This window comes from Sphingomonas sp. BL-S-05, from assembly GCF_055521695.1.
The window spans coordinates 862,409-1,086,958 of the sequence record NZ_CM145499.1 but is presented as its reverse complement, the minus strand read 5'-3'; the positions used below and the strand labels follow the sequence as shown (position 1 = coordinate 1,086,958).

At 66.2% G+C, this 224,550-nt stretch carries 213 protein-coding genes, 3 tRNA genes and 5 pseudogenes (2 of these 221 only partly in view); 84 read left to right on the top strand and 137 right to left on the bottom strand.

Annotated features, from left to right (window positions below; translation table 11 throughout):
- From dnaG to ACZ1JS_RS04825, 7 genes are all read left to right on the top strand, one after another.
- Positions 1 to 1,421: the 3' portion of a DNA primase gene (gene dnaG, locus ACZ1JS_RS04855; RefSeq protein WP_465167953.1), read on the top strand. The gene continues 385 nt to the left of window position 1, outside the view; only the last 1,421 of its 1,806 coding nucleotides appear in the window; the start codon falls outside the window, past its left edge; the stop codon is at positions 1,419 to 1,421.
- 165 nt (positions 1,422 to 1,586) lie between these two features.
- Positions 1,587 to 3,626 carry an RNA polymerase sigma factor RpoD gene (gene rpoD / locus ACZ1JS_RS04850; protein WP_465167952.1) on the top strand — a complete coding sequence of 680 codons (2,040 nt, stop codon included), beginning with the start codon at positions 1,587 to 1,589 and terminating at the stop codon, positions 3,624 to 3,626.
- A 187-nt stretch (positions 3,627 to 3,813) separates the two neighbouring features.
- Positions 3,814 to 4,473: a DUF6975 family protein gene (locus ACZ1JS_RS04845; protein WP_465167951.1), complete on the top strand. Its 660-nt coding sequence runs from the start codon at positions 3,814 to 3,816 to the stop codon at positions 4,471 to 4,473.
- A gap of 50 nt (positions 4,474 to 4,523) precedes the next feature.
- Complete coding sequence (locus tag ACZ1JS_RS04840; RefSeq protein ID WP_465168632.1) at positions 4,524 to 5,369, top strand: AAA family ATPase; 846 nt, start codon at positions 4,524 to 4,526, stop codon at positions 5,367 to 5,369.
- A gap of 85 nt (positions 5,370 to 5,454) precedes the next feature.
- Positions 5,455 to 5,997 carry a CHAP domain-containing protein gene (locus ACZ1JS_RS04835; protein ID WP_242115661.1) on the top strand — a complete coding sequence of 181 codons (543 nt, stop codon included), beginning with the start codon at positions 5,455 to 5,457 and terminating at the stop codon, positions 5,995 to 5,997.
- Positions 5,998 to 6,011: 14 nt separating this feature from the next.
- Positions 6,012 to 7,379 carry a hypothetical protein gene (locus tag ACZ1JS_RS04830; RefSeq protein ID WP_465167950.1) on the top strand — a complete coding sequence of 456 codons (1,368 nt, stop codon included), beginning with the start codon at positions 6,012 to 6,014 and terminating at the stop codon, positions 7,377 to 7,379.
- A gap of 10 nt (positions 7,380 to 7,389) precedes the next feature.
- Positions 7,390 to 8,568, top strand: a complete 1,179-nt coding sequence (locus tag ACZ1JS_RS04825) for a vWA domain-containing protein (RefSeq protein ID WP_465167949.1) — start codon at positions 7,390 to 7,392, stop codon at positions 8,566 to 8,568.
- A gap of 3 nt (positions 8,569 to 8,571) precedes the next feature.
- Here the strand turns inward: ACZ1JS_RS04825 and ACZ1JS_RS04820 are convergent, their stop codons facing one another.
- A complete protein-coding gene (locus ACZ1JS_RS04820; RefSeq protein WP_465167948.1) occupies positions 8,572 to 8,862 on the bottom strand; it encodes an Hpt domain-containing protein in 291 nt (96 codons plus the stop codon).
- Positions 8,863 to 8,958: 96 nt separating this feature from the next.
- Here ACZ1JS_RS04820 and ACZ1JS_RS04815 point away from each other — a divergent pair, with 96 nt between their 5' ends.
- The 4 genes and pseudogenes from ACZ1JS_RS04815 to ACZ1JS_RS04800 all read left to right on the top strand — a co-directional run bounded on the left by ACZ1JS_RS04815 (position 8,959) and on the right by ACZ1JS_RS04800 (position 12,016).
- A complete protein-coding gene (locus ACZ1JS_RS04815) occupies positions 8,959 to 11,232 on the top strand; it encodes a coiled-coil domain-containing protein (RefSeq protein WP_465167947.1) in 2,274 nt (757 codons plus the stop codon).
- A gap of 97 nt (positions 11,233 to 11,329) precedes the next feature.
- Positions 11,330 to 11,683 carry an AAA family ATPase gene (locus ACZ1JS_RS04810; RefSeq protein WP_465167946.1) on the top strand — a complete coding sequence of 118 codons (354 nt, stop codon included), beginning with the start codon at positions 11,330 to 11,332 and terminating at the stop codon, positions 11,681 to 11,683.
- A 48-nt stretch (positions 11,684 to 11,731) separates the two neighbouring features.
- Positions 11,732 to 11,821 (top strand): annotated as a pseudogene (locus tag ACZ1JS_RS04805) (AAA family ATPase); the annotation flags it as partial.
- 30 nt (positions 11,822 to 11,851) lie between these two features.
- Positions 11,852 to 12,016, top strand: coding sequence for a hypothetical protein (locus tag ACZ1JS_RS04800; protein WP_465167945.1), 165 nt, complete (start codon positions 11,852 to 11,854; stop codon positions 12,014 to 12,016).
- A gap of 7 nt (positions 12,017 to 12,023) precedes the next feature.
- On the opposite strand, the gene ACZ1JS_RS04795 is transcribed toward ACZ1JS_RS04800, so the two are convergent.
- The 32 genes from ACZ1JS_RS04795 to tkt all read right to left on the bottom strand — a co-directional run bounded on the left by ACZ1JS_RS04795 (position 12,024) and on the right by tkt (position 41,765).
- Positions 12,024 to 12,284 (bottom strand): DUF1467 family protein, encoded by a 261-nt coding sequence (locus ACZ1JS_RS04795; RefSeq protein ID WP_465167944.1) that lies wholly within the window; start codon positions 12,282 to 12,284, stop codon positions 12,024 to 12,026.
- A gap of 10 nt (positions 12,285 to 12,294) precedes the next feature.
- On the bottom strand, positions 12,295 to 13,935 hold the full coding sequence (locus tag ACZ1JS_RS04790; RefSeq protein WP_465167943.1) for a ribonuclease J: 1,641 nt from the start codon (positions 13,933 to 13,935) through the stop codon (positions 12,295 to 12,297).
- A gap of 45 nt (positions 13,936 to 13,980) precedes the next feature.
- Entirely contained in the window at positions 13,981 to 14,772 is a 792-nt protein-coding gene (locus ACZ1JS_RS04785) for a type III pantothenate kinase (RefSeq protein WP_465167942.1), read from the bottom strand.
- Between the two features lie 98 nt (positions 14,773 to 14,870).
- Positions 14,871 to 15,599, bottom strand: coding sequence for a biotin--[acetyl-CoA-carboxylase] ligase (locus tag ACZ1JS_RS04780; protein ID WP_465167941.1), 729 nt, complete (start codon positions 15,597 to 15,599; stop codon positions 14,871 to 14,873).
- The gene (nuoN, locus tag ACZ1JS_RS04775; protein ID WP_465167940.1) at positions 15,566 to 17,011 is read right to left on the bottom strand and encodes an NADH-quinone oxidoreductase subunit NuoN; all 1,446 of its coding nucleotides are present in this window, start codon (positions 17,009 to 17,011) and stop codon (positions 15,566 to 15,568) included. The genes ACZ1JS_RS04780 and nuoN overlap by 34 nt, the downstream gene beginning before the upstream one ends.
- Positions 17,011 to 18,579: an NADH-quinone oxidoreductase subunit M gene (locus ACZ1JS_RS04770; RefSeq protein WP_465167939.1), complete on the bottom strand. Its 1,569-nt coding sequence runs from the start codon at positions 18,577 to 18,579 to the stop codon at positions 17,011 to 17,013. The genes nuoN and ACZ1JS_RS04770 overlap by 1 nt, the downstream gene beginning before the upstream one ends.
- 37 nt (positions 18,580 to 18,616) lie before the next feature.
- Positions 18,617 to 20,713, bottom strand: coding sequence for an NADH-quinone oxidoreductase subunit L (gene nuoL, locus ACZ1JS_RS04765; protein WP_465167938.1), 2,097 nt, complete (start codon positions 20,711 to 20,713; stop codon positions 18,617 to 18,619).
- Positions 20,714 to 20,747: 34 nt separating this feature from the next.
- A complete protein-coding gene (gene nuoK, locus ACZ1JS_RS04760) occupies positions 20,748 to 21,053 on the bottom strand; it encodes an NADH-quinone oxidoreductase subunit NuoK (protein ID WP_055755914.1) in 306 nt (101 codons plus the stop codon).
- Positions 21,050 to 21,661, bottom strand: a complete 612-nt coding sequence (locus tag ACZ1JS_RS04755) for an NADH-quinone oxidoreductase subunit J (RefSeq protein WP_465167937.1) — start codon at positions 21,659 to 21,661, stop codon at positions 21,050 to 21,052. The genes nuoK and ACZ1JS_RS04755 overlap by 4 nt, the downstream gene beginning before the upstream one ends.
- A 112-nt stretch (positions 21,662 to 21,773) precedes the next feature.
- Positions 21,774 to 22,259, bottom strand: coding sequence for an NADH-quinone oxidoreductase subunit NuoI (gene nuoI / locus ACZ1JS_RS04750; RefSeq protein ID WP_440489175.1), 486 nt, complete (start codon positions 22,257 to 22,259; stop codon positions 21,774 to 21,776).
- Complete coding sequence (nuoH, locus tag ACZ1JS_RS04745) at positions 22,256 to 23,311, bottom strand: NADH-quinone oxidoreductase subunit NuoH (RefSeq protein WP_465167936.1); 1,056 nt, start codon at positions 23,309 to 23,311, stop codon at positions 22,256 to 22,258. Before nuoH ends, nuoI begins: the two co-directional genes overlap by 4 nt.
- Positions 23,308 to 25,323, bottom strand: a complete 2,016-nt coding sequence (nuoG, locus tag ACZ1JS_RS04740) for an NADH-quinone oxidoreductase subunit NuoG (RefSeq protein ID WP_465167935.1) — start codon at positions 25,321 to 25,323, stop codon at positions 23,308 to 23,310. The genes nuoH and nuoG overlap by 4 nt, the downstream gene beginning before the upstream one ends.
- Positions 25,323 to 26,627 carry an NADH-quinone oxidoreductase subunit NuoF gene (gene nuoF, locus ACZ1JS_RS04735; protein ID WP_465167934.1) on the bottom strand — a complete coding sequence of 435 codons (1,305 nt, stop codon included), beginning with the start codon at positions 26,625 to 26,627 and terminating at the stop codon, positions 25,323 to 25,325. Before nuoF ends, nuoG begins: the two co-directional genes overlap by 1 nt.
- A gap of 2 nt (positions 26,628 to 26,629) precedes the next feature.
- Positions 26,630 to 26,800: a hypothetical protein gene (locus ACZ1JS_RS04730; protein ID WP_465167933.1), complete on the bottom strand. Its 171-nt coding sequence runs from the start codon at positions 26,798 to 26,800 to the stop codon at positions 26,630 to 26,632.
- Positions 26,797 to 27,477 carry a complex I 24 kDa subunit family protein gene (locus ACZ1JS_RS04725; RefSeq protein ID WP_465167932.1) on the bottom strand — a complete coding sequence of 227 codons (681 nt, stop codon included), beginning with the start codon at positions 27,475 to 27,477 and terminating at the stop codon, positions 26,797 to 26,799. Before ACZ1JS_RS04725 ends, ACZ1JS_RS04730 begins: the two co-directional genes overlap by 4 nt.
- Positions 27,477 to 27,818 (bottom strand): nuclear transport factor 2 family protein, encoded by a 342-nt coding sequence (locus ACZ1JS_RS04720; protein WP_465167931.1) that lies wholly within the window; start codon positions 27,816 to 27,818, stop codon positions 27,477 to 27,479. Before ACZ1JS_RS04720 ends, ACZ1JS_RS04725 begins: the two co-directional genes overlap by 1 nt.
- Entirely contained in the window at positions 27,806 to 29,029 is a 1,224-nt protein-coding gene (locus ACZ1JS_RS04715; RefSeq protein ID WP_242115680.1) for an NADH-quinone oxidoreductase subunit D, read from the bottom strand. The genes ACZ1JS_RS04720 and ACZ1JS_RS04715 overlap by 13 nt, the downstream gene beginning before the upstream one ends.
- Complete coding sequence (locus tag ACZ1JS_RS04710; protein WP_465167930.1) at positions 29,029 to 29,886, bottom strand: NADH-quinone oxidoreductase subunit C; 858 nt, start codon at positions 29,884 to 29,886, stop codon at positions 29,029 to 29,031. The genes ACZ1JS_RS04715 and ACZ1JS_RS04710 overlap by 1 nt, the downstream gene beginning before the upstream one ends.
- Positions 29,883 to 30,452, bottom strand: coding sequence for a NuoB/complex I 20 kDa subunit family protein (locus tag ACZ1JS_RS04705; protein ID WP_055755898.1), 570 nt, complete (start codon positions 30,450 to 30,452; stop codon positions 29,883 to 29,885). The genes ACZ1JS_RS04710 and ACZ1JS_RS04705 overlap by 4 nt, the downstream gene beginning before the upstream one ends.
- Positions 30,443 to 30,817 (bottom strand): NADH-quinone oxidoreductase subunit A, encoded by a 375-nt coding sequence (locus ACZ1JS_RS04700; RefSeq protein WP_056400661.1) that lies wholly within the window; start codon positions 30,815 to 30,817, stop codon positions 30,443 to 30,445. The genes ACZ1JS_RS04705 and ACZ1JS_RS04700 overlap by 10 nt, the downstream gene beginning before the upstream one ends.
- A gap of 204 nt (positions 30,818 to 31,021) precedes the next feature.
- On the bottom strand, positions 31,022 to 31,837 hold the full coding sequence (locus tag ACZ1JS_RS04695; RefSeq protein WP_345876114.1) for an inositol monophosphatase family protein: 816 nt from the start codon (positions 31,835 to 31,837) through the stop codon (positions 31,022 to 31,024).
- A gap of 133 nt (positions 31,838 to 31,970) precedes the next feature.
- A complete protein-coding gene (gene efp / locus ACZ1JS_RS04690) occupies positions 31,971 to 32,534 on the bottom strand; it encodes an elongation factor P (RefSeq protein ID WP_066687286.1) in 564 nt (187 codons plus the stop codon).
- Positions 32,535 to 32,572: 38 nt separating this feature from the next.
- Entirely contained in the window at positions 32,573 to 33,157 is a 585-nt protein-coding gene (locus ACZ1JS_RS04685; protein ID WP_465167929.1) for a M23 family metallopeptidase, read from the bottom strand.
- A 10-nt stretch (positions 33,158 to 33,167) separates the two neighbouring features.
- Positions 33,168 to 34,163: a L,D-transpeptidase family protein gene (locus ACZ1JS_RS04680; RefSeq protein WP_465167928.1), complete on the bottom strand. Its 996-nt coding sequence runs from the start codon at positions 34,161 to 34,163 to the stop codon at positions 33,168 to 33,170.
- A 58-nt stretch (positions 34,164 to 34,221) separates the two neighbouring features.
- A complete protein-coding gene (gene thiE / locus ACZ1JS_RS04675; RefSeq protein WP_465167927.1) occupies positions 34,222 to 34,905 on the bottom strand; it encodes a thiamine phosphate synthase in 684 nt (227 codons plus the stop codon).
- 230 nt (positions 34,906 to 35,135) lie between these two features.
- Positions 35,136 to 36,041 carry a fructose bisphosphate aldolase gene (locus tag ACZ1JS_RS04670; protein WP_465167926.1) on the bottom strand — a complete coding sequence of 302 codons (906 nt, stop codon included), beginning with the start codon at positions 36,039 to 36,041 and terminating at the stop codon, positions 35,136 to 35,138.
- A 29-nt stretch (positions 36,042 to 36,070) separates the two neighbouring features.
- Entirely contained in the window at positions 36,071 to 36,385 is a 315-nt protein-coding gene (locus tag ACZ1JS_RS04665; RefSeq protein WP_200913147.1) for a type II toxin-antitoxin system PemK/MazF family toxin, read from the bottom strand.
- 8 nt (positions 36,386 to 36,393) lie between these two features.
- Entirely contained in the window at positions 36,394 to 36,630 is a 237-nt protein-coding gene (locus tag ACZ1JS_RS04660; RefSeq protein WP_055755878.1) for a ribbon-helix-helix protein, CopG family, read from the bottom strand.
- A gap of 373 nt (positions 36,631 to 37,003) precedes the next feature.
- On the bottom strand, positions 37,004 to 38,194 hold the full coding sequence (locus ACZ1JS_RS04655; protein WP_465167925.1) for a phosphoglycerate kinase: 1,191 nt from the start codon (positions 38,192 to 38,194) through the stop codon (positions 37,004 to 37,006).
- Positions 38,195 to 38,283: 89 nt separating this feature from the next.
- Positions 38,284 to 38,760 carry an MOSC domain-containing protein gene (locus ACZ1JS_RS04650; protein WP_242115689.1) on the bottom strand — a complete coding sequence of 159 codons (477 nt, stop codon included), beginning with the start codon at positions 38,758 to 38,760 and terminating at the stop codon, positions 38,284 to 38,286.
- 4 nt (positions 38,761 to 38,764) lie between these two features.
- Entirely contained in the window at positions 38,765 to 39,772 is a 1,008-nt protein-coding gene (gene gap, locus ACZ1JS_RS04645) for a type I glyceraldehyde-3-phosphate dehydrogenase (protein WP_465167924.1), read from the bottom strand.
- 13 nt (positions 39,773 to 39,785) lie between these two features.
- Positions 39,786 to 41,765, bottom strand: a complete 1,980-nt coding sequence (gene tkt, locus ACZ1JS_RS04640; RefSeq protein WP_465167923.1) for a transketolase — start codon at positions 41,763 to 41,765, stop codon at positions 39,786 to 39,788.
- Between the two features lie 122 nt (positions 41,766 to 41,887).
- Here tkt and ACZ1JS_RS04635 point away from each other — a divergent pair, with 122 nt between their 5' ends.
- From ACZ1JS_RS04635 to ACZ1JS_RS04620, 4 genes are all read left to right on the top strand, one after another.
- A complete protein-coding gene (locus ACZ1JS_RS04635; protein WP_345876125.1) occupies positions 41,888 to 42,079 on the top strand; it encodes a hypothetical protein in 192 nt (63 codons plus the stop codon).
- Positions 42,079 to 42,378, top strand: coding sequence for a cell division protein ZapA (locus ACZ1JS_RS04630; RefSeq protein WP_242115693.1), 300 nt, complete (start codon positions 42,079 to 42,081; stop codon positions 42,376 to 42,378). The genes ACZ1JS_RS04635 and ACZ1JS_RS04630 overlap by 1 nt, the downstream gene beginning before the upstream one ends.
- A gap of 154 nt (positions 42,379 to 42,532) precedes the next feature.
- Positions 42,533 to 43,117, top strand: coding sequence for a 5-formyltetrahydrofolate cyclo-ligase (locus tag ACZ1JS_RS04625; protein WP_465167922.1), 585 nt, complete (start codon positions 42,533 to 42,535; stop codon positions 43,115 to 43,117).
- A complete protein-coding gene (locus tag ACZ1JS_RS04620; RefSeq protein WP_465167921.1) occupies positions 43,114 to 43,329 on the top strand; it encodes a DUF2842 domain-containing protein in 216 nt (71 codons plus the stop codon). The genes ACZ1JS_RS04625 and ACZ1JS_RS04620 overlap by 4 nt, the downstream gene beginning before the upstream one ends.
- Positions 43,330 to 43,350: 21 nt before the next feature.
- On the opposite strand, the gene ACZ1JS_RS04615 is transcribed toward ACZ1JS_RS04620, so the two are convergent.
- The 4 genes from ACZ1JS_RS04615 to ACZ1JS_RS04600 form a co-directional block, all read right to left on the bottom strand.
- Positions 43,351 to 43,427, bottom strand: a tRNA-Asp gene (locus ACZ1JS_RS04615).
- Positions 43,428 to 43,505: 78 nt separating this feature from the next.
- The gene (locus ACZ1JS_RS04610; protein WP_465167920.1) at positions 43,506 to 44,732 is read right to left on the bottom strand and encodes a carbohydrate porin; all 1,227 of its coding nucleotides are present in this window, start codon (positions 44,730 to 44,732) and stop codon (positions 43,506 to 43,508) included.
- Positions 44,733 to 44,925: 193 nt separating this feature from the next.
- Positions 44,926 to 45,002 (bottom strand) — tRNA-Asp (locus ACZ1JS_RS04605).
- Between the two features lie 21 nt (positions 45,003 to 45,023).
- The gene (locus tag ACZ1JS_RS04600; RefSeq protein ID WP_465167919.1) at positions 45,024 to 46,277 is read right to left on the bottom strand and encodes an AI-2E family transporter; all 1,254 of its coding nucleotides are present in this window, start codon (positions 46,275 to 46,277) and stop codon (positions 45,024 to 45,026) included.
- A 163-nt stretch (positions 46,278 to 46,440) separates the two neighbouring features.
- Between ACZ1JS_RS04600 and ACZ1JS_RS04595 the strand changes: the two genes are divergently transcribed.
- From ACZ1JS_RS04595 to ACZ1JS_RS04585, 3 genes are read left to right on the top strand one after another with little or no spacing between them, the layout of a single operon-like run.
- Positions 46,441 to 47,568, top strand: coding sequence for an 8-amino-7-oxononanoate synthase (locus ACZ1JS_RS04595; RefSeq protein ID WP_465168631.1), 1,128 nt, complete (start codon positions 46,441 to 46,443; stop codon positions 47,566 to 47,568).
- Positions 47,565 to 48,188: a dethiobiotin synthase gene (gene bioD, locus ACZ1JS_RS04590; RefSeq protein WP_465167918.1), complete on the top strand. Its 624-nt coding sequence runs from the start codon at positions 47,565 to 47,567 to the stop codon at positions 48,186 to 48,188. Before ACZ1JS_RS04595 ends, bioD begins: the two co-directional genes overlap by 4 nt.
- Positions 48,185 to 49,432 (top strand): adenosylmethionine--8-amino-7-oxononanoate transaminase, encoded by a 1,248-nt coding sequence (locus ACZ1JS_RS04585; protein ID WP_465167917.1) that lies wholly within the window; start codon positions 48,185 to 48,187, stop codon positions 49,430 to 49,432. The genes bioD and ACZ1JS_RS04585 overlap by 4 nt, the downstream gene beginning before the upstream one ends.
- Here ACZ1JS_RS04585 and ACZ1JS_RS04580 read toward each other — a convergent pair.
- From ACZ1JS_RS04580 to ACZ1JS_RS04535, 10 genes are all read right to left on the bottom strand, one after another.
- Positions 49,396 to 49,935, bottom strand: coding sequence for a CinA family protein (locus ACZ1JS_RS04580; protein WP_465167916.1), 540 nt, complete (start codon positions 49,933 to 49,935; stop codon positions 49,396 to 49,398). The two genes, ACZ1JS_RS04585 and ACZ1JS_RS04580, sit on opposite strands and share 37 nt — an antisense overlap.
- Positions 49,932 to 50,225, bottom strand: a complete 294-nt coding sequence (locus ACZ1JS_RS04575; RefSeq protein ID WP_465167915.1) for a plasmid stabilization protein — start codon at positions 50,223 to 50,225, stop codon at positions 49,932 to 49,934. The genes ACZ1JS_RS04580 and ACZ1JS_RS04575 overlap by 4 nt, the downstream gene beginning before the upstream one ends.
- A 54-nt stretch (positions 50,226 to 50,279) precedes the next feature.
- A complete protein-coding gene (locus ACZ1JS_RS04570; RefSeq protein WP_465167914.1) occupies positions 50,280 to 51,290 on the bottom strand; it encodes a glycosyltransferase family 4 protein in 1,011 nt (336 codons plus the stop codon).
- Complete coding sequence (locus ACZ1JS_RS04565) at positions 51,290 to 52,852, bottom strand: alpha-amylase family glycosyl hydrolase (RefSeq protein ID WP_465168630.1); 1,563 nt, start codon at positions 52,850 to 52,852, stop codon at positions 51,290 to 51,292. The genes ACZ1JS_RS04570 and ACZ1JS_RS04565 overlap by 1 nt, the downstream gene beginning before the upstream one ends.
- A gap of 37 nt (positions 52,853 to 52,889) precedes the next feature.
- Positions 52,890 to 54,971, bottom strand: coding sequence for an ATP-binding protein (locus tag ACZ1JS_RS04560; RefSeq protein WP_465167913.1), 2,082 nt, complete (start codon positions 54,969 to 54,971; stop codon positions 52,890 to 52,892).
- Between the two features lie 33 nt (positions 54,972 to 55,004).
- Complete coding sequence (gene bioB, locus ACZ1JS_RS04555; protein ID WP_465168629.1) at positions 55,005 to 56,036, bottom strand: biotin synthase BioB; 1,032 nt, start codon at positions 56,034 to 56,036, stop codon at positions 55,005 to 55,007.
- Positions 56,037 to 56,041: 5 nt separating this feature from the next.
- Positions 56,042 to 58,171, bottom strand: a complete 2,130-nt coding sequence (gene scpA, locus ACZ1JS_RS04550; RefSeq protein WP_465167912.1) for a methylmalonyl-CoA mutase — start codon at positions 58,169 to 58,171, stop codon at positions 56,042 to 56,044.
- A 48-nt stretch (positions 58,172 to 58,219) separates the two neighbouring features.
- Entirely contained in the window at positions 58,220 to 58,996 is a 777-nt protein-coding gene (locus ACZ1JS_RS04545; protein ID WP_465167911.1) for an enoyl-CoA hydratase-related protein, read from the bottom strand.
- A 99-nt stretch (positions 58,997 to 59,095) separates the two neighbouring features.
- A complete protein-coding gene (locus ACZ1JS_RS04540) occupies positions 59,096 to 60,088 on the bottom strand; it encodes an RcnB family protein (RefSeq protein WP_465167910.1) in 993 nt (330 codons plus the stop codon).
- Between the two features lie 110 nt (positions 60,089 to 60,198).
- A complete protein-coding gene (locus ACZ1JS_RS04535; protein ID WP_465167909.1) occupies positions 60,199 to 60,741 on the bottom strand; it encodes a (2Fe-2S)-binding protein in 543 nt (180 codons plus the stop codon).
- 114 nt (positions 60,742 to 60,855) lie between these two features.
- Here ACZ1JS_RS04535 and ACZ1JS_RS04530 point away from each other — a divergent pair, with 114 nt between their 5' ends.
- The 4 genes from ACZ1JS_RS04530 (at position 60,856) to ACZ1JS_RS04515 (ending at position 64,552) form a co-directional block, all read left to right on the top strand.
- Complete coding sequence (locus ACZ1JS_RS04530) at positions 60,856 to 61,653, top strand: DODA-type extradiol aromatic ring-opening family dioxygenase (protein WP_465167908.1); 798 nt, start codon at positions 60,856 to 60,858, stop codon at positions 61,651 to 61,653.
- Between the two features lie 75 nt (positions 61,654 to 61,728).
- On the top strand, positions 61,729 to 63,255 hold the full coding sequence (locus tag ACZ1JS_RS04525; RefSeq protein ID WP_465167907.1) for an acyl-CoA carboxylase subunit beta: 1,527 nt from the start codon (positions 61,729 to 61,731) through the stop codon (positions 63,253 to 63,255).
- A gap of 144 nt (positions 63,256 to 63,399) precedes the next feature.
- Positions 63,400 to 63,813, top strand: coding sequence for a methylmalonyl-CoA epimerase (gene mce, locus ACZ1JS_RS04520; protein WP_465167906.1), 414 nt, complete (start codon positions 63,400 to 63,402; stop codon positions 63,811 to 63,813).
- Positions 63,814 to 63,859: 46 nt separating this feature from the next.
- Positions 63,860 to 64,552: a prolyl hydroxylase family protein gene (locus tag ACZ1JS_RS04515; protein WP_465167905.1), complete on the top strand. Its 693-nt coding sequence runs from the start codon at positions 63,860 to 63,862 to the stop codon at positions 64,550 to 64,552.
- Between the two features lie 176 nt (positions 64,553 to 64,728).
- On the opposite strand, the gene ACZ1JS_RS04510 is transcribed toward ACZ1JS_RS04515, so the two are convergent.
- From ACZ1JS_RS04510 to purF, 3 genes are all read right to left on the bottom strand, one after another.
- Positions 64,729 to 65,109: a hypothetical protein gene (locus ACZ1JS_RS04510; protein WP_465167904.1), complete on the bottom strand. Its 381-nt coding sequence runs from the start codon at positions 65,107 to 65,109 to the stop codon at positions 64,729 to 64,731.
- A 258-nt stretch (positions 65,110 to 65,367) separates the two neighbouring features.
- On the bottom strand, positions 65,368 to 66,075 hold the full coding sequence (locus ACZ1JS_RS04505; RefSeq protein ID WP_465167903.1) for an SDR family NAD(P)-dependent oxidoreductase: 708 nt from the start codon (positions 66,073 to 66,075) through the stop codon (positions 65,368 to 65,370).
- Positions 66,072 to 67,532: an amidophosphoribosyltransferase gene (gene purF, locus ACZ1JS_RS04500; protein WP_242115716.1), complete on the bottom strand. Its 1,461-nt coding sequence runs from the start codon at positions 67,530 to 67,532 to the stop codon at positions 66,072 to 66,074. Before purF ends, ACZ1JS_RS04505 begins: the two co-directional genes overlap by 4 nt.
- Positions 67,533 to 67,648: 116 nt before the next feature.
- Here purF and hisI point away from each other — a divergent pair, with 116 nt between their 5' ends.
- Together hisI and ACZ1JS_RS04490 are read left to right on the top strand one after the other, a co-directional pair.
- Positions 67,649 to 68,008: a phosphoribosyl-AMP cyclohydrolase gene (hisI, locus tag ACZ1JS_RS04495; RefSeq protein WP_465167902.1), complete on the top strand. Its 360-nt coding sequence runs from the start codon at positions 67,649 to 67,651 to the stop codon at positions 68,006 to 68,008.
- Complete coding sequence (locus ACZ1JS_RS04490) at positions 68,005 to 68,472, top strand: hypothetical protein (RefSeq protein WP_465167901.1); 468 nt, start codon at positions 68,005 to 68,007, stop codon at positions 68,470 to 68,472. The genes hisI and ACZ1JS_RS04490 overlap by 4 nt, the downstream gene beginning before the upstream one ends.
- Here ACZ1JS_RS04490 and ACZ1JS_RS04485 read toward each other — a convergent pair.
- From ACZ1JS_RS04485 to ACZ1JS_RS04475, 3 genes are read right to left on the bottom strand one after another with little or no spacing between them, the layout of a single operon-like run.
- Complete coding sequence (locus ACZ1JS_RS04485; RefSeq protein ID WP_465167900.1) at positions 68,461 to 69,660, bottom strand: class I SAM-dependent methyltransferase; 1,200 nt, start codon at positions 69,658 to 69,660, stop codon at positions 68,461 to 68,463. The genes ACZ1JS_RS04490 and ACZ1JS_RS04485 overlap by 12 nt on opposite strands.
- 42 nt (positions 69,661 to 69,702) lie before the next feature.
- On the bottom strand, positions 69,703 to 71,067 hold the full coding sequence (locus ACZ1JS_RS04480; protein WP_465167899.1) for a cryptochrome/photolyase family protein: 1,365 nt from the start codon (positions 71,065 to 71,067) through the stop codon (positions 69,703 to 69,705).
- A gap of 10 nt (positions 71,068 to 71,077) precedes the next feature.
- On the bottom strand, positions 71,078 to 71,986 hold the full coding sequence (locus ACZ1JS_RS04475) for a histone deacetylase family protein (protein ID WP_465167898.1): 909 nt from the start codon (positions 71,984 to 71,986) through the stop codon (positions 71,078 to 71,080).
- Between the two features lie 62 nt (positions 71,987 to 72,048).
- Between ACZ1JS_RS04475 and ACZ1JS_RS04470 the strand changes: the two genes are divergently transcribed.
- From ACZ1JS_RS04470 to ACZ1JS_RS04435, 8 genes and pseudogenes are all read left to right on the top strand, one after another.
- Positions 72,049 to 72,528, top strand: a complete 480-nt coding sequence (locus ACZ1JS_RS04470; RefSeq protein ID WP_465167897.1) for an RNA pyrophosphohydrolase — start codon at positions 72,049 to 72,051, stop codon at positions 72,526 to 72,528.
- 64 nt (positions 72,529 to 72,592) lie between these two features.
- Positions 72,593 to 73,489 (top strand): DUF481 domain-containing protein, encoded by an 897-nt coding sequence (locus ACZ1JS_RS04465; protein WP_465167896.1) that lies wholly within the window; start codon positions 72,593 to 72,595, stop codon positions 73,487 to 73,489.
- Positions 73,490 to 73,516: 27 nt separating this feature from the next.
- Positions 73,517 to 74,722: a hydrolase gene (locus ACZ1JS_RS04460; RefSeq protein ID WP_465167895.1), complete on the top strand. Its 1,206-nt coding sequence runs from the start codon at positions 73,517 to 73,519 to the stop codon at positions 74,720 to 74,722.
- Entirely contained in the window at positions 74,719 to 75,732 is a 1,014-nt protein-coding gene (locus ACZ1JS_RS04455) for an arginine N-succinyltransferase (RefSeq protein ID WP_465167894.1), read from the top strand. Before ACZ1JS_RS04460 ends, ACZ1JS_RS04455 begins: the two co-directional genes overlap by 4 nt.
- A 2-nt stretch (positions 75,733 to 75,734) precedes the next feature.
- Positions 75,735 to 76,988, top strand: a complete 1,254-nt coding sequence (locus tag ACZ1JS_RS04450) for an N-succinylarginine dihydrolase (RefSeq protein ID WP_465167893.1) — start codon at positions 75,735 to 75,737, stop codon at positions 76,986 to 76,988.
- Positions 76,989 to 77,054: 66 nt separating this feature from the next.
- Positions 77,055 to 77,276, top strand: a complete 222-nt coding sequence (locus ACZ1JS_RS04445) for a hypothetical protein (protein WP_465167892.1) — start codon at positions 77,055 to 77,057, stop codon at positions 77,274 to 77,276.
- A gap of 8 nt (positions 77,277 to 77,284) precedes the next feature.
- A pseudogene (locus ACZ1JS_RS04440) lies at positions 77,285 to 78,083 on the top strand (TrmH family RNA methyltransferase).
- A gap of 30 nt (positions 78,084 to 78,113) precedes the next feature.
- Positions 78,114 to 79,058 carry an arginase family protein gene (locus ACZ1JS_RS04435; protein ID WP_465167891.1) on the top strand — a complete coding sequence of 315 codons (945 nt, stop codon included), beginning with the start codon at positions 78,114 to 78,116 and terminating at the stop codon, positions 79,056 to 79,058.
- Positions 79,059 to 79,062: 4 nt separating this feature from the next.
- Here ACZ1JS_RS04435 and ACZ1JS_RS04430 read toward each other — a convergent pair whose 3' ends face one another.
- The 3 genes from ACZ1JS_RS04430 to recR all read right to left on the bottom strand — a co-directional run bounded on the left by ACZ1JS_RS04430 (position 79,063) and on the right by recR (position 81,720).
- Positions 79,063 to 80,487, bottom strand: a complete 1,425-nt coding sequence (locus ACZ1JS_RS04430) for a DNA recombination protein RmuC (protein ID WP_465167890.1) — start codon at positions 80,485 to 80,487, stop codon at positions 79,063 to 79,065.
- 80 nt (positions 80,488 to 80,567) lie between these two features.
- On the bottom strand, positions 80,568 to 81,092 hold the full coding sequence (def, locus tag ACZ1JS_RS04425; protein ID WP_465167889.1) for a peptide deformylase: 525 nt from the start codon (positions 81,090 to 81,092) through the stop codon (positions 80,568 to 80,570).
- 31 nt (positions 81,093 to 81,123) lie between these two features.
- Positions 81,124 to 81,720 carry a recombination mediator RecR gene (recR, locus tag ACZ1JS_RS04420; RefSeq protein WP_465167888.1) on the bottom strand — a complete coding sequence of 199 codons (597 nt, stop codon included), beginning with the start codon at positions 81,718 to 81,720 and terminating at the stop codon, positions 81,124 to 81,126.
- 53 nt (positions 81,721 to 81,773) lie between these two features.
- Between recR and fmt the strand changes: the two genes are divergently transcribed.
- Both fmt and truA read left to right on the top strand, forming a co-directional pair.
- Positions 81,774 to 82,679, top strand: a complete 906-nt coding sequence (gene fmt, locus ACZ1JS_RS04415) for a methionyl-tRNA formyltransferase (protein ID WP_465167887.1) — start codon at positions 81,774 to 81,776, stop codon at positions 82,677 to 82,679.
- The gene (gene truA, locus ACZ1JS_RS04410; RefSeq protein ID WP_465167886.1) at positions 82,676 to 83,419 is read left to right on the top strand and encodes a tRNA pseudouridine(38-40) synthase TruA; all 744 of its coding nucleotides are present in this window, start codon (positions 82,676 to 82,678) and stop codon (positions 83,417 to 83,419) included. The genes fmt and truA overlap by 4 nt, the downstream gene beginning before the upstream one ends.
- Before the next feature lie 106 nt (positions 83,420 to 83,525).
- Here truA and ACZ1JS_RS04405 read toward each other — a convergent pair whose 3' ends face one another.
- The 9 genes from ACZ1JS_RS04405 to ACZ1JS_RS04365 form a co-directional block, all read right to left on the bottom strand.
- Positions 83,526 to 84,728 (bottom strand): class I SAM-dependent RNA methyltransferase, encoded by a 1,203-nt coding sequence (locus ACZ1JS_RS04405; RefSeq protein WP_465167885.1) that lies wholly within the window; start codon positions 84,726 to 84,728, stop codon positions 83,526 to 83,528.
- Positions 84,719 to 86,107 carry an NAD(P)H-hydrate dehydratase gene (locus ACZ1JS_RS04400; RefSeq protein ID WP_465167884.1) on the bottom strand — a complete coding sequence of 463 codons (1,389 nt, stop codon included), beginning with the start codon at positions 86,105 to 86,107 and terminating at the stop codon, positions 84,719 to 84,721. The genes ACZ1JS_RS04405 and ACZ1JS_RS04400 overlap by 10 nt, the downstream gene beginning before the upstream one ends.
- Positions 86,104 to 86,493, bottom strand: coding sequence for a hypothetical protein (locus tag ACZ1JS_RS04395; protein WP_465167883.1), 390 nt, complete (start codon positions 86,491 to 86,493; stop codon positions 86,104 to 86,106). Before ACZ1JS_RS04395 ends, ACZ1JS_RS04400 begins: the two co-directional genes overlap by 4 nt.
- A 69-nt stretch (positions 86,494 to 86,562) precedes the next feature.
- Positions 86,563 to 88,284 carry a dihydroxy-acid dehydratase gene (ilvD, locus tag ACZ1JS_RS04390; RefSeq protein ID WP_465167882.1) on the bottom strand — a complete coding sequence of 574 codons (1,722 nt, stop codon included), beginning with the start codon at positions 88,282 to 88,284 and terminating at the stop codon, positions 86,563 to 86,565.
- Between the two features lie 9 nt (positions 88,285 to 88,293).
- Positions 88,294 to 89,013, bottom strand: coding sequence for an N-formylglutamate amidohydrolase (locus tag ACZ1JS_RS04385; protein WP_465167881.1), 720 nt, complete (start codon positions 89,011 to 89,013; stop codon positions 88,294 to 88,296).
- Positions 89,010 to 89,744: an enoyl-CoA hydratase/isomerase family protein gene (locus tag ACZ1JS_RS04380; RefSeq protein ID WP_465167880.1), complete on the bottom strand. Its 735-nt coding sequence runs from the start codon at positions 89,742 to 89,744 to the stop codon at positions 89,010 to 89,012. Before ACZ1JS_RS04380 ends, ACZ1JS_RS04385 begins: the two co-directional genes overlap by 4 nt.
- A gap of 148 nt (positions 89,745 to 89,892) precedes the next feature.
- Positions 89,893 to 90,720, bottom strand: coding sequence for a 4-(cytidine 5'-diphospho)-2-C-methyl-D-erythritol kinase (locus ACZ1JS_RS04375; protein ID WP_465167879.1), 828 nt, complete (start codon positions 90,718 to 90,720; stop codon positions 89,893 to 89,895).
- A gap of 4 nt (positions 90,721 to 90,724) precedes the next feature.
- Positions 90,725 to 92,224 (bottom strand): tetratricopeptide repeat protein, encoded by a 1,500-nt coding sequence (locus ACZ1JS_RS04370; RefSeq protein WP_465167878.1) that lies wholly within the window; start codon positions 92,222 to 92,224, stop codon positions 90,725 to 90,727.
- A 70-nt stretch (positions 92,225 to 92,294) separates the two neighbouring features.
- Complete coding sequence (locus ACZ1JS_RS04365) at positions 92,295 to 93,956, bottom strand: electron transfer flavoprotein-ubiquinone oxidoreductase (RefSeq protein WP_465167877.1); 1,662 nt, start codon at positions 93,954 to 93,956, stop codon at positions 92,295 to 92,297.
- A gap of 120 nt (positions 93,957 to 94,076) precedes the next feature.
- Here ACZ1JS_RS04365 and ACZ1JS_RS04360 point away from each other — a divergent pair, with 120 nt between their 5' ends.
- Genes ACZ1JS_RS04360 through moaB form a run of 3 tightly spaced genes read left to right on the top strand, consistent with a single transcriptional unit; the run spans position 94,077 to position 97,079 of the window.
- Positions 94,077 to 94,793 carry a uracil-DNA glycosylase family protein gene (locus ACZ1JS_RS04360; protein WP_465167876.1) on the top strand — a complete coding sequence of 239 codons (717 nt, stop codon included), beginning with the start codon at positions 94,077 to 94,079 and terminating at the stop codon, positions 94,791 to 94,793.
- Between the two features lie 29 nt (positions 94,794 to 94,822).
- Complete coding sequence (locus ACZ1JS_RS04355; protein ID WP_465168628.1) at positions 94,823 to 96,562, top strand: lytic transglycosylase domain-containing protein; 1,740 nt, start codon at positions 94,823 to 94,825, stop codon at positions 96,560 to 96,562.
- Positions 96,552 to 97,079 carry a molybdenum cofactor biosynthesis protein B gene (gene moaB / locus ACZ1JS_RS04350; protein WP_465167875.1) on the top strand — a complete coding sequence of 176 codons (528 nt, stop codon included), beginning with the start codon at positions 96,552 to 96,554 and terminating at the stop codon, positions 97,077 to 97,079. Before ACZ1JS_RS04355 ends, moaB begins: the two co-directional genes overlap by 11 nt.
- A 1-nt stretch (position 97,080) precedes the next feature.
- Here moaB and ACZ1JS_RS04345 read toward each other — a convergent pair whose 3' ends face one another.
- Positions 97,081 to 97,410, bottom strand: coding sequence for a VOC family protein (locus ACZ1JS_RS04345; RefSeq protein ID WP_465167874.1), 330 nt, complete (start codon positions 97,408 to 97,410; stop codon positions 97,081 to 97,083).
- A 56-nt stretch (positions 97,411 to 97,466) separates the two neighbouring features.
- Between ACZ1JS_RS04345 and ACZ1JS_RS04340 the strand changes: the two genes are divergently transcribed.
- The 7 genes from ACZ1JS_RS04340 (at position 97,467) to coaD (ending at position 103,470) form a co-directional block, all read left to right on the top strand.
- On the top strand, positions 97,467 to 98,537 hold the full coding sequence (locus ACZ1JS_RS04340) for a PA0069 family radical SAM protein (protein ID WP_465167873.1): 1,071 nt from the start codon (positions 97,467 to 97,469) through the stop codon (positions 98,535 to 98,537).
- A 63-nt stretch (positions 98,538 to 98,600) separates the two neighbouring features.
- On the top strand, positions 98,601 to 100,019 hold the full coding sequence (locus tag ACZ1JS_RS04335) for a M48 family metalloprotease (protein ID WP_465167872.1): 1,419 nt from the start codon (positions 98,601 to 98,603) through the stop codon (positions 100,017 to 100,019).
- Between the two features lie 39 nt (positions 100,020 to 100,058).
- Positions 100,059 to 101,225: a BaiN/RdsA family NAD(P)/FAD-dependent oxidoreductase gene (locus ACZ1JS_RS04330; RefSeq protein ID WP_465167871.1), complete on the top strand. Its 1,167-nt coding sequence runs from the start codon at positions 100,059 to 100,061 to the stop codon at positions 101,223 to 101,225.
- Positions 101,183 to 101,707, top strand: a complete 525-nt coding sequence (locus ACZ1JS_RS04325) for a DNA-deoxyinosine glycosylase (RefSeq protein WP_465167870.1) — start codon at positions 101,183 to 101,185, stop codon at positions 101,705 to 101,707. The genes ACZ1JS_RS04330 and ACZ1JS_RS04325 overlap by 43 nt, the downstream gene beginning before the upstream one ends.
- A 118-nt stretch (positions 101,708 to 101,825) precedes the next feature.
- Entirely contained in the window at positions 101,826 to 102,068 is a 243-nt protein-coding gene (locus tag ACZ1JS_RS04320; protein ID WP_055999565.1) for an exodeoxyribonuclease VII small subunit, read from the top strand.
- On the top strand, positions 102,068 to 102,973 hold the full coding sequence (locus tag ACZ1JS_RS04315) for a polyprenyl synthetase family protein (protein WP_465167869.1): 906 nt from the start codon (positions 102,068 to 102,070) through the stop codon (positions 102,971 to 102,973). The genes ACZ1JS_RS04320 and ACZ1JS_RS04315 overlap by 1 nt, the downstream gene beginning before the upstream one ends.
- Positions 102,970 to 103,470 carry a pantetheine-phosphate adenylyltransferase gene (gene coaD / locus ACZ1JS_RS04310; protein WP_465167868.1) on the top strand — a complete coding sequence of 167 codons (501 nt, stop codon included), beginning with the start codon at positions 102,970 to 102,972 and terminating at the stop codon, positions 103,468 to 103,470. The genes ACZ1JS_RS04315 and coaD overlap by 4 nt, the downstream gene beginning before the upstream one ends.
- Here coaD and ACZ1JS_RS04305 read toward each other — a convergent pair.
- The gene (locus ACZ1JS_RS04305) at positions 103,467 to 104,018 is read right to left on the bottom strand and encodes a DedA family protein (protein ID WP_465167867.1); all 552 of its coding nucleotides are present in this window, start codon (positions 104,016 to 104,018) and stop codon (positions 103,467 to 103,469) included. The genes coaD and ACZ1JS_RS04305 overlap by 4 nt on opposite strands.
- A gap of 100 nt (positions 104,019 to 104,118) precedes the next feature.
- On the opposite strand from ACZ1JS_RS04305, the gene ACZ1JS_RS04300 reads away from it, so the two are divergent.
- The 4 genes from ACZ1JS_RS04300 (at position 104,119) to ACZ1JS_RS04285 (ending at position 107,230) form a co-directional block, all read left to right on the top strand.
- Positions 104,119 to 105,150: a COX15/CtaA family protein gene (locus tag ACZ1JS_RS04300; RefSeq protein WP_465167866.1), complete on the top strand. Its 1,032-nt coding sequence runs from the start codon at positions 104,119 to 104,121 to the stop codon at positions 105,148 to 105,150.
- A gap of 128 nt (positions 105,151 to 105,278) precedes the next feature.
- Positions 105,279 to 105,758 (top strand): 50S ribosomal protein L13, encoded by a 480-nt coding sequence (gene rplM, locus ACZ1JS_RS04295; protein WP_465167865.1) that lies wholly within the window; start codon positions 105,279 to 105,281, stop codon positions 105,756 to 105,758.
- Positions 105,758 to 106,318 (top strand): 30S ribosomal protein S9, encoded by a 561-nt coding sequence (gene rpsI / locus ACZ1JS_RS04290; protein ID WP_465167864.1) that lies wholly within the window; start codon positions 105,758 to 105,760, stop codon positions 106,316 to 106,318. The genes rplM and rpsI overlap by 1 nt, the downstream gene beginning before the upstream one ends.
- A 162-nt stretch (positions 106,319 to 106,480) precedes the next feature.
- Positions 106,481 to 107,230: a class I SAM-dependent methyltransferase gene (locus ACZ1JS_RS04285; RefSeq protein ID WP_465167863.1), complete on the top strand. Its 750-nt coding sequence runs from the start codon at positions 106,481 to 106,483 to the stop codon at positions 107,228 to 107,230.
- A 327-nt stretch (positions 107,231 to 107,557) separates the two neighbouring features.
- Here ACZ1JS_RS04285 and ACZ1JS_RS04280 read toward each other — a convergent pair whose 3' ends face one another.
- The 6 genes from ACZ1JS_RS04280 to kduI all read right to left on the bottom strand — a co-directional run bounded on the left by ACZ1JS_RS04280 (position 107,558) and on the right by kduI (position 115,025).
- Entirely contained in the window at positions 107,558 to 108,316 is a 759-nt protein-coding gene (locus ACZ1JS_RS04280) for a metallophosphoesterase family protein (protein WP_465167862.1), read from the bottom strand.
- Between the two features lie 46 nt (positions 108,317 to 108,362).
- Positions 108,363 to 109,559, bottom strand: coding sequence for an MFS transporter (locus ACZ1JS_RS04275; protein WP_465167861.1), 1,197 nt, complete (start codon positions 109,557 to 109,559; stop codon positions 108,363 to 108,365).
- Positions 109,556 to 112,144, bottom strand: coding sequence for a PAS domain-containing protein (locus ACZ1JS_RS04270; RefSeq protein ID WP_465167860.1), 2,589 nt, complete (start codon positions 112,142 to 112,144; stop codon positions 109,556 to 109,558). Before ACZ1JS_RS04270 ends, ACZ1JS_RS04275 begins: the two co-directional genes overlap by 4 nt.
- A 71-nt stretch (positions 112,145 to 112,215) precedes the next feature.
- Entirely contained in the window at positions 112,216 to 113,217 is a 1,002-nt protein-coding gene (locus tag ACZ1JS_RS04265) for a sugar kinase (RefSeq protein ID WP_465167859.1), read from the bottom strand.
- Complete coding sequence (kduD, locus tag ACZ1JS_RS04260; RefSeq protein ID WP_465167858.1) at positions 113,214 to 113,966, bottom strand: 2-dehydro-3-deoxy-D-gluconate 5-dehydrogenase KduD; 753 nt, start codon at positions 113,964 to 113,966, stop codon at positions 113,214 to 113,216. The genes ACZ1JS_RS04265 and kduD overlap by 4 nt, the downstream gene beginning before the upstream one ends.
- 219 nt (positions 113,967 to 114,185) lie before the next feature.
- Positions 114,186 to 115,025, bottom strand: coding sequence for a 5-dehydro-4-deoxy-D-glucuronate isomerase (gene kduI, locus ACZ1JS_RS04255; RefSeq protein WP_465167857.1), 840 nt, complete (start codon positions 115,023 to 115,025; stop codon positions 114,186 to 114,188).
- Positions 115,026 to 115,395: 370 nt separating this feature from the next.
- On the opposite strand from kduI, the gene hemF reads away from it, so the two are divergent.
- Positions 115,396 to 116,238, top strand: a complete 843-nt coding sequence (gene hemF / locus ACZ1JS_RS04250; RefSeq protein WP_465167856.1) for an oxygen-dependent coproporphyrinogen oxidase — start codon at positions 115,396 to 115,398, stop codon at positions 116,236 to 116,238.
- Between the two features lie 4 nt (positions 116,239 to 116,242).
- Positions 116,243 to 116,836, top strand: a complete 594-nt coding sequence (locus ACZ1JS_RS04245) for a GNAT family N-acetyltransferase (RefSeq protein ID WP_465167855.1) — start codon at positions 116,243 to 116,245, stop codon at positions 116,834 to 116,836.
- Here ACZ1JS_RS04245 and ACZ1JS_RS04240 read toward each other — a convergent pair.
- Positions 116,809 to 117,549 (bottom strand): hypothetical protein, encoded by a 741-nt coding sequence (locus ACZ1JS_RS04240; RefSeq protein ID WP_465167854.1) that lies wholly within the window; start codon positions 117,547 to 117,549, stop codon positions 116,809 to 116,811. The genes ACZ1JS_RS04245 and ACZ1JS_RS04240 overlap by 28 nt on opposite strands.
- Positions 117,546 to 118,376, bottom strand: coding sequence for a hypothetical protein (locus ACZ1JS_RS04235; protein WP_465167853.1), 831 nt, complete (start codon positions 118,374 to 118,376; stop codon positions 117,546 to 117,548). The genes ACZ1JS_RS04240 and ACZ1JS_RS04235 overlap by 4 nt, the downstream gene beginning before the upstream one ends.
- A gap of 60 nt (positions 118,377 to 118,436) precedes the next feature.
- Here ACZ1JS_RS04235 and lipB point away from each other — a divergent pair, with 60 nt between their 5' ends.
- From lipB to ACZ1JS_RS04215, 4 genes are all read left to right on the top strand, one after another.
- Positions 118,437 to 119,126: a lipoyl(octanoyl) transferase LipB gene (gene lipB / locus ACZ1JS_RS04230; RefSeq protein WP_465167852.1), complete on the top strand. Its 690-nt coding sequence runs from the start codon at positions 118,437 to 118,439 to the stop codon at positions 119,124 to 119,126.
- A gap of 89 nt (positions 119,127 to 119,215) precedes the next feature.
- Positions 119,216 to 119,485, top strand: coding sequence for a hypothetical protein (locus ACZ1JS_RS04225; protein ID WP_242115838.1), 270 nt, complete (start codon positions 119,216 to 119,218; stop codon positions 119,483 to 119,485).
- Between the two features lie 203 nt (positions 119,486 to 119,688).
- Entirely contained in the window at positions 119,689 to 120,363 is a 675-nt protein-coding gene (locus tag ACZ1JS_RS04220; protein ID WP_465167851.1) for a hypothetical protein, read from the top strand.
- Between the two features lie 321 nt (positions 120,364 to 120,684).
- The gene (locus tag ACZ1JS_RS04215) at positions 120,685 to 120,819 is read left to right on the top strand and encodes an entericidin A/B family lipoprotein (protein WP_465167850.1); all 135 of its coding nucleotides are present in this window, start codon (positions 120,685 to 120,687) and stop codon (positions 120,817 to 120,819) included.
- A 266-nt stretch (positions 120,820 to 121,085) separates the two neighbouring features.
- Here ACZ1JS_RS04215 and tatC read toward each other — a convergent pair whose 3' ends face one another.
- The 11 genes from tatC to ACZ1JS_RS04160 all read right to left on the bottom strand — a co-directional run bounded on the left by tatC (position 121,086) and on the right by ACZ1JS_RS04160 (position 131,097).
- On the bottom strand, positions 121,086 to 121,862 hold the full coding sequence (tatC, locus tag ACZ1JS_RS04210; RefSeq protein WP_242115841.1) for a twin-arginine translocase subunit TatC: 777 nt from the start codon (positions 121,860 to 121,862) through the stop codon (positions 121,086 to 121,088).
- A complete protein-coding gene (gene tatB, locus ACZ1JS_RS04205) occupies positions 121,859 to 122,260 on the bottom strand; it encodes a Sec-independent protein translocase protein TatB (RefSeq protein ID WP_465167849.1) in 402 nt (133 codons plus the stop codon). The genes tatC and tatB overlap by 4 nt, the downstream gene beginning before the upstream one ends.
- Positions 122,261 to 122,307: 47 nt before the next feature.
- Positions 122,308 to 122,592: a twin-arginine translocase TatA/TatE family subunit gene (locus ACZ1JS_RS04200; protein WP_345876222.1), complete on the bottom strand. Its 285-nt coding sequence runs from the start codon at positions 122,590 to 122,592 to the stop codon at positions 122,308 to 122,310.
- A gap of 38 nt (positions 122,593 to 122,630) precedes the next feature.
- Positions 122,631 to 123,197: an SMC-Scp complex subunit ScpB gene (gene scpB, locus ACZ1JS_RS04195; RefSeq protein ID WP_465167848.1), complete on the bottom strand. Its 567-nt coding sequence runs from the start codon at positions 123,195 to 123,197 to the stop codon at positions 122,631 to 122,633.
- Positions 123,194 to 123,925: a segregation and condensation protein A gene (locus ACZ1JS_RS04190; protein ID WP_465167847.1), complete on the bottom strand. Its 732-nt coding sequence runs from the start codon at positions 123,923 to 123,925 to the stop codon at positions 123,194 to 123,196. Before ACZ1JS_RS04190 ends, scpB begins: the two co-directional genes overlap by 4 nt.
- 33 nt (positions 123,926 to 123,958) lie before the next feature.
- The gene (locus ACZ1JS_RS04185) at positions 123,959 to 124,384 is read right to left on the bottom strand and encodes a hypothetical protein (RefSeq protein ID WP_465167846.1); all 426 of its coding nucleotides are present in this window, start codon (positions 124,382 to 124,384) and stop codon (positions 123,959 to 123,961) included.
- 70 nt (positions 124,385 to 124,454) lie between these two features.
- Positions 124,455 to 125,459: a beta-N-acetylhexosaminidase gene (gene nagZ, locus ACZ1JS_RS04180; RefSeq protein ID WP_465167845.1), complete on the bottom strand. Its 1,005-nt coding sequence runs from the start codon at positions 125,457 to 125,459 to the stop codon at positions 124,455 to 124,457.
- A 59-nt stretch (positions 125,460 to 125,518) separates the two neighbouring features.
- Entirely contained in the window at positions 125,519 to 126,250 is a 732-nt protein-coding gene (locus ACZ1JS_RS04175) for an SPOR domain-containing protein (protein ID WP_465167844.1), read from the bottom strand.
- Complete coding sequence (argS, locus tag ACZ1JS_RS04170; protein ID WP_465167843.1) at positions 126,250 to 127,977, bottom strand: arginine--tRNA ligase; 1,728 nt, start codon at positions 127,975 to 127,977, stop codon at positions 126,250 to 126,252. The genes ACZ1JS_RS04175 and argS overlap by 1 nt, the downstream gene beginning before the upstream one ends.
- A gap of 73 nt (positions 127,978 to 128,050) precedes the next feature.
- Entirely contained in the window at positions 128,051 to 129,211 is a 1,161-nt protein-coding gene (locus ACZ1JS_RS04165; protein WP_465167842.1) for a deoxyguanosinetriphosphate triphosphohydrolase, read from the bottom strand.
- Positions 129,208 to 131,097 carry an SPOR domain-containing protein gene (locus ACZ1JS_RS04160; RefSeq protein WP_465167841.1) on the bottom strand — a complete coding sequence of 630 codons (1,890 nt, stop codon included), beginning with the start codon at positions 131,095 to 131,097 and terminating at the stop codon, positions 129,208 to 129,210. The genes ACZ1JS_RS04165 and ACZ1JS_RS04160 overlap by 4 nt, the downstream gene beginning before the upstream one ends.
- Before the next feature lie 18 nt (positions 131,098 to 131,115).
- Between ACZ1JS_RS04160 and ACZ1JS_RS04155 the strand changes: the two genes are divergently transcribed.
- Complete coding sequence (locus ACZ1JS_RS04155; protein ID WP_465167840.1) at positions 131,116 to 131,268, top strand: hypothetical protein; 153 nt, start codon at positions 131,116 to 131,118, stop codon at positions 131,266 to 131,268.
- A gap of 149 nt (positions 131,269 to 131,417) precedes the next feature.
- Here ACZ1JS_RS04155 and ftsZ read toward each other — a convergent pair whose 3' ends face one another.
- From ftsZ to ACZ1JS_RS04045, 22 genes are all read right to left on the bottom strand, one after another.
- Positions 131,418 to 132,938, bottom strand: coding sequence for a cell division protein FtsZ (ftsZ, locus tag ACZ1JS_RS04150; RefSeq protein ID WP_465167839.1), 1,521 nt, complete (start codon positions 132,936 to 132,938; stop codon positions 131,418 to 131,420).
- A gap of 104 nt (positions 132,939 to 133,042) precedes the next feature.
- Entirely contained in the window at positions 133,043 to 134,302 is a 1,260-nt protein-coding gene (gene ftsA / locus ACZ1JS_RS04145; protein WP_465167838.1) for a cell division protein FtsA, read from the bottom strand.
- Positions 134,303 to 134,314: 12 nt separating this feature from the next.
- A complete protein-coding gene (locus ACZ1JS_RS04140; protein ID WP_242115854.1) occupies positions 134,315 to 135,244 on the bottom strand; it encodes a cell division protein FtsQ/DivIB in 930 nt (309 codons plus the stop codon).
- Positions 135,241 to 136,164: a D-alanine--D-alanine ligase gene (locus ACZ1JS_RS04135; protein ID WP_465167837.1), complete on the bottom strand. Its 924-nt coding sequence runs from the start codon at positions 136,162 to 136,164 to the stop codon at positions 135,241 to 135,243. Before ACZ1JS_RS04135 ends, ACZ1JS_RS04140 begins: the two co-directional genes overlap by 4 nt.
- A gap of 181 nt (positions 136,165 to 136,345) precedes the next feature.
- On the bottom strand, positions 136,346 to 137,227 hold the full coding sequence (gene murB, locus ACZ1JS_RS04130; RefSeq protein WP_465167836.1) for a UDP-N-acetylmuramate dehydrogenase: 882 nt from the start codon (positions 137,225 to 137,227) through the stop codon (positions 136,346 to 136,348).
- Positions 137,224 to 137,418 carry a hypothetical protein gene (locus ACZ1JS_RS04125; protein ID WP_242416285.1) on the bottom strand — a complete coding sequence of 65 codons (195 nt, stop codon included), beginning with the start codon at positions 137,416 to 137,418 and terminating at the stop codon, positions 137,224 to 137,226. Before ACZ1JS_RS04125 ends, murB begins: the two co-directional genes overlap by 4 nt.
- Positions 137,415 to 138,821, bottom strand: a complete 1,407-nt coding sequence (murC, locus tag ACZ1JS_RS04120; RefSeq protein WP_465167835.1) for a UDP-N-acetylmuramate--L-alanine ligase — start codon at positions 138,819 to 138,821, stop codon at positions 137,415 to 137,417. Before murC ends, ACZ1JS_RS04125 begins: the two co-directional genes overlap by 4 nt.
- Entirely contained in the window at positions 138,818 to 139,963 is a 1,146-nt protein-coding gene (gene murG / locus ACZ1JS_RS04115; protein ID WP_465167834.1) for an undecaprenyldiphospho-muramoylpentapeptide beta-N-acetylglucosaminyltransferase, read from the bottom strand. The genes murC and murG overlap by 4 nt, the downstream gene beginning before the upstream one ends.
- Positions 139,960 to 141,192 carry an FtsW/RodA/SpoVE family cell cycle protein gene (locus ACZ1JS_RS04110; protein WP_465167833.1) on the bottom strand — a complete coding sequence of 411 codons (1,233 nt, stop codon included), beginning with the start codon at positions 141,190 to 141,192 and terminating at the stop codon, positions 139,960 to 139,962. Before ACZ1JS_RS04110 ends, murG begins: the two co-directional genes overlap by 4 nt.
- Positions 141,189 to 142,556: a UDP-N-acetylmuramoyl-L-alanine--D-glutamate ligase gene (gene murD / locus ACZ1JS_RS04105; RefSeq protein ID WP_465167832.1), complete on the bottom strand. Its 1,368-nt coding sequence runs from the start codon at positions 142,554 to 142,556 to the stop codon at positions 141,189 to 141,191. The genes ACZ1JS_RS04110 and murD overlap by 4 nt, the downstream gene beginning before the upstream one ends.
- Positions 142,553 to 143,623, bottom strand: coding sequence for a phospho-N-acetylmuramoyl-pentapeptide-transferase (mraY, locus tag ACZ1JS_RS04100; protein WP_465167831.1), 1,071 nt, complete (start codon positions 143,621 to 143,623; stop codon positions 142,553 to 142,555). Before mraY ends, murD begins: the two co-directional genes overlap by 4 nt.
- Complete coding sequence (locus ACZ1JS_RS04095) at positions 143,623 to 145,017, bottom strand: UDP-N-acetylmuramoyl-tripeptide--D-alanyl-D-alanine ligase (protein ID WP_465167830.1); 1,395 nt, start codon at positions 145,015 to 145,017, stop codon at positions 143,623 to 143,625. Before ACZ1JS_RS04095 ends, mraY begins: the two co-directional genes overlap by 1 nt.
- On the bottom strand, positions 145,001 to 146,416 hold the full coding sequence (locus tag ACZ1JS_RS04090) for a UDP-N-acetylmuramoyl-L-alanyl-D-glutamate--2,6-diaminopimelate ligase (RefSeq protein WP_465167829.1): 1,416 nt from the start codon (positions 146,414 to 146,416) through the stop codon (positions 145,001 to 145,003). The genes ACZ1JS_RS04095 and ACZ1JS_RS04090 overlap by 17 nt, the downstream gene beginning before the upstream one ends.
- On the bottom strand, positions 146,413 to 148,128 hold the full coding sequence (locus tag ACZ1JS_RS04085) for a peptidoglycan D,D-transpeptidase FtsI family protein (RefSeq protein WP_465167828.1): 1,716 nt from the start codon (positions 148,126 to 148,128) through the stop codon (positions 146,413 to 146,415). The genes ACZ1JS_RS04090 and ACZ1JS_RS04085 overlap by 4 nt, the downstream gene beginning before the upstream one ends.
- A complete protein-coding gene (locus tag ACZ1JS_RS04080) occupies positions 148,125 to 148,706 on the bottom strand; it encodes a hypothetical protein (protein WP_465168627.1) in 582 nt (193 codons plus the stop codon). Before ACZ1JS_RS04080 ends, ACZ1JS_RS04085 begins: the two co-directional genes overlap by 4 nt.
- Positions 148,706 to 149,656: a 16S rRNA (cytosine(1402)-N(4))-methyltransferase RsmH gene (rsmH, locus tag ACZ1JS_RS04075; protein ID WP_465167827.1), complete on the bottom strand. Its 951-nt coding sequence runs from the start codon at positions 149,654 to 149,656 to the stop codon at positions 148,706 to 148,708. Before rsmH ends, ACZ1JS_RS04080 begins: the two co-directional genes overlap by 1 nt.
- Positions 149,653 to 150,123 (bottom strand): division/cell wall cluster transcriptional repressor MraZ, encoded by a 471-nt coding sequence (locus ACZ1JS_RS04070; RefSeq protein WP_242115867.1) that lies wholly within the window; start codon positions 150,121 to 150,123, stop codon positions 149,653 to 149,655. Before ACZ1JS_RS04070 ends, rsmH begins: the two co-directional genes overlap by 4 nt.
- 357 nt (positions 150,124 to 150,480) lie before the next feature.
- Positions 150,481 to 150,759 carry a hypothetical protein gene (locus ACZ1JS_RS04065; RefSeq protein ID WP_242115868.1) on the bottom strand — a complete coding sequence of 93 codons (279 nt, stop codon included), beginning with the start codon at positions 150,757 to 150,759 and terminating at the stop codon, positions 150,481 to 150,483.
- 11 nt (positions 150,760 to 150,770) lie between these two features.
- Positions 150,771 to 151,763, bottom strand: coding sequence for a cysteine synthase A (locus ACZ1JS_RS04060; protein WP_465167826.1), 993 nt, complete (start codon positions 151,761 to 151,763; stop codon positions 150,771 to 150,773).
- Between the two features lie 84 nt (positions 151,764 to 151,847).
- Positions 151,848 to 152,639, bottom strand: a complete 792-nt coding sequence (locus ACZ1JS_RS04055) for a LysR family transcriptional regulator (protein ID WP_465167825.1) — start codon at positions 152,637 to 152,639, stop codon at positions 151,848 to 151,850.
- Entirely contained in the window at positions 152,636 to 153,034 is a 399-nt protein-coding gene (gene apaG, locus ACZ1JS_RS04050) for a Co2+/Mg2+ efflux protein ApaG (protein WP_465167824.1), read from the bottom strand. Before apaG ends, ACZ1JS_RS04055 begins: the two co-directional genes overlap by 4 nt.
- Positions 153,031 to 154,239, bottom strand: a complete 1,209-nt coding sequence (locus tag ACZ1JS_RS04045; RefSeq protein WP_465167823.1) for a trans-sulfuration enzyme family protein — start codon at positions 154,237 to 154,239, stop codon at positions 153,031 to 153,033. Before ACZ1JS_RS04045 ends, apaG begins: the two co-directional genes overlap by 4 nt.
- Positions 154,240 to 154,327: 88 nt before the next feature.
- On the opposite strand from ACZ1JS_RS04045, the gene recJ reads away from it, so the two are divergent.
- From recJ to ACZ1JS_RS03995, 10 genes are all read left to right on the top strand, one after another.
- Positions 154,328 to 156,091 carry a single-stranded-DNA-specific exonuclease RecJ gene (recJ, locus tag ACZ1JS_RS04040; protein WP_465167822.1) on the top strand — a complete coding sequence of 588 codons (1,764 nt, stop codon included), beginning with the start codon at positions 154,328 to 154,330 and terminating at the stop codon, positions 156,089 to 156,091.
- A 65-nt stretch (positions 156,092 to 156,156) separates the two neighbouring features.
- Positions 156,157 to 156,231 (top strand) — tRNA-Glu (locus ACZ1JS_RS04035).
- Positions 156,232 to 156,310: 79 nt separating this feature from the next.
- Positions 156,311 to 157,207, top strand: a complete 897-nt coding sequence (locus ACZ1JS_RS04030; protein ID WP_465167821.1) for a DUF6538 domain-containing protein — start codon at positions 156,311 to 156,313, stop codon at positions 157,205 to 157,207.
- A gap of 130 nt (positions 157,208 to 157,337) precedes the next feature.
- Positions 157,338 to 157,754, top strand: a complete 417-nt coding sequence (locus tag ACZ1JS_RS04025) for a hypothetical protein (RefSeq protein ID WP_465167820.1) — start codon at positions 157,338 to 157,340, stop codon at positions 157,752 to 157,754.
- Complete coding sequence (locus ACZ1JS_RS04020) at positions 157,751 to 160,492, top strand: KGGVGR-motif variant AAA ATPase (protein ID WP_465167819.1); 2,742 nt, start codon at positions 157,751 to 157,753, stop codon at positions 160,490 to 160,492. Before ACZ1JS_RS04025 ends, ACZ1JS_RS04020 begins: the two co-directional genes overlap by 4 nt.
- 315 nt (positions 160,493 to 160,807) lie before the next feature.
- Complete coding sequence (locus ACZ1JS_RS04015; RefSeq protein ID WP_465167818.1) at positions 160,808 to 161,803, top strand: hypothetical protein; 996 nt, start codon at positions 160,808 to 160,810, stop codon at positions 161,801 to 161,803.
- 303 nt (positions 161,804 to 162,106) lie between these two features.
- A complete protein-coding gene (gene tnpA, locus ACZ1JS_RS04010) occupies positions 162,107 to 162,574 on the top strand; it encodes an IS66-like element accessory protein TnpA (RefSeq protein ID WP_126053280.1) in 468 nt (155 codons plus the stop codon).
- Entirely contained in the window at positions 162,571 to 162,924 is a 354-nt protein-coding gene (gene tnpB, locus ACZ1JS_RS04005; RefSeq protein WP_126053281.1) for an IS66 family insertion sequence element accessory protein TnpB, read from the top strand. The genes tnpA and tnpB overlap by 4 nt, the downstream gene beginning before the upstream one ends.
- 69 nt (positions 162,925 to 162,993) lie before the next feature.
- The gene (tnpC, locus tag ACZ1JS_RS04000; RefSeq protein WP_465168626.1) at positions 162,994 to 164,613 is read left to right on the top strand and encodes an IS66 family transposase; all 1,620 of its coding nucleotides are present in this window, start codon (positions 162,994 to 162,996) and stop codon (positions 164,611 to 164,613) included.
- Between the two features lie 83 nt (positions 164,614 to 164,696).
- The gene (locus ACZ1JS_RS03995) at positions 164,697 to 165,239 is read left to right on the top strand and encodes a hypothetical protein (protein WP_126053282.1); all 543 of its coding nucleotides are present in this window, start codon (positions 164,697 to 164,699) and stop codon (positions 165,237 to 165,239) included.
- Between the two features lie 433 nt (positions 165,240 to 165,672).
- Here ACZ1JS_RS03995 and ACZ1JS_RS03990 read toward each other — a convergent pair whose 3' ends face one another.
- From ACZ1JS_RS03990 to ACZ1JS_RS03940, 11 genes are read right to left on the bottom strand one after another with little or no spacing between them, the layout of a single operon-like run.
- Positions 165,673 to 166,602 carry an electron transfer flavoprotein subunit alpha/FixB family protein gene (locus tag ACZ1JS_RS03990; protein WP_465167817.1) on the bottom strand — a complete coding sequence of 310 codons (930 nt, stop codon included), beginning with the start codon at positions 166,600 to 166,602 and terminating at the stop codon, positions 165,673 to 165,675.
- Positions 166,599 to 167,348, bottom strand: coding sequence for an electron transfer flavoprotein subunit beta/FixA family protein (locus ACZ1JS_RS03985; RefSeq protein ID WP_465168625.1), 750 nt, complete (start codon positions 167,346 to 167,348; stop codon positions 166,599 to 166,601). The genes ACZ1JS_RS03990 and ACZ1JS_RS03985 overlap by 4 nt, the downstream gene beginning before the upstream one ends.
- Before the next feature lie 32 nt (positions 167,349 to 167,380).
- Positions 167,381 to 168,340 carry a ketopantoate reductase family protein gene (locus tag ACZ1JS_RS03980; RefSeq protein WP_465167816.1) on the bottom strand — a complete coding sequence of 320 codons (960 nt, stop codon included), beginning with the start codon at positions 168,338 to 168,340 and terminating at the stop codon, positions 167,381 to 167,383.
- Positions 168,341 to 169,138 (bottom strand): aldolase/citrate lyase family protein, encoded by a 798-nt coding sequence (locus tag ACZ1JS_RS03975; protein ID WP_465167815.1) that lies wholly within the window; start codon positions 169,136 to 169,138, stop codon positions 168,341 to 168,343. It abuts the gene before it with no gap.
- Positions 169,135 to 169,947 carry a 2-oxo-hept-4-ene-1,7-dioate hydratase gene (gene hpaH, locus ACZ1JS_RS03970; protein ID WP_465167814.1) on the bottom strand — a complete coding sequence of 271 codons (813 nt, stop codon included), beginning with the start codon at positions 169,945 to 169,947 and terminating at the stop codon, positions 169,135 to 169,137. Before hpaH ends, ACZ1JS_RS03975 begins: the two co-directional genes overlap by 4 nt.
- A complete protein-coding gene (locus ACZ1JS_RS03965; RefSeq protein ID WP_465167813.1) occupies positions 169,947 to 171,386 on the bottom strand; it encodes an aldehyde dehydrogenase family protein in 1,440 nt (479 codons plus the stop codon). The genes hpaH and ACZ1JS_RS03965 overlap by 1 nt, the downstream gene beginning before the upstream one ends.
- The gene (locus tag ACZ1JS_RS03960; protein ID WP_465167812.1) at positions 171,383 to 172,783 is read right to left on the bottom strand and encodes an FAD-binding oxidoreductase; all 1,401 of its coding nucleotides are present in this window, start codon (positions 172,781 to 172,783) and stop codon (positions 171,383 to 171,385) included. The genes ACZ1JS_RS03965 and ACZ1JS_RS03960 overlap by 4 nt, the downstream gene beginning before the upstream one ends.
- Entirely contained in the window at positions 172,780 to 173,724 is a 945-nt protein-coding gene (locus ACZ1JS_RS03955; RefSeq protein ID WP_465167811.1) for an MBL fold metallo-hydrolase, read from the bottom strand. The genes ACZ1JS_RS03960 and ACZ1JS_RS03955 overlap by 4 nt, the downstream gene beginning before the upstream one ends.
- The gene (locus ACZ1JS_RS03950) at positions 173,721 to 174,629 is read right to left on the bottom strand and encodes a fumarylacetoacetate hydrolase family protein (RefSeq protein ID WP_465167810.1); all 909 of its coding nucleotides are present in this window, start codon (positions 174,627 to 174,629) and stop codon (positions 173,721 to 173,723) included. Before ACZ1JS_RS03950 ends, ACZ1JS_RS03955 begins: the two co-directional genes overlap by 4 nt.
- Positions 174,629 to 175,516 (bottom strand): DODA-type extradiol aromatic ring-opening family dioxygenase, encoded by an 888-nt coding sequence (locus ACZ1JS_RS03945; RefSeq protein ID WP_465167809.1) that lies wholly within the window; start codon positions 175,514 to 175,516, stop codon positions 174,629 to 174,631. Before ACZ1JS_RS03945 ends, ACZ1JS_RS03950 begins: the two co-directional genes overlap by 1 nt.
- 14 nt (positions 175,517 to 175,530) lie before the next feature.
- Entirely contained in the window at positions 175,531 to 177,003 is a 1,473-nt protein-coding gene (locus ACZ1JS_RS03940) for an aldehyde dehydrogenase family protein (RefSeq protein ID WP_465167808.1), read from the bottom strand.
- A gap of 195 nt (positions 177,004 to 177,198) precedes the next feature.
- Between ACZ1JS_RS03940 and ACZ1JS_RS03935 the strand changes: the two genes are divergently transcribed.
- On the top strand, positions 177,199 to 178,167 hold the full coding sequence (locus ACZ1JS_RS03935; RefSeq protein WP_465167807.1) for a LysR family transcriptional regulator: 969 nt from the start codon (positions 177,199 to 177,201) through the stop codon (positions 178,165 to 178,167).
- Here ACZ1JS_RS03935 and ACZ1JS_RS03930 read toward each other — a convergent pair.
- From ACZ1JS_RS03930 to ACZ1JS_RS03920, 3 genes are all read right to left on the bottom strand, one after another.
- A complete protein-coding gene (locus tag ACZ1JS_RS03930) occupies positions 178,142 to 179,569 on the bottom strand; it encodes a sulfatase family protein (RefSeq protein ID WP_465167806.1) in 1,428 nt (475 codons plus the stop codon). The two genes, ACZ1JS_RS03935 and ACZ1JS_RS03930, sit on opposite strands and share 26 nt — an antisense overlap.
- A gap of 16 nt (positions 179,570 to 179,585) precedes the next feature.
- Complete coding sequence (locus ACZ1JS_RS03925; protein WP_465167805.1) at positions 179,586 to 182,378, bottom strand: TonB-dependent receptor domain-containing protein; 2,793 nt, start codon at positions 182,376 to 182,378, stop codon at positions 179,586 to 179,588.
- Positions 182,379 to 182,556: 178 nt separating this feature from the next.
- A complete protein-coding gene (locus tag ACZ1JS_RS03920) occupies positions 182,557 to 183,048 on the bottom strand; it encodes a MarR family winged helix-turn-helix transcriptional regulator (protein WP_465167804.1) in 492 nt (163 codons plus the stop codon).
- A 103-nt stretch (positions 183,049 to 183,151) separates the two neighbouring features.
- On the opposite strand from ACZ1JS_RS03920, the gene ACZ1JS_RS03915 reads away from it, so the two are divergent.
- The 5 genes from ACZ1JS_RS03915 to ACZ1JS_RS03895 all read left to right on the top strand — a co-directional run bounded on the left by ACZ1JS_RS03915 (position 183,152) and on the right by ACZ1JS_RS03895 (position 188,565).
- Positions 183,152 to 184,549, top strand: coding sequence for an MFS transporter (locus ACZ1JS_RS03915; protein ID WP_465167803.1), 1,398 nt, complete (start codon positions 183,152 to 183,154; stop codon positions 184,547 to 184,549).
- A 2-nt stretch (positions 184,550 to 184,551) separates the two neighbouring features.
- Positions 184,552 to 185,937, top strand: coding sequence for an FAD-binding oxidoreductase (locus ACZ1JS_RS03910; RefSeq protein ID WP_465167802.1), 1,386 nt, complete (start codon positions 184,552 to 184,554; stop codon positions 185,935 to 185,937).
- Positions 185,938 to 186,787: 850 nt separating this feature from the next.
- On the top strand, positions 186,788 to 187,438 hold the full coding sequence (locus ACZ1JS_RS03905) for a hypothetical protein (protein ID WP_465167801.1): 651 nt from the start codon (positions 186,788 to 186,790) through the stop codon (positions 187,436 to 187,438).
- Positions 187,439 to 187,482: 44 nt separating this feature from the next.
- Positions 187,483 to 187,959, top strand: coding sequence for a hypothetical protein (locus ACZ1JS_RS03900; RefSeq protein WP_465167800.1), 477 nt, complete (start codon positions 187,483 to 187,485; stop codon positions 187,957 to 187,959).
- A gap of 222 nt (positions 187,960 to 188,181) precedes the next feature.
- Positions 188,182 to 188,565, top strand: coding sequence for a hypothetical protein (locus ACZ1JS_RS03895; protein ID WP_465167799.1), 384 nt, complete (start codon positions 188,182 to 188,184; stop codon positions 188,563 to 188,565).
- A gap of 15 nt (positions 188,566 to 188,580) precedes the next feature.
- On the opposite strand, the pseudogene ACZ1JS_RS03890 reads toward ACZ1JS_RS03895, so the two are convergent.
- Positions 188,581 to 188,937: pseudogene (locus ACZ1JS_RS03890) on the bottom strand (integrase core domain-containing protein); the annotation flags it as partial.
- 154 nt (positions 188,938 to 189,091) lie between these two features.
- Here ACZ1JS_RS03890 and ACZ1JS_RS03885 point away from each other — a divergent pair.
- Positions 189,092 to 190,388: pseudogene (locus ACZ1JS_RS03885) on the top strand (IS110 family RNA-guided transposase).
- 214 nt (positions 190,389 to 190,602) lie between these two features.
- On the opposite strand, the pseudogene ACZ1JS_RS03880 reads toward ACZ1JS_RS03885, so the two are convergent.
- Positions 190,603 to 191,411: pseudogene (locus tag ACZ1JS_RS03880) on the bottom strand (IS3 family transposase); the annotation flags it as partial.
- Between the two features lie 603 nt (positions 191,412 to 192,014).
- On the opposite strand from ACZ1JS_RS03880, the gene ACZ1JS_RS03875 reads away from it, so the two are divergent.
- The 5 genes from ACZ1JS_RS03875 to ACZ1JS_RS03855 all read left to right on the top strand — a co-directional run bounded on the left by ACZ1JS_RS03875 (position 192,015) and on the right by ACZ1JS_RS03855 (position 195,803).
- Entirely contained in the window at positions 192,015 to 193,220 is a 1,206-nt protein-coding gene (locus ACZ1JS_RS03875) for an acetyltransferase domain-containing protein (protein WP_465167798.1), read from the top strand.
- A gap of 163 nt (positions 193,221 to 193,383) precedes the next feature.
- Positions 193,384 to 194,118 (top strand): DUF4198 domain-containing protein, encoded by a 735-nt coding sequence (locus tag ACZ1JS_RS03870; protein WP_465167797.1) that lies wholly within the window; start codon positions 193,384 to 193,386, stop codon positions 194,116 to 194,118.
- Between the two features lie 19 nt (positions 194,119 to 194,137).
- Positions 194,138 to 194,506: a hypothetical protein gene (locus ACZ1JS_RS03865; RefSeq protein ID WP_465167796.1), complete on the top strand. Its 369-nt coding sequence runs from the start codon at positions 194,138 to 194,140 to the stop codon at positions 194,504 to 194,506.
- A complete protein-coding gene (locus tag ACZ1JS_RS03860; protein WP_465167795.1) occupies positions 194,503 to 195,204 on the top strand; it encodes a HupE/UreJ family protein in 702 nt (233 codons plus the stop codon). Before ACZ1JS_RS03865 ends, ACZ1JS_RS03860 begins: the two co-directional genes overlap by 4 nt.
- Positions 195,201 to 195,803, top strand: a complete 603-nt coding sequence (locus ACZ1JS_RS03855) for a hypothetical protein (RefSeq protein ID WP_465167794.1) — start codon at positions 195,201 to 195,203, stop codon at positions 195,801 to 195,803. The genes ACZ1JS_RS03860 and ACZ1JS_RS03855 overlap by 4 nt, the downstream gene beginning before the upstream one ends.
- Positions 195,804 to 195,890: 87 nt before the next feature.
- On the opposite strand, the gene ACZ1JS_RS03850 is transcribed toward ACZ1JS_RS03855, so the two are convergent.
- Together ACZ1JS_RS03850 and ACZ1JS_RS03845 are read right to left on the bottom strand one after the other, a co-directional pair.
- On the bottom strand, positions 195,891 to 197,363 hold the full coding sequence (locus ACZ1JS_RS03850; RefSeq protein WP_465167793.1) for a DUF389 domain-containing protein: 1,473 nt from the start codon (positions 197,361 to 197,363) through the stop codon (positions 195,891 to 195,893).
- 89 nt (positions 197,364 to 197,452) lie between these two features.
- A complete protein-coding gene (locus tag ACZ1JS_RS03845) occupies positions 197,453 to 199,138 on the bottom strand; it encodes a GH39 family glycosyl hydrolase (protein ID WP_465167792.1) in 1,686 nt (561 codons plus the stop codon).
- 207 nt (positions 199,139 to 199,345) lie between these two features.
- Here ACZ1JS_RS03845 and ACZ1JS_RS03840 point away from each other — a divergent pair, with 207 nt between their 5' ends.
- Positions 199,346 to 200,608 carry a PQQ-dependent sugar dehydrogenase gene (locus ACZ1JS_RS03840; RefSeq protein ID WP_465168624.1) on the top strand — a complete coding sequence of 421 codons (1,263 nt, stop codon included), beginning with the start codon at positions 199,346 to 199,348 and terminating at the stop codon, positions 200,606 to 200,608.
- 5 nt (positions 200,609 to 200,613) lie between these two features.
- Here the strand turns inward: ACZ1JS_RS03840 and ACZ1JS_RS03835 are convergent, their stop codons facing one another.
- The 8 genes from ACZ1JS_RS03835 to ACZ1JS_RS03800 form a co-directional block, all read right to left on the bottom strand.
- Complete coding sequence (locus ACZ1JS_RS03835; protein WP_465167791.1) at positions 200,614 to 202,014, bottom strand: efflux transporter outer membrane subunit; 1,401 nt, start codon at positions 202,012 to 202,014, stop codon at positions 200,614 to 200,616.
- A gap of 12 nt (positions 202,015 to 202,026) precedes the next feature.
- The gene (locus ACZ1JS_RS03830) at positions 202,027 to 205,197 is read right to left on the bottom strand and encodes an efflux RND transporter permease subunit (protein ID WP_465167790.1); all 3,171 of its coding nucleotides are present in this window, start codon (positions 205,195 to 205,197) and stop codon (positions 202,027 to 202,029) included.
- Between the two features lie 83 nt (positions 205,198 to 205,280).
- Positions 205,281 to 206,528: an efflux RND transporter periplasmic adaptor subunit gene (locus ACZ1JS_RS03825; RefSeq protein ID WP_465167789.1), complete on the bottom strand. Its 1,248-nt coding sequence runs from the start codon at positions 206,526 to 206,528 to the stop codon at positions 205,281 to 205,283.
- A complete protein-coding gene (locus tag ACZ1JS_RS03820; RefSeq protein ID WP_465167788.1) occupies positions 206,525 to 206,923 on the bottom strand; it encodes a hypothetical protein in 399 nt (132 codons plus the stop codon). The genes ACZ1JS_RS03825 and ACZ1JS_RS03820 overlap by 4 nt, the downstream gene beginning before the upstream one ends.
- Positions 206,924 to 207,257: 334 nt before the next feature.
- The gene (locus tag ACZ1JS_RS03815; protein ID WP_345876844.1) at positions 207,258 to 207,869 is read right to left on the bottom strand and encodes a TetR/AcrR family transcriptional regulator; all 612 of its coding nucleotides are present in this window, start codon (positions 207,867 to 207,869) and stop codon (positions 207,258 to 207,260) included.
- 72 nt (positions 207,870 to 207,941) lie between these two features.
- Positions 207,942 to 208,490 (bottom strand): hypothetical protein, encoded by a 549-nt coding sequence (locus tag ACZ1JS_RS03810; RefSeq protein ID WP_465167787.1) that lies wholly within the window; start codon positions 208,488 to 208,490, stop codon positions 207,942 to 207,944.
- A gap of 79 nt (positions 208,491 to 208,569) precedes the next feature.
- Positions 208,570 to 210,177 carry a glycoside hydrolase family 43 protein gene (locus ACZ1JS_RS03805; RefSeq protein ID WP_465167786.1) on the bottom strand — a complete coding sequence of 536 codons (1,608 nt, stop codon included), beginning with the start codon at positions 210,175 to 210,177 and terminating at the stop codon, positions 208,570 to 208,572.
- Entirely contained in the window at positions 210,174 to 211,415 is a 1,242-nt protein-coding gene (locus tag ACZ1JS_RS03800; protein WP_465167785.1) for an MFS transporter, read from the bottom strand. Before ACZ1JS_RS03800 ends, ACZ1JS_RS03805 begins: the two co-directional genes overlap by 4 nt.
- Positions 211,416 to 211,598: 183 nt before the next feature.
- Here ACZ1JS_RS03800 and ACZ1JS_RS03795 point away from each other — a divergent pair, with 183 nt between their 5' ends.
- Together ACZ1JS_RS03795 and ACZ1JS_RS03790 are read left to right on the top strand one after the other, a co-directional pair.
- A complete protein-coding gene (locus tag ACZ1JS_RS03795) occupies positions 211,599 to 212,630 on the top strand; it encodes a LacI family DNA-binding transcriptional regulator (protein ID WP_465167784.1) in 1,032 nt (343 codons plus the stop codon).
- 60 nt (positions 212,631 to 212,690) lie between these two features.
- Positions 212,691 to 213,584, top strand: coding sequence for a poly(ethylene terephthalate) hydrolase family protein (locus ACZ1JS_RS03790; protein ID WP_465167783.1), 894 nt, complete (start codon positions 212,691 to 212,693; stop codon positions 213,582 to 213,584).
- Positions 213,585 to 213,658: 74 nt separating this feature from the next.
- Here the strand turns inward: ACZ1JS_RS03790 and ACZ1JS_RS03785 are convergent, their stop codons facing one another.
- Complete coding sequence (locus ACZ1JS_RS03785) at positions 213,659 to 214,150, bottom strand: metallophosphoesterase family protein (RefSeq protein ID WP_465167782.1); 492 nt, start codon at positions 214,148 to 214,150, stop codon at positions 213,659 to 213,661.
- Entirely contained in the window at positions 214,147 to 215,226 is a 1,080-nt protein-coding gene (locus ACZ1JS_RS03780) for an SPL family radical SAM protein (protein WP_465167781.1), read from the bottom strand. The genes ACZ1JS_RS03785 and ACZ1JS_RS03780 overlap by 4 nt, the downstream gene beginning before the upstream one ends.
- A gap of 288 nt (positions 215,227 to 215,514) precedes the next feature.
- Between ACZ1JS_RS03780 and ACZ1JS_RS03775 the strand changes: the two genes are divergently transcribed.
- Entirely contained in the window at positions 215,515 to 217,842 is a 2,328-nt protein-coding gene (locus tag ACZ1JS_RS03775) for a bifunctional diguanylate cyclase/phosphodiesterase (RefSeq protein WP_465167780.1), read from the top strand.
- 3 nt (positions 217,843 to 217,845) lie between these two features.
- On the opposite strand, the gene ACZ1JS_RS03770 is transcribed toward ACZ1JS_RS03775, so the two are convergent.
- Complete coding sequence (locus ACZ1JS_RS03770; RefSeq protein ID WP_465167779.1) at positions 217,846 to 219,549, bottom strand: glycoside hydrolase family 13 protein; 1,704 nt, start codon at positions 219,547 to 219,549, stop codon at positions 217,846 to 217,848.
- Between the two features lie 217 nt (positions 219,550 to 219,766).
- Between ACZ1JS_RS03770 and ACZ1JS_RS03765 the strand changes: the two genes are divergently transcribed.
- The 3 genes from ACZ1JS_RS03765 to ACZ1JS_RS03755 all read left to right on the top strand — a co-directional run.
- Positions 219,767 to 222,661, top strand: coding sequence for a TonB-dependent receptor (locus ACZ1JS_RS03765; protein ID WP_465167778.1), 2,895 nt, complete (start codon positions 219,767 to 219,769; stop codon positions 222,659 to 222,661).
- Between the two features lie 75 nt (positions 222,662 to 222,736).
- Positions 222,737 to 224,233, top strand: coding sequence for a tryptophan halogenase family protein (locus ACZ1JS_RS03760; protein WP_465167777.1), 1,497 nt, complete (start codon positions 222,737 to 222,739; stop codon positions 224,231 to 224,233).
- Positions 224,230 to 224,550, top strand: partial view of a tryptophan halogenase family protein gene (locus ACZ1JS_RS03755; protein WP_465167776.1) — the start only. Its footprint extends 1,137 nt past the window's final position; the window shows 321 of its 1,458 coding nt (coding positions 1-321); the start codon lies at positions 224,230 to 224,232; its stop codon lies off the right edge, out of view. Before ACZ1JS_RS03760 ends, ACZ1JS_RS03755 begins: the two co-directional genes overlap by 4 nt.

Sequence of the window (224,550 nt, the reverse complement as noted above, 5' to 3'; positions counted from 1 at the left end):
ACGAAGGCGGCATCGCCCGCGACGCCCTCGCCAAGCGCGGGATCAAGCCCGAGACGGTGCGCGCCTTCGGCATGGGCTATGCCCCCGATGCGCGCGGCCGGTTGAAGGCGGCGCTGGCGTCCTACGGCGACGCGATGCTCGTCGAATCGGGGATGCTGATCTCGGTCGAGGGCAAGGAACCCTATGACCGGTTCCGCGGTCGGTTGATGATCCCGATCCGCGACGCGCGCGGGCGGACGATCGCGTTCGGCGGGCGCATCCTCGGCGATGGCGAGCCGAAATATCTGAACTCGCCCGAAACCCCGCTGTTCGACAAGGGGCGCACCCTCTACAATATCGACCGGGCACAGGCCGCCGCGCGCAAGGCGAAGCGGGTGATCGCGGTCGAGGGGTATATGGACGTGATCGCGCTGGCGCAGGCCGGCTTCGATGAAGTCGTCGCCCCGCTCGGCACCGCGCTGACCGAACATCAGCTCGAACGGCTGTGGCGGATGGCCGACTGCCCGATCCTGTGTTTCGACGGTGACGCGGCGGGGATCAAGGCAGCGCGGCGCGCGGCCGAACGCGCGCTGCCGCTGCTGCAACCGGGCAAGAGCATATCGATCGTCACCATTCCCGACGGCATGGACCCCGACGATCTGGTCCGTGCCGAAGGGCCGCAGGCATTCGAGGACCTGCTCGCCCGTCGCGAATCCCTGTCCGACTTCCTGTGGCGGCTCGAGCTGGCGACCTTGCCGCCCGGTGCCGGCCCCGACGAGCGTGCGGCGTTCGAGCATGAGCTGGCGCGTCTTGCCGGTACGATCACCCATGAAGGCATCCGTCGCGAATATTTCCGCACCTTCAAGGACCAATTCTTCGCGCTGTTCGGCGCCAAAGATCGCCGGCTGCGCATCGTCGCCAACGACATGGCGGCGGCGGCGGACGTCAAGGAAGTCGACCTGGTCTTCGCCTTCCAGCGCGCGGTGTTGATGGGGCTGATGCAGCATGTCGACGTGCTGACCCGCCATTGCGAACTGATCGCGCAACTGCCGATCAAGAACCAGCAATTGCAACGCTGGCGCAACCACCTGATCGACCTCGCCATCTATCGCAACGACCTGAGCGAAAGCCTGTTGAGCGACACGATCGCCAGCGACCGGCAACTCGTCGACATGGCGCGGCGCAACAAGGAAACCGATCTCGCCTTCAGCTTCTGGCTGCGTGAGGCCGATCGCGACACGGCCGAGACCGACCTGCTCCGCGTGATCCAGATTCTGGTCGACGAACAGGCGTGCCGCCGCGCTGAGAATGCCGCCGCCGAACGCTGTCGGCAGGATACGACCGAGCGGACCTTCGCCGACTATCAGCAGGCCCGGTCGAACCATGCCGCCGTGCAGGCGCGCATCCGCAGCTGGATGGAGGAACTGGACGAGGCGGCTTGATCCCCCCGCCCGTCTTTCCCATATCGCCGTCGTAGAATTGCCGGAAATCCGCGACCGGATCGCCCGAATGCACGCTCTTGGCTTGCAAATCCGGCGGTGTCGGACGAAGACGACCGGTAAAATAGCGCGAGGCGAACGCGCTGCATATATTTCTGAGGGTTATTGATGGCCAAGGCGAATGGTGGCGGCGACGACACGATCGATACCGGCGACGCGCCGCTGATCGACCTGAACGAAGGATCGATCAAGAAGCTGGTCGCGCGTGCCAAGAAGCGCGGCTACATCACCGTCGACCAGTTGAACGAAATGCTGCCGCAGGATCAGATGACCTCGGAGCAGATCGAGGACATCATGTCGGCGCTGAACGACATGGGCGTCAACGTCGTCGAGAATGAAGACGCGGGCGAGGACGGCGAGAGCGAGGAACGCGCCAAGCAGGACGAGGAAGGCGACGACGAAGCGTCGACCGATCAGGACGATGCGTCCGCCGCCTTCGAACCGGTCAAGAAGAAGGAAACCGTCGACCGGACCGACGATCCGGTCCGCATGTACCTGCGCGAAATGGGCGCGGTCGAACTGCTCAGCCGCGAGGGCGAGATCGCCATCGCCAAGCGGATCGAGGCCGGTCGCGACACGATGATCTTCGGCCTGTGCGAATCGCCGATCACCTTCAACGCGATCATTGGCTGGTCGACCGCGCTGAACGAAGGCACGATGCAGCTGCGCGAGATCCTCGATCTCGATGCGATGCTGTCGAAGGATCCCGCGCCCGAATCGCTGTCCGACGACGAGGACGCCGACGACAATGGCGAGATTTCGTCGAAGAATGCCGGCCCCAGCTTCAAGGAAGAGGAAGAGCCCGAGGAAGCGTCGGCCGACGAGGACGAGGACGGCGAACGCCGTGCGCCGCGTCCGAGCGACGACGATGACGAGGACAACACTCTCAGCCTCGCGCAGATGGAGGAACAGCTCAAGCCGCAGGCTCTGGAGAAGTTCGCCAACATCACCGCCATCTTCAAGAAATTCTCGAAGATGCAATCGCAGCGGCTCGACGCGATGGCGACCGGCGATGGCCTGTCGGGCGGCGAGGAACGCAAATATCAAAAGCTGCGCGAGGAACTGACCGCCGAGGTGGAAAGCGTCCAGTTCCACCAGGCGAAGATCGAGTATCTGGTCGACCAGCTCTATGCCTATAACCGGCGCCTGACCGCGCTGGGTGGACAGATGCTGCGGCTGGCCGAGCGGCACAAGGTGCCGCGCAAGGCGTTCCTCGACAGCTATGTCGACCATGAGCTCGACGAGCAGTGGCTGACTTCGGTCGCGACGATCGACAAGAAGTGGAAGGCGTTCGCCGACAACGAAGGCGCCGCCGTCGACCGCATCCGCACCGAAATCGCCGAGATCGCGCAGCAGACCGGAATGGCGCTGAGCGAATTCCGCCGCATCGTCAACATGGTGCAGAAGGGCGAGCGCGAGGCGCGCATCGCCAAGAAGGAAATGGTCGAGGCGAACCTGCGCCTCGTCATCTCGATCGCGAAGAAATACACCAATCGCGGGCTGCAATTCCTCGACCTTATTCAGGAGGGGAATATCGGGTTGATGAAGGCCGTCGATAAGTTCGAATATCGCCGCGGCTACAAGTTCAGCACCTATGCGACGTGGTGGATCCGGCAGGCGATCACCCGCTCGATCGCCGATCAGGCGCGGACGATCCGTATCCCGGTCCATATGATCGAGACGATCAACAAGCTGGTCCGCACCAGCCGCCAGTTCCTGCACGAACAGGGCCGCGAACCGACACCGGAGGAAATGGCCGAACGGCTGTCGATGCCGCTCGAAAAGGTTCGCAAGGTGATGAAGATCGCCAAGGAACCGATCAGCCTCGAGACGCCGATCGGCGACGAGGAGGATTCGCACCTCGGCGACTTCATTGAGGACAAGAATGCGATCATCCCGGTCGACGCCGCGATCCAGGCGAATTTGAAGGAAACGGTCACCCGCGTCCTTGCCAGCCTAACCCCGCGCGAGGAACGCGTGCTGCGCATGCGCTTCGGCATCGGCATGAACACCGACCATACGCTGGAGGAAGTCGGCCAGCAGTTCAGCGTGACCCGCGAACGCATCCGCCAGATCGAGGCGAAGGCGCTGCGCAAGCTGAAGCATCCGAGCCGCAGTAGGAAGATGCGATCCTTCCTCGACCAGTAACCGACCCGCCCCGGCCCTTCCACAGCGCCGGGGCGTTTCGTTTCGGGGACGGACCGACGCGCATTTCGCTGCGTTAAGCGCGGTTAAAGCGCTGGAAACCTTGTTCTTACGCGCTTGGGTTATCTCTTGCAGGCATATCATTCATCGAACGGGGGATCACCCGCCCGGACGAGATTGGGAGCCGTTGGTGATAGTTGCGATAGCGAACGACACGAATGATTGGGGCGTCGCCGACCGGCTGGTGCAGATCGTTCATGCCGACGGAAGCGGCACCCACGCCACGCCCGAACGGTTGTCGCGCGGCGGCGTCGCGATCCGCGACGTCGCCGATGCGTTGCATCAGCTCTGCACGCTGCACGGACGCCATCCGGGCGTCGTCGATCTGGCGACCAGCGCCACCAGCAATGCTGCCGCGGACGACTGGTTGGCGCATGCCGGCGCTGCCTTTGTCGAGGAACGCGCCTATCTGATCCGGGTCGCCGCCGCTGCCGGGCCCCCGCCGGGAACCCCCGGACAGGCCGCGGCGGAAGCCGCCCTTGCCACCCAGCGTCACGCGATCGATCTGCTGTCACGCTCGATCCGCCCGGGTTGCGCACTGGGCGCCGCGATTGCGGTCACGCTCGACTGGCCGGTGATCCGCCGCACGCTCGATGCCGCGGCCGACCGAATGGGCATCGACATCATCCCCTGCACCCTGCCCTCGCCCGCCGACACCCGCCGGTTGATCGAGGCGGTCGCCGTCAACGCGGCGGTGGAGCGGGCGATGACCTTCGGCATCCAGCAATTGGTCGCCCAGCATTGCGGCCTATGGGATCTGGTCGCCGCGCGCGCCGAAAGCCGCGGCTAGCGTCGAGCGCCATCTGCCCGTATCGCTCGGCCATGGGCGAGAAACAGGCGATGCGGTTCGAAGGAACCGGCAATTATGTGGCGACCGGCGACCTGAAGGTGGCGGTCGACGCGGCGGTGACACTGCGCAGGCCGTTGCTGGTGAAGGGTGAACCCGGCACCGGCAAGACCGTACTGGCGCAGGAGATCGCGCGGGCGATCGGCGCCCCGCTGATCGAATGGAACGTCAAGTCGACGACCCGTGCGCAACAGGGCCTGTACGAATATGACGCGGTGGCACGGCTCCGCGACGGACAGCTCGGTGATCCGCGCGTCCACGACATCGCCAACTATATCCGTCGCGGCAAATTATGGGAGGCGTTCGTCAGCCCGACGCTGCCGGTGCTGCTGATCGACGAGGTCGACAAGGCCGATATCGAATTCCCGAACGACCTGCTGCACGAACTCGATCGCATGGCGTTCGACGTCTACGAAACCGGCGAGCGCGTGACCGCGCGCGAACGGCCGATCGTCGTCATCACGTCGAACAACGAAAAGGAACTGCCCGACGCGTTCCTGCGCCGCTGCTTCTTCCACTATATCCGTTTCCCCGACCGCACGACGATGCAGGCGATCATCGACGTGCATTTTCCGGGCATTCAGACGCTACTGGTCAATCGGGCGCTCGACCTGTTCTTCGCGGTGCGCGAAACACCGGGGCTGAAGAAGAAACCATCGACCAGTGAGCTGCTCGACTGGCTGAAGCTGCTGCTCCACGACGACATGCCGCTGGAGGTGCTGGCGTCGCACGACCCGGCCAAGGCGATTCCGCCGCTGCACGGTGCGCTGCTCAAGAACGAGCAGGATGTGATGCTGTTCGAGCGGCTGGCTTTTCTCCACCGGCGCAAGGGCGGCTGATCGCAACGGGGGTTGCCTGCTGTCGACGATTTGTTAACCATGTTCGGCAATCACTTGGCGACCATCGTTCGGCAGGATCGTCATCATGTTCGGTTCGCTTGTCCGGGGCATACTGCTCCTTGCCTTCGCCGCTATCGTCAGCGTACCGGTCGGCGCGCGCTCGTTGCTCGACTATGTCGGCCAGTGCGTGCCCTTTGCCCGGGCGGCGTCGGGCGTCGAAATCTATGGCGACGCTTGGACGTGGTGGGATCAGGCAGAGGGCCGCTATCCGCGCGGGCATAAGCCGAAGGTCGGCGCCGTCCTCGCCTTCGCCCGGACCGATCGCCTCCCGCTCGGCCATGTCCTCGTCATCAGCCGCGTCGTCGAACCGCGCGTCGCCATGGTCACCCATGCCAACTGGTCACGGATCAACGGCGTGCGCGGCGGGGTCGAGCAGGACGTGACCGTCTTTGACGTATCGGCCAAGGGCGACTGGACGAAAGTGAAGGTCTGGTATCGCGATACACAGGGGCTGGGCGGGTCGGAATATCCGACGCATGGCTTTATCTACGGCCCCCGCCCCGCTGCCGAACTCAGCGGCAAGGCACCGGATTATGTCGGGTCGCTGATCGACGCCTACGCGCGTTGATGATCCCGCCGCCGATGACGACGCGGCAACGGCGCGGCATCTGGACGACTATCGCGCTCCTTACCCTTGCCGGGCTGGTCCTGCGCATCCTCGCCGCACGCGGCGGCTTGTGGCTCGATGAAGCCTGGTCGGCGGTGGTCGCGCAGGATGTCGGGACGCCCGCCGGGGTGTTCGTTCGGATCAACCACGACAACAACCACCATCTCAACAGCCTTTGGTTGCAATTGGTCGGCAGTACCGCCCCGCCGCTGCTCCAGCGTGCGCTGTCGATCGTCACCGGCACCGCGACCATCCCGATCGCCGCCGCGATCGCGATGCGGCGGGGGCCGGCGGCGGCGATCCTTGCCGCCATCGCCTTCGCCCTGTCGCCCTTTCTGGTGACCCTGGGGTCGGAAGCGCGCGGCTACGCGCCGATGCTGCTCGCCTGGGTCGTTGCAATCGACGTGGCCGACCGCTGGCTTGCCAATCCTGCCACCTCGCCACCAGCGACCGCCATCGCCTTGGCCGCAGCGTTCGGATGTCTGTCGCAGGCGACCATGGTGTTCGGCCTGACCGCGCTCGGGATTTGGGTTGCGCTCGAACGCTGGCGCTTGGCCGGTTTGCAGCGCGCGATGCAGGCGACGTTGCGCCTGTTCCTGCCGGCCGCGACTGTCGTCCTGTTGCTGATCGCCATCGCCTGGACCGCGGCGGCGACCAGTCGGGCCGGGTTTCAGTTCGGCGCACGCGAACCGCATGACGCGGCGAAGTGGCTGTTCGCACTCGAACAATTATGGACATGGAGCGTCGGGTTCTGGGTCGTCGCCGCGGCCCTCATCCTGTCCGCCTGTATCGTCCGCGATCGCTTCGTCGGCCTCGTCCTGTTGAGCGCGGTCGGGTTGCCCTTGGCGGTGGCGCTTCTCGCTCTGCCCAACAGCGGCGCCGCCCGCTATTATATCATCGCTGTCCCGCCGTTGCTGCTGATGGCGTCGACGACCCTGCCCACGCTCTGGACCGGGCGTCGGCTCTGGCGTCTCCCCATCCTCCTCGCCGGCGCCGCCTTTTGCTGGAAGGCGATCGACCGGGATGTGGCACTCGTCGAAAATCTTCGCGGGGACCCTTCGCGTGCGATCCGAGCGCTGGTCGCGGTCGCGCCCGATGGTGCCGCCGTGTCGGTCGCGCTGTCGCGCTCGACGGCGATATTGAGAGCCGCCGCCCGGTCGCAGCGTTACCCGCTGACGATCGCCGACAGTCCCTGCGCACCGTTCCGCTTCATCGAACGCGACGGCGACAACCCCTTTCCCGACCCCCTGGTCCGCTGCGGCCGAATTTATGCGGAGATCGCACGCGGCGACCCGACCGGCCTGTCGGGCAGCCACTGGCGCTTATACGCTCTGCCGCGCTAAACCCCCGTCCATGTTCCATTCGTTCGTCGACGCGCTGCGCAGCGCCGGCATCTCCGTCAGTATCCGCGAGCATCTGGTGCTGCTTGATGCGCTTGGGCGCGGCGTGATCGACCCGAATCTCGACAGCTTCTACCACCTCGCCCGTGCGACCTTCGTCAAGGATGAGGGGCTGGTCGACCGGTTCGACCGCGTGTTCGGACAGGTCTTCGCCGGTATCCACGATACAGGCGGCGTCGATCCCGTCCTGCTGCCCGACGAATGGCTCCGGCGTGTCGCCGAGCGATATCTGTCACCGGGAGACATGGCGAAAATCGCGCCGACCGGCGACTGGGACGCACTGATGGACCTGCTGCGCCAGCGGCTCGCCGAGCAGCAGGAACGACATGAAGGCGGATCGAAATGGATCGGCACCGGCGGTACCAGCCCGTTCGGCCATGGCGGCTACAACCCGGAGGGCGTCCGTATCGGTGGCGAAAGCCGGCATCGCCGTGCGGTCAAGATCTGGGAACAGCGGGAATTTCGCAATCTCGACCATCAACGCGAACTCGGCACGCGCAACCTGAAGGTCGCGTTACGCCGTCTGCGTCGCTTCGCTCGCGAAGGCGCTGCCGACGAACTCGATCTCGACGCGACGATCGCCGGAACGGCAAGACGCGGCTTTCTCGACGTCGCGATGCGACCCGAGCGGCGCAATGCCGTGAAGCTGCTGCTGTTTCTGGATGTCGGAGGGTCGATGGACCCGTTCGTCACACAGGTCGAGGAGCTCTTCTCCGCCGCCACGGCAGAGTTTCGCCATCTCGACTTCTTCTACTTCCACAACTGCATCTACGAAGGGGTATGGCGCGACAATCGCCGCCGCTGGGCCGAACAAATCGCCACTGCCGAACTGTTGCGGACCTATGGTACCGAATATCGGCTGGTGGTGGTCGGCGATGCCGCGATGAGCCCCTATGAGATACTACACCCCGGCGGATCGGTCGAACATATGAATGCGGAGGCGGGTGCGGTCTGGCTGCAGCGCCTGACCGCACATTGGCGGTCGGCGGCATGGATCAATCCCGCGCCGGAGGACCATTGGCAATGGTCGCATTCAACGCAGCTGGTCCGCGACCTGTTCGCCGACCGGATGTATCCGCTGACCCTAAACGGGCTGGACGCAGCCATGCGCGAATTGTCGCGGCGGCGATAGCGGTCAGAGGTCCCCGATCGCCTCGCGCAGCTTGGCGAGCATGACCGGATCGCCCGCCGGAGCCGCCGCGGCAGCGGTGGACAGGGCCATCAGATCGACCGCGCCGAAGCTGGCGGCCAGCCCTTTCAGCCGGAAAGCGGCAGCCTGCCAGCCTTCGGCATCTGCTGCCTCCAGCATGCTGAGCGCCTTCTGGGCGCTGTCGACAAAGGCACGGCGAAGCTCGGCGATCAGTTGGGGTTCGTCGCCCAACGCCGCCGCCAGCGCCGCATCGATTGCTCCGGGATCATAGACCATGGCCGCACGATACGCGGTCAAAGGTTAAGAAAGCGTTGCCGAATGATCGTCCGACCGCTCTGTCGCTGCGGGAAGGTCCATGATAGACGATGGCGCATGAATGGGGGTTCGATCAGCGGGCTGCAACAGCCGCACCAGCATTCCGACGACGGCCACGTCGCACAGGAGGAAGCGCAGCACTGGTTGGCGGAGGCAGTCGCAGAACCCGAACCGATCAGGCGCAACTGGATCGCCCCGACTCTTGCCGCCATCGCCGTAACGGGCTGGACCGGGGGGATGCTGGCTTGGAGCGCGCCATCGCTGCCGGCGCTGGGTCCAATCGGACTGGTATCGTTCATTGCCGCGCTGTGCGTGCCGCCGATGCTGCTGGGCGTGGGCTGGTTGCTGGTCCGATGGAACAGTCGCGCCGAGGCACGCCGCTTCGCGGCCACCGCACAGGCCATGCGCGCTGAAGCGCAGGCGCTTGACGCCGTTATTTCCCGCGTCCGACAAACGCTGGCGGAATCGCGCAAGGAGGTGGCCGAACAGACCCAGTCGCTGCTGACTCTGGGCGACAATGCGACTGATCGTCTGCGCGGCGTCAGCGCCGGCATAAGCGAACAGGTGGAGGCGATCGGAACGACCGCCGGCCGGCTCGACCGGGTCGCCGATGCCACGCAGCAGCGGCTTTCGACCGTGCTGTCGTCGCTGCCCCGCGCGCGTGCCGAAGCGGCGGAAATGGCGGCGATGGTCGAAAAGACCGGCCTTTCCGCGAGCGAACGGGTAGCTGCACTCGATGCGCAACTGATCGTCGTCGCGCAACGCTCGCGCGAGGCCGACGAACTGGCCGGTAGCGCGGCACAGCGGCTGGCGGCGCATATGAACCGGATGGAGGCGACCAGCGAAAGCGCTGGCGCCCGCCTCGAAGCCGTTATCGCCATCATGTCCGAAGCGATCGACGCCGTGCTCGAACGCGCCGCCGCCGCGATCGACGAATCGCGCAAGGCGATCACCGCGCAGGGCGATGCGACCATCGCCATGATCGAGGCGAACGGATCGGCGATCGAACGCGCCGGCCGCGAGGGCGCCGAACAGCTCGCCGGCCGCGTGGCGGCAATCGACGCGGCGATCCAGATGCTTGCCGGACAGCTCAACGACCGTCGCCGCGATGGCGAGGCGTTGCTGGCGCTGCTCAACGATGGGCTAGCTGGCGTCGACGACCGGTTCGAACGGTTGCGGATCACCGGGGTCGAACGGACGCAGGCAGTGGCCGGGTCGGTCGACGCGCTGACCCAGGTCGCCGATGCCCTCTCCGAAGCGCTCGCCAATGGCGACGTCACCGCCCGCCGGGTGATCGCCAGCGCCGAGGAAGTACTGACCGCGCTCGATGCCGCCGCGCGCGAGATGGACGAGACGCTGCCCGGCGCGCTCGACCGCCTCGACAGCCGCATCGCCGCCAGTCGCGCGGTCGTCGCGCAATCGAAGCCCGAATTGCTCGCGCTGGTCACCGCCGCCGAGAGCACGCACGAGGCGATTGAGGCGATTGCCGGGGTGGTGGCGATGCAGCGCGATACGCTGTCGACTGTCCAGCAATCGCTGCTCGACACGCTCGATCGCGGTGCCGACCGGATCGAGAATGTCCGTACCATCGTCGACGAGACGATCGCCACGACGATCCATTTTTCCGAAGACGCCGCCCCGCGCCTGACCGAAGCGATGCTCCGTATCCGCGACACCGCCGAAGCCGCCAGCGAACAGGCACGCGAGACGCTGGCCAAGGTCCTGCCCGATGCGGCCCGAGATCTGGAAGCGAAGGGCGCCCGCGCGCTTGCCAACGCCGTCGACAGCGCGGTGAAGGGACAGGTCGCCGAACTGTCGGCCATCGCCAACCACGCCGTCGCATCGGCCATCGAGGCGTCGGAACGCCTCTCCCGGCAGATGCTCGATATCGCCGATACCAGCAAGCAACTCGACGAACGCATCGCCGCTGCGCAAGCCGAACGCGAAGCTGCCGACAGCGACCAATTCTCGCGCCGCGTATCGTTGCTGATCGAGGCAATGAACTCGGCCGCGATCGACATTGCCCGCTCGCTGTCGACCGACGTGTCGGACACGGCATGGGCTGCATATCTCAAAGGCGATCGCGGCGTCTTCACCCGCCGCGCGGTGCGGTTGGTCGACGGCACGCAGGCGCGCGAGATCGCGGCACTGTACGACACCGATCCTGACTTCCGCGATCAGGTGAACCGCTACATCCACGATTTCGAAGCGATGCTGCGCCAGATCCTCGGCCTGCGCGACGGATCGCCCATGGGGGTGACGCTGCTGTCGTCGGATATGGGCAAGCTGTACGTCGTATTGGCACAGGCGATCGAACGGCTGCGCAATTAGACGGTCGTTGACGGGGGGGGACTGGATGGCACGCCGGGCGCGAACGACCTTGCTTCGCCCTCCCTTTCTGAAACGCGTCTGGTTACCGGACGAGGCGTTGGCCCGGCAGGACCAGAATGCCTATCCCTTCTCACTCCCGATCGTGTTCGGCGGCGGCTTCGATCTTACCTTCGAAACGCCGATTACCATTCTCGTCGGCGAAAATGGTTCGGGAAAGTCGACGCTGCTTGAAGCGATCGCGACCATGGCCGGCTTCGGCGAAGGCGGCGGCGCCCAGGGCATGGCAGCGATCGGTCGATCTCCCGCGGCGGGTGAGGATGCCGGCCGGCTTGGCGACCTGCTCCGTGCGGCATGGCTGCCGCAGGTCCGGCAGGGATGGTTTTTCCGAGCCGAAACCTTCTTCTCCGTTGCCCGCTATCTCGACGAAGTCGGATTGCCCCGCGCCGGCTAGCTCCGCGCGTCACACGGCGAAGGCTTCCTCCATTTCTTCGAAGAACGCCTGTCGGAACAAGGCCTGTTCCTCCTCGACGAACCGGAATCGGCACTGTCGCCGACCAGGCAGTTCGATTTCCTGAAGCTGCTCCGCAACCTGCAGCGTGCGGCCCGTTGTCAGGTCATCATGGCAACGCATTCGCCGATCCTGATGGCGCTGCCCGATGCCGATTTGTGGCAGGTCGAACGCTTCGGCCTTCGTCCGACGACGCTGGAGGAAACCAGCCATTTCCGGCTGTACCGCGAATTTACCCGCTACCCGCACGATCTGGTCGAAACCATGATCGATTGAGCATGGCTCAATTGTAGAAGTTCAGCATGTCCGCCGTCACCCAACCATAGACATAGTTGAAGTAGAAGGCGCCGAACAGCACCGCGGACACCAACGTCGTCCGCCACGCCATCCGCCCGAACCGGAAGCCGGACGGTGCGCTGTCAGCCTGTCCGGGCACCGGGGGTTCGCCCGCTTCATGCGTCGTGCGAACCCCGAACGGCAATACCAGGAACATCGCCAGTACCCAGAACAGCAGGTAAATGGCGAGCGCCGATTGCCAGGCCATATGCCGCGCGTCAGGCCGGGATGATCAGGACGTCGACGACTGGCTTCTTGCCGGTCCAGCGCGTCGCGACGCGGCGCACCGCCAGACGGATCGCCTCGGGCAGCTTGGAACGCTCGCGTCCCTTGGCCGCCACCGTCTCCGCCGCCGCATCGACCGCTTCCTCAAGGAAGGGTTCGCGGTCTTCCTCGACCGGCACGCCCTGCACCCGGATTTGCGGCTCACCGATCAACTGCCCGCGCCGGTCGATCGCGACCGCCACCGACATATGCCCGAACGCGGCCAGCTTGCGCCGTTCGTTCATCGTCGTGCCGTCCGCCGGCAGGATCACGTCACCGTCCAACGCAAGCCGCCCGACGACCGCATGGCCAACCTTGGCCGGATTGCCCGGCGCCAGACGCACGATGTCGCCATTGGTCTGAACCAGCGTCTGCTCGATACCCTGCGACAGGCCGAACCGGGCATGTTCCATCAGGTGCCGCATCTCGCCATGCACCGGCATAAGGATCTTCGGCCGCAGCCAGCCATAGAGCTTGGCCAGTTCCGGGCGCCCCGGGTGACCGGACACGTGCACATGCGCCTGACGATCCGTCACCATCTCGATACCGGCGGCGGCGAGCTGGTTCTGAATGCGGCCGATCGCGACTTCGTTGCCGGGGATCTGCTTCGACGAGAAGATGACCCGGTCGCCCGATTGCAGGCTTAACTGATGCTCGCGATTGGCGATCCGCGCCAGGGCGGCGCGCTGTTCGCCCTGCCCGCCGGTCGCGATGATCAGCACCTGATCGCGCGGCAGGCGCATAGCGGTGTCGAAATCAACCGTCTGCGGGAAGTCCTTCAGATAGCCGGTCGCCTTCGCAACCTTCAGGATGCGGTCGAGCGAACGACCCGCCACGCACACCTTCCGGTTGGTGTCGCGAGCGACCTCGCCCAGCGTGTGCAGGCGCGCAGCGTTCGACGCGAAGCTGGTGACCATCACCCGCCGCCCTTCGGCCGAAGCGATCTGTTCGAACAGCCCCTTGCGGACATCGGCTTCCGATCCCGACGCTTCGGTATTGAAGACGTTGGTCGAATCGCACACCAGCGCGAGGATGCCTTCATCACCGATCGCGGTCAGTTCCGCCGGGCTGGCCGGGGTCGCAACCATCGGCTGGTCGTCCAGCTTCCAGTCCCCCGAGTGGAATACCTTCCCATGCGGGGTGGAGATGACCAGCGACGTCGATTCGGGAATCGAATGCGCCATCGGCACGAAACGGACGCCGAACGGACCGACATTCACGTCGCCGCCCAGTTGCACGATCTTCAGCTTGACCCGGTCGGCAATGCCCTCTTCGTCCAGCTTGCCGCGGATCAGCCCGGCGGTGAACGGCGTGGCATAGATCGGCACGCCCAGATCGGCGGCCAGATAGGGCAGCGCCCCGATATGGTCCTCATGCCCATGGGTGATGACGATGCCGAGCAGCTGATCGCCGCGTTCCTCGATGAATTGCAGGTCGGGCAGCATCACGTCGATGCCCGGATAAGCCGGGTCGGCAAAGGTCACGCCGCAATCGACCATCAGCCACTTGCCGGCAGTCCCGTACAGGTTGACGTTCATGCCGATCTCGCCCGACCCGCCAAGCGCGACGAACAAAAGTTCTTTCTTTGGTGTCACTCAATCTCTTTCAATGCCCGCGCCCATTCGCGGGTTCAGTTTCGTTCATTCGGTTGCTGTGGAAATATGGGTGCGGCGCCACAACATCGCCAGTCCCGTGATCGTCAGGTCCTGTTCGATCGAATCGAAGACCTGCGTATGTTTCTCGAAGAGGATCGCCAGACCGCCGGTAGCGATCACGCGGACCGGACGGCCGATCTCCGCCTTCATCCGCGCGACCAGCCCCTCGATCATCGCAATATAGCCCCAATAGATGCCGATATGCATTTGGTCGGCGGTATTGCGACCGATGACGGTCTTCGACGCCGGTGCCTCGATGGCGATCCGGGGAAGCTTTGCCGCCGCCGTCACCAGCGCGTCCAGCGACAGGTTGATGCCTGGCGCGATGATCCCGCCCTTGTATGCCCCGGTATAATCGACGACATCGAAGGTGGCAGCGGTCCCGAAATCAACGACGATCAGGTCGCCCGAATGCGCGGCATGGGCTGCGATCGCGTTCAGCGCGCGATCGGCCCCGACCGCATGCGGTTCCTCGACGTCGAGCGCGATGCCGAAGGCCGCCTGCCCCCGTCCCGCGACCAAGGCTTCGACACCGAAATACTTGCTCGCCAGTACTTCCAGATTATGCAGCGCACGCGGCACCACCGTGCCGATGATGACCGCCTCGACCACCGAGCGATCCCGACCACCGAGCGCCAGCAACTGGCTGAGCCACACCGCATACTCATCGGCAGTGCGGCGCGGATCGGTCGCGATGCGCCAGCGCGCGACGATCGTCTCGCCATCGACCAGTGCGAAGACGATGTTGGTATTGCCGGCATCGATCGCAAGCAGCATCGAACTTCCCCGTCACGCCCGACCGGCGCGCTTTCCCTTCCCGCTAGAGTGTACGGCGGCCCGGGACAAGCGGTCCCGGCGATCGCCGGTGGTTCGCTTCATGCTGAAACATCGCCCGCATGGACAGCGACCGTCCGTCCGTCATCGTCGATCAGCCGCAACGCGCCATCGGCATCGAGCCCGCCGAAGCGACCCGATCGCTCGCTCCCATCGGGCAGTCGCACGCGCAGCGGTGTCCCGCGCGGATGCGCCCGTTCCTCCCACGCGGCCCGGATGACCGATCCCTCGTCCTGCCGCCAAACCGCCAACCACGCCGCAAACCGCTCGACAAGCTCGGCCAGCAACGCTGCCGGTGTCACCGCGATCCCCAGCGCCATCATCGACGTCGTATCCCGATCCGGAAGCGCCGGATGCGACGCCAGATTGACCCCGAATCCGATAACGACCGCATCGTCCGATCGTTCGAGCAAGATGCCCGACAGCTTGGCACTCCCGACCATTAAGTCGTTCGGCCACTTGATTTTCGCCAATTCCGGCGCGGATACGGCAACCGCGTCCGCCAAGGCGACCGCCGCAACCAGCGTCAGCGTATGCGCGGCCGGGTCGTGTGGCCGCAACCGGACGATCGTACTGGCGAACAGATTGCCGGCGCCATCCGACCAGCCCCGCCCCAATCGCCCGCGCCCGGCCGATTGCCGTTCCGCCCGCAACCATAGCCCTTCGTCGGCTCCGGTCGCGGCGGCGGCGAGTAGGTCGGCGTTGGTCGACCCAGTCTCGCCGACGACACGGATCGTCAGAACAGCGCTCGTGCCGCGGTCAGCGACCATGCCGACAGTGCAGGGATCAGGAACAGGCTGACCGGCGAGATTACCACCGCCGCAGCGAACGTCAGCCCGCCCTCAACCAGCGCCGGCTCGCGCAGAAACTCGGGTGCCGGCTCATCGAAGTACATCGTCTTGACGACGCGCAGATAATAATATGCCCCGATCGTCGACGCAGCGATACCGATCACCGCCAGCGGGAACAGCCCGGCCTGCACCGCGGCATCGAACACCGCGTACTTGGCCCAGAAGCCGAACAGCGGCGGAATACCGGCCAGCGAGAACATGAAGATCGCCAGCGCCAGCGCCAGCGCCGGCCGCGTCCGCGACAGACCCGACAGGCTTGCCAGCGTCTCGACCGGCTGCCCGTCGCTGCCCCGCATCTGCAGCACGATCAGGAACGAACCGAGCGTCATGACGATGTAGACGGCCAGGTAGAACAGCACGCCCGCCACGCCCTGCGCCGAACCGGCAGCGAGACCGATCAGCGCGAAGCCGACATTGTTGATCGACGAATAGGCCAGCAGTCGCTTGATGTTCGCCTGTCCGATCGCACCGACCGCACCGAGCACGATCGACGCCAGCGCCGCGAAGATCACGATCTGCCGCCACTGGTCGACGGCCGGCCCCATCGCCTCGACCGCGACACGCAGCGCCATTGCCATCGCCGCGACCTTGGGCGCGGAGGCGAAGAAGGCGGTGACCGGCGTCGGCGCACCTTCATACACGTCGGGCGTCCACATGTGGAACGGCACCGCCGCCAGTTTGAACGCGATCCCGGCGAACACGAACACCAGCCCGAACAACAGGCCCATGTTGCGCGGTCCGGCATAGGCGGTGGCAATGTCGGCGAACAACGTCGTGCCGGCAAAGCCGTACACCAGGCTGATGCCGTATAGCAGGATGCCCGACGCCAACGCGCCCAGCACGAAATATTTCAGACCCGCCTCGGCCGACCGCGTATCGCGGCGCATGAAGCTGGCGAGCACATAGGCGGCAAGGCTCTGCAGTTCGAGACCGACATAGAGCAGCAGCAGGTCGGACGCCGACACCATCATGCCCATGCCGCACGCCGACAACAGAATCAGCACCGGATATTCGGGCTTCAGATCGTCACCGCTGGTGCGTTCGAAGAAGCGCGGCGCAATGATGATCGCAACGGCCGACGCAAGATAGATCAGCACCTTGGCAAAAGCGGCAAAGGCATCGGCGCGATACATGCCGCCAAAGGCAGTGCCCCCCGACGAACCGTTACCGATCAGCGCCACACCGGCCCCGGCCAGCACGAACACTGCGGCGATGCTGACACCACGCGTCGCGCCTTGCTTGCCCCATGCCGATACCAGCATCAGGACGATCGCCCCGACCGCGAGCACCAGCTCGGGCAGAGTCATCGAAAGTTGTTCGGCGTAGCTCATCAGTGCGATTCCCCGTGCGCCGCTTCACCGCCGCCCGTTCCATGTTTCGCGGCATGCGCCGCTGCCGCCGCCGGATTGCCCGCGGTCGGCTGTGAGTCCGAAACCGGTGCTGCTCGCTCGATCCGCGCGAGCAGCAGCCCGACATCCTTACGCATCGGCGCGAGGAAGCTTTCGGGATAGACGCCCATCCACAGCACGACCGCGGCGATCGGCGCCAGCATTGCCAGCTCGCGCATCGATACGTCCGGCATCGCCTTCACATCGTCATGCACCAGATCGCCCAGCGCAATCCGACGATAGAGGTAGAGCGAATAGGCCGCGCCGAGGATGATGCCGGTGGTGCAGATCAGCGCCGCCCAGGTCGACACGCGGTACGTGCCGGCAAGGCTCAGGAACTCGCCGACGAAGCCCGACGTGCCCGGCAGACCGATTGAGGCCATGGTGAACAGCAGGAAGAACACGGCATAGCGCGGCATGTTGATCGCCAGACCGCCATAGCGTGCGATCTCGCGGGTATGCAGCCGGTCGTAGATGATGCCGACGCACAGGAACAGCGCGCCCGATACCAGCCCGTGGCTGAGCATTACGATCATCGCGCCTTCGATACCCTGCTGGTTGAAGGCGAACAGGCCGACGGTTACGATCGCCATGTGCGCGACCGACGAATAGGCGATCAGCTTCTTCATGTCCGACTGCACCAGCGCGACCAGCGAGGTGTAGACCACCGCGACTGCGGACAGCGTCAGGATCAGCCACGTCAGCTCGCCCGAAGCTTCGGGAAACATCGGGATCGAGAAGCGCAGGAAGCCATATCCGCCGAGCTTCAGCAACACGCCGGCCAGAATGACCGAGCCGGCGGTCGGTGCCTGCACGTGCGCGTCGGGCAGCCACGTATGGACCGGCCACATCGGCATCTTGACCGCGAACGAGGCAAAGAAGGCGAGCCACAGCCACGTCTGCACCTGCACCGGGAAATCATACGCCATCAGCGTCGGAATGTCCGAGGTACCGGCAGTGCGGATCATGTAGATCATCGCAATCAGCATCAGCAGCGAGCCGAGCAGCGTGTACAGGAAGAATTTGTACGACGCGTAGATGCGGTTCGCCCCGCCCCAGATGCCGATGATCAGGTACATCGGGATCAGGCCGGCTTCGAAGAAGACGTAGAACAGCAACAGGTCCTGCGCCGCGAAGGTACCGATCATCAGTATCTCGACGGTCAGGAACAGCGCCATATACTCGGGCACGCGGTTGGTCACCGACTTCCACGACGCACCGATGCAGATTGGCATCAGGAACACGCTGAGCATGATGAGCATCAGCGCGAAGCCGTCGATACCCAAAGCGTAACGGAACACGCCGAAGTCGCCGAGCGCCGGCGCCTCGACGAACTGCCATTGGGCGCCGCCGATGTCGAAGTTCGCCCATAGCAGCACGCCGAGCGCCAAGTTGACCAGCGTTGCCGCCAGTGCCGTCCAGCGCGCGGCATTCGCCGATACGAACAGGCACAGCACCGCTGCGACCGCCGGTACCAGCAGCATCACCGACAGGATCGGGAAGCCGTTCACGAGTTATTCCCCCGAACCAAGTGCTTGAAACCGCGCATCACGACGCGATCGCCCAGGTAACCGCCGCCGTCAGGCCGATCAGCATGACGAAGGCATAGGTGTAGAGATAGCCGGTCTGCATCTTGACCGCGAGGCGGCTGGAGAAGCCGACCAGCGCCGCCGACCCGTCGGGGCCGAAGCGGTTGATCGTCTGCTCGTCGCCGCGCTTCCAAAAGAAGCGGCCGAGCGCGAAGGCCGGGCGGACGAAGAGCAGATGATACAGCTCGTCGAAATACCACTTTTTGAGCAGGAAGCGGTGCAGGACGCGGAACGTGTCCGCGATGCCCGCTGCCGTGCCCGGCCGCAGGATATAAACGTAGAACGCGCTGGCCAGCCCGATGAGCATCACGATGGTCGCTGCCAGTTTCACCAGCAACGGCACGCCATGCATTTCGTGCATCAGATGTTCGTTGAAGAACAGGCTGCCCTTCCAGAACGTCTCGCCGCCATCAGCGCCGATGAACCAGTGGTTGAAGACATAACCCGCGGCCACCGCACCGATCGTGAGTACGATCAGCGGGATCAGCATGACGATCGGGCTTTCATGCGGATGATAGCCCGCCGTTCCTTCGACCACGTCGCTTGCATGCGGATCGTGCGTCGACGGGGCGTGCCCAGCATCTTCCACCGCCGGATGGGCATCATGATGCGCATCGTGCGCATGGTCGTCATGACCATGATGGCCGTGCGCGTCATGGACCGCGTGCTGGATGTGCTCCGACCCGGCCCAACGCGGCGTGCCGAAGAAGGTCAGGAACATCAACCGCCACGAATAGAAGCTGGTCAGCAGCGCCGCGAAGGTACCGACATAGAAGGCACCATAGCCGCGCGGACCCGCCGCCCATGCCGCTTCGAGGATCGCGTCCTTGGAGTGATATCCGGCAAAACCGCCCACTTCGTAGATGCCGACGCCGGTGATCGCCAGCGTGCCGGCCATCATCGCCCAGAAGGTCAGCGGAATATGGCGACGCAGGCCACCATAAAAGCGCATGTCCTGCTCATGGTGCATCGCATGAATGACCGAGCCGGCACCAAGGAACAGCAGCGCCTTGAAGAAGGCGTGGGTGAACAGATGGAACATCGCCGCGCCATAGGCACCGACGCCCGCCGCGAAGAACATATATCCGAGCTGTGAACAGGTCGAATAGGCGATGACGCGCTTGATGTCGGTCTGCACCAGTCCGATCGTCGCCGCGAACAGGCAGGTCGCGGCACCGACCGCCGTCACCACCGCCAGCGCGGTCGGCGAGGTTTCGAACATCGGCGACAGGCGGCACACCATGAACACGCCCGCCGTGACCATCGTCGCCGCGTGGATCAGCGCCGACACCGGCGTCGGGCCTTCCATCGCGTCCGGCAGCCAGGTGTGGAGACCCAACTGCGCCGACTTGCCCATCGCACCGACGAACAGCAGCAGACAGAGCACCGTCATCGTATCGGCGCGGAACCACAGGAAGCCGACCGTCGAACCGGCCATCGACGGCGCGGCTTCGAGGATTGCCGGGATCGAGATCGTGCCGAACACCAGATAGGTGCCGAAGATGCCGAGCATGAAGCCGAGGTCGCCGACGCGGTTGACGACGAACGCCTTGATCGCGGCGGCATTGGCCGAAGGCTTCTTGAACCAGAAACCGATCAGCAGGTACGATGCCAGACCGACGCCTTCCCAGCCAAAGAACATCTGGACCAGGTTGTTCGCGGTTACCAGCATCAGCATCGCGAAGGTGAACAGCGACAGATAGCTGAAGAAGCGCGGCTGATCCGGATCCTCGCTCATATAGCCCCAGCTATAGAGGTGGACCAACGCCGATACGCTAGTGATGACGACCAGCATAACGGCCGTCAACGCATCGACGCGCAATTCCCACGCGATGTTCATGCCGCCCGACAGGATCCAGGTCGACACTGGCGCGACGCCAGCCTGCGCCGTGCCGGTCAGGAACGGAATGAAGATCGACCATGACAGCGCGGCGGCGACGAACAGTCCCGCCGTCGTCACGATCTTCGGCATCGCGATGCCGAACGCGCGGTTCGACAGCCCCGCGACGATCGACGCCAGCAGCGGCAGGAACACGACGATATGGATGGCGCTCATGCGAGCACCCCCGAAACCCGAAAAGCCACCGGCATCACCCCTTCATCCGGTTGACGTCGTCGACAGCGATGGAACCGCGACCACGGAAATAGATGACCATGATCGCCAGCCCGATCGCGCTTTCGCCGGCGGCGACCGCCAGCACGAACATCGCGAAAATCTGGCCGACAAGGTCGCCTAACTGCGCCGAGAAGGCGACGAAATTGATGTTCACCGCCAGCAGGATCAGTTCAATCGACATCAGGATGACGATCAGATTCTTGCGGTTCAGGAAGATGCCGAGCACCCCCAGCGTGAACAGGATCGCCGCGACGACCAGATAATGGGTAAGACCGATCACAGCTCGACCCCCTGCCCGATGGGCTGATTGACGTTACGGATCGCATCCTTGGCGCGACGATTGATCTGGCGGTTGATGTTCTGCGCCTTGGCGTCCGCGCGCTTGCGCTGCGTCAACACGATCGCACCGATCATCGCGACCAGCAGCACCAGTCCGACCCCTTCGAACACGTACAGATAGCGCGAGTAGAGCAGCCGCCCGATCGCTTCGATATTCGCCACCGCGACGTCGGTGGGCGCGATCCGCTTGGCGAGATCGATGCGCGCCGCGGTCCAGGCATAGGCGCCGACCACCAGTTCGACCGCGAGCAGCACCGCCAGCGCAAGCCCGGCCGGCAGATAGCGGACGAAACCAGCGCGCAGTTCGGTGAAGTCGATGTCGAGCATCATGACGACGAACAGGAACAGCACCGCGACCGCGCCGACATAGACGATGACAAGCAGCATCGCGATAAATTCCGCACCGCACAGGACCATCAGGCCCGCCGCGTTGAAGAAGGCGAGGATCAGCCACAGCACCGAATGGACCGGATTGCGCGACGTGATCGTCAACGCGGCCGATGCCACCACGATCGTGGCGAACAGATAGAAGGCGAGTGTCTGGATCACGAGCGCTGCTCTTCCCCCTGCCCGCCCCGCGCAATGCTGCGGGACGAAACTTTAATCGATTGGCCGGCGTAGCGGGATTTCCCGTCTCCGCCGGTACGGAACATGCGCGCCATTACCGATAGGGCGCGTCGCTCGCAAGGTTCGCAGCAATCGCGCGTTCCCAGCGGTCACCATTCGCGAGCAGCTTGTCCTTGTGATAGATCAGCTCTTCGCGCGTTTCAGTGGCAAATTCGAAATTCGGCCCCTCAACGATCGCATCCACCGGGCACGCTTCTTGGCACAGGCCGCAATAGATGCACTTGGTCATGTCGATGTCGTAGCGCGTCGTACGACGACTGCCATCGTCGCGCGGCTCCGCCTCAATCGTGATCGCCAGCGCCGGACACACCGCCTCGCACAGCTTGCATGCAATGCAGCGCTCTTCGCCGTTGGGATAGCGCCGCAACGCATGCTCACCCCGGAAACGAGGCGAGATCGGATTCTTCTCGTACGGGTAGTTGATCGTCGCCTTGGGCTTGAAGAAGTACCGCAGCGTCAGCGCGTGCGCCTTCACGAATTCCCACAAGGTAAAGGATCGGATGGTCTGGGCGATACTCATGCGGGCACTCCCACGCGCTGGAGCATCAGCCAGCCCGATACGAGGAAAACAAAGGTCAGCGAAAGCGGCAGGAAGATCTTCCACCCCAATCGCATCAACTGATCGTAACGATACCGGGGCACCGTCGCCTTGATCCAGCTGAACACGAAGAAGAAGAAGAACGTCTTCGCAAGGAACCAGATGATGCCGGGCACGAAGTAGAGCGGCGCCCAGTCGACCGGCGGCAGCCAGCCACCCCAGAACAGCAGCGCGTTGAGCGCACACATCAGGATGACGTTGGCATATTCGCCGAGCCAGAACAGCGCGAACGCCATCGACGAATATTCGGTCTGATAGCCCGCGACCAGTTCCGATTCCGCCTCGGTGAGGTCGAATGGCGCACGCGCGGTTTCGGCGAGCGAGGAGATCAGGAACACGACCGCCATCGGGAACAGCAGCGGATTGAATCCGAAACCGTTGACGAAACCGAAGATATGCGCACGCTGCTCCAGCACGATCGTCGTCAGGTTGAACGACCCTGCCCACAGCACCACCGCAATCAGGACGAACCCGATCGCGACTTCATAGCTGACCATCTGCGCTGCTGCGCGTAGTGCCGAGTAGAACGGATATTTCGAGTTGGACGCCCAGCCCGAAATAATGACGCCATATACGCCAAGCGACGACGCGGCCAGAATATAGAGCAGGCCGACATTGATGTCCGCCACCACCACGCCGACGTCGAACGGGATTACCGCCCAAACGATCAACGCCACGGTGAAGGTGATGATCGGCGCGAGCAGGAACAGGCCGCGGTTGGCGGAGGACGGAACGATCGTTTCCTGAAGGAACACCTTCAGACCATCGGCGAACGACTGCAACAGGCCGAGCGGACCGACAACGTTCGGGCCACGACGCAACGCCATCGCCGCCCAGATCTTGCGATCGGCATAGATGATCATTGCGACCGCCAGCATCAGCGGCAGCGCAATGACCAAGATGCCAATCAGCGTGGCGACGGTCCACGCCCAACCATAGGGCAGACCGACGGTAGTTTCGAAGAACGAGGTCACTCGGCGGCCTCCGCGAAATCCTGGCCATGGACAAGTTCGGCCGAACAACGCTGCATTGTCGGGCTTGCCCGGCAGATCGCGTTGGTCAGGTAGAAGTCGGTCACCGGATAAGTCACCGTGCCCGACGCCTTAGCGTCGAGTGCCGGCGGGTTCCAGTCAAACCGCACCAGTCCCTCACGACCAAGCTCGGGAACCGCCGCGGCCATCGCCGCACGCACGCCTGCAAAATCGTCGAACGGCAGCGTCACGCCCAGCACTTCGGCAAGCGCCCGGAAGATCGTCCAGTCCTCACGGGCGTCGCCCGGCGGAAATACGGCACGGTCACCACGCTGCACGCGGCCTTCCATGTTGACATAAGTGCCCGCCTTTTCGGCATAGCTTGCACCCGGCAGGACGATGTCCGCGGCCGCCGCGCCCTTATCGCCATGATGGCCGATATAGACCTTGGTCGCGCCAGCGAAGTTGGCGAAATCGACCTCATCGGCGCCGAGGAAGAACACAAGCTTCGGGTCCGCCGCGATGATATCGGCGATACCGCCCGCCTGCGCATAGCCCAGCATCAGGGCACCCATCCGTGCGGCGGCGAGATGAACGACGTTGAAGCCGTTCCACGTCGTGCCGTCCTCAAGCGTACGGACCAGGCTGCCGTCCTTGGCAAGCTTCAACGCCGCTCCATGGCCATTCTTGAGCGCTGCCGGGCCGACGATCACCATCGGCCGCTTGGCCGCGTCCATCGCTTCGGCCGCGCGGTCGGGCAGACCGCTGAGCAGGCCGAGATCGTCGCCCAGCCACTCCGCCTTGTAGGTCAGATCGACTTCCGGTCCGATCGCGAAGACGCGCGCACCCTTCTTTATCGCCTTACGGACACGCGTATTGATGAGCGGCGCTTCGTGCCGCAGGTCGGTGCCGATCAACAGGATCGCGTCGGCGTCTTCGACACCGGCGATCGTCGAATTGAACGCAACCGCGCCGAGATTGGTGACGTCATAGGCCATGCCGGTCTGCCGCCCTTCGAGCAGCGACGAACCGAGCGCGTTCACCAACGCCTTGGCCGCAAACATCGTCTCGCAATCGAGCAGATCCCCCGCGATCGCCGCAACGGACGAACCCGCATTGGCCGCCGCGATCGCCGCAAAGGCATCGTCCCATTCGGTCGCGACGAGCTTGCCGTCCTTGCGGACATAGGGCTTGTCGAGACGACGCCGGACGAGGCCATCGACCGCATGGCGCGTCTTGTCATGCGCCCATTCCTCGTTGACATCCTCGTTGATGCGCGGGACGCAGCGCAGCACCTGCCGGCCACGGCTGTCGAGGCGGATATTGGTGCCGACCGCGTCCATTACGTCGATGGCCAGCGTCTTTTTGAGCTCCCAAGGACGCGCTTCGAACGCATAGGGCTTCGATGTCAGTGCACCGACCGGGCACAGGTCGACGACATTGCCCGACAATTCACTGGTTACCGCCTGTTCGAGATACGAGGTGATCTGCATGTTCTCGCCGCGATAGATCGCGCCGATTTCCTCGACCCCGGCGACTTCCTCGGCAAAACGGATGCAGCGCGTGCATTGAATGCAGCGCGTCATCACCGTCTTGACGATCGGCCCCATATATTTCTCGGTAACCGCCCGCTTATTCTCATCATAGCGCGAGTGGCCGCGACCATAAGCGACCGACTGGTCCTGCAAATCGCACTCGCCGCCCTGGTCGCAGATCGGGCAGTCGAGCGGATGGTTGATGAGCAGGAACTCCATCACGCCTTCGCGTGCGGCCTTCACCATCGCGCTATCGGTGCGGATTTCCTGATTGTCGGCGGCGGGCAGCGCACACGATGCCTGCGGCTTGGGCGGCCCCGGCTTCACCTCGACCAGACACATCCGGCAATTGCCGGCGATCGACAGCCGTTCGTGATAGCAGAAACGCGGAATTTCCTTCCCCGCCGCTTCGCACGCCTGAAGGACCGTAGCGCCCTGCGGCACCTCGACCTCGACTCCGTCTACTTTTACCTTCGGCATTATTCGGCCGCTTCCATCATTGGCGACATGCCGCCGCCGCGCTTCTCGTTGATCCGCCGTTCGATTTCCGGCCGGAAATTCTTGATGAGGCCCTGGATCGGCCATGCCGCCGCATCGCCGAGCGCGCAGATGGTATGGCCCTCGACCTGCTTGGTCACCTGTTGCAGCATGTCGATTTCGGAAATGTCGGCATCGCCCGTGCGAAGCCGTTCCATGACCCGCCACATCCAACCCGTGCCTTCGCGGCACGGCGTACACTGGCCGCAGCTCTCATGCTTGTAGAAGTAGCTTAGTCGGCTGATCGCACGGACGACGTCGGTCGACTTGTCCATGACGATCACCGCCGCGGTGCCAAGGCCCGATCCGACCGCCTTCAACCCGTCGAAATCCATCGGCGCATCAATGATGTGCTCGGCCTTCACCAGCGGGACCGACGATCCACCCGGGATGACGCACAGCAGATTGTCCCAGCCACCGCGGATGCCGCCACAATGCTTTTCGATCAGCTCGCGGAACGGGATGCTCATCGCTTCCTCGACCACGCAGGGCCGGTTCACATGGCCGCTGATCTGGAACAGCTTGGTGCCGCGGTTATTTTCCGCGCCGAAGCTGGCGAACCATTCCGGGCTGCGCCGCAGGATGGTCGGCACGACCGCGATTGATTCGACGTTGTTGACCGTCGTCGGGCAGCCATAGAGGCCCGCACCCGCCGGGAACGGCGGCTTGAGGCGCGGCTGCCCCTTCTTGCCCTCGAGGCTCTCAAGCATCGCGGTCTCTTCGCCGCAGATATACGCGCCGGCGCCGCGATGCGCGAAGACGTCGAAATCATAGCCCGAACCGCAGGCATTCTTGCCGAGCAGGCCCTTGGCATAGGCTTCGGCGATCGCTGCGAACAGCGTTTCGGCTTCGCGAATATATTCGCCGCGAATGTAGATATAGGCCGCGCGCGCGCGCATCGCGAAGCCTGCGACCAGCGCGCCTTCGATCAGCTTGTGCGGATCGTGGCGGATGATCTCGCGATCCTTGCACGAACCAGGTTCGGATTCGTCGGCGTTGATGACGAGAAAGTTCGGCCGGTCGGGCTTGGGCGCCTTCGGCATGAACGACCATTTGGTGCCGGTCGGGAAGCCTGCCCCGCCGCGCCCGCGCAGGCCCGATGCCTTGATCCGATCGATGATCGTATCCGGCCCCAGCTGCAACAGCGTCTTGGTATTGTCCCAGTCGCCGCGCATCACGGCAGCGTCGAGGTTCCATGGCTGGAACCCGTACACGTTGGTGAAGATGCGATCCTTGTCGGCCAGCATCCTTATCGTCCCTTCCCGATCGCCTTTTCGGCGATGAAATACACGGCAACCATTGCCGCGATGCCGATGGCGACGCCGAGCAGCTTCAGCGCGCCGACGAACAATTCGAGCGCGATCCACAACACGACGATCCCGACCAGGACCGCGATCAACAGGCTGCCAAGCGCCCTCACGATGCCGTGCCCCATTCGGGCCGGTAGTCGTGGTTCTCGGTCATCATCGCGACCAGATTGGTCGGCTCACCGACCGGCTCGACCGTATGACGACCCGGCTCCTGCGTGCCCGGCTTAGGCGTCTCGCCGCGTGCCAGCGCCTCAAGGATCACGGTCATGCGATCATAGTCGAGATCTTCGTAATTATCGTCGTTGATCTGGACCATCGGTGCAGAGGCGCAATTGCCCATGCACTCGACCTCGGTAAGCGTGAACAGGCCGTCGGGCGTAGTCTTGCCCTTCACCAGTCCCCGGTTCTTGCACGCCGCGAACACATCGTCCGACCCGCGCAGCATGCACGGTGTCGTGCCGCAGACCTGCACATGATAACGGCCGACCGGCGCGAGGTTGAACATCGTGTAGAAGGTCGCGACCTCGTACACCCGCATATAGGGCAGGCCCAGTTCGCGAGCGATGAACTCGATCACCGGCACAGGCAACCAGCCTTGCGTGTGCGTTTCGGCCCCGACCTGGCGCTGAGCGAGATCGAGGAACGGGATTGTGCACGACTGCTGCCGCCCTTCGGGATAGCGCGCGACGATCTCCCGCGCCTTCTCAGCATTGGCGGGGCTCCAGGTGAAGCTGCCCCAGCGCGCGCGGACCTCCGCTTCGTCGGGGATGTTGGGGGCGTCGGCCATCAGCGAATAAACTCCACGCGGCTGACCTTGTCGCCGCTGAACGAATAGATGGTCATTACGTCGAACGGATCGGCATTGGTCGAGCGTTGGACTCTTTCGTGCAGTACGACACGCTCGCCCAGTTCGAACGACTGCAGGATTTCCGCGTGATTCTGCGGAAATTCGGCGAAGACCGCCGCCATCCCGCTTTCCACGCCGGCACGTCCGTCCCGCACCACGTCGCCGCGATACTGCGCCTCGCAGCCGTCATCGGCGAAGAACGCGGCATAGCCCGCCGCGTCGCGTGCATTGTAGCGCTCGATCATCGCCGTCACGGTGTCGAGACGGCTCAACGGTCGCACTCCCCGAACACGATGTCCATCGCCCCCAGGATCGCGGTGATGTCGGCGAGCATATGCCCCTTCGACATGAAGTCCATTGCCTGGAGATGGCTGAACGCCGTCGGACGGATCTTGACGCGGTACGGCTTGTTGCTGCCGTCCGAGACCATGTAGATGCCGAATTCCCCCTTGGGGCTTTCGGTCGCGACATAGACCTCGCCGGCGGGCACATGATAGCCTTCGGTATACAGCTTGAAGTGATGGATCAGCGCTTCCATCGACTGCTTCATCTCGGCGCGCTTGGGCGGCACGACCTTGCGGTCGTCGCTGGCGATCGGACCCTCGGGCATCTGCGCCAAACACTGTTTCATGATGCGGGCCGATTGCCACACTTCCTCGACGCGGACCATGAACCGGTCATAGCAGTCGCCCCGCGTGCCGACCGGCACGTCGAACTCGACGCGGTCATAGGCGTCGTAGGGCTGCGCCTTGCGAATGTCCCAAGGGATACCCGCACCGCGGATCATCGGACCCGAGAAGCCCCAGCGCACCGCATCCTCGCGGCTCACGATCGCGATATCGACGTTGCGCTGTTTGAAAATGCGGTTTTCCGCCACCAGGCTGATCGCATCCCCGAACAGGCGCGGCAGACGGGTGTCGAGCCATTCGGCAATGTCGGTCAGCAGCTTGAGCGGCACGTCCTGATGGACGCCGCCCGGCCGCAGATAATTATGGTGCATCCGCGCGCCCGACATGCGCTCGAAAAAGCCCATACAGTCTTCGCGGATCTCGAACATCCACAGGTTCGGCGTCATCGCGCCGACGTCCATCACGTGCGAACCGAGGTTCAGCATGTGATTGCAGATGCGCGTCAGCTCCGCGAAAAACACCCGCAGATACTGTGCCCGCAACGGCACTTCGATATCGAGCAGCTTCTCGACCGCCAGCACATAGCTATGCTCCATGCACAACGGCGAGCAGTAATCGAGCCGATCCATATACGGCAGCGCCTGCGCGTACGTCTTGTACTCGATCAGCTTCTCGGTACCGCGATGCAGCAGGCCGACGTGCGGATCGATGCGTTCGATGATCTCGCCGTCCAGTTCGGTGACGAGGCGCAACACGCCGTGCGCTGCCGGGTGCTGGGGGCCGAAATTGATCGTATAGTTCTGGATCTCGACATCGCCCGGCGTCGGGTTGGCGGCGTCGATCTGAGGATCGTAATCGGCCATCACTTGTTCTCCGCCGACGAAGCCTTCGCATCGGGCGAGGGCACGTCGGGATCAACCGGCTTTTCATGCGACAGGTTGCCGGGATGCGGCTTGCCCGCGCCGGTCTGTCCCGTATGTTCGGTCGTCTTCACCTCGGGTGCGTTCGGTTCGGCCTTCTTTTCCGAATCATGCGCACGGGTGACCTGATCGGCGGTCACCGGCGACTGAGCACCCGGCGCCTGTCCCGCAGCAGGCTTCGGCTGCGCGGCCTTCTCGTCACCCGGCAGGACATATTCGGCGCCTTCCCAGGGACTCATGAAGTCGAAGGTGCGGAAATCCTGCGCCAGCTTGACCGGCTCATACACGACGCGCTTAGCTTCTTCCGAATAGCGCATCTCGACATAGCCGGTCAGCGGGAAGTCCTTGCGCAGCGGATGGCCGCGGAAACCATAGTCGGTCAGGATGCGCCGCAGGTCGGCATTGCCGGTGAACAGCACGCCGTACATGTCGTACACTTCGCGCTCGAGCCAGCCGGCATTGTACCAGATGCCGGTCACCGACGGCACCGGCCGTTCCTCATCGGTCGTCACGCGCACGCGGATGCGATGGTTCCGGGTCATCGACAGCAGGTGATAGACGACGTCGAACCGCTCGGGCCGCTCGGGATAGTCGACACCGGCGATCTCCGCCAGCATCTCGTACTTCAGACCCGGCGTGTCGCGCAGCGTCTCCATCGCGATAACCAGACGGTCGCGATCGACGGTCAGCGAAACCTCGCCGACCTTGTCCTGCGCATCGAGCAGCATGTCGCCCAGTGCAGCGGTCGCCGCATCGATGATGCCTTCATTCGTGGCGTAACGGGGTGCAGGCGCCCTCACCGTTCGATGCTCCCCGAACGGCGGATCTTCCGCTGCAACTGCATCACGCCATAGAGCAAAGCTTCAGCGGTCGGCGGGCAACCGGGGACGTAGATGTCGACCGGCACCACGCGATCGCAACCACGCACGACGCTGTAGCTATAATGATAATAGCCACCGCCATTGGCGCAGCTGCCCATCGAGATGACGTATTTCGGTTCCGACATCTGATCGTACACGCGGCGCAGCGCCGGGGCCATCTTGTTGCACAGCGTGCCGGCGACGATCATCACGTCCGACTGGCGCGGGGACGCACGCGGCGCAGCGCCGAAACGCTCCATGTCATAGCGCGGCATGTTGACGTGAATCATCTCAACCGCGCAGCAGGCGAGACCGAAGGTCATCCACCACAGCGAACCGGTCCGCGCCCATTGGAACAGATCCTCGGTCGAGGTGACCAGGAAACCCTTGTCGGTCAGTTCGCCGTTCAGGTCGTTGAAGAAGCCCTGATCAGGTGCCTGTACCGGCACGCCGGCGGCGTTACCCGCGCCGAATCCGTGCGGCGGCGTCGTGAGTTCTACTCCCATTCGAGAGCTCCCATCTTCCAAGCATATACGAGACCCAGCGCCAGTTCGCCGATGAACACCATCATCGACACCCACGCGGTCCAGCCGAGGTCAAAAACCGAGACTGCCCAAGGATATAGGAACGCTGCTTCGAGATCGAAGATGATAAACAGGATCGCGACCAGATAGAAACGCACGTCATACTGGCTGCGCGAATCCTCGAACGCGGGGAAACCGCATTCATATTCGGTCAGCTTTTCGGGCGTCGGCTTGTACGAACCGGTGAAACGCGATGCCACCATCGGCAGCACGACGAACGCCGTCGACAGTACCAGGGCTATCCCCAGGAACATCAGGATCGGCAGATATTGCGACAGGTCGACCAAGGCAGGGTCTCTCGCGGTTGCGGTATGAATGGAGCCGGCTTTAGGCCGATGCCGCGAGGGCATCAAGGGCGGAACAGGATGAGAATCACTCTCAATTCCGCCAGCGGCGGGCGAGCGCGACGACGGCCCCCGCGCGATCGTCGCGCGGAGGCCGTATCGCTGCCTGCTCGCCGAACCAGCAGGTCCGGCGCGATGCTTATCGGATCAGCGGAGTGCGCCGGCGACCAGCTTGTGCAGACGGGTCTGCATCTGTTCGTTGCTGGCCAGCACCTCGCCCTTTTCATAGGCGCGGTCGGCGCCGCGATAGTCGGTGACGAAGCCGCCGGCTTCCTTCACCAGCAGCATGCCTGCCGCGATATCCCACTTCTTCAGGCCCGATTCCCAGAAGCCGTCGAACCGGCCCGCTGCGACATAGGCGAGATCGAGGGCGGCCGAACCGAAGCGGCGGATGCCGGCAACCTCGGGCGCGACCGCGCCGAAGATGCGGGTCCACTCGCTGAAATTGCCATGACCGAGGAACGGAATGCCGGTCGCGATCAGCGCTTCCGACAGATCGCGCCGCGACGACACGCGCAGCCGCTGACCCTGCAACCACGCCCCCCGGCCCTTTTCGGCCCAGAAGCCTTCGTCGGTGATCGGATTATAGACCATCGCGGTCGTGATTTCCGGCTTGCCACCGACGCCGTTCGGTTCCTCGACCGCGACCGAGATCGAGAAATGCGGGATGCCGTGCAGGAAGTTGGTCGTACCATCCAGCGGATCGACGATCCAGCGCGGCTTGGTCGGGTCGCCGGCGATCTCGCCACCCTCTTCCAGCAACATGCCCCAGTCGGGACGCGCCTTGCGCAATTCCTCGACCAGCGTTTCCTCGGCGCGCTTGTCGGCCATCGACACGAAGTCCGCCGGCCCCTTGCGGCTGACCTGGAGATGCTGGACCTCGCCGAAGTCGCGGCGCAGGCGCGGGCCGGTCTTGCGGACGGCGCGTTCGAGGACGGTGATGAGGCCGGACTGGGCGGACATGGTTCTGGTTCCTGCTTAAATCGATGTGGCAGCGGACGCGGGCAAAGCCCGCGTCGTCGGTCGCGCATCCGCGCGCCGGCCGGGCTTGCGGCTCTGCGGAATAGCTTGCGCTATTCCGTCTGGCCGCTGCGCCTTAATCCGCCCGCCTCACATAGGTCTGCTCATACACGTCGACGACGATCCGCGTCCCCGAAGCGATATGCGGCGGGACCATCACGCGGACGCCGTTGTCGAGCACGGCGGGCTTGTAGGACGACGACGCCGTCTGGCCCTTCACCACCGCATCGGCCTCGACGATCGTCGCTTCGATCGTGTCGGGCAACTGGACGCTGATCGCTTCGTCTTCATAGAGTTCCATGACGACGTCCATGCCGTCCTGCAGGAAGGCGGCGGCATCGCCCAGCAGGTCGCGCGGCAGCGATACCTGGTCGTAGGTTTCCTTGTCCATGAACACCAGCATGTCGCCTTCGGGATACAGGAACTGGAAGTCCTTGGTATCCAGCCGGATGCGCTCGACCGTCTCGGCCGAACGGAAGCGGACGTTGTTCTTGCGGCCGTCGCGCAGGTTCTTCATCTCGACCTGCATATAGGCGCCGCCCTTGCCCGGCTGCGTATGCTGGATCTTGACCGCGCGCCAGATGCCGCCTTCATATTCGATGATGTTGCCGGGGCGAATGTCGACGCCGCTGATCTTCATGACGAACCATACCTGTTGGAAAGAGCGAAGCTGCGCCCTTACCGCTCCGCCCGGCCGCGGGCAAGCAGCGGATAGGGGTCAATCGCGCGCCCCTGATGCCATGCCTCGTCGGGTAGCAGCCGTTCGATCCCGAAATGGAGATGGGTGTTGCCGGCGCCAGCATTGCCGGTGTCGCCGACCCGGCCGATCGGATCGCCCGCCTGCACCCGGCCCCCTTCGCGCAGACCGGGCGCGTAGCTGGCGAGGTGGGCGTAATAATAGGATAGCCGCCGGTCGGGCGCGCGGACATAGGCGGTGATCCCCCCGCCGCCGTTGCTGTAGAATAGTTTTTCGACCACCCCGTCCGCCGCCGCGACGACCGGCGTGCCGCCCGGTGCCATGATGTCGGTACCGGTATGGCCGCGCGATCCACCACCGCGGCTGTCGCCCCAGCTATCGCGGATATCGGACCAGCGCGCGCCCCGTACCGGCATTACCAATGCGCCGGCCGCAAGCTTTACGGCCGGGCGCGCTTGCTGCGCGGATCGGCGCGGTGCGGCCGATCCCCCGAAGTCGACCAGTAAGGCCGCCAGCGCGCCGATCGCCACGAACAGGCCGAGAAAGGTCCAGCCGATCCGGTTCATCGCCCTGCCCTTATGGCTGGAAGATCGCCGGCGTACCCGGCTTCACCATCAGCGACAGGCGGGCGGCGTCCCAATTGGTCAGGCGGATGCAGCCATTGCTCTCGGTCTTGCCGATATTCTCCGGCTCGGGCGTGCCGTGGATACCATAATGCTCTTTCGACAGGTCGATCCAGACGACGCCGACCGGATTGTTCGGACCCGGCGGCACGATCTCCTTGCTGTCCGACTTGTCGGCGTGGCGCAGGATCGCGGGATTATATTGCCAGTCGGGATTGGGTGCGACGCCCTGGATCGTCCATTTGCCGATCGGCAGGGGATCATGCGACGACCCCATCGTCGCCGGGAACTGGGCGAGGATGCGGTCGCCGGCATAGGCGCGCAGCCAGCCCTCCGACTTGTCGACCACGACCCGGTCGGCCTGCTGCTGATTCGCATCGACGTTCAGATAGGCCAGCGTCTGGCGATATTCGGGCGACCAGGTGTCGGCATAGCTGCGCGACGCGGGCAGGACGTTGGGGAAGACGACGCGGGTGCCGCGGCTGAGCATCGTCTCGCGGCTGTTCAGCGCGACCAGCGTGGCGGGGGTGGTGTGGAACATCTCCGCCAGTTTTTCGAGCGGCGAGCGATAGCCGATCACCGTCAGCTTCGCCTGTTCGGCATAGTCCTTCGGGATCGGATTGGTGTAGGGGCCAGCGAGCGCGCGGTCGGACAGGGTCAGCGTCACGGTAGCCGGGCGCATATTGGGGTTGAGCGCGCGGACCGTGGCGGGGTCGAGCTTGCCGGTGACGGGCAGGTCGCGCGCCGACTGAAACCCGCGCAACGCCTTGGCGAAGGCGGGGCTATCGCGACCGTCGATCACCCCGACGGTGAAGCCGTGGCGATCGAGCAGCACCTGCGCATGCAGGACGTTCCGGTCGATCGTCGGCAGCGCCTGTGGTGCGGGCGCGGGTGCCTGTGCCATCGCCGCGCCGCCCAACAGGATCGCCGCCCATGCCAGTCGCTTCATGACCCCTCCTCGAATTCGTTGAGGCTGGATAACGAACGGCCGGCAAAGACGTTTCCGACTATCCAAGCACTTCCGCAAAGGCGCGGACGGCGGCGGCTTCGTCACCGTTCCACACCGCACCCGATACCGCGAGGAAGTCGGCACCGGCGGCGATCAGCGGCGCGGCATTGGCGGGCGTGATGCCACCGATCGCGACGCAGGGCAGTTCAAAGACTGCCGACCACCATGACAGGATCACCGGTTCGGGAACGTGGCGGACTTCCTTGGTGGTGGTGGGATAGAAGGCACCGAAGGCGACATAGTCGGCCCCGGCCTCCCCCGCTTCCATGGCAAGATGACGGCTGTCGTGCGCGGTCACGCCGATCTGGGCGTTCGGACCGAGCACGTCGCGCGCCTCGCGCGGGTCGCCATCCTCCTGTCCGAGATGGACACCATCGGCGCCGAGGCGCTTGGCAAGGCTGATGCTGTCGTTGACGAGGAAGGCGACGTCGCGGTCGGCGCAGATGCGCTGGAGCGGCTCGGCGAGGCGCGCTGCGGCGTGCTGGTCGACGTCCTTCACCCGGAACTGGAAAGCGGCGACCGGCCCGGCATCGAGCGCGCGGGCAAGACAATCGGGGAAGGTGCCGGTCACGTCGAGCGGCGAGATCAGATAAAGCTGGCACGGCGGGCGGCGCACGTCGCGGACGAACTGCTTCGCGAAATCGGGGGACAGCGGGCCGAGCGGATCTTCGTCGAGGGTCATGGACCCTCCCTGCCCCAGCGCAGCGGCGGGTGGAAGGGCGTGCGGACGCCAAAGTTCACTAAGTTCACACTTGCCGCGTCTTTGCGCGTACCGTTGCGAGTGACTTGCAGTTCGTCGACCCGCGAAGGACGAAGTCCCCTGCTGTCGGCTTTACCCACCAATGACAAAGAGCACCGGACGTCCAAGCGCCCGATGCCCTTTTGCCATGCCCGCGAGCAGGTAGGAAAGCGTTACGCCGCGACCAGCGCCTTCTGCGTCGAGGCAGCGTGGATTTCGTCGATCGCGTCGCCCAGCGCCTTGTCGAACTCGGCATCGGTCATCTGCTGGCGCAGGTCCGACAGCAGCGCGCGGCTGAAGCTGGCGATGATGCCGGGGTTCTTCGCCAGTTCGGCGCAGGCTTCGGTGCGGCCGAACCCGCCCGACAGCGCGACGACGCGCAGCACGCGCGGATGGTCGACCAGCGGCTGGAACAGGCCGGGCTTGGCCGGCAGCGACAGTTTCAGCATCACCTTGTCATCGCCCGGCAGCGCATCGAGCGCCTTCAGCGTCTCGTCGAGCAGAATCTGGTCGGCTTCGGCCCGCTCGGCGCTCTTGATGTTCACTTCCGGTTCGATGATCGGCATCAGTCCGGCGGCGAGGACCTGCTGCGCCACCTCGAACTGCTGCTTCACGACCGCCGCAATGCCCGCTGCGTTCGCAAGGTTGATGACCGAGCGTTCCTTGGTGCCAAAGATGCCGAGCTTGGCGGCGCGGGCAAGCAGTTCGTCGAGGCCGGGGTTCGGCTTCATCAGCTGCACGCCGTTCGCTTCGTCCTCGAGACCCTTGTCGATCTTGAGGAACGGGACGACGCCCTTGTCGGCCAGCGCCTGGGGCACCGGCTTGCCGCCCGCCTGCCCATCCATGGTGCGTTCGAACAGGATCGCGCCGATCACCTTGTCCCCGGTGAATGCCGCGGAGGTGATGATCCGGGCGCGCATGTCATGGATCAGACCGAACATTTCCTCATCGGTCGACCACGCGCCGTCCTCCACGCCATAGCCCTTCAGCGCCTTCGGCGTCGACCCGCCGCTCTGGTCGAGCGCGGCGATGAAACCCTGTCCGTCGGCAATCTTCGCAGTCATGTCAGCGTTGTTCATGTCGATCCCCTTGGGTCCTGTAAGAAATGTCAGAGAGCGAGCCAGCGCCGCAGCGCCTGATCCACCTGCTCCATCGATGTTGCAGTCGCCTGACCGAGCACGCGGACGATGCGGCTGCGGCGGAGCGTCTTGATCTTGTCGACCTGCGCCTCGCTTTCGACCGAGATGCCGGTCGTGTCGGAGGGGGCGAAGGGTACGCGGAACAGCGTCTCACCACCGGTCAGGCTGGTCATTGGGATCAGCGTGACCGAGGCGTGCGCTTCGTTGAAGAGATCGGATTGCACAACCAGAAAGGGCCGGCGCTTGTTGGCCAGTGCCTCCGGTCCCTCGACCAGCACGATCATGCCGCGCCTTATCTCCACCGGCCGTCCTCCGCCTCGACGCGGTCGAAAAAGGCCCAGTCGGCGCCGTCATCGCGGGCGGCGGCGCGTTCGGACTGGCGGCGGGCTTCAGCGCGAAAGGCCTCGTCGTGGAGTTCGACATAGCGGCGCACGGCATCGCGAGCGATGTCGCTCTTCGATCGGCCCTGCGAGCGGGCGACATTGGCGAGTCGCTCCTCCAGCTCGGTATCGAGTCGTACGCCTAGCACCCGGTGCCACCTCCCGTTTAACGTGTTGAACGGGTAGCTTGGGTTGCGGTTAGGATCAAGCGGGTTGTTTTGCGGGCGGGTGTTTCAGAAGAAGAAGTCGGTTTCACGCGAAGGCGCGAAGGCGCAAAGTGAAGAATTGGTTCGCGCCGAGGCGCGGAGGCGCGGAGGGGTTGCGTTTGTAGCGCCGTCTCGCGTCAGCGAGACCTTCATGCATTCGGCAGCGAGCCGATTGAGCGCCGCTGGCGCGGCGAGGACGACATTCTCTGCGCCTCCGCGCCTCTGCGCGAAACCTCTTATCTTTTTCTTCTTCGCGCCTTCGCGTGAACCAGTACGTCGCCCGGCATCGATACCGGGCGACGTGCTGCCGACAGGATCAGCGTGCCAGTGCGGCGACGCCGGGCAGTTCCTTGCCCTCCATCCATTCGAGGAACGCACCGCCGGCGGTCGAGACGAAGCTGAACTGGTCGGCGACGCCGGCCTGGTTGAGCGCAGCGACGGTATCGCCGCCGCCCGCGACCGATACCAGCGACCCGTCGGCAGTCAGTGCCGCCGCGGTCCGGGCGAGCGCGACGGTGGCGACGTCGAAAGGCGGGGTTTCGAACGCGCCCATCGGTCCGTTCCACACCAGAGTCCGGCAGTTCTTGAGCACATCGCCCAGCGCCTCGGTCGCAGCCGGGCCGACGTCGAGGATCATTTCGTCGGCGGCGACCTCATGGACGTTGACGGTGCGGGTCGCCGGGTTCGGCTTGAATTCGGTCGCGACCACGACGTCGTAGGGCAGATGGATGGTGCAGCCGGCCTTTTCCGCCGCCGCGAAGATTTCGTCCGCCGTGCCGGTCAGTTCATGCTCGCACAGCGACTTGCCGACATTGACACCGCGCGCGGCGAGGAAGGTGTTGGCCATGCCGCCGCCGATGATGAGGTGATCGACCTGCCCGACCAGATGCTTCAGCACATCGAGCTTCGACGACACCTTGGCCCCGCCGACGACTGCCGCGACCGGGTGCTGCGGGTTGCCGAGCGCCTTGTCGAGCGCGTCGAGTTCGGCCTCCATCTGCCGACCGGCAAAGGCGGGAAGCTTGTGCGCCAGCCCCTCAGTCGAGGCATGGGCGCGATGCGCCGCGGAAAAGGCGTCGTTGACATAATAGTCGCCGAGCGCGGCCATGGTTTCAACCAGTTGCGGGTCGTTCTTCTCCTCGCCAGCGAAGAAGCGTGTATTTTCCAGCACGGCGATGTCGCCCGGTTGCATGGTACGCACAGCTTCGGCAGCGCCAGTCCAGTCGACGAACCGGACCTCGCGGCCAAGCACGTCCGACAGAGGCTTGGTGACCGGGGCCAGCGACATGGTCGGGTTGGGCTGCCCCTTGGGACGGCCGAAATGGGCGAGGATCAGGACGATCGCGCCGCGATCGGCGAGGTCGGTGACGGTGCCGATGGTGGCGCGCAGGCGGGTGTCGTCCGTTACGGCGCCATCGGCCATCGGCACGTTCAGATCCTCGCGGACCAGTACGCGCTTGCCGGTGAGGTCGCCCATGTCGTCGAGCGTCTTGAAATTACGGCTCATGTCAGTTCCCCTGATGGTCCCCCGGCCGTCTTGAAGGAGCCATCGCGCCGGACCGATGCTTCGATACGGGCCTTCGACAAGCTCAGTCCCTACTCAGCACGAACGGGGGCGTTGTTTTCGATAGTTATCCGGTCGCCGACGCTGATCTGGCCGCCCTCGATCACCCGCGCCAGCGCACCGCCGCGCCAGTCGGGGATCAGCGCGCCGCGCAGCCCCTCGACGATGGTCTCCATGCGGCTGCACGGATCGCATTCCTTGGTGATTTCGAGCAGCACCGGCCCGACGCGCACGAGGCTCCCGCGCGTCTGCGGCAGGTCGAAATCCTCGACCAGCAGGTTCGCGCGACGTTCCCACCATGGCAGATCGTGGCCGACCTCGCGCATCGCCTGCGCCCAATCGCCGACTTCCATCAGCGACACCTGCCGGTTGTTGCGGCCGGGTTTGAGCGCGCCGCGGAAATCGCCGTCGAGCCCGGTTTCGACGGTGACGCGCACCGTCTGCACCAGTTCGATCGGCCCGCGCGAAAAGGCGTGGCGGGCGATGCCCTTCAGGATACCGCCCGCCATCGGGTCAGCCCAGCTTCGCCATCGCGGTCGCGGTGTCGACCATGCGGTTCGAGAAGCCCCATTCATTGTCGTACCACGACACGACGCGGACCAGCTTGCCGTCGAGCACGGCGGTCTCGAGGCTGTCGACGGTCGACGAAGCGGGGGTGTGGACGATGTCGATCGAGACCAGCGGATCTTCCGAATAGACCAGCACGCCCTTCAGCGGGCCCGATTCCGACGCCGCCTTCAGGATCGAATTGACTTCGTCCTTGGTCGTGTCGCGCTTGGGCGTGAAGGTCAGGTCGACGAGGCTGCCGTCCGGCACGGGCACGCGGACGGCCGAACCGTCGAGCTTGCCCTTGAGTTCGGGCAGCACTTCACCGACCGCGCGGGCGGCGCCGGTGGTGGTCGGGATCATCGACATCGCAGCGGCACGGGCGCGACGCAGATCGGGGTGGATCTGGTCGAGGATCTTCTGATCGTTGGTATAGGCGTGGATCGTGGTCATCAGGCCACGTTCGATGCCGATCGAATCGTTCAGCACCTTGGCAACCGGCGCGAGGCAGTTGGTGGTGCACGACGCGTTCGACACGATCGTGTGACCTGCCTCCAGCTTGTCGTGGTTGACGCCGTAGACGACGGTCAGGTCGACATTCTTGCCCGGGGCGGAGATCAGCACGCGCTTGGCACCGGCATCGATATGCTTCTGGCACGCGGTGCGGTCGGTGAAGAAGCCGGTGCATTCGAGGACCAGTTCGACGCCCAGTTCCTTGTGCGGCAGGTTGGCCGGATCGCGCTCGGCGGTGACGCGGATACCCTTGCCGTCGATAACCAGATCGTCACCCTCGGCCGAAACTTCGCCCGGATACTTGCCATGGACCGAGTCGCGGCTGAACAGCCATGCGTTCGACTTCGCATCGGCGAGGTCGTTGATCGTGACCAGTTCGAGGCCGCTGTCGGGCCGTTCGAGGATCGCGCGCGCCACCAGGCGGCCGATGCGCCCGAAACCGTTGATCGCTACTTTCGTCATATCCGCGTCTCCCTCAATGTCCGAGCCGCGCCAGCACCTTCGCGGTGATGGCATCGGTGGTCAGGCCGAAATATTCGTAGAGCTTGTCGGCCGGGGCCGACGCCCCGAACCGGTCGATGCCGCAGCGCAGGCCGTCGACCATCGTATAGCGTTCCCAGCCGATCGTGGTGCCGGCCTCGATCGAGACGCGCAGGATCTCGTCGGGGCGGGCGTGCGGCAGCACGTCTTCACGATAGGCGGCGTCCTGCGCATCGAAGCGCGACCAGCACGGCATCGACACGACATCGGCACCGATCCCCTGCCCCTCCAGCTTCGCCGCGACGCCCAGCGCGATCTCGACCTCCGAGCCGGTGGCGAGCAGTATGACGCGGCGGTCGGCCTCGGCACCCTTCAGGCGATAGGCACCGCGCGCGCTGCGGTTCTCGGCCGCGTCGGTGCGGACCTGCGGCAGATTCTGGCGCGACAGCGCAAGCAGCGACGGACCGTCGCGGCGCTGCACCGCCAGTTCCCAGCATTCCGCCGTCTCGACCGCATCGGCGGGGCGATAGACGTCGAGGCCGGGGATCAGGCGCAGGCTCATCACATGCTCGATCGGCTGGTGGGTCGGGCCGTCCTCGCCGAGACCGATCGAGTCATGGGTCATCACATAGACGACGCCGGCATTCTGCAGCGCCGAGAGGCGGATCGCCGGACGGGCATAGTCGGCGAAGACCAGGAAGGTACCGCCATAGGCGAGCACGCCGCCATGCAGCGCCATGCCGTTCATCGCCGCCGACATGCCGAATTCGCGGATGCCGTAATGGATGTAGCGGCCCGAATAATCCTCGGCGGTCAGCGCGACCTGCGCCTTGGTCTGGGTATTGTTCGACGGGGTCAGGTCGGCCGAGCCGCCGATCGTGTCGGGCAGCGAGGCGTTGATCGCTTCCAGTGCCAGCGACGATGCGACGCGCGTCGCGATCTTCTTCGGCTCGGCGAGCAGTGAGTCGATATGGGCCTTGAGCGACCAGCCTTCGGGTAGCTTGTTGGCCATGCGGCGTTCGAATTCGGCGCGGTCGGCATGGGCCGACAGGCGCCCCTGCCATTCGGCGCGAACCGCACCGCCCCGGGCACCGATCGCCTTCCACGCATCGGTCAGTTCTTCGGGCAGGTGGAAGGCGTCATGTTCCCACAGCAAGGCGGCGCGGGTGGCGAGGATTTCCTCGGCGCCGAGCGGCGAGCCATGGACCTTGTGGCTGCCCCCCTTGTTCGGCGCGCCCTTGCCGATGACGGTGCGGCAGCGGACCAGCGACGGGCGCGGATCGGCGGCGGCTTCGGCGAGCGCGCGGTCGATATCGGCGAAGTCGTGGCCGTCACAGGCAACGACGTGCCAGCCGGTCGCGGCATAGCGCGCGGCGACGTCCTCGCTGGTCGACAGGTCGGTCGACCCGTCGATGGTGATACGGTTGTCGTCCCACAGCACGTTCAGGCGACCGAGCTTCAGATGCCCGGCAAGGCCGATCGCTTCGTGGTTGATCCCTTCCATCAGACATCCATCGCCGGCGATCACCCAGGTGCGGTGATCGACCAGAGCGTCGCCGAACACGGTGTTCAGATGCCGTTCGGCCGTCGCCATGCCGACCGCCATCGCCAGCCCCTGCCCCAGCGGGCCGGTGGTGCATTCGACGCCGGGCAGTTCGAAATTCTCCGGGTGGCCGGCGCACGGGCTGCCCAGCTTGCGGAAGGCGGCGATGTCGTCGATCGTTGGCCGGGCATAGCCGGTCAGATGGAGGAGCGAATAGATCAGCATCGATCCATGCCCCGCCGACAGCACGAAGCGGTCGCGATCGGCCCAGTTCGGATCGGTCGGGTCGAATTTCAGATAGTTCGACCACAGGACGGTGGCGACGTCCGCCATGCCCATCGGCATGCCAGGATGACCGGAATTGGCGGCCTCGACCGCGTCCATCGACAAAACGCGGATGGCGTTGGCGAGTTCGAGCTGGGATATGGTCACGCGCACTCCTGTTGGGCGCCAGAGTCCTAAGGTTCGCGCGAGCCTTTGGAACCGTCGCGCGTCGCAGTCAACCGCCCAGACGAAGGGTTGTTTAACATGTATAGCAAGCGGAGATTTATCCGATGAACGACGCCCCCCATGCCGATGCCATTGCGCGCATCGAACGTGCGCTGGTGCGGATCGAACGCGCCGCCCAATCGCGGGCGTTCGAAAATCATACGCTGGCCACCCGCCACGCCGCGCTGCGTTCGCGGATCGGCGATGCGATCGGTGCGCTGGATTCGGTGATCGCGCGCGAAGCGGATGCCGACTGATGGGACAGATCGCGCTGAGCGTCGCCGGACGCGAATATCAGGTCGGCTGCCGCGATGGCGAGGAGCCGAAGCTGCGCGCGCTGGGGGCGATGCTCGAACGCCACGCCGCCGCCGCACAGCGGGCGGCGGGCGGATCGGCGGAACGCACGCTGCTGTACATCGCGCTGATGGTCGCCGACGAGCTGGCCGAACGCGAGGAGAATCCGGCGGCGGGGCTGTCGGCGGCGGTACTGACGCAAATTGCCGAGCGGCTGGAAACGGTTGCCGCGACCCTTGAGGAAGTGCCGCAGGATCGCTAAATAAAGCGTGGCGGGAACTGCCCGGTGCGAGCCATGCATAATCCCTGAGGCTATTTCTTCATCCATGGGGGTTGTCCCTGCGCAGATCCTGGTCTGACGTACATGATCCCCACCTGACGTACCGTGCGTCAGTGGATAACGCGGCCAACGGCCCATGGTGGTCCCGCCACCCCATGTTTCGCGTATGACGGTCGACAAACTTTCGCTGCGTAGGGAGTTGCGTTGCCTGCGGCGGAGCTTCGTACAGCAAGATCGGCCGCAATTGATGCCGCCCGGCCTGTTTCTCAACGCCCTGCGTCGCGACATGATCGTCGCCAGCTATGTCCCGGTCGGCAGCGAGGCCGATCCGTCCCGTTTCGAGGCGGCGGCAATCTATGCCGGGGCGACGCTCGCCTGGCCGGTAGTCATCGACCGCGAATCACCGATCCAGTTCCACGTCGCGCCAGGCGGGCAGATGGTCGAAGGTCCGTTCGGGCTGCGACAACCGGCGGGCGATAGCGCACCGGTCGTGCCCGACATCATCCTGACGCCGTTGCTGGGGTTCGATTCGCGTTGCAACCGACTGGGTCAGGGAGCAGGTCATTACGACCGTGCCTTTGCCACATGGCCGGAAGCGTTGCGCATCGGGCTCGCCTGGTCGGTACAGGAGGTGGACGAACTGCCGCGCGATCCGTGGGACATGCCGCTCGACGCGGTCGTGACCGAAACCGAACTGATCTTGCCGGGAGCCGCCGAATGAACGAACCGACATGGCGCAAGCCGGCGGGAGTGCTGGCGATCCTCGTGCTGCTGACCCTATGGGCGATCGGGGTCGCCATGCTGTCGAACGTGATCGGCGGCTGGCACTGGCTGTTGCAGCTCGGCTTCTACCTGATCGCCGGGATCGCATGGCTATGGGTACTGCCGATGCGGGCGATGTTGCGGTGGATGGAGACCGGCCACTGGCGGTAGCGCACATCGCTTCGCAAGCGATGGCGCGAGTGACGGGGCTCGAACCCGCGACCTCCGGCGTGACAGGCCGGCGCTCTAACCAACTGAGCTACACCCGCTCTCTAGCGAGGAGGCGGCGTGTAGGGTAGCGAATCGTCGCTGTAAAGCGGGTATTTGGCCGCGACCGGATTTTCTGTTCAGTGGGCGAAGGTCGCGGTCAGGCGGATGCCCAGGACCAGTGCATTGTCGAGCGTTGGATCGAGGCCGGGATCGAGCACATATTGGGCATGCGGCTGGACGCCCAGCCAGTCGGTGACGGCGAAGCGATGGGTCAGTTCGATCGCGGTCTCGGCGTCGGGCGCCTCACCGAAGCGGGTGAATGCCAGCTCGCGGCTCGCGCTCCCCGCCCCGGCCCATGCGATGGCGATACCGCTGTCGTCCGCCGGGCGGCCGCGGATGAGCACGTGGCCGACGATGCCGCCCGAGACGAAGCGATCGAAGATGTTGGCCCGGCCACTCGCCGACCCCAGGCGGACAAAGGCACGCACACCGCGATCGCGGTCGCCGATCAACTGCGCCTCGCCGCGCAAATAGACGCCGTTGCTGGCGACCTGCCGCTCCGTGGCGGCGGCGACGCCGACATCGAACCGATCGTCCATCCGCGCGGTATAGCCCCATGCGCCGGCCAGCAGGCGTAGATTGCCGAGTTCAACATCGCCCTCCCCGATCAGCAGCGCGCCGTCGCCGCTGTGTAGGGCGACGTTCAGGCGGCGCGGAAAGGCCGGGTCGTTCGGCACGCCATCCGCCACCGCCGCGCGCAGCGTCACCGCCTGCCCGATCTTCATTTGTCCACGCACCGCAAGTCCGGTGCTGGGAAAACTGGACGGGCCGTTGCGCCCGCTGGTGCCGAGGTCGCTACCCATGCCGAAGGCGCTGTTGACGAACAGCAACGAGGTTTCCAGCGCGTCGAATTCGCTGTTGATATCGTACAGCCCCGCCTTGACCGACCAGCGCTCGTCCGGGCCGCGATGTTCGACCCATGCCTCCAGCACGCGCAGCAGCGGCATGCCCGCTTCGATACTCGACACGACCTGCGCGTCGCCGACGACGTCGCCGCTGAAGCTGGCGCCGTTGTTGTAGAAGCCATGGACCAGCGCGGTGGTGCGCCGCAGCCCGGCCAGTTGTTCGAGATCGGCAGTCGCGATGGCACTGGCATTGTGGACCCAGCGACTGCCGCGGGATGCCCCGCCTTCGACCGAGGTCAGAAGGTCTCCGGTATAGGCGAACTGGACCAGGAACGGATCGTTGCGCTCGACGGTGGGCGGTTCGACATTGCCCGGTGCGCGTTCGACGCTGGGCGCGGCAACCTGGGCATGGGCGGCGGGAATGGACGCGCAACCCAGCACGACCAGCCATCCCGCCAAACGCGCACTTCCCGCCCTGCCCCGTCGTCCGATCATCACACCCCACCGATTCGATGGCGGCATCATGCCGCGGCGAACGCGAAGAAACTGCCGATCGAACAGTGTGATACGGCGCGATGTGCCGTATCTTTCAAAGGTATCCGGAAAACAGGGCCGTGACGGCGAGGCGCCCGGCGCATCCGATGATGCGCCATGGCGCGAGTGACGGGGCTCGAACCCGCGACCTCCGGCGTGACAGGCCGGCGCTCTAACCAACTGAGCTACACCCGCTCTCTAGCGAGGAGGCGGCCTTTACGGAGCGGTGCCGGGGCTGTCAACGCCTGCATTGCCATTTGGCGCATTTCGTTGCGCGGGCGGCACGTCCTGCACCAGCGTGCCGTGTTCGAACAGGAAGCCGGCGATATCGGGTTTGCCCGCGCCCTTCAGCACCGTCTGGATGATGATGAGCAGCGGCACCGCCAGCAGCGCGCCGGGCGTGCCCCAGACCCAGCCCCAGAAGCTGAGCGTTATCAGGATCATGAGCGGGTTAATCGTCAGCCGATGGCCGACGACCAACGGCGTGATGACGTTCGCTTCGACCAGGTGCGCGCCGATCATGATCGCGGCGGGCAGCAGCGCCCACCAGATGTCGGTGAAGGTCATCAATCCGCCGACCGCAAGCAGCAGCGCGGCGAAGATCGGGCCGAGATAGGGCACATAGTTGAGCAGCGCGACGATGCCGCCCCACATCAGCGGCGTCGGCATGCCGACATACCATAGCGCCAGCGCAACGATGACGCCGAGCATCAAATTGATGAAGGTGATGGTGCCGAGATAGGCGGAGGTATCGTCGACGACGTTCTGAATGACGCGCGCGGTCGCCATCGCCCCGCCGAAGCTGCTGCGCCCGGTGATCGCGGCACGGCGCAGGTCGGTCCAACCGGCGAGAAAGAAATAGATGACGAGGATCGCGAAGAACATTTCCAGCAACGCCGAGGGGGCCGAGGTGGTGACGACGTCGAGCAGCGATTGCGGCGGTGCGACGCTGCTGGTCGTCTGTCGCGCCGGGGCGCTGGCGACGTTCGCGATCAGGCCGTTCACGAATTTCTCGAGGCTGGCGTAGAAGTCGATCAGCGGCGCGACATTTTCCTGCACCCGGTCGATGCGGTCGGGCAGGATCGCCGCCCATCCCCATGCCGGCACGACGATCGACGCCAGCGCGCCATTGGCGACGATCAGGAACAGCAGCACGCAGAACAGCGCGGCAAGCGGCGCCGGCACACGGTGCCGCTCCTGCCATTCGAGCAGCGGCACCAGCGCGATGGCGATGACGATCGCGGCGGTCAGCGGCAGGAAGAAACGCGCCCCGGCTTGCAGGGCGAATGGCAGGGCCAGCACGAGACCGACCCCGGCGATCAGCGTCAGCGCCGCCAGCAACCGGTCGCGGCGCAGTTCCTCGGCCGGGGCATCGACGACGGCGTCGACCGGATCGGACGGCGGCGTCGCGGCGGTGCCGGTCGCACCGGCCCGATCGACGGGCGTGGTTTCTTCGAACGATTCTGCCATGTACCCTAACCCCCCTGCACCGTCGCGTGCCGTACCGGTGGCAACGACCGACGCATCCGCCCTAAACGCGCGACGCGCCGATTTGCGCCATGATGATGTCACGGATATGGGCTGCGCCCCGGCATGGCGCCGACAGGGAGCGGGGATGATCGATCAGGACCGGATGACCGCGCGCGCGCTGCGCCCGATCGCGGCCGATCTCGACCGGTTGTCGGCGATCGACCGGCGGCGGCGGCTGGTCCCGATCGCGGGCCGGGACTTTGCGTCGAACGATTATCTGGGGCTGAGTAGATCGGAGCGACTGCGCGAGGCGGTGAGGGATGCGATCGAACGCGGCGTGCCCGTCGGATCGGGCGGATCGCGACTGCTGCGCGGCAACCATGCCGAACACGAGGCACTGGAGCGCGAGGCAGCGGCGTTTTTCGGCAGCGAGACAGCTTTGTGGTTCAGCAGCGGTTTCGCGGCCAATGCGGCGCTCCTCGCGACCTTGCCGCAGCGGGGCGACCTGATCGTCCATGATTCGCTGATCCATGCCAGCGCGCATGACGGCATGCGGCTGGCCCGGGGGCATGCGGTCGCGGCCGGTCATAATGATCCGCAGGCGATCGAGGATGCGATCGCGCGTTGGCGGCGCGAGGGCGGGACCGGATCGCCGTGGATCGCGGTCGAGAGCCTGTACAGCATGGACGGCGACCAGGCGCCGCTCGACGAGCTGATCGCGGTGGCGGATCGGCACGAGGCAATGCTGCTGATCGACGAGGCGCATGCGACCGGCGTGTTCGGGCCGGACGGACGTGGGCTGGCGGCGGGATATGAGGGGCGGCCGAACGTCGTTACGCTCCGAACCTGCGGCAAGGCGCTGGGCAGCGAAGGCGCGCTGGTGTGTGGGTCGGCACTGGTGTGCGATTTCCTGGTCAACCGGGCGCGCGGGTTCATCTTTTCGACCGCGCCTTCGCCCGTCATGGCGGCGGCGGTGCGGGCAGGTTTGCGAGTGTTGCAGGACGAACCGGCGCGGCGGGCGCGGTTGGTGGCACTGGTCGATCATGCCGGCAAGCGACTAGGCCGGGTCGGCGCGACGGTCAGCGGGTCGCAGATCCTGCCGCTGATCGTCGGCGACGATCGCCGGGCGATGGCGATGGCGGCGGCGGTGCAGGCGGCGGGGTTCGACGTGCGCGGGATCCGCCCGCCGACAGTGCCGGCCGGTACCGCGCGGCTGCGCATTTCGCTGACGCTGAACGTCGACGAAGCAGCGATCGACGGGTTGGCCGACAGGCTGGAGCAATTGCAATGAACGTGATCGTCGTTACCGGGACCGATACCGATGTCGGCAAGACCGTGTTCGCCGCCGCGCTGACCGGGGCACTGGGGGCATCCTATTGGAAACCGGTGCAGGCCGGGACCGATGACGGCACCGATCGCCAGCGCGTCGCGCGGCTGGCGGGACTCGCGCCCGAGCGTATCCTGCCCGAAGCATATGCGCTGGCCACCCCTTGTTCGCCGCACCGCGCGGCGGAAATCGACGGGGTGACGATCGATCTCGACCGGCTGGCCTTGCCGCAGGTCGACGGACCGCTGGTGGTCGAGGGCGCGGGCGGCGTGCTGGTGCCGATCGTCGGGCAGACGACCTTCGGCGATCTGTTCGCGCGATGGCAGCGGCCCGTGGTGCTGGTCGCGCGCACGGCGCTCGGCACGATCAACCACAGCTTGTTGTCGATCGAGGCACTGCGCGCGCGCGGCGTGCCGCTGCTGGGCGTCGCCTTCATCGGCGACAGCGTTCCCGACAGCGAGGAAACGATCGTCCGACTGGGCAATACGCGACGCCTGGGGCGCCTGCCCCGGCTCGAAACGCTCGACCCGGCGACGCTGGCCGAGGCGTTCGCCACCCATTTCGATCTGGAGGATTTCCGGTGAGTTCGTCGCCCGTCTGGCACCCCTTCACCCAGCATGGCCTGCAGGAGCCGATCCCGCAAATCGTGCGCGGCGACGGGGCGGCGCTATGGACGGCGGACGGGCGGCGGATCATCGATGCGATTTCGTCATGGTGGGTAACGACGCACGGCCACAACCATCCGCGCATCACGGCCGCCATCGCCGAACAGGCCGGGCGGCTCGATCAGATCATCTTCGCGGGATACACGCACGAACCGGCCGAGATGTTGGCGAAGGGGCTGCGCGAACTGCTGCCCGAAGCGCTGACACGCGTGTTCTTCTCCGATTCGGGATCGACCAGCGTCGAGGTCGCGCTGAAGATGGCGCTCGGATATTGGCGCAACCGCGGCGAGGATCGGCACCGCATCCTCGTGCTCGATCACGGCTATCATGGCGACACGATCGGGGCGATGTCGGTCGGGGCGCGGGGGGTGTTCAACCGGGCCTATGCGCCGCTGCTGTTCGATGTCGGGTCGATCCCCTTTCCCGATGCCGGCGAGGAACAGGCGACGTTCGATGCGCTGGAGGCGGCGTGCGCGGCCGGCGCGGCGGCGTTCATCGTCGAGCCTTTGGTGCTGGGCGCAGGCGGGATGCGCATGTATCCGCCGGCCGTTCTTACCGAAATGCACCGTATCTGTTCGGCTTACGGCGTATTGTTCATTGCCGATGAAGTGATGACCGGCTGGGGCCGCACCGGCACGCTGACCGCGTGCGAACAGGCCGGGGTCGTGCCCGACCTGATGTGCCTGTCGAAAGGGCTGACCGGCGGGGCAATTCCGCTGGCGGTGACCATGGCGAGCGAGGCGATCTACCAGGCGCATTACGGGCCGGACCGCGCGACGATGTTCTTTCATTCGTCGAGCTACACCGCCAACCCGATCGCCTGTGCCGCTGCCAATGCCAATCTGGCGATCTGGCGCGAGGAGCCGGTTGGGGAACGGATCGCGTCGCTGGCGGCCCGACAGGCGGAGCGGCTGGCGACACTGGCGGCCCATCCCCGCGTCGCCAATCCCCGCCAACTGGGTACGATCGCGGCGTTCGAACTGGACGGCGACGAAGGCTATCTGTCCGACCGCGCGCCGAAATTGCTGGCGCGATTTCGCGAGAACGGGCTGCTGCTACGGCCGCTCGGGTCGACGCTGTATGTCATGCCGCCTTATTGCATCGACGATGCCGATCTCGACGCGATCTATGCGGCGTTGGACGAGGCGTGCGACGACGCCTGATCGATCGCGGCGGTGATCATCGACAGTCCCTGTTCGAGCGCGGCAATACGGACCGCGCCGCGACCGATATCGCCGAAATGGCATTCGCGAGTCGTTTCCGGTCCGTCGCGCACGGCACAGGCGAAATGGACGAGGCCGGCTTCGTCACCGGGCGCCCCTGCCCCGGCAAAACCCGTCACCGACAAGGCGATATCGGCATCCGAGCCGCGCAGCGCACCGCGCGCCATGGCAAGCGCGACGTCGCGGCTGACCGCGCCGCAATCATCGAGCATCTCGCGCTCGACGCCAAGCAATTCACACTTCGCCTTTTCGCTATAAACGACGAAGCCACGGTCGAAGGCATGCGATGCGCCCTCGACATCGGTCAGCAGCGCGGCGAGCATGCCGCCGGTGCAACTCTCGGCCGTGGCGAGCGTGAGGTCGGCCTTGCACGCGGCTTCGAGCAGATCGGCGGCGGCGCGTTCGATATGTTCGGGAAGGACGGGGGACAGCGTCTCGGTCATTTCGCCGCGTTCTTTCGCCGGGTTTCCCACCCTTTCTTCGCGGCGGCGGAGCGGTCGGTCGCCGGCCGGTCGGCAGCGGCACGGCCGCCGCGACGCGCGGAACCGTGGCTGTCGGGCTTGCCACGGCCCGAGCCGGACTTGTTGCCGCCGCCCGAATCCTTGTTCACCGTCGCCCAGGCGCGCCGTTCGGCTTCCTTCTCCGACAGGCCGCGTTCCTCATAGCCTTGCTCGATATGCTCGGCCTTGCGCTTCTGCTTGGTCGTATAGCTGCTCTTGTCGCCGCGCGGCATGACGGGTTCCTCTCGCTTTACGAAAGGTTCAACTCTCAACGACTTGGCGCGGTTTCAGCCGCCGAGGATCGAAGTGTATAACGCATGATAGCGTTCGGCCATCGCCTCGACCGAGAAACGTTCGGCGACGCGCGCGCGACAAGCGGCGCGGTCGATCTCTTCTACCCGGTCGATCGCAGCGATGGCTTGGTCGAGATTGTCGACCAAGAAGCCGTTGACGCCGTCCTCGATCAATTCGGGCATCGATCCGCGGTTATAGGCGATGACCGGGGTGCCGCAGGCCATCGCCTCGATCACCGACAAGCCGAAGGGTTCGTCGAAGCCGATCAGGTGCAGGAGCGCACGGGCACCGCCCAGCAGGTCGGTACGCGCGGTGCCGCCGATCGCGCCATGATAGACAATCTGCTCGCCATCGATATGCGGTTCGACCTGTTCGCGCCAATAGCGGTCGTCCTGGACGATGCCGGCCATGTGCAGTCGGCGACCGCTGGCCTGTGCCGCCGCGACCGCTTCCGCTGCGCCCTTGTCGGGATGCATGCGGCCGAAGAACAGCAGGTCGTCGCTGCCGTTCGGATCGAAGGGGAAGTCGGCGAGCGGGATGCCGTGATGGATCGTCGCGGCATAACGCAGCGACGGATGCCGGTCGGCGTCGCTGATCGCGACATAATGCACCCGGTCCTGATAGGGCGCGTACATCGGCAGGATGCGGTCGGAGGAAAAGCCGTGGATGGTGGTGACCATCGGCGTGTCGACCAGCCCCGAAAAGGCATGCGCCGGGAAGTCGGCCTGGTTGTGGATCAGGTCGAACTCGCCGGCACGTTCGAATACATGGGCGAGATGCGCGAACTCCCACACCTTCGCATCGATCGACGGATCTTCGCTATAGGGTGCGGGGACGACGCCCGCGAGCGTGCCCGATGTCCGGCTGTCGAGCGTGGCGAACAGCGTTACGTCCAGTCCGCGCGCGACCAGCGCCTCGGTCAAGAGGCTGGTGACCAGTTCCCACGGGCCGTAATGCCGCGGTGGCGTGCGCCACGCGATGGGGGCGAGCATGGCGATGCGCATCAGTCGACTTTCAGGATCAGGGCTTCGTCGGGGCGAAGGGTGGCGGCGGTCGCGGTGTCGTGCGTCGACAGCAGGACCGTGCCGGGTTCGAGATCGATCGCGGCGGACGTATGGCCGAGGTTGAGCGCGATGCGGTAGCGATAGGTGCCGTCGCTGCGGACATAGGTGAGGACGTCGCCCTCGGCACGGACGTCGCCGATCGTGCCGGTGGCCAGTGCCGGGGTTGCGCGGCGCAGAGCCAGCAGGCGGCGATAGAGGGTCAGCATCGACTGCGGGTCGGCAGACTGCGCCGAGACGTTCAGCGGCAGATGCGCCGGGTCGATCGGCAGCCACGGCTCGCCGGTGGTGAAGCCGCCCTCCCCGGTCCATGGCAGCGGCGTACGGACCGGATCGCGCCCCAGGCCGAGGCCCGGCTCGCGCAGTTCGCGCGGGTCCTGCACCTTGTCGGCGGGGACCTGCGCATCGGGCAGGCCGAGCTCGTCGCCCTGATACAGGGTCGGCGTACCGCGCAATGTGAGCAGCAGCACCGCCGCCACCCTTGCTTGCGCGGCACCGACGCGGGTTGCGATGCGCGGGCGGTCGTGATTGCCCAAAACCCAGTTCGGCCAGCCGTCCGCCGGCAGTGCGGATTCATATTCGGTGATGCGGTCGGCCAGTTCGGCGGCATTCCAGCCTGCTTCGATCAGCTGAAAGTTGAAGGGCAGATGGACTTCGGGTGCCGCCGCCGATCCGTAATAGGTCATCAGCTTGGGGACCGGCAGATAGATTTCGCCGACCAGTACCGCGTCGTAGCGGTCCGCCAATTCGCGCATGTCGGCGGCGATGGCATGGACCTCAGGCTGGTCGGTCGAATGCAGCTGCAGGACGCGGTGCATCTCCCCCATGCCATTGCGATAGTCGGGGTTGGGCGGGTTGTCGGGGAAATCGGCGTGCTTGACCATGTGCCACAGCACGTCGATGCGGAACCCGTCGACGCCGCGTTCGAACCAGAAGCGCATCGCATCCAGCATCGCCGCGCGCAGATCGGGGTTGCGCCAGTTGAGATCGGGCTGTTCGGGTAGGAAGGCGCGCGAATAATATTGGCCGGTGGCTGGATCGAAGGTCCAGGCCGGGCCACCGAAGTCGCTGATCCAGTTGTTGGGCGGGCCGCCATCGGGCGCCGGATCGCGCCAGATATACCAGTGGCGTTTGGGATTGTCGCGCGACGACCGGCTTTCGACGAACCAGCGATGCTGGTCGGAACTATGGTTTGGCACGAAATCGAGCAGGACGCGCAGGCCCAACCCATGCGCCTTGGCCAGCAGCGCGTCGAAGTCGGCAAGCGTCCCGAAGCGAGGGTCGATGCAGGTATAGTCGGCGACGTCATAGCCGAAATCCGCCATGGGCGACGGGAAGATCGGCGAGATCCACAGCGCATCGACGCCCAGCGTCACCAGATGGTCGAGCCGGTCGGCGATACCGCGCAGGTCGCCGATCCCGTCGCCGTCGCTGTCGGCGAAGGAACGGGGGTAGATCTGATAGATGGTGGCGGCGTGCCACCATGGTTGCGCGGATGAAACGATCACGCGCGGACAAGCCGCCAGCGGGCAAAACGTTCCCTTATTCGAACTCCATGATGACTGCATCGACGGCGAGGCTGTCACCCGGCGCATGGGCAATGCGGGCGACGGTACCGGGGCGTTCGGCGCGGAGGATGTTTTCCATCTTCATCGCTTCCACCACCGCCAGCGGCTGCCCGGCCTCGACGCGCTGTCCTTCGGCCACTTCGACGCGGGTCAGCAGCCCGGGCATCGGGCAAAGCAGGAACCGCGAAAGGTCGGGCGGGACCTTTTCGAGCATGTGCCGGGTCAGCGCGGCGACATGCGGCGGCAGGACGCGGAGGGCGTGGGTGGCGCCACGCGTCGTCAGCTTCCAGCCGCCGATGGTGCGCGCGATGCGGGCGGCCAACTCCTCGCCATCGATACGCGCGGTTACCACTCGTTGCGAAGGGCGCCAGTGCAGGACGACGTCAAGCGGAACGGCGTCGTCGATGTTGACCAGCAATCCGCCTTCATAGCCGTCGACACAGATGTCATAGCGATGATCGCCAGCGGTGACGATGCGCCGGGTCGACGGATATAGACGCGTGCCGAGTTGCCCGTCGATCGAGCTTGCCCGGTGCGTCAGTTCGATATCGGCGACGACTGCGATCGCCGCCAGCTTGCGGAGCAGCGCTTCGTCGGCGGGCGCGCCGTGGAAACCCTCGGGATATTCCTCGGCGATGAAGCCGGTGGTCAGCGCCCCTGCGCGGAAGCGGGGGTGCTGCATGATCGCCGAGAGGAAGTCGATATTGTTGCCGACCCCGGCCAGTTCGAACCGATCGAGCGCGGCGACCTGCGCATCGATCGCGGCTTCACGGGTCGGTGCCCAAGTGACGAGCTTGGCGATCATCGGGTCGTAGAACATGCTGACCTCGCCACCTTCGACGACGCCGTCGTCGACGCGGGTGCGAACCGATTCCGTCACCCCAGCGAAGGCTGGGTTGGAGAACGCATCGTCCTCACCGAGAGACCCCAGCCTGCGCTGGGGTGACGCGTCGGGCTGGCGCGGCGGATTGTAGCGGGTGAGGCGGCCGGTACTCGGCAGGAAGCCGCGATAGGGGTCTTCGGCATAGACGCGGTTTTCGATCGCCCAGCCGGTCAGCTTCACCTCATCCTGCGTGAAGGCGAGCGGTTCGCCCGCCGCAACGCGGAGCATCTGTTCGACCAGATCGAGGCCGGTGATTTCCTCGGTCACCGGATGCTCGACCTGCAGCCGGGTGTTCATTTCGAGGAAGTAGAAACTTTCGCCGGTCGTGTCCGCGCCGGAGACGATCAGTTCGACCGTACCGGCCGAATAATAGCCGACCGCACGGGCAAGGGCGACCGCCTGTTCCCCCATCGCCTTGCGCATCGTCGGCGTGACGAACGGCGACGGCGCTTCCTCTACGACCTTCTGGTGGCGGCGCTGGATCGAGCATTCGCGCTCGCCGAGATAGACGATGTTGCCATGCTGGTCGCCCAGCACCTGAATTTCGATATGGCGCGGGCTTTCGATGAACTTCTCGATGAACACGCGGTCGTCGCCGAAGCTCGCCAGCCCCTCGCGCTTGGTTGCCTCGAAGCCTTCGCGGACGTCCTGTTCGCTCCACGCGAGGCGCATGCCCTTGCCGCCGCCACCGGCCGACGCCTTCATCATTACCGGATAGCCGATGTCCGTCGCGATGCGGACCGCCTGCTCGGTATCGGCGATCTCGCCGAGAAAGCCGGGGACGACATTGACGCCGGCGGCCTGCGCCAGCTTCTTCGATTCGATCTTGTCACCCATCGCGGCGATCGCATTTGGCGGCGGACCGACAAAGGTGATGCCGGCATCGGCACAGGCGCGGGCGAAGCTTTCGCGTTCCGACAGGAAGCCGTAGCCGGGATGGATACAGTCCGCGCCGGTCGCCTTGGCAGCGGCAAGGATCAGTTCGGGGACGAGATAGCTTTGCGCGGCGGGCGCCGGCCCTAGGCGCACGCTCTCATCCGCCATCATCACATGCAGGGCGCGCGCATCGGCGTCGGAATAGACCGCGACGGTCGCGATGCCCATCCGCTTGGCGGTGCGCATCACGCGACAGGCGATCTCACCCCGGTTCGCGACCAAAATCTTCTTGAACAAATCGCTCTCCTCATCCGCCCTGTTTTTACAGGGTCAGCAGCATGACGCCTTGCGCATCGGTTCCTCGGCAACCATCGGAGTCATGCCCAGCTTTGCCAGCAGCGCGGCGTCGGCATCGTCGCCGGCATTACCGGCGGTCAGCAGCCGGTCGCCGGTGAAGATCGAATTGGCGCCCGCCATGAAGCACAGCGCCTGAGTCGCATCCGACATGCTCTCGCGCCCCGCCGACAGGCGGACCATGCTGAGCGGCATGGCGATGCGCGCGACGGCCACGGTGCGGACGAACTCGATATCGTCGAGCTTGGCGAGCGGCGTGTCGGCCAGCATGTTGCCGAGCACGGTGCCCTTCACCGGGACCAGCGCGTTGACCGGCACGCTTTCGGGATGGCGCGGCAGGGTGGCGAGGGCATGGACGAAGCCGACGCGATCGGCGCGGGTTTCGCCCATGCCGACGATGCCGCCGCAGCAGACGTTGATACCCGCCTCGCGCACATGCGCCAGCGTGTCGAGACGGTCGTCGAACGTCCGCGTGGTGATGACGTTGGCGTAGTTTTCGGGCGAAGTGTCGATATTGTGGTTGTAGTAATCGAGACCCGCCTGCCCCAGCCGCTGCGCCTGATCAGGGGTGAGCATGCCGAGCGTCATGCAGGTTTCCATGCCCATTGCGGCGACACCCTCGACCATCGCCACGATCTTGTCCATGTCGCGGTCCTTGGGGTTGCGCCATGCCGCGCCCATGCAGAAACGCTGCGATCCAGCGGCCTTGGCCTTCGCCGCGCTGGCGAGGACCGCGTCGACGTCCATCAGCTTTTCGGCCTTCAACTGCGTGTCGGCGCTGGCCGATTGCGAGCAATAGCCACAATCCTCCGGGCAGCCGCCGGTCTTGATCGACAGCAAGGTGCAGAGCTGGACCTGCCCGACCGCGTGATGCGCGCGGTGGACGGTCTGGGCACGGAACATCAGTTCGTCGAAGGGCAGGTCGAAGAGGTCGGCGATTTCCGCGCGGGTCCAATCGGTACGGACACCAGTTTCCGGCGCGGGAATTCGAGCTTCAACGGGCGCAATCACATTCATTCGACAGTTTCTCCAACCGGCGGGAGGTTGTGGCCGAGCAGTTTCAGCACCTCCGCCGCTGCATGGACCAGATTGGTGCCCGGTCCGAAAATCGCCGCCACCCCGGCCTCGCGGAGCAGCGCATAATCCTGTGGCGGAATGACCCCGCCGGCGATGACGCGGATATCGGCGCGACCCGCCGCCGCCAAGCGCTCGATCAGTTCGGGAATCAGCGTGTTGTGCCCGGCGGCCAGGCTGGAGGCACCGACGACGTCGACCGCTTCCGTGATCGCCAGATCGGCGGTTTCCTGCGGCGTCTGGAACAACGGACCCGACACGATGTCGAAGCCGAGATCGGCAAAGGCGCTGGCGACGACGTTGGCGCCGCGATCATGGCCGTCCTGTCCCATCTTGGCGACCAGCATCCGGGGCTTGCGCCCCAGCCGCCGCTCGACTGCCGCAACGCCTTCGCCGGCACGCAGCCAGCCGCTGTCATCTGCATGGGCCGGGCCGTAAATGCCCTTGACCGGCGTGACCGACACGGCGTGGCGACCGAAGGCGACCTCCATCGCCGCCGACATTTCGCCGAGCGTCGCCCGCGCCCGGGCAGCCGCAACGCACAGGGCTAGCAGGTTGGCATCGCCCGCCGCCCCGTCGCGCAGCGCCCCGAGTGCCGCCTGCGTCGCGGCTTCGTCACGGTTCGCACGAACCTGTTCGATGCGGCGGATCTGGTCGGCGCGGACCTTGGCATTGTCGATCGAGAGGATGTCGATCGGGTCTTCCTCCGCCAACCGGTATTTGTTGACGCCGACGATCACGTCCTCCGCCCGGTCGACGCGCGCCTGCCGGGCAGCGGCGGCGCGTTCGATATGCTCCTTGGGCAGGCCCTTGGTTACGGCATCAATCATGCCGCCGGCCGTCTCGACCTCTTCGATCAGGGTCCATGCCTTACCGGCGAGTTCCTTGGTCAGCGCCTCGACATAATAGCTGCCGCCCAGCGGATCGACGACATAGGTCATGCCGGTCTCTTCCTGAAGAATCAGCTGCGTGTTGCGCGCGATCCGGGCGGAGAAGTCGGTCGGCAGCGCGACCGCTTCGTCGAGCGAGTTGGTATGGAGCGACTGGGTGCCGCCGAAGGTCGCGGCCATCGCCTCGACGGTGGTGCGGATGACGTTGTTGTACGGGTCCTGTTCGGTCAGCGACACGCCGCTCGTCTGGCAATGGGTGCGCAGCATCTGGCTGCGGGGCGAGCCGCCGAAATCGGCGATGATCCGGCTCCACAGGGTGCGCGCGGCGCGCAGCTTCGCGATCTCCATGAAGAAGTTCATGCCGATGCCGAAGAAGAAGGACAGCCGCCCGGCGAACGCGTCGATATCCAGCCCGCGCGCCAGTGCCGCACGGACATAGGCCATGCCGTCGGCCAGCGTGAACGCCAGTTCCTGCACCGCCGTCGCCCCGGCCTCGTGCATGTGATAGCCGCTGATCGAGATGCTGTTGAAGCGCGGCATATGCTCGGCGGTATAGGCGATGATGTCCGACACGATCCGCATCGATGGCTCGGGCGGATAAATATACGTGTTGCGGACCATGAACTCCTTGAGAATGTCGTTCTGGATCGTGCCCGACAGCTTCTCCGGGCCGACGCCCTGTTCTTCCGCCGCGACGATGTAGAAGGCGAGGCACGGCAGGACCGCACCGTTCATCGTCATGCTGACCGACATGGTGTCGAGCGGGATGCCGTCGAACAGGATCTTCATGTCGTCGATCGTGTCGATCGCGACGCCGGCCTTGCCCACGTCCCCCGCCACGCGCGGGTGGTCGCTGTCATATCCGCGATGGGTGGCGAGATCGAAGGCGACCGACAGCCCCTTCTGCCCCGCCGCGAGGTTGCGACGGTAGAAGGCGTTCGATTCCTCGGCGGTTGAGAATCCGGCATATTGGCGGATCGTCCATGGCCGGCCGGCATACATCGACGCCTTCACCCCGCGGGTGAACGGGGCGAATCCGGGAAGGCCGGGATCGGGCGCGTCGGCGGCGGTGTAGAGCGGCTTGACCGCGATCCCCTCCGGCGTGTGCCAGGTGAGGTCGGCGTCGTTCACCTCACGCGCGGCGAGCTTCTGCCAGTCTTCGATCGTCGGGCCGGTCATTCGTGCTTCCCTAGCGCCCGGCGGGGGGCCAAGTCGAGGTGGGTCATGTCAGCGCCCCTCGAACCGGGGGGAGCGTTTCGCGAGGAAGGCGGCAGTGCCTTCAAGGGCGTCGGCGCTGGCAGCGGCGCTGCGCTGCGCCTCCGCCTCGCGGACCATCGCCGCCGGATAGTCATGGTCGAGCGCGTAAGTCAGGTTGCGCCGGGTAAGACCGAGCGCGACGGTCGGCCCTGCCGCCAGCCGCCGGGCGAGCGCCAGCGCTTCATCGTCGAGCGCATCGGCGGCGACCACCGTATGGATCATGCCCCAATCGAGCGCGGTCGCGGCGGGTACGCGCTCGCCGAGCAGCATCATCCGCGCCGCCCGCGCCCGCCCGATCAGGCGCGGCAACATCCAGCTTGCCCCGCCATCGGGGACGAGGCCGATATTGACGAAGGCCTGCAGGAAATAGGCGTCATCCGATGCGACGCAGAAATCGGCAGCGAGCGCGAGGCTGCATCCAATGCCGGCCGCCGCGCCGCGCACCGCGCTGACGACCGGTACCGGCAGGTCCGCGATCGCCTGCAGGCAGGGATTGTAATGATGGATCAGCGCATGGTGGGTCGCGGCGGGTGCGTCACCGGCGGCCTGTACCGCCGCAACGTCCGCGCCGGAGCAAAAGGCGCGCCCGTCGCCCGTCAGCAGCACCGCACGCGCGCCGCCGAGATCCGTCAGCGCCTCGCGGATCGCATCGAACATCGCCGGCGGGGCGGCGTTCAGCCGCTCGGGCCGGTCGAGGGTGATGCGCAGCACATCGCCATCGCGCGCCACCCGGATATCGCCTGCCATCGAATCGCTCTCCCGTATCTTTTGATACGGTTTGCGGAAAGCCCGCGGCGATTGCCAGCGCAAACGAACCGTGGCGGGGGACACCCCGCCACGAACCGCTTACCAGAATATGTCGTATTCGACGTCGACGACCTGACCCGAGCGGATGTCGACCAGCAGCGCGTCGTTGTAATAGCGGACCCAGCGATACGGTCCCCACGCCTCGGGCAGGCGATAATAGAAGGGATCGTTAATCCAGTAGTTCGACTCGAACAGGAACGAATTCAGCCGGACGCCGACGCCGAAGCGGCGATAGCCATAGCCCCAACCCTGTGGCGCATAATAGCGCGGCAGGCGGTACAGGCTGCGGTTGCGTTCGCGATAGCGGTTCCAGTCATAGCGGTCGTCGCGCCGCCAGCCGCGATCCCATTGGCCGTTATTGCTCCAGCGATCGCGTTCCCAATTGCCGCGGTCCCAACCATTGCGGTTCCAATCGCGGTCGCGCTGCGCCCAGCCATCGCCGTTCCACTGGTCGCGGCGAAGCTGTTCGCGCCGCCATTGTTCGCGGCGATCGCGATCCTGCACACCGCGACCGTCGCGACGCGGCCAGTCGCGGCGCAGCGCCTCACGGTCGATCTGGCCCTGCGCGTCGCGCGGCGGGTCGCGGCGTTCGAAGCGGTCGGGCAAATCGGGCTGGGGCGGACGCTGCCAGCCACGATCGGGCTGGCCCGGCTGCGGCGCGCGCTGCCAGCCGCGATCCTCGCGCTGTTCGCGTTGGCCCCGCTGCCACTGACCGCGCAACGCGTCGCGATCAATTTGTCCCTGCGCATCGCGCGGCGGGTCGCGTCGTTCGAAGCTGGGCCCACGGTCGGGCCGATCGCCGCGCGGTTCGAAGCGGGGCGACTCGCGGCGCTGTTCGGGGCGCGGCGCGGGTGCTTCCACGCGAATGTCGTTGCGGAATTCGGCGCGTGCTGCGGGCGTCTCGCCACCCGGCGAACGCTCGATCCGCTCGCGCATGCGGGGCCCCCGCCCCTCACGCTCGGGCTGCGCCATCGCCGCGCTCGGGACCAGGGCGGTCACGCTCAGCAACGCCAGCAGGAAACGGTTCTTCATCTCGGCTTCCCTCCACCGCCGGATGTCGCCGGCTTCGATGATGTCGGCATAAGACAGGTGCGATCAACCGTGGCTGAATGGCGATGACAGCCGATTGAAAGAATTGGTGACTATGGTTTGGGCGGGGTCAGCGCGGGGGTTTCGCGTGCCGCTTCGGCAGGGTCGATGCCGGGACGCGGCGGGGGCGCAAGGGTCGCATCGCCACGCGCGGCGGCGGCCGCCTGCCGCACCGCATCGATCAGCCGGGGATAGATGCCGCAGCGACACAAATTGGTCAGCGCCGCCGCGATCGTCGCCTCGTCCGGGTCGCGGTTCGCGCGCAGCAGCGCAGCGGTCGCCATGACGAAGCCGGGAATACAGAAACCGCATTGCACGACCTGCGCCGCGAGGAACGCGGCCTGTACCGGGTGGCTGCGGTCGCGGGCCAGACCCTCGATCGTGGTGACGAACGTTCCCTCGATGCCGCCGATCGTGACCTGGCAGGACTTTACCGCGCGCCCGTCGATATCGACGGTACAGGCACCGCAATGCCCCGTGCCGCAGCCATATTTGGTGCCGGTCAGGTTCGACACGTCGCGCAGCGCCCACAGCAGTGGCGTTTCGGGGTCGAGCCGATATTCCTGCGGCAGATTGTTGACGGTGAACCGGGTCATGGCGTCGGCCTTGTAGGAAGGATCGTGCGTCCGCGCCAACCCCATGGATCGGGAAACGGGTCGTTTCCCCGCGCGATCTTGTCGGCCTGTCCAGGCGGCGCGATGTTCTCCTCCATGACCTTACCAACCCTGTTCGTGCCGCATGGCGGCGGCCCCTGCTTCTTCCTGCACCCCGGCGAAGCGCCGGACCCGATGTGGCGTCCGATGCAGGCCTATCTTGCCGGGGTGATCGCGTCGCTGCCCGAACGGCCGCGCGCGATCCTGATGATCTCCGGCCATTGGGAGACGCCGGTGCCGACCGTGCATGTCGGCGAGCGGCCCGAACTGCTGTTCGATTATTACGGCTTTCCCGAACATACCTATCACCTGCGCTGGAATGCTGAGGGTGCTCCGGACGTCGCACGGCGGGCGGCGGGGTTGTTGCAGGCGGCGGGGTTCGCGACGGCGGAAGAGGAACGGCGCGGATGGGACCATGGCGTGTTCATTCCGATGATGGTCGCGGTGCCGGGGGCCGATATTCCACTGGCGCAGATGTCTCTCGACCAGTCGCTCGATCCTGCGGCGCATATCGCGATGGGACGGGCGCTGGCCCCGTTGCGCGACGAAGGGGTGCTGATCGTCGGGTCGGGGATGAGTTTCCACAACCTGCGCGCCCGCGGCCCATCGGTCACGCCGGTTGCCGACGCATGGGACCGTGCGCTGACCGCGGCGGTGACCGATCCCGATCCGGCGCGGCGGGCGGCACGGGTCGCCGACTGGGAACATCTGCCCCATGCCCGCTTCGCGCATCCCGAGGCGGAGCATCTGCTGCCGCTGATGGTGGCGCTGGGGGCGGGCGGCGACGGACCGGCGGTCTGCGACTATCGCGACACGGTGATGGGCTGGGTCGTTTCGGGCTATCGCTTCGGGTGACGCAAGAATGTTGCGCTTTGCCGCGTCCTGCTGGCACAAGGGCGGAAACGCCCATCAAGGGGCCAAGGAGAGACGATGCTCGAAGCACTCGAAGCGTTGGAACAGCGGCGTGCGGCAGCCCGTGCCGGCGGCGGTGAGAAACGCGTCGCCGCGCAACATGCCAAGGGCAAGCTGACCGCGCGCGAACGACTGGACGTGTTCCTCGACGAAGGGTCGTTCGAGGAACTCGACATGTATGTCGAACATAATTGCGTCGATTTCGGCATGCCGGCGCAGGTCATCCCGGGCGACGGGGTGGTTACCGGGTCGGGCACGGTCAATGGTCGACTAGTCTATGTCTTCAGCCAAGATTTCACCGTGTTCGGCGGGTCGCTGTCGGAACGCCATGCCCAGAAGATCTGCAAGATCATGGATATGGCGATGAAGGTCGGCGCGCCGGTCATCGGGCTGAACGATTCGGGCGGGGCGCGCATCCAGGAAGGCGTCGCGTCGCTGGGCGGCTATGCCGAGGTGTTCCAGCGCAATGTGCTGGCATCGGGGGTCGTGCCGCAACTCAGCCTGATCATGGGGCCGTGCGCGGGCGGCGCGGTCTATTCGCCCGCCATGACCGACTTCATCTTCATGGTGAAGGATTCGAGCTACATGTTCGTGACCGGGCCGGACGTGGTGAAGACGGTGACGAACGAGGTGGTCACCCAGGAGGAACTGGGCGGCGCGATCACCCATACCACCAAGTCGTCCGTCGCCGACTGTGCGTTCGAGAATGATATCGAGGCACTGCTGGCCGCGCGCGACTTCGTCGACTTCCTGCCCGCCAATAATCGCAGCGGCGTGCCGACGCGGCCGAGCGACGATCCATGGGACCGGATCGAACCCAGTCTCGACACGCTGATCCCGCCCAGCGCCAATCAGCCCTATGACATGCACGAACTGATCGTGCGGACGGTCGATGACGGCGCCTTCTTCGAATTGCAGCCCGCCCATGCCGGCAACATCATCATCGGCTTCGGACGGATCGAAGGTCGGACCGTCGGGATCGTCGCCAACCAGCCGATGGTGCTGGCCGGGTGCCTCGACATCAATTCGTCGAAGAAGGCGGCGCGGTTCGTGCGCTTCTGCGATGCGTTCGACGTTCCGATCGTGACCTTCGTCGACGTGCCGGGCTTCCTGCCGGGCGTCGGGCAGGAGCATTCGGGGATCATCAAGCATGGCGCGAAGCTGCTGTTCGCCTATGCCGAGGCGACGGTGCCGAAGATCACGGTCATCACCCGCAAGGCCTATGGCGGGGCGTATGACGTTATGGCGTCGAAGCATCTGCGTGGCGACTTGAACTATGCGTGGCCGACCGCCGAGATCGCGGTGATGGGCGCCAAGGGTGCGGTCGAGATCATCTTCCGGTCGAAGGATCCGGAAGAGGTCGCCGCACGAACGGCGGAATATGAGGCGCGCTTCGCCAACCCGTTCGTGGCAGCGAGCAAGGGGTTCATCGACGAGGTGATCCTGCCGCACTCCACCCGGCGGCGGGTGGCACTGGGCTTGCGCAAGCTCCGGAACAAAATCCTGGAGAATCCTTGGAAGAAGCATGACAATATTCCGCTTTGAAATCCTCCCCGCTTTGCGGGGAGGGGGAGCAGCGCAGCTGGTGGAGGGGGGTGGCCTGCCTCGCTACGGTTGCGCTTCGCTGACATCCCCCTCCACCATCCGCTGCGCGGACGGTCCCCCTCCCCGTGCCGGGGAGGGGTTTTAATGCTCGGCCGGTTGAACCATGTCGGGGTCGCTACGCCGTCGATCGAATCATCGATCGCGATGTATCGTGACCTGCTTGGCGCGGATGCCATTGGCGAGCCATTCGACCTGCCGGCGCAAGGCGTGAAGGTGTGCTTCATCGATGCGCCCAATACGCAGATCGAACTGATCGAGCCGTATGACGACAACTCGCCGATCGCAGGCTTTCTCGCCAAGAATCCGGCGGGGGGACAGCATCACCTGTGCTTCGAGGTCGCGGATATCCATGCCGCAATCGCCGACCTGACGGCGAAGGGCGCGCGGGTGCTGGGCACGCCGCGGATCGGGGCGCACGGGACGCCGATCGTCTTCGTCCATCCGCGCGATATGGGCGGGGTGCTGATCGAGTTGATGGAGACGCCGGCCGGTCACTGATTGGTCCCCCTCGACACTCCGGCCGCTATCTGGTTGAACCCCGGTCATGAACACCCCTGTCCGTAAAGCGCCCGGTGGCCCCTCCCCCGTCCGGGCAGAATGGGGCCGGACGGTCGAGGCGAGGCTTGCCGCCATCCCCGGCATCCGCCGCGCCAAGACCGAGGCGGCGGTGCTGTTCGCGCTCCCCGACTTTCTGTCGGAGGATGAATGCGAACTGCTGATGGCGACGATCGATGCCGGGCGGCGCAAGTCAACCTTGCTGACGAGCAGCAACGATCCGACTTTCCGGACATCGGACAGCTGCGACCTCGACCGCTGGCACCCGGATCTGCAACCGATCGACGAGCGGATCGCGCATCTTTTGGGCATCCCGCCCGAATATGGCGAGACGATGCAGGGGCAGCGTTATGCCCCGGGGCAGCAGTTCCGCGCGCATGGCGACTATTTCAACGAGAACGAACATTATTGGGCGTCGATGGCGGTACAGGGCGGGCAGCGGACCTGGACGGCGATGGTCTATCTGAACGAAGTCGAACAGGGCGGCGCGACCTGGTTTCCGGTCGCCGGGGTCCGCTTCAATCCGCGTCCGGGCATGCTGATCGCGTGGAACAACATGAACGCCGATGGCAGCCCCAATCTCTCGACGCTGCACGAAGGCATGGCGGTGGTCGAAGGGACCAAGTACATCATAACCAAGTGGTTTCGCGAGCGGCCATGGACGCCGACGGTACAGCCCTGAGCCGCCAAAGTTCACGAAGTTCACACTTGCCACGATTTGGCGTGGCGCTGCCTCCCATCCCCGATCACCGCGTCACCCCGGGCTTGACCCGGGGTGACGATGATAGCCCCTGGTGAGGCCGTAGGAAAGCGCAAGCGGGGCGGCAGATCGTCGGGAAACGACCCGCCGCCTGCGCCTCACGCCTTCTTGCGCGCCCGCTTCGGCGCGGCGGCGGCTTCGGTATCTTCTTCCTCGTCGGGCGTTTCCTCGCCCGCTTCGCTCAACGCTTCGCCGAGGGCACGCAGCTTGTCCTGCTGCTTGTCGGATTTCTCGGCGATCTTGGTGGTCGCTGCGCCGAGACGGTGGAGGAGGTCGTGGACCCGGTCGCTGTCGGGCGCATCCTTTTCCAGCTGCTTTCGCAGCGAAGCGAGGTCGCGCAGGATGCCCTTTGCGCCCGGCACATCGGTGTCGGCCAGCGCCGCTTCCCAATCCTCGATCATCGTCGCGCCCTTGGCGGGCTTGGTTTCGTCCAGTCCGCGATTGATCGCGTTCATTGTTCCGGCGAATTTAACGGCCATGCAAAGGCTCCTCGAACGGCAAGCTGCACGCGCAGCCGCCGGACAACGAGCGAGGCCGGAGCCGGCCCCGGCCAAGATCAACTATTTGTTTTCGCTGAGGTGAGGAACCTTGCGCGAACGGTGCCGTACTGCGCCTTCGAGAGGGACGTCACCCCAGCGTAGGCTGGGGTCTCATGCGGCTCTTGCAGTGTGCTATTACTGTGAGACCCCAGCCTTCGCTGGGGTGACGTTTGATCTTAGGCTATATCGAACCGCGCTTTAGTCGACGCGGATGCGGGTGCCGCTGTCGAAGCCGTCCACCATCAGCCGCACGATCGCATCGGCAACGCGCTCGGGCGGCTTTACCGACTGAGGGTCTTCGCCGGGATAGGCGCGCTCGCGCATCTTCGTCCGGGTGGCGCCGGGATCGACGATCGCGGTGCGGACCGGCGAGATGTTCGCCATTTCCAGCCCGTAGCTGGCGACAATGTTGTCGAACGCCGCCTTCGACGCGCCGTACATGCCCCAATAGGCACGCGGGGCGGCGCCGACCGACGAGGTGACGCCGACCACCCTGCCCGACCGCGCCAGCCGCAGCATCGGCGAGAAGGCGGCGATCAGCGCGGCATTGGCGGTGACGTTGAGCGCCATCACCTTGTCGAATTCCTTCAGATCGAACGACGGCACCGGCCCCAGCGTGCCGAGCGCGCCGGCGTTGAGCACCAGCATGTCGAGCGCACGCCAGCGTTCGGCGATCGCCGACACCAGTTGCGGAATGGCGGTGCGGTCATACAGGTCGACCGGCGCGATCGTCGCCGACCCACCCGCCGCGTAGATCGCGTCCTCGACCTCCTCCAGCCCGCCGGTGGTGCGCGCGGTCAGGATGATGTGGGCGCCCTCCGCCGCGAGCGCGATGGCGGTGGCGGCACCAATGCCGCGACTGGCACCGGTGACGAGGGCCAGCTGCCCCTTCAGACGATCGCTCATCCGACGCGTTCGGCCAGCACCGCGAGTTGATCGACCGAGCTGGTTTCGTCCTGATCGGTCAGCGGAGTCGGATAGTCGCCGGTGAAGCAGGCGTCGCAATATTTCGGACGGACCGACGTGCGCGATGCCTCGCCGAGCGCCCGGTACAGCCCGTCGATCGAAACGAAGGCGAGGCTGTCGGCCTGGATATAGTCGGTCATGCCACCGAGATCGAACTTCGCGGCAAGCAACTTGGCCCGCTCGGGCGTGTCGACGCCGTAGAAGCAGCTATGCCGGGTCGGTGGGGAAGCGATGCGCATATGCACTTCGGCGGCACCGGCATCGCGCATCATCTGCACGATCTTGAGCGACGTCGTGCCGCGCACGATCGAGTCGTCGATCAGGACGATCCGCTTGCCCTCGATCAGCTTGCGGTTGGCATTGTGCTTCAGCTTGACGCCCAGATGGCGGACCTTGTCGCCCGGCTGGATGAAGGTGCGGCCAACATAGTGCGAGCGGATGATGCCCAGTTCGAACGGGATGCCCGACGCCTGCGCATAGCCGATCGCGGCCGGCACACCCGAATCGGGGACCGGGATGACCAGATCGGCCTCGACCGGGTTTTCCTGGGCCAGTTCGGCACCGATCGCCTTGCGCACCGAATAGATCGACCGGTCGTCGCTGATCGAATCGGGGCGCGAGAAATAGACCCATTCGAAGATGCACGGACGCGGGGAGAGCGGCGCAAACGGGCGGATCGAGCGCAGTTCGCCATTCTTGACGATGACCAGTTCGCCCGGTTCGACTTCGCGCACGAATTCGGCACCGACCACGTCGAGCGCGACGGTTTCGGAAGCGAAGATATAGGCGTCGTCGCCGAGCTTGCCCATCACCAGCGGCCGGATGCCGAGCGGATCGCGGCAGGCGATCATCCCCTCCGGCGTCATGCAGATCAGCGAATAGGCGCCCTCGACCTGCTTCAACGCGTCGATGAACCGGTCGAGCAGCGTCCGATAGTTGGACGTCGCGACGAGGTGGATGATGACTTCGGTATCGCTGGTCGACTGAAAGATCGATCCGGTGCGGACCAGATCCTTGCGCAGCCGCATGGCGTTGGAAAGATTGCCATTATGCGCCACCGCGAACCCACCCGACGCCAGTTCGGCATAGAGCGGCTGGATGTTGCGGTTCGACGTCTCGCCGGTAGTCGAATAGCGGACATGGCCGCAGGCGGTGGCGCCGGGCAGCGATTCGATCACGTCGGGGCGATCGAAATTGCCCGCGACATGGCCCTGCGCGCGCTGGGTATGGAACATCGCCCCGTCCCAGCTGCAGATGCCGGCCGCTTCCTGCCCGCGATGCTGGAGCGCGTGGAGGCCGAGGGCCACCAGCGCCGCAGCGCCGTCCGCGCCGGATACACCGAAAATGCCGCACTCTTCACGCAGCTTGTCGTCGTCGAATGGATGGGTGGTGAACATAGGCCCTTCCGGGGATAAGCGTGTCACACGGCTGCCATATAGGCAGGCGGAATCGATTTGTCGCCCTTTGATCGTCGATTGCGGCGGAACCATGATCGGCGATAGGAGTTGCGGCGATGGATAATCGCGATACCGGACTGGTGCTCAACCCGAAATTCGATGCCGATGGGCTGCTGACCGCCATCGCCGTCGACGCCACCAGCGGCGAACCGCTGATGGTCGCCTTCATGAACGACGAAGCCCTGCGCCTGACGCTGGAAACGCGCGAGGCAACCTTCTGGTCGCGCAGCCGCGGGCGGCTGTGGAAGAAGGGTGAGACGTCGGGCAACGTCTTGCGCGTGGTCGAGGCGCGGATCGATTGCGATCAGGATGCGCTGTGGCTGCGGTGCGAGCCGGCGGGGCCGGCGTGCCATACCGGGGCGGACAGTTGTTTCTTCCGGCGGATCGAGGGCGATCGGCTGGTGCCCGCGACGTGAAACGGTGGATTGCGGCGGCGCTGCTGCTGGCGGGATGTTCGCCATCGGCGACGACCGACAGCACGCCGGCCACGCTGGAGGAAGCGGCGATCGCGCGCGGCGTGGTGCGCAATCCGGCGACGGCGACGCCGACCGGGCTATATGCTCGCGAGGACGACCGGCTGTGCATCACCGGCGAGCGGATCGGCATGTTCGTCGATTATGGCGACGATATTGGCTGCAGCGGGCGCGGACGCTTCACCCGCGAGGGAGAGTCGTTGCGGATCGACCTTGGCGGCGGCTGTACGTTCGGGGCGGCGTATGACGGAGACCATATCCGCCTTGCCGGCGCGGTGCCGGCGGCGTGCAGGCGGCTGTGTACCCGGCGCGCGTCGCTGGCGGGGTTCGAGGTCGACCGGCTGAGCGACAGCGGGTCGGAGGCGGCGGCGCTGCGCGATCCCAAGGGGCGACAATTATGCGGGTGACGCGGCGCCCTGTCGTTTGACCAGCGTGACCTGTGCCACGGTGATGCCGCCACCACGAAAGCCGCCTTCGCAATACATCAGATAGTAGCGCCACAGATCGGTGAAGCGGTCGTCGATCATCGGCAGGCGGCCTTCGGCGCGGGCCTTGTCGAACGCCTGCCGCCAAAGGCGCAGCGTCTCCGCATAGTCGAGGCCGAAGCGGCGGACGTCCCGCCATGCGAGGCCGCGTGCCTCGGCAAGGGCGCGAAAGCGCGGTTCGGACAACAACATGCCGCCCGGAAAGACATGGGCCTGGATGAAGTCGACATTGCGCGCATAGGCATCGAACAGCGGCTCGGCGATGGCGATATACTGGATCGCGGCGCGGCCGCCGGGTTTCAGGCGCGCGGCGATGGCGTCCAGATAGGCGGGCCAATATTCGCGGCCGACCGCCTCGACCATCTCGATGCTGGCAATCGCATCATAGGTACCGACGACGTCGCGATAGTCGGTCAGCGATACGGTGACGCCGGGCAGCGCCAGGGCGTCGACATGGCGCTTCTGCTCGGTCGACAGGGTGATGGCATCGACCCGCCGCCCCGCATCCGCCGCGGTCCGGGCGAACGAGCCCCAGCCGCAGCCGATTTCGAGGATGCGGTCGCCGGGTCGGGTGGCGGTGCGATCGAGGATCGCGGTCAGCTTGTTGCGCTGCGCCGCTACAAGCCCGGTAGCGCCATCGAACATCGCGCTGGAATAGGTCAGCGTCGGGTCGAGCCATTCGCGGTAGAAGTCGTTGCCGAGGTCGTAATGCGCCGCGATGTTGGCGCGGGCGCCGGGGCGGTCGTTGCGCCGCGCGCGGTGGGCCACGCGGCGCAGCAGGCGCGATATGCCGCCCGCGCGCGCCGAGCCGCGGAGCGTTTCGGCATTGCGCATGAACAGGTCGAACAGCGGGACCGGATCGGGGCTGGACCAGTCACCATCGGCCCATGCCTCGTACCAGCCGGCCGATCCTCCCCGCGCCAGACGCCACATCGCCCGCCAGCGGTGCAGGACGACCACCGCCACCGGCCCCGGCGCATGTCCGCCGATGCGGCGGGTGCTGCCATCGGGCAGGGTCGCGTGGATCGCACCGGCGGTCAGGCCGGCATCGATCCGGGTCAAGGCCCGGCGAAACAAGGGGGAAAGGATGCGGAAGCGGTCGGACGACATCGCGCGCCTACATGCACGACGCACGGGCGCCGGCAAGGGGGATCAGATGCCGCGCGCCGCCGCCAGCGCCCGTTCACGCGCTTCGCGATGGTCGATGATCTTTTCGGGATAGTCCTTCGGTCGGCAACCGGCGGCATCGGGATCGTGGATCACCTCGTTCGACAGATGCGCCAGTTCGGGCACCCAGCGGCGGATATAGTCGGCGGCGTCGAACTTCTCCGACTGGGTCAGCGGCGCCATGATCCGGCCGAACATGTTCGAATCGACGCCGGTGCCGGCGACCCATTGCCAGTTGACGGCATTGTTGCCGAAATCGGCATCGACCAGACAGTCCCAATACCAGCGCTCGCCCTCGCGCCAGTCGATCAGCAGATGCTTGATGACGAAGGACGCGGCGATCATCCGCACGCGATTGTGCATCCAGCCGATCTGCCAGAGCTGGCGCATGCCGGCGTCGACGATCGGATAGCCGGTGCGGCCCTGTTGCCATGCCTTCAGGTCGTGGGTCGCCTGCGCGCCGCTGCGCCATTTCAGCTTGTCATAGCGCGGGCGGCCGTTGGCATCGGCATAGTCGGGCATCGACAGGATGACGCCGCTGGAAAAATCACGCCACGCCAGTTCCTTGCGGTAGGTTGTCAGGCTGTCGCTCGGTTCGTCGAGCGCGGCCCAGACCTGTCGCGGGGAAATCTCGCCATGGTGCAGGTGCGGGGACAGGTTCGAGCTGCCGTCGATCGAGGGCAGGTTGCGCCCCTCCGCATAGTCGTCGAGGCGGGTGGCGAAGGATTTCAACGCTTTCCGTGCGCCGTCCTCGCCCGGCTGCCATGATTTGGTGAAGGCGGTCGACCAGTCCGGCTTGGTCGGCAGCAGGTCCCAATCGGTCAGCTTGTCCGACTTCGGCCATTTCTCCGGCGCGGGGATGGAGCGCGGCATTGCCACCGGATCGTCCGGCGGCAGCATCTGGTTCAGCGCCCTCCAATAGGACGAATAGATTTTGAACATGCCGCCCGACCCGGTGCGGACGCATTCGGGCGGGCGGAGATGGTTGCCGTCGTGCAACGTCAGATCGTCGCCCAGTTCGTCCTGCGCCTTGACCCACCAGGGTTCGTAATGTTGCATGGCGTGCACATGGGTCGCGCCGGTTTCGTGCATCAGCTTGCGCAGTTCGGCGACGGCCTCGCCCCGGCGGAGAATCAGGCGCGATCCCTTTGCCTGCAGCGCGTCGTCCATGGCGGCGAGGCTGTGGTGCAGCCACCAACGCTGGGCACCGCCGATCGCCCAGTCGCCGGGGCTCTGGTCATCGAGGATATAGACCGGGATGACGGGGCCTGCTTCGGTGGCGGCGACGAGCGCGGGCTGGTCGCGCAGGCGGAGGTCCTGGCGGAGCCAGAGAAGGACGGGTTCGGTCATGCGCAAGGCGTTACGCCTGCACGACGATCCCGGTTCCCTGCGCCACGGCGACGATCGACGCGACATGACGGTGCGCGACTTCGAGCAAGTCGCCATAGCCACCGCCCAAGGCACTTGCGATCGGCAGGCCTCGTGTCCGCGCCAGTTGTCCGATCCAGCGGTCGCGTTCGTTCAGCCCCGCCTGGGTCAGCGCCAGCCGCCCCAGCCGGTCGTCGGCGAAGGGATCGACCCCCGCCTGATAGAGCAGCAGCGACGGCGCGAAACTGTCCAGCAGCGGGACAAGCGTTGCCGCGAGCGTCGCGAGATATTCGTCGTCGCCGACCCCGTCGGCCAGACCGATATCGAGCGTCGAGCGCGCCTTTCGCGCCGGAAAATTCTTTTCGGCATGGATCGAATAGGTGGCGAGCCCGGTGCGTCCGGCGAGCAGGGAGGCGGTGCCGTCGCCCTGATGCACGTCGACATCGATCACCAGCACCCGGTCGCACGTCCCTTCATCGACCAGCCGGTGCGCGGCGATTGCGAGGTCGTTGAACACGCAATAGCCCGCGCCGGTATCGGCCAGCGCATGGTGGCTGCCCCCGGCGGTGTTGGCGGCATAGCCGCGCTCCATCGCGACGCGCGCGGCGGCATAGGTGCCGCCGGGAACCGCGACCGCACGCAATGCCATGGGCGGGGTGACGGCGAAACCGATCCGGCGTTCCTTGGCCGGCGGCACGCGCGCCTCGATCACCTCGGCGACATAGCTGTCGTCATGGACCGCCTCGATCCAGCGACGCGGCATCGGTTCGGGTTCGTGCCAGTCGATCGCCGGCCCCATATCGCGCAGCAGGTCGCGGACGAGGCCGTTCTTGCCCCAGCGATAGCGACTGCCCGGCGGGCTTTCGGCGACGTAATGCGGATGGTGGATAACGGGGATCACATGGCAGAGATAAGATGCCGTTGGTCCTCGCAAAAGCGGCGAGGCGCGGATAGGAGGCGGGCATGGACAAGACCAGCCTCCCCTATCGCCCCTGTGCCGGCGTCATGCTGATGAACCGCGACGGACAGGTGTTCGTCGGACAACGGCTCGATTCGACGCTGGAGGCGTGGCAGATGCCGCAGGGCGGAATCGACGAGGGAGAGGAAGCGATCGACGCCGCGGTCCGCGAGTTGCGCGAGGAAACCGGGGTGATGCCCGACAAGGTACGGCTGATCGCCGAGGCACCGGGCGAATTCCTCTACGACTTGCCCGACGACATGATCGGCAAGATCTGGAAGGGGAAATGGCGCGGGCAGCGGCAGCGCTGGTTCCTGTTCGCGTTCGAAGGCGAGGATGGCGATATCGACATCGCCACGCCCGAACCGGAATTCCGCGCATGGCGCTGGGCCGACCCGGCCGACCTGCCGACGATGATCGTGCCGTTCAAGAAGACCTTATACGAACGGGTTCTCGCGGCCTTCGCCGAGCACCTGCATCGGTGAACCGCGCCAAAGCTGCGATGAACGGTTCAGCCGGTCGACAGGCGATCGGCTATAGCGGGCGGTGATGCCCAATCCCGCGCTCCTCCTGCCACTCGGCCTGTATTTCGCGGAACCGCCGCCCGAACCCGATCTACCGATCGAGATCCGGACGATGCTGGAAGAGGCGATGGCGTCGGGCAACGACAACGACGTCGCGACGATCGTCCGCTATGCGCGTAAGGCTGCGCCGAAACATTCGCAGAAGATCGCCGACCTCGCGTCGCACTATACGTTCGAACGGACCGAGAAGACCGAGAAGCGGCTGCGCACCGCATCGTTCGGCGCGCTGGTCAAGGGGCGTGCCGAGGTAGGCGGCTGGGTGAACAGCGGCAATTCGGACAATCTGGGCATCTCCGCCGTGCTCGACCTGTCGCGTGAGGGGTATCGCTGGCGCCACAAGCTGAAATTGCAGGCGGACTATCAGGAAAATAACGGCATTCCGTCGCGCGAACATTATCTCGGCGCGTTCGAACCCAACTACAAGGTCGACGATCGGCTCTATATCTACGGCGCCGCGCAATATGAGTCGGACAGGTTCTTCGGATATTACGACCGTTATTCAGCGTCGAGCGGTGCGGGCTATACCGCGCTCGCACGGGGGCCGGTAACGCTCGACCTCGAACTCGGGCCGGCGTTCCGACACACCTCGTTCACCACCGGCACTATCGAGCGCAATCTGGCGGCGCGCGGATCGGTCGATTTCGACTGGCGGATGACCCCTGCCCTGACGCTGAGGCAGGATACGTCGGCCTATGTTCAGGCGGCGAACAGCACCGTCACCAGCCTGACCGCGGTCGATGCCAAGCTGTTGGGGCCGCTATCGGCGCGGCTGTCGTACAATATCCAGTATGAAAGCCGCCCGCCGGTCGGGCGCGTCAACACCGACACCACCGGGCGTGCATCTTTGGTCTATGCTTTCTGAAGCGACCGATCCCGGTTACACCGGGGCATGGATGGGACGTATGAAGACGCCGCGCTGATCGATAGGATCGACGCCGCGGCGATGCAGGCACAGGTCGAGCGATGGGTCGCGGTCAATAGCGGCACGCGCAACCTGTCCGGACTGGCGACGATGGCGACGCTGCTGGCCGACGACTTTGCCGGGCTGCCGGGGGAGATCGAACTGATCGATCCCGAGCCGGTGGAGACGGTCGACAGCGACGGCAAGGTGCGGGCGATCGACCACGGGCGGCACCTGCTGCTGCGGGTGCGACCCGAGGCGCCCGTCCGCATGCTGTTCACCGGGCATATGGACACGGTGTATGGCGCCGATCACGCGTTCCAGACCGCGCGATACCTGCCCGACGGGGCACTGAACGGTCCCGGCGCCGCCGATATGAAGGGCGGATTGTCGGTGATGCTCGCCGCTTTGAAAGCGGTCGAGGCGGCGGGAATCGGCGATCGCTTCGGCTATGACGTCGTCATCAATTCCGACGAAGAGACCGGATCGTTCGCGTCGGCGAGGCTGATCGAGACGATGGCGGCGGGCAAGGTCGCGGCCTTTACCTATGAACCCGCGCTGCCCGATGGGACGCTGGCCGGCGCGCGCGGGGGGACCGGCAATTTCTCGATCGTGGTCAGCGGGCGCAGCGCCCATGCCGGCCGCAACCCGGAGGAAGGGCGCAACGCCATCGTCGCTGCCGCCGATATCGCGCTCAGGCTCAATGCGGTGAAGGGACCGCGGCTGGCGGTCAATCCGGCGCGGATCGAGGGCGGCGGGCCGAACAATGTCGTGCCCGACCATGCGGTGCTGCGGGTCAATTTCCGACCGCATGGGAGCGACGAAATCGCACGCGCCCGATCACAGATCGATGCCGCCACGGCGATGGTCGCCGCCGCCCATGACGTCGGCGTCGCGGTGCATGGCAGCTTCAACCGGCCGCCCAAGCCGATCGATGCCGGGGCCGCGAAACTGTTCGCGCTGGTACAGGCGGTCGGCCGCGACCTGTCGATCCCGATCGGCTGGCGCGATACCGGCGGGGTGTGCGACGGCAACAACATCGCCGCGCAGGGCGTGCCGGTGATCGACACGATGGGGGTGCGCGGCGGCGCGATCCATTCGGCGGAAGAATATATGATCGTCGACAGCCTGGCCGAACGCGCCGCGCTGTCGGCGGTCGCCATATCGCGTATCGTGGCACAGGGGGGAATGTGACGTTTCGTATCCGCGCAGCTCGCGAAGAAGACCTGAAATATCTTTATGAAATGGCGAAGCTGACCGGGGGCGGGTTCACCAACCTGCCGCCCGATCGCAACGCGCTGACCACCCGGCTGGAGCGCAGCGCCATCGCCTTCAGCCATGAGGAGGACACCCCGCGCGACGAGGTGTTCGTGCTGGTGCTGGAGAATATCGATACCGGCGAGGTACGCGGCACCTGTCAGGTGTTCACCAAGGTCGGGCAGCGCTGGCCCTTCTATTCCTATCGCGTCGCGACGCTGACCAAGCATAGCGAGGCGCTGGGCCGGACGTTCCGCGCCGATATCCTCAATCTGGTCAACGATCTGGAAGGGTCGAGCGAGGTCGGCGGACTGTTCCTGCATCCGGGCGAGCGGGCCGGCGGCCTCGGGCTGTTGCTCGCCCGATCGCGCTATCTGTTCATTGGGCGGCACCGCGGGCGCTTTGCCGACCGGGTGCTGGCGGAACTGCGAGGGATCATCGACGAAGCGGGCGGATCGCCCTTCTGGGACGGGGTGGCCGGGCGCTTCTTCGGCATGACGTTCCAGGATGCCGACCAGTTCAATGCGATCCATGGCAACCAGTTCATCGCCGACCTGATGCCGCGCCATCCGGTGTACATCGCGATGCTGCCCGAGGCGGCGCGGGCAGTGATCGGCCTGCCCCATCCGACCGGACGCGCCGCGATGCGGATGCTGGAGAATGAAGGCTTTGCGTATGAGAATTACGTCGACATCTTCGATGGCGGGCCGACCATGACCGCGCGCACCGACCAGATCATGACGATCCGCGACCGGCGCGAAGGCAAGATCGTCGGCGTCGACAATGGCGGCGGCAAGGCGTCGCTGCTGTCGACCGGCCGGTTGTCCGATTTCCGCGCCTGTCTGGGGGAAGTGACGGTCCGCGACGACGGCATCGTCATCGATGCGGCGGCGGCACGCGCGCTGGGTGTCGAGGTCGGCGACACGCTGTGTCATGTAGGACGGTGACGATGGTGCGGGAAATCAATTTCGACGGGATCATCGGTCCCAGCCATAACTATGCCGGGCTTAGCCACGGCAATCTGGCGGCGACGCGCAATGCCGGCGAAGTGTCACGCCCGCGCATGGCGGCGTTACAGGGGATCGCCAAGATGCGCGCGAACCTCGCGCTGGGGCTGACGCAGGGCATATTGTTGCCGCACCCGCGGCCTGACGTGCGCTGGCTGAACCGGCTGGCAACCGATTACGAACGTGCCGCGCCGCATCTGCGCGCGCAGGCGCTGTCGGCTTCGGCGATGTGGGCGGCGAACGCGGCGACCGTGTCCCCTGCCGCCGATTGCGGGGACGGGCGCTGCCACCTGACCGTCGCCAATCTGGTGACGATGCCGCATCGCAGTCACGAGTGGCCTGCAACGCTCAAGCAGCTCGAACTCGCCTTTGCCGATCCGGCCTTCGCGGTACATGGACCGGTCCCCGCCCCGTTCGGTGACGAAGGCGCGGCCAATCATATGCGGCTGTGCGACGCGCATGATGCCGAAGGGGTCGAAGTGTTCGTCTATGGCGTGTCGGGCGGTCCGTTCCCTGCGCGCCAGCATCGCGAGGCGAGCGAGGCCATCGCCCGCGCGCACCGGCTGGATAGCGACCGCACCCTGTTCGTGCGGCAGTCCGACGAAGCGATCGCCGCCGGCGCTTTCCACAATGATGTCGTCGCAGTCGCCAACGAACGCGTGCTGTTCGCGCATGAACAGGCGTTCCACGACCGCGACGGTTTTTACGCCGATCTGCGTCGCGCCCTGCGCTCGGTAGAGATCGTCGAGGTGCCCGCCGATCGCGTCAGCCTGCCCGACGCCATCGCCTCCTATCTGTTCAACGCGCAGCTGGTGACGCTGCCCGGTGGCGGCATGGCGCTGATCCTGCCAGCCGAGGCGCGCGAGACCGAATCGGTGTGGACGTGGTTGCAGGAACTGGTCGCGGGCAACGGACCGATCCGGCGGCTGGAGGTGGTCGACGTGCGCGAATCGATGGCCAATGGCGGCGGCCCCGCCTGCCTGCGGCTGCGGGTTGTGGCCGATCCGGCGACGATCGATCCCCGCTTCCTGGTCGACGATGCGAAGCTCGACCGGATCGCAGCGGTGATCGAGGCACATTGGCCCGAACGGATCGCAGCGGCCGACATTGGCGATCCGGCGCTGATCGTTCGGATCGGCGAGTCGCGTCACGCGCTGCTGGAGGCGCTCGACCTTGTCGGGTTAATTGACAGTTAACCACGTCACAGCGACCCGGATCGGCGGAAAACCGCCGATGGTACGTAAATTGCGTAATTTGCCGCCATGCTGACCCGGCTCAAGAACCTGTTCACGATCAAGTCGAAGTTCGAGGCGTTCCTCGTCATCTACGGCCTTGCCGTGGGGGCGGTGGAGCGCGGCTTTCATTACATGCAATTGTATCCGGGGATCGCCGGCAAGCTGATGTTCGCCATCTGTCCGATCGCCGTGTTCATGGCGGGCACGCGCATTCTCGATTCGATCGACGCGGACCGCGAGGTTCGCTAGGGCGTCGCATGCCTCGCGAGATTACCGCCTATTCGAACCCGATGGTGAAGGCCGCGCGCAACCTGCGCGAAAAGCGCCATCGCCGCGACCAGCGCCGCTTCCTTGCCGAGGGACTGCGCATCCTGACCGAAGCGCTCGAGGCCGGGTGGCTGCCCGCTGAACTCTATTTCGCGAGCGACGCGCCGCATCCGCTACTGAAAACGCTGATCGACGAGACCGAGTTCGTCGGGCGGGATCGCCATCGCCACGACGGTCGACATCCTGTCGAAACTGTCCGGCAAGGACAATCCGGGGTCGGTGGTCGGCGTCTATGACGAATTCTCGACCGAATTGACGAGCATCGACCGGCGCAATGCATCGCTGTGGCTGGTCGCCGAACGCCTGCGCGATCCGGGCAATCTCGGGACGATCCTGCGCACCGCCGATGCGACTGGTGCCGGCGGGTTGATCCTGATCGACGAGTGCGTCGACCCGTTCTCCGTGGAGGCGGTGCGGGCGAGCATGGGGGCGATCTTTACGGTCGCCGTCGCGCGGGCCGACTGGGCCACGTTCAAGGGGTGGCTGCGCAGCGGTCCGGGGACGCTGGTGGGGCTAAGCCTCGACACGACGCACGACTATCGCTGCGCGACCTATCCCGATCCGACCTTCCTGCTGACCGGCAACGAGGCACAGGGGATGCCCGAGCATATGGCGGCGGAATGCGACCTGCTGGTCAAGATCCCGATGCTGGGCAAGGCCGACAGCCTGAACGCGGCGGTGGCGACGGCGGTCATGGCCTATACCGTGCTGGGGCAGCACCGGCCCTGAACCTTTGGAGGCGCGGCGCATTCAGCGGGAATGACCCGCCCGACCTTCGCCGCCCTGCCCGCCGCCGACCTCGATACGTTGGAACGGCCCAGCATCGTGTTGTTCGGGGCGAGCGAGGCCACGCCCTATGACGATGGCGAGCCGAGCCATTCGGCGGATGCACCCGCCGCGATCCGCGCGGCGTCGCGGGGGTTTGCGCGGCAATTGTCGCAGATCGATTTCGACCTAGGCTTCACGCCCTTCCCCGATCCGGACGATGCGCGCGGCGTCGTCGACCTCGGCGATGTCGATACCCGTCCGGAAGATTCAGCAGGCAATCGCGAGCAGATCGAAGCGACGACGCGCGCCGTGCTTGCGGCCGGCGGCGTGCCGATCCTGCTCGGCGGGGACGATTCGGTGCCGATCCCGTTCGCGGCGGGCTTTGCCGATCGCGGCCCGCTGACCGTCGTGCAGATCGATGCACATGTCGATTGGGGCGACGATATCCGCGGGCAGACGCTGGGCTATGGATCGCCGATGCGGCGGCTGGCCGAAATGCCGCATGTCACCGGCATGGTGCAGGTCGGCGTGCGCGGTCTGGGCAGCGGCGGCGCTTGGCAGATCGAGGATGCGCGGAACTGGGGCAGCCGGATCGTCACCGCCTATGACCTGATCCGGGGCGGGATCGATGCAGCGGTCGATGCGGTGCCGGCGGGCGGACGCTATCTGGTATCGATCGATTGCGACGGGATCGATCCGGCAGCGTTTCCGGCGGTGGCGATGCCGACGCCGGGTGGGTTGCGTTATGAGGAGGTCGTGTTGCTGCTGACCGCGCTCGCCGAAAAGGGCGAGATCGCCGGGTTGGTTCTGGCGGAATATGTGCCCGAGCGAGACGATCCGCACCGGCTGTGCGCGGCGATGGCGGCGCGGATCGTGGCGGTGACGATGGGGCTGGTGCTCGGCAATAATGGACAGGTGCCGCCCCGTCCGGCCTGAACCGCTATTCCGCCACCGTCTCCGCCTGCTCGGTGCGCTCCTCGACCGCTTCCTCGGCCTGCGCAATGGCGACTGCCAGCTTGGTCAGTGGGCGCGGCGATTGCTCGACGACCGGCAGCGGTTCGATCGACTTGCCGGCGGTATCGATGTTGAGCGTCTCGAACCGCTTGGCCGAGGTCATCACCTGCGATTCGAGACTGCCGACGAACGCGTTATAGGCGGTGTTAGCGCCTTCAAGGTTCTTGCCGAGCTTGGCGACATGCTCGCCCATCTTGGCGAGGCGGGCATGGAGTTCGCGGCCGAGTTGCCCGATCTGTCGCGCTTCGCCAGCCAACTTCTCCTGCCGCCAGACCGCCGCGACGGTGCGGGCGATGGCGATCAGGTTGGTCGGCGTCGCGATCAGCACGCGACGGTCGAAGGCATAGTCCCACAGCGACGGATCATGTTCGAGCGCGGCGGCGAGGAAATGCTCGCCCGGTACGAACATCACCACATAGTCCGGCGTATCCTCGAACTGCGACTGGTAGCTTTTGGCGCCGAGCGCGTTGACGTGATTCTTCATCGACGCGACGTGCGCGGTCATGAAGGCGGCGCGCTCGATCTCGTCCACGGCGCCATGCGCGTCCTGATAGGCATTGAGCGACACCTTGGCATCGATCACGAGGCTTTTCCCGCCCGGCACCTTGACGATGGCGTCGGGGCGCAGGCGACCGTCACCATGATCGACCGATACCTCCATCTGGAAATCGGTGTGTTCGGCGAGGCCGCAGGTTTCGAGCACGTTGCGCAACTGCTGCTCGCCCCAGCGGCCGCGTGCCTTGGGTGCGGAGCGCAACGCATTGACCAGCTTGGCCGCCTCGCTCTTCACCGATTCCTGGCCGATCCGCATCGCGTCCATCAGGCCCTTGAGCGTGCCATAGGCTTCCTGCCGCTCGCCCTCGACCTTGGTGATGCTGGCCTCATAGCGCTTGAGCGTCGCTTCGACCGGCGCCAACAGCGCCTTCAGCTTCATCTCGTTGGTGTCGCCGGCCTGGGCGAAGCGTTCCTGCGCGCGTTGCAGGAAGGATTTCTGCGCACCGTCGAGCATGATCTGCGCGGTTTCGCGGAACTGCGACGCCATCGCCTCGCGCGCGTCCTTGAACTCGGTCAGCCGTTCCTCGAACGCTGCGGCATTGGCCTTCAGCGCGGCATGATCGATCAGGAGCGCATCGCGATCGGCGCGGATTTCGGCCAGTTCCTCACGCAGCGCCGGCACGTCCTTGGCGCGTTCGCTGGCAAGTGCCAGATCGGCGATCGCCTGTTTGAAATCGTCCTCGCGCTTGTCGCGCTCCTCGCGCAGCGACTGGACTTGTCGGCTGCCCATCAGCCAGCCGATCGCCAACCCCGCGAGCAGGACGGCGGCGACGATGACGATGACAAGCGGGTCCATGCGATACTCCGGGAGGAACGGACCCGGAACCTACCCCCGCCCCGCCCGCCGGACAAGGCGAAGGGGGATCGGTTCGTCGCTTACGCCGCCTTGCGCGCCTTATTCAGCTTCTTGATGACCATGTCGCGCTTCAGCCGCGACAGATGGTCGATGAACAGCACGCCGTTGAGGTGGTCCATCTCGTGCTGGAGACAGGTCGCCATCAGCCCGTCGAGCCATTCGTCATGGGCATCGCCCTTCTCATCGAGCCACGTCACGCGGCATCGCGCGGGGCGGACGACCTCGGCATATTGTTCGGGGATCGACAGGCAGCCTTCCTGATAGGTCGACAGTTCGTCCGACACTTCCTCGATCACCGGGTTCACGAACGCCTTCGGTGCCTTCACCGGTTTGCCTTCTTCGTCTTCCTGCTCCTGCAGGTCGATCACCAGCACGCGCTTGGGCACCGCGACCTGGATCGCGGCGAGGCCGATGCCGGGGGCGTCGTACATCGTCTCGAACATGTCGGCGATGAGCGTCCGCACCTCGTCGGTCACGCCTTCTACGGGCTCGGACACGAGGCGGAGGCGGGGATCGGGGATTTCGATGATCGGAAGAATGGCCATAGCGGCTAGCTATGTAGCATAGTTCGGAGCGTCAAGCGACCGGGCGTCGCGCGCGGAGCGCTTGGGCAAGCGTGCCTTCGTCGAGATAGTCGAGTTCGCCGCCGACCGGCAGGCCGTGGGCGAGCTGGGTCAGGCGGACAGGATATTTCTCGATCCGCTCGGCGATGTAATGGGCAGTGGTCTGCCCCTCCAGCGTGGCGTTCATCGCGAGGACGACCTCGTCGATCCCGCCCGCCGCGACGCGGGCGATCAGCGAGTCGATGGCTAGGTCGTCGGGCCGGACGCCTTCCAATGCGGAAAGGCGGCCGCCAAGGACGTGGAAGCGCCCGGGGAACAGCCGCGCCCGGTCGAGCGCCCACAGATCGGCGACCTCCTCCACCACGCACAGCGAACGGTCGTCGCGGCGCGGATCGGTGCAGATGCCGCACGGATCGGTGGTGTCGACATTGCCGCAGGTCGAACAGGTGGCGAGATTGCGCGCCACGCGATCGAGCGCGACCAGGAGCGGATCGAGGGCGGTTTCGCGCTTCTTGACCAGATGCAGCACCGCACGCCGGGCCGAGCGGGGGCCGAGACCGGGAAGGCGGGAAAGCGCCTGCGTCAGCGCGTCGATTTCGGGAGAGGCCATTACGACCAAGATAGGGGGTTGCGCGCGCCGACGCCACGGTGTCGAGAGAGCGCATGCGGATCATCTTCATGGGCACGCCCGATTTTGCGGTGCCGATCTTTCAGGCGCTGGTCGATGCCGGGCATGACGTCGTCGCGGCGTATAGCCAGCCACCGCGTCGCGCCGGCCGGGGCAAGGCACTGACCCCCTCCCCCGTACACCGGCTTGCCGAGTCACTCCGGATCGAGGTGCGGGTTCCGGAGACGTTGCGCGATCCGGCGGTGCAGGCGGAGTTTGCCGCGCTGGCAGCGGATGTGGCGGTGGTGGCCGCCTATGGGCTGCTGTTGCCGCGCGTGGTGTTGGATGCGCCGCGTCTGGGGTGTCTGAACGTCCATGGCTCGCTGCTGCCGCGATGGCGGGGGGCGGCGCCGATCCAGCGCGCGATCCTTGCCGGCGATACCGAGACCGGGGTTGGCATCATGCAGATGGCGGCCGGGATGGATACCGGGCCGGTGCGCCTGGAAGGGCGGACGCCGGTCGATGGCAAGACCGCGGGCGAACTGGCAGAGGAACTGAGCGCGATGGGGGCGCGGCTGATGCTCGAAGTGCTCGCCGACCCGGACGCCTATCCGCCGGTCGAGCAGGCAAGCGACGGGGTGACCCATGCCGCCAAAATCGACAAGAGCGAGGCAAGATTGCGTTTCGACGGCAGCGCGGTCGATGCCGAGCGGCAGGTGCGGGCGTATAATCCGGCGCCGGGGGCCTTCTTCGAATTGGATGGCGAACGCGTGCGGGTGCTGGCGGCGGAAGTGGTCGACGGGGCCGGAGTGCCGGGAACGGTCATGGACGATGCACTGACCATCGCCTGTGCCGAGGGCGCGTTGCGACCGACGCTGGTCCAGCGCGCCGGGCGGGGAGCGATGACCCCGGCCGAGTTGCTGCGCGGCTTTGCGATACCCGAGGGTACGCGGCTGGCATGACCCGCTTCGCATTGACGGTCGAATATGACGGGCGGCCGTTCGTCGGGTGGCAGCGCCAGTCCGAAGGAGCAAGCGTGCAGGGGTCGATCGAGCGCGCGCTGCTGGAGGTAACCGGCGAGACCACCGCCGTCCATGCCGCCGGCCGGACCGATGCCGGGGTCCATGCCACCGCGATGCGCGCGCATGTCGACGTCGCCAAGGAGTTCGCGCCGTTCCGGCTGATGGAGGCGCTGAACGCGCGGTTGCGGCCCGATCCGGTGGCGATCCTCGATTGCCAGGTCGTGGCCGACGACTGGCATGCGCGCTTCGCGTGCGTGCGGCGGGCCTATGTCTATCGTATCGTCTGTCGACGCGCGCCGTTGACGTTCGAGCAGGGGCTGGCGTGGCGGGTACCGCAGGAGATGGATGCGAGGGCGATGGCCGAGGGGGCGGCGCGGCTGGTCGGGCGGCACGACTTCACGACGTTCCGGTCGGCACATTGTCAGGCGGACAGCCCGCTGCGAACGCTCGACCGGCTGGCGGTCGAGCGCGATGGCGACCGGATCGCGATCCATGCCGCCGCCCGGTCGTTCCTGCATCATCAGGTGCGGTCGATGGTCGGCTGTCTGGCGATGGTCGGACAGGGCAAGCGGACGCCCGACGACCTTGCCGACATCCTCGCCGCACGCGACCGGGCCGCGCTATGGCTGAATGCACCGCCCGACGGGCTGTATTTCGTCGGCGCCGATTACCCTGCCTGACCGTCAAAGTTCACGAAGTTCACACTTGTGCGCGGTTCGTGTCATGCTGGGCTTCCCCCTGCCCCGGCGCCGATCATGGATGGCAAAACCGGACCAAGTAGGAAAGTCAGCGGACCAATCGCGCGACCAGCTCGACATGGGTCGACCAGCGGAATTGGCCGACCGGTTGCACCCAGTCGAGGCGGTAGCCGGCCTGCACCAATGTCTTCGCATCACGCGCGAAGCTACTGGGATTGCACGAAACATAGGCGATGACCGGCACCTTTGCGTCGGCCAGTGCCGCCGCCTGTTCGCGGGCACCGGCGCGGGGCGGGTCGAGGATGACGGCGTCGAATCGGTCGATCTCGGCCGGGGTCAGCGGGCGACGGAACAGGTCGCGATGGTCGGCAACGATCGGACGTCCAGCGCGGGCGGCGGCGAGCTTCAGCGCCATGATCGCCTCGCGTCCCGCCTCGCCGGCATAGGTGCGGACGTCGGCGCCGCGCGACAGGGTGAAGGTGCCGAGCCCGGCGAACAGATCGGCGACGATCGCCGCACCTGCGACGGCCTCGTCGACCGCGGCGATCAGTGCTGCCTCACCATCGCCGGTTGCCTGCAGGAAGCTGCCGGGCGGGAACGGCACGGGCACGCCGCCCAGCGTCACGGTGACCGGTTCGGGTTCCCACCGCGCCTCCGGCCCCATGCCGTCGTCGATCGACAACCGGGCAAGCCCCTGTTCCTGAGCGAAGATCGTCAGCGCTTCGGCGGCGGCGAGCCCTTCGGCGACCTTGCCGATGATGAGCACATCGACACCTTGATCGACACAAGCGAGATGGACGTCGGCGCGCGTGCGGTCCTTGAGCGCGGTCGCGAGCAGGCGGCGCAACGGCGCGATGGCAGCGAACAATTCCGGGAGCAGGACGTGGCATTCGCGGACGTCGACGATGCGATGGCTGCCGGCTTCGGTGAAGCCGAGCGTCACCTGCTTGCCGCGCCGGTCGGCATGGAGTGTGGCGCGGCGGCGGGTCCGGGGCGCGGAAAGGATCGCCGGGCGGACGGTCGCGGTCAGCGATTGCGAGGCGAGCGCACCGGCCACTCGGTCGACGACGAAATCACTTTCCGTCGCGTGATCAAGATGTTGCAGCTGACAGCCACCACAGGCCGGGAAGTGTCGGCAGGGCGGTTCGGCATGGTGCGGGCCAGGCTCGATCGAGCCGTCGCCGAGCAGGCGGTCACCGGGCGCAGCGAAGGGGACGTGGCAGCCGTCAGCAGTCACCCCTTCGCCCCGCGCCGCGACGCGGACGATCACATCGTCATCGATCAGCGACATTCGGCGATCGCCTGTCCCAGATGGTCGATCAGCGCATCGGCGACGAATGCCGGCCCGGCGAGGCGCGCGGCGCGGCCATGCAACCAGACCGCCTGTTCGGCAGCGGCGGCGCCACCCGGACGCAAGCGCGCGGCGAGTGCGCCAGCCAGCACATCGCCGGTGCCGGCGGTGGACAACCACGAAGGGCCGTGGGTGGAGACGATAGCGGTACCCTGCGGGCAAGCGATCACGGTATCGGGGCCTTTGTGAACGATGGTCGCGCGCGCCTGTAGCGCAGCTTGGCGGGTGCGGTCGATCTTGTTGCCGCCCTTTCCGCCAAACATGCGGCTGAATTCGCCCTCATGCGGGGTCAGCCAGGTCGGCGCGGTGCGGGCGGCGATGCGTTCGGGGCCGGCTTCACCGAGCAGCGAGAGCGCGTCGCCATCGATGACCAGCGGCACGTCGGTGACGATCGCCCGGTCGAGCAGGGCATGGGCGTGGTCGTCGCGGCCGAGGCCGGGGCCGATCAGCAACGCTGCAAGTCGTTCGTCACCTAATAGCGCGTCCAGATCGTTGCGGCGGACCAGTGCGTCGGGACCGCCCTGCCCAGCATCGTCGCCAGTCAGCACGACATAGCCGGCACCAGCCGAGAGTGCAGCACGCGCCGCGAGGCGGGCGGCACCCGGCATCGCGCCACCGAGCACCGCGATCAAGCCACGGCTATATTTGTGCGCGGTGCGGGCGGGCGGGTCGATCCTCGGACGCCGGATCGTACGGACGTCGGTTGGCAGTTCAATGGCGAGGTCTGCAAGGACGACATGCCCCATGCGTTCCACATCGGGTCCGGTCGCATGGGCCGGTTTGAGCGCCCCCAACGCGACGGTCAGGCCGGCGCGGCCGGCACCGGCAAAGCATTGCTCGGCATCGCTGTCGACGCCGCTCGGAAGGTCGATCGCGACGACGAAGGCGTTCTCGGACAGGGCGGCGAGGCGACGGCCAGGGGCGGGATCGAGCGAACGGGTGACGCCGGTACCGAACAGGCCATCGACGAGGATCGGTCGCGGCGTCGCGGCGTCGAGCGACGTCACCGGACCGGTCCATGCAGACCGCATTCGGACAGCGGCACCATCCGGCTTTCCCGCGAGTACGGCGACCGTTACATCATTACCCCATCGGGCCAAAAGTCGTGCAGTGACAAAGGCATCGCCACCATTATTACCGGGTCCTGCGAGGACGAGGATCGGCCTTCCAAAGGCGACACGCTGGACCTGCTGCGCTACGGCAGTGCCGGCACGCTCCATCAAATTGTCCTGCGACACGCCGGATGCGAAGGCGGCAGCTTCCGCCGCACGCATCTCGGCCGCGCGCAGGATCGGCGCGCCGGCCGGAAACAGCGTCATCGTACGACCGGCCCGATGGTGGCGGGCAGGCGGTAGCGTGCGTCGCCGATCGCGACCTCGATCCGGTCGTTGCCGATGACGGTCACCCGCGCCGCCTCCGCGCCATCGGCCGCAACGACACCGCGTCCGTCGCGGGTAATGCGAAGCCGATGGAATCCGCCATCGGGTTGGCGCAGCGTCAGGATCGTATCGCCGCCATCGGCGATGCGTTCGATCGTGCAATCGGCCGCGACCGGCGCGGTACCAGTCGCACATTCGATGCGACCGGCATCGGCGGCGGCGGTGCGCTGCTCCGCCTCGACATTGGCGAGGACATTCGGGTCGGGTCGCCGGTCACAAGCGCCGAGCAGCAGCGCAGGGATCAAGAGGAGGCGTTTTTCGATCATCGGCGATCGATACCACAAGCCGGGCGACCGGTATCCCCGCGTCCGCGCGGATAGCGGTCGCTCGCATCATCAGAGGTCGGCGTAGACGTGACGCTCGGCCTTGGCACCGGGATGCGTCACCGCACCCTGATAGGCCGGGCCGACCGTGGTCGAGTAGCGCCACAGGGCACCCGCCTGATAGTCGTTGACGCGCGGTTGCCATTTGGCGCGGCGATCCGCCAGCACATCGGGGGCAACGTCGAGGTCGATCGTTCCCGCATCGGCATCGATGGTGATGATGTCGCCATCCTCGACCAGCGCGATCGGACCGCCCTCGGCCGCTTCGGGACCGACATGGCCGATGCAGAAGCCGCGCGTACCGCCCGAGAAGCGACCATCGGTGATGAGCGCCACGCTCTCGCCCATGCCCAAGCCGTACAAGGCGGCGGTGGTCGACAACATTTCGCGCATTCCCGGACCGCCCTTCGGCCCTTCGTAGCGGATGACGATGACGGTGCCGTCGGTGATGCTGCGTGCTTCGACCGCGGCGAAGGCATCTTCCTCGCAATCGAAAACCCGTGCGGTTCCCGTGAATTGCAACCGCTTCATGCCAGCGACCTTCACGATCGCACCGTCGGGGGCAAGCGTTCCGCGCAGGCCGACGACGCCGCCGGTCGGGGTGATCGGCGTCTTGACGTCGTAGATCACCTTCTGATCGGGGTTCCACGTCACCTCGTCGATATTCTCGCCGAGCGTCTTGCCGGTCACGGTCATGCAACTGCCGTCGAGCAGATCGTTGGCGAGCATCGTCTTCATCAGCATGTAGACGCCGCCGGCCTCGTACATATCTTTGGCGACATATTTGCCGCCGGGCTTCAGGTCAGCGACGTAAGGCGTTGACTTGAAAGCCTCGGCGACGTCGAACAGGTCGAATTCGATGCCGGCTTCCGACGCCATTGCCGGCAGGTGCAGCGCAGCGTTGGTCGAGCCGCCGGTCGCCGCGACGACACGCGCGGCGTTGATGAACGCGGCGCGGGTGGCGATGTCGCGCGGGCGCAGGTTCAGGCGGACCAGCTCCATGACCTGCTTGCCCGCCGCGATCGCGATTTCCTCGCGGCTGCGATAGGGCGCGGGCACCATGTTCGAATTGGGTAGCGACAGACCGATCGCTTCGCCGACACATGCCATGGTGTTGGCCGTGAACTGGCCCCCACAGGCGCCGTGGCCGGGACAGGCGACCTTTTCGAGCGCGGTCAGGTCGTGCAGCGGGCAGGTGCCGGCGGCATAGCGGCCGACTGCTTCGAACACGTCGACGACGGTCACGTCGCGGTCCTCGAACCGGCCGGGCAGGATCGATCCGCCATAGACGAAGATCGACGGCACGTTGAGGCGGAGCATCGCCATCATCATGCCGGGCAGCGACTTGTCGCAGCCGGCGAAGCCGACCAACGCATCATAGCAATGGCCTCGCACCGACAGTTCGACCGAATCGGCGATGACCTCGCGGCTGACCAGTGAGGATTTCATCCCCTGATGGCCCATCGCGATGCCGTCGGTCACGGTGATGGTGTTGAACCGGCGCGGCATGCCGCCGCCCGCCACCACGCCTTCGCGCGCGGCGTCGGCCTGGAAATCGAGCGTCGTGTTGCACGGCGCGCTGTCGTTGCCGGCGGAAGCGAGCGCGACGAAGGGCTTGGCGATATCCTCTTCAGCGATGCCCATCGCGTAGTAATAGCTGCGATGCGGCGCGCGTTCGGGGCCGACGGAAACATGGCGGCTCGGCAGCCGCGACTTGTCGAATTGCTGGGTCATGGCGACAGCCTATTGCGCAGGAGCAGCGTTCAACGCAAGTCCGTTGCGCACCGCGGCGATCATGTCGGTCAAGACTGCGCTCCAGCGGGCGACGCCGGCCGGATCGGCGATCAGCTCGTTGCGGATTTCGACCGATAGCGAAGGGATGCCCTGCCCATCGGCGTGACGGTCCAGCGTCGCATTGAGCAGGCGGCCCGAATATGGCTCCTGGTCGCCGGTTGGTATCCCCTGCGCGCGGAGGAAGTCGATGGCGATGCGGGCGGCGCGGCCGTCGCGGCCGTAGAGGATGCCGGCCTGCCAAGGACGCGGGCCGCCGCCCAGTTCGAGTTGCGGGGTAAAGCTGTGGATCGCGACGATCAGGCGCGGGCGGTCGCGCCGCACCTGTTCACGGATCGCGCGGTGATAGGGCGCGTGGAAGCGGGCGATGCGATCTGCGCGGTCCGCGTCGATATTGGCCGGAATGGCGCGGCCATCCGACACAGTGGGGATCAGGCCGGGATGATCGCTCTGCCGATGGAGGTCGATGACCAGCCGCGACACGGTGCCGAGGATCGCGGGCGCATCCAGGCTGGTCGACAGGGCATGGGTCAGCGGGCCGGCCCCGATATCGACGCCGATATGCAGCGCCAGCAATTCGGACGCGATGGCGATATCGGGCGGCACGAACGCCGAGGCATGGTCGCAGAGCAGCAGCAACGACGTATCGCGGCCGGGAAGATGGTCGGTCATGGAAACTCCGGCGGGCGGCGGGACTGAAAGGCGGCAAGTCCTTCGCGCAGTTCGGGACCGGCAAAGGCGGCGTCGAACCGGGCGTCGCCACCGGGTTCGGCGTTTAGGATGCGCTTGAGGCCGCGAACGGCCTGTGGCGCGTTGCCAGCGATGCGGGCGGCGAGTATCCGGGCGAGCGGCAATGCTGCGGGCACCCTGTGGTGGATCAGGCCGATCGAGTGCGCTTCGTCGGCAGCGATGGTGTCGCCGGTGAAGAGCAGCCGGGCGGCATGGCCGTTACCGACAGCGGCGATCAAGCGGCCGACGTCGGCGGGCGGGTAGAGGATGCCGAGCCGGGCCGGTGGAATGGCGAAGCGGGCGTCGTCCCCGGCGACGACGATATCGCAGGCGAGGATCAGCGCGACCGCTGCGCCGAAACAGCCTCCATTGACGACGGCAATCACCGGCATGGGCAGCGCGGCGACCCCCTCGATCGCGGCAGACAGCGCTTCGCGAAACGCGGTGGCGCGGGCGGGGATATGCTGCAGGTCGGGAAATTCGGCGATGTCGGCGCCTGCCGAAAAAATCCCCGGTTCGCGCGACGCGATCAGCACGGCGCGGGCGTCCGAAGCGGCAAGACCGGCGACCGTGGCGGCAAGATCGCGCCAATGCCCGGTCGACAGCGCGTTCCTGCTCGCCCCACGCGCCAACCAGAGGGTGGCGACGTACCCGTCGCGCGTGACGTCGATCACGGGGAAAAAGTGGGCGGCGTCCGAAGAGACCGCCCACGGACGATCCGCTCCTGGCGTCTGATCCGCGCCCTTTTCGTTACAAACTTCGTGCCAGATGTTTCACGGGGGGCGCGTCGCGGGCCCTGCCCCGCTTCGGCACGTTGCCCCGTCACGCGAGTGCCGTTTCGAGACACCACCAGCCGGGTTGGGCGGCGCGGATGGTGGCGGCGGCTTCGGCACGGGCGGCGGGGTCGTCGAACAGTGCGAAACAGGTCGCGCCCGATCCCGACATGCGCGCGAGCCTGACGCCCGACGCGGTGTGAAGCGCGGCGAGGACGTCGTCGATCGCGGGCGCCAGCGCGCGGGCGAGCGGTTCGAGGTCGTTGCGGCCGGCGGAAGCGATCGACAACGCGTCGCCGTCGCCGATCGGCCCGCGATCGATACGGTCCCAGCCGGCAAAGACCTGCGCGGTCGAAACGGCGATGCCGGGATTGACCAGCAGCACCGGCAGTTTCGGCGCATCGATCGGGGTCAGTCGCTCGCCGCGCCCGCGACCGATCATGGTGCGACCGACCAGACAGGCGGGAACGTCGGAGCCGAGTCGGTCGGCGATCGCCATCAGCGCCGGATCGTCGAGCGCGACGCCGTGCAACCGCGCCAGTCCGCGCAGCGTCGCGGCAGCATCGGCCGATCCGCCGCCAATTCCTGACGCGATGGGAAGGTGCTTGTCGAGCACGATCGTGAGCGCATCGCCCGGTCCGAAGCTGGCGCGGAAGGCGTCGCGCGCGCGGGTGACCAGATTGTCGCCCTCCCCGCTCAACCCCGCTGCGAACGGGCCGGTGATGGCGAAGCCGTCGCGCTCGGCGGGGGACAACGTCACCGTGTCGCCATCGGTGACGAAGGCGAACAGCGTTTCGAGTTCGTGATAGCCATCGGCGCGCCGCGCGCGGACGTGGAGCGCGAGGTTGAGCTTGGCGGGAGCGGGTTCGACGATCATCGGGTCAGCGTTGCGACGAAGCGGGTCCGTTCGCAAGCTTGCTCGCCAATCGCGTGGCATCGGCGCCCTCCGCCTCGACCGATGCCGCGCGCCAGGCATAGCGCGCCTCGACCCGGCGCCCGGCGGCCCAATAGACATCGCCGAGATGTTCGTTGATCTCGACATCGTCGGGGGCCTCGCGCGCAGCCCCTTCGATCAGCGGCAGCGCGGCCTTCAGGTCACCGGCGCGGAACCGCGCCCAGCCGAGCGAGTCGGCGATCGCCGGGTCCTTGGGGGCTAGGGCATGGGCGCGTTCGAGCATTCGCGTCGCTTCGACGATATTCTCGCCGCGATCGACCTGTGCATAGCCGAGATAGTTGAGCGCGGCGGGTTCCTGTGGCGCCAGTTCGACGGCGCGGCGTAGCATCGGCAGCGCTGCCGCCCAGTCGCCCGCGCGGTCGAGCGCAGCGCCACGTTGCAGATAAAGTGACCAGTCGGTGGCCGCGCCGGGCCGGGCCATGGCACGGGCGTAGATGGCGGCGGCTTCCTTGGCGCGACCGGTTTCGAGCAACAGATCGGCATAGCGGCGCAGGCCGGCGGTGGTCACATCGCTGCGCTCGGCCTGTTTCGCGGCGAGTGCGAGGGCGGCGTCGAGATTGCCGGCGCGTTGCTGGATGACGATGGCGAGCGCAGCGGCGCTGGATGCGAAGGGATCGTCGGCGGGGATCGCCGCCAGCGTTGCCTGCGCCTCGGCGGTCGCGTCGCTGCGGGCCAGCGCATCGGCGAGCGCGAGGCGGGCGCGGGTATATCGAGGGTCGAGTTGTAGGGCGGAGCGGCTGAGCATGATCGCCAGCGGCTCGGTCCCTTCCGCCGACAAGTCGCCGGCCATGCGCGTCAAAAGGCGTGAGATGCCGAAACGGGCATCGCCCTTGCTGCCCCGGCCGAGCGTCGCGGCGCTGCGCGACAGGACCGGGTCGTCGCCGGCGAGAAGTGCCCGGGCGGTATCGCCCTGCCCCGCACGTGCCAGCAATTGGGCGGCGTTCAGGCGGAAATCGGCATCGTTGCCGCCAACGGTCAACAGGGTGCGAACGGCCGCAACGCCCTCCGCCATTTGTCCGGTCGCGAGCAGCCGCAGCGCATGGTTTTCGGCGGCGTAGCGACGGGGGATCGCGCCGCCGTCGCCAGCGACGGCGGGAGCGGGCTGATCGACCCATTCGGCCAGCAGCGGCGCAAGGAAGCCCAGTGGCGATCCAGCCAGCCGCGTCAGTGCCGCCCGCTGTCCGGCGGCGTCTCGCTTGTCGACCGCGTCGGCAAAGGCGAGGATATCGAGGTCGGGCGGCGCGACATCGGCAGCACGCAACACCGCCCCGGCACGGCGCGCGAGCACCAGGTCGCCGCTCGCCAGCGCCTCCCGCAAAGCCCGCACGGCAATGACCGGATCGGACGGCTGCGCCGCCAGTGCCTGCGCATAGCCCTGCGCCGCGATCGTCGCCCGACCATCGGCATCGGCGGCACGCGCCCGCATATAGGCGGCAAGCGGGGTGTCGACGGCCAGTGCCGGCGACGCGAACAGCGCCGCCGCGAGGATGCCGAGACTACATGTTCGGATAATTCGGTCCTCCGCCGCCTTCCGGCACGACCCAGTTGATGTTCTGCGTCGGGTCCTTGATGTCGCACGTCTTGCAGTGGACGCAGTTCTGCGCGTTGATGACGAATTTCGGGTTGTCCGTCTCCGCCCCCACGATTTCATATACGCCCGCCGGGCAATAACGTTGCGCGGGTTCGTCATAGAGCGGCAGGTCGTACGCGACCGGAACGTCGGGGTCCTTCAGCGTCAGATGGACCGGCTGATCCTCTTCGTGATTGGTGTTCGACAGGAACACCGACGACAGGCGATCGAAGCTCAGCACGCCATCGGGCTTGGGATAGGCGATGGGCTGCACCTGATCCTTACGCCACAGGCTTTCGTGATCGGGATGATGGCCCATGGTGAAGGGCATGCGCAGCCCCCAATGTTCGGCCCACATCGTCGCATTGGCGACGCCCGATCCGACGAAATCGCCGAACTTCTTGACCAGCGGCACGACGTTGCGGACCTTGCGCAGTTCCTCATACACCCAGCTTGCCTCATAGGCGGCGGTGTAGGCAGTCAGTTCGTCGCCCTGCCGCCCGTCGCGGACGGCAGTGAAGGCGGCTTCGGCGGCCATCATGCCCGACTTCATCGCGGTATGGATGCCCTTGATCCGCGGAACGTTCAGGAACCCTGCCGAACAGCCGACCAGAACGCCGCCGGGGAAGGTCAGCTTCGGCACCGACTGCCACCCGCCATCGTTGATCGCACGCGCGCCATAGGACACGCGCTTGCCGCCCTTCAGGATCGCGGCGATCGCCGGGTGCGTCTTCCACCGCTGCATCTCGTGGAAGGGCGAGAGATAGGGGTTGGAATAGTTCAGCCAGGTGACGAAGCCCAGCGCTACCTGCCCGTTCGCCTGATGATAGAGGAAACCGCCGCCATTCGAGCCGCGCGTTTCGCTGAGCGGCCAGCCCTGCGTATGGATCACCCGGCCGGGCACGTGGTTTTCCGCCGGAATGTCCCACAATTCCTTGATGCCCAGACCATAGACCTGCGGCTGGCTGTCGCGCGCGAGATCGAAGGTGCGGATGATCTGCTTCGACAGATGCCCGCGCACCCCTTCCGCAAAGAAGGTATATTTGGCGTGGAGTTCGAGGCCGGGCTGCCAGTCGGGCTTGTGCGTGCCGTCGCGCGCGACGCCCATGTCGCCGGTCGCGACGCCCTTTACCGAACCGTCTTCGTGATACAGGATTTCCGCCGCCGCAAATCCGGGGAAGATCTCGACGCCCAGCCCCTCGGCCTGTTCGGCCAGCCAGCGGCACATATTGCCGAGCGACCCGGTATAGGTCCCCTTGTTCTGCATGAACGGCGGCAGGATGCGGTGCGACACTTCGCTGCTGCCGGTTTCGGACAGGAGCCAGTGATGGTTCTCCGTCACCGGCACTTCGGCCATCGGGCAGCCCTGCTCCCGCCAGTCGGGCAGCAGTTCGTCCATCGCACGCGGATCGAACACCGCGCCCGACAGGATATGGGCGCCGACTTCCGACCCCTTTTCGAGGACGCAGACGGCGATCTCCTCGCCCGTCTCGCCCGCCATCTGCTTCAACCGGATCGCCGCGGACAGGCCGGCAGGCCCCGCGCCGACGATCACGACGTCATAGGGCATCGATTCCCGTTCGCTCATCTTCCATCCTCATCGCAGGCGCCGCGTGCGGCCCAACCTCGTCGCGCTACGGCAACGCCCTGTCCTCCCGCACGATTTGGGCAGATTGACGGGGAGGTCAAGGCAAGCGTTAAAGGCGGCATGGGGGCGGACCAGCATATCCAGTGGCACGAAGCCGCAGCCAGCGCGCTGGAATGGTGGCAGGATGCCGGTGTCGACACGCTGGTCGAAGACGAACTGCGCGACTGGTTCGCGACCCCCGCACCGGCGCGAGCGCCCGCTGCCGTAGCGTCGACGCCGGTCGCCGACCTGCCGCCCGACACGCTCGATGCGTTTTTGACGTGGCGGATGGGCGATGCCGTGCCGGAGGCCGGATGGAATGCCGAACGCCTGCCCGTCGTCGCGACAAAAAATCCGGCGTTGATGATTCTGACCGACCTGCCCGAAGCCGATGATTCGGCGGAGGCCGGGTGGATGACCGGACCGGTCGGCGTGCTGCTCGACCGCATGCTTGCGGCAATCGGACTGGAGCGGGATGCGGTGACGATCGCCGGCGTCGCGCACGCGCGGCCCCTGACCGGGCGCATCCCGGGCGAGGCGCAGGCGGTGCTCGACGATCTGGCGCAGCGGCTGGTATCGCTGGTCGCGCCCGCCAAGCTGTTGTTGTTCGGGGCGGAACCGTGCCGGGCGCTGTTGGGGCCGGACGGACAACGCGGTGGTTTACGCACCCTTCATCATGATGGCATAGACTGCCCCGCCATCGCCACTTTCCATCCGCGCTTCCTGTTGGAGCGGCCCTTGGCCAAGGCGGAAAGCTGGCGGCACCTACAGTTGCTTACCAGGGAAACGACCACGTGAAGCTGACCCCCATCGTGTTCGCGGCGCTGATGTTGCCCGCCCTTCCCGCTTATGCCGGCGAAGCGCCGACGCTGGGGAGCGTCGCCCGGACACCGGTCGAGGCGCGGGTGCCGCCGCAATTGTCGGCGGAGGACCGCGACGCTTATACGCAGGTGTTCGCGGCGATTCGTGGCGGGCGCTGGGCGGATGCGCAGTTGCGGCTGGACGCGATGAAGCCAGGGCCGCTGCACGCCGTAGCACGCGCCGAACTGTATACGGCAAAGGGGTCGCCCAAGGTCGAACTGCCGCAATTGCTGGCGCTGCTGGTTGAGGCACCCGACCTGCCGCAGGCGCCCGATCTGGCGCGGCTCGCGAAGCTGCGGGGAGCGGATGCGGTGCCTGAACTGCCCACGCCGCAAAAGCTGGTATGGTTCGATGCCGCGCCGGTGCGGGTCCGGGCGAAGGCCGCGCGCAGCGATGCCGCCGCCGCGCAACTGCTCGAAGCGATGAAGCCGTTCGTGAAGGCCGATGACGGCGCCGCAGCCGAAGCATTGATCGGCCCGCGCGAATCGGAACTGACGCCGGAAGCGCTGACCGAGATGCGCGGGCGCGTCGCGTGGATCTATTTCGTGGCGGGCGACGATGCCAATGCCCGGCGGCTGGCGGCGGTGGCGCAGCGCGGGTCGGGCGACTGGGCGGCGCAGGCCGACTGGACGCAGGGACTGGCGGCATGGCGGCAGCAGGACTGCGCAGCCGCGCAAAGCGCGTTCGCCAGCGTGGCGCAGCGCGCGGGCGATACCGAATTGCGTTCGGCCGGGCTGTATTGGGCGACGCGCGCCGACATCGCCTGCGGCCGGCCCGATCTGGTGCAGGGCCGATTGCAGACTGCGGCGCAATATGGCGAGACCTATTACGGATTGCTGGCGCGGCAGGCGCTGGGACTGATCGACGGGGCCGATGCCAATGGCCGCGCGCCCGCGACCGACGACTGGCGTGCGCTGGAGCGGCGATCGAACGTCAAGGTCGCCGCCGCGCTGACCGAAATCGGCGAAGGCGCGCTGGCCGACAAGCTGCTGCGCCATCAGGCGCGGATCGGGGGAGCCAGCGACTATGCGGCGCTGACCCGGCTGTGCGGCAGCCTGAACCTGCCCGCGACGCAATTGTGGCTGTCGCATAACGGGCCGCAGGGGGCGCGGCCGCTGGCCGAGGCGCGCTATCCCGCCCCCGACTGGACGCCCGAGGGCGGCTGGCGCGTCGACAAGGCGCTGGTGTTCGCACACACGCTGCAGGAATCGCGCTTCGACGCCGGCGTCGTCAGCCCGGCGGGAGCGACCGGGCTGATGCAGATCCGGCCCGGCGCGTTGACCGACTATGCGCGTGCGCACGGGTTGCAGCTGGAGAAGTCTTCGCTGTCGAAGCCGCAGGTCAATATGGCGGTCGGGCAAAGCTATCTGGAACAATTGCGCGACCGGCCCTTCACCGGCGGCCTGCTGCCCAAGGTCATCGCCGCCTATAATGCCGGGCCGACCCCGGTCGAGGCGTGGAATGTACAGTTGAAGGATGGCGGCGATCCGCTGCTGTACATCGAATCGATCCCCTATTGGGAGACCCGCGGTTACGTCATGACTGTGCTGCGCAATTACTGGATGTACGAAAAGCAGGCGGGCAAGCCGTCGGCCAGCCGCGCCGCGCTGGCACAGGGAATGTGGCCGAAATTTCCCGGCCTGCCGGGTGCCGCCGCGGTGCGGGTGAGCAAGACCGGCCGGACGCGGGTCGCCGATGCCAATTGACGAAAGTCGGGCGTTCGTGCCCGTGCGGATCGCGGTACTGACCGTATCGGACACGCGGGGGCTGGCCGAAGATCGTTCGGGCGACACGCTGGTCGCGCGGGTCGAGGGGGCGGGCCATATCCTCGCCGCCCGTGCGATCGTGCGCGACGATATCGACACGATCGTCACGCAACTGGACCAATGGATCGACGATCCGGCGGTCGAGTGCGTCATCACCACCGGCGGTACCGGGGTTACCGGCCGCGACGTGACGCCAGAGGCGGTCGAGCGAGTCGCGACCAAGCTAATCCCGGGCTTCGGCGAACTGTTCCGCTGGCAAAGCTATGCCAAGATCGGCACGTCGACGATCCAGTCGCGCGCCATCGCCTGTGTCGCGCGCGGTACCTATGTCTTCGCGCTGCCCGGATCGACCGGGGCGGTGAAGGACGGGTGGGACGGCATCCTCGCCGAACAGCTGGACAGCCGTCACCGACCCTGCAACTTCGTCGAACTGATGCCGCGCCTGCTCGAACGGTAGCTTATTCGGGCACCATCGCCGCCAGAACATGCCCGTCGGGATCGCGGAAATGGAACCGCCGCCCGCCGGGGAAAGCGAAGATCGGCTCGACGATGGTGCCGCCCGCGGCCTCGACGGCAGCCAAGGTCACCTCCAGATCATCGACCTGAATGACCGGCAGCATGACCTTCAGCGTCGTATCGGCATCCAGCCCCAGATCGGTATCGCCGGTCGTCGTCGCCGCATAATCCGGTCCGTACTCGGTGAAGCTCCAGCCCATCACCTTTGCATAGAAGTCCGCCGCCGTTCCGGTCGACGCGACCGGCAGTTCGAGATAGTTCAGGCGCGCCATATCGTCCTCCCGTTGATGTTCTTGCTTCGTTCTATCGAAGCCGGTAGCATCGCGCAATGCGCAACCGTCCTGCCCGTGGAGCGACCAAGAATGCCGTAAGCGGTCGCTTCGCGCTGCCGGTGCCGGATGCGGACGGCGACTGGCTCGACTGGCGCGAGACGGTGGACGGCGCGGAGCCGGTGCTGCGCACGACGGTGACGATCGAACAGCCGCGCACGATCATCGCGCGCAACAGCTCGCCCGACATGCCCTTCGATCGGAGCATCAATCCGTATCGGGGCTGCGAGCATGGCTGCATCTATTGTTTCGCGCGGCCGACCCATGCCTATCACGACCTGTCGCCCGGGCTGGATTTCGAGACGAAGCTGTTCGCCAAGCCCGAGGCGGCGGCGTTGCTGCGGAGCGAACTGGCCAGGCCCGGCTATATCGCACGGCCGATCGCGATGGGGACGAATACCGATCCCTATCAGCCGATCGAGCGCGAATGGCGGATTACGCGCGACTGTATCGCGGTGCTGGCGGAGACGAATCATCCGCTGACGATCACGACCAAGTCGGACCGGGTGGTGCGCGATATCGATCTGCTGGCGCCGATGGCGGCGAAGGGACTGGTCAGCGTCACCCTGTCGGTGACGTCGCTCGACCCGGTCGTCGCACGGACGCTGGAGCCGCGCGCGCCGCATCCGCTCAAACGGCTTGAGGCGGTGGCGAAGCTGAGCGCGGCGGGGATCCCGGCCTATGTCTCGATCTCGCCCATCATTCCCGCGATCACCGATCACGAAATCGAGCATCTGCTCGAACGGGCGGCACAGGTCGGCGCGAAAGGTGCCTATTTCCTGCCGGTGCGGCTGCCGCACGAGGTCGCGCCGCTGTTCCGGGCGTGGCTGGACGCGCATTTTCCCGATCGGGCGGCGAAGGTGATGGCGATCGTCCGGTCGCTGCGCGACGGGCGCGACAACGATCCCGACTTCCATTCGCGGATGCGCGGGCAAGGGGTGTGGGGAGCGTTGCTGGCGACGCGCTTTGCCATCGCCTGTCGCCGGCACGGATTGACCGGCGGCCATGCGCCGCTGCGCTGCGATCTTTTCCGACCGCCGGCCGGCGCACAGGGCGAGTTGTTCATGTGAGCGACGGAACCGTTGTCGTATCGCAACGTATTCCGAACGAGACTGAACGGGGACTGCCTAACGATGACGACACGGATCTGGACCGCGGCCATGCTGTGTGCCGCGACGATCACCGCTCCCGCGACGGCCCAGACGCGATCGATTTCGCAGAGCGACCGGGCGCAGGGGGCGCAGGCCAATCCGCAGTTGCTGGCGCAATATGGCGGCAAATATTCGGGGCCGCAGTCGGCCTATGTCGAACGCGTCGGCAAGCGGGTGGCGGTGCAGTCGGGCCTGTCGAACGCCAGCGGCGATTTCACGGTGACGCTGCTCAATTCGCCGGTGGAGAACGCCTTCGCCATCCCCGGCGGCTATGTCTATATCACCCGGCAGTTGCTGGCGCTGATGAACAGCGAAGCGGAACTGGCGGCGGTGATGGGGCATGAGGTCGGGCATGTCGCCGCGCGCCACAGCAATTCGCGCAACACCCGCTCGACGCTGGGCACGCTCGGCGCGACATTGCTGGGCGCGGTGACGGGCAGCGATCTGGTCGGGCGGATCGCCGGCGTCGGGTCGCAGCTTTATACCCTGTCTTACAGCCGCAATCAGGAATATCAGGCCGACCAGTTCGGCGTCCGCTATGCAACGGCGGCGGGCTATGCGCCGTCGGGCATGGCCGATGCGCTGATCCAGCTGAACGAGGCGCAGGCACTGGCCGCGCAGACCAGTGGGCGGGGCGGGAATGCGGTGCCGACATGGATGAGCACCCACCCCAATGGCGCCGACCGCGTCCGCCGGGCGCGAGCACTGGCGCAGCAGACCGGTCGCGCACCGACCCAGCCGGCGCAGGACGTGACCTATCTGCGGATGCTCGATGGGCTGCGCTATGACGACGATCCCGCGCAGGGGGTGATCGACGGCACGACGTTCAAGCATCCCGCACTCCGTATCCGCTTCACCGCGCCCGCCGGCTATGCGTTGCAGAACGGGACCGATGCCGTGACCATCGCCGGTCAGGGCGGACAGGCCGAGTTCCGGATGGGCCCGGCGGGCGATCCGGCAAGCTTCGTCCAACAGCGTCTGGCTTCACTCGGCGCACGCAGCGCGGTCGAGCCGCAACTGACGCGGATCAACGGTACCGACGCCGCGATCGCGACGACGCGCGCGACGGCCAACAACCAGGCGGTCGATGTGACGATCGTCGCCTTTCGCTACCCCTCGGCCATCTATTATTTCCAGATCGTCACCCCGGCCGGGCGCGGCATCGGGCCGTTCGAATCGCTGCTCGACAGCTTCGGAACGCTCAGCCAGGCCGAGGCGAACGCGATCGTCGGCAAGCGCATCCGCATCGTCACGGTGAAGGCGAACGACACCGTCGATTCGCTCAGCCGGCAAATGGCCTATCCGGATTTCCAGCGCGATCGGTTCCTGACGCTGAACGGGCTGGAGGACGGCGCGCGGCTGGTGCCGGGGCAGTTGGTGAAGGTCGTGGTGCGAGGCTGACCCCTTCACCTCGCCCTTCGGCCATGCGAAGGGCGGGCGATGACCAGCCATGACGTCATCATTCTCGGCGCGGGCGGCGCGGGCCTGTTCTGCGCCGGGATCGCGGCGCAGCGCGGGCGGCGGGTGCTGGTCGTCGACCATGCGCCCGAGCCGGGCCGGAAGATCGTCATTTCAGGCGGCGGGCGGTGCAACTTCACCAATATCGGGGCAAGCTGGGATCGCTATGTCTCGGCCAATCCGCAATTCGCACGGTCGGCGCTTGGGCGGTACACCGCACAGGACTTTGTCGCGCTGGTGGATCGGTACGGCATCGCGTGGCACGAGAAAACGCTGGGGCAGTTGTTCTGCGACGGCTCGGCACGACAAATCGTGGCGATGCTGCTCGACGAAGCGGCGGGCGCGGACATCGCGCTGGGCCAGCCGATCCGCGACGTGAGCCATGCCGATGGCGTGTTCACCGTCGTCCAAGGGGACCGTAGCGCCACCGCGCCGTCGCTGGTCGTCGCGACCGGTGGGCCGTCGATCCCGAAGCTCGGCGCGACCGGTTTCGCCTATGATCTTGCCAAGCGCTTCGGTTTGAAGCTGATCGAGCCGCGGCCGGCGCTGGTGCCGTTGACGCTTCCGCCGGAGGATGCGCTGTTCCGCGAACTGTCGGGGGTCGCGACCGAGGTCGTGGCGGGAGCCGGCAAGGCGAAGTTTCGCGAGGCGGCCTTGTTCACCCATCGCGGGCTATCGGGACCGGCGATCCTGCAGGCATCCTCCTATTGGCGGCATCGCGAGGCGGTGACGATCGATTTCGTGCCCGACCAGCCATCCGGCTGGCTGCTCGCGACCAAGCGCGCGCGTCCCCGCGCAGGGCTGCGATCGGCACTGGGAGCCGCCCTGCCCGACCGGCTGGCGGAGGCGCTGGCGGCCAAGTTCGAAGTGACGGGTGAACTCGGCAATGCGCGCGACGCGGTGCTGAGCGAGATCGAGCGGCGACTGTCGGGCTGGCAATTCCATCCCAACGGCACCGAAGGCTTTGCCAAGGCGGAGGTGACCGTCGGGGGCGTCGCGACCGATGGACTGAACCAGAAGACGATGGCGGCGAAGCACCTGCCTTGCCTGTATGTGATCGGCGAGGCGGTCGACGTGACCGGCTGGCTCGGCGGCTATAATTTCCAATGGGCGTGGTCGAGCGGCTGGGCAGCGGGACAGGTGGTGTGACGCGCAAGGCATCGTTCCCGCCGGTCGTCGACATGTCGACACGGGTGTTGATCCTCGGCAGCCTGCCCGGCGACGCCTCGCTGGCGGCGGGGCGCTATTACGCGCATCCGCAGAACCAGTTCTGGCGGTTGCTGTCGCCGGTGATCGGGGTCGACCTGGCCGTCCTTCCTTATGAAGCGCGGCTGTCGGCGCTTCGGGTGGCGGGAATCGGGCTGTGGGATGTCGTGGCGAGCGCGACCCGCCCCGGCAGCAGCGACGCCGCGATCCGCGACGCGACCGCGAACGATGTGACCGCGCTGATTGCTACCCTGCCAGCGTTGCAGCTGGTGGCGTTCAATGGCGGTACGGCCTGGAAAGCGGGACGGACGATGGTGCAGGGGGTCGACACGCTGGCTCTGCCGTCGAGCAGCCCTTTGCATACGGTCGGCGTTACGGTGAAGCAGCCGGCCTGGGACGCGATCGGCGCATATATCGGCCGGTGATTTCGGCAGTTGCCTACAGTCGCCCGATTATACCTATGCAACGGTAACCCGTCGCAATTGCGGCAAGCCGAAGGTCGGCAGTTGCAATCGCCCCGCCCCCTGCCCCATAGCGTCGCCTATGTCCGACGAACGCGATGTTTCCGCCCTGTCCTTCGAAGATGCGCTCCGCGAACTCGAGGGAATCGTAAGCCGGTTGGAGACGGGTCAGGAAGACCTTCAGACCGCGATCGACCTTTATGCCCGGGGCGATCTGCTGCGCGCGCAATGCGCCGCGCGGCTCGATGCGGCGCAGGCGCGGATCGAGGCGATCCGGGTCGATGCCGAAGGGCGCGCCTCGACCCAGCCGTTCGACGCGCAATAATGGCGACGATCGCGCCGCCGGTGTCGCTGAACGCCGCCCTTCGCGAAATCTCGGCAGAGATGGATCGCCAGTTCGATGCGCTGCTGCCGGTCCCCGGCGATCCGCGCGCGAACCTGTACCGCGCGATGCGCCATGCCGCGATCGGCGGTGGCAAGCGGCTGCGGCCGTTGCTGGTCTTCGCAACCGCGCGGCTGTTCAATGTCGAGCGGACACGTGCCGCCCGCGCCGCGCTCGCGATCGAATGCATCCATGTCTACAGCCTCATCCACGACGACCTGCCGGCGATGGACGACGACGACATGCGGCGCGGCAAGCCGACCGTCCACAAGGCGTATAACGAAGCCACCGCGATCCTTGCCGGGGATTGCCTGCATGCGCTGGCGTTCGAAATCCTCGCGCATGAAGCGACGCATCCCGACAGTCACGTCCGTATCGAGCTGATCGCGGACCTGGCGCATGCATCGGGGCCGTCGGGCATGGCCGGTGGACAGGCGATGGACCTCGAAGCGGAGGAAACCAGCTTCGACCTCAACACCGTCACCCGGTTGCAGGCGATGAAGACCGGCGCGCTGATCGCCTGTTCGGTCGAAGCGGGCGCGATCCTCGGCCGGCTGCCCGCCGATCAGCGCACCTCGCTGCGGGGGTTCGCCCGCGATATCGGCCTAGCCTTCCAGATCGCCGACGACATCCTCGACGTCGAGGGCGACGAGGCGGCGGTCGGCAAGGCGCTGCGCAAGGATGGCGAGGCGGGCAAGGAGACGTTCCTGTCGCTGCTCGGCCTCGACCGCGCCCGCGAACAGGCACGATTGCTGGTCGAGCAGTCGATCGAGCATCTGCGCGACTTCGGTCACGAAGCCGACCTGCTGCGCGCCATCGCCCGCTATGTGCTGGAGCGCGATCGGTGAGGATCGGCGTCTATCCCGGCACTTTCGATCCGATCACGCGCGGGCATATGGACATCATCCGGCGCGGCGCGAAGCTGGTCGACCGGCTGGTCATCGGCGTGACGACCAACCCGTCGAAATCGCCGATGTTTTCGCTTGAGGAACGCCTCGCCATGGTCGAGCGCGAGGTGGCCGGGGTCGCGGGCGATATCCGGGTCGTCGCATTCGATGCGCTGCTGATGACCTTTGCCGAGCGGCAGGGGGCGAGTGTCATCGTGCGGGGCCTGCGCGCCGTCGCCGACTTCGAATATGAATACCAGATGGCGGGCATGAACCAGCAGCTGAACGACCGGATCGAGACGGTCTTCCTGATGGCCGACGTATCGCTGCAACCGATCGCGTCGCGGCTGGTCAAGGAGATCGCCATGTATGGCGGGTCGATCGCCAAGTTCGTGTCGCCGGCGGTGTGTGAAGAGGTCGTCGCCCGGGTCGAGCGGATCGGGCGCAAGGGCGACTAACGCCGTCGCCACCACCAGGTCAGTCCGCCCAGCAGCACGATCGCGATGCCGCCGCCCGCCAGCACCTGCCACGACGGCAGCCAGCGGCCGATGAGTTCGCTGAGGCCATGGCCGAACCAATAGCCGATCGAGACGAAGATCGTCGCCCATAGCAGCGCCGCCGACCCGTTGAGGACCGCGAAGCGCGTGAGCGGCAGGCCGGTAGTGCCGATCGCGACCGGGCTGACGGTGCGCAGACCGTAGAGGAAGCGGAAGGCGAAGACGAACAGCGTCGGATGCCGTTCGAACGTCGTCAATGCGCGGGCGAAGGCAGGCTTTTCCTGCCAGCGCACTACCCGCGGATGATGGCGGAAGCGGCGTCCGGCGGCGAAAAAGAGCTGGTCGGCGATGAACGATCCGATCGCGGCGGCGAGGATCGCGCCGACATAGGGCAGGACGCCGCGCTGGACCATGATCCCGCCGAGGATCACGACCGTCTCCCCCTCCATGCCCGCGCCAAGGACCAATGCGGCGAGGCCGTAGCGGGCGATCAGCGCTTCGATCGTCATGGGCAGGCTTTCGGCATGGCGGCACCGTAGCGGCAAGTCCCGGTGGGTAAAGCGAAACACGCCCCTTCCGCGCGACGGGTACGAGCGCTAGATGCCGGACATGCTCGCTCCGCCCCTTCCCTCGCGCGCCCGGCCGGGTGCAATCGCCCGCTGGCTGTGGTGGGTCGCCGCGCTGATCGTGGCGATGGTCGTGGTCGGCGGCATTACCCGGCTGACCGAATCCGGACTGTCAATCACCGAATGGAAGCCGTTGTCGGGGACGATCCCGCCGCTCAACGCCGCGCAGTGGGAGGCGGAGTTCGCCAATTACCGGCGCATTCCGGAATATCAGCTGCTAAATCAGGGCATGACGCTGGCGCAGTTCAAGGGCATCTTCTTCTGGGAATATGTCCACCGGCTGCTCGGGCGCGTGATCGGGCTGGCATTCGCCTTGCCGCTGGCATGGTTCTGGATTCGGGGCGTAATTCCGGCCGGATACAAGGGGCGGTTGCTGGCGCTGCTGGCGCTGGGCGGGCTGCAGGGCGCGATCGGCTGGTGGATGGTCGCATCGGGGTTGTCGGTGCGGACCGACGTGTCGCACATTCGACTGGCGGTCCATCTGCTCAACGCCCTGTTCATTCTGGCGGGAACGGTGTGGACTGCGCTCGACCTGCGCGAGCTGGCGGCGGATCGCTATGCGCGCCCGGCACGGATGACGGCGATCGGCGCGGTCGCGGGGCTGGTGCTGTTCGTCCAGCTGCTGTTCGGAGCATGGGTCGCCGGGCTGAACGCGGGGCTGGTAACGAACGAGTGGCCGCTGATGAACGGGCGGTTCTTTCCGGCGGAGGAATGGGCGGCGCGGGCTCCGCTCGATGCGATCGTCAACGACCCCTATGTCGTTCACTTCATTCACCGCTGGTGGGCATGGCTGACGGTCGCCGCGCTGATCGTGCTGGCACGGGCCGCCAAGCGCGCCGGCCATCCGAAGGTGGCGAAGGTTGTACATATCGCGTTCGGAATCCAGATCCTGCTGGGCATCGCGACGGTGATGAGCGGCGTGCGGATCGAGGTCGCGGCGCTGCACCAGTTCGTGGGGGCGATGCTGGTCGTGGCGACGACCTGGGCAGCGCATGCCACCGGCCGGCGGCGATAGGGTATTCAGATACCCGTCAGCAAAGCCGCACTTTGCTTGACTTTCGGACGCTCCTTGGGCAATTGCCCGGCGTTCGCACCGCTCCGGTTCGGAGTGGATGCGGTTAACTTCCGAAAGGTCCAACGCCCATGAAGGCGCTCATGAAGACCACCAAGTCGGCCAAGCCGCACGAGGTGGAAAAGAAGTGGCATATCGTCGATGCCGACGGCCTGGTGGTCGGTCGCGCGGCGACGATCATCGCCAATGTGCTGCGCGGCAAGCACAAGACGTCGTTCACCCCGCACGTCGATTGCGGTGACAATGTCGTCGTCATCAATGCCGACAAGATCCGCTTCACCTCGAACAAGGCGAAGACGAAGACCTATTACAAGCACACCGGCTATGCCGGCGGCATCAAGGCGGTCACCGCCGAGAAGGTCCTCGAAGGTCGTTTCCCCGAGCGCGTCCTCGAAAAGGCCGTCGAGCGGATGATCCCGCGCGGTCCGCTGGGCCGTGAGCAGATGCGCAACCTGCGTATCTTCAAGGGCACCGAGCATCCGCACGCAGCGCAGAACCCCGAGGTTCTCGACATCGCGGGCATGAACCGCAAGAACAAGGTGGGCGCATAATGTCCGACAACCGCCAGTCCCTTTCCGACCTCGCGAACCTGACCGGTCAGCAGGCTCCCGCCGCTGCCCCGCAGGCCGCTCCGGCCGCCGAAGTTGGCGCCGACGCCCCCGCCGCCGCTCCGGTCGAGCCGGCCCGTCCGACCATGCCGCTGCGCGCGCAGGAAATCGACGCCTATGGCCGCGCCTATGCGACCGGCCGTCGCAAGGACGCCGTCGCTCGTGTCTGGCTGAAGCCGGGTTCGGGCAAGATCACGATCAACGGTCGCGATCAGGAAGTTTATTTCGCGCGTCCGACGCTGCGTCTCGTCATCAACCAGCCGTTCGGCGTCGCCGATCGCAATGGTCAGTATGACGTGATCTGCACCGTCAAGGGCGGCGGCCTGTCGGGTCAGGCCGGCGCGGTCAAGCATGGCATCAGCCAGGCACTTACCCGCTACGAGCCGATCCTGCGTGCGCCGGTCAAGGCCGCCGGGTTCCTGACCCGCGACAGCCGCGCCGTCGAGCGCAAGAAGTACGGCAAGGCGAAGGCCCGTCGCAGCTTCCAGTTCTCGAAGCGCTGATCGGGACAAGGCCGCACGCTCGGGACGCCGAAAGGTTCCCGTTTGCGGCCAGTCGCGGTACGTTTGGGGCGGTCCGGTATCGGGCCGCCCTTTTCGTTTGTGCCGTAACCGTATAGCGAGTGCCCGTCCGCACGCTGGCGGAGCCGGAATCCAAGAGACGCCATGACCTCGCGTGCCAAAACATCGTTGCTGCCGCTTGCCGATTCGGACCTGTGGCCCGACGAACTGCGCCGCAGCCTGTCCGACAAGCTGTTCACCATCGCCTTCGGCGCGATCCAGTGGCCGTGGCTGCTGCGCAGCCTGTCGGGCGGCAAGCGCGCCGACAAGGCGCGGCTGATGGCCGAACTGGGCCTCGCCGCCGATGCGCTGCCCAATCTGGGAAGCTGGAAAGCGGATACCGGCTATCTGTCGCTGATCGTCGAGCAGATCGCCGCCAGCCGACCGCGCACCGTCGTCGAACTGGGCACCGGCGCATCGAGCCTGGTGACCGGCGCGGCGCTGGCGAAACATGGCGGCGGACAACTCATCAGTTTCGACCAGCATGCCGGCTTCGTCGACGCGACGCGTGAATGGCTGACCGAACATGGCATCGCCGCCGATCTGCGCGCCGCGCCGCTGGTCGAGGCGCCGGGCGACTGGCCGGGCGTGTGGTACGATATCGACGCGCTGCCCGATCAGGTCGACCTGTTGCTGATCGACGGGCCGCCATGGACGATTCATCCCTATGTCCGCGGCGCGGCCGAAACCTTGTTCGACCGGTTGCCGGTGGGCGGCGTGGTGATGTTAGACGACGGCGCGCGCCCGGGCGAGCGGGTGGTTGCGCAGCGTTGGCGGCGGCGCTGGCCGAACTTCCGGTTCGAACTGGTCAATCGCGGGACCAAGGGGACGTTGATCGGGCGGCGATTGGCGTAGCGGGTCAAGGTCTGGCTACCGGTTCACTCCGGACTTGTTCGAGACCTTGGCGAAAGTCGCGCGGTCACCTGAAAACCGCCTTACCCCGGCGAAGGCCGGGGTCCAGTTGGGAAGGGCTTTCCGTGCCTTACCGACGTCACCCAACTGGGCCCCGGCCTTCGCCGGGGTACGAGGAGGGACTTTTGCAACGTTCTTGCCTTCGCCGACATACAGCGAAGCGGAATTGGACAAAGGTCTCGGCTTGCTCTGCGGTGTTACTTCCTGCGCCGCGCAGAACAGGCAGCGGGCCCGGTTCAGATCCGGGGCGACGGGAATGGTGTCGGCCCCCTACCCACCCATCGTTACCGGCTCGTCCTGCGCGCCCATCTTGCGCGCGATCGTCTCGAACTCCCGCCCCTCGATGCGAATTTCGTTGAACGAGGGCGGGTCGCGGCGGGTGCGGGTCGACAGCGTGCCGGCGCCGACCATGCGCAGCCGGCCCTTGGCGGTGCGATAGGGCAGGTCGAACGGGTCGTGGACATGGCCCGACAGCACCGCATGGGCACCGGCGGCAACGACCGCGTCGAGTGCCGCCGCCCCGCCATCGGTTTCACCACTCGATTTGGTACCGACATCGACCAACGGATGATGCGCGGCGATGAAGATCAGGTCGCCCTTCGGCACGCGATCGATCAGTTTCAACGTTCGCGCCAACGCCTTCGGCCCGACATAGCCCTTCGACCAGTCCCAGCGGAACTGAAAACGGGCGGTGGTTTTAAGCGGCACGATCGCGACGCCGTCGATCTCCAGCGGGCGTTCGATCATGCGTTCGAGCCGCTTGTAGCGTTTGTACGGGCGGACGAAGCGGGCGAAAAGGTTGTAGAGCGGCAGGTCGTGGTTGCCGACTTCGACCGTGACCGGGCGGCCGAGGCTTTCGAGCCATTCGGCGGCAGCCTCGAACTCGGCAGTGCGGGCGCGCATCGTCAGGTCGCCGGTCATGATGATCGCATCGGGCTGTTCGCGCTTCACCGCTTCGCCGAACCATGCGATCGCCGCCTTGTCCTCCGCGCCGAAATGGACGTCGCTGACATGGAACAGACGGATCATCGGGCGCTCCCCTAACACTTCGAACGCAGCCAACGCGCGAGGGGGCCTAGCGCTCCGACCGGATGGTGAGCGCGGTCAAGCCGCCGGCTGCCGCCACCAGCGCCAGCGCGACAAACACCGCCCCCAGCCCCGCCCCGGCCGGCACCAGCGCGGCCAGCAAGGGCGGCACACAGGCAGGCAAGGTGTTGGTGAGGTTCAGGATCGCCAGATCACGACCGCGCGTGGCGGGCGACGGCAGCAACTGCATCGCCAGCGCCGAATGGAGAGCAAGGAACACCGACAGCCCGGTCTGGGTCACGCCATAGCCGATCGCGGCGCCGGCAAAGCCGGGAGCCAGCGCCATGCCGATCAGGCCGACGACGACCAACAGGGTCGCGCCGCCGAGAAACGGCTTTCGCCCGCCTACCCGGTCGGACCAGCGCCCGGCAAGGATGGTGGCGACGACGACCACGCCGGTCACGACCGCCATCGCCTGAGCGACCGGTCCGGCGGCATCCCCCTGCCCCCGCCAGCGATCGGCAAAATGGAAAAAGGCGTAGGCGGTCAGGCCATTACCCGCGACCTGCATCGCCAGCCGCGCGACCCAGGCGCGGATCAGGTCGGCGCGGGCGAGCGCGGTCGCGGTCGGGACGTCGACATGGGTCCCGCCGCCGGCACCGCGTTCGCGCACGAACAATAGAAAGGGTACGATCATCACCACCGCCAGCGCGACATTGGCCGTGAACCGGGCGGCTTCGGTGGCGAAGACCGGCGCGGTGACCGCAGCGGCCGACAGCACCCCGATCGGGTGCGAGATGCCGAGCAGGCCCGACAGCCGCCCCTTGGCCCCATCGGGAACTTCGTCGGCCATGACCGCGACCATCGGCGCGAACATCAGATTGAGCGCGACCTGCCAAAAGGCGATCGCGGCGAGCAGCATGGGGGCCGTGGTAGCGGCATGGACGGCGGCGAAGGCAAAGGCGATGAGCACCAGCCCGAGCGCGATCGGCCCGCGCCTGCTGCCGCTACGACGCCAGCCTATGTCGCTCAGCCAGCCGGCGGCGATATTGGCGATGCTGGCGATCACCGCACCGCCCAGCACCGCCTGTCCCAACAGGGTCACACGATTGGCGGGATCGATCGCGGCGACCTTCACCTGCAACAGGATCGACACGAACGGCATGAACGCGACGAACAGCCCGCAATAAGCGAGCGTGTACAGCGCGACGAAGCCGCGCGGCATTTCGACCGGCGTCGACGTCAACGCCCTGCGGTCCGGCGCAGCGCGGTGACCAGCTGGCCGATGGTATAGGGCTTGTGCAGCAGGTCGAAGCCCATGGTGCCGTGACGGACGATGACGTCGCTATAGCCGCTGGTCAGCAGGACCGGCAGTTGCGGGTGGACGTCACGCACCCGTGCGGCCAATTCCATACCGCCGATCCCGGGCATCATCACATCGGAGAAGACGACGTCGAAGCCATCGGGATCGGCGGCCAGCCGGTCGAGCGCGGCCTGACCGTCGGATGCATGGATGGTGACGAAGCCCTGTGCCTCCAGCGCATGGGTGGTGGTGGTGCCGACCGCTTCATTATCCTCGACCACCAGGACCCGCAGCCCGTTGCCGCCGCCGGGTTCGGCATCGCTGCGCGCCGTCGCGACATCACCGGCCGGGGCAGCGGCGCGCGGCAGATAGAGGATGAACCGGGTGTCGCCCGGGACACTGCGCGCGCGCACCTCGCCGCCCGATTGCTTGGCGAAGCCGAACACCTGGCTGAGGCCGAGACCGGTGCCTTTCCCCAGTTCCTTGGTCGTGAAGAAGGGCTCGAAAATGCGGCCCAGCGTTTCCTCGTCGATGCCGCTGCCGGTATCGGCGATGGTGACCGCGACGAACGACCCCGGCACGGCAGGCGCGGTCGGACCGGCGGGAATGCCGTCGATACAGGCGACTGACAGCGTCAACGCCCCCTCGCCCTGCATCGCGTCGCGGGCATTGGCGGCCATGTTGACCATGGCGGTGTCGAACTGATTGGGATCGGCATGAACGAAGGCCGGCTCTCCGCTCGCTTCGATCGTCACCGCGACCCGCGACCCGGCAAGGGTCCGCACGATATCACCGAGCGCGTCGATGGCGAGATTCGCGTCGAACGTCTCGGGCTGAAGCGCCGAGCGGCGGGCGAAGGCCAGCAGCTGCCCGGTCAGTTTGGCGGCACGGTCGACGGTGTCGCTGATCGCGGTGAGATAGCGTTCGCGGCGTTCGGGGACGAGCGAGGGTTGGCGCAGCAGATCGACGGAAGAACGGACGATCGTCAGCAGATTGTTGAAGTCGTGGGCGACACCGCCGGTCAGTTGGCCGATCGCTTCCATCTTCTGACTCTGGCGCAGCGCATCCTGTGCCGTCACCAGCGCCCTTGTCCGGTCGACGACCTGTTCCTCGAGCGAGGAGGCGAGCGCCGCCAGTTCACGTTCGGCCCGGCGGCGTTCGGTCGCGGCGCGGGTCCGTTCGGCGACTTCGCGGACGAAGGCGATCTCATCGTCGCGCCATGCACGCGGCTCGCCATGATTGACGTAGAGCAGCGCGACCAGCCCGCCCAGTTCGGTCAGCGGCATGTTGATGAAGGCGCGGGCGTTGATCTGTTCGAGCTGGGCGGCGGTATCGGCGGTGCGCGGATCGGTGCGGGCATCAACGACCACCGCCGTCTCGCCGCGCTTCAGATCGTCGATATAGCTGCCATAGTCGCGGAACTGCAGGACGCCGGCGATGGACGACACGCCGGGAGCGTTCCAGTCGCGTTCGATGGTGATCGTTTCCGCCGCGCGATCGACCAGGCCATAGCCGACCCGATCGACGTCCAGCGCCTCGCCGATCACGCGCGATGCGGCGGTGGTCATCTCGACCGGATCGTCGAGCAGGCGCAGCAGCTCGTTCAGCTCGGCCATCGCCGCGCGCATGCCCTCGAGCCGCTTATAGACGGTGACGTCGATCGACACCCCGGTCAGGCGGGTGATCTCGCCCTCGGCGTTACGGGTCGGCTGGCCACGGCTGGCGATCCAGCGCGTCTCGCCGCCAGGGACGCATACGCGAACCTCGATCTCCAGCGGCTCGCCCGCAAGGCTCGCCTCGATCGCCGCCAGCGCGGCGGAGCGATCGTCGGGATGAAGAATCGCGGCGATTTCGGCGGGCGATGGCGGATAGTCGGCGTCGAATCCGAAATTGGTGCGGCAGATTGCCGACATGCTCAGTTGCCGGCTGGTCCGGTCGAACGCCCAGGTGCCGAAGCGACCCGCCTCCAGCGCGAACAGCATCTCGCGCTCGCGCTCCTCCTGTTCGCGGAACCGCGCGGCGAGTTCGGCGAGCAGCGCGGCGTTGCTCGATTCAAGGCCGTCGACCCGGTCGCGTTCGGCAGTGACGTCGAGCTGGCTGGCGAAGAAATAGGCGAGATTGCCATCGGAGTCGGGGACCGGCGCCAGCAGCAGCCGGTTCCAGAAGGGCGTGCCGTCGCGGCGATAGTTGCGGATGTCGATCTCGATCGATCGCTCGCCCTGCACCGCAGCGCGAATCTGCGCGACCGTGGCGGGGTCGGTGTCCTCGCCCTGCAGGAAACGGCAATTGCGGCCGATGATCCAGTCACGATCATAGCCGGTCAGGCGGCAAAAGGCGTCGTTGACGAACACCACCGGATTGTCGGGCAACCGCGGATCGGTGATGAGCATCGGCATCCGCGTCGCGCGGACCGCTGCCACGAACGGGTCGGTGCCGCTGTCGTTGCCGGCGATTTCGAGGGCGATACGGTGATCGTCGCCTCGCACCGCCTGGCTGCTGCCCCCGTCCTGATCCACGTCGCCTCGCATCGTCCAAGAAACGTGGTCCGCGAGCCGCCGTTCCGCAGCCGCCCCCCCCTTGGCCAGCAGCTATGATCGGATCAGCGGCGGACGTCCAGTCCGCCGGCAAGAAACGCATCGATATCGGATTGATGAAACAAGCTAAAATCGCCGGGCAGCGAATGTTTGAGTGCGGCGACCGCCAGTCCCCACTGCGCCGCCACCTGCTCGCCCCTGCCCGACATCAGACCGTGGAGTACGCCGCTGGCAAAGGCGTCGCCGCCGCCGATCCGGTCGACGATGCCCGAGATCATGATTTCTTCGGTCTGGATCGCTTCTGCGGGCGTGTCGATCCGTGCCGACAGGCGGTGATGGTCGGCATCGTCGACATGGCGCGCGGTAGAGGCGATATGCTTCAGGTTGGGAAACGCCGCGAAGGCCGCCTCCGCCGCCTCGCGCCGGCGATCCTCGCCATCGCCGGAGAAATCGCGGCCAAGTAGCAGCGACACGTCGCGATGATTGCCGAACAACAGGTCGGCAAGGCTCACCAGCTTCGTCAGCACGCCGCGCGGGTCGCTGTCCCATGACTCCCACAACCGGGCGCGATAATTGCCGTCGAACGAGATGGTCAGCCCCCGGGCGCGCGCCGCTTCGGCGGCGGCGATCGCCGCGTCGGCGCTGTCCGGCCCGAGGGCGGGCGTGATGCCCGACAGGTGCAGCCGGGTGCAGCCGTCGAGCAGCCGGTCCCAGTCCCAGGTGGCGGCAGGGGCCGTCGCGAAGCTTGAGCCGGCGCGATCATAGACGATATCGGACGCGCGCAGGCCGGCACCGACGCTGAGGAAATATAGCCCCATCCGACCATCGCGCGTGACGACGCGCGAACAATCGACGCCCTGTGCGCGAATGGCGGCGACGGCGCCACGCCCGAGCGGATTATCGGGCACCGCGCTGACAAAGGCGGCGGCATGGCCGAGATTGGCGAGACCGACCGCGACATTCGCCTCCGCGCCGCCGACCTGTACGTCGAACCCGCGGCTCTGCATCAGCAGTTCACGCCCCGGCGCGCTGAGCCGTAGCAGCAATTCGCCAAAACACAGGATCATCGCGCCAGCCATCCCCCATCGACCGCAAGGACATGGCCGTTAACATAGTCTGACGCCGGCGCGGCAAGAAATACCGCCGCGCCCCCCAAATCATCAGCCGCTCCCCAGCGACCGGCGGGAATGCGCTCGAGGATCTGACGGTTGCGGGTTTCGTCGGCCTGCAACGCGGCGGTGTTGTTGGTCGCGATATAGCCCGGCGCAATCGCGTTGACGTTCACGCCTTTTGCCGCCCATTCGTTCGCCAGCAGCTTGGTCAGGCCGCCAATCCCCGATTTGGACGCGGTATAGCTCGGCACGCGAACGCCACCCTGAAAGGTCAGCATCGAGGCGATGTTGATGATTTTGCCCCGCCCCCGCGCCACCATGTGGCGACCGGCCGACTGGCACAGGAAGAACACCGATTTGAGGTTGGTGTCGATCACCGCGTCCCAATCCGCCTCGGTAAAGTCGAGGCTGTCGGCGCGGCGAATGATGCCGGCATTGTTGACCAGAATGTCGAGCCCGCCAAGCGTGTCGACGACCTGCGACACCACCCCTTCGACCGGGGCGATGGTCGACAGGTCGGCCGAAACAATCTCCGCACGGCGCCCCATCGCCCGCGCCTTCTCGGCCGTTTCGGTGGCAGGCGTCCGCCCGATCAGCGCGACGTCGGCGCCCGCAGCGGCGAGCGCCAGCGCGATCGCCTGTCCGATGCCGGTATTGGCACCGGTGACGGCCGCAACCCGGCCCGAAAGATCGAAAGGATTCATGGTAACTCCTCGGCTCCCCGCTTGGGCGGGTCCTGCTTATTTCCAGTATCGAACTGCCAGCACCCAGCCACGCGGCAGGGACGAAGCCGACCTTATCGTCACCCCAGCGAAGGCTGGGGTCTCCCACGGCTCCTGTCCCGCACCATCACGGGGAGATCCCAGCCTTCGCTGGGATGACGGAGGATAAAGGCGGACGAGGATCAGCCCGATCCCGCCCCCTCACGCCAGCTGACAGATGTCGAGCACCTTCATGTCGGTATAGTCCTGGTTCTCGCCGGCCATCGCCCAGATGAAGGCATAGGCGCGCGTGCCCGAACCCATATGCACTGACCAGGGCGGCGAGATGACCGCTTCCTCGTTGCCCATGACGATGTGGCGCATCGCTTCGCCTTCGCCCATGTAATGGAACACCTTGTCGTTGTCGGTCGGCAGTTCGAAGTAAAAATAGATTTCGCTGCGACGCTCATGGATGTGCGGCGGCATGGTGTTCCACACGCTGCCGGGCTTCAGCACCGTCAGGCCCATGACCAGCTGCGCCGAATCGCACACGCCGGGGATCACTAGCTGATAGATGGTGCGTTCGTTCGATTCCTCGAGGCTGCCACGGTCGAGTGCATTGGCATCGGCGATGCCGAGCTTGCGGGTGGTGAAGCCCTTATGCGCCGGGCAGGATGCGATGTAGAAACGCGCGCCCTTGCCGCCGAATTCGACATCGGTCGCGCCCATGGTGACATAGACGCAATCCTTGTTGCCGAGCGTGAACGTCTCGCCATCGACGGTGAGCGTGCCTTCGGCTTCGCCGACATTGACCACCGCCATTTCGCGGCGTTCGAGAAAGGGATGCCCCTCCGCCGATTTCGGCTCGGTCTGAGTGGGCAGCTTGACCGGCGCGTCGCCGACCGCGACGCCACCGATCACGAAGCGATCGGCATGGGTGTAGTTGAGGACGCATTCGCCTTTGCGGAACAGCCCGTCGATCAGATACCGGTCGCGCAGTTCCTCGTTCGATACGCATTCCATCATGTCGGGGTGGGTCGCGTAATAGGTGCGGTCGAACATGACTCTCTCCATCAGGTAACCGGTATCAGCGCCAGTCGGCTGCTGACAGGTCCGGCGGTTCGCATCGGTTGCACCCGTCCTACCCCCCTTGGCGGATCGCGTCGACCGGTTTTTACGCAACCGGAATGGCGGTTTTGCGTCCAATTCCGGCCCGGCCACGCCGCCGCGTTCGAAGACGACTAGTTCCGTAATGTGACTACACCGTCCTATATGCGGACAAATTCGAAGCTGAGGCCGCGCGTAAAGGATCGCTAGCAATGTTTCTGACACCGGTTCCCTTGCTTCGAACGTTTCGGCACCGACACCTCGCTTCGGATTGCGGCATTCGGTCCTATTGCCCCTGCCAGCCTCACCCGGCAAAGCGGCGGCCATGCAACCGCTCGATCATCAGCAACAATCCGCCCGTACCTGGTTCGAATCGCTGCGCGACCGCATCTGCGCCTCGTTCGAGGCAATCGAACGCGAGGCCGGATCGGACGCGGCCTTCGCCTACATGCCATGGGACCGAACCGATCCGTCGGGCGCGCCCGGCGGCGGCGGTGTGCGCGGGGTGATGAAGGGCAAGGTGTTCGAAAAGGTCGGGGTCAATGTCTCGACGGTCGGCGGCACGTTCGAAGGCGACTTCGCCAAGTCGATCCATGGCGCGGCGGAAGACCCACGCTTCTTCGCGACCGGCATCAGCCTCGTCGCGCACATGGCCAATCCGCATGTGCCGGCGGTGCATATGAACACCCGCTTCCTCGTCACCACGAAGCGCTGGTTCGGCGGCGGCGCGGATCTCAACCCGCCCATCCCCTATGCGGAGGATACGGCGGACTTTCACGCGGCAATGCAGGCGGCGTGCGACGCACATGATCCGGCGCATTATCCGCGGTTCAAGCAATGGGCCGACGACTATTTCTACATCCCCCATCGCGGCGTGCATCGCGGGGTCGGCGGAATCTTCTACGATCACCTGTCGAACGACTGGGAGGACGACTTCGCCTTCACCCGCGATGTCGGGGAGGCATTCCTGTCAATCTATCCGCAGCTGGTCCGGCGACGGATGGCGATGCCGTATGACGATGCCGATCGCGCCCGCCAGCTCGAATGGCGGGGGCGCTATGCCGAATTCAACCTCGTCTATGACCGGGGAACGCTGTTCGGGCTGAAGACCGGCGGCAATATCGATGCGATCCTGATGAGCCTGCCGCCGCTGGCGACGTGGAGCTGACGCGATGGGGCTGATCCCGGTGAAGCCCGACGAAGTGGCGACGATCGTCACCTCCCTCGAAATGCTTGAACGGCCGCGCCCGGCCCCGCTGCCGGCGTCACCCTTGCGGCTGGTGCGGTGGGAGAAGCCGGGGATCGAGCGCTACCGCGCGCTCTTCCGCCGGATCGGCGGACCGTGGCTGTGGTTTTCGCGACTGGTGATGGCGGATGCGACGCTGAGCGCGATCATCCACGACGACGCCGTCCGCATCTGGGCCGTGGTCGACCGTGCGGGGATCGAGGTCGGGATGCTCGAGCTAGACGACCGCAAGCCGGGCGAGTGCGAATTGTCCTATGTCGGGCTGATCCCCGAACTGGCCGGACAGGGTCATGGCCGCTGGCTGATGGCACATGCGCTGGCGCTGGCATGGGGCAAGGACGTGCGGCGGGTCTGGGTGCATACCTGCACGCTCGACCATCCCGGCGCGCTAGGCTTCTACCGCCGCTCGGGCTTCGTGCCGTATCAGCGGACGATCGAGACCTTCGTCGATCCGCGCAGCATCGACGTGCTTCCCGCCGACGCGGCGCCGCATTATCCCCTGCTCGCCAGCCGTCGATAAACGGTCGCGCGGACCAGCGCGAAGGCGGTCGACATCGCCGCCCCGACAAAGGCGATGGCGGTGGCGAGCATCGCCATCGTCACCGGATTGCCACCGCTGCGCGACACCGCGCCGGCGGTGCTGGTCAGCAGCAGCGCGACGAGCTGTCCGCCGAAATAGAGCATCGCCGACAGCGACAGCAACTGCATCACATGCCCCTGCGTCAGCGCCAGGGCGCGGCCCATGGCGTCGCCAAAACGCCGCTGGGGCTCGGCCATCAATACCGGCATCACTACGAACACCCGGCCGATCACGTAGAGGGCAGGTAGCACCAGCAGCAGCAACCCTCCCAGCTTTGCAGCATTGACCAGCAGCATCGCTGCAACCAGCACCGGAAGACGACGCAATACCGATCGCAGCGCTTCGCCAACGGTCGGCCGAGCCGGGTCGAGCAAGAGGGCGAGCAGCACCGCGATGCCGATCAGTTCGGCAAGTGCCTGAATCGCCAGCCAAGGTGCGTTTTCGATCAGCTGCGCCTGCAATGCCGCCAGCAGCGCACCATCGTCCGCCGTTGCCGGATCGACCGATACCGGCGCCTTGGCGGCGGTCAGCAGCAGCGACAGCGCCAGATTGGGCAGGAAGAAGAAGATGCCGGCAACCGCCAAGACGACCTCGCGGTCACGCCGCCAGATCGCGACCGCTTCCCGCAGCGCCGCACCGATATCGATCCTCATGCGAAAACGGCCACGTCATCCTGTTCGCCGATCACGGCGCGGTACAGCTTGCCGATGAACGCCGACTGATACAGCGCCAGCACCGCGCTGACCGCCGCAACCGCGACGGCACCGGCGATGTCGGCGACCGACAGCCCGTCGGTGTTGCCGAAGATCAGCGCGGCGACCGCACCGAATACGGACCGCGCCGCCGACACCGCGATCCCCGCGACGATCGCATAGAGCAGGATCAGCCCGATCAGCTTCCACGTCATGCCGCGCGTCAGTGCCAAGGCGCGACCGAAGGCGCCCAGCCCTCGCTGCTCCATGGCGACGACCGCATTGATGGGCAGCAACCGCGCCGACAGCCACAGGACGAAGATGGCGAATGCAAGGAAATACAGCAGCGCCGATCCCAGCTTGCTCAATTCGGACGACTGCATCGTACTGCCATTGGCGATGGCGGCGAGATCGATCCCGCTGGCTACCGCGAGCAGGATGCCGGGCAGTGCGAGGATGCCGAGCACGACCAGCACGACGATGCTGATCCCGATCAACGGCAGGAAACGGTTCTTCGCGATGCGCATCGCCGCGTAGCGATCCTCCCGACCCGTTGGTTGTGCGGCGAAACCGACCAGATACAGCGCACCCCATAGCGAAAGGATCGTCGTCGCCACCGATACCAGCCCGACAGCAACGCCTCCGGTCGCATCATCGCGGACGCCCGCCAGGCTCCCGCTGATCGCCGGGCCGGCGAACTGGGTGACGAGCAGCACCGGCATCACAGCGCCCAGATGGTCGCGGACGAAATCGACCGCGCGGTCCCACACTGTTCCGACACTCACCATCGTTGCGCTCGCTCCCCATATGTCCGAAGGACGCTCTACCCCTCCTCTTTCCGAATGAAAATGGCCAGCAATCCTTACGTTCCGCCAATCGCGACCGAACAGCAGATCGAATGGCGCCGCTCGCCGGGGCGGATCGAATATCCCGCCGCGCTCGCCGAAATGGAGGCGCGCGCGACCGCGATCGCCGATCGCCGCGCGACCGAGATGGTATGGCTGCTTGAACATCCGCCGCTCTACACCGCCGGCACCAGCGCCGACCCCGCCGAACTGCTCGACACCCGCTTCCCGGTCCACGCCGCCGGGCGGGGCGGACGCTATACCTATCATGGGCCGGGACAGCGGATCGGGTACCTGATGCTCGACCTGACGCGACGCGGGCGCGACGTGCGACGCTTCGTGCATGCCGTCGAATCGTGGGTGATCGGCGCGCTCGGACAGTTCGACATCCGCGCCTATGCCGTTCCCGACCGGATCGGCATCTGGACCAGCGACGGCGGCACCGAAGCGAAGATCGGCGCGATCGGCGTCCGGGTGCGGCGATGGACGACGCTGCATGGATTTTCCGTCAACCTCGCCCCGGATCTGACACATTTCGGTGGGATTATCCCCTGTGGTATCGCCGAATATCCGGTTACGAGCGCAAAGGCCCTTAGCAAACCGGTCGATGCCACCGACTTTGATCGGGCGTTGGCAGACGGTTTCCCCGCCTTCCTGAACGCCTTGTACGCCAGCGCGCAAAACGAGGCTTGAGGGGGACGGGTCGTTCGACTAATGTCCAGCGCGGATTGGGTATTAACGGCATAAGAAAGCCGCCTACTCCACAGCTTAGGGAGCTTACCATGCGTGCATTCTCGAAGATTCTGACCGGTTCGATCGTTGCCGGCGCGGCGCTGGCGCTGTCGGCTTGCGGCGGCAACACCGAAACCACCGCCGACAACGCGACGGTCACCGACCTGAACTCGACCGACATGATGGACGGCACGATGTCGGACAACATGACCGCCGTCGACGGCGCGATGGGCAACGACACCATGATGATGTCGAACGACACCATGATGTCGAACGACATGATGATGTCGAACGAAGCCGGCATGACCAACGCCATGTAATCAGCCGTTTCGGCTATTCTGGCGAAGGGGCCGTCCGGGCGACCGGGCGGCCCCTTTTCGTTGGAGGCGAGCCCGGCGGCCGGATCGTTACGCACCTGTGCGGCGAAACGTGGCGGCGATCGCAAAATCAGGCTTGGGTCGATGCGCAAAACTGCCTAACCATCGCGCTTGCCCAAGGCGTTGAGGCGCCGTGAAAGGAAGAGATGAGCGTAGTGCGTACCCTGGTCCTGGCCGCTGCCGCCGCCCTGACCGTCGCGGCCACCCCCGCGTCGGCGCAATTTTTTCTGAAGCCCGTCGATATGGAAGGCGCGCGCGTCACCGGTGAGGAACCCGGCGTCGCGACCCAGGCTTTGCCCGGTGCTACGCCGGCCGAGCGTCGCGCCGCGGTGCTATGGAACCTGCGTTCGGGGCTGAACGTCGCCGCGCTGCAGTGCCAGTTCGAACCGACGCTGCTGACGCTGCATAACTACAACGCGTTGCTGTTCGATCATGCCGACGAACTGAAGCAAAGCTATGACGCGCTCGGCAAATATTTCATCCGCACCGCCGGTTCGACCAAGGCCGGCCAGACCGCGCTCGACCAGTTCGGCACCCGCGTCTATTCGAGCTTTTCGACCGTATCCGCGCAGTTGAGCTTCTGTCAGGCGGCGAACGAGATCGGGCAGGAAGCGATCTTCATTCCGCGCGGCTATCTGGGCGAGTTCGCCGAGATGCGGATGCGCAAGATGCGGAACTCGCTGGTAGCCTATGGCGAACAGCAATTCACGCGCGCCCTTCCCTATTATGTCCGCCCCGCCCGGCTATACCAGTTCGACAACAAGAAATGCTGGCGCAAGGGGCTGTGGCAGGTGAAGCGGTGCGGCGCGTATCCGGCCTGATCGCGAACCGGATACGAATTGTAAAAAAAGGCGGACATCGACCGGAACCAAGCATCGGGCATGCCGTTATGATCTTCGGATAGCGAATTTATGCCCCCCCGCTCTCGCTATCCACGAAAAGGGCCCGGTTGGTGTGAACCCTCCCCCCCCCCGGTAGCACCGCCGGGCCCATATTCTGGTTTCAACTCAAGTGACCCGTCGGTGAAAACCGGCGGGTTGCTTTTTTATGGCCAAAGCAATGCGTTGCCTTACCGGAACGAAGTCCCGCATCAGGCATTCCCTCGAGCAGCGGGTCGTCCCGCCTTCTAGTCGGAGGTCAATATGCGTAAGTTTCTAAGCTTGGCCGTGGTCGCGGGTGCCCTTGCGATCAGCGCGTGCAACACGGTCGAAGGCGTTGGCCGCGACGTGTCGTCGGCGGGCGATGCGGTGACGGGAGCGGCCAAGGATTCCAAGTAAGTCCTTCGCAAGAGATCGTCGGGGCGGTTCGGATCGGGTCCGGGCCGCCTCTTCCTTTTCCAAGTGCGCCTACCGACGAACGTCCCTGCGGGGCTTCGTAGTGATCAAGCCGATTGGAAACGTCGCTGTGGCAAAATTGGAACCTCGCACGGTTCCCGCTGCCCGCCATCCCCGGACGATCGACGCTGCGATAAGATGACGTCCGGTCCGACCGAACCAATCAGCGTACCGTGGCGGCGATCGACCGCATACCACGAGGTGCCGTGTCAGGCGGTCTCTTCATCGCCGGCAGCGTCGGGATCGCGCTTCGCGCGACGCTTCTCGGTAAACCAGATCGCGATAAGCGCCAGCTCGTACAGCAAGATCAGCGGTACCGCGAGCAGGAATTGCGACCCGATATCCGGCGGCGTGGCTACTGCCGCTATGGCGAAGGCAGCGACGATCGCATAGCGGCGCGCGCCGACCAGTTGCTTGCGGGTGACGATCCCGGCCAACTCCAGCAGCATCAGCAGCACCGGCAGCAGGAAGGCGAGGCCGAACGCGAACAGAAACTGCATGACGAACGACAGATAGTTCTCGACCGAAGGAAGCGCTTCCTGCTGCACGCCGCCCAGATTGCCCTGATAGCCGAGCAGGAAATGCAGCGCGACCGGGATGGTCACATAGTAAGCGAGCGCGGCGCCCGCGATGAACAGGATCGGTGTCGCAAGCAGGAACGGGAACAGCGCGCGCTTCTCGTTGCGGTACAGGCCGGGTGCCACAAATTGCCACAGCTGGTTCGCGATCACCGGAAAGGCGAGCATCATCGCTGCGAAGAACGCGACCTTGATCTGTACGAAGAACGCTTCGAAAATCTGCGTGAAGATGACGCGCTTCTGCCCTGCGGCGAGCAGCGGCTTCACCAGAAATGTCAAAATCTGTTCGGAAAAATAGAAGCACACGCCGAAACAGATCGCGACCGCGACCACCGAGTAGAGCAAACGCCGACGCAGTTCGACCAGATGGTCGAGCAACGGTGCCTGGCTGTCGTCGATATCGTTCATGACGTGGCCTTGCCGTCGGCGGCGGGCGGTTGGTCGGCGGGACCTTCGCGCAGTTCGGGGCGCTCGACCATCACCGGCGCCCCCTGATGCTCCGGTGGCACCGGATCATGAACCGGCGGCGGCGGGGACGGCGCGTCGACCGGATGGACGGGCGTATCCGTGGTCGGATGCTCGCGCATGATCCGGGCGTTTTCCTCCGCCCATTTCTTTTCCATCTCGGCCAGTTCGGCCTCGCGGACCATCGTGTCGAAGCCCGAGCGGAACTGGCGCGCGACACCGCGCGCCTTGCCGACCCAGTGGCCGACGAAACGCATCGCCTTGGGCAAGTCCTTAGGGCCGATGACGACCAGCGCGACGAGCGCGACGACCATCAATTCGGTAGGTGCGATATCGAACATCGGCGCTCGGGTTCAGGCGGGCACGCGGCCCGCCGGTTGGCAGGGAATCAGCGGTCGCCGTGCGGACGGTCGGTGTCGCGCGAAACGTCGCGATACGCCGGATCGCGCGGGGCCGGATCGTGATCGTAGCGATCGTCGACCGGACGCTGTTCCAGCCGTTCGCGCGGGCGCGCCGGCGGCGGCGGCACCTCGTCATCCTCGGCCATACCCTTTTTGAAGCTTTTCAGCCCCTTCGCCACATCGCCCATCATGTCGGAAAAACGCCCCTTGCCGAACAGCAACAGGACCAGGACGCCGACGATAAGCCAGTGCCAAATGCTAAGACCACCCATCGTCCACACTCCACACGAAACGGATCGTTCCGGCTCACTTAGTCGCTATCGTCGCCGCTTTCCAGCATGGTTGCAAAAGCATCGTCGATTGGTTCGAGCAGCCCGGCGGCGCGCAGATCGTCGATACCGGGGAGGTCGCGGCGACTGTTCAGCCCGAAATGGTCGAGAAATGCCGGCGTCGTTGCGTACGTGAGCGGACGTCCGGGCACCTCGCGCCGCCCCGCCGGACGGACCCAGCCGGCGGCGAGCAGCACGTCGATCGTCCCCTTCGATATCTGTACGCCGCGGATCGATTCGATATCCGCGCGGGTGGCAGGCTCGTGATAGGCGATGATCGCCAGCGTCTCGATCGCCGCGCGCGACAGTTTGCGCGATTCGTCGCGGTCGCGGCGCAGGAAATGGGCGAGGTCCGGGGCGGTTTCAAAATGCCAATGCTCGCCGCGCCGAACCAGTCCGAAGCCGCGCCCGGCATGGTCGGCCTGAATAGTTGCCAGCGCGGCGCGAACATCGCCGTCACCGACATAGGCGGCGATCATCGTGGCGGTCAGCGGCGTCTCGCTGGCGAACAGCACCGCTTCCACGGCGCGCACGAACGGATCGGTCATGCGATCGGCCGGAGTTCGATCGGCCCGAACGGCGCGTCCTGACGGATCGCCACCCTGCCCTGTCGCGCCAGTTCCAGCGTCGCGAGAAAGGTCGAGGCCAGCGCCGAGCGACGGAAGCGTTCGTCGGCATCGGCCGGCAGGAAATCACCGATCAGGGTCCAGTCGATGGCAGTAGCAAGCATCGTCTCGACCCGCGCGATCGCGACCTCCAGCGTCATTACCGGGCGGTGTCGTACGACATGCAACACGGGCCGCGTACGCGCGCTGACCCGGCCATAGGCGCCGATCAGCTCGTAGAGGCTGGCATCCCAGCGCGCCTTGCGGACGATGTGCAACCCTTCGGGATCACCGCGGGTAAAGACGTCGCGCCCGATCCGGTCGCGAGCCAGCAGCCGGGCACCCGCCTCGCGCATCGCATCGAGCCGTTCGAGCCGAAGTTGCAGGCGCAGCGCCAGTTCCTCGGGGTCCGGGTCCATGTCCGGCTCGCGCGGGAGCAGCAGCGCTGATTTCAGATAGGCGAGCCATGCCGCCATCACCAGCCAGTCGGCCGCCAGTTCAAGCCGCAACGCCGCCGCGCGATCGATCCAGCGCAGATATTGCTCGACCAGCGCGAGGATCGAAATGCGCCGCAGGTCGACCTTCTGCGTGCGGGCAAGTGCCAGCAACAGGTCGAGCGGGCCTTCCCATCCGTCCAGTTCGATTGTCAGTACCGGCGCATCGGCTTCCATGGTCGCGACCCTATCCGCGCGATGCCGGGGCCGTCACCGATATTCGTGCGTCACGTCGCTCTGCGTGCCGTAAAGGATCGGTCGCCCGTGCGCGGCGGGATCGGGCACGGCGGTGATCCGCAGCCAGCGGCGGGCGACGTCGAGCGGGTGCAGTTCGGCGTCGACAGTCACGCCGCGCCGGTGCTTGATCGCATAGGCGGCAAGCCGCTGCAGCTTCCACCGGGTCTCGCCATCGAACAGCGACTGCACCAGTGCGCGTTCGGGCGTGCGGCCGACCGGCAGGCCATAGAGCGCGAAGATGCCGTCGGACCAGTACAGACAGTCGCGGCCGAGGTCGCAGCGAAAGGCAGGCGCGGCGAGCGGAACGGTCAGGTCATGCACCGCGCCAAGCGGCAGGCGAACGCCGGCTTCAAACAACGGCCAGCTATGCTGCAACGGCAGCGGCTCGATCGACGACAACGTTCTCCCCCCTGAAACCGCCGCAGGACTGCGGTAATCATGGTTAGCGAATCGTTAATGCCGGACGGTTTCAGGCAAGTGCCAGCAAAGCATCGCGCTTGGCGATCAGTTCGGCGAACGGCACCTCCGACCCAAGGCCGGCGCCCGCCATCGCCCGATCGAGTCGCGCCCGCGACCTGGGGGCGATGGCATCGAGACGGTCGGCGATGGCCGTCATCTCCGCCATACGAGCCCAGCAATCGAGCACGACGTCGCATCCGGCAGCGATCGCCGCTGCAGCCTTTTCCGCCGGCGTGCCAGACAAAGCCTTCATGTCGATATCGTCGGTCATCAACAGGCCGTCGAAGCCGATCCGCTCGCGGATGATCTCACCGATTACGGTCGGCGACAGCGTGGCGGGGCGGTCCGCGTCCCATGCCGAGAAGACGACATGCGCGGTCATCGCCATCGGTGCGTGGGCGAGCGTGACGAAGGGTTGCAGGTCGCTCGCCAGTTCGGCGTCCGACGCATCGACGCGGGGCAGTTCGTGATGACTGTCGACCCGTGCCCGGCCATGACCCGGCATATGCTTGACGATGCCGACCACACCCGCCGCCGCCAGCCCGTCGAGCGTAGCACGGCCGAGGGCGGCGACCTGCATCGGATCGGCACCATAGCTGCGGTCGCCGATCGCGCCGGTCATATCGGGTTGCGCCACGTCGAGCAGCGGCAGCGCATCGACGTTCACCCCGACCTCCGCCAGCATCGTGCCGATCGCCTGCCCGTTCGCCTTGGCCGCCGCGATCGCCGACGACGGTGCACGATCGTACAGCGCGGCAAAGGCGGCGGGAGCGGGAAAGGCGGGCCATTCGGGAGCGCGCATCCGCGCGACGCGCCCGCCCTCCTGATCGATCAGGATCGGGACATCGGCCCGCCCCGACAGATCGCGCAACGCGTCCGTCAGCGCGCGCATCTGATCGCGGTCGACGCAGTTGCGAGCGAACAGGATATAGCCGAGCGGATCGGCTTCGCGGAACAACGCGGCTTCGTCGGCGGTCAGCGTCGGGCCGGACAGGCCAAAGATCACAGGCTTCATAGGTGCCGGGCTAGCGCAGCCAGCCCGGCACGACAACCAACCCCGGTCATCAGCCTATCTCATCGCGCGATAAAGCAATTCTCTCCGGCCAGTTTCAGCTTGCCGCACAGGTCCGATGCCTGGTTGGCGCTGCCGGCGTTGACGCGCAGGCGATAAACAGTCTTGCCCTTCACCTCCGCGACCTGCACCGATTTGCCGAGCGGGGCGAGATAGCCGAAGCGGCGCGACAGCTGGTTCCATGCGGTATTCGCCACGGCCTCGCTGGGGAACGAACCCAGTTGCACCACCGAACCGCCGGCACCCGCCGCCGCCGGCGCAGGCGCGGCAGCCGCCGGGGCGCGGGCCTCGAGCCGCTGCGTCGTCGTCGGCACCGCCGTGGCGACACGGCCGGTACCGCTGTTCGCCGGGGCGGCGGCAGGCGCGGCGGCGCTGCCCTGCACCGGCGCCTCGGGCACCGCGTTGAGATTGACCGAGGCGTTGCCGCCAGTCGCCCCTTCGCTGGTGGCGATGGCAGTGTCGCTGTCGCCGGTCACCTGCATCCCGTCGCTACCCTCGGCGCGCGTCTTGTACGGCTCGTTGGGTGCAGCGATCAGGTCGCCGGTGCCGCTGGCGGTCGGCGCGTCGCGCTGGCGCAACAAGGCAAAGACGATCGCGGCCACCATGAGCAACCCGATCAACACCAGCAGGACCGTCCGCCACACCGGACGCGGCGCATCCGGTTCCGGATCGGCGCTTTCCAACCATGGCAGACGTTCGTGGTCGGGATCGCCGGACGCGATCGAATCCGCCATTATTTCATCTCCTTAACCGCCTCGACCCCCATGATAGCAAGGCCGTTGCGAATAATCTGCCCGATCGCGCGCGCAAGGAAAAGCCGCGCCTGTGTCAGCGCCGGATCATCGGGCTGAAGATAGCGGCGCGACGGGTCGTCATTACCGAGGTTCCACGCCGCGTGGAATTCCGCCGCGAGGTCATAGAGATAAAAGGCGATGCGGTGCGGCTCGCGGACCGCCGCCGCGCTTTCCACCATGCGCGGAAACTGCGCCGCACGCTTCACCAGCGCCAGTTCGACCGTATCGAGACGGGACAGGTCGGCATCGTCGGCAACGGCAATTCCCGCCTCTGCCGCACGCCGCGCCAGCGAATGCACGCGGGCATGGGCATATTGGACGTAGAAGACCGGATTGTCCTTCGACGCCTCGACCACCTTGGCGAAGTCGAAGTCCATCTGCGCATCGGCCTTGCGGGTCAGCATCGTGAAGCGGACGACGTCCTTGCCGACTTCGTTCACGACATCGGCGAGCGTCACGAAATTGCCGGCGCGCTTCGACATCTTGACCGGCTCGCCGCCACGCAGCAGCCGCACCATCTGCACCAGCTTGACGTCGAAGCGGGTCTTGCCCTCGGTCAGCGCCTGCACCGCCGCGACGATCCGCTTGACGGTACCGGCATGGTCCGCGCCCCAGATGTCGATTAGCTGATCGACCCCCTCGGCCTTTTGGAAATGATAGGCGAGGTCGGCACCGAAATAGGTCCAGCTGCCGTCCGACTTCTTGATCGGGCGGTCCTGATCGTCGCCGAACTTCGTGGAGCGGAACAGCGGCAGCTCGACCGGTTCCCAATCCTCGGGCGTCTCGCCCTTCGGCGCTTCGAGGACACCGTCATAGACGAGGTCGCGTTCGCGCAGCCATGCCTCGGCGGCTTCAGGCTTTTTCGCCGCCTGCAATTCGGCTTCGGAGGAAAAGACGTCATGTTCGATGCCGAGCAACTTCAGATCGGCCTTGATCATGGCAAGCATCGCCGCGACGGCGCGGGTGCGGAACAGCACCAGCCATTCCTCTTCAGGCGCGTTCACGTAGCGGTCGCCGAATTCGGCGGCGAGCGCCTGCCCCACCGGGACCAGATAGTCGCCGGGATACAGCCCCTCGGGAATGGTCACCGTCTCGCCCAACGCCTCGCGGTAGCGCAGATGCACCGAACGGGCGAGGACGGCGACCTGGCCGCCGGCATCGTTGACATAATATTCGCGGACGACGCGCGCGCCGTTCCATTCGAGCAGGCTGGCCAGCGCATCGCCGACCACCGCGCCGCGGCAATGGCCCATATGCATCGGGCCGGTCGGGTTGGCCGAGACATATTCGATGTTCACGACCGTCCCGGCCCCCGCCTGCGACCGGCCATAGTCGTCGCCGGCCTCGGCTATCGCAGTGAGTTCACCGCGCCACGTCGCGTCGGTCAGCGTCAGGTTGATGAAGCCCGGTCCGGCGACCGACGCAGAAGCGACTTCGGGCAGGCCCGCCAGTTCGGCGACCAGCAATTCGGCCAGCGCGCGCGGATTGGTCTTGGCGGGCTTGGCGAGCACCATCGCCGCGTTGGTCGACAGGTCGCCATGGCTCGTGTCGCGGGGCGGCTCAACCGTGACCGCGCGTCGCTCCAGTCCCGCCGGCAGGTCGCCGCGTGCGACGAGCGTATCGAGCGCGCGGTCGAGATGGGCGAAGAAACGGGGGTACAGCGTCATGGCGGTTCCGGTCGGTTGGTGGAACCGCGCCGCTTAGCGGAAAGGGTCGACTTAGGCAAAAGCTGCTATGCGGTCAGAACCCCTCGGGGAGGCAGATCGGTCCAACGACCTCGCGATAGCAACGAACGGCATAGCGATCGGTCATACCGGCGATGAAATCGGCAATGTGGCGGCTGCGATCGGGTTCGGCCTCGGGAAGCGTCATATGCCAGCCATCGTGCATCGCCCGAGGATCGTCGTGATAGGCGGCGAACAGTCCCGACACCACCCGCCCCGCCATGTCCGCCGCGGCCAATTGTCGCGGGTGATGATAGAGATTGGCGTACATGAAGCGCTTCAGCGTTCGCTCCTGCTCCGCCATTTCGGGAGAGAAATGGGCAAGGCACTGGCCGGCGCTGCGGACATCGGCGACGGTCTCGACACCGGCGGCGGCGACGCGGCGCTGCGTCTCGGCGATCAGGTCGTTGACCATCGCCCCGATCTGCGACCGGGTAAGTTCGCCGACCAGCCGCTCGGGGGCCACGTCGGGGAAGCGTTTGCGCACGGCGTCCCATCCGGCCGCGACGAACGGTACGCTGAGCAACTGGTCGAGTGTCAGCAAGCCGGCGCGCAGGCCATCGTCGATGTCGTGATTGTCATAGGCGATGTCGTCGGCGATCGCCGCGATCTGCGCCTCGAGCGAGGGCCATTCGTTCAGGCGGAGACCGTGAGCGGCGTCCGCCTGCGCCAAGGCCCAGCCGGGCGTCGGGATCGGGCCGTTATGCTTGGCCAGCCCCTCCAGCGTGTCCCAGGTCAGGTTCAGCCCCCGCCAGCGCGGATAGGGGCTGTCGAGCCAGGTCAGCGTCCGCAGCGTCTGGCCATTATGGTCGAAGCCGCCATGCGCGGCCATCGCCGCCTCCAGCGCATCCTCGCCGGCATGGCCGAACGGCGGATGGCCGATATCATGGGCAAGGCACAGCGCCTCGGTCAGATCCTCGTTCAGTCCCAGCGTGCGGGCGACGGCACGGCCAATCTGCGCGACTTCGAGGCTATGGGTCAGCCGGACGCGGAAATGGTCGCCGTCGGGCGCCATGAACACCTGCGTCTTGTGACGCAGGCGACGGAAGCTGATCGAATGAATGACCCGATCGCGATCGCGCTGGAACGCGTCGCGCGGACCACGCGTCGCATCGCCCGGTTCGGGGTGCAGCCGACCGCCATGGGCATGCGGGTTCGCGGCATAGGGGGCCGTCACTTGATCGGCACCCGGGTAACCTTCTGACCCACCTCGCTGGTAAAGGCGAAGGCCTGCACCCCCGATTTGCGCAGCGTATTGACGAACGCCTGCGCCTCGTCATCGGTCTTGAACGGACCGGTCAGCAGGCGATTGGTCGCGCGCAGCGGCGTGGTCCATGCCTGCCGCCCCTTCAGCGCGGGCGCCTTTCCGGCCATCACTGCCCAGGCGGCGGGCAGCCCCGCGACGTTCGCGCCACCGGCCACCTGCACCCAATGGCGTTCGGGGTCGGCGCGCTTGGCGGCGGCGAGCCTGGCCGCCTCCGCCGCTTCGGCCTTCTTCTCTTCGGCCAGCTTCTTCGCGTCGGCGGCCTTTTTGGCAGCGGCCGCGCGGGCGGCGGCGAGCTTCTTGGCCTCGGCGGCCTTGGCGAGTTCGGCGGCGCGTTCGTCCGCTTCGCGCTTGGCGGCGACACGACGTGCCGCTTCGGCGTCGGCGGCGAAGGTCGTGCTGGTGGCGGGGGCGGCGGGTGCCGGCGGCGGGCCGACGCCGAGTTCGGAGGCCGGGATGTCGAGGTTGCGGATGATCCGCGCGAGGACGTCGTCGTTCGAGTCGCGGCGGCCGGCGACGGTCGCGGCGGCGGTGGAGACGGTCGGCGTCGCCGACGGCGTTGCGGTGGGGCGGTCGACGACGGTGACCGGCACCGGCGCGGCGGCGACCTGGACCGGCGGGCGCGCAGCCTGTGCCTGCCGGTCGCGTTCGGCAAGTGCGGCGGCGGCGAGACGGCGTTCCTCGACCTGCCGCGCGGCGACGCGTTCGGCCTCCAGCCGGGTCGCTTCGGCAATGCGCGCCTGTTCGGCCTGTTGGGCGGCGAGTTGCTGCGCATCGCGTTCGCGCTGCGCCTGCGCCGCCCGTTCGGCGTTCAGGCGGGCCAGCGATTCGCGGCGGGCGGTCTCGTCGGCTCTGGCCTGTGCCAGTTGCCGGGCCTGCGCCTCCGCCGTGCTGCGCGCCTGTTCGGCGGCAGCCTGACGGCGGCGTTCGGCGGCGCTGGGCTGACGAACCGGAGCGGGCGCCGGTGTCGCGGCGGCGACCGCTACCGGGGCGGTCGCGCGAACCGGTGCGGGGAAGGACGGCGCGAGTCGGGCGTCAGCGATCCGTTCGGGCGTGGGCGCCAGACGGCCGAAATGCACCGCAAAGGCACGGTCGGCGCCCGCCAGTTGCGGCAGCCGGCGGAAGAAGGGCGAAAGGCTGGCGGCAAAGCCCGGCAGCATGCTGGCGGTGATCTTGTCCGCACCCGCCGCATCCCCGGACATGGCGAGGGTGAAGGCACGCACCCGCCATGCGGCGCGGTCGTTCTGCACGAGCAGCGGGTTCAGGACTTTCGTCGCCTCCGCCAGATTACCGTCGATGCCGAGCGACAGCGCGAGGCGGCGGGTGACCTCGTCATCCTCCCCTGCGCGCAGCGCCTGCCGGTAATCGGCCTGCGCCAGTGCGCCCTGCCCGAGCAGGTCATAGGCGAGGCCGCGTTCCGCCAGATAGGGCGTCATCGCCACCCCGGCGCGTTCGGCCGAGGCGAACAGGGCGAGCGCCTCCCCCGGTCGCTCCATGCCCACCAGCGCGACTGCGCGGGCGGCGCGGATGCGGGGGTCGCTGGCCGCGACCTTTTCGGCGCGGGCGAGGAACTGCATCGCGGCGTCGGTGTCGCCGAGCTTGCCGCTGAGACGCCCGGCTTCCACCAACGCCGATACGTCGTTGGGGTTGCGACCCAGGATGCGCATCTGTTCGGACAGGCGGTCGGCGTTGGGGGTCGTCACGGACTGGACGATCGCGCCGGACTGCGCCGCGACGGGGAGCGGGGCGGCGGTGGCGAGCAGCAGGGCGGTCGCGGGCAGGAGCGGGAATCGGGTCATGGATGGCTTCGCTACACCATGTCGCGGCTGAACCGGGAATGGCGGTTGGGCGGGGTCGGCGACGAAGCGAGTGGTCGTGGCGACGAACGGGCGGCGAAGGTGACGAAGGTTACACGTAACGAGGTGTTGCAGAGCGACCGGGAAGGCGGCTGGCGCCGCATTCGAGTCTGACAGGGTTCTTGCGGATAGGAAAGTTTCGGGCGTTTCGGGTGGGGCGATCCCCCTCCACCGTCCTGCGGACGGTCCCCCTCCCCGCGGGGCGGGGAGGATTTGAACCGATCAAACCCTTGCCCCGCGATGCCGGTCGCGGGGCGGTGGGGTTACTGGTTGTTCTGGCGGTGGAGGAAGCGCGGGATGTCCAGCGGTTCCTTGCCATCGTCGGTGCCGCGTGCGGGGGCGCGGCCGGCATTGGCCATGCGTTCGAACAGCGTGCCGCCGGGCTTGCGGGTCGGCGCCGCTTCCTCGCGCGGGGCTGGTTCGGCGGGGGTGTCCGGGGTCAGCCAGCGGCGGCGGCCTTCGCTGGACGAGGCACCGAAATCGCTCGCCGGGGTTGGCGCGGGCGCAGGTGCCGCAGCCTCGGCACCGAGCACCAGTTCGTCCTCATCGGCGTGCGAAGGTTGCACCGGTGCCTGCGGCGGCATGTGCTGAGGCGCGTCATAGGTCGAATGCGGCACGATCCGTTCCGACACCGACGGCTGGCTCACGCCCTGCGGAAAACGCTCCATCGGCGCGGGCGCGGGTGCTTCCTGCAGATGGTCGGCAGCGGCACCGCTCGGCGCTACCGGCGCGGCAGCAGCCGGACGACGCGGCGCGTTGAACGAGAAGGCGCGGGTCGGTTCGGGCTGGGCCGGCGCGGGCTGCGCCTGCGACGGAGCCTCGTCCTCGATGCCGGTCGCGACGACCGAGACGCGGATCTTGCCCTCGAGTTCGCTGTTGAACGCCGAACCCCAGATGATGTTGGCGTCGTCGTCGACCAGTTCGCGAATATGGTTCGCGGCCTCGTCCACTTCGAGCAGGCGCATGTCGTCGCCGCCGGTGATCGACACGATCACGCCCTTGGCACCGTTCAGCGACACGCCGTCGAGCAGCGGGTTGGCGATCGCCTGCTGCGCCGCCTCGATCGCGCGATTGTCACCTTCGGCCTCGCCGGTGCCCATCATCGCCTTGCCCATCTCCTGCATCACCGAACGGACGTCGGCGAAGTCGAGGTTGATGAGGCCCGGCATGACCATCAGGTCGGTGATGCCGCGCACGCCCTGCTGCAACACTTCGTCGGCCATTTCGAAGGCCTGTTTGAAGGTCGTGTTGGCGTTGGCGATCAGGAACAGATTCTGGTTCGGGATGACGATCAGCGTATCGACATATTTCTGCAGTTCCTCGATGCCGGCCTCGGCCGACTTCGCGCGGCGCTTGCCCTCGAACGCGAACGGACGGGTCACGACGCCGACGGTCAGGATGCCCATTTCGCGCGCAGCCTTCGCGATCACCGGGGCCGCACCGGTGCCGGTGCCGCCGCCCATGCCAGCGGCGATGAAGCACATATGCGCGCCTTCGAGGCTCTTCTGGACCTGCTCGATCGTTTCCTCGGCAGCGGCGCGGCCGATTTCCGGACGGCTGCCGGCACCCAGGCCCTGGGTGATCTTGGCGCCAAGCTGGATACGCTGCGGCGCCGACGACTGTTTCAGCGCCTGCGCGTCGGTGTTGGCGACGAGGAACTCGACCCCCTGCACCTCGGCACGGATCATGTTCGCGATCGCGTTGCCGCCGGCACCGCCGACCCCGATCACGGTAATGCGCGGGGTCAGTTCATCCACGTCGGGTGCCAGAAATTCGATGCTCATACTCGGTCTCCCTGTCCCGGCCGGCACCGGGCACAATTACCATGCCGTTGTGCATCAAGCGGCGAGGCGATCCTAGTCCCCCGCGGCCCGATGGTAATAAAAAGTCAATAGTTGGCGCGAAATGCCGTCAGCAGCCGTTGGAACAGCGCCCCCGTGCTGGGACGCGATACCATTTGCTGCGTCGGTTGTAACGCACGCAAATCCACCGGGTTCGACGCGGCGAACATGGCCAGTCCGGCGAGCGTGGCGAAGCCGGGGCCGGAATGCGCCTCCGGCAGCGCGGTCAGCCCGCGCGCACGACCGACGCGGACCGGGCGGCCCAGCGCCTGCTGCGCATAGTCGGCAATCCCCTTCAACTCGGCCCCGCCGCCGGTCAGCACGACCTGTCGCCCGACCGGATCGTCGAAGTTCAGCCGGCGCAGTTCCTTGCCGATCTCGCCGACCAGCCGTTCGAGCCGCTGGCGGATGGTGGTGATGAGCTGCGCGCGGGTGATGCGCGTTCCCTCCGAATCCTCATCGGCACGGACCGGTGCGACCTCGATCATGTCGTGATTGTCGCGCGGGCTCATGTTGGCCGACCCGTAGAAGCATTTGAGCCGTTCGGCCTGTGCGCGGTTGGTGCCGAAGGCGGAGGCGACGTCGTCGGTGATGTCGCTGGCACCCATCGCGATCGAAGCGAGGCCGGTCAGCACGCCATTGGCGAAGACCGAGACGTTGGTGATGCCCGCGCCGATTTCGACCAGCGCCACGCCCAGTTCGCGCTCCTCCTCCGACAGACAGGCAAGCCCGGTCGCGACGGGGGCAGCGACGATCGATTTGGTTTCGAGATGCGCCGAACGGACGCACAGGTCGAGATTGCGGACCGGCGAGCCTTCGGTCGCGACGACATGGATCTCGACGCCCAACCGGTCGGCGTGCAGCCCCTTCGGCTCCTTCACTCCGCCAAGCCCGTCGAGCGTGTAGCGCATCGGTTGCGCGTGCAGCACCATGCGCTGTCCCGGATCGATGGCGTTGCGGCCGGCCTTCAGCAGCGCATCGATGTCGGACTGTTCGACGCGGTGGCCGCCGAGATCGACCTCCAGCTTGACGATATCGGACACGAGGCCGCCCGCCGAGAAGCTGACCCACACATCCTCGATGTTGAAGCCGGCGATGCGTTCGGCCTGTTCGACCGCCTCGCGGACCGCCGTCTCGGTCGCCTTCATGTCCGCGATATAGCCGCGCTTGACGCCGCGGCTCTCGCGCTGGCCGGTGCCGAGCACGGTCAGTTCGCCGCTGTCGTCGGCGCGCGCGATCAGTGCCGACACTTTCGACGTGCCGATGTCGAGTGCGGTGATGATTCCTTCCGGTGCCGTCTTCGCCATATGCCCCCCTGTTCAGTCGGCGTCGGTCAGCGGTGCCGCCGCCGCCTGATTGTCCGACCCGTCATCCTCGACCTCGTTCGGCGTCGCATGCTTCATCCGCACGACCAGCTTGGTCGGATCGCGCAGGTCGAACCGGTCATAGCCCTTGCCGAGCAGGCCGAGCGTGCCGTCCAACTGTGCGAACTTGACCAGCGCCTTTGCCGATTCGGCGTCCCCTTCGGGCAGGACCAGCCGCTCGCCGGTCTGGAACAGGATGTCCCAGCGGCGATTGCCGACCCATACCGCCGCCTTCACCACCGGTTTGAGCGCGGGCGCGGCGGCCATCAGCTTGCGATAGGCCGGTTCCTGCGCATTGGCGCCGTCGCCGATCACCAGCGGCAGGCGCGGCATGCGGTTGGGCTGTACGCCGTCGAGGAGCACGCCGCCCTCGTCGATCAGCATCAACTGCCCCTTGTTCTGCCACACCGCCGCCGGATCGCGTTCGACGACGTCGACGACCAGCGTATCGGGCAGGCGGCGCGAGACGCGGGCATCGGCGATCCAGCCATAGCCGAGCAGCTTCTGTCGCGTCGCGTCGAGGTCGACCAGCGGCATCGCCCGCGAGCGCTGATCGAGCGCGACGGCATAGACCGAGGTCGCGTCCATGCGCTTCAGGCCGGTCACTTCGATCTGTTCGACGCGGAAGCCCGCCGATCCGACCGCTTCGGCGGCGGCGACGCCGACCATGCCGAACAGTCCGAACCAGTTGGCGAGCGCGATGACGATCGCGCCGGCGCCGGCGGTCAGGCTCCAGCCGACGATGCGGCGGGCGGTGGCGGCACCGCCGGGCAGCGCCGCGACCGCCTGATCAAGGACCGAGGCGCGGACCGGGCGCTTCTGCTGGACGCGGCGCTTGGGCTTGACGGTGCGGGTCTGGACGACGCGCTTGCCGGTCTGGGTCATCGCATCGCCTCTTCCACGATCCAGCCGACGAGTTGTTCGTAGCTCATGCCGACATGGCGCGCCTGTTCGGGAACGAGGCTGAGCGGCGTCATGCCGGGCTGGGTATTGGTTTCGAGGATGAACAGGCCGTCGATGCCCTGCGTGTCGTCCCAGCGGAAGTCGGTGCGCGACGCACCCTTGCACCCCAGCACGCGGTGGGCGGTGACGGCATAGGCCATGCACGCCTGCGCGATATCGTCGGGAATGTCGGCGGGGCAGACATGCTCGGTCAGGCCGTCGGTATATTTGCTGTCGTAATCGTAGAAGCCGCTCTTGGGCTTCAATTCGGTGACGCCCAGTGCGCGGTCGCCAAGCACGGCGGTGGTCAGTTCGCGGCCACGGATAAAGGGTTCGGCGAGGAGTTCGTCGAATTCCTGCCACGGGCCTTTTGCGTCGGCGGCGATCGGATTGCCATAGTTGCTGTCGTCGGTGACGATGGCGACGCCGACCGAGGAGCCCTCACTAACGGGTTTCAGGACGTACGGGCGGGGCAGCGGGTCGCGTTCGTGGAGTTCGGCGGTCTTGACGATCCGGCCGCCGGGCATGGGGACGCCGGCGGGGACGAGCGCGTGCTTGGTCAGCACCTTGTCGATGGCGATGACCGAGGTGGCGAGGCCGCTATGCGTGTAGCGCAGCCCCATCAGATCCATCATGCCCTGCACCGTGCCGTCCTCGCCGGGCGATCCGTGCAGCGCGTTGAAAACGAGGTCGGGCTTCGCTTCGGTCAGGCGCGCGGCGATGTTGCGGTCCATGTCGATGCGGGTGACGCGGTGGCCGAGCGATTCGAGCGCGGTCGCCACGCCGTTGCCGGACATGAGCGAGACTTCGCGTTCCGACGACCAGCCACCCATGAGGACGACGATGTGCAGGGGGTCGGTCACGCGGTCGGTTCCTTTGTCGTTTCGATCACAAACCCGTTCGGTTCGAGCAGCTTCGAGCGAAGTCGAGAAGCGTCCGTCGAGAACGGGTTACCCCAGGCGCGGCCTTCTCGACTTCGGTTCTCGACTGCGCTCGAACCTCCGCTCGAAGCGAACGGGTTGGGTTTCGGGTGGAACCGGCCCATCACGCCACCCCCACCCGCTGGATTTCCCATTCGAGCGTCACGCCCGAGGCGGCGAGCACCTTCGCGCGGACTTCCTCGCCCAGCGCCTCGATATCGGCGCTGGTGGCGTTGCCGGTGTTGAGCAGGAAATTGCAGTGCTTCTCAGACACCTGCGCGTCGCCCTTGCGCAGCCCCCGGCAGCCGGCGGCGTCGACCAGTGCCCATGCCTTGTGCCCGTCGGGGTTCTTGAAGGTCGATCCGCCGGTCTTGGAGCGGAGCGGCTGCGAGGCTTCGCGGGCCGCCGCGATGCGGTCCATTTCGGCCTGGATCGCCGCCGGATCGCCCGCTTCGCCGCGAAAGGTCGCCGAGACGACGATCGCGCCGTCGGGCAAGTCGCTGTGACGGTAGCGATAATTGAGGTCGGCATTTTCCAGCGTCGTGAGCGTGCCGTCGCGCGTCACGACCTGCGCCTCGACCAGCACGTCGGCGACCTCGCGGCCATAGGCGCCGCCGTTCATGCGGACAAAGCCGCCGACCGTGCCGGGGATCGAGCGGAGGAACTCGACGCCGGCGATGCCTGCGTCGCGCGCGGTCGAGGAGACGAGGATGCCGCTCGCCCCGCCGCCGCAGGTCAGCGTCAGGCCGTCCGCCGCGACCTTCGCGAAGGGCTTGCCGAGGCGCACGACGACGCCGGGAACGCCGCCGTCGCGGACGATCAGGTTGGAGCCGAGGCCCAGCCCCATGACCGGCACCGACGGGTCGAGCGCGCGGAGAAAGTCGCGGAGATCGTCCGTGTCGGCCGGTTCGAACAGCCACTGCGCCGCACCGCCCGCCTTGAACCAGACGAGCGGGGCCAGCGGTGCGTTCGCGGTCAGCTTGCCACGGACCGGCGGCAGGGTCATTTGCCGCTGCCCCAGAAGCGCGCCCAGGCGGTCCATGCCTCTGCCTGCGCATCGGCGATCTGCTTGCCGACCTCGGTCATGTCGCGGGTTTCGGCGGTGTCGAGCAGCTTCTTCGCCGCGTCGAGCTGCGCCTGCTGCGCGCGCAGGATTTCGCGCTGCATCTCGATCGCGGTGGAGAACCAGTCGCTCATGCCAGCTTCGCTTCGATCGCGGCGGGCAGGCCGGCGGCGATCTTGGTGATGTCGCCGGCACCGAGGCAGACGATCAGGTCGCCGTCCTGTCCTTCGGCTGCGAGTGCCGTGGCAAGCGCGTCCTTGTCGGCGGCGACCTGTGCCGAACGATGGCCGCGCAGGCGGATGCCGTCGACCAGCGCCTCGGCACTCACCCCCTCGACCGGGGCTTCGCCGGCGGCATAGACCGGCAGGACATGGACGGCGTCGGCGTCGTTGAACGCCTGTGCGAACTCGTCCATCAGCGCGCCAAGCCGCGAATAGCGGTGCGGCTGGACGACGGCGATCACCCGCCCGCCGGTCGCCTCGCGCGCCGCCGACAGGACCGCGCGGATTTCGACCGGATGGTGGCCGTAATCGTCGATCACGGTCATGCCTGCCACTTCGCCGACGCGGGTGAAGCGGCGCTTGACGCCGCCGAACTTGGCAAAGCCCTGCGCGATGGTCGCGTCGTCGAGGCCCAGTTCGACCGCGACGGCGATCGCCGCCAGCGCGTTCTGGACATTGTGGCGACCCGCCATCGGCAGGTGAATACCGGCGATCGTGCGGGTCTGGCCGTCGCGGTCGCGCACGACGCAGTCGAACCGGTTGCCGTCGCGGCCCGCCGTCACCTCGACGCCGCGCACATCGGCCTGGGCGGCAAAGCCATAGGTGACGATACGGCGGTCGCGGATGCGCGGGATCAGCGCCTGCACTTCGGGATGGTCGAGGCAGAGCACCGCCGCGCCATAGAAGGGCACATTTTCGATAAATTCGACATAGGCGTCCTTCGCCCGATCGAAGCTGCCATAATGGTCGAGATGTTCGGGGTCGATGTTGGTGACGACCGCGATCGTGCCGTCCAAGCGCAGGAAGCTGCCGTCGCTTTCGTCCGCCTCGACCACCATCCAGTCCGACGCACCCAGTCGTGCGTTCGAACCATAGCTGTTGATGATGCCGCCATTGATGACGGTCGGATCGACGCCGCCGGCATCGAGCAGCGCCGCGATCAGCGAGGTCGTGGTCGTCTTGCCATGCGTCCCAGCGACCGCGACGGTCGATTTCAGCCGCATCAGTTCGGCGAGCATTTCCGCGCGGCGCACTACCGGAATGCGCCTGGCGAGCGCATGGTCGCGTTCGGGATTGCCGGGCTTGATCGCGGTCGAGGTGACGACGACCGCGACGCCCTCCACATTTTCCGCCCTATGACCGATATGCACGTCGATGCCGCGCGCGCGCAGGCCATCGACGACATAGCCCTCGGCCACGTCCGATCCCTGCACCTTATAGCCGAGATTGTGCATCACCTCGGCAATGCCCGACATGCCGATGCCGCCGATGCCGACGAAATGGATCGTACCGATATCGGTCGCGACACCCTTCACGCAAATGCTTCCTTCTGTCGTTTGGCGGGGGCGACCTTGCCCACTTTCGCCTTTGGTGCGTCGATGCTTTCGACCAGATCGGCCATGTCGCGCACCGCGAACGGCCGCCCGCAACTACGCGCACGCGCCGCCGCATTGGCGAGCGCAGCGGGATCGAGGCCGAGCTTCTGGATCTGCTTGGCCAGTTCCGCGGGGGTAAAGTGCGACTGGGCGATCGCACGCGCGCCCCCCGCCGACACGATCTCGCGGCAATTCGCGGTCTGATGATCGTCGGTCGCGCCGGGCAGCGGCACGAGGATCGCGGGACGCCCCGCCGCCGTCAGTTCGGCGATCGTCGACGCCCCTGCCCGCGCGATCACGACATGCGCCCATGCCAGCCGGTCGGGCAGGTCGGGCAGATAGGTCGCGATCTCCGCCGGAATGCCATGTTCGGCATATTTGGCGCGCACCGCGTCGATATCCTCGATCCGCGCCTGATGCGTCACCTGCATCCGGCGGCGGAACGCGACGGGGAGCAGCGCGAGACCGTCGGGCACGACCTGGCTCAACACGCTCGCCCCCTGGCTGCCGCCGGTGACCAGCACCCGGAAAATCCCCTCGGCATCGAGATGCGGATAGGGCCGATCGCGCAGGGCGAGGACGCTGTCGCGCACCGGATTGCCGACCAGATGCGTCTTGGGGACATGCTTGTCCTTCAGCCGCTCGACCGCTTCATAGCTGGTGGCGATGGCATCGACGCTGCCCGCGACCAGCCGGTTGACCCGGCCGAGTACGGCATTCTGTTCGTGAACGATCGTCGGCACCTTTTGCGCGAAGGCGGCCAGCAGCGCGGGGAGTGCCGGATAGCCGCCGAAGCCGATCACGGCGGCGGGGCGGAACGTCCTGTACAACTCGATCGCCATCGACCGCCCGGCCAGCATCTGCCGACCGGCCTTCAGCCAACCGATCGGACCGCCGCTCAACCGCCCGGCGGGCAGGACATGCGTCTGGATGCCGTCGAACAGGTCGGGAAAGCGCACGCCGCGTTCGTCGCTGACCAGCGCGACGCGGTGGCCGCGCCGGGTCAGTTCGACCGCAAGCGCGGCGGCCGGGACCATATGTCCCCCGGTGCCCCCGGCGGCGAGGACATAATGTTTGCTCATTTCGCTCCGCTCCAGCGCTGCTGGCCATAGGGTGAGCGGGTCAGATACGGGTTCCGGCGGGTGAAAGCGAGCAGCAGTCCCATGCCGATCGACAGGGCGATCATCGACGACCCGCCATAGGAGATGAACGGCAGCGTCATCCCCTTCGACGGGGCGATACCGACATTGACCGCCATGTTGATGAGTGCCTGCGCCCCGAACTGTACCGCCAGGCCGGCGGCCGCGAGCAGCTTGAACGCGTCTTCCTCATCGAGCAGGCGGACGAACACGCGCACGACGATGGCGAGGAAGATCAGCGCGATGATGCCGCAGGCGATCAGGCCGAATTCCTCACCCACCACGGCAAAAATATAGTCGGTATGCGCTTCGGGCAGCTTGAACTTCACCCGCCCGCCGCCAGGACCGGTGCCGATCGCGCCGCCGGCGGTCAGCACGGCATGGGCCATGTCGACCTGATAGCTGTCGGTCGCGGCACTTTCGGGATCGGGAAACAGGAAGCCGTCGATGCGAACCCGCGCCGTGCCGTAGAAGGTGTAGGCGGCAGCGACCAGCCCGATCCCTGCGCCGCCGAGCAGCGCCATGGTCCGAACCTGAATGCCGGCGACGATCAGCAGCGCGGCCCAGACGCCGCAGAAAATGACCGTCTGCCCGAAATCGGGCTGCAACATCAGACAGCCGGCGATGACCGCAGTCAACGCGCCGGTGACCAGCAGCATCGGCAGTTGCGGATCCTTGGCCCGCAGCGACAACAGCCATGCCGTCGTGACGATGAACATGGGTTTCAGGAACTCGGACGGCTGGAACTGGCCGATGCCGAGGCTGACCCAGCGTCGTGCGCCGTTCGCCTCGACCCCCACGAACGGCGTGAGCATCAATGCCAGCACGAGTACCGCAGTGCCGAGCAGGCACAGCCGCCGGGCGAACGTGACCGGCAGCATCGACACCGCGATCATCACCGGAAAGGACAGGCCGATCCACCCCGCCTGTCGCCAGAAATACATCATCGGCGGCACGGTGACGTCGCCGCCCGAATAGCGCACCGCGGAAGCCGGCGACGCGGCGGCCACTGCGACCAGCCCGATCGCGATCAGCACCATCGCGATCAGCAGCAGCACCCGGTCGACTTCGCGAAACCATGCGCCGATCGGCGAGCGGGCGCTGCGCCCCTGGATCGTTTCGACCCGTTGCCGCAGCGCGCGAACGTCCCGCCCGCGTCCGATATCGGTCATCGCAAAGCCTCCACCGCTGCTGCGAAGGCGCGGCCGCGCGCTTCGAAATCGCTATACTGGTCGAATGATGCGCAGGCGGGCGACAACAGCACCGTATCGCCGGGTTGCGCGTTGGCGGCGGCGGCGCGGACCGCTGCGTCGAGGGTGCCGGTGTTCTCCACGGGCATGTCGGGGGCGAGCAACTCGGCGAAACGATCGGCGGCGGTGCCGATGGTATAGGCGCGCACGACATTGGCGAAGCCCGGGCGGCAGGCATCGAGGTCGTCGGACTTGGCGAGGCCGCCGACGATCCAGTGGATGCGGCCGAACGCGTTCAGCGCGGGCGCGGTCGAATCGGGGTTGGTCGCCTTGCTGTCGTCGACATAGGCGACGCCGTTCACGTCGGCGACGTGCGCCATGCGGTGGGGAAGCGCGCGGTAGCTTTGCAGGCCGGCGCGGATGGTGTCGGCATCGAGGCCCAACGCTTCGCACACCGCAATGGCGGCCAGCGCGTTCTGGGCATTATGCGGTCCGGCGAGTGCGGGGCCATAAGCGGGCGCATCGCCGGGCACGGCGATGCGGGTCGCGTGCGGCAGAGTGTCGGCGATGGCGGTCGAGGTCGTGTCGCCGGTGCCGACGATCGCGGCGTTGCCGGACGATTGCATCGCGAACAGCCGCGCCTTCGATGCGGCATAGGCCTCGAAGCCGGCATAGCGATCCAGATGGTCGGGGGTGATGTTGAGCAGCACCGCGACGTCGCAATCGAGGCTGGTCGTCAGATCGATCTGGTAGCTCGACAGTTCGAGGACATAGACGCCGCCCGCGGGCAACGGGTCCTGCGCGAGGATCGGCAGGCCGATATTGCCGCCCATGCGGGTCGGGATGCCGGCCTGGTTGAGAATGTGGTGGATCAGCGCGGTGGTGGTCGACTTGCCGTTGGTGCCGGTGATGCCGACGACCTTGTGCGCGGGGAGGTTGGCACGGGCCTGGGCGAAGAGTTCGATGTCGCCGATGATGGGCACCGAGCCGGCGTGAGTGACGATCGGGTGGCGGTTGAGCGGTACGCCCGGGGACACCACGACACCATCGAAGCCGGTGAGATCGATCGACAACGGATCGGCGAACACCAAAGCCCTCTCCCCCATGGGGGAGAGGGTTGGGAGAGGGGGTGTGGCGGGAGATGGCGTAGAAGAAGAAGTCCCCTCTCCCCGACCCTCTCCCCGCGAGCGGGGAGACGGGGACAGGGCGTCGCGCTTTGCTTCATCACCGTCCCACGCGACAACCTCCGCCCCACCGGCGAGCAGCGCGCGCACCGTCGCCGCGCCGGAGCGCGCCAGCCCCAGCACCGCGAACTTCTTCCCCGCCCAGGCGGTGGCGATGATCACCGCAGTTTCAGCGTCGAGAGGCCGGCGAGCGCCAGCACGAAGGCGATGATCCAGAAACGGATCACGACCGTGGCCTCGGCCCAGCCAAGCTGTTCGAAATGATGGTGGATCGGCGCCATGCGGAAGATGCGCTTGCCGGTGCGCTTGTACCAGAACACCTGGATGATGACCGAAAGCGCCTCGACCACGAACAGCCCGCCGATGATCGCCAGCACGATTTCGTGATGCGACGATACCGCGATCGCGCCCAGTGCGCCGCCCAGCGCGAGGCTGCCGGTATCGCCCATGAACACCGCCGCCGGAGGGGCGTTGTACCACAGGAACGCCAGCCCTGCCCCCACGATCGCGCCGCAGAACAGCGCGAGGTCGCCTGCCCCCAGCACGTGCGGAATGCCGAGATAGGCGGCGAACTTGGCGTTGCCGACCATATAGACGATCAGCATCAGCGCGACCGAGGCGATGATGACCGGCATGGTGGCGAGCCCGTCCAGCCCGTCGGTCAGGTTCACCGCATTGCCGAACGCCACGATCGTGAAGGCGGCGAAGATGACGTAGAACGGCCCCAGATCGATCGCGACGCCCGAGAAGAACGGCACGTACAGCATCGTGCCGGTCTGTTGGATGATGATCCAGCTCGCGACGCCGGCGATGAAGAATTCGAGCAGCAGGCGCACTCGGCCCGAAACGCCCGCGGTACTCGCCTTGCGCACCTTGTCATAATCGTCGAGGAAACCGATCGCTGCGAAGCCGAGCGTGACGAACAGGCACGCCCAGACGAACGGATTGGCAAGGTCCATCCACAACAGCACCGAGGTGGTGAGCGAGGTCAGGATCATCAGCCCGCCCATGGTCGGCGTGCCGCGCTTGGCGAGGTGGGTCTGTGGGCCATCGAGGCGGATCGGCTGCCCCTTGCCCTGGTGCACGCGCAGCCAGCCGATGAAGCGCGGACCGATGATCAGGCCGAGGAACAGCGCCGTCGCCGTCGCCGCACCGGTGCGGAACGACAGATAGCGGAACAGGTTCAATACACCGGGAAAGCCAAGATATTCGGCGATTTCGTACAACATCAGTCCTGGCCCCACAGGTCGGCGACGACCCGCGCCAGCCCCACCCCGTTCGATCCCTTTACGAGTACCGCATCACCCGGCGACAGCAGGTCCGACAGGACCCGCGTGGCGGCGGCGGCGTCGGGCACATGGACGGTTTCGACGCGCCCCTCAAGCGCCTTGGCGAGGGGGCGCATCCCTTCCCCCACCAATATGGCGCGCGAAACACCCGCTTCGTCGACGGGGACCGCCAGCGCGGCGTGATAGGCGTCCGAAGTTTCGCCCAGTTCACGCATTTCGCCCAGCACCGCGACGCGGCGTTCGGCACGTTCGGCGGCCAGCACCTTCAGCGTCGCGCGCATCGAGGCGGGATTGGCGTTGTAGCTTTCGTCGATGACCAGCACCTCGCCATCACCGACCTTGATCCGCCGCCGCGCGCCGCGCCCGGCCAAGCCGTCGAGATCGGCGAGCGCGAGACCGGCGACGCCGAGGTCGCCGCCGAACGCATCGACCGCCGCCATCACCGCCAGCGAATTGGCGACCCAATGTTCGCCAGGCGGGGCGAGCGTATAGCTGACCTCGCGGTCAGCCAACCGGGCGGTCACGAAGCTGTCGCCGCTCGACAGACGGACATGCTCGATCGCGCGGACATCGGCCCCATCGCGCAGGCCGAAGGTGACGATGCGGCCGGCATAAGGCTGCGCGGCGGCGATCAGCGTGTCGCGATGCGGGCTGTCAAAGGGCACGATGGCGACGCCGCCGGGAGTCAGGCCCTCGAAAATCTCGCCCTTGGCGCGGGCGATCGCATCTTCGCCGGTGAAGAATTCGGTATGGGCAGGGGCGATTGTGGTGATGATCGCGATATCCGGCCGGACCAGCCGGGTCAGCTTCGACAGCTCGCCCGCATGGTTCATGCCCATTTCGAGCACCGCCGCGCGCGTCGCCGCCGGCATCCGCGACAGGCTAAGCGGCACGCCGGTATGGTTGTTGTAGCTTTTGACCGATCGATGCGCCTGACCGAAGGTGACGCGATCGAGCGCCGCGAACAACGCCTCCTTGGTGCCGGTCTTGCCGACCGATCCGGTCACGCCGATGATCCGCCCCGCCACGCGCGCGCGGGCGGCATGGGCAAGCTGGTCGAGCGCGGCGATGGTGTCGGGCACCAGCACATGCGGCCCATCGACCGGTTGCGACACCAGCGCCCCTGCCGCCCCTTGTGCGAATGCCTGCGCGACGAAGCGGTGGCCGTCGGTCGCTTCGCCCGACAGCGCGACGAACAGGTCGCCGGAGCCGACCTCGCGGCTGTCGAAGGCTACGCCGTCCGCATGGAAGTCGGCAGAGGCGAAACCGCCGGTCGCAGCGGCGATCGCTGCCGAGGTCCAGAGCGGACCGGCTCCATCAACCCGCACAGTCACGCGCCACCTGCACGTCGTCGAAGGGCAGAATCATGTCGCCGACGATCTGGCCCTGCTCATGCCCCTTGCCCGCGATCAACACGATATCGCCGGCCTGCGCCATGTCGCATGCGGCGCGGATCGCGGCGCGGCGGTCGCCGATCTCGGTCGCGTCCGGCGCACCCTCAAGCACATGCCTGCGGATCGTCGCCGGGTCTTCGGTACGGGGATTGTCGTCGGTGACGATCGCGACGTCGGCATGGGTCGCGACGACCTCGCCCATCGGCGCGCGCTTGCCGGTGTCGCGGTCGCCGCCCGCACCGAAGACGACGATCAGCCGTCCTTCGGCATGCGGACGCAGCGCGGCGATGGCGGCCTCCAGCGCGTCGGGGGTATGGGCATAGTCGACATAGACCGGCGCGCCGTTCGGCAGGATCACCGCGCGCTCCAGTCGCCCGCGCACCGGCTGCAGCCGCGCCAGCCCGGCCAGCGTCGCCGCAAGCGTTCCGCCGGTCGCCAGCACGAGGCCAGCCGCGGTCAGCGCGTTCGCCGCCTGATAGGCACCGATCAGCGGCAGTTGCACCTTGTGCGCCTGCCCCTCGGCCTCGATCGTCAGCGCCTGTCCCAGCAGGCTCGGTTCCCGCCCGGTCAGACGGAGCGTGTCGCCATGTTCGCCGACGGTGATGAGCGTGTTGCCGCGCACTCGCGCCAGATCGATCACGCGGTCGGCATGCGGATCGTCGACCCACACCACCGCCGTACCGTCATCGGCCAGCATCTCGGCGAACAGCCGCAACTTGGCAGTCAGATAGGTCGCCATGTCGCCATGATAGTCGAGGTGATCGCGGCTGAGATTGGTGAAGGCGGCGGCGCGGACCGGCAGCCCTTCGGTGCGATATTGCGCCAGGCCGTGGCTCGACGCTTCGAACGCGACATGGGTCACGCCTTCGCGCGCCAGCCCGGCGACGTTCGACAGGAAGGTGACGATGTCGGGCGTGGTCAGCCCAGTCGTGACGCGTTCGTCGGCGGTGGTGACGCCCAACGTGCCGATCGATGCGGCGTGATGCCCCTGCATCCGCCAAAGCTGCCGCACCATTTCGACGGTGCTGGTCTTGCCGTTGGTGCCGGTGACCGCGACGCAGGTCGGCGGGAATGGCGCGAAGAATTGTGCGGCAGCGCGGGCGAAGGCCTCGCGCGGATCGCGGGCGGCGATATGGACCGCACCCTCGACGACCGCTTCGGGGCGGGCGACGATGGCGATCGCCCCGGCGGCGACGGCGGCAGGAATGAAGTCCTCGCCATTCACCCGCGCCCCTTCGAACGCGCCGAAGACGGTACCCGGTGCGACCTTGCGATGGTCGATCGCAAAGCCCGTGACGATCTGCGGCTCGTCACCGCCGGTAATCGTTCCCAATCTCATTCCACGTTCGCCAGCTTCTTCGCATCACCCGGCGCGCGCCACAGCAGCCCGCGCAATCCGGTGACGTCGATATCGGCATTGGCGTCGGGAATCACCCCCAACAATGGTCCGGTGCGCGAGATCACGCGACTGACCACCGGCGCAGCGGTCCATGCCGCGCTGGTGAAGCCGAAGGTTTCCTTCGTCCCCTTCGGACTGTCGAGCATCGCGATCACGACATAGCGCGGGCGATCCATCGGAAATACCGCGGCGAAGGTCGACACGTTGACCCTCTTCGAATAGCCGCCGCCCGCCCCGACGGTCTCGGCGGTACCGGTCTTGCCCCCGACGCGAAAACCGGGCGCTTCCGCCTTGCGGCCGGTACCGTCGGTAACGACCAAGCGCAGCAGCGCGCGCATCTTGGCGCTGGTCGCCTCGGTGAACACACGCCGACCTGCCGGCGCCTGCCCGGGCTTCAGCTTCATCAGCGTCGCCGGGCGCCAGATGCCGCCATTGACCAATGCGGCATAGGCGCTGGCAAGGTGCAGCGGAGTGACGGCGATGCCGTGACCATAAGCGGTCGTCATCGTCGTCGTCCGACCCCAGAAATGCGGCCAGATGGGGCGCGACTTTTCGACCTCCAGATCGGGCGCCGCGTCGAAATGCAGCGAGCGAAACAGCTTTTCCATCCGCGCCTGCCCCATTTCGTCGGCAATGCGGGCAGTGCCGATGTTCGACGAATGGACGAGGATCTCGGGAATGTTCATCCAGCGCTTCTGGGCATGATCGTCGCGGATGCGGAAGCCGCCCACCGCCAGCGGCTGCGTCGCATCATAGCGCTTCGACAGCGAGGGGACGACGCCGTCGTCGAGCGCGGCGGCCATGGTCAGCGGCTTGAACGCCGACCCCAGCTCGTACACGCCCTGCGTCACCGTATTCATCTGACCGGTGTTGGCGGTGACGTGGTTGGGGTTGAAGGTCGGCAGCGAGGTCATGGCGATGACTTCGCCGGTATCGCTATCGAGCACGATGCCCCCGGCACCGCGCGCCTGGAACACCGCCATCGCATTGGCGAGTTCGCTTTCCAACGCCGCCTGGACCCGGGTGTCGAGGCTGAGCGCCACCGGCCGCCCACGCTCGGCCGGGTCGACCAGCCGCGCGTTCAGGAACTTCTCCATGCCACGCACGCCGCGCCCGTCCATGTCGAGATAGCCGAGCGCATGCGCCGCCATCGCGCTCTGCGGATAAAGGCGTTCGGGTTCACGCCCCAGCGCGATGCCTGGTTCGCCCAGCGCATTCACCTGCTGCACCAGTTCGGGCAGCGCGCGGCGGCGCAGATAGACGAAGCTGCGGTCGAGATTGAGTTGCGCGTAATAATAGCCCGCGTCGTGATCGGGCATCAGCGCCGCGAGCTGTTCGGCCAGTTGCCGCTTGTCGCCGATCACCTTGTCCGGGCGCACCGCGATCGACCATGCGTCGATGGTACGGGCCAGCGGCGCGCCGTTGCGGTCGACCAGGTCGCCGCGCAACGGAACCAGCGCCGATTCCGCCGCGATGGCAGAGCGCGGTTCGGCCATGACGCCCAGCAGCATCAGCCGCACGAGGATCGCCGCCACCCCTGCCGCGAACAGCAGCATCAGCACCATCAGCCGGTAATGGGCGATGTTCACCAGCGTATGGCGCGCGCCATCGGCACGCTGCTGGTTGAGCGGAGGGGCGACGACGACGATCACGGGCGGGCGGCTTCCTTGCGGGCGGAACGGGCCAGATCGGCCATGGTCGCATCGCTTAGCAGGGTCCGGTCGAGCATCGCCACCGCCCGCGCCTTGGCCGGGATCACATCGGCCTTTGCCGTCTGGACCGGACCGGCCGGCTTGGCGGTACGGGCGGGCTCTGCCTTCACCGGCGTCGGGGCGGCGGCGGGTGCGGCGGCGGCAAGGGCGGGTTCGGGTGTTGGGGGTGCGAGTTCCATCGGCGCGCTCGGCACGACATAAGCGAGCGCGACGTTACCGCCCTCGGTCCGGCCGGGCAGCGACGCCAACTGATGTTCGCCGCCGACATATTGTTCGGCGCGCGGTGCGGCGAGCGCCAGGACGTCGCCGTTCCAGCGTTCGAGCTGCGCCATGTTGGCGCGGGTGTCGAATTCGGTTTCCAGCGCGCGGATATCCTTGCGCGCCTGCACGATCGATCGCTCGACCGCCTCGACCCGGCCACGCTCCGCCGCCCCCTGCGAAATGACGAGGTAGAAGGCCGGCGCCATCACGCCGATCGCCACCAGCTTGCCCAATGTTCCGAACCCGAACGCACCCATCACATCGCACTCCCGTTCGAACTCCACGGCGCGGACGCCGTGCGAATGGCCGCACGCAACGTCGCCGAACGCGCGCGCGGGTTGATCGTCACTTCTTCGTCACTTGGCCGCACCGCCTTGGCGATGCTGCCGAAACTGGGCGCCGGCCCCTGCACCACCACCGGGCGGTGGCGCGAACCCGCAGGCATCGCGCCGCCCCGTTCGCGCAGGAAGCGCTTGACGATGCGGTCCTCGAGGCTGTGGAAACTGACCACCGACAGCCGCCCGCCCGGGCGCAACACCCGCTCCGCCGCGTCGAGCCCGGCGGTCAGCTCGCCCAGTTCGTCGTTCAGGTGGATGCGAATCGCCTGGAACGCGCGGGTCGCCGGGTCCTTCTTCTCATGCGGGCGATGGCCGAGCGCGCGGCGGACCACGGCGGCGAGTTCGCCGGTGCGCGACAATGGCCGCGCGCCGACGATGAAGTTCGCGACGCGGCGATGGCGCGGCTCCTCGCCATAGCGGTCGAGCACGTCCGAAATGTCTGCCTCATCGGCAGTGTTGAGCCATTCGGCCGCCGTCATGCCTTCCCGGCTCATCCGCATGTCGAGCGGGCCATCCGATTGAAAGGAAAAGCCGCGATCGGCCTGATCGAGCTGCATCGAGGACACGCCGATATCCATGACGACCCCGTCGACCGCGTCAATGCCGCGCGCCGCCAATTCGCCCGCCATCGCCGAAAAAGGCGCTTCGATCAGTAACAACCGGTCGCCGGCCTCGTCGAGCAGCGGCGTGGCGGCGGCATGCGCGGTCGGGTCGCGGTCGAACGCGATCACCCGCGCGCCCGCCGCAAGCATGGCACGCGTATAGCCGCCCGCGCCGAACGTCGCGTCGACATGGGTTTCGCCGGGCTGGATCGCCAGTGCCGCGACCGCTTCGGTCAGCAGGACAGGGATATGCGGAGCGGCGGTCATTGCAGCCCCTTCTCTTCCATCAGGAAAGCGCACAGTTCGCGCGTGTCGGCATCGATCTCTTCGTCGGCGATCAGGGTGAACGGGTCCCAGATGTTGAAGGTGTCGCCGCGCCCGTGGAAGAACGCCCATTTGTCGATCTTCGCCCGGCGGCGATAGAAGGTCGGCAACACGAAGCGACCGGCGCTGTCGAACGGTGCCGATTCGAGGTTGCCGAACGCCTTGCCCGCGACGTTATAGTCGGTGTCGACATCCTCGTCGCTGCCCTGCGGCCGGCGCGAATACAGGATCTTGGGCCATGCGGTGTCGAACGCGCTGAGGCAGACATGCTTGCCGTGGCGCTTGACGAGCAATTCGCGGGCGTCGGCATTCTTCTCCAGCACCGAGCGCAGCTTGGCAGGCACTGCGACGCGACCCTTCGCGTCGACCGCCTGTAGCCCGTAGCTCAGGTAGAGTTCCCTGTCCGACACATCACCCCTGTTTGGTCACGCAGGAGAAGCGTCGCGCCCGGCAAATACGCGCCGCGCGAGAAAGTTCGACGATCCCAGGACCTGCCCCCTGTGACGGTTCAGGAAGTACCAAAAGTACACTTGGGTCACAATGGGAGAAGTTGGGTGAAGGTGGGATTTTGCCCCACCCTGCGGGCGATTTATGGGCTGTACGTTGTTTGTTCGCCCACCGATTGCGGACAGCAGGGCGCGCGCCGATGGGATCGCGCCCCACCGGGGTCGGAAACGGATGGGCAGGTTTGGGATTGGCGATCGGACAGGGGCTGGCTAGGCTACCCGGGCAGCGAATTTACGGTAACCGGTGCCGCGCCTACGCGGTCAGCGCGCTTCGGCGAACGTCGCGTTGTTGCCGGGCGCGGTACCGGGCGCGATGCCCAGTTCGGCAAGCGGCTCGTCAGGATTGCCAGCGGTCAGATTGGCAAGCGCGACATTGGCCGATTCGTCGACCGCGGTGACATCCTCGGTAATCGGCGGCTCGTCGATCGCCGAACGGAAGAGCGCGCTGGCGAGCACGATCAGCAGCACGACCAGCACCAGACCGGTCGCCCCGACGCGCAGGCGTTGCAGCAGTTGCGATTGATCCGACCGTGGCAACATTCGATGGCTTGTTACGCCGAAGTCCCCGCGCTGTCGACCGCCAAGCCCTTCGCCGTTAACCATTCGGGATTGTACAGCGTCGAAAGGTAGCGAAACCCGGTATCGCACAGGATCGTCACCACGCGGCTGCCCGGCCCCAATTTCCGCGCCAGCAGCACCGCACCGGCAACGTTGATGCCCGACGACAGACCAAGGCACAGCCCTTCCTCGGCCAGCAGGCGGCGGACCCAGACCATGCCTTCCGCGTCCGACACGCGGAACTGCGTATCGACCGGCGCGCCGTCCAGGTTGGCGGTGATCCGACCCTGCCCGATTCCCTCCGCGACTGACGACCCTTCCGAGCGTAACTCGCCATGGGCATAATAGTCGTACAGCGCCGCGCCGTGGGGATCGGTCAGGGCGATGGTGACCGATTCGTCCTTTTCCTTGAGCCCCAGCCCGACCCCGGCCAGCGTTCCGCCGGTTCCGGCCGCGCAGGTAAAGCCATCGATCCGCCCGCCCATCTGCTCCCAGATCTCGGCGGCGGTGCCGGTGATGTGCGCGCGGCGGTTAGCGATGTTGTCGAACTGGTTGGCCCAGATCGCGTTCGGCGTTTCCTCGGCGATCCGCCGGCTGGTGTGGACGAAATGGCCGGGGTTCGAATAGGGCGCGGCCGGGACGAGGACCAGTTCCGCGCCGAGCGCGCGCAACGTGTCCATCTTCTCGCGGCTCTGCGTCTCGGGCATGACGATGATCGTCCGATAGCCCTTGGCGTTGGCGACCAGCGCGAGGCCGATGCCGGTATTACCCGCCGTCCCCTCGACGATCGTCCCGCCCGGCTGGATCAGGCCACGCGCTTCCGCGTCCTCGACGATCGACAGCGCCGCCCGGTCCTTCACGCTGGCGCCGGGATTGGCGAATTCGCACTTGGCGAAAATCTCCGCGCCCGAAGCCTCGCTCGGCCCCTTGAGGCGGACGAGCGGGGTGTTGCCGATCAGAGCGAGCGTGTCGGAGGCGATATGCATGGGTTCCAGATGGCGCGGGACGTCCGCCGGAGCAAGCGCCCGGCGCCGTAGAATGGATTGGTCGCAGGCAATGGTGGCTTGGGCCTACCCCACCAACGCATCCACCAGCGCCTTGACCTTCGCCTGTCGCCATTGCGGCAAGGGCGCGACCAGCCAATAGCCTTGCCGCCCGCCCTTCGGCTCGCCGACGACGCTCACCCGACCGCCTGCGATATCCCCGCGCGCAAGGAGTTCGGGCACCGTCGCCCGTCCCAGCCCGGCCGCCGCCGCGTCGATTGCCAGACCCGCATCGGCCACCCGCACCAGCGCCGACGCATCTTCCGGCTCGCATCCGGGCCAGCCGATCCGCGTATCGGCACCGCCGCCCGCGCGTTCAATCGTGACCATACCATCCGATTCGAGCGCTTCGCCCTCGTGCGCGCCTGGCCCGTCGCCCCAGCGAATGGCGAGGTCCAGATTCGCCTCGGTAAAGTCGATCGCCTCATCCGACGCGACCAACGCGAAGCGCAGTTCGGGATCGGTCGCCGCTATCCGCGACAGGCGCGGCAAGAGCCATTTCTGGGTAAGGTCGCGCGGTGCGGCGATGGTCAGCGACTTGGACGACTGCCCCGCCTGCATCGCGCGAACCGCTTCCTCGAATTGCAGGAAGCCACCGCGTAGCGCCGCCAGCCCCGCCTCGCCCTCGGGCGTCAGTTCGAGGCCGCGCGTGGTGCGGCGGAACAGGACGACGCCCAGCGTATCCTCCAGCGCGCGAACCTGCTGGCCCACCGCCGCCGGAGTCACGGCCAGTTCGTCGGCAGCGCGGGTGAACGACAAGTGCCGCGCGGCGGCGTCGAGCACGCGCAGGCCGTTGAGCGGAAGATGCGTCCGCTTCATGCGCCGACCGCCGGTGCCAGCAGCGCGAAGCGGGGAATCGCGACGTCGAACGTATCGCCATCGTCGGCGAGCATGTGATAGCTGCCCTGCATCGCCCCGCTCGAGGTCGACAGCGGACAACCCGACACATAGTCGAAACTGCCGCCCGGTTCGATCACAGGCAGTTCGCCGATCACCCCTTCCCCCTCCACGCTATGCCGTTCGCCGCGTCCGTCGGTGATGATCCAGTGGCGGGTCAGCAGCTGGACGGTGCGATCCGAACCATTCTCGATCCGGATATGATAGGCCCAGAACCAGCGGCCCTGCGCGGGCTGCGACTGTTCGGGCAGATAGGTCGCCGATACCCGCACCGCGATGCCGGCGGTCGTCGCCTCGTGCGGGAACAGCGCCTTCATAGGGCGACCGCTCGCAACGCCTGATCCAGATCGGCGATCAGGTCGTCGGCATCCTCCAGCCCCACATTGATGCGGATCATGCCCTCCGAAATGCCCATCTCGATCCGCTTCTCCTCGGCCACGCCCGAATGGGTGGTGGAGGCAGGATGCGTCATCAGCGACCGCGAGTCGCCAATATTGTTCGAGATATCGATCAGTTGCAGCGCATCGAGCAGCCCGTGCGCCTGGGCACGCCCGCCATCGAGTTCGAACGAGAAGATCGGTCCGGCCATCTTCATCTGCCGCATGCACAGGTCGTGCTGCGGATGGCTGGGCAGGCCCGGCGCGTTGATCTTCGGCACGCGCTTTTCGAGGAAGCTGGCGACCTTCAGCGCATTTTCCGACTGGCGCATCACGCGCAGGTCGAGCGTCTCCAGCCCTTTCAGCACCACCCATGCGTTGAACGCGCTAAGCGTCGGGCCGGTGTTGCGGGTGAAGGGCAACAGGACGTCGTCGATGAACGCCTTGGTCCCGCACACCGCACCGGCGAGCACGCGCCCCTGCCCTTCCATCAGCTTGGTCGCGCTATAGGCGACGACGTCGGCGCCGAACTCCATCGGCCGTTGCAGCACGGGACTGGCAAAGGCGTTGTCGACGACGGTGACGATGCCCCGCTCGCGCGCCGCCGCGCAGATCGCGGTCAGGTCGGCGACGTCCATCGTCGGATTGGCCGGCGTTTCGAAAAACCAGACTTTCGTGTTCGGGCGACTGGCGTCGATGAACGCCTGCGTATCGCGTGCATCGACCACGTCGGTTGCGATCCCGAATTTCGGCAGCAGCGTATCGGTCAACCAGCGACACGATCCGAAGGCGGCGCGCCCACCGACCAGATGGTCGCCCGCCGACAACTGGCTCAGCAAAGCCGCGGTCATTGCCGCCATGCCGGTCGCCATCGTCCGGCACGCCTCGGCCCCTTCCAGCAGGGCAATGCGCTCTTCCAACATCTCGACCGTCGGGTTCTGCAACCGCGAATAGGTCATGCCGACCTGTTCGCCGGCAAAGCGCGCGGCGGCGTCGCCCGCACAGTCATAGGCATAGCCCGAGGTAAGGAACAGCGCCTCCGACGTTTCGCCATATTCGCTGCGCGCGGTGCCGCCGCGCACGGCCTGCGTTGCGGGGCGCCAATTGGCGGTGATGCTGCGGTCTTGTCCGGTCTTGCGCTTCATGCGAGGGTCTTTGCGCGCTCGGGCGGAGAATTTCCAGAGGGGATGCGCCCCGCTGGACCGCCTTGGCAGCAGAGAGTACATCGCGGCGATGCGTTCCGTACTCAATGTGCATCGCTCCATCCTCGGCCAGCCGTGGCGCTGGCGGGGGCTGGAGGGCGATGTGTGCGACGAAGGGTTCGTCGCCGACGACCTCGTCACCCGTATCCTGCTGGCACGCGGCTGTCCGCGCGAAGGTCTGGACGCGCACAAGACGCCGAGCATCCGACACTTCATGCCCGACCCGTCGATCTTCCGCGACATGGACCGCGCCGCCGAACGCCTCGCCGATGCGGTGATGGCGGGCGAGCCGGTCGCGATCTTCGGAGATTACGACGTCGATGGCGCGACCTCGGCGGCGCTGATGGTGCGGCTGTTGCGCGACCTGGGCCTGACCGCCCGCCCCTATATCCCCGATCGGCAAACGGAGGGCTACGGCCCAAATGCCCCGGCGATGCTGCGGCTGGCGGGCGAAGGTGCAACGTTGATCGTCACGGTCGATTGTGGCGCGCAGGCATTCGATGCGCTTGCCGCCGCACAGGGCGCCGGGGTCGATGTGCTGGTGGTCGACCATCATCAATGTACGACGCAGTTGCCGCCGGCGCTGGCGGTGGTGAACCCGAACCGGCTGGATGAAGGCGAAGGCGCGACGCACGGGCATCTCGCGGCGGTCGGGGTCGCGTTCCTGCTCGGCGCGGCGCTGCTGCGCACGTTGCGCGCGCGCAGTTTTTTCGCGTCTCGCGCCGAACCCCGCCTGCTCGACCTGCTCGATCTCGTGGCGCTGGGTACCGTCGCCGATGTCGCGCAGCTGCGCGGTCTGAACCGCGCATTCGTCGCGCAGGGGCTAAAAGTGATGGCCGGGCGGCGCAATATCGGCCTTGCCGCGCTGATCGAGGCGTCGCGGCTGACGCGCGCACCGACCTGTACCGACCTGGGCTTCGCGCTGGGACCGCGCATCAATGCCGGCGGACGGGTCGGCAAATCGGATCTGGGCGTCCGTCTGCTGACGACGCAGGACCCGGAGGAAGCGCGCGCGCTGGCGGTCGAACTCGACCGGCTGAACGAGGAACGCCGCGCGATCGAGGGCGATGTACAGGCCGAAGCCGACCTGTCGGTGCGCGCACAGGAATCGCGTGGCTGCGTGGTCGTGTCGGGACGCGGCTGGCATCCGGGGGTGATCGGCATCGTCGCCGGGCGGCTGAAGGAAAAGCTCGGCCGGCCGGTGCTCGTCATCGCCATCGACGAACATGGCGTCGGCAAGGGATCGGGCCGGTCGATCCCCGGCGTCGATATGGGTGCGACGATCCTCGCCGCAAAGGAACTCGGCTTGGTCAGCGCTGGTGGCGGCCATGCCGCGGCGGCCGGGGTGACCGTCGCGGAATCGGCGATCCCCGCGCTCGCCGACTTCCTGCACGATCGCATGGCCGAACCGGTGGAGCGTGCCCGCGAGGACCGCGCATTGCTGGTCGACGCGGTGCTGGCCCCCGGCGGCATCAGCCCGTCATTGATCGAGGCGCTGGAGGCGGGCGGCCCCTATGGCATGGGCTGGCCCTCGCCCCGCGTCGCCGCCGGGCCGGTCCGGATCGTGAAGGCCGACATCGTCGGCAACGGCCATGTCCGCGCGATCCTGACCGGCGACGACGGCCGCCGGTTCAAGGGCGTGGCGTTTCGCCAGGCGGAGACCGATCTCGGCCACGCGCTGCTGGGCGCGCCGCCGCATCGCCGCGTCTGGCTGGCGGGCCGGGCAAAGCTCGACGATTGGGGCAGCCGCCCCGCCGCCGAACTGCACATCGACGACATGGCATGGGCGGACTGATAAAAAATGCAAAAGTGTGTTGACCGATCGCCAACCCTCCCCTAACAGCCCGTCCACGCCTTCACGGCCCCTTCGTCTAGCGGTTAGGACGCGGCCCTTTCACGGCTGAAACACGGGTTCGATTCCCGTAGGGGTCACCATCCTCGCATCGAGGCGCGGAAATCCAGGATTTACGCCAGCTTCACCGTCCGCAGGTATAGCGAACGGGTATAGAAGCGCATGGTGCAGATGATCACACCCTGGAAACATCCCCAGACCGGCATCTACTATCTCTACAAGGAACTGCCGCCGCATCTGCGGGGCGAGATGGGCCGGCGTCAGGTCCGCCGCTCGCTCAAGACGCGCGATCCGGCCGAGGCCAAGCGGCTCTTCGTCCTGGCCCATGCCGAGCTCGAACAAGAGATGGCCGCCGCCGAAGCGCGGATCGCCGCGCAGAAGGTCGCCGATGAAATCTCGCCCGAGCGGGCCAAGATCACCGTCGACGACTTCATCCGCAACCGGCATTCGTCGGGTCGATGGTCACGCTGGCCCACGCTGGGTCTCGTCTGGTGGCTGGAGGACACCGCCCGCCGTGTCTTCAACACCGACTTTCCCCTCGCCGGGCTACCGATGGACGACAGTCCGGAAGCACTGGCGGCGAAGCGTGGGCAGCCCGTGCCCGGCGACTGTTGGCTCGACGTGGTCCGTATGTACCCGCCGGCGGAATGGCTGAAAGCCAGCGGCATGGTTCTGGCCGACGTGTTCGAGGACCAGACCCCGCCGATCAAGCGGATCCCGGCCAACGACCTCCTCATCATGCAGGCGTGGAACGCCCGCGTCCTGGAGGACAATGAGCGCCTGCGCGCCGACATTGCTGCACCCCGCCGCATCGCCGTAAAGCCGCGGCTGCGACCGGACCTCCGCTTCCGCGAGCTGCTGCAGCTGTGGAACAAGGAGAACGCGCCGAGGCCGCAATCCTATGTCGAGGTGGAGCGCGCGACCGAGGATCTGATCGACTATCTCGGCGACATCCCGGTCGAATCCTTCACCTCCGACATGCTGATGGATTATCGCGACGAGCCGTGTCATCGCCCCTCAAAGAGGTCTGTCCTGCTTGGCAGGCTGGAAATGCTTTAGACAAAGCGACAGTTCGATGGCGCGGAACGCTTCCGACCGCGTCGGGACGTCTCTAGACATCGCCCCGTCGCTACGGGATAGAGAGACCGCATCCCATTCGCACGCTGCGGCAAGGAGCATTGGAAGCTGCGTGATCAACCCTCCGGCAATGGCACTACGTCGACGATCAGACGAGCTCTTCGCTTCCGCTGAGCGCGAAAAGCCGCACGATTCTGACTCTGCCGCATTGTTGTTATTCTATGCAGCCGAATGTGGACTCAAGTCCGCATACATGCTGCAGAACAATTTGAAGTACACCGATGAGGCGCGCGGCAGCGCCAGATCTGCGCGCAGCTTTTCCCACAATATCGTCGCACTCGTTCAGGCGCTGAACATTTCCCGTTCGAGCGTGAAGCCCGTGCCGGCAGTGGTGACGGTCCGGCTCGGACTGAATGGGACGCCAGCGGTCCTCCACGAGGCGTGGCGCTACGGCGAGAAAATCCAGGATACGAACGCAATCTACGACTGGCTAAAATCCTTGCTGGAATGGTGTAAGAAAAACCGATGAGTACTCCCGATCATTCCCCGGTCACATGGGTTGACGTTGCCCGCTGCCTGGCAGGTATCGATCCCGCTCAGTCGCCCTTACCCGCGGGTATCGCGAGCGCGCGCGTTGGCTGGTTCGGCCTGTTGTTCGAAGCCACCGCAACTGTAGATACCGCGCAACTCACCGCTGGGCTCGAAACGCTGTTCCCCTCGCGGATCAAACAGGATCCGCTGCGGATCGAACTCGAGGGCGGCCAGTCGGCCGGCGATCTGATGGTAGACGTCGAAATCGTCACTAATCAGGAGACATCGAGACAACCATTCGGCGTGGTAGATGGATGGATCGATTTCCGGCCAGCCGAAACGCAGGGTTCGCAGAGACAGATCCCGATCGCGGCGGCGTTGAGCGTCAAGGGGGGCACAGGCCGCACCACGACTGCTGTCGCATTCGCCCTCCATTGGGCCGCAACCAACGGGCGCCCGATCTTGCTCGTCGACGCGGACCTTGAAGCGCCGGGGATCAGCTACCTGTTCGAGGCATTTGCCGGGCACCCCAAGACGTCCTTAGAAGACCTGATCGCCCTGGCGCATGCCGAAGAGACCGAGGGCGCGCCAGAGACGACGCAGTTCGTTGCCGAACGGCTTCGCGACCATCTGTTGCCAGGCAATATCTTTGTTCTGCCACTGCGGCGTGACATCGCAGAGTTGGCAAGTTCGTCAATCCGGCCGGAGCATCTTTCTACGCCGGAGCGGCCGTTCGCACTCGCCGATCTGCTCTCTGGTGTTGCGGCCCATCTCGGCGTCGCGGGGATCGTCGTGGATGTACGGGCCGGCTTGGTCCCGATCGGCGTTAACCTCGCAATGGACCCGAACGTCTCGCCGATTTTCGTCACCACCTTGGCCGACCAGTCGATCAAGGCAACGACGGGCTTTGTCAGTTTTCTTGCGCGCGAGTTTCGCAGGAATGGTGCAGCGCCTCGTCGACCTTTGCTGGTCGTCAATCGCGTTCCAGTCCTCTTCCGACAGACTGGAACGGACAAGAAGCTTACCGAGCCGTTGACCATCGAGCTGCTGAATTCCCTTGTCAGCGATGCCTCGGTTGAGATCGGTGCGGGCGAAGATTTGTTCGCTAGTGCCTTGGACATCCAGCCCTTTATCCAAGTCGACGTGCCGGAACTTCCCGACATCCAAGTGCCTACCGGGAATTGGCGCGACTTCGTCGAGCAACTCAGCAGCAGCGGTTTTTCGCGTGCCTTGGCAAATGGCAGTGAAGAATTTGTCGCTACCGAATTGTCATTCGGGGCATTGCCGGATCCCTATATGCCGGATGCACCAAACCCGGCAGTCGCCGATGGGCGTCAGGCACTGAGCGCATTCGCTAACCAGCTGATCGCGGCCGAGAATGTCCAAGGGGCCGTGCCGCGTCCGTTGGTCACTCAGCCGCTCAGGGCCCTAGCTTCGCGGTACAAATCCGAGGTGCCGATCGCGATCGCGGAAGGCGCAAAGGGCACTGGCAAGACGCTCGCAGCACGTTTCATCGTCTCGAAAGGCAACTGGCGCGAAGTAGCCGCGGATCTGGTCGGCGGTGACAATGCTATTTCCGCTGCGGTTGTTCCGATCACCGCATCGATCCAGTCGAGTGCCGTCTTGCAGAAGGAGGTGGACGACGCCCGCGATGCCGTTGCCGCGAAACTGGGTTTCGGCAAGCCGCTGAACATCTTCGAGACAACGAGCTATCTTAAGGAGAAGCTCCAGAGCAATCTGACCGAAAGCAATTGGGTATCAGTCTGGCTCGATGTGATTGCGTGGAGCGCTGGCTACAAAGCCAAAATCGAAGGGGCAGGCGAAGCGTTCTTCGACGTGCTTCGCACCGGTTCGACCTCGATCGTGGCCGTCTTCGAAGGCCTAGAGGAACTTTACTCGTCTGTCGTCGACCCCGGTGTCGAATTGGCGATGCGTGCTCTCCTTATCTCGCTTCCCCAGAAGCTCCGGTCCGAATTACGTCGGCCGATCGGGATGATCGCCTTTGTACGCCGAGACACCGTCGAGGCCGCGATCCGTCAGAACCTCGATCAATTCAGGCGCGAATATGCCGCTTTTGCGCTTACCTGGACTGAAGACGATGTCCTAGAACTCGCCGCATGGCTCGCATCGCAGTCGAGAGCGATCCCCGACCTCTGGGACGCGGACTTTCAAAATCTCTCCTCCGCGGAACGCGCGTCGAAACTTGAGCCGCTCTGGGGTACCAAGCTTGGTCCTGATGACAAGCCCGGCCAACGTACACGGGAAGCCTACACCGCCACTTGGATCGTCGCTGTCCTTTCTGATTTGCGTGGGCGCCTCGTGCCCCGCGATCTGGTCCGTCTTCTCGCCAGCGCGGCAGCTGTATCGCCGGAGGGTGATGAAATTGCGCTTTATGCTGGACGCTTGTTGACTCCCCGCTCGCTACGGACGGCGGTTGAATCCACAAGCACGTCGAAGGTAGAAGAAACCGAGGAGGAGATCGGCGAACTCAAGCCCGCCTTCGCCAAGTTTAAATCCCAGGCCGATGAACTTGCCGTTCCGCTCAGCCAAGAGGTCGTGGATAAGCTCGGGCTCACGGATATAGAACTCGCAGCGCTTATCCGCCACGGCATCATCTTTGGTGATAAACCTCCCTACGAAGTGCCGGAACTCTTCCGGCGGGGGCTGGGCCTGAAGCACGCAGGCGCGAGGCGAAGCGTTGTGAACCTCTACAACCGCGCGCGAAAGCGACCATAGGAGACGCGCTGGAATGCGGGGACGGCTGACTTTGGGCGCATGGCCGCCGGCCCGAGCAACGGGTTAGGAATGGCGGGTTCCGGCAAAGGCAGCCATTCGCGCCCGCGCCCTGAAACGACTTGAGTTGGTCGGGAGCTGTCGGCAGCTTCGCGTTGGCATTGACCCAAGTTCGGACGTCGGAGCGGCATGGTAATTTTTTCCAGAACCAAACATTCGTTCACAGAGCAGCCTGCGCCTTAAAAGCCCGTCCAGCAGCGCGGACCTTCTCATCCACGACGTCTCGACATCGACCGGCTTTACCCCCAGCTTACGGCCATGACGCAGAAGCCGCTTAAGACCGAGCTGCACCATTGGTGGCCGCGAACGCTCGCAGACCATTGGGCCGCGGGTGATGGCATGGTTTCGGTGATCCGGCCGAACAGAACCGTGCACCGCGCGCCGCCGGGTGCCTTCGGCGCAATCACCAATGCTCACCATATGAAGATGGGCGGGCCGTGGGATTCGACCTTCGAGCCAATCTTCAACGAGCCCGACAATGAGATGGCCGCGTTCGTGCAGTGGTTGGCGACGATCGAGGCTTCGCTGACGTCGCCCGACCAGCCGATGATCGACCGGATACTGCCGCAGCCGCTCCCCGAGATACGCGCGGCACAGATCGCCCGTGTCGCCGCTTCGCTGCTTGCCCGCAGCCCAAGCATTCGCGCTTCGATCAAACGTACCACCGAATATTACCGGCGCGAGTTCGGCTTGGCCGATCCGACCGCCGACAAGACGCTGATCGCAGCTAATCAGCGCGGGCTCTACGACGCCTATCGCAAGCGCATGATGCGAGGCCGCTGGGCGATTCTATTCAGCGACGAGAGAGAGTTCATCGCCGGCGATGGTTTCCTGCACAATTTCCCGGCTTCGCAAGATGCGCTCAACTCCGGGCTTAAGCTGGTCCTGCCGATCCTACCTACGGCGACGATCGTCTATATGTCGCCGATGCAATATCCGACTGAGCCGCGTCTCGTAACGCTGCGGCTCGGGGCCGAAGAGGTGGAGCGGTTGAACGCGATCACGCAGGTCTATGCCAGTGATTTCCTCTTCTATCGCGACGACAAGCCGGAGTTGAACGAGGCCTTCCAGCATGGTGAGCATCGCCAGTTCCAATACCATGGCCATCACTGGCTTGATCCGCTGCTCGACGATCTGTCGCAATATAATCGGTGGGGAAAGGATGGCGCTGCGGGCATCTCCCGCCGGCGCCCATTTAGTGAATCGCTCGAAGGCAATCGCTGGCTCGATGGTTTCGTAGCCCGAGGCGGCTAGCTCAGAGTTCGCATTTGCGGACGCTCGCCTCCAGCGCCGTCAGTTCAGCACGCGTCCCCTCGACGAAGGCTATCTTCGCCCCAAACGCGTCACCCTACGCACGATCACCTTGATCTCTCCCCAAAGCCACCATTCGTTCATGGCGATTGTCGACGCAGACCATACCCCAGCCGACCGCCAGAAAGCGGGCGGACCGCTTGCCACCGTAAGCGTCCGGTGAGCCGCGTGTTGTCGCGCGCGGCATAGCCGTTGATGTCCAGACCTGTGGTGGTCTCCTTCTGGAGTCCAGAAGGAGGTCAGGAGATGGAGCGGATGGAGGTCATCACTCGGACGGAGCGCCGGCGAACCTACAGCGACGCCGAGAAGGCAGCGGTGGTTGCCAAGGCGTCGATGCCGGGCGTGACAGTGCGGGAGCTGTCGCGGCAGCTCGGCATTGCCGAGAGCCTCATCTACAACTGGCGGTCGGCGCAGCGGAAGGCGGAGAGCATCGCCAGCGAGCCGTTGCAGTTCATCCCCTATGGCGTGGTAACGGACGCCGCTCGCCCCGAGCCTGTTATAGCGCTGTCGCCGGTGCCGACCGTACACGCGCCACCGCCTGCTAAGCCGTCGCTGCCTGCCGCGCCGGCGGAGGACCTGGTCCGGCCGCATCCGGGAACCCGACCGGGCAGCATCGACATCGACCTGCCGACCGGTGTGCGGCTGTCGGTCGACAGCTACGTCAACGAGAAGGCGCTCGCCCGTGTGCTGCGGGCGCTGGGGCATGCGTCGTGATAGCGCTGGCGCCGGGCACCAAGGTATATCTCGCCTGCAAGCCGGTCAGCATGCAGAAGGGCTTCGACGGGCTGAGCGCGCTCGCCCATCAGGTTCTCAACGGCGACCCGTATTCGGGCCACCTGTTCCTGTTCCGGGGCAAGCGCGGCGACTATTTCAAGGCGCTGTATTGGGACGGCTCGGGCATGTGCCTGTTCGCCAAGCGGTTGGAGAAGGGCCGTTTTGTGTGGCCGCCGCTGGTCGACGGCGGCATCGTTCTCAGCCCCGCGCAGCTGGCGCTGCTCATCGAGGGCATCGACTGGCGGCGGACCGTGGCGCCGGCCCCGGTGACCGCGCCGACCCTCGTGTAAGCGGCGCTTTTTCGTTCTTTTCGCTTGGCGTGAGTCGGGCCGGTGGTAGGATGTGCCATGTCGCTGGCGATGGTCGATCTTCCCTCCGACCCGAACGAGCTGCGCGCCTTCGCACAGGCGTTGCAGGACCAGCTGGCGACCATCGAGCAGGCCCGCGTTACCACCGCTGCGGAGCTGGCCAGCACCGTTGCCGAGCTGCGCGCGGCCAAGGCGACCATCCAGCTGACCGCGCTGGAGATCGAGAAGCTCAAGGTTCAGCTGGCACGGCTCCGGCGCATGCAGTTCGGCCAGTCGTCCGAGCGGCTCTCCCGCGAGATCGAGCAGCTGGAGCTGCGGCTGGAAGAGCTGGAGACGGTCGAGGCCGAGGCGACCAGTGCGTCTGCCGACGCCGGCGTGCCGCCACCCGCCCGCGAGAAGCGCAAGCCTAAGCGCCTGCCGTTGCCCGACCATCTGCCGCGTCACGAGGTCGTCCATGCCGCCCCGCAGGCAGACGGCTGCGGCGCGTGCGGCGGGAACATGTCAGCGCTGGGCGAGGACGTGACCGAGGTGCTGGAGTATGTGCCTGGCCGCTTCCAGGTCGTGCGCCACGTCCGCCCCAAGCTCGCCTGCCAACGTTGCGACGCCATTACCCAGGCACCCGCACCGGCGCTGCCCATCCCGCGCGGCAAGGCAGGTCCTGGCCTGCTCGCGCACGTGTTGGTGTCGAAGTATGCAGACCACCTTCCGCTCTACCGGCAGGCGGAGATCTACGCTCGCGAGGGCGTCGACCTCGACCGCTCGACCATGGCGGACTGGGTAGGCCAGGTCAGCTGGCTGCTTCAGCCGCTTGTCGACCACATTCGCGCCCACGTGTTCGCGGCCGACAAGATCCACACCGACGACACGCCGGTTCCTGTGCTGGCGCCGGGCACCGGCAAGACCAAGACCGGCAGGTTATGGGTCTACGCCCGCGACGATCGGGGTTGGCAAGGCATCGGCCCACCGGCAGCGGCGTATTTCTACACGCCCGACCGCAAGGGTGAGCGACCGCGCGCGCATCTCGCCGGGTTCAGCGGCTTCCTGCAAGCCGACGGCTATACGGGCTACGACCAGCTGTACGATGGACGCCGGCAGCCCGGCCCCATCGTCGAGGTGGCGTGCTGGGCGCATGTCCGGCGCAAGATCTACGACGTGTGGAAGGCGACCGGCTCGACCACGGCGCGCACCGGCGTCAGCATGATCGACCTGATGTACGAGGCGGAGGAGCTCGGGCGCGGGCTGCCGCGGGAGGACCGGCTCGACCGCAGCCAGGTCGTCAGGGTGGGCGTGGACGGCTTCTTCAACTGGGCCGAGGACACCATGCGCCGCATATCGGGCAAGGGCGCGCTGGCAGACGCCATCCGCTATGCGGTCAAGCGGCGCGCGGCGCTGACCCGCTTCTGCGACGACGCGCGGCTGGAGGCGGACAACAACCGGGCCGAGAACTGCCTCCGTCCCGTCGCGCTCGGCCGCAAGAACTACCTGTTCGCCGGCTCGGATAAGGGCGGTGAGCGCGCAGCGGGGATCTACACGCTCATCCAGACCGCACGGCTCAACTTCGTTGACCCCGAAGCCTGGCTGCACGACGTGCTCACCCGCATCGCCGACGGACATCCTGCAAACCGCATCAGCGAACTCACACCGTGGACCTGGAGCAACAAAGACGTATGAGCAACTCCCGCGGCAACCGACTATTCCCCGTACTCATCGGAGTCTTTGCCGTGACCGTGAGTTGCTCGCCTAACGCGCCCCAAGTGCCTCAACAGCGCCCTGACAAGCTCTTCATCGGCTGCAAATCACCGTTGTCCGTTCCAGGCGGGCGAACCATCACCAACTTCTTCCATCAGGAAGATCAAGTCGGCAGGCTTCGCGGGTTGTTCTTCGAGGTTTCTGACCCCAGCGTGGTACCGGCCATCAACGGCAATCCTTCCACCAGCTATCGAGCCGAGCCCATCAGCGAGGCTGGTGCGGAACTGGTCCGCGGAAACGCCAAACAGCCAGGCAAACCGTCTTATTACCGCGGCATGAGTGAAGCCGATCAGATGTCGATGAACCTCGCTGTATTCGGCGGGAGGGCCATCCAGTTTGATTCTCAAGCTGGGTACGGTAAGCTTTCCGAGGAAAACATCCTTCCAACCGACAACCTGCTCTTCCTCGAACCAGGTTGGGCTATCGGTGTCATTGTGCCGAAGGAAAAGGTCGCGCTCGCACCGGCGTTCAGGGCTGCGGCTTCGGCAGCTTTGAACGCTCTGCTCTCGATCCAAAGCGGATGCTCGTCGCCACCCCATAAGCAGTGAGGAACGGGGCTCGCCGGACGCTTACTGCCACCAGCTTTACCGAAAAACGGACGGGCTACTTCCAAGAACACGCCCATCATGCTGCTTCGTCACGAAGTGCCGTGGATGCTTCGATAATCTGTCGCGCCTCAACGGAAGGCTGTTTGAAAAAGTTCGAGATGTGTCCAATCTGGCTCACAGCTTCGCATCGAAGCGCGGAACTCCAGGATACACGCGAGCTTCACCGTCCGCAGGTATGGCGAACGGATGTAGAAGCGCATGGTACGGATGATCACACCCTAGAAAGATCCCCAAACCGGCATCTACTATCTCTACAAGGAACTGCCGCCGCATCTGCGGGGCGAGATGGGCCGGCGTCAGGTCCTCCGCTTAATCAGTACGCGCGATCCGGCCGAGGCCAGCCGATCCCCGCATTCGCGACCAAGGCGTCGTGTCAAAGCTTGCCGGACAATTCCGGCACAAGGGCAAACAGGTCACCGACCAGACCCAGGTCCGCGACCTGAAAGATCGGGGCGTCCTCGTCCCTGTTGATCGCGACGATGACCTTGCTGTCCTTCATGCCCGCCAGATGCTGGATCGCGCCCGAGATACCGACCGCGACATAGACTTCCGGCGCGACGATCTTGCCGGTCTGGCCGACCTGATAGTCGTTGGGGGCATAGCCCGCATCGACCGCCGCCCGGCTCGCGCCGACGGCCGCACCCAGCTTGTCGGCGAGCGGGTCGATCAGGGCATGGAACTGCTCTTCCGAGCCCAGCGCGCGACCGCCCGCGACGATGATCCTGGCGCTAGTCAATTCCGGGCGGGCATTGGCCGCGATCTGGGACGCGACATGGGACGACAGGCCCTGCGCACCCGGCAACGCCACCGGCTCGATCGGCGCGTCGCCGCCCATGGCCGCCGCCTTGTCGAAGGCAGTGGCCCGGATCGTCAGCACCTTTCTCGCGTCGGACGATCGGACAGTCGCGATAGCATTGCCGGCATAGATCGGCCGGGTGAAGGTATCCGGTCCCTCGACCGACAGCACCTCCGATACCTGCATCACGTCGAGCAACGCAGCGACACGCGGCGCGATATTCTTGCCGGTGGTGGTGGCCGCGGCGAGGAAGACGTCGTGATCGCCCATCAGACCCGCCACCAGCGGCGCCACATTCTCCGCCAGCGCATGGGCATAGGCCATATCGTCGGCGACGAGGACCTTGCCGACACCTGCGATCGCGGCGGCCGCCTGCGCGACACCGTCGACGCCCTGGCCTGCGACCAGCAGATGCACCTCGCCCAGTTGCGACGCGGCGGTCACCGCAGCACGCGTGGCGTCCCGGAGCGCCGACCCGTCATGATCGACCCAGACCAGCGTCCTCATTTCGCCACTCCCATCGCCTTGAGCTTCATCACCAGTTCGTCGACATCGGCCACCTTCACGCCCGCGGCGCGGCTGGCGGGTTCGGCAACCTTCAGCGTCGTGATCCGGGGGGTTACGTCGACGCCGTAATCGGCCACCGTTCGGGTGACGAGCGGCTTGGCCTTCGCCTTCATGATGTTGGGCAGCGAGGCATAGCGCGGCTCGTTGAGGCGCAGGTCGGCGGTGACGATCGCGGGCAGCGTCAGCGCGTTCGTCTCCAGCCCGCCATCGACCTCGCGGGTCACGGTCGCGGTATCGCCCGCAATCTCGATGCGGGATGCGAAGGTGCCCTGCGCCCAGCCGAGCAGCCCGGCAAGCATCTGGCCGGTCTGGTTATTGTCGTCGTCGATTGCCTGCTTGCCCAGGATGACGAGCCGTGGCTGCTCCTCCCCGACGATCCTCGCCAGGATCTTGGCGACGCCCAGTGGCTCGACGCGCGTTTCGGCGGTCACCAGAATGCCGCGATCCGCGCCCATCGCCAGCGCGGTGCGGATCGTGTCCTGTGCCTTGGGCTCGCCGATCGACACGATAACGATCTCGGTCGCGCCGCCGCGCTCCTTCAACCGGATCGCTTCTTCCACGGCGATCTCGTCGAACGGGTTCATGCTCATCTTGACGTTCGCCAGGTCGACGCCCGAGCCATCCGCTTTCACGCGCGGCTTTACGTTATAGTCGAGCACCCGCTTGACCGGCACCAATATTTTCATCACGATTCTTCCGTCTTGCTTGCTGGCCGATGTCAGGACGATACCAGTCGCATCATGGCGATCAGCGCATCGAGATAGGGCGTATCGACACCCGCCAGTTGCGCGATCTCGCGCGGCGCCTCCAGCAACGCATCGGTCTCCAGGGGACGCCCCGCCTCGACATCCTGCAGCATCGAGGGCCGAAACGCGCCGAGCTTGCGCGTCACCGCATTTCTGGCCGCAGGATCTTCGGTGATGATGCAGTCGATCCGTGCCCCGATAGCCTGCGCTTCACCCATGATCCGCCGCACAAAGCTTTCGGCGAGCGGCTCGTCGAGGATCCGGTCGGCCGTCACGTGGGTCAGTGCAGCGATCGGATTGATCGTCATGTTGCCCCACAGCTTGTACCAGACGTCGCGGCGAATATGGCCGGAGACGGTCGTGTCGATGCCGGCGTCTTTCAGCACATCGGCGATCGTCGCCACCCGCGCCGTCGCGTCACCGGCCGGTTCTCCGACGATCAGCCCGTTACCGGCAACCTGCTGCACGACACCGGACTCGACGATGCGCGCGGACACATGCGCGACCGCGCCCACGACCCGATCCCGCAGCAGATGCCGTGCGATGGTGCCGTCCGGATCGATGCTCTTCAGCCGGACCGCACCCAATTGCCCGGCGGGAAGGTCGGTGAACCACCAGGGGACGCCGTTGATCGCGGGCAACAGCACGCCATCGGCACCGAGCAGCGCCGCCGTGGCACTTGCGACGGACGCGATGGCGGGCCCCTTGACCGCCAGGATTACCAGGTCATGCGGGCCGAGGTCGGCAGCATCGTCGCTGGCGCGAACCATCGCCTCCATGCGGCCTTCGGCGTGATCGAGACGCCATGGTCGCGACCGCAGCGCATCCAGCGTCGCTCCCCGTGCCAGCACCCCGACATCATGCCCGGCGGCGGCAAGCCGGACGCCCAGCCATCCGCCGATCGCACCGGCCCCGACGATTGCGATCCGCATTCAATACCCCCCCTGCCCGCTGTCCGCGCAGCCCATGCGCCGTGCCAGTCCGGCGGCCGCGCTTCTGAGCAGCGAAACATCGGTGCCGACCGCGACGAAGCGGCATCCGGCCTCGATCCAGCGCGCCGCCAGCTCCTCGTCGAGAGTCAGGGTTCCCGCTGCCTTGCCCGCTTCCCGTGCGACGGCGATCAGGTCGGTGACGGCGGTGATGACCTCCGGATGGGCCGGCTGCCCGACGAACCCCATTGCGGCGCTCAGATCGACCGCGCCGATGAAGAGGCCGTCCACCCCGTCGACGGCGGCGATCTCGCGCGCCGCCGCCAGTCCGGCAAGGCTTTCGATCTGCACCAGCACGCAGATTTCCGCGTCGGCGCGTGCGAGATAATCGGGGATCGCGTTCCAGCGCGACGCGCGAATCAACCCGCTCGCCACGCCCCGAACACCGTGCGGAGGATAGCGCGTGGCGCGCACGATCGCCGCCGCCTCGGCCGCGCTTTCGACATAGGGGAACAACAGGGTCTGAAACCCGATGTCGAGATAGCGTTTGATGAGCGAGGGATCATGGTTCGGCAGGCGCGCGACGGGATGCGAACCATAGGCGGCCACCGCCTGCAACTGCGCCAGCAGGCCTGGCACGTCGTTGGGTGCATGTTCGGCATCGAACAACAGCCAGTCGAACCCTGCGGTCGCACAGATTTCGGCAGTATAGGGGTGGGCCAGCGCCTGCCACAGGCCGATCTGGGCCCGCTCCGCTGACAGGCCGCGCTTGAAGCGGTTGACCAGGTCCGGCACCCTCATGCGAATTGCACCGCGATCGAGCCCATCGGGCCGTAATCGACGTGAAAGCCATCTCCGGCGCGTGCGTCGATCGGCGCGGTGAACGAGCCGCCAAGAACGATCTGGCCCTTCTTCAGCGACACGCCACGCGTGGCGAGCTTGTTCGCCAACCACGCGACGCCATTGCCCGGATGGTTGAGCACGGCAGCGGCGACGCCCGAGTCCTCGATCCCGCCATTGCGATGGATCAGCGCCGACACCCAGCGCAGGTCGACCGCATCGGGCTTCACCGGATTGCCGCCCAGGACGATCGCCGCGTTGGCGGCATTGTCCGATATCGTGTCGACGACCTTGCGGGTCGTGCCCGTCGCGGGATCGGCGCGCATGACACGCGCGTCGATGATCTCCAGCGCGGGCGTCACATATTCGGTCGCGCGCAGAACATCGAACAGGCTGCAATGCGGGCCGCTGAGGTCATCCTTCAGGATGAAGGCCAGTTCCACCTCCACCCGCGGCACGATCAAGGTTTCCATGCTCAGCGTGGCGCCGGTGTGGAACAGCATGTCCTCCAGCAGCACGCCGTAATCGGGTTCGCTGATAGCGGCCGCCCGCTGCATCGCGCGGCTTGTCAGCCCGATCTTGTGGCCGATCGTCGGGTTTCCGCGCGCGATCTTGCGTGCCACCCAAGCCTGCTGCACCGCATAGCCGTCGTCGATCGTCATCGCCGGATGGGCGAGTGACAATAGACCGATCTGGCTGCCCGTCCGCTCCGCGTCGTCCAACTGCTCGGCGATCCGTTCGATCATGTCCTTGTCGATCGATCCCGTCATCACACGGCCTCCGCCGCCAAATAGGCGGTCTTCACGATGGTGTAGAATTCTGCGGCGTAGCGTCCCTGCTCGCGCGGTCCGTGGCTCGACGCCTTCCGTCCGCCGAAGGGAACATGATAGTCGACCCCCGCCGTCGGCAGGTTGACCATCACCATGCCCGCCTGGGCGGAACGACGGAAATGTGTCGCCTTTGCGAGCGAGGCGGTGCAGATGCCCGCGCACAGGCCGAACTCGGTATCGTTGGCAACGGCCAGCGCCTCGTCATATCCCGACACCCGGATGACGGATGCGACGGGGCCGAACACCTCTTCGCGGTTGATCCGCATCGCGGGCGTGGTGTCGGTGAACAGCGCAGGCGCCAGGAAGTGGCCACGCATGTCGCACTCGACCAGCGTTCCGCCCTCGACCAGCACGGCACCCTCGTTGCTCGCGATGTCGATATAGTGCCGGTCGACGGCCAGCTGGCGTTCGTCGACCACGGGCCCGATGGTCGTGGCGGGATCACGCGCATCGCCGACCACCTGCACCCGCATCGCGGTGCGCAGCGCCTCGACGAAGCGGTCGTGGACGGCATCCTCGACGATCAGTCGCGACGATGCGGTGCATCGCTGTCCGGTCGCGAAGAACGCGCCGTCGAGCGCGCACCGGACCGCCGCGTCGATATCCGCATCGGCCAGTACCACCAGCGGATTCTTGCCGCCCATCTCCAGTTGGACCCTGGCGCCCCGCGCGCCGGCATCCCGCAGGATGCCACGACCGACACCGGTCGACCCGGTGAAACTGACCGCATCTACCCCCGCGCCGATCAGGGCGGGGCCGAGCACCGACCCCTTGCCCATGACGAGGTTGAACGCACCTGCGGGCACGCCTGCGCGATGCAGCATGTCGGCCAGTGCCCAGGCGGAGCCGGGCGTCAGTTCCGCCGGTTTGAAGACGACGCAATTGCCGAAGGCGAGCGCGGGCGCGATCTTCCATGCGGGGATCGCGATCGGGAAGTTCCACGGCGCGATGACCGATACCACGCCTACCGGTTCACGACTTACCAGCACATCCACGCCGGGCCGTACCGATGGCAGATATTCCCCGCCCGCACGTACGACCTCTCCCGCGAAGAAGCGGAAGATGTTGCCCGCGCGCACCACCTCGCCGAGTGCCTCGCGCCGTGTCTTGCCCTCTTCCCGCGCCAGCAGGTCGGCTAGTTCGTCGCGACGCGCAAGAATCTCGGCGCCGACCGTATCGAGGATCTCAAGCCGGGCCTGAACGCCGATCCCGGACCACAGCGGCAGGGCGTCGCGCGCCGCCGCAACCGCGCGCTCCACATCGGCCGTCGTAACATGGTGGAACTCGCCCACCACGTCGTCGAGATCGGAGGGGTTGCGGTTGGGGACCGGGGTGCCCGCGATCCATTCCCCGGCTACGAGGCTGCGACAATCGCTCATGGCAACAGCTTTCCGGGATTGAGGATGCCTTGCGGATCGAGCGCCGCCTTGATCGCGTGGTGCAAACGCCGGTCGGTGGGCGTGCGGAAGCGATCGGCCTCGCGGTGGCGGAGCATCCCCAGCCCGTGCTCGGCGGAAATCGTTCCCTGGTGCGACCGGACGCAGTCATGGACGACGCGGTTGATCTCATCCTGCTGCGCCACGAACAGCGCCTGGTCCCCGCCGCGCGGCGGGGAGAAGTTGTAATGCAGGTTCCCGTCGCCCAGATGGCCGAACACGACGAACCGGACATCGGGCCAGCGGGCCGCCACTGCGGCGTCGCATTCGCCGAGGAAGGCGGGGATGGCGGAGATCGGCAGCGCGATGTCGTGCTTGATCGTCTTGCCCTCCGCCCCTTGCGCCTCGGCGATGTTCTCGCGCAGGTTCCAGAAGTCGCCCGATTGCCCGACCGACTGGGCGACCACCGCGTCGGTGATCAGCTCCGCCTCGAACGCGGATCCCAGCAGGCCCTCCATCGTCTCGCGGATGGTATCTTCCGACCCGGCATCGCTCATTTCGATCAGGACGTACCAGGGCGCCGCCGTTTCCAGCGGCGAGCGGGTGCCCGGCAGGTGGTGCGTCACCAGCTCCAGGCACGTCTGCGACAACATCTCGAAGGCGGTGAGGTTGGTATAGGCGGCTTGGCGGATATGGCCGAAGAGGGCTACGGCCTGCGCCGGATTGTCGACGGCGACGAAGGCGGCGACCTTGGCCGCAGGGGCCGGGAACAGCTTCAACACCGCCCCGGTGATTATCCCCAGCGTCCCCTCGGACCCGATGAACAGGTCGCGCAAGTCATAGCCGGAATTGTTCTTGCGCAGCGCGGTCATGCCGTCCCACACCTCGCCGTCGGCAGTCACTACCTCCAGCCCGAGGCACAGGTCGCGGGCATTGCCATAGCGCAGCACGCCGGTACCGCCGGCATTGGTCGCGAGATTGCCGCCGATCGAACAACTACCCTCCGCCGCAAGGCTGAGGGGAAACAGCTTGCCATGGGCCTCGGCCGTCGCCTGTATCTGCTGCAGGATGCAGCCGGCATCGACGCTGATGGTATCGTTGACGGCGTCGATCGCGCGGACCTTGTTCAGCCGTGCCAGCGACAGGACGATCGCCCTGCCGCTCTCGTCCGGCGTCGCGCCGCCCGACATGCCGGTATTGCCGCCCTGCGGAACCAGCGGCGTGCCCGTCTCCGCGCACCAGCGCACGACGGCCGCGACATCGGCGGTATCCTCCGGCTGGACCACGGCTAGCGCCGCGCCCTGCCACAGCTTGCGCCAGTCGACCAGAAAGGGCGCCATGTCGGCGGCATTGTCGATCATCCGGCCGCGAAACGCCGACCGAAGCGCCTGCAGCGTCATGGTAGCTGCCCTGGTGCGCCCGCGTCACGCGCCTGGGCGCAGTTCTTCATGACGGCCATATAGTCGGCATAACGCTGCCGCCCGACCACGAAGGGATTGTCGCCCTTCGGCGCGGCGCGCAGGCTCGCCATGCGGCCGACGCCATCGTCGACAAAGGGGTGGTTGCTCAGCTCGGCATCCGCACCGTACCGCGCCGATATCGCCACGAACCGATCCAGCGAGCGGATATAGTCCGCCCGTGCGGCGGCCTCGGCGGGAATGCCGGTGCCGCCCCACATGCCGAGCATGTGCTTTACGCCGTGATATCGGACCGGGATCAGGAACGACAGCGTCCCCGGCGTGTGGCCCGGCGTCGCGACGACCTGGATGCTCGTATCGCCCAGCCGGAACGCCTCCCCATCCCGCGCGACCATGTCCCGCTGCGGCGGGGGATCGAAGGGGGATGCCCCGCCCGCCTTGGCCTTTTCCATCACGTCCCAGTCCACCGCGCTCGCGACGACCCGCGTGCCATAGGTCTTCGCGATCCAGCTCGCCCCGCCATAATGGTCGCCATGCCCATGGGTGATCAGCACATATTTCAGCGCCTTGGGATCCAGCCCCAGCGCGATCATGCCCGGCACGATGACGGTACGCGCCTGTTCCGCGTTGTTCAGCGAATCTATCAGGATCAGCCCCCGCGACGTGCGCACGACATAGGCGCCCACCGAATTGGTGCCGACGAAGAACAGGTCGTCGAACAACTTGGTCGGCGGCGGGACGCCGCGATCGCGCAACTGCGGCGGCAGACCCTGCTCGGTCCGGCATTGCAGCGCATAGGTGGTCTCGAAACCACTGCGCGCCGCGATCCCCCGCGCGATGGCGCGATGGTCCGTCCCCGTCTGCCCGCCCGAAGGGACCGCCGCCGCCTGCGCGACCATCGCCAGTGCCAGAATCGCCTTCATTCCCCGCTCCTCGCCGCTGCACGGTAATTTTCACGGAAGTCGGCCCGCACCCGCTCGTCAAAGCCCAGTGCGACGCGGCGCACCTCAGGCGTGTCGAGCGGCGGATGACCGATCCCGTCGGCACGCGGCTTCGGACCGCCGACGACCCGGTTGGTCAACCGGCCCATATTGGTGATCTCCACCTCGATCGTATCGCCCGGATCGATCGAGCGGGAATGGGCGGGCGTGCCGGTCAGCACAATGTCACCGGGCAGCAGCGTGATGTACCGCGCGATGTCGGCGATCATGTAATCGGGGCCCCACACCATCTCGTCGCCGATCGATGCCTCCTGGACGAGCAGGCCGTTGCGATAGGTGCGCAGCGTCTCGTTACGCGGGTCGATGCCCGACACGATCCCCGGCCCGATCGGGCAGAAGCCGTCCATGCCCTTCACCCGCAGCATCGACCCCTGGTCGGTGTCGCGGAAGTCCTGCGCACCCATGTCGAGCGCGGGGGCAAAACCGGCGATATGGTCCCACGCCTCTTCGGGCAGGATGTTGCGCGTCGTCTTGCCGATGATCGCGGCGAACTCGCCCTCGTAATTGAGGTAGCGGATGCCGTCCGGCTTCACGAGCTGGCCGTTATGGCCGTTCAGGCTGGTGAACGGCTTGGTGAAATAGGTCGGCGTCTCGGTCGGCTTGGGATTGTTGCGCGTCTCGATGCCGCGCGACGCATAGCTCAGATGCACCGCGATGATCTTGGACGGCGGGATCGCGCAGGGCGGCAGATGGACGAGCCGCGCCGGATCGACCGTCCGCCCGTCGTCCAGCCGCAGTCCGCCGCCCCCTTCCATCGTGCCCCAATAGGCGCTGCCGTCGACGATGACCCGCCGCCGTTCGACGCGGGGTCCGTTCAGAACGCTCATCACGCTGCCTCCCGCGCATCGGCGACATTGGCCGGATCGAACCAGATATGGACGTTGCCCGTGCCCCGCGCGTTTTCGTAATCCGACAGCACCTCGCCCCGGACCCGGCACTCCCGCCCGCCCATCGCTCCGACCATCTGGAGATAATGGCCGCCAAGGCCCTCCCAAGGGATCTTGCGATAGACGGTCGGGAAACGGTCGACGATCACGTCGTGACGACCCTGCTCGAACAATGCCATCGCCTCGCGGTCGCTGGCGACATTCTCCTGGCTGGAGACATTGTCGGGATGATAGATACGCGGGTGCTTCTGCTGCCAGTTGATGCCGTTGAACTTGTGGCTGAGCGTCCCGCTGCCGAGCAGGACGACCCGGTCCCCGCTACGCCGGATCGCCTCGCCGACGACCTCGCCCGACTCCAGGAAATGCTCGCTCTTGCAGTTCTGGCAATTGCTGACGGTCATGACCTTCTGGTCGAGCTTCAGCGCATTGACGACGTTGATCGTGCCATAGTGACGCGGCAGCAGCGGCGCGGCGGTCGCCAGGCCCATGATGCCCCGCTCCTCGGCCACCTGCTGCGCGGCATGGGCCAGTGCGGGCGCACCGCGATAGTCGTAATGCTGGTCGTGGAGATACCATGGCATCTCGTCCGATATGTAGACGCCGCGATAATGCTCGCCCGCGTCGAACAGATGGTATCCGGTCGTGAACCAGTGGCTGTCGAAGATCACGACCGTATCCGCCCGCACCGCCGCAATCCGCTCCCGCAGCCGCGCGAAGCCCGCGATCAGGTCGGAATCGGCACCGTTGCCCATCTTGATACGGAAATCCTCGTCCTGCATCAGGCCGGGGTGGTGCGACACCAATGCCGCACCGACGATCTCACCCATGTCGGACTCCTGTCTTATCGGTGGCTGAAGCTGGCGACGAAAGCCTGCTTGGGAACGACGACATCCTTGACGTCGCAGAAGAACTCGAAGCTCCAGGCACCGCCTTCGCGGCCGATGCCGGATTGTCCGCGCCCGCCGAACGGGGCCTCCAGGTCGCGAATACCGAAGGAGTTGACCCAGATGAAACCGGTCCGCACGCGTTCGGCGATCGCGATGGCGTGGGGCTCGTCCCCGTAGCAGACGCCACCCAGGCCGTAGACGGTGTCGTTGGCCAGCGCGACCGCCTCGTCGTCATCGGCGAAGGTCTGGAGCACCAAGACGGGGCCGAAGACCTCTTCCTGAACGATCTCGGCATCGCGCGCGACGTTGGTCAGCAGCGTGGGCGCGTAATAAAGATCCCCGGCCTCGTGCCGCTCCGCCCCCCACAGCACCTCGGCACCTGCCGCCACCGCGCGGGTGACATAGCCATCGACCTTGTCGAGCTGACGCGGGTGGATGATCGGCCCAACCTCGGTACCATCGTCGCGCGGGTCGCCGATCGACAGGCGTTCGACGACGGCGCGCATCTTCTCGACAAAGGCGTCGCGTACGTCCCGGTGGACCAGCAGGCGCGTACCGGCCAGACAGACCTGGGTCGCGTTGCGGTACATCAGCGCGGCCGTCGCGGCGGCAGCATCCAGATCGGCATCGGCCAGCACGATGAAGGGCGACTTGCCGCCCAGTTCAAGGCTGCACGGCACCATGTTGGCCATCGCCGCCGCACCGATCGACTTGGCCGTCGCGACCGATCCGGTGAAGGAAATCCGCGCCAGCCGCGGATCGGCGACGAGAGCTGCGCCGGTGACGGCGCCCGCCCCCTGGACGACGTTGAAGACCCCGGCGGGCAACCCCGCCGCCTCAGCCGCATCGGCCAGCAGCGAGCAGGTCAGCGGCGCCCATTCCGGTGGCTTGACGACGACGGTATTGCCCGACGCGAGCGCCGGTCCCGCCTTCCACGTGCTGAGCATCAGCGGCGAATTCCACGGCGTGATGATGGCGCACACGCCGGCAGGATCGTGACGGACCAGATGCCGCGCCTGCTTGGTGTCGATCACCTTGTCCTGCAGCGTCAGCGCGGCTTCGGCGAACCACCGGATGTTGAGCGCGGCGCGCGGCACCAGACCGTGGCGCAGCCGCGACATCAGCACGCCCGCGTCATTCGCCTCCGCGGTGGCCATCTCCTCGCTGCGCGCGGCGATCTCCTCGGCAAAGCGCAGCAGGAACGGCAGGCGCCCTTCCGCTCCGAGTGCGGCCCATGCCGGGAAGGCCCGCTCGGCGGCCGCGACCGCCCGGCCGATCGTCTCGGCATCGGCCTGCGCGATGTCGCCCAGCGGCCGTCCGTCGATCGGTGAGAAGATCGAGAAGCTGTCGGTCGAACCGACACGCGTCCCATCGATATAGTGCAAGGCGGAGACCTTGGTCTCCGCGATATGAACCCATTCGTTCATCAGCCTCTCCTTGCACCAAGGGTAGGGCGACGGCATTTTACAATGAAACGGAACTAAGTTGGAATTCATCAAGGAAATCTTGATAATCTTGGAAAGCGCCGGACCGCGAACGGCAACACGGCGCTAACCCGTGAAGGACGGCCTCGACGATCAATTGATGAACTTGACGCATCACGATGCACGATTGAGAAAGCGATGATGAAAATCTCCCAACGCCTGACGCTTCGTCAGCTCGGTGCCTTCATCAGCGCGGCCGAACTCGGCAATTTCACGCAAGTCGGACGGCGCCTCAACCTCACCGCCTCCGCGATCAGCAACCAGATCGCCGAACTGGAGGCGACCCTCGGATTCCCGGTGTTCGAGCGGACGACGCGCAAGGTCGTTCTGACCCCGGAGGGTCGCGAGTTCCTGCCCATGGCGATCGCGATCGAACGACAGCTGGAGGCTGCCGCCAACCTCGCGCTTGACATCAAGAACCGAGCGATCGGCGTCGTCCGGGTCGCCGCGCCGCTGACGGTCGCGGCAGAGATCCTGCCCAGCCTCGTGGCGTCGTTCGTCATGGTGCAGCCGGGCGTACAGGTTCGCATCATCGACACCGGGGTCGAGTGGCTGTCCGACCGCGTAACCAATGGCGAGGCGGACCTGGCGCTGGGTCCCGACCGGCTCGCCTCTCCCGAGGTGGTAGCCGAGCGGCTGTTCCCCAGCCCCTGGGTCGCATGGTGTGCACCCAGCCATCCGCTGGCCCGGCACGAAAGCCTGCCCTGGAGCGAGGCGTTGCGCTGGACGCTGTTCCTCGCCGGGCGGGATCACGAACACAGCGTCCTGCCGCTGCTGCCCGAACCCGTGGCTGCGGCGATCAAGCCCGCCCAGATCGTCGAGAACGTCACCACCGCCCTCGGCCTCGCGGCGACCGGGCTGGGTTTCACCTGCAGCCCCGCCTATCTCGGGCGGCTCGCCAGCCTGATGGGACTGGTCCAGTGCCGCTTGACCGAGCCCGACATCATCCGGGCGATGACGCTCTATCGGCCGCAGGACCGGCGGCTGTCCCCCTGGGCGACGGCCTTTGCCGATCATATTCGCGGCTGGTCGCCCGACGATACGCAGCGCATCATCGTCGAGGACCCGGCCGCCGCGGCGATCAGTCGTCCCGATCCGCCGTCTTAAGCGCCGGTCCCGAGCCGATATGGTCGGCCTGGTCCTTGGCCGGCACCGATTCGGTAAAACTACGATCGATTTCGGGCAGCATCGTCGCGTTCCACTGCTTCCACATCGCCACCAGCCGCGCATAGTCCGCCGGTTGCCGTAACTTGAGATTGGCCCGCTCCAGCGGATCGTCGACGACGTTGAACAGATAGGTGTTGTCGAGGATCTTCAGGAACTTCAGGTCGCCATCGCGGATCGCGCGCTGGTGGTTCGCCTTGTACCGCCAATAGAGTGTCCGGCTGCGCGGAGCGCCACCGCGCAGCGCGGGCAGCAGGTCGATGCCGTCGAGCGGATAGCGCGGGTCCGGCGCGACCCCCGCCGCCGACAACAGCGTCGCCACCCAGTCCATGGTGATCGACGCCTGATGGCTTTCACGGCCGCGCGGCAGCCCAGCCGGCCACGATACCAGCGCGGGCACCCGCAGGCCGCCTTCCAGCAATTCCGTCTTCTGTCCGCTGAACGGCCAGGTGTCGGCGAAGCGTTCACCGCCATTGTCGCTGGTGAAGACGACGATCGTGTCGTCGCGAACGCCGTTGCGGGTCAGTGCCTGGAGAACCCGGCCAACCTCGGCATCCATCGCCTCGATCATCTCGACATAGGTCCTGGTCGAGCCACCATCCAGATGGCGCAGGCCGGTGCCGGCGATCCGCTTCGCCTCCGCCTCGTCCTGCGGACCTTCCCACGGCCAGTGCGGCGCGTTGAAGTGCAGGCTGAGCAGGAACGGCCGGTCGAGCTTGGCGCTGCGATCGATGAAATCCTCCGCCTGGCGCCCCAGTTGCGCGGTCAGATAGCCGGGTGAATCGACCTTGCGATCGCCCCGCCACAGATCGTCCTGCCCGCGTGCGCCCTTGTGCGAGAAATAGTCGAGTGCACCGCCGCGAAAGCCGAAGAATTCCTCATACCCGCTCTTCAGCGGGCCATAGTCGGGCAGCTCGCCTAGATGCCATTTGCCGATCAGCGCGGTGCGATACCCCGCCCCGCGCAGCAGCGACGCCAGCGTCGGATGATCGGCGGGAAGCCCGATATTGCCGCTGGTCCCGGCCAGCGGCTCCTCCAGACCGATCGGCAAGCGATACTGGTACCGCCCGGTCGCCAGCGCGGTACGCGTGGCCGAACAGACGGCCGAGTTCGCATAGGCCTGATGCAGTTTGACGCCATCGCGCGCGAGGCTGTCGATGGCCGGGGTCCGGACGTCGGGCCTGCCGTAACAGGCGACGTCCGCGACCCCCATGTCGTCGGCGAGAACAAAGACGATGTTCGGCCGCCGCCGCTTTGCCGCCTGCGCGGTACCGCCCAGCGTCGCCGCAGCCGACATCGCCCCAAATTGCAACAATGCGTCGCGCCTCGTCGTACCTTTGCTCACGTCGTCTCCAATGCCATTAAATTCTGATGCGGAATCCCACCCGGAACTCGCGTCCGAGCGTATCGTAGAGCGCAGCGTTTACCGGCGCCGTGATCTGCTGAAGGTTGGTCGGCAGGACGAGGACCGGATCCTTGTTGAACAGATTGTCGATGTTCACGAAGAACTCGCCATTCCCACCGGCCGCCGGGACCTTCACGCCGAAGGCGAGATCGAAATAGGTCGCGCCCCGGATGCTGTTGTCGGCAAGGATCGCCGGGGTGAACGCCTGGTCATAGACCCCGGACGATACCGACCGGGCGGTGAAGTCCGCGCGGTAGATCGCGTCGCTATAGCCGATCGACGACCGCACGCGCCAACGCGGCAGACTGCCACTGTTTTCGCCATCGGCGTAATCGATATTCGCGCCATCGAACGTGTACCGCGTGATGGCGTGGGTCGCCAGCACCCGGAGATTCAGATTCCCGCCATTGGCCAGCGGGTGACGATAGCTTGTCTCGATGTCGAGACCGCGCGCACGCTCTACCGCGACGTTGACCGGGAAAGTCGTGATGGCCGACACGACACCACCGGTGCGCGTGATGTTGGCGCACAGCGCGGTATTGCCGCCGAAGCAGCGATCCAGGATCTGCTGCGGCGTCAGCACTGCCAGCGCGTCGCGGATCTTGATGTCGTAATAGTCGACCGACACCGACAGGCCACGCAGCCAGCTGGGCGAATAGACGCCGCCCACCGTCAACGTATCGGCGATTTCGGGCGTCAGGGCGGCATTACCCTGCGTCGTGACGCGGAACAGTGGCGACGAACCATTGGTGAACGGATCGCGGGCGGTCTGGTTGTTCTGCAAGGTGCCGCCCAGGAACAGGTTGCTCAGGTTGGGCGCCCGGATGTCGCGCGACCGCGTCCCGCGCAGTCGCAGATCGGCGAACGGTTCGTAGGTCAGGCCCGCCTTCCACGTCGTGACGCCGCCGCTGGTGCTGTAGTCGGTATGCCTTGCCGCGGCGTTCAGTTCGAGATTGTACAGGCCGGGAACACCCTTGGCGAGCGGAACGACCGCCTCGCCGAAGAACTCCTTGACGTCATACCGGCCGTTCGTCGCCTTGTAGTTGCCCGCCATGAAGCCGTTGACCGCCGATATGGCGTCGCCGGTCCCGGAAATCTTCTCCTCGCGATATTCCGCCCCGACCACGACCGAGACCGGGCCGGCCCACGTGCTGAACGGCTCGCCCTGCAGCGTGCCCGCAACGACCGTCTGTTCCAGTCGCGAGTCCGCGCGCGAGATGCCCGTCACATAATTGATCGCCGCCTGGGAATTCACCCCGATGCCGAACGGGTTATAGGGCACGCAACCGTCATTGGGATTGGTCAGCGTCGATCGGCAGACAATGGCACCGGCCGCGTTGCGCACCGCGTCCGTCGCTTGACGGTACACCGCTAGATTGACGTTGTTGGCGGCCGCGACGCTGATGTCGGTGCGCCCATATTGGCCATAGACGCCATAGCTCCACCCGCCGCCGATGTCGCCATCGACACCGATCACCCCACGGAAAAGCTCGCGCTTGTTCTGTACGTCATAGCGGCCAATATCGCCGTTCGACGTACCGAAGCCGAACGTCGTCTGCCCGGCTGCGAGCAGGCGGCTGCGCACCGTATCCGGCAGAAAGGCATTGTCGCTGCGCAGCGTCAGATTGCCCATATAGGTGTTGAAGGGCGAATAGGGCGTGGCGAGCGACCACCCGTAATTCCCCTCGGCATAGAGTTTGAACGCGTCCGAAAAGTCGTACGATATCCGGGCAAAGGCGGTCCGCTGCTCGACCGGCGTCGACAGGGCGTAATATTCCGCCAGGTCGAGCCCCTGGCCGCCAATCTGGAAAATGCCGCTGACCGTGCCGTACTGGTGCTGCCCGACCGCGCCGCCGCGTCCGAACTCCGTGCCCTGTAGCGGGCCCGACACGATGATGCCGCCCAGCGTCGTGCGCGACAACTTTACATCGGTCGCCGCGATCTGGGTCGGCTGGCCGTTGCCCGGCACGAAGGCTGGGTTCGGAATGATCTTGGCGCCGTTATACCAGGGACGCGAGCGCGACTCGCCGATGCCTTCGTCCTTGGAGTACATACCGCTCGCGACGATGTGGCCGCGCCCGTCGCCGAACGCCTTGCCGACCGCCAAATCGGCCTTCCAATTATATCCGTCGCCGTAGGTGGTGATCCCGTTCTGGATGGACGCCTTCACCCCTGTGAACCGCGTGTCGAGCACGAAGTTCACGACGCCCGACACCGCGTCCGAACCATAGGCCGCCGACGCACCGCCGGTCACCACGTCGACCCGCGAAATCAGCGACGCGGGCAGCGTGTTGATATCGACCAGCCCCTCGGTGCTCGCACCGACGACGCGGCGCCCGTCGAGCAAGACCAGGGTACGCGACGCCCCCAGCCCGCGAAGGTTCAGGAAGTTCGACCCGGCCGTACCCGAACCGACCTGCACCGTCTGCGTGCGCGGCGTATCCGAGGCTGCGGCCTGTGGCAGCTGGTTGACGAAGTTGGCGATATTGGCCGGGGCCTTCGCCTCGATTTCCACGTTCGACAACACCGTTTCCGGCGTCGGCGCCGAGTAACCGTCCCGCTTCACCCGCGAACCGGTTACGACGATGTCGTCTCCGGCGGGCGCTTCCGGCTGTTCTTCGTCCTGCGCTACCGGATCGCCTGTCGCCTGTGTCGGCGCAGTCTGCGCGGCAGCGGCCTGTGCCGCCGTGATCGCCCAAAGCGCGCTACCGATCGCCAGTGCATGGCGGCAGCCTCCGAAGCCCTTCATTGATCCCTCCTATGGCGATCCCGCTTATGGTTGCGGGACACTGTCCAGTCGGCTGGCTTGGTCAGCGAGCCGCTGTCCAAAGGGCTACGACGCCATGATTATTGATAGAACCGCTATTTTATTCACAACCTTTGCAAAAACCTTGATAATGAAGATGACCTGATCGCGTCGGGCGGCGTCAGGCCGCCCCGGCGTCAAGCTGTTCGGCACGCATTTGCAGATGGCGCAGGCTCGCCAGCAAGGCAGTCCGTTCGGCTGGTGAAAGCACCTCCAGCAAACGTTCGTTATACGCCGTCCGCTGACTGGCGAGTTCGTCGTAAACCGCCACGCCCTGGGCGGTCAGGGTCAGCCAGGCGCGTCGCCGATCCTGCGTACATAGCTGCGACACGATCAGTCCATCGTCGAGGAGTGCCTGAACCGCCCGGGTCGTCGCGCCGGAATCCATACCCGTCAGATACCCGACATCGGCCCCTGTCAGGCGGCCATGCGCCGCAATGACGAGCAGCATCCGCCATTCGCGCAATCGCACCACCTTGCCGTTCGCGCACCGCAGCGCCCTTCTCGGCGATGTCCAAGCGCCTAGCCGGTGTATCAGATACGGAAGATAGCTGTTCAGGTCGAACGGCAACGGCGCCACCGCATCGGACCGTGGAACCTCGTCGTCCCGCACGTGACACTCCCCGAACCGAAATCAAATTAGCTGATATTGCAGCTATCTTCAGGATATGACATCACTGGGGGCATAACAAGATGGGGAGGATCGCTTGGATCCCATGGACGAACGTGCAGCGCTGCATGAGACTTCCGCCTGCACGAAGGAGCGGCCAGCCCCCAGGGAACTGGCCATTGGTACCGCACTCGATGACGCGCCATGGGGCGGTTTCCAGAAGCGCATCCTGCTGCTGACGGCGATCGCGGTGGTGTTCGACGGGCTGGACAACCAGTTGATCGGCTTTGCCGCCCCCGCCCTGATCCGCGATTGGGGAATCGACAAGGCCGACCTCGTTCCGATCATCGCCGCCAGCCTGATCGCGATGACGATCGGCACGGCGATCGCCGGCTTCGTCGCGGACCGGATCGGGCGCCGCCCGACCCTGATCGCCAGTGTGGCGTTATTCGGCGTGGCGAGCGCCGCCATCGCGCTTGCCCCCAATCTGACGGTACTCTTCACGCTGCGGCTGATCGCCGCGCTGGGACTGGGTGGGGCCATGCCGACAGCGACGGCGTTGGTCGCAGAGTTCACGCCCCGGCGTAATCGCAGCCTTGCGGTCACGCTGGGCATCGTGTGCGTGCCGCTGGGCGGATTGCTGGGCGGGTTGCTCGCAGCGACGATCCTGCCCTCGATGGGCTGGCGCGCGCTGTTCCTGATCGGCGGCCTCCTGCCGCTGGTCGCCGCGCTCGTCTTCGTCGTGACCCTGCCCGAATCGCCGCAGATGCTACACGCGCGCGGCGACGAGACCCGGCTGCGGACGGTCCTGCGGCGCTGCGGCATCATGGTCGCCGACGATGACGCTCTGGTCGCCAACACCGGGGAGACGGCGGTCGGCGACGATCGAAAGGGCGGCCCGCGCGCGCTCTTCGCCAAGGGCTATGCGCGCGACACGGTGATGATCTGGTTCGCCTTCTTCACCTGCCTCCTGGCGGTCTACAGCGTGTTCAACTGGGCGCCGACCAATCTCGCCGATCGCGGGCTGGACCTGCGCGCGGCGAGCACCGGCCTTGCCGCATTCAACTTCGGCGGGATCGCCGGTGCCATCACCTGCGGATGGCTGATCGACCGGTTCGGCTCGCGCTGGCCCTTGAGCCTGCTTTCGGCCGTCGCGGTGCTCGTCGGGATCGGCATCGTCGTCCGGCCGCTGCACGCCGATGTCTCCAGCGAGGCGATCCTGTTCATCTTCGGGGTGCTGGGCTTTGCCATCAACGGCGTGCAGACCACGCTCTTCGCGCTCGCCGCATCTCTCTATCCCGCCGCCACCCGCGCGACCGGCGTCGGCATGGCGCTGGGCGTGGGCAGGCTCGGCGCGGTGCTGTCGTCAGCCGCCGGCGCGACCGCGATCGCAATGGGCGGATCGAGCTATTTCGCGCTGATCGCGCTGGCCATGGCCGGGGCGTTCCTGTCCGTGATGCTCCTGCGACGTCACACGCCGCCGGCCCGGACGCTGCGGGGATGAGCATGGACGTCCTCACCGCCCTGCGACAAGCCCTGCCCGCCCCCGGTGCGGTCGCGTGCGATCCGGCCGACCTGACGCGCCACCAGAGCGACTTCACGCCGCCGCGTCCCCCGGTCGCTTCGCTGGCCGTGCTGTACCCGCGGTCCACCGACGAGGTGGCAGCGGTGATGCGCATCGCCTCTGCAAGCCGGACGCCGGTCGTCACCCAGGGCGGGCTGACCGGCATGACCGGCGGTGCGGTTCCGAGCGAGGGAGCGATCCTTCTCTCGATGGAACGAATGCGGGCGATCCTGGAGGTCGATCTGGACGCCGCGACCATGACGGTCGAGGCCGGCGCACCGCTGGAGACGATCCAGCAGCGCGCCGCCGAGGCGGGGCGGCTGTTCCCGCTTGACCTTGGCGCGCGCGGTTCCTGCACCATCGGCGGCAATTTGGCGACCAATGCCGGGGGCAACCGCGTCCTGCGCTACGGCATGGCGCGGGATCTGGTGCTGGGGCTGGAGGCCGTGCTGGCGGACGGCACCGTGCTGACGAGCCTTAACAAGATGATGAAGAACAATGCGGGCTATGACCTGAAGCAGCTCTTCATCGGCAGCGAAGGCACGCTGGGCATCGTCACGCGTGCGGTACTACGCCTCTTTCCGCGACCGCGCTCCGCCAACACGGCCCTGTGCGCGGTGCCGGACCTCGCTGCGGCGGTGGCGCTGCTCCACCATGTGCAGGAACGCGCAGGCCCGACCCTGTCGGCGTTCGAGGCGATGTGGCCGGAATTCTACGCGGTGGCTTCCCGCGTGCGGGGAACCCCGCCGCTGCGGCCCACCGACGGGGAGATGGTCGTGCTGCTCGACGTCGAAGGCAACGATCCCGACCGGGACGATGACGCCTTCGTCGCGATGATCGGCGAGGCGCTGGATACCGGCATCGTCCGGGACGCGGTGGTCGCGCAGTCGCAATCGGATGCGGCGACGTTCTGGGCGATACGCGATACCAGCGGCGAACTGGGCCGGATGTGGCACCCGGTGCTCAACTTCGACGTCAGCCTCCCGATCGGATCGATGTCCGACTGGGTCGACCGCTGCCGTTCAACACTCGACCGGTCTGTCGTCGATCCGCAGCCCCTGTTCTTCGGGCATCTCGCCGACAGCAACCTTCACGTCGCGGTCCGTTGGGACGGATCGAGCGAGGCGAAGCAGGCCATCGACGGAGCGGTCTACACCACCGTCGCAGCCGTCGGCGGTTCTATCTCGGCCGAGCATGGCATTGGCATGGACAAACGCCACTATCTGCACCTGACCCGCAGCCCGGCGGAGATCGCGCTGATGCGCCAGATCAAGATGACGCTGGACCCCTTGGATCTGCTGAACCCGGGCAAGGTCGTACCGACGTAACCCTCGGTTGCCCCTCGGGTTGATGGGCCGCATCCTTATGCGGCGTCCCATGTGCCCTCCTTCGGCCTCAGCGGGGCACCGTGGAGTTGGTATATTGTCGCTTGACGGCTGGCACGTGTCAGGTGTGAAGTGACTTCACACACGGGTAGAGGCCGTGTGTACAAAGCGATGGGCAAGTAACCTACGAAAACGGCAGAAACCGGTGCTCCTTCTGCTGGATCAACGTGTCCCGAGGGGTCACCAAGCTAAGCGCTTGGCGTAGAATATAAATGCCGAGCCACGGGAAATCAGGTAGCCACGACCCCAGCCAGCGTGCGGGAAAACAGCCGTTTGTCGTGGCACAAGACTTCGACGGTATCACCGCTCTGCCCACGGCGTAAGCGATAGATATCGTACATGGCTGCTCCAGCGCTTGACGCTGAGCGCTTTCCGAACGCCTTCATCTGTTGACGTGGTCGTCGTCTTTACTTAAAACGCACCCTTTGCCTCCGATGACGTGAGTTGGGACGAAGCCGTTGTTCGCAGGCCTGACGGTGAAGGTCGGCTTTCGGCGTAATCGGACATCAACGGGGCTTCCGGCATGCCGCTGCGAATGAGCGAACTGGGCCGTATCCCGACCATCCGCTCTTGGAGGCGAAGTCCCGAAAACTGCCGTTGAACACCTGTCAAATGAAATGTCATGAGCTGTGCTCCACGATGAGCGTACGCCCTGCCCGGAGGCGATAGACGTGGCTCTTGTAGTTAGGTGGCAGTAGGGCCTTCCTATTTTTTGCGGCCAATCTGACGGGTGAGACATCGATCTTCGTCCTCCACCTTGCGGACCGAACTCATCGAGATGATAAAATTGTGCATGCCCGACCCAATTAAAAACCCCGACAAGGACGACCCTCGGATCATCTGCTTCAACAACCGAGAGGATGACAGGATATTTCACGGTTCGGTCACTCGGCTGATGCAGCGCATGCAGGAGCGCTCGCGCGACAAGTTCATCAACGACGAAAATATCTTGCGGATGAACCATGGCAGCTCTTGGGTCCATTCGGCACGCGACCCTGAGCTGGACACCAGTATGCACACGATCTCGGCGGAATGGACGATCCCCTTTAAAGAAATCGTTGACAATGATTTGAGCCTCATCTCGCGAACGATCCTGCCGATCAACGAGTCTATGGAGGCGCAATTCGCACAGAACATCTATGGGGTCGTTGGCGCCGCAGCCGAGAAAGTCGGCAATGTAGTAAATGCAAAGGCTACCGGGTCGTTCGCTCACTCGATGCTTGAAATGTTTCGCAAGATCGAGATTGGTGTCGATCGCGATGGCAATATCAGCATGCCGCAGATGCATGTCGGTCCAGACTTGTATGAGCGGCTCCCCGAAGAACTTGCAAACGTGCCGCCCGAACTGGAGGCGGAGATCGAACGAGTGAAGGCTGAGAAGATCGAAGCCGCTTTGCGCCGGGAAGCTGAGCGCAAGGCGAAATTCAAAAAGTCCGCCGAATGAGCGGGCGTGCCCTGCTCGCGATAGGCTGCAATTCCTATGCATACATGACCCCGCTGCGTGGTGCGGAAGCCGATGCGGCCCAAATCCACGCTTCACTAATGCGCCCGGAAGTTGGGGACTATGATGCGGCGCGCTCGCGCCTATTGCTCTCCCCAAACCTAGCCCAAGTCCGCGAAACGCTGCTGGAGCTATTGTTCGGCGGCGAACGCCTCGACACGCTTACCATCACTTTTGCCGGGCACGGCGCGGTTAGCGGCGGCAGCTACTATATGGCGACATGTGACTCACGCGGCGCGGCATTGTCCGCCACCGCGCTGCCGCTCGCCGACTTGTTTCGGATGATCGCGGAAGCCGCGCCGAAACAGACCTATCTGGTGATCGACGCATGCGAGTCCGGCGGACTAATATCCGACCTCAATGTCATCCTTAAGTCAGAGGTGATGGGTCAACTGGGCACGCCCGGTGTGACATTGCTGGCGACCGCTGCTGCGAACGAGGCAGCACTGGAGGTCGCCGGTTAAGGCATCGGTACCACAGCGCTTCTAGACTGCATCCGTGGCGACATTTTCCTGCAGGACAGCAACCCAGCCCTCGACTTAGTCGAGGTTGGCCGAGCGGTTTCTGAACGGATCAGCGCGAATGGCGGGCAGACGCCAGTAGTGTGGGGCCTTAACCTCTATGGCCCGTCGAGCTTTTGTAAGAACCCACACGCTGGCACCGGCGATACACCGCTACGCAGCGTCTTGGTCGGCTGGCCCGATCCGGCAAGCGGTGCGGCGATCCGATCGGGCTTGCCGGACCTGTGGGAACCCTATGTGACGCTCTCGTCAAAATGGAGCCCCCGAGATTTCCTGGACCGTATCGCCCCGATACTGACGCCTCTTGAATCCGATCCGGCTATCCTTCTCAACTTCGTGGGTCGGGTGGCCGACACGTTCGCGGAGCAAGCGCGCAATAGTCGTGATCGTTTCCGCGAGATCGAAGTCGAGGCGGCCTGTACAATCGCGCTGTTGCCATTCTCCGGCACGCACATTGTCGCGGAGCGACTTACGGAGCGATGCAGACGGATCGCAGAACTTACCGAGGCGGCGATCAGCGACGTCATCGAATCGATTGATGCCTACTGACGTGACCCCGGTCTTTCATCCAGCTGCAACCAGAGACCGACCGGTGTTGTCGCGCACGAGCGCAGGTGAAGCAACGAGCGGGGTTAAGCCCGCCCGTTGCTGTTCGAGCCCGGCAGCGAAGGCTACCGGAGTGGCGTAGCCGAGCGACGAGTGCGGCCGCTCGGTATTGTAGTCGTCGACCCAGCGCGCCAGGATCGAGCGGGCCTGGCCGATGGTGAAGAACAGCGTCTCGTTGAGCAGTTCGTCGCGCATGCGACCGTTGAAGCTCTCGACAAACCCGTTCTGCGTCGGCTTGCCCGGCGCGATGTAATGCCACTCGATGCCCACGTCGCCGGACCAGGCGAGCACCGCGTTCGACGTCAGCTCGGTCCCATAGCACATTGGGAAGCGCTGGTTCGGGAGCCGCTATGGCCCTGATGAAGACAAGGCCGCGTAGCGGCCGCAGACTTCATCAGGGCAAGCCATGGCCGGTCAGCAGGTATCTAAAGTGAGGTTGTCGAGACAACACTTTGGAGGCCGACCGACCATGACCAAGCTCACCTCTACGCCTGCCGGCGCCGTGCTGGTAGCCATCGACATGTCCAAGAGCCGACAGGAGGTTCTCATCGAGCGACCGGAAGGCGGCCGGCGCCGGCGGATGACCGTCATGGCGACCAGGCAGGACTATGACGGCTTTGCCGAGCAACTCGCTGCTATCGGGCGCCCTATCATCGTCGGGTTCGAGGCGACGGGTAATTACCATCGTACGCTGGCGCACCGGCTGCTGACGGCAGGGTTCGAGCTGCGCCTCATCTCGTCGGTCGCGCTCGCCAGAACGCGCGAGGCGCTGCACAACGGCTGGGACAAGAACGACTCCAAGGACGCGCAGGTCATCCTGCACATGCTGCGGATCGGTGCGACGCAGCGCTACGTCGACCCGCTGGTGGCCGGAATCAACGACCTGCAGGAGCTCTCGAAGACTCACGAGACGATCTCAAGGATGAAGACGCAGACCTGGCATCGGATCCTGACCCACTACCTGCCGCTGTACTTCCCCGAGATCGCCCGCTTCGCAGGCAACAGCCGGTCCGACTGGTTCCTGGCGCTCATCGAGCGGTTTCCGACGCCGGCCACCATCACGGCGCTGGACCGCGAGGCGTTCTCGGCCGCGGCATGGCCGCTCATCGGCCGCAAGGTCTCCAAGGCACGCCTCATCAACGACATCTACGAGACGGCGTCCGCCTCGACGGCACTGCCGGTGCCGGAGAACTCAGCCGCCATCACCATGTTCCGCATGGTCATCGCGCAGGGCCGCAGCCTCATCCACCAGCGAGACGAGATCGAGCGGCTGGCCCATGCGCGGCTCGCCGATGACGTCGACTACCAGCTGCTGCGCAACATTCCGGGCATCGGTCCGATCAACGCGCTGACCATCCTGGCCGAGGCCGGTGATCTGCGGCGCTTCAACCATCATCGTCAGTTCCTGAAGTTCTGCGGTCTCGATCTCGCAACGTGTCAGTCAGGCACGTTCCGTGGCCGCACGAAGCTGTCCAAGTACGGCAATGCGCGCCTGCGCCGGACCTTCTGGATGGCTGCCCAGGTCGCCGCGCGTCAGCGCGACAACAGCTTCCGCGACAAGCTCGGACGATATGTCGCCGGGCACGCGGACGATGCCGACCGTCGCCGCAAGGCGATGACGGCGCTCACCGCCAAGATGGCGCGCGTGGCTCACGCCGTCATCAAGACGGGGACAGAGTACCGGCCGTTCCTCGAACGGTCGGATGCCAGGTGGAAGGACCCCTCTCTGCAAGTGCCGTGAGGGCGCTCGTCGAGCGACCCTGTAGATAATGTTCGGGCCTTCCACCTGGGTGCGTATCTCGTTTTAAGGATGGTGAGGACCACGGCCGCCTCGGCGCTGCTGGATCCTGTGTTTGCTATGGCAGGGAGCGATCCCGTTGACGGTGGGAGCCATCTGGCTCAGATTGCATGCCGCGCCGACGGTTGTCGGCGCATGGATATCTGCTGGCCAAAACCCGCCGCTGCTTCCCGACATAGGACGTTGTCGCTGACGATCATCTTCGGCCTGCCACGTTCGGCGATCAGATCGGCCAGCTCGCGCACGACGCGCCGGCCCGAGATCGACGTGTCCACCACCGCCCGGAGGCATTCGCGCGTCACGTCGTCGACGATGTTGAGCACACGGAACCGCCGGCCGGTGACGAGCTGGTCGTGCACGAAGTCCAGGCTCCAGCGCTGGTTCGGCAGCGCCAGCACCGGCGCGGGTGCCCGGCTGCCTGTAGCACGCCTTCGTCCTTTACGACGACGCACCGTCAGGCCCTCCTCGCGGTAGAGCCGCTGGGTCTTCTTGCGGTTGATCGTGATACCGTCCCGGCACAGCAGGATGTGCAGCCGTCGATAGCCGAACCGCCGACGCTGCTGCGCCAGCTCACGCAGCCTTGACCGCAGATCGCCATCATCTGCCCGGCACGAGCGATACCGCATGCTCGTGCGATCCGCTCCGACAACCGCGCATGCCCGCCGCTCGCTCATCCCCAACGTCGCCTGGAGATGCGCGACCGCTTGTCGCTTCGCGGCGGGCATCACCACTTTTTTGACAGCAGGTCTTTCAACCCCGCGTTGTCGAGCATCGTGTCCGCCAGTAGCCGTTTGAGCCGGGCGTTCTCCTCTTCGAGCGACCGCAGGCGCTTTGCATCGGACACCTCCAGGCCGCCGAACTTCGCCTTCCACGCATAGTAGGTCGCGCTCGACATGCCGTGCTTGCGGCACAGCTCCGTCACCACCGCACCCGCCTCGGCCTCCTTCAGAATGCCGATGATCTGCTCTTCAGAAAACTGCTTCCGCTTCATTCCGTCCGTCCCTTCGAAGGGCCGGTCTCTAGTTCCATCTGGATGAAGAAACGGGGGTCACGTCAGATGGCTTGATGATAGGCAGGCGGTGGTAAGCGCCTCTCACCGGCCTGAACGCAAGACTCCCTGCCAACTCACACGGCTTTTGGCATTGCAACGGAATGATCTATTCCCTCCGAGTTGGTCCGTCCTGACAGCCTAGCTCGAAATGGAGGCAGGCTAGAACCAGCTATGCTCTGGCCAGGGTGATGAAGGTTTCTTCGTCCTCTACGAGACGCCGTCCACGTCGCCGCCGCCATGGCCTGGCTACGCTGGATATCGATCCGGCCTTGAGAGGTGAGCCCACTTTCCCGGGCGAGAGGCTTGTGGCGGTCTGCGTGACCTTAACGAGATAGCCCCACCGGCATCCCGCCGCGCGATGTTGTCATCGCGGTAGGGACGAAATTCCGTGCAGCGTCCTGCAGCGCGCAACAGATCGTATCGCGCACTGCCACGAATCCGGCATATGCGACGGTTCGAGCAATAAACGCGGGGTATATTGCTTCGCGCCCGCCGTCATCCTGCGTCCGGAACGGCATGTGCCGTACAGCCGGGGAATTGCAGATGGCATCGGTTGCATCGATTGGTCGCGCACCAACTCCGCCACGCACGGATAGCGTGGCGAGACCTGCCGCCCGGACCCGGTTGCAGAATATCGACGCGTTGCGCGGGCTGGTCATGGTTCTCATGCTGCTCGATCATGTGCGCGAGACCTGGTTCGTCTTTTACGCGGTGACCGACCCGGTCGACGCACGCACGATCCTGCCGGCGATCGGCTTCGCTCGATTTATCGTCAGCTTTTGCGCACCGATATTCGTCGCGCTGACCGGACTCGGCGTTTATCTGTTCAGCGTCCATCACACGGTCAGAGAAACGACCCGATATCTGCTTACCCGCGGATCGCTGCTGATTGCCTTCGAACTCCTGTACCTCGGCCCTCTCTACTGGGGAATCGTACCGCAACCAACCTTCTGGCTGCAGGTCATCTGGTGCATCGGCATCTGCATGATCCTGCTCAGCGGATTGATGCGCCTGCCCCGGCCGGCGCTGATCGCGCTCGGGCTCATTCTGGTGTGCTTCCACAATCTGCTCGATCCGATCCGCTTGCAACCCGACGACAGCCTGTTTCCGCTCTGGGCGATCCTGCACCAGCGCGACACCATCGCACTACCGTTCGGCGTCCTCGCCAAGACGACCTATCCGGTCCTTCCCTGGATCGGCGTCATCTCGCTTGGTTTCGGCATAGGGCCTTGGTTCCGGTCGGATGTCGCACCCGAGGTCCGGCAGGGCCGGTTGTTGCGGCTGGGCACCGGCATGATCGCCGCCTTCCTGTTGCTGCGCTTCGCCAATGTCTACGGCGACAAACCTTGGTTCGTCGTCGACGGCGATCCGGTCCGGACGGTGCTCAGCTTCCTTTCGATGACGAAATACCCGGCGTCGCTGCTATTCCTTCTGCCCACCCTGGCCGGCGGCGCGCTGATGCTGGTTCTGTTCGAGCGTATCGACACCTCGCGCCTGACGGCCGCGCTCGCCGTGTTCGGCGGGGCGCCGATGTTCTTCTACCTGTTCCACCTGACGATATTGCGCATCTTCTATCACAGTGCCGCTGCCATCTGGGGACCGAACCATGGCATGAGCTATGGCTTCGACAATTATGGCGGCGTAATTCTTTGGTACCTTGCGTTGCTGGTGCCGCTTTACCTGCCGACCGCCTGGTTCTCGCGGCTGAAACAGCGGCGTCGTGATATCAACTGGTTGAAGTATTTCTGATCGTTCCTTCATCGCGCGCGGCGCAAGGAACCACTTGGCAGCATGCTTCGCGACGGAATTGTTTTGGCAGTTTATGCCGGATCCCGGATCGATAAGGTCATTTGATACGGCAAAGTCATATTAGCATCGATCCCGAGCAATAAAGGGGAATAACGTGACAAAGATGAAAATGTTATTGTCCACCGCAGCCGTTTCGGCTGGCATCCTCGCGCCTACATTGGCGGGCGCCCATGGCATTTGGTTTGCGCAGCGCGCCAAGCAGATCGCAATCATCTACGGCATCGGTGCCGACGACCTAGAAGCCGTGAAGCGCCAACCCAACATGGAGAATGTGCAGGCTTGGGATGCGGACCTGAACCCGATCGGCGCGCAACTGCGCACCAACGGGTCGCTGGTCGTCGTCGATACCGACGCCCCGCCCGCACTGGTCAGCGCGGTGCTCCAGAACGGCACCTGGTCGAAGCTGCCGGATGGCGAGTTCGTCAAGAAGCCGAAGGACGAGGTCCCGAATTCGGTCAAGAGCGAAACCACGATCAAATACGCGACCACCATCCAGGGCACGCTGACCAAGCCGGTCCCGCTGATCCCGTCGCAATTGCTGCAGATCGTACCGGTCGGCGCGCTGCCGGCGAAGCTCGGCATGCCGATGACCTACAAGGTCTATTTCAAGGGCAAGCCCGTGTCCGGCGCGACGGTCATCAACGACATGGTGAACGATCCCGACGCGGCGGAAATCGCGACGAAGGCCGACGGTACGGTCACCTTCCCGGTCCGCAATCAGGGGTTGAACGTGCTGCGCGCCGTCTATGTCTCGCCGACCGATCAGCCGACCAAGATCGATCATTACGAGCATACCGCGACGCTGTCGTTCACGCTGCCGCACGCACCCGAGAAATAGTCGTTCGAGGAGATCACCCATGAAGATCAAGACCCTGTCGATCGCACTCGCACTGATCGCCACACCCGCCCTCGCCCATGGCGACGACAAGCCGCGGCATGGCGGACAGGTCGTCGAAGTCGGCGAAACCGTGTTCGAACTGGTCCGCGCGCCCGCCGGCGTGTCGCTCTATGTCATGGAGGATGGCGACGAGGTTCCCGCCGCCGGCATGATGGGCAAGCTGTTCGTCACCACCGGAGCACAACGCAGCGAGGTCATGCTGACGCCGGCTGCCAACAACCAGTTCGTCGCCAAGGGCGCCAAGATTCCCGCCGGATCGAAGGTCGGCGTCCTGCTGATCGATCGAAAGACGCAGGCGCGGCAGACCGCGACCTTCGCCGTCAAATGAGGGGGCTGCGTCGCGCGTGGCCGCTGCTCGGCGCGGCACTGGCGCTCGGCCTGCATGGGGTCGCCGCGGCGCATGGTGTCGCCGAGGGGGACAAGGCGTTCATCCAGAACAATCCGGGCATCAACATCGTGCCCTATATGTATCTGGGGGCGAAACACATGGTGACCGGTTACGATCACCTGCTGTTCCTGTTCGGCGTCATCTTCTTCCTCTATCGGCTGAAGGACGTCGGCACCTATGTCACTCTGTTCGCGATCGGGCACAGCACGACGCTGATGGCGGGCGTGTTCTTCAACATTCACGCCAACCCGTTTCTGGTCGATGCGATCATCGGGCTGTCGGTCGTCTACAAGGCGCTGGACAATCTGGGTGCCTTTCCGACGCTGACCGGGTTTCAGCCCAACCAGAAGGCCGCGGTGCTGATCTTCGGCTTCTTCCACGGCTTTGGCCTGGCGACCAAGCTGCAGGATCTGATCGCGTCGCGGGATGGGCTGATCCCCAACCTGCTGAGCTTCAACATCGGGGTGGAAATGGGGCAGTTCCTGGCACTCAGCATCATCCTGATCCTGATGACGCTATGGCGACGTTCGCCAAGCTTCACGCGGAGCGTCGTCGTCGCCAACGCCGTGCTGATGTGCGCGGGGATTGTCCTTACCGGCTATCAGCTTGCCGGTTTCATGACGGAGAAGGTCGCATGACTGCCGCCACCACTACGCCGTATCAGGCGTCGCCACGAACCCTGGGGCGTGCTTCCCTCGCCGCGCTGGCGGCGGGCGCCGCCATCCTCGTGCTGTTCGTCCTTCCGGCGGAATATGCCATCGATCCCACCGGTTCAGGAAAGGCGTTGGGACTGACCCGGATGGCGACGGGCGACGATGCGGCGGAAGACGCACCCGTTTCGCCGGCGGCTGCATCCGCCCCGGCGATTGCCGTCCCTGCCCAGACGCAGGCGAACATCGCACGCGCCACGCCGTTCCGAACCGATGAGAAGACGGTGACCCTCGAACCCGGCAAGGGGATCGAGGTGAAGGCACGGATGAAGGCCGGGGACAGCTTCAACTTCCGCTGGACGTCGACCGGTCCCGTCCGTGCCGACATGCATGGCGAACCCGTCGGCGGCAAGGAGGACGAGTTCACTGATTACTGGAAGCAGAAGGACATCGCATCCTCCCAGGGCAGCTTCACCGCGCCCTTTGCGGGCACGCATGGCTGGTACTGGAAGAACCGCGAGGACAAACCGATCACGGTTACCGTCAGGCTCGACGGCTTCTACGAAAGCGTTTTCGTGCGGAACTAGGCTTCGGCCCATGACGGCGCGCTGGCGGAGCATGCCGTTCCGCCAGCGCGTCGACGTCGTCGGCCACCGCAAACGGGTGGCGACCGGTCAGGTCGTCGCCACCCAGTCGAGGCGAAGCGCGCCTCCGGCGCTGCCGGCGACCGCCGTGCCGCCCCGGGCGACGATCCCTTCCGCGACCGCCCGGCGCTGGCTGGCGGTACCACCGTCGATCGATATCTGACGCCTTAGCCGCGCCGATCCCCACGCCGCGGCGTCGAGCGCGCCGCTGTCGATCACCCCCGCGTCGATGGCGACGACCGGCAACGGTGCATCGGCAGGCGGGGCGAGCCGGACCTGCCATGCGTTCAGCGCGCGTTGCGCACGGACCTCCAGCGCCCGGTACCCCACCATGCCTAGCCCCGGCAGCGGCGCGGCGGTGGCCTGCAACGTCCGGGTCGTCGGGTCGGCCTGTGCCGGCGCGGCCTCGCTTCCGGCGATGAGCGCGAGGTCGGCGAGTGCGCGCCGCTGTTCCTGGTCGGGATCGGGCGTCGCGACTGCGGCACGTGCGATCTGCGCCGCCTCGACACCACCGGCAGCGGGGTCAACGCGTAGCTGGTCGACATGCAGGTCGATCCGGCGACCGAGCCGATTTTGCAGATCGGCAGCGAGGACGCGGTCCGCTTGCGGATCGAGCTTCGGAGTCAGCACGACTGCGCGGACGCGGATCGGCGTCGCGGCATAGTCGATATCGAGTTGTCCCAGCCGCGAAGCGTCGGGAAAGCGGTCGCGGATCGTATCGCGCACCTGTCGCTGCGCGACCGCCTCGAACGCGATCTGGCGCAGACCGGTGCCGAGCGGTACCGACAGCACCCCGAGCGCCACGACGAACAGCATCAGCTGCCATCCGGTATGCTGCGGCGACAAATGGCTGCCAAAGCCATAGACGCGCGCAACCAGTGCGGCGGTCAGCGCGATGGTGATCGCGTTGGTCAGGAACAGCAGCAGCGATCCCGAAAACACGGTCCAGTTCAGCGTGGCAATACCGAAGCCGACCACCGCCAGCGGCGGCATCAGCGCGATGGCGATGGCGACACCGACCACCGTGCCGCCCCGCCCGCGGATCAGCGCATAGGCACCGGCGACCGCCGACAGCAGCGCGACGAGCAGGTCGAACAGCGTCGGGCGGGTGCGGCCGGCAATTTCGCTGGTGATCGTCTGGATCGGCGACAGGCTGACCAGCACCACCGACAGCGCCACCGCGATCGCCGCGCCTGCGATCAAGGCAATCGCCGCGCGCCGGATCTCGCGCGTGTCGAGCGTCGCGATCCCGAACCCCAGCCCGATGATCGGCATCATCAGCGGCGACAGCAACATCGCCCCGATCAGCACCGCGACCGACGGCATCAACAGCCCCAGCAGCGAGATCGCCGCCGAAACGACAATCAGGAACGCATAGCGCCCCGACCATCCTGAATCCTCGGCGATCTGACGCAGAACCGCGTCATGATCGACCCCTCCGACCACCCACATCGACCACCAGCGGCGTGCCTTAGTCCGGCCGTCTGCCGTCGTTGTCGTCATTCCATTCTCGCTCCCGCCCGTTCCTTCCGACACGCCCAACGTGCGATGCGACATAACGTCGCACGACCGGGTTTGGCGAGACTGTCGCGTCAGCGCCCGTCGAGCGTGAGCAGCGCGACCCCCTGCCGCGGCAGATCAATGACGAAGGACCGGCCGCTGGTGGCGGTGACCGTCTCCTGCCGCATTGCCGATGCCGCCTCCAGCTCGGCATATTGCTTCTCGTTCGGCGATTGCGGCGATCCCATACGCTGCCATGCAGTGAAGGCGTTGGCGTGGTCGCGATCGACGCGCCACAGCTTGCCCGACCTCGCCTTCGCCCCGGCGATGTCGAGCTTCACCCGCGCGACCGGCCCGGGGACATCGTCATCGTGGTAATGCCACAACAGCACCGCGATCCGCCCGTTGGATGTCCGGGTCGCGAGCGCCCCGATATCGGCGTCGCCGCGCACCCCGTCCCGCACGACCGCGTCGAGCGGCACCTGCGCGCTGCTGGTCGCGGCGATGCGTTCGGGACCCAGTTTCGCGAACATACGGAAGACGTTGAGCACCGGCAGGTCGACGCCATTGGTCGACAACTGGCGATAGCCGGCGAACCAAGGCTGGTCCTCGAACTCGAACGACCAGGACAGGATGCCGTCGAGATTGACCTTCCGCCGTGCCGCCAGGTCCCAGATTCGCGCGAAGCTGGCAGCGGTGTAGCTCGAATACATCGTACCGTTGCGATAGGCGTTTTGCGGTCCCGGACAGGCGGCGCAACCCTCGGGGTCGCTTTCTCCGATCACGATCGGCTTGGCGGCGAGCGCGGGGAAGCCGGCGACCAAGGTGAACCCGCGGTCGACATTGCGCAGATGCGTCGACAGCCCCATGCGGACATGACCATTGACGAAGCTCGGCGCCCCCTTGGCATGGAAGGACAGGAAGTCGGTCGGGGTACCGGTCCGGCCGGTCGCGTAATTCCGGCCCGAAGCGACATGGCGCATAAAGCCTTCCATGAACTCTCCGGCCACGGCGACATCGGGACCGCCGACCTTCGCGGTCGGCAGCGCGCGGCGCACTGCGTCGATCGCGAAGTCGTGCAGCTTGTTGAAATCCTCTGGCGACGCCTGCCAGTAGAATTTCGAATCCGGCTCGTTCCAGACTTCGAAATACCAGCGGTTCACCTCGTCCACGCCATAGCGTTCGACATTGTGCCGGGTCCATTGATAGACCAGTTCGGCCCATTTCTCGTAACTGCTCGGCGGATAGGTCCAGCCGGTGGCGATCAGCCGGTAATCGAAGCCCGGTCGCCAGCTATGCTGATACGGCGTGCCCTTGGGCGCGGTCGACAATGCTTCGGGCATGAAGCCGATCTGCAGATACGGGCGGACGCCGCGGGCGAGGTAGGTATCGATGATATTGTCGACGATCGTCCAGTCATAGACCGGCTTGCCGTCCGGTCCCTCGGTATAGGCATTGGTGCTGCCCCATTTGAACGCCGCCGTGCCGTCGCCGCTGCTGAGCAGATTGTGCGCGCGGAAGAACACTTCGCCCGGTTTCAGTTCGCCCAGTTCGACCAACAGCTTCCGCCCGTCCTTCATAGTCGCGTAATTGGGTTCGTCGGCGCCGAAGAAGCGCCAGGCCGGCGGCAACGGTCCCAGCGACCTGCGTGCATCGACCATGACCGACACCTCGCGCGCCGCCGCCGGTGCGGTGCTGGCGGCTGGCGCCGTCTGCGCCATCGCAGTCGTTCCGGACAACAACGCAGCCAGCGCCGCCAATTGGGGTAAACGGATCATGCGCCTCTCCTGTATCCTGTCATCGCCCGATCCCCGCGACCTCTAACGAGCGCTTCTTGCCGAACCCGCTAACTACTCCTACAAATGACACGTGTCGGCAAGCCGATCATCGGCATCATGACGTAGGCCGTTGACATTGAAGGGTTGGTGACGCCCTTCTGGTCTGCGCGGTCTTGCGCTGCTACCCTGTCCGAAAGGCGATCTGTGCTGCGATTTCCCCTGCTGTGCCTCGGTACCATGCTGCTGCTGCCCGGTTGCGGCGCGTCTCAACCGACGCAGAACGCGACCGCTCCGGACGCGGCATCGCCCGTCAATTACGGGTCGGCAACCCCGGCCAAGACCAAGCCGTTCAAGACTACGACCGTCGCGACGTTCGACAATCCATGGGCGCTAGCGTTCCTGCCCGACCAGCGGATGCTCGTCACTGAAAAGCCCGGCGGGCTGTGGCTGGTGACCGCGTCGGGCACCAAGACGCCGGTGACCGGCGTACCGAAGGTGCATTTCGAGGGGCAAGGCGGGCTGCTGTTCGTCGCGACCTCCCCCAATTTCGCGCAGACCCGGCACGTCTACCTGACCTATTCCGAACCGGGCGAAGGGGGCGACGGGCTGGCGCTTGCGCGCGGGACCCTCGACCTCAACGGTTCGCAGCCGGCGCTGCGCGACGTGCAGGTGCTGTGGCGGCAATTGCCGCGCGGTGCGGGCGGGCAGTTCGGCGGCTATATCGCCTTCTCGCCCGACGGCCGCTACCTGTTCCTGACGTCGGGCGAGCGGCAGCGCTTCACGCCGGCGCAGGACCCCGATCAGGCGCTGGGCAAGATCCTGCGCCTGACGCTTGACGGCAAGCCCGCCCCCGGCAATCCGCAGGCGGGCAAGACCGGCGCGACCATGATCGGCATCATCGATCCGCCCGAAAATACCGGCGCGGCAGCGAAGGCGGCGGTGCGCAAGGCGGAGATGCCGGCACCCAATCTGACGCCGGCCGAAACCTGGTCGACCGGGCATCGCAATCCCTATGGCCTTGCCTTCGATGCGCAGGGGCGGTTGTGGGAAACCGAGATGGGACCGCAGGGCGGCGACGAGCTGAACCTGATCGAAGCGGGCGGCAATTATGGCTGGCCGGTCGTGTCCTATGGCAAGAATTACGACGACACGCCGATCGCATCGCCCGCCGGGAACGCGAAATACCGCGAGCCGGCGCTCTACTGGACGCCGGTGATCGCGCCGGCGGGCCTGGCCTTCTATAATGGCAACATGTTTCCTGACTGGCGCGGCTCGGCATTCGTCGGCGGACTGGCCGCAACGGCGCTGGTGCGGATCGCGTTCGACGGCACGACCGCGCGCGAGGCGGAACGCTGGGACATGGGCGCGCGCATTCGGGCGGTCATGGCCGGGCCGGACGGCGCGCTGTGGCTGCTGGAGGACGGCAGCGACGGGCGGCTGCTAAGGCTCACCTCGCCGCGCGCGGGTTGATTCCGTCAACTACTGGTCCAGCTGCCGCCGAGGCTGCGGAACAGGTCGATCTGCGCATCGGCGATCTGCGCATCGGCCAGCGCCAGTGCCGCTTCGGTATCGGCGAAGGTGCGTTCGGCATCGAGTTGGGCGAGGCTGTCGATCTGTCCCTCGCGTTGCTGGGCGCGGGTGATGCGCGCGGCCACCGCCGCCTGATCGCGCGCCGCCTGTAGTGCGGTGCGGCGGTCGAGCGCGCGGGCATAGTTCGACAGGGCCGTCTCGGTCTCGTTCAGCGCAGTCAGGACGACGCCATCGAAGGTCGCGAGGGCCGCTTGGCTGTTCGCCTCCGCCCCGGCGATCCGCGCGCGCGCCTTGGCCGGATTGACGTTCCAGCTGAGTAGCGGACCGAGCAGCCAGTTGAGCGGCCCCGCGCCGAACACATTGCCAAGGCCGGTACCCGTCGACCCGATCGATCCGCCGAGGCTGATGCGCGGATAGAGATCGGCGGTCGCCACCCCGATCCGCGCGGTTGCCGCCGCCAGGCGGCGTTCGGCGGCGCGGACGTCGGGTCGCCGTGCCAGCAGCGCCGCGCCATCGCCGACCGGGATCGGTTGCGAAAGGCGAAGCGTGGCGCTGCGTTCCGCCGCGATTGCGGGAAGCTCCGCCGGGGTCCGCCCGGTCAGTGTGGCGAGACGGAACAGCGCCGCCTGCCGCTCGGCAGCGATGGCGGGGATATCCGCCTGTCGCTGATTGCGCAGCGCGGCGATGCGCGCGGTGTCGAGTCCGGTGGTCAGTCCGACCCGCGCCCGCCCCTGCGTTACCTTGAGTGACCGGTCGATGAGCGCGACGATGCGTTCCGCCACCGCCAGCCGTTCGGCGGCAGCGGCGGCATCGGCATAGGCGCGGGTGGTATCGGCGACGACCGCGACGCGAACGCTGTCGGCATCGGCCTCAGCCGCACCGACCTCGCCACGCGCCGCCTCGACAGTACGACCGATGCGCCCGAACAGGTCGACCTCATAGGCGACGTCGAGACCGGTATCGACGGTCCAGTTTTCGCGGTCGAGACCGGGAGGCCGCTGGATCGCCGACAGCCGGCCATAGGTCGCGCTGGCACCCGCCGTGCCCTGCGGCTGGCGGTCGCCGCGCACCTCGCGCAGCGATGCCCGGGCGGCGGCGAGGCGCGCGACGGCGACGCGGATATCGGTATTGGCGGCCAACGCGTCGGCGATCAGCCCGTCGAGCACCGGGTCGCGATAGAGTTGCCACCAGCGATCGTCGGCTGCCGCGGTCGTGGTCACTGCCGGGCCGGCGGCGACGAACGGCCCGGCGGCGGCGGATGGCATGACCGGCGCGCGATAGTCGGGACCGACCGTGCAGGCGGCGAGCGCCAGCGTGGCGGCGGAGGCGAGGAGAATGCGGACCATGATCTGGCTCCCTTATTCGGCGGGCTGGAGCGTTGCGTCAGGCTGCGGCCGGCGGAACCGCAACCGATCGCCCAGCGCGCGGCAAACGACGTAGAAGGTGGGCGTGAAGACCAGCCCGAAGCCGGTGACGCCGAGCATGCCGAAGAACACCGCGGTTCCCAGCGCCTGCCGCAACTCCGCCCCTGCCCCGGTCGCCACCAGCAGCGGCACCGCGCCCAGCACGAAGGCGAAGCTGGTCATCAGGATCGGGCGCAACCGGTCGCCCGCCGCGCGCACCGCCGCCTCGATCGGCGACAGCCCGTCCTCCGACTCCGCCTGTCGTGCGAATTCGACGACGAGGATCGCGTTCTTGGCCGCGAGTGCGATCAGGACGACCAGACCGATCTGGGTCAGGACGTTATTGTCCATGCCGCGCAGATTGACGCCGATCATCGCCGCCAACAGGCACATCGGCACGATCATGATGATCGACAGCGGCAGCACGAGGCTTTCATATTGCGCTGCCAGCACTAGGAAGACGAACACCACGGCGAGCGCGAAGACGATCGCGGCGGTATTGCCGGCCAGCTGCTGCTGAAACGCGATATCGGTCCATTCGGTGCTGTAGCCGGCGGGCAGCGTCTCATCCGCCAGCTTCTCCATCGTCAGCAGCGACTGGCCCGAGGAGAAACCTGGCGCGGTGTTGCCGTCGAGCTCGACCGCCGGGAACATGTTGTAGCGTACGACGCGGTAAGGCCCGGTCTTGTCCTTAAACGTCGCCAGCGATCCGATCGGCACCATACCGCCGGCATTTGAGCGCGTCTTGAGATTGGCGATATCGCTTTCGGTCGCGCGGAACGGTGCGTCGGCCTGCGCCGTCACGCGATAGGTGCGGCCGAGCAGGTTAAAATCATTGACGAAGGCCGAACCCAGATAGACGTTCAGCGCCTCGAACACCCGTTCCGGCGGCACGCCGAGCAGGTCGGACTTCGCCCGGTCGATATCGGCGAAGACACGCGGCGTCGCCGTGTCGAAGAAGGTATAGGCGCCGGCGAGGCCAGGTGCCTGATTGGCCTTGGCGATCAGGGCATAGGCTTCCTTGCCCAACGCCTGATAGCCATGACCGCCCTTGTCCTGCACCATCATGCGGAACCCGCCGGCAGCGCCGATACCTTGGATGACCGGCGGGGGCACGATCATCAGCCGGGCCCCGGTGATGTCGGCGGTCGCCTTCTGCGCCTCGGCCATGATCTGGCTGACGTGCAGGCCCTTGCGGTCCTTGAAGTCCTTGAGCGGAATATAGGCGGCGGCGGCATTGGGGGCGAGCGTCTGCGACGGGCCGTCGAAACCGGCGAGCATCACCGCGCCCTTCACCCCGTCGAGCGGCAGGATGCGGCTGGCGACCTTGCGCATCACCGCATCGGTGCGTTCGACCGAAGAGCCGGAGGGCAGCTGGATGACCGTCAGGAAATATCCTTGATCCTGTTGCGGGATGAAGCCGGTCGGCGTCGTCCACAGCATCGCGACGGTCGCCGCGATCAATCCGGCATAAGCGACCATCACCCGCTTCGGCCGGGTAACCAGCGCGTGCGTCATGCGGCTATATCGTTCGCTCATCGCCTCGAACCCGCGATTGAAGCCGTCGCCCGCACGCCGCAGCGTCCGCATGAAGCGCGAATTTACCGGTGCGTCCTCGGCATGCCCCTTCAGCAGCAGTGCGGCGAGCGCCGGGGACAGGGTCAGCGACACGATCAGCGAGATGATCGTCGCGGTCGAAATGGTCGCGGCGAACTGCTGATAGAAGGCGCCCGAGATGCCGTTCATGAACAGCGTCGGGATGAACACCGCGCATAGCACCGCGACGATTGCGACCAGCGCGCCCGCCACCTCGTCCATCGAGGTGAAGGCGGCCTGCAACGGTGTCATCCCGCGCGCGAGATTGCGTTCGACATTCTCGACCACCACGATCGCGTCGTCGACGACGATGCCGATCGCGAGCACCAGCCCGAACAGCGACAGGTTGTTCAGCGAATAGCCGACCAGCAGGAGCACCGCGAAGGTGCCGATCAGCGATACCGGGATCGCCACGACCGGGATGATCGCCGCGCGCCAGCGTTGCAGGAACACGATGATGACCAGCACGACCAGTACGATCGCCTCGCCCAGCGTCTTCATCACTTCGTCAATCGACTGGGCGATGAATTCGGTCGGGTTATAGATGACGCGATATTCCAGCCCCTTGGGGAAGGTCTTTTGCAGCGTGTCCATCTCGGCGGTGATCGCTTCCGCCGCGGCCAGCGCGTTCGATCCGGGGCGTTGGAAGACGCCCAGCAGCACGGTCGGTTCGCCCGACAGATAGGTGTTGGTCGAATAATCGGCCGCGCCCAGTTCGACGCGCGCCACGTCGCGCACCCGGACCTGCCGGCCATCGGCGTCGGTGCGGATCACGACATCGGCGAATTGCTGCGGTTCGGTCAGGCGACCCTGCGTCTCGACGTTCAGCTGAAAGGCATTGCCCTGATTATAGGGTGGCTGGCCGAGCGTGCCGGCGGCAACCTGTACGTTCTGCGCCCGCAGTGCCTGTACGATATCGCCCGCGGTCAGGTTCAGCGCGGCGGCGCGGCCCGGATCGATCCACACCCGCATCGCATAGTCGCGGGCGCCGAAGAGCTGGACGTCGCCCACCCCCTCGATCCGGGCGAGCCGGTCCTTGACCTGCGTCAGCGCGTAGTTGGAGAGATATTGCGTGTCGAGCGAGCGGTCGGGCGACACCAGATTGACGACCATCAGAAAGTCCGGGGTCGTCTTCTTGGTGACGATGCCGAGGCGCTGCACCTCCTGCGGCAGGCGCGGGGTCGCGATCGCGACGCGGTTCTGGACCAGCACCTGCGCGGCGTCGAGGTCGGTGCCGGGCTTGAAGGTGACGGTGATCGTCACCCGCCCGTCGCCGGTCGATTGCGACGATTGGTACAGCATCCCGTCGACGCCGTTGATCTCCTGCTCGATCGGGGCGGCAACGGTTTCGGCGACCGTCTCCGCCGCTGCCCCCGGATAGGTCGCGGCGACGGTGACCGTCGGCGGCACAATGTTGGGATATTGCGATACGGGCAGCCCGAAATAGGCGAGGCCGCCGACGATCGTGATGACGACCGCGATGACGCCGGCAAAGATTGGACGCGTGATGAAGAAGCGCGACAGGCGCATGGGTGCCTCCTCGCCCGACGGGCGTGGTCAGAGGGATCTGGAATCTGGAGGAGCGGACGAACGGGCTTCCCCGTTCGCCGCCGTCAACTGCCGGCGAAGGTCGCCTCGCCGATCGTCGCCGCCGCTTTGGGGGCGGCACTGGCGCGGGTGGCGGTGATGGTGGCGGGGCGGACCTGCACCTTGGCGCCCGGCATCGCCAACTGCGTGCCGCTGACGATGATCCGATCGCGGTCCGACAGGCCCGACTTGACGATCCGCAGCCCGTCGACGACCGGGCCGAGCGTCACCGGCTTGGCCGCGACGGTGCCGTCGCTGGCGACGGTCAGGACGGTCTTGCGCGCCTGATCGGTCTGGATCGCTGCATCGGGGACCAGCAGCGCGCGCATCGTGCCGGCATTGGCGAGGCGCATGTTGCCGAACATGCCGGGCGTCAGGAACAGGTCGGGATTGGCGAGCACCGCCCGCCCCCGCACCGTCCCCGATCGTGGGTCGAGACCGTTGTCGGTAAAGTCGAGCCGGCCGGTGCGGCTATACGCCGCTTCGTCCTGCAACCGGACCTCGACCGCCGCCCCTTCCGCCCCGGCGCGCTTCGATTTCAGGAACAATCCTTCCGAGGCATCGAAGGCGAAATAGATCGGGTCGAGCGCGTTGATCGTGGTCAGCAGCGTGCCGTTGGGCTCGCCCGCCGCGACCAGATTCCCGGCGTCGATCCGCCGGTCGGAGATGCGGCCGGCGATCGGAGCGCGGACCTGGGTGAATTCCATGTCGAGCGCGCGCGCCTGCACCCGTGCCTGTGCCGCGACCAGCGCCGATTGCGCCGCGCGGACGCGGGCAGCGAGCTGGTCGAGATCGCTTTTCGATACCGCATCCTCGGTTGCCAGCCGGTTGGCGCGGTCGAGATTGGCGCGGGCGAGCGCCAGATCACTTGCCGCACCCGTGACACTCGCACGCGCTTCGGCAAGCGCAGCAGCGAAGGGGCGCGGGTCGATGGTGAAGAGCAATTGCCCCTTGCGCACGATCGACCCGTCGGTGAAGTGCACGCCGGTGATCGCGCCCGAGACGCGGGGGCGGACCTCGACCGATTTCGACGCTTCGAACCGGCCGATGAAATCGTCCCATTCGGTGACGTTGCGGATCAATGGCGCGGCGACCTCGACGGTCGGAGTCGGCATTGCCGCGACGGCCGGCGTGTCCTGCTGCAACAGGCCCCAGGCGGCGCCCAGCGCCACGACCGGCACCGCGACCCAGCCGGCGCGTCGCCAGCGCGAACGGCGGGGAGCAGCCGGCGCGTCGACCGCGTCGGGCTTATGGATGGCGGAGAGCATGTTCATGCGCGGACCTTTCGCGACGCCTGCGCCGCACCGATGCTGGCGAGCATCGTTTCATACTGATCGGTGTTGAAGCCGGCGGCGAAGAAGGCGGCCAGTTCATGGACCGGGACCGCGTAGCCGCGATGCCAACTGAGCACCGCCATGCGCCGCAGCGCCTCCAGCTTCGGGTCGGCGAGATTGGGGTCGCGGCGGCGGGTGCCGAACACGCGGCCGAGCGCGATCGACAGCGCGGAGGGTTCGCGCAGCGACGCCATCCGGTCGCGCTGGGCAAGCGCCACGACCGACCATTCGAGTGCGGTAAGGCCGGTCGGCACGGGTTCGGCGGCTTCGACGACAGGGGCGGCGGCGGCGGGGGTGGCGAACAGCGTGTCGCCGGAGAAATCGACATAAGCCATGATAAATCCTCCCAAACAGGCAGAGGCACGCAGCAGCGGACGCGCAGGGGCGACCGCCAAAGCCCCCCCTTTCGGAGCCAAGGCGCTGGTGCGGGGACGCAGGTCGCCTACGCCAGAACCATCAAGGTGCAGGCGGAGCGCGTTCTGCGGCAAAGGTTACGAAGGTTGCACGTACCGCCGAATTACAGGGCGATGACCGTGCGACAGTCAGGTTCGAGCATAGCGGCGTCCTTGCGAGAGCCGGAGCACCGTTGCGATGCCCTCTTCTATACTGACTGGTATATTAACGGCGACTCGGTTCGTCAACGCCTTTTGTACCGGTCGGTAGAAATTTCTACCGGCCTGGCCACATCATCAGGCTGGTTTCGACGACGCGTTCGAGTTCGGCGCGGGTCGCACCCGACCCGGCCTGCACCGCCATGCCCTGAAGGATGGCGTATAAATAGCTGGTAAGGCCCGGAATATCGACGTGATCGGGCAGGTCGCCGTCGCGCTTCGCCTGTTCGAACCGCTCGACAAGCGCCGCCTGCGACGAGGCGCGCCGCTGGATCACATCGGCCTTGATCGATGCCGCCTCCGCGCCGCACGCGGTCGCGCTGATGACGCCGAGACAGCCCTTGGGATCGCAACTGCTCATCTGCGCATCGATCGCGCCGCGCATGAAATGTTCGGCGACGGCCCGCGCGGTCGGCTGCTTGAGCGCTTCGCGGGTATATTCGAGCTTTTCGTTTTCGTAGAGGTCGAGCGCCTTGTGGAACAGGGCTTCCTTGTTGCCGAAGGCGGCGTAGAGGCTGGGCTTGGTGATACCCATCGCCTCGGTCAGGTCGCTCATCGAAGCGCCCTCATACCCCTTCGACCAGAATACGCCGAGCGCCGCCGCCAACGCATTGTCGACGCAAAATTCCCTTGGTCTACCCTTGGCGGCTACAGTCGACGTCTTTTCCATAACGTCCGGTACATATTCTATTCGCGCGTTTGTGCAAGGGGGCCGGACCGTCCAAGCGGCTATCGTATCCGATCATTCCTGCCGCGCGACCCAGCGGTCGAGTGCGGCCGCATGGTCGCGGCGGGCCTGTTCCACCGCCGCTTCCGCCGCGGCAAGATCGCGCTGGTGCGACCGGTCGAGGTCGCGCCGTTCGCGTTCGATCGCCTTTTCCCGCTCCCGCAGATCGGCTTCCTCGCGTTCCTGCTGCGACCGAAGTTGATCCAGCGCCTCCTCGGCGGCGGCCAGATCGGCGCGCGACGGGCGTGGACCGGGATCGGGGCGCCGCCGCTTCGCCGGTGGTTCGGCCTTCGCCCTGCCCGCCGGCTTCTTCCGCTTGGGCGTGTCACCTTCGGCAAAAGCGTCGGCATCGCCCTCGCGCAGCCGCCGCACGATCGTGCCCGGCGATGCCAGCGGTTCGCGCATCAACGCTTCGTCGGTCACCCGTTCGGCGACGCCGCGCGCGAACAGGTCGGCGCTGCTGCCCCATGCCGCCAGCGCCGCCTTCTGGCTTGGGGCGGCGACATAGGCGTCGTGAAACCCGATCGGGGTACGAAACACCTTCAGCGCTTGCTTGCGGGCCACGGCTTCTCGAACGACGGATGAACGAACCGCGCCAGCGTAGGCGAGCAGGGCGACGAAGACGAGGGGTAGCGGCGCCGGATCAGGCGGCGGGCTGCGGTGCGTGCTCCCGATAGCCGAAATACCGGAAATCGGCGGGGGTGCCCCGCCCCGACATGTCCTGACACGCCATGCCGACGAAGGTGCCGGTGAAGTTGGGCAAGCCGGTGATGGTCGCTTCGTCGGACAGGAGGCTGGCGTCGAACACGCCGTCCAGCCATTGCCAGTCGCCCGCCCCCTTCGCACGCCAGGCGAAGCGCAGCCGTTCGCGATCGACCTCGGCACGCAGTTCGATCGGGCCGGCGGGCATGGCGATCGGGGCGGACGCGCTGCTGCGCCCCTCCCCGATCGGTTCGACCGACAGCAGCTGCAACTGGCGCCGTCCGGCGTCGTCGGCGGTCAGGTGCAGGAAATGATATTTGGTCGAGTTGTAATAGCAGATCAGCCCGGCCGCCTGCTGAAAGTCGTGGGCAGTGAAGTCGACCTCGGTCGTCGCAGTGTAGCACCATGATTGCTGCCGGCGGGCAACCAGCGCCTGTTCGAAATGGCTGCCGATCGTCTCGCGCCCGAACAGGCGGAGATGGCCGGGCCGTGCGGTCAGGCTGAACAGCCGCTCGGGGTAAGGGGTGCGCAGCCACTGGAACGCTTCGGGCAGATCCGGGCCGTCGAAGGCGTCGATCGTGTCGGTCGCGGGGGTTGCGGTCGCCGGACCCGGCACCTCGACCTGCGGCAATGCGGGTCGCAACCAGCCGTCCTGCCCCCAGGTCATCGGCTGGATCGCAGTCTCGCGACCCAGCACGCAGCGGTCGCTGTCGGGTAGCGGACGACCGCACAGATAGGCGAGCCATGTCTCCCCGTTCGGCGTGTCAACCAGGTCGCCATGGCCGGCGCGTTGCAGCGGCAGGTCGGGCCGGCCGCGCGCGGTCAGCACCGGGCCGTCGGGATGGACTTCATAGGGACCGAACAGGTCGCGCGAGCGGGCCATGACCACCGCATGATTGCGTTCGGTGCCCCCTTCGGCGACGAGCAGGTGATACCAGCCGTCGCGCTTGTAAAGATGCGGCCCTTCGGTGAAACCGAGCGGCGTTCCGGCGAAGATGGTGCGGCGATCACCCAGCAACCGGCCGGTGGCTAGGTCCATCTGCTGCACGACGATGCCGGCGAAGCGCTTGCGATCGGGGCGATGGTCCCACAACATGTTGAGCAGCCAGCTGCGCCCGTCATCGTCATGGAACAGCGCAGGGTCGAAGCCGCTGCTGTTGAGATGCACCGGATCGGACCAGTCGCCGTCGATCCGGTCGCTCCAGACCCAGTAATTGTGGAAATCGCGCAGCGACGCGCCCCGTGCGCCGTCGACGGTGGTGCGGCCATAGCGTTTGACGTCGGTGAAGATCAGGTGGAACCGGCCATCGGCGAAACTCAGGTCTGGTGCCCAGACGCCGCAGGAATCGGGATTGCCGCGCAGGTCGAGCTGGGTCGGACGGCGGAGCGGCCGCGACACCAGCCGCCAGTTGGCAAGGTCGCGCGAATGATGGATCTGGACCCCCGGAAACCATTCGAAGGTCGAGGTGGCGATGTAATAATCCGCGCCGACGCGAACGATCGACGGATCGGGATTGAACCCGCGCAGGATGGGATTGCCGATGGTCATACGGACTTTCGTATCAGGGTCCAGAGCAGCGCCGCACCGACCAGATCGAGCAGCCCGAGCAGTATGAAGAAGGGCTGATAGCCGACGCTGTCGACCAGCGAGCCGAGCACCAGCGTGAAGATCAGCACGCCGAGGTTCGCGGCGGTCCCCGACACGCCGGTCGCGGTCGCCACCTGATCCTGCGGGAACAGGTCCGACGTCATGGTGATGACGGTGACCGACAATGTCTGGTGCGCAAAGCCGCCGAGGCACAGCAGCGCGACGGCGGCGAGCGGGCTGCCGACCGTGCCGACGAACATCATGCCGGTCATCAGCAAGGCGCCGATGCTGAACGCCCAGCGGCGCGCGTCGATCAGGTCGACGCCGCGCCGCTGCAACCACGCGACCACCGCCGGCCCGAACAGGCAGCCGAGATCGGCGGCGAGGAAGGGCAACCACGCGAACATCGCGATCTGGGTCAGGTCGAACTGGCGAACCTGTACCAGATAGAGCGGCATCCACAGCGACAGCATCCCCCAGACCGGATCGGCGAGGAAGCGCGCGGCGGCGATCGTCCACAAATTGCGCCGGCGCAGCAGCTGGCCGAGCGGCGGGCGGCGGCGCTGCTGCGCCAGTTCCGGCTCCTGCCCGTCGAGGATCAGGTCGCGTTCCTCGGCCGACAGCGCGCGGTGGCGGCGCGGCGGCGCATACCAGGCGAGCCACGCCACGACCCAGATCAGGCCGAGGCCGCCGGCGACGAAGAAGGCCGCCCGCCAGCTATAGTTGAACACCGCCCAGGCGACGAGGACCGGCGCCAGCACCGCGCCGAACGACGCACCGATCTGATAGATGCCGCCGGCCACCCCGCGTTCGCGCGCGGGAAACCATTCGGCGACGACCTTCATCCCCGCCGGCTGTGCCGACCCCTCGATCAGTCCCAGCGCGCCGCGCAGGGCGGCAAAGCCGAACCAGCCGGTCACCAGCCCATGCCCCATGGTGATGAGCGACCAGACCGCGACGAACAGGGTGAAGCCGACCTTCAGTCCGATCAGGTCGAGCAGATAGCCGGCCACCGGCTGGAACATGATCCCGAACTGGAACGCGCCGGTGATCCACGAATATTGCTGCGACGAGATCCCCTGTTCGGTCATGATTGCGGGTGCCGCGACGCCGAGGATGCTGCGGGTCAGGTAGTTGATGACCATCGCCCCGACGAACAGCGCAATGATGGTCCAGCGCACCGATTTAAATCGCGCCAACTTACCCCTCCCGGTAACGTTACCATCGGGTGGTAGGCGCTATGGGTCGCGGGATGCAAGTCGTTATCGGCGCTTGCCCGACGGCGCTCGGCACCGATACGATGGCGCGACGGGTGATCGCGCATCGGGCCGGGCATGTTCGGAGCCGGCAATCGCCCCGCGCACTGCACGATAGAGAGACGCTTGACCCAACCCGCCCGCCGACGTCGCAACGTCACCATCGTCGATGTCGCGAAATATGCCGGGGTATCGCCGATGTCGGTGTCGCGGGTCATCAACGGCGATAGCGGCGTGCGCGAGGCAACCCGTATGATCGTCAACGATGCGATCCGCGAGCTGAACTATACGCCGAACCTGATGGCGCGCAGTCTGGTAACGCTGAAGGAGATCCGCATCGGCGTGATCTATTCCAACCCCAGCGCCGCGTTCATGGGCGGTTTCCTGGCCGGCGTGTTCGAGGAGGCGTCGAACCGCGCGGCGCAGTTGATCCTGTTGAAAGGACAGGCTGGCGGCGCGCCGTCCGCCGAGGCGGTGAAACGGTTGCTTGCCTCCGGGATCGGCGGCGTGATCCTCGCCCCGCCGCTGGGTGAGGCGCAGGGGCTGCGGAAGTTGCTGCACGATGCGGCGGTGCCGGTGGCGCTGGTCGGGGCGGTCGCGGCGGACGCGATCTCGGTCGGGATCGACGATCGCGGCGCGGCGCGCGACATGACCCGGCATCTGATTGCCATGGGACATCGCCGGATCGGCTTCGTCGTCGGCAATCCCGATCAGCAGGCGAGCATCGCCCGGCTCGACGGATTCCGGTCGGCGGTCGCCGAGGCGGGCGAGGTCACGGCAACGATCGTCCAGGGCGATTTCAGCTATGCCTCGGGCCTGATTGCGGGCGAGGCGTTGCTGGGGGCGGACGACCGCCCGACCGCCGTGTTCGCCAGCAACGACGACATGGCGGCGGCGGTGGTCTCGGTCGCGCATCGCCGGCATCTGGACGTTCCTGCCGACCTGACCGTCACCGGCTTCGACGACAGTACGGCGGCGGTGACGCTGTGGCCGCCGCTGACGACGATCCGCCAGCCTCTGCAGCAGCTTGCCGCAGAGGCGTTGCAACTGCTGATCCGCGAGATGCGGACCGGCAAGCCGTTACCGGCCGCGGAACGGCTGCGCGTGCTCGATCATGCGCTGATCGAGCGTCAGTCGACGGCACCGCCAGGCGCCTGACATTGCGCGGCTTCGCCCGCCATGACAGGCTGTCGGCAACGACAAGGGAGGGGAGCACGGATGCGGGCGATTCGGCGGGCGGGTCTGGCGGTGATGGCCGGAGCGGCACTGGCGGGGATGACCGCCGATGCGGGCGAGGAACACGGCTCGGGGCCCTACCCGGCGCTGTTCGAGGAACGCGCCGACCTGCCCGATCATGTCGTCTATCGCCCGGCCGATCTAGGCAAGGTCCGGCGCGGGGCGTTGCCCATCTATGTCTTCGGCAATGGCGCGTGCAGCGCCGACGGGACCAGCTCGCGCAACCACCTGCTCGAAATCGCGTCGCACGGCTATCTGGTGATCGCTTCGGGCACGATCCCGAAGCCGACAGCGGCCAAGGCACCGGCGCCTGCCGGACGGATGGCGGCGCCGACCGAAACCAAGGCGCTGACCGACGCGATCGACTGGGCACAGCGCGAGAATGGACGCGCCGCCAGCCCGTTCGCCGGGCGGATCGCGACCGACCGCATCGCGGTGTCGGGCTTTAGCTGCGGCGGGCTACAGGCGCTGTCGGCGGCGCAGGACCCGCGGGTCACGACGGCGGTCGTGATGAACAGCGGCTTCTTTCCCGAGGGTGCCAACCCGATTGCGGGCGTGGTGTCGGACAAGAAGCTGCTCAAGACGCTGCACGGATCGGTGTTGTACGTGCTGGGCGGCACCACCGACATCGCGTACGGCAACGGCACCGACGATTATCGCCGCATCGATCATATCCCGGCCGCGCTGGTCAACGTGCCGGTCGGGCATGGCGGCACCTATATGCAGCCGCATGGCGGCGTCGCCGCGACCGTCGTCACCAAATGGCTCGACTGGAAACTGAAGGGCGATGGCAAGGCGGCCGGTTACTTCACCGGCCCCGCCTGCGGCTTCTGCAAGGACGATCGGCTGACGATCGAGAGCAAGTTGGGCGGTTAGATTGCAGTGGCGCAGAAGCGTTCGACATTGCCGGAAGGCAGAGGGCGATGCGCAGCCCCCGTTATCGTCGCCAATTAGCTTCGCTTGCCCAACAGCGCATCGAGCCGGACCGGCGCGAAACCGTGGACGTCGACACCGACGTCGAACTGGCGCAGCATCGGTTTGAGCCGCCCGTGGCTATGGCCATGGAGGTTGATCGCGCGCTTGTGCTGCCCGTTCCAGCTCCGAAACGGGTAGTGGCACAGGACGAGGCGGTGACCATCGAGATCGATCTCGGCATAGTCGCCGGTGCTCGCCCACCCGGCCGCTGCGAGGGTCGCGTCGGGATCGTTGTTGCCGCGCAACAGGTGCTTGGTACCGTGCAAGCGGGCGAGCAAGGCGGGAACGTCGCCCGGACGGCGCGCGACGTCGCCCAGATGCCAGACGATGTCGTCCGGTCCGACGGTCGCGTTCCAGCGTTCGATCAGCAGCGCGTCCATCTCCGCCACCGTCGCGAAGGGGCGTTTGTGGATATTGATCGTGCGATGGTCGCCGAAATGCGTATCGCCGGTGAAGAAGACCGTCATGTCCAGTACAGCACCCGCGCCTGCGGCAGTAGCGCCGCAATATGTTCGGCAAAGAAGTCGCGCAGCATCCGCATCGTCGCCGCGTCATAGACCTGTTTCTCGCCGCCGAACTTGGTGCGCTTGGTCGTCCGGTTCGCCGTCCCCATATCGAGCGACGATCCGGGATACCAGTTGTCCAGCACCGCCTTCGACCCCGCCGTGAAGCGATGGGTGATGAGCTCGATCGTCAAATCGATCCCCGGCACGGTCGCCAGCGCCGCCGCGGCATCGGCGATGAGCGATCCATAGGCTTCGCGCCAACCCTCCGCCGCGATGATCGGGGCGATGGTCAGCCCGACCGGATAGCCCGCCGCCGCCATCCGCGCCAATGCCGCCAGTCGCGCGGCGACGCGATCGGTGCCCCCTTCGAACCGGGCAAAGGCGCTCGGGTTGATCGACGCGCGCATCCGGGTGCGGCGCTGATGGTCGAGGTCGAGCAGCGGATCGACCCCGGCGAACTTGGTCGTGAACCGCAGCTGCACCGGCGCGTCCCACCGGCCGAACCATGCGACCATCGCCGACAGCGCGCCGGTGATCGGTTCGAGCGCGAGCGGATCGGTGTAGCAGGAGGCTTCGAACGTCGTCCCCTCCTGCGCGCGGTCGCGATTGCGCGAGGTGACGCTGCCCTGCCCGAGATAGGCAGGCAATCCGTCCAGTATCTCATCAAGATTGGCATAGACGCGGGTAATCGGCGGCCCTTTCAGCGAGCCGGCAAGATAGCAATAGCCGCAATGCGCCGGGCAACCCTCCGCCAGATCGACCCGCCAGTCGGCGCTGGGCGCGATCGGTTGCAGCTTGCGCTTCGAAGGCGGCGCGACGACCACCGCCAGCGTCGATTTCGCCTGTGCATAGGCGCGCCGCGGATCGTCGGGCAGGTCGAGCGCGAGCCGGTCGCCGGGCAGCAGCACGACCTCCACCCCCAGCGCAGCGGCGCGTTCGGCGATGGTGCGACCATGTGCGAACCCCATCGACGCCCGCGTGACGAGCAACCGGTGCGGACGCCACAGGGTTGGTTTGAGCTTCGGGGTGGTGGCCATGGCGGCCCAACGTTCGGCACCGCCGGTCGCTCCCCCGCCGGACGCGCGGTATCTGCGTTACCGACCGAGTCGCGACGCCGCATCGTCGTCCACGGGGTGGTATCGATCGATCGCGGGCAACATCGGCTGGCGACGTTTTCAGTATTTCGCGAATATTCTACGTAATTTGCCGCGCAGATCTTGTCCCGATCCGCGCTACTTGGGGCAAAAGATGCTGTATACTGCCGTTTAATACATTTCATGCGACCTGTAACGGATTGCAACTATGGCGGTCGGGATCCTCGCCGAATGTACCATCTGTTCGACTGCATCGTGACCCATCACGACCAACGGGTGATCTTGCTCGCCATCGTGGTTTGTGTCGTCAGCGCATTGTCGGCGTTCGCGCAGTTGCGGCGATCGTTCGAATGCATGGTCGGTCGACGGAGACTTTGGCTGGCATCGGCGGCGTTGACTGCCGGCATCGGGGTATGGTCGACGCATTTCATCTCGATGATCGGGTTTCGCAGCGCGGCGCATCTGCAATTCGAACGGATGTTCACTGCCCTGTCGGCGATGATCGCGATCGCCTGCTTCGGTGCGGCGTTCCTGCTGCTGCAGCGCGCCCCGCGCCGGTCGGGTATCGCGGCGGGTGCCGCGATCGCGACTGGCGGTATCATCGGCATGCACCTGACCGGCATGGCCGCGATCGCCGAGCCGGTCGGGATCGAGACCGACTATCGCCCGATCGCGGTTGCCGCGCTGTTCGGCTGGCTGCTGATGGCAAGCGCCTTTGCCGGCCTCAGGCGGGGTCAGGGGAGCCTGCGCCACATCCTGCCCGCGCTCGCCATGGTCATTGCGACCGGAACCATTCACTTCGTCGCGATGGCGTCGGTGACGGTCCGCACCCCGGTGACGGCGATGCCGGGCATGAATCACAGCCATATGGAGCTGTCGGAATGGGTCGCGGCGGTGACGTTCCTGCTGATCGGGCTGACGGCAGCGGCGACGGTGGTCGACCGGTTCCTAACCGACCTGCGCGGCCTTGCCGATGCGACGTCGGAGGGTCTGTTGATCGTCCGCGAAGGGACGATTTTGGAAGCCAATGAGCGGGCATGCGCGCTGCTCGACGTCGATCGCGGGCGGCTGATCGGAACCGATCCGGCGACGTGGTTCGAACCCCCGGCCGGCCGGGCGCTTGCGTTCGAACCGGGAGAACGGCTGTGCGTCGGCATCAGGGACAGCATGGTCGAGGATCAGCGGATCGAACTCGCATCGCGCGAGATCGAATATCAGGCGCGGGCGGCGACGGTGATCGCGATCCGCGACCTGACCGAAACGGCGCGGGCGCAGCGGGCGATCGAGCATCTGGCATCGCACGATCCGTTGACCGGACTGGTCAACCGTGCCGCCTTCGACATCGCGCTGCTGGAGGCAGTTCGGTCGGACGCGCCGTTCGGGCTGATCGCGGTCGATCTCGACCGGTTCAAGGCGGTCAACGACCTGTTCGGCCATGCCGCGGGCGACGATATCCTGATCCGGGTCGCGCGCATCCTCGACCAGGCGGTCAGCGCGCGTGATCTGGTCGCGCGGGTCGGCGGCGACGAGTTCGTCGTCCTGCAACGCGATATCGATTCCGCCGACGACAGCCGCCGCCTGACCGGGCGGATCCTTGCCGGCTTCGCCGCCGAAATGGATTCGGCGCGCGACCCGATGGCGGTCGGGTGCAGTCTCGGCGTCGTCACCTATCCGCAGGACGGCAGCGATCCCGAAACGCTGCGCCACAATGCCGATGTCGCGCTGTACCGGGCGAAACAGGACGGGCGCGGCACCGCCTCCTTCTTCGACGCGGCGATGGATCGCGACGCGCGCGACCGCCGCAGCCTCGAACATGATCTGCGCCACGCGATCTGCCGCAAGCAGTTGAAGCTGGTGTATCAGCCGCTGGTCGCGACCGCGAACGGCGCGATCGTCGGCTATGAGGCGCTGCTGCGCTGGCAACATCCCGAACGCGGCCCGGTCCCGCCATCGCTGTTCATCCCGGTCGCCGAGGAAGCCGGCACGATCATGGCGATCGGCGAATGGGTGTTGTTCGAGGCGTGCCGCGATGCCGCCGGCTGGGCGCCGCACCTGACGGTCGCGGTCAACGTGTCGCCGGTGCAGTTGCGCGTGCCGACGCTGCCCGATCTGGTCCGCACGGCGCTGCGCGACAGCGGGCTGGACCCGACGCGGCTCGAACTGGAGATCACCGAATCGGCGCTGCTGCGCGACCGCGAGGTATCGCTCGGCATCCTGCGCGACATTCGTTCGCTGGGCGTGCGAATCGCGATGGACGATTTCGGAACCGGCTATTCGTCGCTCAGCAACCTGCGAACCTTTCCGTTCGACAAGCTCAAGATCGACCGCAGCTTCGTATCGGCAATGCACGAGGACGAGGCGGCGCGGTCGATCGTCCGGGCCATCGCCGGGCTGGGCAAGGGGCTGAACCTGCCGGTGGTGGGCGAAGGCGTCGAGAACGAGGCGCAACGCGCGATGTTGCAGGAAGAGGGATGCACGCTGGCGCAGGGCTATCTGTTCGGGCGACCGGGCGCGGTGATCGACACCCGCCCGGCCCGTCGCGAGGCCCGCCGCGCCTGACGGCTATCGCGCCGTGCGGAAGCGGACGATGCAGCTGTCCCATGGTGCCAGCGTCATGCCGCCCTGCCCCGCCCCCGATGCGCAACTGCGTTCGCCGAATTGCGGAACGGCACCGGTCCAGCCGACCGGCGCGGCGGTGCGGGCCGTCGCGCTGATATTGGTCAGCACCAGCGCGCCGCTGCCATCGGGATTGGCGCGGGCGAAGGCGAAGACCGCCGGGTCGCCGCTGTCGAGCGGGATGTAGCGTCCGGTGCGGAAGGTCGGATCGGTCCGGCGCAGTTTCGTCAGGCTGCGATACCAGTTGAGCAGCGACGCGGCATCGCGTTCCTCCGCCGCGACATTGTGCGTGCGATAGCCTTGCGCGACCGGCAGCCACGGGGTGCCGGTGGTGAAGCCCGCCTGCGGAGCGGCGCTCCATTGCATCGGGGTCCGCGCGCGATCGCGATCGTCGGTGCGCGGGCGTTTCGGTCCGATCGGCGTCTGCGCCAGCGTCGCCTTGTCGGCGTCGCCCATGCCGATCTCCTCGCCGTAATAAAGCAGCGCGACGCCGGGATTGAGCAGGGTCAGCGCCGCCGACAGCTTGGCGATGCGATCATTGTTCACACCGTCGCCGAACTCGCTCCACTGGCGCGACTGGTCGTGGTTGCTGAAGAATTCGACCGGGGTCAGCCCGTCGAGCTTGGTTGCCGCCTCGTCATAACGGCGCTTCAGTTCGGCCGCGTCCAATTTGGTGATGTTGCCGACGAGGAAGTTCATCGGCAGGTGGATTTCGTCCTTGTCCTTGCCATAGACCGCGCGGAGCTGTTCGATCGAACGGGTCGAGGATTCACCGAGCAGGATCGGGTCGCCCGGATAGGAATCGACGACCTTGCGCATTTCGCGCAGCACCTGGTTGGTGCCGGGTAGCTGGGAATTATAGGGTTTCAGCCACACCGGGTCGGCGTCGGGGTTCGGGTCCTGCGGCCAGTTGCTGTCCTCGAACAGATAGGGTGTCGCATCGAGGCGGAAGCCCGATGCACCATGGTCCAGCCAGAAGCGCACGACGTCGAACATCGCCTGCTTCAACTGGGGATTGGCCCAGTTGAGATCGGGCTGTTGCGACAGGAAGATGTGGTAATACCATTGCTTGCGGGTCGGGTCCCACGTCCAGCTCGGCCCGCCGAAGATCGATTTCCAGTTGGTCGGCGGCTTGTCCGGCGTGCCGTCGCGCCAGACATACCAGTCGGCCTTGGCATTGGTGCGGGAACTGCGCGATTCCTTGAACCAGGCATGTTCGGCCGAGCTGTGGTTGACGACCAGATCGACCAGCACGCGGATACCGCGCTTGCGTGCCTCGGCGACCAGCGTGTCCCAATCGGCCATGGTGCCATATTGCGGATCGATCGCGGTGTAATCCGAAACGTCATAGCCGAAATCGGCATTGGGCGATTTGAAGAACGGCGTGATCCAGATCGCATCGAGCCCTAGCGACTGAAAGTAATCCAGCCGCGACGTGATGCCGCGCAGGTCGCCGATCCCGTCCCCGTCGCTGTCCTGAAAACTGCGCGGATAGATTTCGTAGATCGTCGCATGCTGCCACCATGGCGCGGCCGTCGAAGCAGTCGTCACGGTCGAACGGGACGCAGTGGCGTGATCCTGCGCCGATGCGCCCGCCACCGGAAGAACAGTCGCGGCAAGCAACATCGCACTATAGATGCTATTACGCATAGCAGTCCCTCTCCACATTCCGAACACCTTCGCGGTGCAATCGATTTATATCACCGACGTTACCGGTGCGATGCATTGGCGACAACGGCGTAGCTTACGAATACGTATGCGTAAACAATCATTTGCAAACGATTGTGGTATTGCATATCACGGCGGGAACGCGGGAAGTCGCCACGGCACAAGACCGCATAAAGAAAATTTCAGGAGGGGATACACGATGACTTCACGGCACAAGCTCGCCTGCTCGACCGCGGCGCTCGCGCTGCTGGCGGCGGCGTCGGCATCGGCGCAGACCGCCGGCACCACGGTCGTCCCGCCGGTCGATCCGGCAGCACCGGTTACGCAGCCGCCGGTCGGCGACCAGAGCGACACCGCCCCCGCCACCGACGAAGCGCCGTCCGAAGACATCGTCGTCACCGGCCTTCGCGCCAGCCTCGAGCGCGCGCAGTCGCTGAAGCGCAACAACAGCTCGGTCGTCGAAGCGGTCTCGGCCGAAGATATCGGCAAGCTGCCCCAGTCGAGCGTTGCGGATTCGCTCGGCCGCCTCGCCGGTCTGGCGGGTGAACGCCGCTCGGGCCGGATCAGTGGTATTTCGGTCCGCGGCTTCCGCGAGGATTTCGTCGGCACGACGCTGAACGGGCGCGAGTTGATCGGCATCGGCGACAATCGCGGCGTCGAATATGACCTTTACCCCGCCGAAATCGTCAGCGCCGCCGTCGTCTACAAGACGCCTGATGCCGCGCTGACCGCGATGGGCGTTGGCGGTACCGTCGACATCCGCACCGTCCGACCGCTGGAGCGCAAGCGCGCGCTGATCGCGAACGGCAGCTTCGAACAAAATGGCCAGCCGTCGCGCAACCCCGATTTCTCGAATCGCGGCTATCGCTTCGCCTTGTCGTACAGCGACAAGTTCGCCAACGACACGATCGGTGTCGCGCTGACCGCCGCCACGACGTCGTCGCCGGTGCAGAACGAATTTTCGAGCGTCTGGGGCTATGACGACGGCGCGATCGCGTCCGGGCCGAATGCCGGCAAGCAAGTCGTGTCGGGCTATGAAGCGGCGGCGCGGTCGCGTGTGCTCAAGCGCAACACGCTTGCCGGCGTGGTGCAGTGGCGCCCGGACGACAAGTTCACCGCAACGGTCGACGCACTGTACATCGACTTTGCCGACACGGGTATCTCGCGCGGCTTCATCGAACAGCTGCCGGTCGCGTCGGACGGCAGCGGCGTGCTGAGCGCCGATGGCGATCTCGTCACCTCGGCCCGGACCACCGGCTATAATTCGGTGCTCCGCAGCGACCCCCTCGACAAGCAGGGCGAGTTGTTCGTGATCGGCGGCAATTTCGAATATGCCGCGACCGACAATCTCGACCTGAAGCTCGATCTGTCGCGTTCGACCAGCAGCAAGAACGATACCCGGGGCGAAAGCTATTCGGGTCTCGGACGCGCCGGTCTGCGGACGCAGGGGCCGAACACGATCCGCGAATGGACCTATACCGATCGCGGGTTGATGTTCGCGAACAACAGCCAGTCGTTCGACAATTATGCGGCGGTGAAGCTGGCCGGGCCGCAGTCATGGGGCGGCAGCCTTGCGCCGATCACCGAACTCGACACCCCGGCCGCGCGTGCCGCCGGCATCGGCTTCGCACAGGCGCAGGACGGCTTCGTCAACTCGGCGCTGTTCGACGAATATCTGAATTCGGCGCGGATCGAGGCGACCTATCGCTTCGACGACAGCTTCCTGAAGTCGATCAACGTCGCACTGCGCTATTCCGATCACGAAAAGTCGAAGACCAATCAGGGCTTCTTCCTGACCGCCGAAACCTATCCCTCGGACGGCCCGGTCCCCGAGGACGCCCGTCGCGGCGTCGCCGATCTCAGCTGGGCGGGGCTCGGCAACGTGGTCGCCTATGACGCACTCGGCCTCATCAACAGCAGCTTCTATCGCCGCTGGGATGCAGGCTCGCTCGAACCCGATCGTCTGGGCGACACCTATTCGATCCGGGAAAAGGTCTGGCAACCGTCGATCAAGGCCGATTTCGAAGTCCAGACCGACTTTGCGCGCATCTTCGGTAACGTCGGCGTGCAGGGCCTGATCACCGACCAGCGCGGCACGGGCTTCACCTCGCTGATCGCGTCCAACCTGCGGGTGCAGGCGACGCCGATCTCCGACGGGGCGAAATATACCCGCATCCTGCCGAGCATGAACGTGAACTTCGACCTCGGTAACGGCCACACGCTCCGCTTCGCCGCATCGAAGGTCGTCAGCCGGCCGCGCATCGACTTCCTGAACCCCGGATCGTCGGTGAAATTCCGCAACAACGTCGCCGAAGTGACCAGCACCGATCCCGAACGCGGACCGTGGCTGTCGACCGGCGGCAATGCGCGGCTGCGCCCGTACGAGGCCAATCAGGCCGATCTGAGCTACGAATATTATTTCGCCAGCGACGGCTTCGTGTCGGCATCGACCTTCTACAAGAAGCTGACCAACTGGAACGTGCAGAACAGCACGATCCGCGACTACACCGAATTCTACATCCCGGGTTATCACCGCGCGGTCAGCAGCGATGGTCAGACGGTCTTCACCCCCGCCACCTTCCTCGGCGTGGACACGACCTATACCGGCGGGCTGAAGGGCGATGTGAAGGGTGTCGAAGTGCAGGCATCGGTCCCGCTGCGGTTGCTGACCGGGGCACTGGACGGGTTCGGCCTGACCGGATCGGCGGCACTGACCGACGGGCAGCTCGACAATGGCAGCGACATTCCGGGCCTGTCGGCGCGGGTGTTCCAGGGCACGGCCTATTTCGAGAAATACGGCTTCTCGGCGCGCGTATCGGCGAACAACCGGTCGAGCTGGCTGTCGGAGGATCGCGGCGGCAGCAACACCATTGCCCCGCTCAACCGCGCCGGACAGACGCTGATCGATGCGCAGATCGGCTACGACTTTGCCGGATCGGGCATCCGCTATCTCGAAGGGCTGCGCATTTCGTTGCAGGCGATGAACCTGACCAACGAACGCGACACCTATCGCGACTCGCAGACGGGCCTGTTCCTGCGCAACGAACAGTTCGGCCGCAACTTCATGGCGAACCTGACCTACGCCATCTTCTAAGCCCGGTTCGTGATGCTATCCTCGCCGGCATCGTCCGGCGGGGATAGGTCGTGCCGGCACGAAAGGGAGAGGCGCATGACCGCTGCGATCAACAGGGTCGTCATCGTCGGTGGCGGGACGGCGGGCTGGATGACGGCGGCACTGATCGCGAAGGTCATCGACCCGCAGGTCCGCATCGCGCTGATCGAATCGGACGAGATCGGGATCATCGGCGTCGGCGAGGCGACCATCCCGCCGATCCAGCACGTCAACGCCGTACTCGGCATCGACGAAGCCGAGTTCCTGCGCGAAACGCGCGGCAGCATCAAACTCGCCATCCGCTTCGACGATTGGGGCGCGATCGGCCAATCCTATTACCACACCTTCGGCGCGGCGGGGCGCAACACCGCCTTCTGTTCGTTCCACCATTACTGGAACCGGGCGAAGCGCGCCGGCATCGCCGCCGATTACTGGGACTATGACCTCAACTATCTGTGCGCGCGCGAGGGCAAGTTCGCCAAGATCCGGGTCGACGACCCGCTCTGGCACCTGCCCTATGCCTATCATTTCGATTCAGCACTTTATGGCCAATATCTGCGCCGCTACAGCGAAGCGCGCGGCGTCGAACGGATCGAGGGGTTGGTCGAACAGGTTGCGCGCTATGGCGAGACCGGCAACGTCACGTCGCTGACGCTGCGCGGTGGGCGCGAAGTCGCCGGCGATCTCTTCATCGATTGTTCGGGCGCGCGCGGCCTGCTGATCCAGCGGCAATTGAATGTCGGCTATGAGGATTGGGGCCATTGGCTGCCCTGCGACCGCGCGATGGCGGTGCCGACCGCGCGGCATGACGACACCCCGCCCTACACCCGCTCGACCGCACGCAGCGCCGGGTGGCAATGGCGCATCCCGCTACAGCACCGGGTCGGGAACGGCCTCGTCTACAGCAGCCGCCACCTGACCGACGATCAGGCGGCGGACCTGCTGCTCGGCAACCTCGATGGCGAGGTACTGGCCGATCCCCGCATCATCCCGTTCCGCCCCGGCCGCGCCCGGCGGCAATGGGACCACAATGTCGTTGCGATCGGCCTGTCGAGCGGGTTTCTCGAACCGCTCGAATCGACCAGCATCTATCTGATCCAGTCGGCGATCGTCCGGCTGCTGCACCTGTTCCCGCATGCCGGCTTCGACGCCCGGCAGATCGCCGAGTATAATCGCCAGTCGCGGATCGAGTTCGAAACGGTGCGCGACTTCATCATTCTCCATTACCATGCGACCATTCGCGACGATTCCGACTTCTGGCGCCATGTCCGCACCATGGCCCTGCCCGACCGGCTGGCCGACAAGGTCGCGCTGTTCCGCGCGACCGGCACGCTGACGCAGGACCCACTCGACATCTTCCTGGAACCGTCCTGGGTGCAGGTGCTGATGGGGCAAGGGATCGAGCCGCACGATTATCATCCGCTGGCCGATGGTCCGACCGATACCGAACTGGCCGAACAGCTGCGCCAGTTGGCGGCGATGAAGCACGAGCCGGTGCCGAACATGCCGAGCCACGACCGCTGGCTGCGCGGCTTCGGTGGGATGGCGGCGTGAGCCGACGCTTCGTCATTCTGGGCGGCGGCACCGCCGGGTGGATCACAGCGCTTCTGCTCGAACGCGCATGGCCCGATGCGAGCATCACCGTCGTCGAATCGCCCGAGATCGGCACGATCGGCGTCGGCGAAGGATCGACGCCTTCGCTAAAACGCTTCTTCGAGATCATCGGCGCGGACGAAGCCGACTGGATGCCGCGCTGTGGCGCGACGTACAAAGCGGGCATCCGCTTCGTCGACTGGAGCCCCGCCGCCCCGTGGCGCGACTATCGCCACCCTTTCACGACGCAGATCGACGTGCATAGCGAGGAAGCGTTC

What these genes read in the sequence shown, in the direction of transcription:
- ACZ1JS_RS04280 (WP_465167862.1), bottom strand. Translation starts at nt 108,316, where the DNA reads ATGATCCGTCTGTTCCATGTCAGCGACGTCCATTTCGGCGCGGAGGAC.
- ACZ1JS_RS04705 (WP_055755898.1), bottom strand. Translation starts at nt 30,452, where the DNA reads ATGGGAGTAGAACTCACGACGCCGCCGCACGGATTCGGCGCGGGTAAC.
- ACZ1JS_RS04355 (WP_465168628.1), top strand. Translation starts at nt 94,823, where the DNA reads ATGTTGCCCGCCCTTCCCGCTTATGCCGGCGAAGCGCCGACGCTGGGG.
- murG (WP_465167834.1), bottom strand. Translation starts at nt 139,963, where the DNA reads ATGAGCAAACATTATGTCCTCGCCGCCGGGGGCACCGGGGGACATATG.
- ACZ1JS_RS04060 (WP_465167826.1), bottom strand. Translation starts at nt 151,763, where the DNA reads ATGCATATCGCCTCCGACACGCTCGCTCTGATCGGCAACACCCCGCTC.
- ACZ1JS_RS04685 (WP_465167929.1), bottom strand. Translation starts at nt 33,157, where the DNA reads ATGAACCGGATCGGCTGGACCTTTCTCGGCCTGTTCGTGGCGATCGGC.
- ACZ1JS_RS04315 (WP_465167869.1), top strand. Translation starts at nt 102,068, where the DNA reads ATGGCGACGATCGCGCCGCCGGTGTCGCTGAACGCCGCCCTTCGCGAA.
- truA (WP_465167886.1), top strand. Translation starts at nt 82,676, where the DNA reads ATGACCCGCTTCGCATTGACGGTCGAATATGACGGGCGGCCGTTCGTC.
- ACZ1JS_RS04580 (WP_465167916.1), bottom strand. Translation starts at nt 49,935, where the DNA reads ATGACCGAGACGCTGTCCCCCGTCCTTCCCGAACATATCGAACGCGCC.
- ACZ1JS_RS03790 (WP_465167783.1), top strand. Translation starts at nt 212,691, where the DNA reads ATGCGGGCGATTCGGCGGGCGGGTCTGGCGGTGATGGCCGGAGCGGCA.
- ACZ1JS_RS04470 (WP_465167897.1), top strand. Translation starts at nt 72,049, where the DNA reads ATGGACAAGACCAGCCTCCCCTATCGCCCCTGTGCCGGCGTCATGCTG.
- ACZ1JS_RS03865 (WP_465167796.1), top strand. Translation starts at nt 194,138, where the DNA reads ATGAAGATCAAGACCCTGTCGATCGCACTCGCACTGATCGCCACACCC.
- ACZ1JS_RS03855 (WP_465167794.1), top strand. Translation starts at nt 195,201, where the DNA reads ATGACTGCCGCCACCACTACGCCGTATCAGGCGTCGCCACGAACCCTG.
- ACZ1JS_RS03950 (WP_465167810.1), bottom strand. Translation starts at nt 174,629, where the DNA reads ATGAGCGTTCTGAACGGACCCCGCGTCGAACGGCGGCGGGTCATCGTC.
- ACZ1JS_RS04570 (WP_465167914.1), bottom strand. Translation starts at nt 51,290, where the DNA reads ATGCGCATCGCCATGCTCGCCCCCATCGCGTGGCGCACGCCACCGCGG.
- nagZ (WP_465167845.1), bottom strand. Translation starts at nt 125,459, where the DNA reads ATGAAGCCTGTGATCTTTGGCCTGTCCGGCCCGACGCTGACCGCCGAC.
- ACZ1JS_RS04155 (WP_465167840.1), top strand. Translation starts at nt 131,116, where the DNA reads ATGTCGCGGCTGAACCGGGAATGGCGGTTGGGCGGGGTCGGCGACGAA.
- kduD (WP_465167858.1), bottom strand. Translation starts at nt 113,966, where the DNA reads ATGAATCCTTTCGATCTTTCGGGCCGGGTTGCGGCCGTCACCGGTGCC.
- rsmH (WP_465167827.1), bottom strand. Translation starts at nt 149,656, where the DNA reads ATGACCGCCGCTCCGCATATCCCTGTCCTGCTGACCGAAGCGGTCGCG.
- ACZ1JS_RS04725 (WP_465167932.1), bottom strand. Translation starts at nt 27,477, where the DNA reads ATGGCCGACGCCCCCAACATCCCCGACGAAGCGGAGGTCCGCGCGCGC.
- kduI (WP_465167857.1), bottom strand. Translation starts at nt 115,025, where the DNA reads ATGTTCGACCGCACCTATTACGCGACCCACCCCGACATGATGGAATGC.
- ACZ1JS_RS04325 (WP_465167870.1), top strand. Translation starts at nt 101,183, where the DNA reads ATGGGCGTGGTCGAGCGGCTGGGCAGCGGGACAGGTGGTGTGACGCGC.
- ACZ1JS_RS04680 (WP_465167928.1), bottom strand. Translation starts at nt 34,163, where the DNA reads ATGAAGCGACTGGCATGGGCGGCGATCCTGTTGGGCGGCGCGGCGATG.
- ACZ1JS_RS03900 (WP_465167800.1), top strand. Translation starts at nt 187,483, where the DNA reads ATGACCCCGCTGCGTGGTGCGGAAGCCGATGCGGCCCAAATCCACGCT.
- ACZ1JS_RS04480 (WP_465167899.1), bottom strand. Translation starts at nt 71,067, where the DNA reads ATGACCGAACCCGTCCTTCTCTGGCTCCGCCAGGACCTCCGCCTGCGC.
- ACZ1JS_RS04460 (WP_465167895.1), top strand. Translation starts at nt 73,517, where the DNA reads ATGGATGGGACGTATGAAGACGCCGCGCTGATCGATAGGATCGACGCC.
- rpoD (WP_465167952.1), top strand. Translation starts at nt 1,587, where the DNA reads ATGGCCAAGGCGAATGGTGGCGGCGACGACACGATCGATACCGGCGAC.
- bioD (WP_465167918.1), top strand. Translation starts at nt 47,565, where the DNA reads ATGAACGTGATCGTCGTTACCGGGACCGATACCGATGTCGGCAAGACC.
- ACZ1JS_RS03965 (WP_465167813.1), bottom strand. Translation starts at nt 171,386, where the DNA reads ATGAGCGATTGTCGCAGCCTCGTAGCCGGGGAATGGATCGCGGGCACC.
- ACZ1JS_RS04435 (WP_465167891.1), top strand. Translation starts at nt 78,114, where the DNA reads ATGACCCGCCCGACCTTCGCCGCCCTGCCCGCCGCCGACCTCGATACG.
- ACZ1JS_RS03975 (WP_465167815.1), bottom strand. Translation starts at nt 169,138, where the DNA reads ATGAGGGTGCCGGACCTGGTCAACCGCTTCAAGCGCGGCCTGTCAGCG.
- ACZ1JS_RS04220 (WP_465167851.1), top strand. Translation starts at nt 119,689, where the DNA reads ATGAGCGTAGTGCGTACCCTGGTCCTGGCCGCTGCCGCCGCCCTGACC.
- ACZ1JS_RS04240 (WP_465167854.1), bottom strand. Translation starts at nt 117,549, where the DNA reads ATGAGGATCGATATCGGTGCGGCGCTGCGGGAAGCGGTCGCGATCTGG.
- ACZ1JS_RS04365 (WP_465167877.1), bottom strand. Translation starts at nt 93,956, where the DNA reads ATGAGCGAACGGGAATCGATGCCCTATGACGTCGTGATCGTCGGCGCG.
- scpB (WP_465167848.1), bottom strand. Translation starts at nt 123,197, where the DNA reads ATGACCGATCCGTTCGTGCGCGCCGTGGAAGCGGTGCTGTTCGCCAGC.
- ACZ1JS_RS04625 (WP_465167922.1), top strand. Translation starts at nt 42,533, where the DNA reads ATGGTGGTCCCGCCACCCCATGTTTCGCGTATGACGGTCGACAAACTT.
- hpaH (WP_465167814.1), bottom strand. Translation starts at nt 169,947, where the DNA reads ATGACGGGATCGATCGACAAGGACATGATCGAACGGATCGCCGAGCAG.
- ACZ1JS_RS04300 (WP_465167866.1), top strand. Translation starts at nt 104,119, where the DNA reads ATGCTCGCTCCGCCCCTTCCCTCGCGCGCCCGGCCGGGTGCAATCGCC.
- ACZ1JS_RS03785 (WP_465167782.1), bottom strand. Translation starts at nt 214,150, where the DNA reads ATGACGGTCTTCTTCACCGGCGATACGCATTTCGGCGACCATCGCACG.
- ACZ1JS_RS04225 (WP_242115838.1), top strand. Translation starts at nt 119,216, where the DNA reads ATGCGTGCATTCTCGAAGATTCTGACCGGTTCGATCGTTGCCGGCGCG.
- ACZ1JS_RS04245 (WP_465167855.1), top strand. Translation starts at nt 116,243, where the DNA reads ATGGGGCTGATCCCGGTGAAGCCCGACGAAGTGGCGACGATCGTCACC.
- ACZ1JS_RS04385 (WP_465167881.1), bottom strand. Translation starts at nt 89,013, where the DNA reads ATGACCGACCATCTTCCCGGCCGCGATACGTCGTTGCTGCTGCTCTGC.
- ACZ1JS_RS04235 (WP_465167853.1), bottom strand. Translation starts at nt 118,376, where the DNA reads ATGGTGAGTGTCGGAACAGTGTGGGACCGCGCGGTCGATTTCGTCCGC.
- ACZ1JS_RS04830 (WP_465167950.1), top strand. Translation starts at nt 6,012, where the DNA reads ATGACGACGCGGCAACGGCGCGGCATCTGGACGACTATCGCGCTCCTT.
- ACZ1JS_RS04795 (WP_465167944.1), bottom strand. Translation starts at nt 12,284, where the DNA reads ATGGCCTGGCAATCGGCGCTCGCCATTTACCTGCTGTTCTGGGTACTG.
- ACZ1JS_RS03870 (WP_465167797.1), top strand. Translation starts at nt 193,384, where the DNA reads ATGAAAATGTTATTGTCCACCGCAGCCGTTTCGGCTGGCATCCTCGCG.
- ACZ1JS_RS04515 (WP_465167905.1), top strand. Translation starts at nt 63,860, where the DNA reads ATGAACACCCCTGTCCGTAAAGCGCCCGGTGGCCCCTCCCCCGTCCGG.
- ACZ1JS_RS04200 (WP_345876222.1), bottom strand. Translation starts at nt 122,592, where the DNA reads ATGGGTGGTCTTAGCATTTGGCACTGGCTTATCGTCGGCGTCCTGGTC.
- ACZ1JS_RS04030 (WP_465167821.1), top strand. Translation starts at nt 156,311, where the DNA reads ATGGTGCAGATGATCACACCCTGGAAACATCCCCAGACCGGCATCTAC.
- ACZ1JS_RS04090 (WP_465167829.1), bottom strand. Translation starts at nt 146,416, where the DNA reads ATGAGATTGGGAACGATTACCGGCGGTGACGAGCCGCAGATCGTCACG.
- ACZ1JS_RS04600 (WP_465167919.1), bottom strand. Translation starts at nt 46,277, where the DNA reads ATGGCAGAATCGTTCGAAGAAACCACGCCCGTCGATCGGGCCGGTGCG.
- ACZ1JS_RS03980 (WP_465167816.1), bottom strand. Translation starts at nt 168,340, where the DNA reads ATGCGGATCGCAATCGTCGGGGCCGGTGCGATCGGCGGATGGCTGGGC.
- ACZ1JS_RS04785 (WP_465167942.1), bottom strand. Translation starts at nt 14,772, where the DNA reads ATGCTGCTTGCGATCGATGCCGGCAATACCAACATCGTCTTCGCACTG.
- nuoI (WP_440489175.1), bottom strand. Translation starts at nt 22,259, where the DNA reads ATGAGTATCGCCCAGACCATCCGATCCTTTACCTTGTGGGAATTCGTG.
- ACZ1JS_RS03925 (WP_465167805.1), bottom strand. Translation starts at nt 182,378, where the DNA reads ATGAAGGGCTTCGGAGGCTGCCGCCATGCACTGGCGATCGGTAGCGCG.
- ACZ1JS_RS03825 (WP_465167789.1), bottom strand. Translation starts at nt 206,528, where the DNA reads ATGAACATGCTCTCCGCCATCCATAAGCCCGACGCGGTCGACGCGCCG.
- ACZ1JS_RS04340 (WP_465167873.1), top strand. Translation starts at nt 97,467, where the DNA reads ATGCGCAACCGTCCTGCCCGTGGAGCGACCAAGAATGCCGTAAGCGGT.
- ACZ1JS_RS04015 (WP_465167818.1), top strand. Translation starts at nt 160,808, where the DNA reads ATGACGCAGAAGCCGCTTAAGACCGAGCTGCACCATTGGTGGCCGCGA.
- ACZ1JS_RS04265 (WP_465167859.1), bottom strand. Translation starts at nt 113,217, where the DNA reads ATGATCCTGTGTTTTGGCGAATTGCTGCTACGGCTCAGCGCGCCGGGG.
- ACZ1JS_RS03915 (WP_465167803.1), top strand. Translation starts at nt 183,152, where the DNA reads ATGGACGAACGTGCAGCGCTGCATGAGACTTCCGCCTGCACGAAGGAG.
- ACZ1JS_RS03945 (WP_465167809.1), bottom strand. Translation starts at nt 175,516, where the DNA reads ATGGGTGAGATCGTCGGTGCGGCATTGGTGTCGCACCACCCCGGCCTG.
- ACZ1JS_RS04400 (WP_465167884.1), bottom strand. Translation starts at nt 86,107, where the DNA reads ATGACGCTGTTTCCGGCCGGCGCGCCGATCCTGCGCGCGGCCGAGATG.
- ACZ1JS_RS04190 (WP_465167847.1), bottom strand. Translation starts at nt 123,925, where the DNA reads ATGGAAGCCGATGCGCCGGTACTGACAATCGAACTGGACGGATGGGAA.
- ACZ1JS_RS03845 (WP_465167792.1), bottom strand. Translation starts at nt 199,138, where the DNA reads ATGATCCGTTTACCCCAATTGGCGGCGCTGGCTGCGTTGTTGTCCGGA.
- ACZ1JS_RS04540 (WP_465167910.1), bottom strand. Translation starts at nt 60,088, where the DNA reads ATGAAGAACCGTTTCCTGCTGGCGTTGCTGAGCGTGACCGCCCTGGTC.
- ACZ1JS_RS04305 (WP_465167867.1), bottom strand. Translation starts at nt 104,018, where the DNA reads ATGACGATCGAAGCGCTGATCGCCCGCTACGGCCTCGCCGCATTGGTC.
- ACZ1JS_RS03820 (WP_465167788.1), bottom strand. Translation starts at nt 206,923, where the DNA reads ATGGCTTATGTCGATTTCTCCGGCGACACGCTGTTCGCCACCCCCGCC.
- ACZ1JS_RS03985 (WP_465168625.1), bottom strand. Translation starts at nt 167,348, where the DNA reads ATGAAAATATTGGTGCCGGTCAAGCGGGTGCTCGACTATAACGTAAAG.
- ACZ1JS_RS04285 (WP_465167863.1), top strand. Translation starts at nt 106,481, where the DNA reads ATGACCTCGCGTGCCAAAACATCGTTGCTGCCGCTTGCCGATTCGGAC.
- argS (WP_465167843.1), bottom strand. Translation starts at nt 127,977, where the DNA reads ATGACGCTGTACCCCCGTTTCTTCGCCCATCTCGACCGCGCGCTCGAT.
- ACZ1JS_RS04330 (WP_465167871.1), top strand. Translation starts at nt 100,059, where the DNA reads ATGACCAGCCATGACGTCATCATTCTCGGCGCGGGCGGCGCGGGCCTG.
- ACZ1JS_RS04160 (WP_465167841.1), bottom strand. Translation starts at nt 131,097, where the DNA reads ATGACCCGATTCCCGCTCCTGCCCGCGACCGCCCTGCTGCTCGCCACC.
- ACZ1JS_RS04320 (WP_055999565.1), top strand. Translation starts at nt 101,826, where the DNA reads ATGTCCGACGAACGCGATGTTTCCGCCCTGTCCTTCGAAGATGCGCTC.
- ACZ1JS_RS04405 (WP_465167885.1), bottom strand. Translation starts at nt 84,728, where the DNA reads ATGTCGCTGATCGATGACGATGTGATCGTCCGCGTCGCGGCGCGGGGC.
- tatB (WP_465167849.1), bottom strand. Translation starts at nt 122,260, where the DNA reads ATGTTCGATATCGCACCTACCGAATTGATGGTCGTCGCGCTCGTCGCG.
- ACZ1JS_RS04840 (WP_465168632.1), top strand. Translation starts at nt 4,524, where the DNA reads ATGCGGTTCGAAGGAACCGGCAATTATGTGGCGACCGGCGACCTGAAG.
- ACZ1JS_RS03780 (WP_465167781.1), bottom strand. Translation starts at nt 215,226, where the DNA reads ATGGCCACCACCCCGAAGCTCAAACCAACCCTGTGGCGTCCGCACCGG.
- ACZ1JS_RS03775 (WP_465167780.1), top strand. Translation starts at nt 215,515, where the DNA reads ATGTACCATCTGTTCGACTGCATCGTGACCCATCACGACCAACGGGTG.
- nuoN (WP_465167940.1), bottom strand. Translation starts at nt 17,011, where the DNA reads ATGAGCTACGCCGAACAACTTTCGATGACTCTGCCCGAGCTGGTGCTC.
- ACZ1JS_RS04595 (WP_465168631.1), top strand. Translation starts at nt 46,441, where the DNA reads ATGACCGCGCGCGCGCTGCGCCCGATCGCGGCCGATCTCGACCGGTTG.
- ACZ1JS_RS04695 (WP_345876114.1), bottom strand. Translation starts at nt 31,837, where the DNA reads ATGTCCGCCCAGTCCGGCCTCATCACCGTCCTCGAACGCGCCGTCCGC.
- tatC (WP_242115841.1), bottom strand. Translation starts at nt 121,862, where the DNA reads ATGAACGATATCGACGACAGCCAGGCACCGTTGCTCGACCATCTGGTC.
- ACZ1JS_RS04045 (WP_465167823.1), bottom strand. Translation starts at nt 154,239, where the DNA reads ATGAAGCGCAAGACCGGACAAGACCGCAGCATCACCGCCAATTGGCGC.
- ACZ1JS_RS04430 (WP_465167890.1), bottom strand. Translation starts at nt 80,487, where the DNA reads ATGGACCCGCTTGTCATCGTCATCGTCGCCGCCGTCCTGCTCGCGGGG.
- nuoG (WP_465167935.1), bottom strand. Translation starts at nt 25,323, where the DNA reads ATGCCGAAGGTAAAAGTAGACGGAGTCGAGGTCGAGGTGCCGCAGGGC.
- ACZ1JS_RS03990 (WP_465167817.1), bottom strand. Translation starts at nt 166,602, where the DNA reads ATGAGGACGCTGGTCTGGGTCGATCATGACGGGTCGGCGCTCCGGGAC.
- ftsA (WP_465167838.1), bottom strand. Translation starts at nt 134,302, where the DNA reads ATGGCGAAGACGGCACCGGAAGGAATCATCACCGCACTCGACATCGGC.
- ACZ1JS_RS03760 (WP_465167777.1), top strand. Translation starts at nt 222,737, where the DNA reads ATGACCGCTGCGATCAACAGGGTCGTCATCGTCGGTGGCGGGACGGCG.
- ACZ1JS_RS04395 (WP_465167883.1), bottom strand. Translation starts at nt 86,493, where the DNA reads ATGATCGAAAAACGCCTCCTCTTGATCCCTGCGCTGCTGCTCGGCGCT.
- ACZ1JS_RS03940 (WP_465167808.1), bottom strand. Translation starts at nt 177,003, where the DNA reads ATGAACGAATGGGTTCATATCGCGGAGACCAAGGTCTCCGCCTTGCAC.
- ACZ1JS_RS04375 (WP_465167879.1), bottom strand. Translation starts at nt 90,720, where the DNA reads ATGATCGTCGAACCCGCTCCCGCCAAGCTCAACCTCGCGCTCCACGTC.
- ACZ1JS_RS03955 (WP_465167811.1), bottom strand. Translation starts at nt 173,724, where the DNA reads ATGAAGGCGATTCTGGCACTGGCGATGGTCGCGCAGGCGGCGGCGGTC.
- hemF (WP_465167856.1), top strand. Translation starts at nt 115,396, where the DNA reads ATGCAACCGCTCGATCATCAGCAACAATCCGCCCGTACCTGGTTCGAA.
- ACZ1JS_RS04510 (WP_465167904.1), bottom strand. Translation starts at nt 65,109, where the DNA reads ATGGCCGTTAAATTCGCCGGAACAATGAACGCGATCAATCGCGGACTG.
- ilvD (WP_465167882.1), bottom strand. Translation starts at nt 88,284, where the DNA reads ATGACCCAGCAATTCGACAAGTCGCGGCTGCCGAGCCGCCATGTTTCC.
- murB (WP_465167836.1), bottom strand. Translation starts at nt 137,227, where the DNA reads ATGACCCTGCCGCCGGTCCGTGGCAAGCTGACCGCGAACGCACCGCTG.
- ACZ1JS_RS04815 (WP_465167947.1), top strand. Translation starts at nt 8,959, where the DNA reads ATGAATGGGGGTTCGATCAGCGGGCTGCAACAGCCGCACCAGCATTCC.
- ACZ1JS_RS04370 (WP_465167878.1), bottom strand. Translation starts at nt 92,224, where the DNA reads ATGCGGGCGCGTGCCGCCGATGCCGATGGTCGGGCGACGATCGCGGCG.
- ACZ1JS_RS03805 (WP_465167786.1), bottom strand. Translation starts at nt 210,177, where the DNA reads ATGACCATCGGCAATCCCATCCTGCGCGGGTTCAATCCCGATCCGTCG.
- ACZ1JS_RS04110 (WP_465167833.1), bottom strand. Translation starts at nt 141,192, where the DNA reads ATGACCGATATCGGACGCGGGCGGGACGTTCGCGCGCTGCGGCAACGG.
- ACZ1JS_RS04270 (WP_465167860.1), bottom strand. Translation starts at nt 112,144, where the DNA reads ATGCGAGGCGACGTGGATCAGGACGGGGGCAGCAGCCAGGCGGTGCGA.
- ACZ1JS_RS04055 (WP_465167825.1), bottom strand. Translation starts at nt 152,639, where the DNA reads ATGAAGCGGACGCATCTTCCGCTCAACGGCCTGCGCGTGCTCGACGCC.
- ACZ1JS_RS04535 (WP_465167909.1), bottom strand. Translation starts at nt 60,741, where the DNA reads ATGACCCGGTTCACCGTCAACAATCTGCCGCAGGAATATCGGCTCGAC.
- ACZ1JS_RS04485 (WP_465167900.1), bottom strand. Translation starts at nt 69,660, where the DNA reads ATGTCGTCCGACCGCTTCCGCATCCTTTCCCCCTTGTTTCGCCGGGCC.
- ACZ1JS_RS04655 (WP_465167925.1), bottom strand. Translation starts at nt 38,194, where the DNA reads ATGAGCCGTAATTTCAAGACGCTCGACGACATGGGCGACCTCACCGGC.
- tnpC (WP_465168626.1), top strand. Translation starts at nt 162,994, where the DNA reads ATGGTCGATCTTCCCTCCGACCCGAACGAGCTGCGCGCCTTCGCACAG.
- ACZ1JS_RS04465 (WP_465167896.1), top strand. Translation starts at nt 72,593, where the DNA reads ATGCCCAATCCCGCGCTCCTCCTGCCACTCGGCCTGTATTTCGCGGAA.
- thiE (WP_465167927.1), bottom strand. Translation starts at nt 34,905, where the DNA reads ATGACCCTCGACGAAGATCCGCTCGGCCCGCTGTCCCCCGATTTCGCG.
- ACZ1JS_RS04525 (WP_465167907.1), top strand. Translation starts at nt 61,729, where the DNA reads ATGCTCGAAGCACTCGAAGCGTTGGAACAGCGGCGTGCGGCAGCCCGT.
- ACZ1JS_RS03850 (WP_465167793.1), bottom strand. Translation starts at nt 197,363, where the DNA reads ATGACGACAACGACGGCAGACGGCCGGACTAAGGCACGCCGCTGGTGG.
- gap (WP_465167924.1), bottom strand. Translation starts at nt 39,772, where the DNA reads ATGACGAAAGTAGCGATCAACGGTTTCGGGCGCATCGGCCGCCTGGTG.
- ACZ1JS_RS04825 (WP_465167949.1), top strand. Translation starts at nt 7,390, where the DNA reads ATGTTCCATTCGTTCGTCGACGCGCTGCGCAGCGCCGGCATCTCCGTC.
- ACZ1JS_RS03835 (WP_465167791.1), bottom strand. Translation starts at nt 202,014, where the DNA reads ATGGTCCGCATTCTCCTCGCCTCCGCCGCCACGCTGGCGCTCGCCGCC.
- ACZ1JS_RS04360 (WP_465167876.1), top strand. Translation starts at nt 94,077, where the DNA reads ATGGGGGCGGACCAGCATATCCAGTGGCACGAAGCCGCAGCCAGCGCG.
- ACZ1JS_RS04630 (WP_242115693.1), top strand. Translation starts at nt 42,079, where the DNA reads ATGGGACAGATCGCGCTGAGCGTCGCCGGACGCGAATATCAGGTCGGC.
- lipB (WP_465167852.1), top strand. Translation starts at nt 118,437, where the DNA reads ATGGCCAGCAATCCTTACGTTCCGCCAATCGCGACCGAACAGCAGATC.
- ACZ1JS_RS04125 (WP_242416285.1), bottom strand. Translation starts at nt 137,418, where the DNA reads ATGAGCGACTGGTTCTCCACCGCGATCGAGATGCAGCGCGAAATCCTG.
- fmt (WP_465167887.1), top strand. Translation starts at nt 81,774, where the DNA reads ATGCGGATCATCTTCATGGGCACGCCCGATTTTGCGGTGCCGATCTTT.
- ACZ1JS_RS04665 (WP_200913147.1), bottom strand. Translation starts at nt 36,385, where the DNA reads ATGATCGTGCTGGTCGAGGGACCGGAGGCACTGGCCAACAAGCGCCGG.
- ACZ1JS_RS04215 (WP_465167850.1), top strand. Translation starts at nt 120,685, where the DNA reads ATGCGTAAGTTTCTAAGCTTGGCCGTGGTCGCGGGTGCCCTTGCGATC.
- ACZ1JS_RS04450 (WP_465167893.1), top strand. Translation starts at nt 75,735, where the DNA reads ATGGTGCGGGAAATCAATTTCGACGGGATCATCGGTCCCAGCCATAAC.
- ACZ1JS_RS04020 (WP_465167819.1), top strand. Translation starts at nt 157,751, where the DNA reads ATGAGTACTCCCGATCATTCCCCGGTCACATGGGTTGACGTTGCCCGC.
- ACZ1JS_RS03830 (WP_465167790.1), bottom strand. Translation starts at nt 205,197, where the DNA reads ATGCGCCTGTCGCGCTTCTTCATCACGCGTCCAATCTTTGCCGGCGTC.
- recJ (WP_465167822.1), top strand. Translation starts at nt 154,328, where the DNA reads ATGCGTTCCGTACTCAATGTGCATCGCTCCATCCTCGGCCAGCCGTGG.
- ACZ1JS_RS04800 (WP_465167945.1), top strand. Translation starts at nt 11,852, where the DNA reads ATGGCAACGCATTCGCCGATCCTGATGGCGCTGCCCGATGCCGATTTG.
- ACZ1JS_RS04670 (WP_465167926.1), bottom strand. Translation starts at nt 36,041, where the DNA reads ATGAACAACGCTGACATGACTGCGAAGATTGCCGACGGACAGGGTTTC.
- ACZ1JS_RS04505 (WP_465167903.1), bottom strand. Translation starts at nt 66,075, where the DNA reads ATGAGCGATCGTCTGAAGGGGCAGCTGGCCCTCGTCACCGGTGCCAGT.
- ACZ1JS_RS04175 (WP_465167844.1), bottom strand. Translation starts at nt 126,250, where the DNA reads ATGGCGGATTCGATCGCGTCCGGCGATCCCGACCACGAACGTCTGCCA.
- purF (WP_242115716.1), bottom strand. Translation starts at nt 67,532, where the DNA reads ATGTTCACCACCCATCCATTCGACGACGACAAGCTGCGTGAAGAGTGC.
- ACZ1JS_RS03960 (WP_465167812.1), bottom strand. Translation starts at nt 172,783, where the DNA reads ATGACGCTGCAGGCGCTTCGGTCGGCGTTTCGCGGCCGGATGATCGAC.
- ACZ1JS_RS04345 (WP_465167874.1), bottom strand. Translation starts at nt 97,410, where the DNA reads ATGGCGCGCCTGAACTATCTCGAACTGCCGGTCGCGTCGACCGGAACG.
- scpA (WP_465167912.1), bottom strand. Translation starts at nt 58,171, where the DNA reads ATGACCGGCCCGACGATCGAAGACTGGCAGAAGCTCGCCGCGCGTGAG.
- ACZ1JS_RS04065 (WP_242115868.1), bottom strand. Translation starts at nt 150,759, where the DNA reads ATGTTGCCACGGTCGGATCAATCGCAACTGCTGCAACGCCTGCGCGTC.
- ACZ1JS_RS04080 (WP_465168627.1), bottom strand. Translation starts at nt 148,706, where the DNA reads ATGGGTGCGTTCGGGTTCGGAACATTGGGCAAGCTGGTGGCGATCGGC.
- ACZ1JS_RS03905 (WP_465167801.1), top strand. Translation starts at nt 186,788, where the DNA reads ATGCCCGACCCAATTAAAAACCCCGACAAGGACGACCCTCGGATCATC.
- ACZ1JS_RS04835 (WP_242115661.1), top strand. Translation starts at nt 5,455, where the DNA reads ATGTTCGGTTCGCTTGTCCGGGGCATACTGCTCCTTGCCTTCGCCGCT.
- moaB (WP_465167875.1), top strand. Translation starts at nt 96,552, where the DNA reads ATGCCAATTGACGAAAGTCGGGCGTTCGTGCCCGTGCGGATCGCGGTA.
- tnpA (WP_126053280.1), top strand. Translation starts at nt 162,107, where the DNA reads ATGGAGCGGATGGAGGTCATCACTCGGACGGAGCGCCGGCGAACCTAC.
- recR (WP_465167888.1), bottom strand. Translation starts at nt 81,720, where the DNA reads ATGGCCTCTCCCGAAATCGACGCGCTGACGCAGGCGCTTTCCCGCCTT.
- ACZ1JS_RS04620 (WP_465167921.1), top strand. Translation starts at nt 43,114, where the DNA reads ATGAACGAACCGACATGGCGCAAGCCGGCGGGAGTGCTGGCGATCCTC.
- ACZ1JS_RS04445 (WP_465167892.1), top strand. Translation starts at nt 77,055, where the DNA reads ATGCTGACCCGGCTCAAGAACCTGTTCACGATCAAGTCGAAGTTCGAG.
- ACZ1JS_RS04545 (WP_465167911.1), bottom strand. Translation starts at nt 58,996, where the DNA reads ATGGCAGGCGATATCCGGGTGGCGCGCGATGGCGATGTGCTGCGCATC.
- ACZ1JS_RS04780 (WP_465167941.1), bottom strand. Translation starts at nt 15,599, where the DNA reads ATGGTCGCTGACCGCGGCACGAGCGCTGTTCTGACGATCCGTGTCGTC.
- ACZ1JS_RS04335 (WP_465167872.1), top strand. Translation starts at nt 98,601, where the DNA reads ATGACGACACGGATCTGGACCGCGGCCATGCTGTGTGCCGCGACGATC.
- ACZ1JS_RS03875 (WP_465167798.1), top strand. Translation starts at nt 192,015, where the DNA reads ATGGCATCGGTTGCATCGATTGGTCGCGCACCAACTCCGCCACGCACG.
- ACZ1JS_RS04650 (WP_242115689.1), bottom strand. Translation starts at nt 38,760, where the DNA reads ATGGCGGGCGGTATCCTGAAGGGCATCGCCCGCCACGCCTTTTCGCGC.
- mce (WP_465167906.1), top strand. Translation starts at nt 63,400, where the DNA reads ATGCTCGGCCGGTTGAACCATGTCGGGGTCGCTACGCCGTCGATCGAA.
- efp (WP_066687286.1), bottom strand. Translation starts at nt 32,534, where the DNA reads ATGAAGATCAGCGGCGTCGACATTCGCCCCGGCAACATCATCGAATAT.
- mraY (WP_465167831.1), bottom strand. Translation starts at nt 143,623, where the DNA reads ATGTTGTACGAAATCGCCGAATATCTTGGCTTTCCCGGTGTATTGAAC.
- ACZ1JS_RS03765 (WP_465167778.1), top strand. Translation starts at nt 219,767, where the DNA reads ATGACTTCACGGCACAAGCTCGCCTGCTCGACCGCGGCGCTCGCGCTG.
- ACZ1JS_RS04575 (WP_465167915.1), bottom strand. Translation starts at nt 50,225, where the DNA reads ATGCCGCGCGGCGACAAGAGCAGCTATACGACCAAGCAGAAGCGCAAG.
- ACZ1JS_RS04820 (WP_465167948.1), bottom strand. Translation starts at nt 8,862, where the DNA reads ATGGTCTATGATCCCGGAGCAATCGATGCGGCGCTGGCGGCGGCGTTG.
- rpsI (WP_465167864.1), top strand. Translation starts at nt 105,758, where the DNA reads ATGTCCGACAACCGCCAGTCCCTTTCCGACCTCGCGAACCTGACCGGT.
- def (WP_465167889.1), bottom strand. Translation starts at nt 81,092, where the DNA reads ATGGCCATTCTTCCGATCATCGAAATCCCCGATCCCCGCCTCCGCCTC.
- nuoL (WP_465167938.1), bottom strand. Translation starts at nt 20,713, where the DNA reads ATGAGCGCCATCCATATCGTCGTGTTCCTGCCGCTGCTGGCGTCGATC.
- ACZ1JS_RS04530 (WP_465167908.1), top strand. Translation starts at nt 60,856, where the DNA reads ATGACCTTACCAACCCTGTTCGTGCCGCATGGCGGCGGCCCCTGCTTC.
- ACZ1JS_RS03860 (WP_465167795.1), top strand. Translation starts at nt 194,503, where the DNA reads ATGAGGGGGCTGCGTCGCGCGTGGCCGCTGCTCGGCGCGGCACTGGCG.
- apaG (WP_465167824.1), bottom strand. Translation starts at nt 153,034, where the DNA reads ATGAAGGCGCTGTTCCCGCACGAGGCGACGACCGCCGGCATCGCGGTG.
- rplM (WP_465167865.1), top strand. Translation starts at nt 105,279, where the DNA reads ATGAAGGCGCTCATGAAGACCACCAAGTCGGCCAAGCCGCACGAGGTG.
- ACZ1JS_RS03910 (WP_465167802.1), top strand. Translation starts at nt 184,552, where the DNA reads ATGGACGTCCTCACCGCCCTGCGACAAGCCCTGCCCGCCCCCGGTGCG.
- nuoF (WP_465167934.1), bottom strand. Translation starts at nt 26,627, where the DNA reads ATGCTGGCCGACAAGGATCGCATCTTCACCAACGTGTACGGGTTCCAG.
- ACZ1JS_RS04715 (WP_242115680.1), bottom strand. Translation starts at nt 29,029, where the DNA reads ATGGCCGATTACGATCCTCAGATCGACGCCGCCAACCCGACGCCGGGC.
- hisI (WP_465167902.1), top strand. Translation starts at nt 67,649, where the DNA reads ATGGATAATCGCGATACCGGACTGGTGCTCAACCCGAAATTCGATGCC.
- ACZ1JS_RS04635 (WP_345876125.1), top strand. Translation starts at nt 41,888, where the DNA reads ATGAACGACGCCCCCCATGCCGATGCCATTGCGCGCATCGAACGTGCG.
- ACZ1JS_RS03815 (WP_345876844.1), bottom strand. Translation starts at nt 207,869, where the DNA reads ATGGAAAAGACGTCGACTGTAGCCGCCAAGGGTAGACCAAGGGAATTT.
- ACZ1JS_RS03770 (WP_465167779.1), bottom strand. Translation starts at nt 219,549, where the DNA reads ATGCGTAATAGCATCTATAGTGCGATGTTGCTTGCCGCGACTGTTCTT.
- ACZ1JS_RS03935 (WP_465167807.1), top strand. Translation starts at nt 177,199, where the DNA reads ATGATGAAAATCTCCCAACGCCTGACGCTTCGTCAGCTCGGTGCCTTC.
- ACZ1JS_RS04140 (WP_242115854.1), bottom strand. Translation starts at nt 135,244, where the DNA reads ATGACCCAGACCGGCAAGCGCGTCGTCCAGACCCGCACCGTCAAGCCC.
- ftsZ (WP_465167839.1), bottom strand. Translation starts at nt 132,938, where the DNA reads ATGAGCATCGAATTTCTGGCACCCGACGTGGATGAACTGACCCCGCGC.